General features: G+C 72.6%; 199 protein-coding genes and 3 pseudogenes (2 of these 202 running past the window's edge). 96 read left to right on the top strand and 106 right to left on the bottom strand.

Features of this window, described 5'->3' with window-relative positions:
• The 7 genes from AC6JBM_RS16575 to AC6JBM_RS16545 form a co-directional block, all read right to left on the bottom strand.
• A protein-coding gene (locus AC6JBM_RS16575; protein WP_497984484.1) for a DUF1810 domain-containing protein crosses the window boundary here: on the bottom strand, positions 1–263 show its 5' portion. Its footprint begins 157 nt before the window's first position; only the first 263 of its 420 coding nucleotides appear in the window; its start codon is at positions 261–263; the stop codon falls past the left edge of the window.
• A gap of 241 nt (positions 264–504) precedes the next feature.
• The gene (locus tag AC6JBM_RS16570) at positions 505–834 is read right to left on the bottom strand and encodes a nuclear transport factor 2 family protein (RefSeq protein ID WP_497984483.1); all 330 of its coding nucleotides are present in this window, start codon (positions 832–834) and stop codon (positions 505–507) included.
• Between the two features lie 76 nt (positions 835–910).
• Entirely contained in the window at positions 911–1,561 is a 651-nt protein-coding gene (locus AC6JBM_RS16565; protein ID WP_350617914.1) for a response regulator, read from the bottom strand.
• Positions 1,558–3,486 (bottom strand): histidine kinase, encoded by a 1,929-nt coding sequence (locus AC6JBM_RS16560; RefSeq protein WP_497984482.1) that lies wholly within the window; start codon positions 3,484–3,486, stop codon positions 1,558–1,560. The genes AC6JBM_RS16565 and AC6JBM_RS16560 overlap by 4 nt, the downstream gene beginning before the upstream one ends.
• Positions 3,487–3,496: 10 nt before the next feature.
• Positions 3,497–4,150 (bottom strand): hypothetical protein, encoded by a 654-nt coding sequence (locus AC6JBM_RS16555; protein WP_497984481.1) that lies wholly within the window; start codon positions 4,148–4,150, stop codon positions 3,497–3,499.
• Positions 4,151–4,313: 163 nt separating this feature from the next.
• Positions 4,314–5,102: a tetratricopeptide repeat protein gene (locus AC6JBM_RS16550; RefSeq protein ID WP_497984480.1), complete on the bottom strand. Its 789-nt coding sequence runs from the start codon at positions 5,100–5,102 to the stop codon at positions 4,314–4,316.
• A 68-nt stretch (positions 5,103–5,170) separates the two neighbouring features.
• On the bottom strand, positions 5,171–5,467 hold the full coding sequence (locus AC6JBM_RS16545; protein ID WP_497984479.1) for an MmyB family transcriptional regulator: 297 nt from the start codon (positions 5,465–5,467) through the stop codon (positions 5,171–5,173).
• A 101-nt stretch (positions 5,468–5,568) separates the two neighbouring features.
• On the opposite strand from AC6JBM_RS16545, the gene AC6JBM_RS16540 reads away from it, so the two are divergent.
• From AC6JBM_RS16540 to AC6JBM_RS16530, 3 genes are all read left to right on the top strand, one after another.
• Positions 5,569–5,973, top strand: coding sequence for a cyclophilin-like fold protein (locus tag AC6JBM_RS16540; RefSeq protein WP_497984478.1), 405 nt, complete (start codon positions 5,569–5,571; stop codon positions 5,971–5,973).
• Positions 5,974–6,090: 117 nt separating this feature from the next.
• On the top strand, positions 6,091–6,315 hold the full coding sequence (locus AC6JBM_RS16535) for an MFS transporter (protein ID WP_497984477.1): 225 nt from the start codon (positions 6,091–6,093) through the stop codon (positions 6,313–6,315).
• Positions 6,316–6,435: 120 nt separating this feature from the next.
• Entirely contained in the window at positions 6,436–6,858 is a 423-nt protein-coding gene (locus AC6JBM_RS16530) for a MarR family winged helix-turn-helix transcriptional regulator (protein ID WP_497984476.1), read from the top strand.
• A 223-nt stretch (positions 6,859–7,081) separates the two neighbouring features.
• Here AC6JBM_RS16530 and AC6JBM_RS16525 read toward each other — a convergent pair whose 3' ends face one another.
• From AC6JBM_RS16525 to AC6JBM_RS16515, 3 genes are all read right to left on the bottom strand, one after another.
• The gene (locus AC6JBM_RS16525; RefSeq protein WP_497984475.1) at positions 7,082–9,196 is read right to left on the bottom strand and encodes a carbohydrate-binding module family 20 domain-containing protein; all 2,115 of its coding nucleotides are present in this window, start codon (positions 9,194–9,196) and stop codon (positions 7,082–7,084) included.
• 153 nt (positions 9,197–9,349) lie between these two features.
• Positions 9,350–10,903 carry a glycoside hydrolase family 13 protein gene (locus AC6JBM_RS16520; protein ID WP_497984474.1) on the bottom strand — a complete coding sequence of 518 codons (1,554 nt, stop codon included), beginning with the start codon at positions 10,901–10,903 and terminating at the stop codon, positions 9,350–9,352.
• Between the two features lie 286 nt (positions 10,904–11,189).
• A complete protein-coding gene (locus tag AC6JBM_RS16515; RefSeq protein WP_497986475.1) occupies positions 11,190–12,197 on the bottom strand; it encodes a LacI family DNA-binding transcriptional regulator in 1,008 nt (335 codons plus the stop codon).
• A 204-nt stretch (positions 12,198–12,401) separates the two neighbouring features.
• Between AC6JBM_RS16515 and AC6JBM_RS16510 the strand changes: the two genes are divergently transcribed.
• The 4 genes from AC6JBM_RS16510 to AC6JBM_RS16495 are packed head-to-tail and all read left to right on the top strand — an operon-like array spanning position 12,402 to position 17,656.
• Positions 12,402–13,637: a sugar ABC transporter substrate-binding protein gene (locus tag AC6JBM_RS16510; RefSeq protein WP_497986474.1), complete on the top strand. Its 1,236-nt coding sequence runs from the start codon at positions 12,402–12,404 to the stop codon at positions 13,635–13,637.
• A 1-nt stretch (position 13,638) separates the two neighbouring features.
• On the top strand, positions 13,639–15,123 hold the full coding sequence (locus AC6JBM_RS16505; RefSeq protein ID WP_497984473.1) for an ABC transporter permease subunit: 1,485 nt from the start codon (positions 13,639–13,641) through the stop codon (positions 15,121–15,123).
• Positions 15,120–15,965 (top strand): sugar ABC transporter permease, encoded by an 846-nt coding sequence (locus AC6JBM_RS16500; protein WP_497984472.1) that lies wholly within the window; start codon positions 15,120–15,122, stop codon positions 15,963–15,965. Before AC6JBM_RS16505 ends, AC6JBM_RS16500 begins: the two co-directional genes overlap by 4 nt.
• The gene (locus AC6JBM_RS16495; protein ID WP_497984471.1) at positions 15,962–17,656 is read left to right on the top strand and encodes a glycoside hydrolase family 13 protein; all 1,695 of its coding nucleotides are present in this window, start codon (positions 15,962–15,964) and stop codon (positions 17,654–17,656) included. Before AC6JBM_RS16500 ends, AC6JBM_RS16495 begins: the two co-directional genes overlap by 4 nt.
• A gap of 95 nt (positions 17,657–17,751) precedes the next feature.
• Here AC6JBM_RS16495 and AC6JBM_RS16490 read toward each other — a convergent pair whose 3' ends face one another.
• Positions 17,752–19,200 carry an MFS transporter gene (locus tag AC6JBM_RS16490; RefSeq protein ID WP_497984470.1) on the bottom strand — a complete coding sequence of 483 codons (1,449 nt, stop codon included), beginning with the start codon at positions 19,198–19,200 and terminating at the stop codon, positions 17,752–17,754.
• Positions 19,201–19,334: 134 nt separating this feature from the next.
• Here AC6JBM_RS16490 and AC6JBM_RS16485 point away from each other — a divergent pair, with 134 nt between their 5' ends.
• The 4 genes from AC6JBM_RS16485 to AC6JBM_RS16470 all read left to right on the top strand — a co-directional run bounded on the left by AC6JBM_RS16485 (position 19,335) and on the right by AC6JBM_RS16470 (position 22,069).
• Positions 19,335–19,775: a MarR family winged helix-turn-helix transcriptional regulator gene (locus AC6JBM_RS16485; RefSeq protein ID WP_497984469.1), complete on the top strand. Its 441-nt coding sequence runs from the start codon at positions 19,335–19,337 to the stop codon at positions 19,773–19,775.
• Positions 19,776–19,814: 39 nt separating this feature from the next.
• Entirely contained in the window at positions 19,815–20,375 is a 561-nt protein-coding gene (locus AC6JBM_RS16480) for a cysteine hydrolase family protein (protein WP_497984468.1), read from the top strand.
• A gap of 435 nt (positions 20,376–20,810) precedes the next feature.
• Positions 20,811–21,383 carry a hypothetical protein gene (locus AC6JBM_RS16475; RefSeq protein ID WP_497984467.1) on the top strand — a complete coding sequence of 191 codons (573 nt, stop codon included), beginning with the start codon at positions 20,811–20,813 and terminating at the stop codon, positions 21,381–21,383.
• Between the two features lie 530 nt (positions 21,384–21,913).
• Complete coding sequence (locus tag AC6JBM_RS16470; RefSeq protein ID WP_497984466.1) at positions 21,914–22,069, top strand: hypothetical protein; 156 nt, start codon at positions 21,914–21,916, stop codon at positions 22,067–22,069.
• A gap of 111 nt (positions 22,070–22,180) precedes the next feature.
• Here the strand turns inward: AC6JBM_RS16470 and AC6JBM_RS16465 are convergent, their stop codons facing one another.
• Positions 22,181–25,510: a glycoside hydrolase family 3 C-terminal domain-containing protein gene (locus tag AC6JBM_RS16465; protein WP_497984465.1), complete on the bottom strand. Its 3,330-nt coding sequence runs from the start codon at positions 25,508–25,510 to the stop codon at positions 22,181–22,183.
• Positions 25,511–25,857: 347 nt separating this feature from the next.
• On the opposite strand from AC6JBM_RS16465, the gene AC6JBM_RS16460 reads away from it, so the two are divergent.
• The 4 genes from AC6JBM_RS16460 (at position 25,858) to AC6JBM_RS16445 (ending at position 29,193) form a co-directional block, all read left to right on the top strand.
• Positions 25,858–26,196: a hypothetical protein gene (locus AC6JBM_RS16460; RefSeq protein ID WP_497986473.1), complete on the top strand. Its 339-nt coding sequence runs from the start codon at positions 25,858–25,860 to the stop codon at positions 26,194–26,196.
• Between the two features lie 110 nt (positions 26,197–26,306).
• The gene (locus AC6JBM_RS16455; protein ID WP_497984464.1) at positions 26,307–26,681 is read left to right on the top strand and encodes a roadblock/LC7 domain-containing protein; all 375 of its coding nucleotides are present in this window, start codon (positions 26,307–26,309) and stop codon (positions 26,679–26,681) included.
• Positions 26,682–26,808: 127 nt separating this feature from the next.
• A complete protein-coding gene (locus tag AC6JBM_RS16450) occupies positions 26,809–27,492 on the top strand; it encodes an RraA family protein (RefSeq protein ID WP_497984463.1) in 684 nt (227 codons plus the stop codon).
• 129 nt (positions 27,493–27,621) lie between these two features.
• Entirely contained in the window at positions 27,622–29,193 is a 1,572-nt protein-coding gene (locus AC6JBM_RS16445) for an Ig domain-containing protein (protein ID WP_497984462.1), read from the top strand.
• Positions 29,194–29,238: 45 nt separating this feature from the next.
• Here AC6JBM_RS16445 and AC6JBM_RS16440 read toward each other — a convergent pair whose 3' ends face one another.
• From AC6JBM_RS16440 to AC6JBM_RS16420, 5 genes are all read right to left on the bottom strand, one after another.
• On the bottom strand, positions 29,239–30,207 hold the full coding sequence (locus AC6JBM_RS16440; protein ID WP_497984461.1) for an ABC transporter permease: 969 nt from the start codon (positions 30,205–30,207) through the stop codon (positions 29,239–29,241).
• On the bottom strand, positions 30,204–31,688 hold the full coding sequence (locus AC6JBM_RS16435; protein WP_497984460.1) for a sugar ABC transporter ATP-binding protein: 1,485 nt from the start codon (positions 31,686–31,688) through the stop codon (positions 30,204–30,206). Before AC6JBM_RS16435 ends, AC6JBM_RS16440 begins: the two co-directional genes overlap by 4 nt.
• The gene (locus AC6JBM_RS16430) at positions 31,685–32,716 is read right to left on the bottom strand and encodes a sugar ABC transporter substrate-binding protein (RefSeq protein ID WP_497984459.1); all 1,032 of its coding nucleotides are present in this window, start codon (positions 32,714–32,716) and stop codon (positions 31,685–31,687) included. Before AC6JBM_RS16430 ends, AC6JBM_RS16435 begins: the two co-directional genes overlap by 4 nt.
• Positions 32,713–34,023 carry an enolase C-terminal domain-like protein gene (locus AC6JBM_RS16425; RefSeq protein ID WP_497984458.1) on the bottom strand — a complete coding sequence of 437 codons (1,311 nt, stop codon included), beginning with the start codon at positions 34,021–34,023 and terminating at the stop codon, positions 32,713–32,715. Before AC6JBM_RS16425 ends, AC6JBM_RS16430 begins: the two co-directional genes overlap by 4 nt.
• Before the next feature lie 283 nt (positions 34,024–34,306).
• Positions 34,307–37,450 (bottom strand): glycosyl hydrolase family 95 catalytic domain-containing protein, encoded by a 3,144-nt coding sequence (locus AC6JBM_RS16420; RefSeq protein ID WP_497984457.1) that lies wholly within the window; start codon positions 37,448–37,450, stop codon positions 34,307–34,309.
• Positions 37,451–37,692: 242 nt separating this feature from the next.
• Between AC6JBM_RS16420 and AC6JBM_RS16415 the strand changes: the two genes are divergently transcribed.
• Positions 37,693–37,872, top strand: coding sequence for a hypothetical protein (locus tag AC6JBM_RS16415; RefSeq protein WP_497984456.1), 180 nt, complete (start codon positions 37,693–37,695; stop codon positions 37,870–37,872).
• 7 nt (positions 37,873–37,879) lie between these two features.
• Here the strand turns inward: AC6JBM_RS16415 and AC6JBM_RS16410 are convergent, their stop codons facing one another.
• From AC6JBM_RS16410 to AC6JBM_RS16390, 5 genes are read right to left on the bottom strand one after another with little or no spacing between them, the layout of a single operon-like run.
• Complete coding sequence (locus AC6JBM_RS16410) at positions 37,880–38,362, bottom strand: SRPBCC domain-containing protein (RefSeq protein ID WP_497984455.1); 483 nt, start codon at positions 38,360–38,362, stop codon at positions 37,880–37,882.
• On the bottom strand, positions 38,359–38,682 hold the full coding sequence (locus AC6JBM_RS16405) for an ArsR/SmtB family transcription factor (protein ID WP_497984454.1): 324 nt from the start codon (positions 38,680–38,682) through the stop codon (positions 38,359–38,361). Before AC6JBM_RS16405 ends, AC6JBM_RS16410 begins: the two co-directional genes overlap by 4 nt.
• A 25-nt stretch (positions 38,683–38,707) precedes the next feature.
• Positions 38,708–39,367 (bottom strand): response regulator, encoded by a 660-nt coding sequence (locus AC6JBM_RS16400; RefSeq protein ID WP_497984453.1) that lies wholly within the window; start codon positions 39,365–39,367, stop codon positions 38,708–38,710.
• Positions 39,364–40,476 carry a sensor histidine kinase gene (locus AC6JBM_RS16395; protein ID WP_497984452.1) on the bottom strand — a complete coding sequence of 371 codons (1,113 nt, stop codon included), beginning with the start codon at positions 40,474–40,476 and terminating at the stop codon, positions 39,364–39,366. Before AC6JBM_RS16395 ends, AC6JBM_RS16400 begins: the two co-directional genes overlap by 4 nt.
• A gap of 57 nt (positions 40,477–40,533) precedes the next feature.
• Positions 40,534–41,067 carry a hypothetical protein gene (locus AC6JBM_RS16390; protein ID WP_497984451.1) on the bottom strand — a complete coding sequence of 178 codons (534 nt, stop codon included), beginning with the start codon at positions 41,065–41,067 and terminating at the stop codon, positions 40,534–40,536.
• Between the two features lie 123 nt (positions 41,068–41,190).
• Between AC6JBM_RS16390 and AC6JBM_RS16385 the strand changes: the two genes are divergently transcribed.
• From AC6JBM_RS16385 to ptsP, 9 genes and pseudogenes are all read left to right on the top strand, one after another.
• Entirely contained in the window at positions 41,191–41,772 is a 582-nt protein-coding gene (locus AC6JBM_RS16385; RefSeq protein WP_350618198.1) for a hypothetical protein, read from the top strand.
• A gap of 9 nt (positions 41,773–41,781) precedes the next feature.
• A complete protein-coding gene (locus AC6JBM_RS16380) occupies positions 41,782–42,543 on the top strand; it encodes a DeoR/GlpR family DNA-binding transcription regulator (protein WP_497984450.1) in 762 nt (253 codons plus the stop codon).
• Positions 42,540–43,490, top strand: a complete 951-nt coding sequence (gene pfkB / locus AC6JBM_RS16375; protein WP_497984449.1) for a 1-phosphofructokinase — start codon at positions 42,540–42,542, stop codon at positions 43,488–43,490. Before AC6JBM_RS16380 ends, pfkB begins: the two co-directional genes overlap by 4 nt.
• Before the next feature lie 12 nt (positions 43,491–43,502).
• A complete protein-coding gene (gene mtlA / locus AC6JBM_RS16370; protein ID WP_497984448.1) occupies positions 43,503–44,645 on the top strand; it encodes a mannitol-specific PTS transporter subunit IIC in 1,143 nt (380 codons plus the stop codon).
• Between the two features lie 3 nt (positions 44,646–44,648).
• On the top strand, positions 44,649–44,957 hold the full coding sequence (locus tag AC6JBM_RS16365; protein WP_350617982.1) for a PTS sugar transporter subunit IIBC family protein: 309 nt from the start codon (positions 44,649–44,651) through the stop codon (positions 44,955–44,957).
• Positions 44,950–45,384, top strand: coding sequence for a PTS mannitol transporter subunit IIA (locus tag AC6JBM_RS16360; RefSeq protein WP_497984447.1), 435 nt, complete (start codon positions 44,950–44,952; stop codon positions 45,382–45,384). The genes AC6JBM_RS16365 and AC6JBM_RS16360 overlap by 8 nt, the downstream gene beginning before the upstream one ends.
• Positions 45,381–46,422, top strand: a pseudogene (locus AC6JBM_RS16355) (zinc-dependent dehydrogenase). Before AC6JBM_RS16360 ends, AC6JBM_RS16355 begins: the two are co-directional and overlap by 4 nt.
• Positions 46,423–46,432: 10 nt before the next feature.
• Positions 46,433–46,711: an HPr family phosphocarrier protein gene (locus AC6JBM_RS16350; RefSeq protein ID WP_497984446.1), complete on the top strand. Its 279-nt coding sequence runs from the start codon at positions 46,433–46,435 to the stop codon at positions 46,709–46,711.
• Positions 46,704–48,344, top strand: a complete 1,641-nt coding sequence (ptsP, locus tag AC6JBM_RS16345) for a phosphoenolpyruvate--protein phosphotransferase (RefSeq protein ID WP_497984445.1) — start codon at positions 46,704–46,706, stop codon at positions 48,342–48,344. The genes AC6JBM_RS16350 and ptsP overlap by 8 nt, the downstream gene beginning before the upstream one ends.
• A 40-nt stretch (positions 48,345–48,384) precedes the next feature.
• Here the strand turns inward: ptsP and AC6JBM_RS16340 are convergent, their stop codons facing one another.
• The 3 genes from AC6JBM_RS16340 to AC6JBM_RS16330 form a co-directional block, all read right to left on the bottom strand.
• Positions 48,385–49,194, bottom strand: a complete 810-nt coding sequence (locus tag AC6JBM_RS16340) for a polysaccharide deacetylase family protein (protein WP_497986472.1) — start codon at positions 49,192–49,194, stop codon at positions 48,385–48,387.
• Positions 49,195–49,257: 63 nt separating this feature from the next.
• The gene (locus tag AC6JBM_RS16335; protein WP_497984444.1) at positions 49,258–50,466 is read right to left on the bottom strand and encodes an RNA polymerase sigma factor; all 1,209 of its coding nucleotides are present in this window, start codon (positions 50,464–50,466) and stop codon (positions 49,258–49,260) included.
• Positions 50,463–50,819 carry a YciI family protein gene (locus AC6JBM_RS16330; RefSeq protein ID WP_497984443.1) on the bottom strand — a complete coding sequence of 119 codons (357 nt, stop codon included), beginning with the start codon at positions 50,817–50,819 and terminating at the stop codon, positions 50,463–50,465. The genes AC6JBM_RS16335 and AC6JBM_RS16330 overlap by 4 nt, the downstream gene beginning before the upstream one ends.
• A 91-nt stretch (positions 50,820–50,910) precedes the next feature.
• Between AC6JBM_RS16330 and AC6JBM_RS16325 the strand changes: the two genes are divergently transcribed.
• Complete coding sequence (locus tag AC6JBM_RS16325; protein WP_497984442.1) at positions 50,911–52,065, top strand: outer membrane protein assembly factor BamB family protein; 1,155 nt, start codon at positions 50,911–50,913, stop codon at positions 52,063–52,065.
• A gap of 20 nt (positions 52,066–52,085) precedes the next feature.
• Here AC6JBM_RS16325 and AC6JBM_RS16320 read toward each other — a convergent pair whose 3' ends face one another.
• The 5 genes from AC6JBM_RS16320 to AC6JBM_RS16300 form a co-directional block, all read right to left on the bottom strand.
• Positions 52,086–52,427, bottom strand: a complete 342-nt coding sequence (locus AC6JBM_RS16320) for an MmcQ/YjbR family DNA-binding protein (protein WP_497984441.1) — start codon at positions 52,425–52,427, stop codon at positions 52,086–52,088.
• Entirely contained in the window at positions 52,424–53,020 is a 597-nt protein-coding gene (locus AC6JBM_RS16315; RefSeq protein ID WP_497984440.1) for a TIGR03086 family metal-binding protein, read from the bottom strand. Before AC6JBM_RS16315 ends, AC6JBM_RS16320 begins: the two co-directional genes overlap by 4 nt.
• Positions 53,010–53,423, bottom strand: a complete 414-nt coding sequence (locus AC6JBM_RS16310; protein ID WP_497984439.1) for an SRPBCC family protein — start codon at positions 53,421–53,423, stop codon at positions 53,010–53,012. Before AC6JBM_RS16310 ends, AC6JBM_RS16315 begins: the two co-directional genes overlap by 11 nt.
• Positions 53,420–53,734 carry an ArsR/SmtB family transcription factor gene (locus AC6JBM_RS16305; RefSeq protein ID WP_497984438.1) on the bottom strand — a complete coding sequence of 105 codons (315 nt, stop codon included), beginning with the start codon at positions 53,732–53,734 and terminating at the stop codon, positions 53,420–53,422. The genes AC6JBM_RS16310 and AC6JBM_RS16305 overlap by 4 nt, the downstream gene beginning before the upstream one ends.
• A 142-nt stretch (positions 53,735–53,876) precedes the next feature.
• Positions 53,877–56,810 carry a glycoside hydrolase family 48 protein gene (locus AC6JBM_RS16300; protein ID WP_497984437.1) on the bottom strand — a complete coding sequence of 978 codons (2,934 nt, stop codon included), beginning with the start codon at positions 56,808–56,810 and terminating at the stop codon, positions 53,877–53,879.
• A 358-nt stretch (positions 56,811–57,168) separates the two neighbouring features.
• On the opposite strand from AC6JBM_RS16300, the gene AC6JBM_RS16295 reads away from it, so the two are divergent.
• Positions 57,169–57,603 (top strand): SPW repeat protein, encoded by a 435-nt coding sequence (locus AC6JBM_RS16295; protein WP_497984436.1) that lies wholly within the window; start codon positions 57,169–57,171, stop codon positions 57,601–57,603.
• A gap of 265 nt (positions 57,604–57,868) precedes the next feature.
• On the opposite strand, the gene AC6JBM_RS16290 is transcribed toward AC6JBM_RS16295, so the two are convergent.
• On the bottom strand, positions 57,869–58,384 hold the full coding sequence (locus AC6JBM_RS16290; protein ID WP_497984435.1) for a DinB family protein: 516 nt from the start codon (positions 58,382–58,384) through the stop codon (positions 57,869–57,871).
• 186 nt (positions 58,385–58,570) lie between these two features.
• On the opposite strand from AC6JBM_RS16290, the gene pgm reads away from it, so the two are divergent.
• Complete coding sequence (pgm, locus tag AC6JBM_RS16285; protein ID WP_497984434.1) at positions 58,571–60,202, top strand: phosphoglucomutase (alpha-D-glucose-1,6-bisphosphate-dependent); 1,632 nt, start codon at positions 58,571–58,573, stop codon at positions 60,200–60,202.
• A 92-nt stretch (positions 60,203–60,294) separates the two neighbouring features.
• Here pgm and AC6JBM_RS16280 read toward each other — a convergent pair whose 3' ends face one another.
• Together AC6JBM_RS16280 and AC6JBM_RS16275 are read right to left on the bottom strand one after the other, a co-directional pair.
• Complete coding sequence (locus tag AC6JBM_RS16280; RefSeq protein ID WP_497984433.1) at positions 60,295–60,954, bottom strand: adenylate kinase; 660 nt, start codon at positions 60,952–60,954, stop codon at positions 60,295–60,297.
• A 512-nt stretch (positions 60,955–61,466) separates the two neighbouring features.
• Positions 61,467–61,841, bottom strand: a complete 375-nt coding sequence (locus AC6JBM_RS16275) for an FKBP-type peptidyl-prolyl cis-trans isomerase (RefSeq protein WP_433604139.1) — start codon at positions 61,839–61,841, stop codon at positions 61,467–61,469.
• A gap of 65 nt (positions 61,842–61,906) precedes the next feature.
• Here AC6JBM_RS16275 and AC6JBM_RS16270 point away from each other — a divergent pair, with 65 nt between their 5' ends.
• The 5 genes from AC6JBM_RS16270 to AC6JBM_RS16250 all read left to right on the top strand — a co-directional run bounded on the left by AC6JBM_RS16270 (position 61,907) and on the right by AC6JBM_RS16250 (position 68,774).
• Positions 61,907–62,461, top strand: coding sequence for a hypothetical protein (locus AC6JBM_RS16270; protein ID WP_497984432.1), 555 nt, complete (start codon positions 61,907–61,909; stop codon positions 62,459–62,461).
• A gap of 693 nt (positions 62,462–63,154) precedes the next feature.
• On the top strand, positions 63,155–64,903 hold the full coding sequence (locus AC6JBM_RS16265; RefSeq protein WP_497984431.1) for an MFS transporter: 1,749 nt from the start codon (positions 63,155–63,157) through the stop codon (positions 64,901–64,903).
• Positions 64,904–65,173: 270 nt separating this feature from the next.
• Positions 65,174–66,583, top strand: a complete 1,410-nt coding sequence (locus AC6JBM_RS16260; protein ID WP_497984430.1) for a sigma 54-interacting transcriptional regulator — start codon at positions 65,174–65,176, stop codon at positions 66,581–66,583.
• A 2-nt stretch (positions 66,584–66,585) separates the two neighbouring features.
• A complete protein-coding gene (locus tag AC6JBM_RS16255) occupies positions 66,586–68,538 on the top strand; it encodes a vWA domain-containing protein (RefSeq protein ID WP_497984429.1) in 1,953 nt (650 codons plus the stop codon).
• 80 nt (positions 68,539–68,618) lie between these two features.
• Positions 68,619–68,774, top strand: coding sequence for a DUF6131 family protein (locus AC6JBM_RS16250; protein ID WP_223092164.1), 156 nt, complete (start codon positions 68,619–68,621; stop codon positions 68,772–68,774).
• Between the two features lie 53 nt (positions 68,775–68,827).
• Here the strand turns inward: AC6JBM_RS16250 and AC6JBM_RS16245 are convergent, their stop codons facing one another.
• Entirely contained in the window at positions 68,828–70,654 is a 1,827-nt protein-coding gene (locus AC6JBM_RS16245; RefSeq protein ID WP_497984428.1) for a tetratricopeptide repeat protein, read from the bottom strand.
• Positions 70,655–70,947: 293 nt separating this feature from the next.
• Between AC6JBM_RS16245 and AC6JBM_RS16240 the strand changes: the two genes are divergently transcribed.
• Positions 70,948–72,105, top strand: a complete 1,158-nt coding sequence (locus tag AC6JBM_RS16240) for a hypothetical protein (protein WP_497984427.1) — start codon at positions 70,948–70,950, stop codon at positions 72,103–72,105.
• A 6-nt stretch (positions 72,106–72,111) separates the two neighbouring features.
• On the opposite strand, the gene AC6JBM_RS16235 is transcribed toward AC6JBM_RS16240, so the two are convergent.
• The 3 genes from AC6JBM_RS16235 to AC6JBM_RS16225 are packed head-to-tail and all read right to left on the bottom strand — an operon-like array spanning position 72,112 to position 74,650.
• A complete protein-coding gene (locus tag AC6JBM_RS16235) occupies positions 72,112–72,621 on the bottom strand; it encodes an NUDIX hydrolase (RefSeq protein ID WP_497984426.1) in 510 nt (169 codons plus the stop codon).
• An 11-nt stretch (positions 72,622–72,632) separates the two neighbouring features.
• Positions 72,633–73,016, bottom strand: coding sequence for a pyridoxamine 5'-phosphate oxidase family protein (locus AC6JBM_RS16230; protein ID WP_497984425.1), 384 nt, complete (start codon positions 73,014–73,016; stop codon positions 72,633–72,635).
• Positions 73,013–74,650, bottom strand: a complete 1,638-nt coding sequence (locus tag AC6JBM_RS16225; protein ID WP_497984424.1) for an ABC-F family ATP-binding cassette domain-containing protein — start codon at positions 74,648–74,650, stop codon at positions 73,013–73,015. The genes AC6JBM_RS16230 and AC6JBM_RS16225 overlap by 4 nt, the downstream gene beginning before the upstream one ends.
• Before the next feature lie 167 nt (positions 74,651–74,817).
• On the opposite strand from AC6JBM_RS16225, the gene AC6JBM_RS16220 reads away from it, so the two are divergent.
• Positions 74,818–76,743, top strand: a complete 1,926-nt coding sequence (locus AC6JBM_RS16220) for an MDR family MFS transporter (RefSeq protein WP_497984423.1) — start codon at positions 74,818–74,820, stop codon at positions 76,741–76,743.
• Positions 76,744–76,895: 152 nt separating this feature from the next.
• Here AC6JBM_RS16220 and AC6JBM_RS16215 read toward each other — a convergent pair whose 3' ends face one another.
• Positions 76,896–78,218, bottom strand: coding sequence for an NAD-dependent epimerase/dehydratase family protein (locus AC6JBM_RS16215; protein WP_497984422.1), 1,323 nt, complete (start codon positions 78,216–78,218; stop codon positions 76,896–76,898).
• A gap of 77 nt (positions 78,219–78,295) precedes the next feature.
• On the opposite strand from AC6JBM_RS16215, the gene AC6JBM_RS16210 reads away from it, so the two are divergent.
• The gene (locus tag AC6JBM_RS16210; protein WP_497984421.1) at positions 78,296–78,742 is read left to right on the top strand and encodes a MarR family winged helix-turn-helix transcriptional regulator; all 447 of its coding nucleotides are present in this window, start codon (positions 78,296–78,298) and stop codon (positions 78,740–78,742) included.
• Between the two features lie 189 nt (positions 78,743–78,931).
• Here AC6JBM_RS16210 and AC6JBM_RS16205 read toward each other — a convergent pair whose 3' ends face one another.
• Positions 78,932–79,462 (bottom strand): YflT domain-containing protein, encoded by a 531-nt coding sequence (locus AC6JBM_RS16205; protein ID WP_497984420.1) that lies wholly within the window; start codon positions 79,460–79,462, stop codon positions 78,932–78,934.
• 252 nt (positions 79,463–79,714) lie between these two features.
• Between AC6JBM_RS16205 and AC6JBM_RS16200 the strand changes: the two genes are divergently transcribed.
• The 4 genes from AC6JBM_RS16200 (at position 79,715) to AC6JBM_RS16185 (ending at position 83,436) form a co-directional block, all read left to right on the top strand.
• On the top strand, positions 79,715–79,957 hold the full coding sequence (locus tag AC6JBM_RS16200; protein ID WP_497984419.1) for a PspC domain-containing protein: 243 nt from the start codon (positions 79,715–79,717) through the stop codon (positions 79,955–79,957).
• A gap of 329 nt (positions 79,958–80,286) precedes the next feature.
• Positions 80,287–80,973 carry an alpha/beta hydrolase gene (locus AC6JBM_RS16195; protein ID WP_497984418.1) on the top strand — a complete coding sequence of 229 codons (687 nt, stop codon included), beginning with the start codon at positions 80,287–80,289 and terminating at the stop codon, positions 80,971–80,973.
• 490 nt (positions 80,974–81,463) lie between these two features.
• Positions 81,464–82,936, top strand: coding sequence for an ATP-grasp domain-containing protein (locus tag AC6JBM_RS16190; protein WP_497984417.1), 1,473 nt, complete (start codon positions 81,464–81,466; stop codon positions 82,934–82,936).
• A gap of 239 nt (positions 82,937–83,175) precedes the next feature.
• Complete coding sequence (locus AC6JBM_RS16185; protein ID WP_433072914.1) at positions 83,176–83,436, top strand: hypothetical protein; 261 nt, start codon at positions 83,176–83,178, stop codon at positions 83,434–83,436.
• Between the two features lie 53 nt (positions 83,437–83,489).
• Here AC6JBM_RS16185 and AC6JBM_RS16180 read toward each other — a convergent pair whose 3' ends face one another.
• The 3 genes from AC6JBM_RS16180 to AC6JBM_RS16170 form a co-directional block, all read right to left on the bottom strand.
• Positions 83,490–84,125: a nucleotidyl transferase AbiEii/AbiGii toxin family protein gene (locus AC6JBM_RS16180; RefSeq protein ID WP_497984416.1), complete on the bottom strand. Its 636-nt coding sequence runs from the start codon at positions 84,123–84,125 to the stop codon at positions 83,490–83,492.
• Positions 84,126–84,588: 463 nt separating this feature from the next.
• Entirely contained in the window at positions 84,589–84,927 is a 339-nt protein-coding gene (locus AC6JBM_RS16175; RefSeq protein ID WP_350618051.1) for a hypothetical protein, read from the bottom strand.
• Between the two features lie 36 nt (positions 84,928–84,963).
• Positions 84,964–86,037, bottom strand: a complete 1,074-nt coding sequence (locus AC6JBM_RS16170; RefSeq protein ID WP_497986471.1) for an AI-2E family transporter — start codon at positions 86,035–86,037, stop codon at positions 84,964–84,966.
• A 159-nt stretch (positions 86,038–86,196) separates the two neighbouring features.
• Here AC6JBM_RS16170 and AC6JBM_RS16165 point away from each other — a divergent pair, with 159 nt between their 5' ends.
• The 3 genes from AC6JBM_RS16165 to AC6JBM_RS16155 all read left to right on the top strand — a co-directional run bounded on the left by AC6JBM_RS16165 (position 86,197) and on the right by AC6JBM_RS16155 (position 88,831).
• On the top strand, positions 86,197–86,922 hold the full coding sequence (locus tag AC6JBM_RS16165; RefSeq protein WP_497984415.1) for a lysophospholipid acyltransferase family protein: 726 nt from the start codon (positions 86,197–86,199) through the stop codon (positions 86,920–86,922).
• Positions 86,919–87,857 (top strand): acyl-ACP desaturase, encoded by a 939-nt coding sequence (locus AC6JBM_RS16160; RefSeq protein WP_497984414.1) that lies wholly within the window; start codon positions 86,919–86,921, stop codon positions 87,855–87,857. The genes AC6JBM_RS16165 and AC6JBM_RS16160 overlap by 4 nt, the downstream gene beginning before the upstream one ends.
• A gap of 614 nt (positions 87,858–88,471) precedes the next feature.
• Positions 88,472–88,831 carry a histone-like nucleoid-structuring protein Lsr2 gene (locus tag AC6JBM_RS16155; RefSeq protein ID WP_497984413.1) on the top strand — a complete coding sequence of 120 codons (360 nt, stop codon included), beginning with the start codon at positions 88,472–88,474 and terminating at the stop codon, positions 88,829–88,831.
• A gap of 586 nt (positions 88,832–89,417) precedes the next feature.
• Here AC6JBM_RS16155 and AC6JBM_RS16150 read toward each other — a convergent pair.
• On the bottom strand, positions 89,418–91,553 hold the full coding sequence (locus AC6JBM_RS16150; protein ID WP_497984412.1) for a fibronectin type III domain-containing protein: 2,136 nt from the start codon (positions 91,551–91,553) through the stop codon (positions 89,418–89,420).
• A gap of 547 nt (positions 91,554–92,100) precedes the next feature.
• Here AC6JBM_RS16150 and AC6JBM_RS16145 point away from each other — a divergent pair.
• The 5 genes from AC6JBM_RS16145 (at position 92,101) to AC6JBM_RS16125 (ending at position 99,651) form a co-directional block, all read left to right on the top strand.
• The gene (locus tag AC6JBM_RS16145) at positions 92,101–92,754 is read left to right on the top strand and encodes a hypothetical protein (RefSeq protein WP_497984411.1); all 654 of its coding nucleotides are present in this window, start codon (positions 92,101–92,103) and stop codon (positions 92,752–92,754) included.
• A 108-nt stretch (positions 92,755–92,862) separates the two neighbouring features.
• On the top strand, positions 92,863–93,306 hold the full coding sequence (locus AC6JBM_RS16140; RefSeq protein ID WP_497984410.1) for a hypothetical protein: 444 nt from the start codon (positions 92,863–92,865) through the stop codon (positions 93,304–93,306).
• Between the two features lie 469 nt (positions 93,307–93,775).
• Entirely contained in the window at positions 93,776–96,514 is a 2,739-nt protein-coding gene (locus AC6JBM_RS16135; RefSeq protein ID WP_497984409.1) for a putative bifunctional diguanylate cyclase/phosphodiesterase, read from the top strand.
• A 510-nt stretch (positions 96,515–97,024) separates the two neighbouring features.
• Entirely contained in the window at positions 97,025–98,401 is a 1,377-nt protein-coding gene (locus tag AC6JBM_RS16130; protein ID WP_497984408.1) for a type III PLP-dependent enzyme, read from the top strand.
• Positions 98,401–99,651, top strand: a complete 1,251-nt coding sequence (locus tag AC6JBM_RS16125; protein WP_497984407.1) for an MFS transporter — start codon at positions 98,401–98,403, stop codon at positions 99,649–99,651. Before AC6JBM_RS16130 ends, AC6JBM_RS16125 begins: the two co-directional genes overlap by 1 nt.
• 11 nt (positions 99,652–99,662) lie before the next feature.
• Here AC6JBM_RS16125 and AC6JBM_RS16120 read toward each other — a convergent pair whose 3' ends face one another.
• The 6 genes from AC6JBM_RS16120 to AC6JBM_RS16095 form a co-directional block, all read right to left on the bottom strand.
• On the bottom strand, positions 99,663–100,850 hold the full coding sequence (locus tag AC6JBM_RS16120) for an ROK family protein (RefSeq protein ID WP_497984406.1): 1,188 nt from the start codon (positions 100,848–100,850) through the stop codon (positions 99,663–99,665).
• Between the two features lie 61 nt (positions 100,851–100,911).
• The gene (locus AC6JBM_RS16115; protein WP_497984405.1) at positions 100,912–102,171 is read right to left on the bottom strand and encodes a sugar ABC transporter permease; all 1,260 of its coding nucleotides are present in this window, start codon (positions 102,169–102,171) and stop codon (positions 100,912–100,914) included.
• Positions 102,168–102,941, bottom strand: a complete 774-nt coding sequence (locus tag AC6JBM_RS16110) for an ATP-binding cassette domain-containing protein (RefSeq protein WP_350618074.1) — start codon at positions 102,939–102,941, stop codon at positions 102,168–102,170. The genes AC6JBM_RS16115 and AC6JBM_RS16110 overlap by 4 nt, the downstream gene beginning before the upstream one ends.
• Positions 102,942–102,982: 41 nt before the next feature.
• Complete coding sequence (locus AC6JBM_RS16105; protein WP_497984404.1) at positions 102,983–104,071, bottom strand: sugar ABC transporter substrate-binding protein; 1,089 nt, start codon at positions 104,069–104,071, stop codon at positions 102,983–102,985.
• A gap of 100 nt (positions 104,072–104,171) precedes the next feature.
• Positions 104,172–105,701 carry an outer membrane protein assembly factor BamB family protein gene (locus AC6JBM_RS16100; protein WP_497984403.1) on the bottom strand — a complete coding sequence of 510 codons (1,530 nt, stop codon included), beginning with the start codon at positions 105,699–105,701 and terminating at the stop codon, positions 104,172–104,174.
• A gap of 67 nt (positions 105,702–105,768) precedes the next feature.
• On the bottom strand, positions 105,769–106,521 hold the full coding sequence (locus tag AC6JBM_RS16095; protein ID WP_497984402.1) for a M15 family metallopeptidase: 753 nt from the start codon (positions 106,519–106,521) through the stop codon (positions 105,769–105,771).
• Positions 106,522–106,539: 18 nt separating this feature from the next.
• Between AC6JBM_RS16095 and AC6JBM_RS16090 the strand changes: the two genes are divergently transcribed.
• On the top strand, positions 106,540–107,457 hold the full coding sequence (locus AC6JBM_RS16090; protein ID WP_497984401.1) for a L,D-transpeptidase family protein: 918 nt from the start codon (positions 106,540–106,542) through the stop codon (positions 107,455–107,457).
• Between the two features lie 73 nt (positions 107,458–107,530).
• Here the strand turns inward: AC6JBM_RS16090 and AC6JBM_RS16085 are convergent, their stop codons facing one another.
• From AC6JBM_RS16085 to AC6JBM_RS16070, 4 genes are all read right to left on the bottom strand, one after another.
• The gene (locus AC6JBM_RS16085; RefSeq protein WP_497984400.1) at positions 107,531–108,574 is read right to left on the bottom strand and encodes a DUF4037 domain-containing protein; all 1,044 of its coding nucleotides are present in this window, start codon (positions 108,572–108,574) and stop codon (positions 107,531–107,533) included.
• A gap of 90 nt (positions 108,575–108,664) precedes the next feature.
• The gene (locus AC6JBM_RS16080) at positions 108,665–114,148 is read right to left on the bottom strand and encodes an ATP-binding protein (RefSeq protein ID WP_497984399.1); all 5,484 of its coding nucleotides are present in this window, start codon (positions 114,146–114,148) and stop codon (positions 108,665–108,667) included.
• A gap of 244 nt (positions 114,149–114,392) precedes the next feature.
• On the bottom strand, positions 114,393–115,826 hold the full coding sequence (locus tag AC6JBM_RS16075; RefSeq protein WP_497984398.1) for an ATP-binding protein: 1,434 nt from the start codon (positions 115,824–115,826) through the stop codon (positions 114,393–114,395).
• Positions 115,823–117,484 carry an NAD(P)/FAD-dependent oxidoreductase gene (locus AC6JBM_RS16070; RefSeq protein ID WP_497984397.1) on the bottom strand — a complete coding sequence of 554 codons (1,662 nt, stop codon included), beginning with the start codon at positions 117,482–117,484 and terminating at the stop codon, positions 115,823–115,825. The genes AC6JBM_RS16075 and AC6JBM_RS16070 overlap by 4 nt, the downstream gene beginning before the upstream one ends.
• Here AC6JBM_RS16070 and AC6JBM_RS16065 point away from each other — a divergent pair.
• Positions 117,483–117,842, top strand: a complete 360-nt coding sequence (locus AC6JBM_RS16065) for a ubiquitin carboxyl-terminal hydrolase 14 (RefSeq protein WP_497986470.1) — start codon at positions 117,483–117,485, stop codon at positions 117,840–117,842. The genes AC6JBM_RS16070 and AC6JBM_RS16065 overlap by 2 nt on opposite strands.
• On the opposite strand, the gene AC6JBM_RS16060 is transcribed toward AC6JBM_RS16065, so the two are convergent.
• Positions 117,839–118,708, bottom strand: a complete 870-nt coding sequence (locus AC6JBM_RS16060; protein WP_350618092.1) for an NAD(+)/NADH kinase — start codon at positions 118,706–118,708, stop codon at positions 117,839–117,841. The genes AC6JBM_RS16065 and AC6JBM_RS16060 overlap by 4 nt on opposite strands.
• A 30-nt stretch (positions 118,709–118,738) precedes the next feature.
• Positions 118,739–119,371: a DUF1275 family protein gene (locus AC6JBM_RS16055; protein ID WP_497984396.1), complete on the bottom strand. Its 633-nt coding sequence runs from the start codon at positions 119,369–119,371 to the stop codon at positions 118,739–118,741.
• Between the two features lie 170 nt (positions 119,372–119,541).
• Here AC6JBM_RS16055 and AC6JBM_RS16050 point away from each other — a divergent pair, with 170 nt between their 5' ends.
• A complete protein-coding gene (locus AC6JBM_RS16050) occupies positions 119,542–120,045 on the top strand; it encodes an ATP-binding protein (RefSeq protein WP_497984395.1) in 504 nt (167 codons plus the stop codon).
• Here the strand turns inward: AC6JBM_RS16050 and AC6JBM_RS16045 are convergent.
• The 6 genes from AC6JBM_RS16045 to AC6JBM_RS16020 form a co-directional block, all read right to left on the bottom strand.
• Positions 120,039–120,950, bottom strand: coding sequence for a hypothetical protein (locus tag AC6JBM_RS16045; protein ID WP_497984394.1), 912 nt, complete (start codon positions 120,948–120,950; stop codon positions 120,039–120,041). The genes AC6JBM_RS16050 and AC6JBM_RS16045 overlap by 7 nt on opposite strands.
• Before the next feature lie 482 nt (positions 120,951–121,432).
• Complete coding sequence (locus tag AC6JBM_RS16040) at positions 121,433–121,972, bottom strand: dihydrofolate reductase family protein (protein ID WP_497984393.1); 540 nt, start codon at positions 121,970–121,972, stop codon at positions 121,433–121,435.
• A 568-nt stretch (positions 121,973–122,540) separates the two neighbouring features.
• Positions 122,541–124,025: an adenosylhomocysteinase gene (gene ahcY / locus AC6JBM_RS16035; protein WP_497984392.1), complete on the bottom strand. Its 1,485-nt coding sequence runs from the start codon at positions 124,023–124,025 to the stop codon at positions 122,541–122,543.
• 141 nt (positions 124,026–124,166) lie between these two features.
• Positions 124,167–124,832, bottom strand: a complete 666-nt coding sequence (locus AC6JBM_RS16030) for an SWIM zinc finger family protein (protein WP_497984391.1) — start codon at positions 124,830–124,832, stop codon at positions 124,167–124,169.
• A 103-nt stretch (positions 124,833–124,935) separates the two neighbouring features.
• Complete coding sequence (locus tag AC6JBM_RS16025; protein ID WP_497984390.1) at positions 124,936–128,121, bottom strand: DEAD/DEAH box helicase; 3,186 nt, start codon at positions 128,119–128,121, stop codon at positions 124,936–124,938.
• 1,042 nt (positions 128,122–129,163) lie between these two features.
• A complete protein-coding gene (locus AC6JBM_RS16020) occupies positions 129,164–130,369 on the bottom strand; it encodes a hypothetical protein (RefSeq protein WP_497984389.1) in 1,206 nt (401 codons plus the stop codon).
• 65 nt (positions 130,370–130,434) lie between these two features.
• Here AC6JBM_RS16020 and AC6JBM_RS16015 point away from each other — a divergent pair, with 65 nt between their 5' ends.
• Positions 130,435–131,529: a type III PLP-dependent enzyme domain-containing protein gene (locus tag AC6JBM_RS16015; RefSeq protein ID WP_497984388.1), complete on the top strand. Its 1,095-nt coding sequence runs from the start codon at positions 130,435–130,437 to the stop codon at positions 131,527–131,529.
• Here AC6JBM_RS16015 and def read toward each other — a convergent pair.
• Complete coding sequence (gene def / locus AC6JBM_RS16010; RefSeq protein WP_497984387.1) at positions 131,501–131,998, bottom strand: peptide deformylase; 498 nt, start codon at positions 131,996–131,998, stop codon at positions 131,501–131,503. The genes AC6JBM_RS16015 and def overlap by 29 nt on opposite strands.
• Before the next feature lie 85 nt (positions 131,999–132,083).
• On the opposite strand from def, the pseudogene AC6JBM_RS16005 reads away from it, so the two are divergent.
• A pseudogene (locus AC6JBM_RS16005) lies at positions 132,084–133,112 on the top strand (substrate-binding domain-containing protein); the annotation flags it as partial.
• Positions 133,113–133,229: 117 nt separating this feature from the next.
• Complete coding sequence (locus tag AC6JBM_RS16000) at positions 133,230–133,868, top strand: VWA domain-containing protein (RefSeq protein ID WP_497986469.1); 639 nt, start codon at positions 133,230–133,232, stop codon at positions 133,866–133,868.
• On the opposite strand, the gene AC6JBM_RS15995 is transcribed toward AC6JBM_RS16000, so the two are convergent.
• Positions 133,865–135,274 (bottom strand): IucA/IucC family protein, encoded by a 1,410-nt coding sequence (locus AC6JBM_RS15995; RefSeq protein WP_497984386.1) that lies wholly within the window; start codon positions 135,272–135,274, stop codon positions 133,865–133,867. The two genes, AC6JBM_RS16000 and AC6JBM_RS15995, sit on opposite strands and share 4 nt — an antisense overlap.
• Positions 135,275–135,427: 153 nt before the next feature.
• Between AC6JBM_RS15995 and AC6JBM_RS15990 the strand changes: the two genes are divergently transcribed.
• The gene (locus AC6JBM_RS15990; RefSeq protein WP_497984385.1) at positions 135,428–135,793 is read left to right on the top strand and encodes a hypothetical protein; all 366 of its coding nucleotides are present in this window, start codon (positions 135,428–135,430) and stop codon (positions 135,791–135,793) included.
• Positions 135,794–135,941: 148 nt separating this feature from the next.
• Positions 135,942–136,295 carry a nuclear transport factor 2 family protein gene (locus tag AC6JBM_RS15985; RefSeq protein WP_350618120.1) on the top strand — a complete coding sequence of 118 codons (354 nt, stop codon included), beginning with the start codon at positions 135,942–135,944 and terminating at the stop codon, positions 136,293–136,295.
• Between the two features lie 304 nt (positions 136,296–136,599).
• Here the strand turns inward: AC6JBM_RS15985 and AC6JBM_RS15980 are convergent, their stop codons facing one another.
• Entirely contained in the window at positions 136,600–137,271 is a 672-nt protein-coding gene (locus AC6JBM_RS15980) for a hypothetical protein (protein WP_497984384.1), read from the bottom strand.
• 210 nt (positions 137,272–137,481) lie between these two features.
• Here AC6JBM_RS15980 and AC6JBM_RS15975 point away from each other — a divergent pair, with 210 nt between their 5' ends.
• The 6 genes from AC6JBM_RS15975 (at position 137,482) to AC6JBM_RS15950 (ending at position 142,042) form a co-directional block, all read left to right on the top strand.
• Complete coding sequence (locus AC6JBM_RS15975) at positions 137,482–137,745, top strand: ribbon-helix-helix domain-containing protein (RefSeq protein ID WP_350618134.1); 264 nt, start codon at positions 137,482–137,484, stop codon at positions 137,743–137,745.
• Positions 137,742–138,143, top strand: coding sequence for a hypothetical protein (locus tag AC6JBM_RS15970; protein WP_350618136.1), 402 nt, complete (start codon positions 137,742–137,744; stop codon positions 138,141–138,143). The genes AC6JBM_RS15975 and AC6JBM_RS15970 overlap by 4 nt, the downstream gene beginning before the upstream one ends.
• A gap of 108 nt (positions 138,144–138,251) precedes the next feature.
• A complete protein-coding gene (locus AC6JBM_RS15965; RefSeq protein ID WP_497984383.1) occupies positions 138,252–139,037 on the top strand; it encodes a hypothetical protein in 786 nt (261 codons plus the stop codon).
• A gap of 435 nt (positions 139,038–139,472) precedes the next feature.
• Positions 139,473–140,252, top strand: a complete 780-nt coding sequence (locus AC6JBM_RS15960) for a lysophospholipid acyltransferase family protein (RefSeq protein ID WP_497986468.1) — start codon at positions 139,473–139,475, stop codon at positions 140,250–140,252.
• A 98-nt stretch (positions 140,253–140,350) separates the two neighbouring features.
• Positions 140,351–140,758, top strand: coding sequence for a YciI family protein (locus AC6JBM_RS15955; RefSeq protein ID WP_497984382.1), 408 nt, complete (start codon positions 140,351–140,353; stop codon positions 140,756–140,758).
• Positions 140,759–140,902: 144 nt separating this feature from the next.
• Positions 140,903–142,042 carry an RNA polymerase sigma factor gene (locus AC6JBM_RS15950; RefSeq protein WP_497986467.1) on the top strand — a complete coding sequence of 380 codons (1,140 nt, stop codon included), beginning with the start codon at positions 140,903–140,905 and terminating at the stop codon, positions 142,040–142,042.
• Positions 142,043–142,171: 129 nt separating this feature from the next.
• Here the strand turns inward: AC6JBM_RS15950 and AC6JBM_RS15945 are convergent, their stop codons facing one another.
• Together AC6JBM_RS15945 and AC6JBM_RS15940 are read right to left on the bottom strand one after the other, a co-directional pair.
• Positions 142,172–142,723, bottom strand: a complete 552-nt coding sequence (locus AC6JBM_RS15945) for a LuxR family transcriptional regulator (RefSeq protein ID WP_497984381.1) — start codon at positions 142,721–142,723, stop codon at positions 142,172–142,174.
• A 170-nt stretch (positions 142,724–142,893) separates the two neighbouring features.
• Complete coding sequence (locus AC6JBM_RS15940) at positions 142,894–144,888, bottom strand: LuxR C-terminal-related transcriptional regulator (RefSeq protein ID WP_497984380.1); 1,995 nt, start codon at positions 144,886–144,888, stop codon at positions 142,894–142,896.
• A 770-nt stretch (positions 144,889–145,658) separates the two neighbouring features.
• Here AC6JBM_RS15940 and AC6JBM_RS15935 point away from each other — a divergent pair.
• The 4 genes from AC6JBM_RS15935 to AC6JBM_RS15920 all read left to right on the top strand — a co-directional run bounded on the left by AC6JBM_RS15935 (position 145,659) and on the right by AC6JBM_RS15920 (position 150,772).
• Positions 145,659–147,173, top strand: coding sequence for a dynamin family protein (locus AC6JBM_RS15935; protein ID WP_433072826.1), 1,515 nt, complete (start codon positions 145,659–145,661; stop codon positions 147,171–147,173).
• Positions 147,174–147,237: 64 nt separating this feature from the next.
• Positions 147,238–148,083 (top strand): nucleotide exchange factor GrpE, encoded by an 846-nt coding sequence (locus AC6JBM_RS15930; RefSeq protein WP_497984379.1) that lies wholly within the window; start codon positions 147,238–147,240, stop codon positions 148,081–148,083.
• Entirely contained in the window at positions 148,080–149,999 is a 1,920-nt protein-coding gene (locus AC6JBM_RS15925) for a dynamin family protein (RefSeq protein WP_350618150.1), read from the top strand. The genes AC6JBM_RS15930 and AC6JBM_RS15925 overlap by 4 nt, the downstream gene beginning before the upstream one ends.
• A gap of 11 nt (positions 150,000–150,010) precedes the next feature.
• Positions 150,011–150,772, top strand: a complete 762-nt coding sequence (locus AC6JBM_RS15920; protein ID WP_497984378.1) for a hypothetical protein — start codon at positions 150,011–150,013, stop codon at positions 150,770–150,772.
• Between the two features lie 71 nt (positions 150,773–150,843).
• Here the strand turns inward: AC6JBM_RS15920 and AC6JBM_RS15915 are convergent, their stop codons facing one another.
• Positions 150,844–152,331: an Hsp70 family protein gene (locus tag AC6JBM_RS15915; RefSeq protein ID WP_497984377.1), complete on the bottom strand. Its 1,488-nt coding sequence runs from the start codon at positions 152,329–152,331 to the stop codon at positions 150,844–150,846.
• A gap of 104 nt (positions 152,332–152,435) precedes the next feature.
• Between AC6JBM_RS15915 and AC6JBM_RS15910 the strand changes: the two genes are divergently transcribed.
• The 9 genes from AC6JBM_RS15910 (at position 152,436) to AC6JBM_RS15870 (ending at position 163,646) form a co-directional block, all read left to right on the top strand.
• Positions 152,436–153,197, top strand: a complete 762-nt coding sequence (locus AC6JBM_RS15910; protein ID WP_497984376.1) for a glycerophosphodiester phosphodiesterase family protein — start codon at positions 152,436–152,438, stop codon at positions 153,195–153,197.
• A complete protein-coding gene (locus tag AC6JBM_RS15905; RefSeq protein WP_497984375.1) occupies positions 153,194–154,585 on the top strand; it encodes an MFS transporter in 1,392 nt (463 codons plus the stop codon). Before AC6JBM_RS15910 ends, AC6JBM_RS15905 begins: the two co-directional genes overlap by 4 nt.
• Positions 154,586–154,640: 55 nt before the next feature.
• Entirely contained in the window at positions 154,641–157,643 is a 3,003-nt protein-coding gene (locus tag AC6JBM_RS15900; protein WP_497984374.1) for an AfsR/SARP family transcriptional regulator, read from the top strand.
• Between the two features lie 83 nt (positions 157,644–157,726).
• The gene (locus AC6JBM_RS15895; RefSeq protein ID WP_497986466.1) at positions 157,727–158,356 is read left to right on the top strand and encodes a thymidine kinase; all 630 of its coding nucleotides are present in this window, start codon (positions 157,727–157,729) and stop codon (positions 158,354–158,356) included.
• A gap of 120 nt (positions 158,357–158,476) precedes the next feature.
• Positions 158,477–159,199, top strand: coding sequence for an NUDIX hydrolase (locus AC6JBM_RS15890; RefSeq protein WP_497984373.1), 723 nt, complete (start codon positions 158,477–158,479; stop codon positions 159,197–159,199).
• On the top strand, positions 159,196–160,353 hold the full coding sequence (locus AC6JBM_RS15885) for a 5'-methylthioadenosine/S-adenosylhomocysteine nucleosidase family protein (RefSeq protein WP_497984372.1): 1,158 nt from the start codon (positions 159,196–159,198) through the stop codon (positions 160,351–160,353). Before AC6JBM_RS15890 ends, AC6JBM_RS15885 begins: the two co-directional genes overlap by 4 nt.
• Positions 160,350–162,344 carry a hypothetical protein gene (locus AC6JBM_RS15880; RefSeq protein WP_497984371.1) on the top strand — a complete coding sequence of 665 codons (1,995 nt, stop codon included), beginning with the start codon at positions 160,350–160,352 and terminating at the stop codon, positions 162,342–162,344. Before AC6JBM_RS15885 ends, AC6JBM_RS15880 begins: the two co-directional genes overlap by 4 nt.
• A 59-nt stretch (positions 162,345–162,403) precedes the next feature.
• Positions 162,404–162,730, top strand: coding sequence for a DoxX family protein (locus tag AC6JBM_RS15875; protein ID WP_497984370.1), 327 nt, complete (start codon positions 162,404–162,406; stop codon positions 162,728–162,730).
• A gap of 1 nt (position 162,731) precedes the next feature.
• Positions 162,732–163,646, top strand: a complete 915-nt coding sequence (locus AC6JBM_RS15870; RefSeq protein ID WP_497984369.1) for an RNA polymerase sigma-70 factor — start codon at positions 162,732–162,734, stop codon at positions 163,644–163,646.
• On the opposite strand, the gene AC6JBM_RS15865 is transcribed toward AC6JBM_RS15870, so the two are convergent.
• Positions 163,626–164,567, bottom strand: a complete 942-nt coding sequence (locus tag AC6JBM_RS15865) for an endonuclease/exonuclease/phosphatase family protein (protein WP_497984368.1) — start codon at positions 164,565–164,567, stop codon at positions 163,626–163,628. The two genes, AC6JBM_RS15870 and AC6JBM_RS15865, sit on opposite strands and share 21 nt — an antisense overlap.
• Positions 164,564–165,748 (bottom strand): winged helix DNA-binding domain-containing protein, encoded by a 1,185-nt coding sequence (locus AC6JBM_RS15860; RefSeq protein WP_497984367.1) that lies wholly within the window; start codon positions 165,746–165,748, stop codon positions 164,564–164,566. The genes AC6JBM_RS15865 and AC6JBM_RS15860 overlap by 4 nt, the downstream gene beginning before the upstream one ends.
• A 65-nt stretch (positions 165,749–165,813) precedes the next feature.
• Here AC6JBM_RS15860 and AC6JBM_RS15855 point away from each other — a divergent pair.
• The 4 genes and pseudogenes from AC6JBM_RS15855 to AC6JBM_RS15840 form a co-directional block, all read left to right on the top strand.
• Positions 165,814–166,116 (top strand): annotated as a pseudogene (locus tag AC6JBM_RS15855) (hypothetical protein); the annotation flags it as partial.
• 46 nt (positions 166,117–166,162) lie between these two features.
• Positions 166,163–167,500, top strand: a complete 1,338-nt coding sequence (locus AC6JBM_RS15850) for an acyl-CoA dehydrogenase family protein (protein ID WP_497984366.1) — start codon at positions 166,163–166,165, stop codon at positions 167,498–167,500.
• Positions 167,501–168,136: 636 nt separating this feature from the next.
• Complete coding sequence (locus AC6JBM_RS15845; protein ID WP_497984365.1) at positions 168,137–168,346, top strand: hypothetical protein; 210 nt, start codon at positions 168,137–168,139, stop codon at positions 168,344–168,346.
• Positions 168,347–168,583: 237 nt separating this feature from the next.
• Positions 168,584–169,090: an ArsR/SmtB family transcription factor gene (locus tag AC6JBM_RS15840; protein ID WP_497984364.1), complete on the top strand. Its 507-nt coding sequence runs from the start codon at positions 168,584–168,586 to the stop codon at positions 169,088–169,090.
• Between the two features lie 21 nt (positions 169,091–169,111).
• On the opposite strand, the gene AC6JBM_RS15835 is transcribed toward AC6JBM_RS15840, so the two are convergent.
• The 3 genes from AC6JBM_RS15835 to AC6JBM_RS15825 form a co-directional block, all read right to left on the bottom strand.
• Positions 169,112–170,077 (bottom strand): tyrosine-type recombinase/integrase, encoded by a 966-nt coding sequence (locus AC6JBM_RS15835; protein ID WP_350618184.1) that lies wholly within the window; start codon positions 170,075–170,077, stop codon positions 169,112–169,114.
• A gap of 2 nt (positions 170,078–170,079) precedes the next feature.
• On the bottom strand, positions 170,080–170,715 hold the full coding sequence (locus AC6JBM_RS15830; protein ID WP_497984363.1) for a class I SAM-dependent methyltransferase: 636 nt from the start codon (positions 170,713–170,715) through the stop codon (positions 170,080–170,082).
• Positions 170,716–171,037: 322 nt separating this feature from the next.
• A complete protein-coding gene (locus AC6JBM_RS15825; protein WP_497984362.1) occupies positions 171,038–173,377 on the bottom strand; it encodes a HelD family protein in 2,340 nt (779 codons plus the stop codon).
• Positions 173,378–173,642: 265 nt separating this feature from the next.
• On the opposite strand from AC6JBM_RS15825, the gene AC6JBM_RS15820 reads away from it, so the two are divergent.
• From AC6JBM_RS15820 to AC6JBM_RS15800, 5 genes are all read left to right on the top strand, one after another.
• The gene (locus tag AC6JBM_RS15820; RefSeq protein ID WP_433089727.1) at positions 173,643–174,107 is read left to right on the top strand and encodes a MarR family winged helix-turn-helix transcriptional regulator; all 465 of its coding nucleotides are present in this window, start codon (positions 173,643–173,645) and stop codon (positions 174,105–174,107) included.
• A 163-nt stretch (positions 174,108–174,270) separates the two neighbouring features.
• Positions 174,271–175,704 carry an MFS transporter gene (locus AC6JBM_RS15815; protein ID WP_497984361.1) on the top strand — a complete coding sequence of 478 codons (1,434 nt, stop codon included), beginning with the start codon at positions 174,271–174,273 and terminating at the stop codon, positions 175,702–175,704.
• A 717-nt stretch (positions 175,705–176,421) separates the two neighbouring features.
• Positions 176,422–177,984: a hypothetical protein gene (locus tag AC6JBM_RS15810; RefSeq protein ID WP_497984360.1), complete on the top strand. Its 1,563-nt coding sequence runs from the start codon at positions 176,422–176,424 to the stop codon at positions 177,982–177,984.
• A gap of 202 nt (positions 177,985–178,186) precedes the next feature.
• A complete protein-coding gene (locus tag AC6JBM_RS15805; protein WP_497984359.1) occupies positions 178,187–178,507 on the top strand; it encodes a DMT family transporter in 321 nt (106 codons plus the stop codon).
• Between the two features lie 176 nt (positions 178,508–178,683).
• Positions 178,684–179,226 (top strand): TetR/AcrR family transcriptional regulator, encoded by a 543-nt coding sequence (locus tag AC6JBM_RS15800; protein ID WP_497984358.1) that lies wholly within the window; start codon positions 178,684–178,686, stop codon positions 179,224–179,226.
• 85 nt (positions 179,227–179,311) lie between these two features.
• Here the strand turns inward: AC6JBM_RS15800 and AC6JBM_RS15795 are convergent, their stop codons facing one another.
• The 5 genes from AC6JBM_RS15795 to AC6JBM_RS15775 form a co-directional block, all read right to left on the bottom strand.
• A complete protein-coding gene (locus AC6JBM_RS15795) occupies positions 179,312–179,929 on the bottom strand; it encodes a hypothetical protein (RefSeq protein WP_497984357.1) in 618 nt (205 codons plus the stop codon).
• A 134-nt stretch (positions 179,930–180,063) separates the two neighbouring features.
• Positions 180,064–182,160, bottom strand: coding sequence for a 3-hydroxyacyl-CoA dehydrogenase NAD-binding domain-containing protein (locus AC6JBM_RS15790; RefSeq protein WP_497986465.1), 2,097 nt, complete (start codon positions 182,158–182,160; stop codon positions 180,064–180,066).
• 20 nt (positions 182,161–182,180) lie between these two features.
• Positions 182,181–183,392: an acetyl-CoA C-acetyltransferase gene (locus AC6JBM_RS15785; protein WP_497984356.1), complete on the bottom strand. Its 1,212-nt coding sequence runs from the start codon at positions 183,390–183,392 to the stop codon at positions 182,181–182,183.
• Between the two features lie 514 nt (positions 183,393–183,906).
• A complete protein-coding gene (locus AC6JBM_RS15780; RefSeq protein ID WP_497980272.1) occupies positions 183,907–185,112 on the bottom strand; it encodes an IS110 family RNA-guided transposase in 1,206 nt (401 codons plus the stop codon).
• A 325-nt stretch (positions 185,113–185,437) separates the two neighbouring features.
• A complete protein-coding gene (locus AC6JBM_RS15775) occupies positions 185,438–186,241 on the bottom strand; it encodes a class I SAM-dependent methyltransferase (RefSeq protein WP_497984355.1) in 804 nt (267 codons plus the stop codon).
• A gap of 121 nt (positions 186,242–186,362) precedes the next feature.
• Here AC6JBM_RS15775 and AC6JBM_RS15770 point away from each other — a divergent pair, with 121 nt between their 5' ends.
• The gene (locus tag AC6JBM_RS15770) at positions 186,363–187,028 is read left to right on the top strand and encodes a winged helix-turn-helix transcriptional regulator (protein WP_497984354.1); all 666 of its coding nucleotides are present in this window, start codon (positions 186,363–186,365) and stop codon (positions 187,026–187,028) included.
• A 10-nt stretch (positions 187,029–187,038) separates the two neighbouring features.
• On the opposite strand, the gene AC6JBM_RS15765 is transcribed toward AC6JBM_RS15770, so the two are convergent.
• Complete coding sequence (locus AC6JBM_RS15765) at positions 187,039–188,157, bottom strand: acyltransferase family protein (RefSeq protein ID WP_497984353.1); 1,119 nt, start codon at positions 188,155–188,157, stop codon at positions 187,039–187,041.
• An 85-nt stretch (positions 188,158–188,242) separates the two neighbouring features.
• Here AC6JBM_RS15765 and AC6JBM_RS15760 point away from each other — a divergent pair, with 85 nt between their 5' ends.
• Both AC6JBM_RS15760 and AC6JBM_RS15755 read left to right on the top strand, forming a co-directional pair.
• Positions 188,243–189,082 (top strand): SDR family oxidoreductase, encoded by an 840-nt coding sequence (locus tag AC6JBM_RS15760; protein ID WP_497984352.1) that lies wholly within the window; start codon positions 188,243–188,245, stop codon positions 189,080–189,082.
• A gap of 24 nt (positions 189,083–189,106) precedes the next feature.
• Positions 189,107–190,762 carry a cation:proton antiporter gene (locus AC6JBM_RS15755; RefSeq protein WP_497984351.1) on the top strand — a complete coding sequence of 552 codons (1,656 nt, stop codon included), beginning with the start codon at positions 189,107–189,109 and terminating at the stop codon, positions 190,760–190,762.
• A gap of 31 nt (positions 190,763–190,793) precedes the next feature.
• Here AC6JBM_RS15755 and AC6JBM_RS15750 read toward each other — a convergent pair whose 3' ends face one another.
• On the bottom strand, positions 190,794–190,988 hold the full coding sequence (locus tag AC6JBM_RS15750; protein ID WP_497984350.1) for a hypothetical protein: 195 nt from the start codon (positions 190,986–190,988) through the stop codon (positions 190,794–190,796).
• A 361-nt stretch (positions 190,989–191,349) separates the two neighbouring features.
• Between AC6JBM_RS15750 and AC6JBM_RS15745 the strand changes: the two genes are divergently transcribed.
• Together AC6JBM_RS15745 and AC6JBM_RS15740 are read left to right on the top strand one after the other, a co-directional pair.
• Complete coding sequence (locus AC6JBM_RS15745; RefSeq protein ID WP_497984349.1) at positions 191,350–192,483, top strand: CaiB/BaiF CoA transferase family protein; 1,134 nt, start codon at positions 191,350–191,352, stop codon at positions 192,481–192,483.
• Entirely contained in the window at positions 192,480–194,282 is a 1,803-nt protein-coding gene (locus AC6JBM_RS15740; RefSeq protein ID WP_497984348.1) for a hypothetical protein, read from the top strand. Before AC6JBM_RS15745 ends, AC6JBM_RS15740 begins: the two co-directional genes overlap by 4 nt.
• Positions 194,283–194,636: 354 nt before the next feature.
• Here the strand turns inward: AC6JBM_RS15740 and AC6JBM_RS15735 are convergent, their stop codons facing one another.
• Positions 194,637–195,074, bottom strand: a complete 438-nt coding sequence (locus AC6JBM_RS15735; protein WP_497984347.1) for an endonuclease domain-containing protein — start codon at positions 195,072–195,074, stop codon at positions 194,637–194,639.
• A gap of 589 nt (positions 195,075–195,663) precedes the next feature.
• On the opposite strand from AC6JBM_RS15735, the gene AC6JBM_RS15730 reads away from it, so the two are divergent.
• The 3 genes from AC6JBM_RS15730 (at position 195,664) to AC6JBM_RS15720 (ending at position 199,017) form a co-directional block, all read left to right on the top strand.
• Positions 195,664–197,079: a coiled-coil domain-containing protein gene (locus AC6JBM_RS15730; RefSeq protein ID WP_497984346.1), complete on the top strand. Its 1,416-nt coding sequence runs from the start codon at positions 195,664–195,666 to the stop codon at positions 197,077–197,079.
• A gap of 237 nt (positions 197,080–197,316) precedes the next feature.
• Positions 197,317–197,661 (top strand): RNA polymerase-binding protein RbpA, encoded by a 345-nt coding sequence (locus tag AC6JBM_RS15725; RefSeq protein ID WP_190257344.1) that lies wholly within the window; start codon positions 197,317–197,319, stop codon positions 197,659–197,661.
• A gap of 222 nt (positions 197,662–197,883) precedes the next feature.
• Positions 197,884–199,017 (top strand): pentapeptide repeat-containing protein, encoded by a 1,134-nt coding sequence (locus AC6JBM_RS15720; protein WP_497984345.1) that lies wholly within the window; start codon positions 197,884–197,886, stop codon positions 199,015–199,017.
• Positions 199,018–199,438: 421 nt separating this feature from the next.
• Here AC6JBM_RS15720 and AC6JBM_RS15715 read toward each other — a convergent pair whose 3' ends face one another.
• Positions 199,439–199,783 carry an STAS domain-containing protein gene (locus AC6JBM_RS15715; protein ID WP_497984344.1) on the bottom strand — a complete coding sequence of 115 codons (345 nt, stop codon included), beginning with the start codon at positions 199,781–199,783 and terminating at the stop codon, positions 199,439–199,441.
• 80 nt (positions 199,784–199,863) lie between these two features.
• Here AC6JBM_RS15715 and AC6JBM_RS15710 point away from each other — a divergent pair, with 80 nt between their 5' ends.
• Positions 199,864–201,618: an MFS transporter gene (locus tag AC6JBM_RS15710; RefSeq protein ID WP_497984343.1), complete on the top strand. Its 1,755-nt coding sequence runs from the start codon at positions 199,864–199,866 to the stop codon at positions 201,616–201,618.
• 208 nt (positions 201,619–201,826) lie between these two features.
• Here the strand turns inward: AC6JBM_RS15710 and AC6JBM_RS15705 are convergent, their stop codons facing one another.
• From AC6JBM_RS15705 to AC6JBM_RS15625, 17 genes are all read right to left on the bottom strand, one after another.
• Complete coding sequence (locus AC6JBM_RS15705) at positions 201,827–202,186, bottom strand: hypothetical protein (RefSeq protein WP_497984342.1); 360 nt, start codon at positions 202,184–202,186, stop codon at positions 201,827–201,829.
• Positions 202,187–202,292: 106 nt separating this feature from the next.
• The gene (locus tag AC6JBM_RS15700; RefSeq protein WP_497984341.1) at positions 202,293–202,940 is read right to left on the bottom strand and encodes a GNAT family N-acetyltransferase; all 648 of its coding nucleotides are present in this window, start codon (positions 202,938–202,940) and stop codon (positions 202,293–202,295) included.
• Positions 202,941–203,099: 159 nt separating this feature from the next.
• On the bottom strand, positions 203,100–203,657 hold the full coding sequence (locus tag AC6JBM_RS15695; RefSeq protein ID WP_497984340.1) for a hypothetical protein: 558 nt from the start codon (positions 203,655–203,657) through the stop codon (positions 203,100–203,102).
• Positions 203,658–203,792: 135 nt separating this feature from the next.
• Positions 203,793–204,422, bottom strand: coding sequence for a nucleoside/nucleotide kinase family protein (locus AC6JBM_RS15690; protein WP_497984339.1), 630 nt, complete (start codon positions 204,420–204,422; stop codon positions 203,793–203,795).
• On the bottom strand, positions 204,419–204,928 hold the full coding sequence (locus AC6JBM_RS15685) for an FxsA family protein (protein WP_497984338.1): 510 nt from the start codon (positions 204,926–204,928) through the stop codon (positions 204,419–204,421). The genes AC6JBM_RS15690 and AC6JBM_RS15685 overlap by 4 nt, the downstream gene beginning before the upstream one ends.
• Positions 204,929–204,944: 16 nt before the next feature.
• Entirely contained in the window at positions 204,945–205,751 is an 807-nt protein-coding gene (locus AC6JBM_RS15680) for a polyprenol monophosphomannose synthase (protein WP_497984337.1), read from the bottom strand.
• The gene (lnt, locus tag AC6JBM_RS15675; protein WP_497984336.1) at positions 205,748–207,406 is read right to left on the bottom strand and encodes an apolipoprotein N-acyltransferase; all 1,659 of its coding nucleotides are present in this window, start codon (positions 207,404–207,406) and stop codon (positions 205,748–205,750) included. The genes AC6JBM_RS15680 and lnt overlap by 4 nt, the downstream gene beginning before the upstream one ends.
• A 622-nt stretch (positions 207,407–208,028) precedes the next feature.
• Positions 208,029–209,225 carry a glutamate mutase L gene (locus AC6JBM_RS15670; protein WP_497984335.1) on the bottom strand — a complete coding sequence of 399 codons (1,197 nt, stop codon included), beginning with the start codon at positions 209,223–209,225 and terminating at the stop codon, positions 208,029–208,031.
• On the bottom strand, positions 209,222–209,602 hold the full coding sequence (kal, locus tag AC6JBM_RS15665; RefSeq protein ID WP_497984334.1) for a 3-aminobutyryl-CoA ammonia lyase: 381 nt from the start codon (positions 209,600–209,602) through the stop codon (positions 209,222–209,224). Before kal ends, AC6JBM_RS15670 begins: the two co-directional genes overlap by 4 nt.
• A complete protein-coding gene (gene kamE / locus AC6JBM_RS15660) occupies positions 209,602–210,333 on the bottom strand; it encodes a lysine 5,6-aminomutase subunit beta (RefSeq protein WP_497984333.1) in 732 nt (243 codons plus the stop codon). The genes kal and kamE overlap by 1 nt, the downstream gene beginning before the upstream one ends.
• Positions 210,333–211,877, bottom strand: a complete 1,545-nt coding sequence (kamD, locus tag AC6JBM_RS15655) for a lysine 5,6-aminomutase subunit alpha (protein ID WP_497984332.1) — start codon at positions 211,875–211,877, stop codon at positions 210,333–210,335. Before kamD ends, kamE begins: the two co-directional genes overlap by 1 nt.
• Before the next feature lie 16 nt (positions 211,878–211,893).
• Entirely contained in the window at positions 211,894–213,399 is a 1,506-nt protein-coding gene (locus tag AC6JBM_RS15650) for an amidohydrolase (RefSeq protein WP_497984331.1), read from the bottom strand.
• Complete coding sequence (kdd, locus tag AC6JBM_RS15645) at positions 213,396–214,406, bottom strand: L-erythro-3,5-diaminohexanoate dehydrogenase (protein WP_497984330.1); 1,011 nt, start codon at positions 214,404–214,406, stop codon at positions 213,396–213,398. The genes AC6JBM_RS15650 and kdd overlap by 4 nt, the downstream gene beginning before the upstream one ends.
• Before the next feature lie 67 nt (positions 214,407–214,473).
• Positions 214,474–215,046: a GTP-binding protein gene (locus tag AC6JBM_RS15640; protein WP_497984329.1), complete on the bottom strand. Its 573-nt coding sequence runs from the start codon at positions 215,044–215,046 to the stop codon at positions 214,474–214,476.
• Positions 215,027–215,413, bottom strand: a complete 387-nt coding sequence (locus tag AC6JBM_RS15635) for a DUF742 domain-containing protein (protein ID WP_497984328.1) — start codon at positions 215,411–215,413, stop codon at positions 215,027–215,029. The genes AC6JBM_RS15640 and AC6JBM_RS15635 overlap by 20 nt, the downstream gene beginning before the upstream one ends.
• Positions 215,406–215,813: a roadblock/LC7 domain-containing protein gene (locus AC6JBM_RS15630; RefSeq protein ID WP_350619201.1), complete on the bottom strand. Its 408-nt coding sequence runs from the start codon at positions 215,811–215,813 to the stop codon at positions 215,406–215,408. The genes AC6JBM_RS15635 and AC6JBM_RS15630 overlap by 8 nt, the downstream gene beginning before the upstream one ends.
• Positions 215,810–218,050 (bottom strand): sensor histidine kinase, encoded by a 2,241-nt coding sequence (locus tag AC6JBM_RS15625; protein WP_497984327.1) that lies wholly within the window; start codon positions 218,048–218,050, stop codon positions 215,810–215,812. Before AC6JBM_RS15625 ends, AC6JBM_RS15630 begins: the two co-directional genes overlap by 4 nt.
• A 210-nt stretch (positions 218,051–218,260) precedes the next feature.
• Here AC6JBM_RS15625 and AC6JBM_RS15620 point away from each other — a divergent pair, with 210 nt between their 5' ends.
• Together AC6JBM_RS15620 and AC6JBM_RS15615 are read left to right on the top strand one after the other, a co-directional pair.
• Positions 218,261–219,631: a KamA family radical SAM protein gene (locus AC6JBM_RS15620; protein WP_497986464.1), complete on the top strand. Its 1,371-nt coding sequence runs from the start codon at positions 218,261–218,263 to the stop codon at positions 219,629–219,631.
• 50 nt (positions 219,632–219,681) lie between these two features.
• Positions 219,682–220,086, top strand: coding sequence for a hypothetical protein (locus AC6JBM_RS15615; protein ID WP_497984326.1), 405 nt, complete (start codon positions 219,682–219,684; stop codon positions 220,084–220,086).
• A 129-nt stretch (positions 220,087–220,215) separates the two neighbouring features.
• Here AC6JBM_RS15615 and AC6JBM_RS15610 read toward each other — a convergent pair whose 3' ends face one another.
• Both AC6JBM_RS15610 and AC6JBM_RS15605 read right to left on the bottom strand, forming a co-directional pair.
• Positions 220,216–220,878: a hypothetical protein gene (locus AC6JBM_RS15610; RefSeq protein ID WP_497984325.1), complete on the bottom strand. Its 663-nt coding sequence runs from the start codon at positions 220,876–220,878 to the stop codon at positions 220,216–220,218.
• Positions 220,879–221,076: 198 nt separating this feature from the next.
• The gene (locus tag AC6JBM_RS15605) at positions 221,077–221,613 is read right to left on the bottom strand and encodes a hypothetical protein (protein WP_497984324.1); all 537 of its coding nucleotides are present in this window, start codon (positions 221,611–221,613) and stop codon (positions 221,077–221,079) included.
• Positions 221,614–221,937: 324 nt separating this feature from the next.
• Between AC6JBM_RS15605 and AC6JBM_RS15600 the strand changes: the two genes are divergently transcribed.
• Entirely contained in the window at positions 221,938–223,620 is a 1,683-nt protein-coding gene (locus AC6JBM_RS15600; RefSeq protein ID WP_497984323.1) for an ABC-F family ATP-binding cassette domain-containing protein, read from the top strand.
• Between the two features lie 248 nt (positions 223,621–223,868).
• Here the strand turns inward: AC6JBM_RS15600 and dinB are convergent, their stop codons facing one another.
• The 6 genes in view from dinB to AC6JBM_RS15570 are tightly spaced (at most 47 nt apart) and all read right to left on the bottom strand, a layout consistent with a single transcriptional unit that may run on beyond the window.
• The gene (gene dinB, locus AC6JBM_RS15595; protein ID WP_497984322.1) at positions 223,869–225,059 is read right to left on the bottom strand and encodes a DNA polymerase IV; all 1,191 of its coding nucleotides are present in this window, start codon (positions 225,057–225,059) and stop codon (positions 223,869–223,871) included.
• Between the two features lie 40 nt (positions 225,060–225,099).
• Positions 225,100–226,494, bottom strand: coding sequence for a GH1 family beta-glucosidase (locus AC6JBM_RS15590; protein ID WP_497984321.1), 1,395 nt, complete (start codon positions 226,492–226,494; stop codon positions 225,100–225,102).
• 47 nt (positions 226,495–226,541) lie between these two features.
• Positions 226,542–227,555, bottom strand: a complete 1,014-nt coding sequence (locus AC6JBM_RS15585; RefSeq protein WP_497984320.1) for an ABC transporter ATP-binding protein — start codon at positions 227,553–227,555, stop codon at positions 226,542–226,544.
• Complete coding sequence (locus AC6JBM_RS15580; RefSeq protein ID WP_350619219.1) at positions 227,552–228,595, bottom strand: ABC transporter permease; 1,044 nt, start codon at positions 228,593–228,595, stop codon at positions 227,552–227,554. The genes AC6JBM_RS15585 and AC6JBM_RS15580 overlap by 4 nt, the downstream gene beginning before the upstream one ends.
• A 1-nt stretch (position 228,596) precedes the next feature.
• Positions 228,597–229,577 carry an ABC transporter permease gene (locus AC6JBM_RS15575; protein ID WP_350619221.1) on the bottom strand — a complete coding sequence of 327 codons (981 nt, stop codon included), beginning with the start codon at positions 229,575–229,577 and terminating at the stop codon, positions 228,597–228,599.
• Positions 229,574–230,686, bottom strand: the 3' portion of a protein-coding gene (locus AC6JBM_RS15570; RefSeq protein WP_497984319.1) for an ABC transporter ATP-binding protein. Its footprint extends 12 nt past the window's final position; 1,113 of the gene's 1,125 nt are visible here — the last part of the coding sequence; its start codon lies off the right edge, out of view — the gene reads right to left on this strand; the stop codon is at positions 229,574–229,576. The genes AC6JBM_RS15575 and AC6JBM_RS15570 overlap by 4 nt, the downstream gene beginning before the upstream one ends.

The following is a 230,686-nucleotide window of genomic DNA, read 5'->3' as shown; positions in this document are numbered from 1 at the left end:
TGCTCGCCGTCCCCGAGCAGCGCGTCGGCACATTCGAGCAGGCGCGGGCCGAGAACCGGGTGCTGCAGATAGGCCCTGGCCTCGTCGAGGGAGGCGATCGCGTACCGCTGCGCCATCGAGCTGCGACCGAGGCCCTGGATCTGCGGGAAAATGAACCACATCCAGTGGCTGCGCTTGTTGCCGTCCTTGAGCTCGCCGATGGCGTGGTCGTACACGTGCTCCTGAGCATCGACGAACCGGGACAGCTGGTATGGATCCTCCATGAACCCAGCCTAGGCCGCATGGAGATGGTTAGCGGTCCAGCAACGCAGAAGACGCCACGGCGAAGCTAGCGTCACAGCGCGAGGACGCCGATGCGGGCCACGGTGAACGGGCCCCTACCGAGGCGGGTCAGGGTGCCCATGCCGGTCAGCGACGCGTAGGTGTCGGCGGCGCCAGCTGGCCGGTGCGGTGCGATACGAACACCAGCGCCGTCGTCAGCTGACCGTTTCGAGCACCGCTTGCTCAGGCGGGTGCGTCGAACGAGGCCGTCAGCTCGGCGATCCGGCCCGCCGACCAGCGCACCCGCAGCGTCCCGGCGCCGCCCGCGGACCAGGCGACCCGGGCCACGTCCTCGTCGCCGACGGAGTCGACCGAGGTCACGTTCAGGGTGTCGTCGGGCGGGGCGGCGGAGTAGGCGGCCGCGATCGCGTCCCGGCCCACGTACGGGCTTCCCGGGTCGCCCTCGATGCGCAGGGTCGCGGTGTCGCCGAAGCGGTCCAGGTAGCCGGCCCAGTCCCCGGTGCGGACGCCCTCGTTGAACAGCCGGCACTGGGTCAGCACGCGCTCTGTCATGCCGAAGATGTACCACTGTTGTCGATCTCTGTCACTAGCGCTCACGCGATCGCGGCACCTGGCGGGGAATCACCCGTCATTCGCCGGTCAGCCCCGCGTCGCGGGCGAGCACGATCGCTTGAGCCCGATCCGCGACCTGCAGCTTCGTGAAGATGTTCGACACGTGGTTGCGCACGGTCTTCTGGCTCACGCCCAGCCGCTCGGCGATCTGCGGGTTGGTCAGATGCCGGGCGATGTGGGCCAGGATCTGCCGCTCGCGCTGCGTCAGCTCCGGGAACGGGTCGGGCGCGGTACGGTCCAGGCCCGCGAAGAACCCCATGAGCCGGGTCGCGATCGCCGGCCCGAAGATCGCCTCGCCGTCGGCGACCACCCGGATCGAGCGGATGATCTCCGTGCGCCGGGCGCCCTTGAGCACGTAGCCGCGGGCGCCCGCGCGCACGGCGGCGAAGACCGAGTCGTCGTCGTCGGCCATGCTCAGCACCAGCACCCGAACGTGCGGCATGGCGGCCGTGATGCGCTCGGTCGCGGCGATCCCGCCCATGCCGGGCATCACCAGGTCGAGCAGCACCACGTCGGGCTGCAGCCGGGGCAACGCGGTCAGGGCCTCCTCGCCGCTGGCGGCCTCACCGCACACCTCGACCTCGGCGCTGGTGGCCAGCAGCGCCCGCAGCCCGGCCCGGAACTGCTCGTGATCGTCGACGACCAGGACGCGTACCGTGCCGGTCATCGGGGCAGCCTCGCCGTGACACTGGTGCCGCCCACGCGCGACTCGACGACCAGCTCGCCGCCGAGCTCCGCGGCCCGCTCCCGCATCGAGTGCATGCCCACCCCGCCCTCTCGCGCCACCGTGGCCCCGTGCCCGTCGTCGCTCACCACCACGCTGAGCCGATCCTCGTCCAGAACAAGCCGCAGCTGTACCGTCTTCGCCCCGGCGTGCCGCCGCGCGTTCGCGAGGGCCTCGACCGCGATCCGGTACGCCGCCACCTCGGTCGCCGCCGGCAGCCCGTCCAGCCCCGCCGGCGCGTCCAGGCGCACTCGCGGGCTGCCCGCCGGCTGCTGCCCGAGGTGCGCCCGCAGCGCCCCGACGAGCCCGAGCGTGTCCAGCGCGGGCGGTCGCAGCCCGTCCACGAGCCGCCGCACGTCGGCGACCGCGGTCTGCGCGTCGGTCACGATCTCCTCCAGCAGCCTGCGCGCCTGCTCGGGCCCGACCTCCTGGGCCGCCTCCGCGCGCATGGTCAGCCCGGCCAGCGTCGGCCCGAGCCCGTCGTGCAGGTCCCGGCGGAGCCGCCGGCGCTCCTCCTCGCGGGCGATGACGAGCTGCTCGCGGGAGCGCTGCAGCGCCGCGGAGTACCGCACCGCCTGCACCGCGACCCCGATGTGCCGGGCCAGGTCGGCCAGCAGCCGCAGGTCCCGCGGTCCGAGCGCCGCCTCACCCGGCCGCGGCCCGAGCCGCAGCGCCCCGACGGGCTCCCCGCCGGCGACGAGGGGCAGCGTCACCGGGTCGGCCGGGCGGGCCCCGAGCTCGTAGAGCGGGCCGTCGTCGACCTCGATCCCGACGTACGACAGCTGCAGCGCCTCCCGCACCGTCGACGTGCTGGTGGCCAGGATCGCGCCCGGGTCCGGCACCGCGGCCAGCCGCTCGCCGAGGCGCGCGAGGACGGTGTACGGGTCGTCGCGCTCGCCGTACACCAGCAGGTTGACCCGGCGCTGCACCCGCTGGCGCAGGGCGCCGAAGACCAGCGCCCCGGCCACGGCCGCGAGCACCGACGAGGCCCCGAGCGCCCCGACGACCAGCACATAGGCGCTGGCGACGGCCGCGGACAGCATGACGAACGCCGCGGTACGGCTGATGAGGAAGTCGATGTCGAAGAGCCGGTGGCGCAGGATCGCCACGCCGATGCCCGCCGGCAGGAGCGCGATCGAGAGCCCCCCGACGACGTCCCAGGCCGTGCCCTCGACCGGCCACACCCGATCCGGCCGCGCGTCGCTCAGCCCGGTCACGAGCCGCACCAGGACGACGACGGCCACGATCCCGCAGGTGTACCCCAGCCAGCGCGCCTGCTGCCGCCCCGGGCCTTCGCCGGACTCCCGCATGCGCAAGGCCACGGCCGCCGCCCCGGCAACGAACGCCAGCGCGATGGCCACCGTGAACGCCGTCTCGGCGACGGACGCCACGCCGCTCACCCCGCCGACCCCGAGCGGGTTGGCCGGCGCGCGCGGCCGCACCTGGTCGTTGACCCCCGGCCGCAGCGCGGCGGTCACCGCGGCCAGCCCCGCCAGGCCGGCCACGACGCCGACCGCCCAGCGCGGCGGCCGCCGGTCCGGGAAGTACGCCGGCACGAGCGCGAGCCCGAGATTGGCCGGCACCCACAGCCACGTCTGCGGCCAGGCCAGCGCCGCGCTGCCGGTCGCCACGGCCAGCTGCCCGCAGCACTCCAGCAGCGCGAACGACCCACCGCTGAGCAGCAGCAGCGGCCCGACCGGGTTCCCGGCCCGCCGCGCCACGATCAGCGCCCCGACGACCGCGCAGGCGGCGACCGCCGGCAGGTACGTGACCTCGCCGGCCGGCGCACCGTTGCGTACGGCGAGCCATCCGCCCGCCACGGCCAGGACGAGGCTCACCCCGCCCAGCGGCCAAGCCGCCGCCCTCACCGCCCGCACACTAGCCGACCGGCGCGTTTGCGCGGCCGGTTGTCATGAATCCGATCCCGGCCACGAGCACCCAGGCCGCGCCGGGGAACAGCGCGCCGTACTGCGCCGGGAACGCCTGGGTGGCGAGCACGAGCACGGCCGCGAGCGCGCTGATCGCCGCGAGCCACCGGGAGGCCGACCCGTGCCGGAACCCGCCGACCGCCACCGCCGCGGCCGCAATGCCCGCACCCGACCACAACCACGGCAGGGTGTTGTAGTCCTCGACGAGCGCCGCGATGGTGTCGGGGTCCCAGCGCCCGGGTTCGCCGAGGGCCCAGTACAGCTCGGTGCAGATGCCGCCGCCGACGAGCAGCAGCACCGCCACGATCCCGACCCCGGCCGCCGCGACGCCCGGCACGAGGCTCCCGGCCGGCTCCTGCGCCCCGAGATGCCGCCGCAGCCCGGCCGCGAACACGACGAGCAGCGCCGCGGCGACGAAGCAGACGACCTGCGTGGACCACACGTATGCGCGCTGCCCGGCGATGGCCTCGACGACGAGCGCGTTGTCCCTGATCCCGTCACCGACGTTCGCGGTGAGGTTGCTGCCGGCGAACAGCCCGGCGAACCCGACGAGCCCGCCCAGGGCCCCGGCCGCGGCCCAGCCGCGATGGTTCGAAGTAGTCATGCCGGGGATGCTTCCGCCGGCGCGACCCGCCCCGGATCCCCGCCGAGTCCCGGCCCACCGGGAACAATGTCCCGGCTGTCGCGGCGAGTCCCCGCCGAGCTGTGCGGGCTCCCGCTCGTCCCGAACGAACGGCCGGCCCCGGAAGGGGCAGGCCCGGGTGGTGTCACGCGGGCGGTGGCTGGGTCGGGTCGATGCCGTGCAGGAAGTCGCTGGTCGTCTGGGCGATTCGGGCGGCGCCGATGGCCTCGGCCCAGCGGTGGACCTCCGTGGCCAGTGCGACCGCGCCGGGCTCGTCGCCGGTGTCGCGGGCCAGTACCGCGAGCAGAACCTGCTGGGACAGGGTGCCCGCGACCAGCCCGGCGCGGGCGCCCAGGGCCGTCGCCTCCTGCCAGCGCTCCCGGGCCTCGGCGTGGTTGCCGGCCTCGTGCGCGTGGTCGCCGAGGTGCCGCTGTGCCTCCCGGCGCAACAGGTCGTCGTCCGCGGCGTTGGCCAGGGCGTGCTCGTAGTGCACGGGCGCGGCCGCGCGGTCCTCGAGGACGTTGTCGTAGATGAGCCCGAGGTAGTGATGGGCCCACCCGAGGCGGAGCCCGTCCGGCGCCGTGGCGACGAACCGCTCGGCCCGGTCGCGCAGGGCCGGATCGGGCTTGCGCATTTTGCCACGGTACTCGTACCGCAACCGCGCAAACCCCAAGTCCCACCGCCCGTTGTCGTCCAGCGCGTCTTCGTCCACCTCGGACAGTCGATCGCCGCCGTCTCCGTTGCCGTTGTACCAAGCCGAGTCCACGGCGATCTCCGCCGCCGCCAACGCCAGCACGGCGCGGGTGGGGGAGTGCGACAGCCCGGCGGCCGCGGCGTCGAGCAGCCCCGTGGCCTGCTCCCACCGTGCGGCGAGGGCCAGCCCCCGGGCGGCCGCGACCAGCTGGTCGAGGGAAATCGTTGCGGTTGCTGTCATGCCGCCGACGGTAGTAACCGGAAAAACTATCCACAAGAAAACTACTTCGCCGAGCGCGACGGCAGCGGTCAGGGGAAATGAGCGAACGCGCAATGATCGAACGCGCACCGCGTGAGTGTGCGGTTGGCCGCGAGGAGGTCCATCCGGCCGTTGCCGATGATGGCCGGCGCGGCGGTGATCGCGTCCAGCGACCACTGCAGGCTGGGCCGGATCGTCGTCGGCTTCGCACGGCGAGGGCTGCGACCTCGCTGCGGCGCAGCCCGGGCACGCGGCGTTGCCCAGCGGCGGGTAGGCCGGCCTGCCGCGGGCTGATCCGGGCACGGGCGCGAGGTGAGAAACTCGCGGACCTCGGCTCGGTTGTCCATGGCCCGACGGTACGACGGGCGTCGCCCGCCTGCGATGTACTGCCGGTACACCCATCGTCAGTGACTTTCACGCGGGCGCCCGCGGGCGTGTGCTGGACGGCATGACTCCCGCACGTCGCCCTTCCGGGCCGCCCGCGGCCTGCGCCCTTGCCGTCCTCGCGGCAGCGGCCGCCGTGCTTGCTGGGTGCACCGGCGCGACGGTGCCGGGCTCAGCGGCACCGTCGTCGGCGTCCTCCGCCCTCGGTGTGCGGGTCGTGCTGGCGTTCGGCGACCAGGTGGCGACCGCGACGCTGGCCGACACCCCGCAGGGACGGCAGCCGGCGGCGGTGCTGCCGACCAGCGTGGAGGTTCAGGACGTGTGGGGCCAGGCAAAGTCCGGCCGGCTGCCGCACACCCTCGGCGTCGAGGCCGTCGAACCGGTCCACGACCCGGTGCCCGGCGGGATCTACTTCTGGCCGACGACCGAGGTCATAGCCATCTACTACGACGATCTCGGCCAGCCGTGACCACCCAGCACACCATGACCACGCCCGGCCTCGACAGTGCCGCCGCGCTCGACCACCCGGCCGGTGCCGGCCGGCCGCGGGTCACCGCGGTGCTGGTCGCCACAGTTCTTCGTCGGTATGGCCCTCGGCCAGCTGACGGGCGGGCCGGTGTCTGACCAGCGCGGTCGTCGCCGCCCGCTGATCGTGGCGATCCTGGTGTTCATCGTCGCGTCGGTTGCCTGCGCGCTCGCGCCGAGCGTGGGTGTCATGATGGTCGCCCGGTTCGTGCAGGGTTTCGCCGGCGCCGTCGTGTCCATGATCGGACTCCTCATCGTCGCCCGCCCGCCCCGGCAACCGCAGTGACGGGCTGGGCTTGCTGTCACCGCGGGGGATGTAACCAACACCGGGTGCGCCGATCCGCGAATGTGCGGTGCGCGGGGCGGGTGTGCGGGGTTCGGCGCGGTGGCAGCTACGGTGGACGGCGTGGAGGACGCCGCCGATCGGCACGTGGATGTCTGGGCCCGGGAGCTCGAGAACTTCGACCTCGTCGCCGAGGCGATCTTCGCGCGGCTTGCCATCCTCGCGCGGTATCAGACGCAGCTGCGGCGCGATGTGCTTGCCGAGGGCGGGCTGCAGCACTGGCAGTTCAAGGTCCTGCTGATGCTGCGACGAAACGGGCCGCCCTACACCGCCAGCCCATCGCAGCTTGCCGACCTCCTCGGGCTGACTCGCGGGGCGTTGTCGGCCCGGCTCGCGGCCATCGAGGACGCGGGCTGGATCGTGCGGGAAGCCGACGCGCGGGACCGGCGGCGGGTGCACGTCAGGCTCACCGATGCCGGCGATGACACGCTCATGCGGCACATCGGCGGGGAAGGGCGCGGTGAGCGGATACTGCTGGCGGAATGACCGAACGAGAGCGCAAGACCCTCGCGAATCTGTTGCGCAAGATGGTGCTCGCGGCCGAGAAGGAGGCCTGAACGCCGGCGCGGTGAGCGAGTGGCCGGTTGTGCCTGCGCGGGCTTGCGCGGATCGCGGCGGTGGCCGGCGGCGGAGAAGAGGACTGGACGCCCACTGTGGACGGCGCGCCGGGGGAGAGAGCCCCGACCGCCGTCCACAGTGGACGAGATCACTACTTCCAGGTCGCGTTGACCGTCTGCGCCGCCGTCCCCGTGTTCAGGGTGCGGTTCGCGCCGCTCTCCCACGTGATCGAGCCGTCCGTGTTCTTCTTGATGAACTTGTACTCGACCGCGGTGTTCGCCGGCATGGTCACCGTCGCCGACCAGATCGGGTAGTTCGCCGACGACAGGGCGATCGCGCTCGCGGTGTTCCACGAGCCGAGCGCCGGGATCGAGCCGACGACGAACACGTTCTGGCCGAACGTCGTGGTCACGTTGGCGTTGAACGTCACCGCCGGGCTGGTCGTCGAGGAGCCGTTCCAGGTCGTGCTGATGGTTCCGGTGCCGTTGGCGGGCACCGTGTAGGTGTGGTTGTTGCCCGGCTCCCAGGTGACCGTGCCCGAGCTGGTCCTGGTGATGAATTTGTACTCGATCGCCGTCCCGGCCGGCAGCGTCACCGTCGTCGTCCAGTTGGCGCCGCTGGCCGTCATCGGGATCGCGTTCGCGGTGTTCCAGGAGCCGAGCTGGGCGATCGAGCCGATGAGGTACACCGGGGTGCCGGTCGGCGCGCCGGAGACCGTGAACGACACGCCGTTGGCCGCGGGGCTGGTCGAGACCGACGGGCTGGGCGAGGCCGTCGAGCCGCCGGTGACCCGCGCGCCGGCGTGGATCGCGACCGCGTCCTTGGCCGCGACCCCGACGGTGGCCTGGCCGCTGCCGTTCACCGTGACCGTCGGGCCCGAGCAGGTCGACGCCGAGGCGTTGTAGTCACCGTGGATCACGTCGCAGTAGACGCCCGCCGGCAGCCCGGTGCTGAAGGTGCGCGACCCCACCGCGCCGCTGCCGTTGTTGATGGCGACCCAGCCATTGGTACCGCGGGAGAACGCGATCGCGTTCGACCCGTCCGACCACCAGTTGCCCACCGTCGTGTCGGCCCGCGTCGCGTTGTGGAAGCCCACCATGTTCTTGATCGCGCGCTGCCGGTGCTGGCACTCCCAGCCGCTGCCGCACGTGACCGGCGTGACGTACCCGTTGCCGTCGGCCGGCGGCGAGGCGTCGTTGTTCGAGAACGTGAACGAGCTCATCACGTTCGGGGTGCCGAAGTTCCACGCGAGCATGAACACGTTCGCGAGGGTGTCGGTGGCGCCCGCCTTGTAGTTCAGCGTCGAGCCGTTGCGCTCGGTGTCGTGGTTGGACACGAAGACGGTGGACTTGGCGCTCGGCTCCAGGCCCCAGCTCGGGCCGAAGGTCTGCAGGTTGGCGATGCTGCCGTTGAACTGGTTCTTGAGGCTGGTGGCGTAGGTGAACTCGAGCACGCCGCCGATGCCCTCGTAGGCGGACGGCGCCAGGTTGCCGGGCCCGCCGGGCATGACCTCCTGCGCCCAGTACACATTCTGGTTCGTCAGCTTGCCCTTGATGGCCGACAGGTCGGCCTGCGCCATGTGCTTGGCCGCGTCCACGCGGAAGCCGTCGACGCCGACCGAGATGAGGTCGTTGAGGTAGCCCGCGATCTTCGTGCGCACGTAGTCGGTGCCGGTCTTGAGGTCCGACAGGCCGACGAGCTGGCAGTTCCAGACCTCGGTCTGGTTGTTGTAGTCGTGGATCTGGTTGTCCGACTGCGGGCAGTCGGCCGGGTAGAAGTGGAAGTCCGACGAGCTGTAGCCGGCGCTGGGGTAGCTGTAGCTGTTCGTGAAGTTCGCGCCGCCGTAGGCCGTCGTGCTGGACTGGTTCGCGCCGGTCATGTGGTTGATGACGGCGTCGACGTACACCTTGACGCCGGCGGCGTGGCAGGCGTTCACCATGCTCTGGAACTGGGCCCGGGTGCCCATGCGGCCGTTGAGGTCGTAGGCGGCGGGCTGGTAGATGTCCCACCACGGGTGGCCGGCGACGCTGATCGAGTCCTCGGGCGGGGCGACCTGCACCGCGCCGTACCCGGCCGGGCCGAGCACGTTCGTGCACTCGGTCGCGATCGAGGTCCACGGCCACAGCCACAGGTTCGCGATCACGTCGTTGTTGCCGACGGCGGCCTCGGCCTTGCGGTCGCCGGTGAGCAGCGGCACGGCCAGGGCCGCGCAGAGCATCAGGCCGCCGATCGCGGCCAGGGTTCGTGTGAGGCGGGGTGTGCGCACGGGGGTCCTCCGGATTGGCGGAAAGCGGAGTGCGACCCGGTGGCGGCCGGATCGATTGACGCTGAGCTTCGGTCCCGCTGAAACCTCCTGTCAAGGACCTTGCAGAAATTGCCCGCAAGCAGTTCTCGCAAGGTCCTTGAGCTGGAGAAACGTTCAGGAAGATCTGGCAGTTCTTGCAAAGATCCACACGGTCGAGTCGGCCGGAATCGCACGTCCGTCGATGGCTCGGCTGGCGAGCGTGACCTCGGAGCCGGCCGGCAGCGCGACCGGCTCCGGCGAGAGGTTCACGATGCACCGGAAGCCGTCGCGGGCGAAGTCCAGCACCCCGTCCGGGCTCTCGTGCCAGCGCAGCGGGCCGGTGAGCCCGCGGCGCAGCGCGAGCGCGGCCCGGTACAGCTCCACAGTGGACGCGCGGTCCCGGGCCAGCCCGGCCCAGTCCGGCGGCTGCGGCAGCCAGGACGCGCCGGTGGCCGAGAACCCGTACGCGGGCGCCTGCGACTCCCACGGCAGCGGCACGCGGCAGCCGTCGCGGCCGGGATCCGTGCCGCCGGAGCGGAGCCACACCGGGTCCTGGCGGGCGTCCGCGGGCAGGTCGAGCACCTCGGGCAGGCCGAGCTCGTCGCCCTGGTACAGGTACGCCGAACCCGGCAACGCCAGCATGAGCAGCGCGGCGGCGTTGGCCCGCTCGAGGGAGCCGAGCCGGGTCGCGTGCCGGCGCACGTCGTGGTTGGACAGCACCCACGTCGTCGGCGCGCCCACGGATCCGGCGGCGTGCAGGCACGAGTCGATGCTCGCCCGCACCGCCGCCGGATCGCCCCAGTCGGCCTGCAGGAACTCGAAGTTGAACGCCTGGTGCAGCTCGTCGGGGGCCGTGTAGCGGGCGAGGCGCCGCGGACTCGACGCCCACGCCTCGGCGACGGCCATGCGCTGCCCCGGGTACGAGTCCAGGATCTTGCGCCAGGCCTTGTGGATCTCGTGCACGCCGTCCTGGTCGAAGTACGGCAGCACCCGCCGCCCGAGCAGCCCGATCTGGCCGGTGAGCCCCGCCGCGGGGTACCCGGCGGCCTTCACCATCCCGTGCGCCACGTCGATGCGGAAGCCGTCGACGCCGCGGTCGAGCCAGAAGCGCAGCACGCCCTCGAACTCGACCCGCACGTCGGGGTTGTCCCAGTTCAGGTCCGGCTGGGCCGGGTCGAACAGGTGCAGATACCACTCGCCGTCGGCCGTCCGCGTCCACGCCGGGCCGCCGAACACGGACTCCCAGTCGTTCGGGGGCTCACCGTCCGTGGTCGCGGGGCGGAAGTGGTATCGCGCACGGGCCGGTCCGCCTGGAAGTTCTTGCAAGGCTTGCGTGAACCAAGCGTGTTCGCTGGAGGTGTGGTTGGGGACGACGTCGATGATCACCCGCAGGTCCAGGTCGTGCGCGGCGGCGAGCATGGCGTCGAAGTCGGCGAGGGTGCCGAAGCTCGGGTCGACGTCGCGGTGGTCGGACACGTCGTAGCCGCCGTCGACCATGGGGGAGCGGAAGAACGGGGTCAGCCAGATCGCGTCGACGCCGAGGTCACGCAGGTGGGGCAGGCGCTCGCGCAGGCCGATGAGGTCGCCGACGCCGTCGCCGTTGCCGTCGGCGAAGCTGCGGACGTAGACCTCGTAGATGACGGCGGTGCGCCACCACTCTTGCGGCGGCATATCCGAAAAATCGGACATCGGGTCCCTTCCTGGGGCGTGGTGCGGCCGCGCGCGGCCAACAGGGGAGGCCGGCGAGGGCGCGAAGACTCCGCGCGGGACATTCGGCAGGCCACGCGCGGCAAAGCGCACCGCAACGGCCGGAGGGACGCGCGGTGAAGCCCACCGCACGGTTGGAAAACCGGGCGGCGAGCTGCGCCGCGCGATCAGACGACCGCGCGGCGAATCAACGGTGCTCAGGAGCGCGGCGCGGCCCGCCAGCCTGCGCCGGGTACAACCGGATAGAACGGGAAAGGGGAACGAAAGCTCAGCGAGGGGCGATGCCCGTCGAGTTGCGCACGACCAGCTCCGGCGCGAACAGGAACTCCGAGTGCGGCGACGGCTGCCCGTTGATCGCGTCGATCAGCGACTGCGCCGCCGCGTTCGACATCGCGAGCACGGGCTGGCGCAGCGTGGTCAGCGGCGGGTCGGTGAACGCGATCAGCGGCGAGTCGTCGTAGCCGACCACCGACACGTCCCCGGGCACCGACAGCCCCCGTGAGCGCGCCGCCCGCACGGCGCCGAGCGCCATGAGGTCGGAGCCGCACACGAGCCCGGTCACGCCGCGGTCGAGCAGCCTTCCGGCCGCCGCCGCGCCGCCCTCGACGCCGAAGAGCGAGAGCTCGATCTCGTCGGGGAGGCCGTGGCGGCGCATCGCCTCGCGGTACCCGAGGATCTTGCGCTGCACCGGGGTGAAGCGCTCGGGGCCGGAGATGAAGCCGATGCGGGTGTGGCCGAGCGAGGCCAGGTGATCGACCGCCAGCTCGCTGGCGCGGGCGTCGTCGCAGGAGATGCACGGCGCCTCGAGCCCCGGGACGTGCCCGGTGATCATGACGATGGGCAGCGGGCGGTCGATGAGCTTGCGGTACCGGTCGTGGTCCGCCGTCGTGTCCGCGTGCAGCCCGGAGACGAAGATGATGCCGGCGACCGCGCGGTCGAGCAGCATCTCGATGTACTCGTCCTCGGTCACGCCGCCGGGCGTCTGCGTGCACAGCACGGGCGTGAACCCGTGCCGGGACAGCGCCGACTCGATGACCTGCGCGAACAGCGGGAAGATCGGGTTCTCGAGCTCCGGCGTCACGAGGCCGACGAGGCCGGCGCTGCGCTTGCGGAGTCGTTCGGGTCGCTCGTAACCGAGCACGTCGAGCGCGGTGAGCACGGCGTGCCGGGTGTCGGCGCTGACCCCGGGCCGGTCGTTGAGCACCCGCGAGACAGTGGCCTCGCTGACCTCCGCCTGCTTGGCGATGTCGGCGAGGCGAGCTCGTGGAGCGTCCATGGCCATGCGACGAGAGTAAGCGGCTCCACGCCGAAATTGAAAGTCGCTTGGAAGGCCTTTCATTCGATGCAAGTCCTTGCTACGGTCTGCGCCACCGGCAATCGATCGACACCCCTGTACCGATGCCGTTCACCATTCCCTGGCTACACGCATGCCCTCAGCCGGCCTGCGTGTGCTCCACCCTGAACAGGAGCATCCATGCGCATCCCCCTGCGCGCCGTCGGCGTGCTCGCCCTCGCGGCGTTGACCCTCACCGCCTGCTCGTCGTCGAAGACCCCCGAGAGCTCCTCCACCGCGCCCACCGCCACGCTCGCCATCTGGGCCGACGACCAGCGCGCCGCCGCCCTCAAGCCGTTCGCGGAGCAGTTCGGGCAGGCCAACCACGTGGACGTGCAGGTCCAGGCGGTCTCCAAGGACCTGCAGACCAACTTCGTCACCGCGGCGCAGTCGGGCAAGGGCCCGGACATCGTCGTGGGCGCCCACGACTGGATCGGCAACCTGGTGCAGAACGGCACCATCGACCCGATCCAGCTGTCGGACTCGCAGAGGTCCGGCTTCGCCGACGTGGCGATGAAGGCCGTGACCTTCAACGGGCAGGTCTACGGCGTGCCGTACGCCATCGAGAACCTCGCCCTCATCCGCAACACGGACCTGGCCCCCAACGCGCCGGCCAGCATCGAGGACCTCGTCGCGGCCGGGAAGGCGCTCAAGGACTCGGGCAAGGTCAGCAACATCCTGTCGCTGCAGGTGGGGCAGAACGGCGACGCGTACCACGTCTACCCGCTCTTCACCTCGGCCGGCGGCTACCTCTTCGGCACCAAGCCCAACGGCGACTACGACCCGGCGGACCTCGGCGTGGACAAGCCCGCGTCGGTGGAGGCGTTCAAGAAGATCGCCGCGCTCGGCGAGAAGGGCTCCGGCGCGCTGACCCGCTCGGTCAACAGCGACAACGCGATCCCCACGTTCACCGGCGGCAAGGCCCCGTTCCTGATCTCGGGCCCGTGGGCGGTCGCCGACATCAAGAAGGCCGGCATCAAGTACGACATCACCCCGGTGCCCGGGTTCGCCGGCGGCAAGGCCGCGCAGCCGTTCGTCGGCGTGCAGGCCTTCTACGTGGCCAGCAAGGGCAAGAGCAAGGCGCTGGCCAACGAGTTCATCACGAACTACCTGACCAAGCCGGAGCTGCAGGTCGCGCTGTACCAGGCCAACCCCCGCCCGCCGGCCCTGAACGCCGCGATGGACCAGGTCAAGGGCAGCGACCCCGACATCGAGAAGTGGCTCGCCGCGGGCAAGGGCGGCGCCGTGCTGCCCGCCATCCCGGCCATGGCCGCGGTGTGGGACCCGTTCGGCAAGGCGGAGTCGGCGATCGTCGGTGGCGCGGACGTACCGTCCACACTGGCCGGTGCCGCCAAGACCATCTCCGATGCGATCAGCAAGTAACGTGAAGATTCCAGTCCTCGGGCTCGCGCTGGCGCTGGCGGTGTATGCCGCCTTCCCGCTGGCCGAGGCCCGTGCGTGGGGATGGCTCGCGGTTCTCGTCGTCGTGACCGGCATGATCTTCGCGATCTACCTGTCGCCGCGGGCCATCCCGGCGAAGTACCTCGTTCCTGGCGTGCTGTTCCTGCTGGCGTTCCAGGTCGTCCCGGTGCTGTACACCGTCGCCACCGCGTTCACCAACTACGGCGACGGGCACCGGGGCAGCAAGCAGGAGGCGGTCACCGCGATCCAGAGCGCCTCCGTGCGGCAGGTGCCGGGGTCGGTCGAGTACACGCTGTCGGTCGCGCTCGACGACGGCGGCCTCAAGTTCCTGCTGCTGTCGGCCGACGGGAAGGCCTATGTGGGCGACGCCTCGGGCCTGCGGGCGTTGGCGAACGCGACGGTCTCGGCCGGGCGGATCACCGCGGCGGACGGCTACCAGCTGCTCGACCTCGGGCAGGCCACCCAGCGCAACGACGAGATCCTCGCGTTCGCCGTGCCCACGGACGGCGGGGCGATCCGGGCCTCCGGGCTCACCCGCGCCTACACGGGCCAGGCCACCCGCTACTACGAGGCCGGCTGCGACTGCATCACCGACCGCGGCACCGGCAAGCGGTGGAAGGCCGACGAGGACACCGGCTCGTTCGTCGCCGACGACGGCGAGCACCTCGCCCAGGGCTGGAAGGTCAACGTCGGCCTCGCCAACTTCGGCCGGGTCATCACCGACTCGCGGATCGCGGGCCCGTTCCTGAAGACCCTCGTGTGGAACCTGGGGTTCGCGCTCGGGTCCGTGCTGGCGACGTTCGCGCTCGGGCTCGCCTGCGCGCTCGCGCTCAATGCGAAAATGCGGGGGCGCAGCTGGTACCGCGTGCTGCTCGTGCTGCCCTACGCGATGCCCTCGTTCGCGATGCTGCTGGTCTGGCGGGACCTGTTCAACCAGGACTTCGGGCTCATCAACCGGCTCACCGGCCTGCACGTGGACTGGTTCGGCACCCCGTGGACCGCGCGGCTGGCCGTGATCCTGGTGCAGCTGTGGCTCGGCTACCCGTACATGTTCCTCGTCGCCACCGGCGCGCTGCAGGCCATCCCGCGGGAGATGTCGGAGGCGGCCTCGATCGACGGCGCCACCCCGATGCAGCGCTTCCGCCGGGTCACCCTGCCGCTGCTGCTCGTCGCGCTCACCCCGCTGCTCATCTCGTCGTTCGCGTTCAACTTCAACAACTTCAACGCGATCTACCTGACCACCGAGGGCGCGCCGTTCGAGGCCGGCAACTCCAGCATCGGCGCGACCGACCTGCTCATCACCTACACGTACCGGCTCGCGTTCGGCGGCTCCGGCGCGCAGCTCGGCTTCGCGGCGGCGATCTCGGTGTACATCTTCGCCATCGTGGCCGTCGTCTCGGTCGTCGGCTTCCGCCGCAGCCGCAAGCAGGAGGAGGTCTACTCGTGATCGCCTGGGCCCGCACGACCGGCTGGCGGCACGCGGCCGGGCTCCTCGCCGTCGCCTTCTCGCTGTTCCCGATCGTCTTCGTCGTCTCCGCCGCCCTCAACCCGCTGGGCTCGCTGAGCTCGACGCAGCTCATTCCGAGCGCCGCGGGGCTGGGCAACTTCGGGGACCTGTTCTCGAAGACCGCGTTCCCGCACTGGTACCTCAACTCGATCCTCATCGCCGGGATCGCCGCCGCGGTGAGCGTGTTCCTGTCCATCCTGGCCGCATACGCGTTCTCCCGGATGCGGTTCAAGGGGCGCCGGGTCGGGCTCGTCTCCCTGCTGCTGATCCAGATGTTCCCGCAGTTCCTCTCGGTCGTGACCATCTACCTCATCTTCGCCGCGCTCGGCGACTACTACCCGGCGATCGGGCTCGACCGGCCGTGGGGGCTGATGCTGCTGTACCTCGGCGGCGCCCTCGGCGTGAACACCTGGCTCATGAAGGGCTTCCTGGACACCGTGCCCAAGGAGCTCGACGAGTCCGCGGTCGTCGACGGCGCCAGCCACGCCCAGATCTTCTTCCGGGTCACGCTGCCGCTGGTCGCGCCGATCCTCGCGGTCACCGGGCTGCTCGGGTTCATCGGCACCATCAACGAGGTGCTGCTGGCCAACGTGTTCCTGCACTCCGACGACGCCAAGACGCTCGCCGTCGGGCTCTACGGCCTCGTGGCCGAGCAGCGCAACGCCAACTTCGGGATGTTCTGCGCCGGCTCGCTGCTCACCGCGGTGCCGACGGTCGTCGTCTTTCAGGTGCTGCAGCGGTACATCGTGTCGGGCCTCACCACCGGGGCGGTGAAGGGATGAGCGTCCACCACGACGGGTCCGCGTTGTACGTGCCGGACCAGAACCCGCGGCTCGGCTCCAATGTGGACGTGCTGCTGCGGACGTCCCCGGGCGTCCGCTCGGTACACGTGCGGTCCATTGAGGACGGTGAGCCGCGGTTCGCCAAGGCCTCCGCCGAACGGCGCGGCGACGAGCTGTGGTGGCGGGCGAACGTCCTGGTGCGCAACCCCGTCACGCGGTACCGGTTCCTCGTCGACGGGGACTGGTACACCGTCCTCGGCCGCTTCGGCCACGACGTGCCCGACGACACCGACTTCCGGCTCGTCGCGCACCCGGGCCCGGCGCCGTGGACGCGCGAGGCGATCGTGTACCAGATCTTCCCGGACCGCTTCGCCCGCTCGGCCACGGCCCCGGCCACCCCCGGCTGGGCGGAGCGCTGCGAGTGGGACGATCCGGTCCGCGGGCACTCGAGGGAGTGGTACGGCGGCGACCTCGACGGCATCGCCCGGCGCCTGGACCACATCCAGGACCTCGGCGCCGACACCGTCTATCTCACGCCGTTCTTCCCGGCCCGCTCGAACCACCGCTACGACGCCGTCGCCTTCGACCGCGTCGACCCGCTGCTGGGCGGGGACCGGGCCCTGCGCCGCCTCGCCGACGCCCTGCACACGCGGGGGATGCGGCTCGTCGGCGACCTCACGACGAACCACACCGGGGTCGAGCACCCGTGGTTCGACCAGCCCGATCTGTACTACATGAGCGCCGACGGCGGCTACGAGTCCTGGCTCGGGGTGGCGTCGCTGCCGAAGCTCAACTGGCACTCGGCCCGGCTGCGCGAGCGGTTCGTGACCGATCCGGACTCGATCGTGCGGCGGTGGCTGCGGTACCTCGACGGCTGGCGCGTCGACGTGGCCAACATGACCGGCCGGCGCGCCGCGGACGACCTGACGCTCGAGGTCTCCCGGCTCATCGCGGACGCGGTCCGGGGCGCCCGTCAGGACGCCCTGCTGGTCGCCGAGCACGCCCACGGCGCCGGCGGCGACCTCGACGCCGGCGGCTGGCAGGGCACCATGAACTACGCCGGGTTCACCCGTCCGCTGTGGACCTGGCTGCGTGCTCCGTCGCTGGACCTGCCCGACTTCCTCGGTGTTCCCGGTCCCGTGCCCGCCCGCGACGGCCGGGCGTTCGTCGCGACGATGCGGGCCATGATGGCGACGATGTCCTGGCGTTCGTGGACCCACTCGTGGAACCTGCTCGGCAGCCATGACACGGCCCGCATCCGCACGGTCGTGGGCTCGGCCGGCCTGCACGAGGTCGCGACCGGGCTGCTCGCCACCCTGCCCGGCGTACCGATGATCTTCGCGGGCGACGAGTTCGGCCTGACCGGCACCAACGGCGAGCGGTCGCGCACCCCGATGCCGTGGCGCTCCGGCGCTTCGGTGCTGCCCTGGTACGGCCGGCTGCTCGCCCTGCGCCGCAAGCACCCGGCCCTGCGCGGCGGCGGGCTGCGCTTCGCCCACGTGTCCGCCGACGCGATCGCCTTCTGGCGCGAGACCCACGACGAGCGCCTGCTGGTGCTCGCCCGGCGCGCCTCGGGGCCTCCTGTCGCCCTGGACGTCGCCGAGGCGGCGAACCTCTACGGCGGGGCGGCGTGGAACGGCACCCTGCCCGGCGACGGGCCGACCCTGCAGATCTGGTCGGTCCCCGCGTAGCCGGGTGTTGTGTCGTGCCCCCGGTGCCGTGGCTTCCGTCAGCGCGGCCGGCGGCCCCCTGCGAGTGGTGCAGGAGACCGCCGCGCTGGACTTTCCTATCCGGCCACCGGGGTGAGCTCGGGATCCTCCGCCTCGAAGCGGTCGCGCTGCTCGCTGGCCGGCGGCTCGTGGCGGTGGCGGGGGATGAGCAGGGCCACGGCGACCGAGAGGGCCGCGGCCACGGCGAGGGCGACGAACGCCGCGGTGTAGGCGGACTCGGTCGGCAGGCCGTCGGCGCGCAGGTCGGCGGTGACGATGGAGCTCACGACCGCGGTGCCGATCGAGGCGCCGATGGTGCGGATGTTGGCGTTCATGCCGCTGGCCGCGCCCGTCTGGGCGATCGGGACGCTGTGCACGATGAGGGAGGTCATGGAGGCGTACGCGAGACCGATGCCGATGCCGAAGACCGCGCCGGCGGTGGCCACCTCCCACGGGTGGGTGTGGGCGAAGGCGAACGCGGCGCTGGCCGCGGTGGCCAGCAGCGAGCCGGCGATGACCTGCGCGCGGCTGCCGAACCAGGCGGCCATAGGGCCGCTGAGCATGCCCGCGACCGCCATCGTGGCCAGCATCGGCACCATGAGCAGGCCCGCCTGGCCGACCGTGGAGCCGAAGCCGTAGCCCGTCGAGGACGGGATCTGCATGAACTGGGGCAGGAACGCGTAGACGCCGAACATGCCGGCGCCGAACAGCAGCGCCACGATGTTCGTGGTCCACACGGCGGGCAGGCGCATCATGCGCATGTCGATGAGCGGGTTGCCCGAGCGCATCTCGACCGCGACCCACCCGGCGGCCAGCAGCGCGGCCGCCGCGAGCAGGCCGATGGTCAGCGGCGACGCCCAGCCCCACGCGTTGCCCTTGCTCAGCGGCAGCAGCAGCGCCACCAGCCAGCCCGACAGCAGCACCGCGGCGAGCCAGTTCACGCGCCCGCTGGAGCGCGACGGTGACGGCGGCACGAACCGCCAGGCCAGCAGGCCGGTGACCACGACGACGCCGAGCGGGATCCAGAACAGCCAGCGCCAGTTCAGCGCGGCCACGACCGGCCCGGCGAGCACGATGCCGAGCCCGCCGCCGAGCGCGATGACCGCCGACATCGCGCCGACCGCGGACACGACCCGGGCCGGCGGGAACTCGTCGCGGATGATGCCGAACGACAGCGGGAAGAGCGCCCCGCCGAGCCCCTGGATCACCCGCGCCACGATGAGGACGCCGATGTTGGGCGCGAGGGCGGCGAGCAGGCACCCGAGCGCGATGGCGGCGAGCGCGACCAGGAGCGTGCGCTCCTTGCCGATCATGTCGCCGATGCGGCCCATGAGCGGCGTGGCCACGGACGCGGCGAGCAGCCAGGCGGTCAGCACCCACGTCACGGTGCCCGCCGACGTGTGCAGGTCGCGCTGCATGACCGGCAGCACGGGGCTGACCAGCGACTGCAACATCGAGAAGGCTGCCGTGGACGCGGCGAGGACGCCGAACGTCAGCCGGTACGAGGACCGGGAAACTTGAGGCATGCCTCCACAATACCGGAGGCCAGCCTCCGGACAACGGCTTTTCGCGTGACGGGGATCGCATGACCTACTCCGCAGGGAAACTGTGTAGGCTTCCTACGTAGGCTTCCGATGGAGTCTTCGTGAGGGGGAGTTCTGTGGCGGAGCGATCGACCGGGGCGGCCGTGGCCGCGCGCGATCTGGTCGAGCTGTTCCGGCGGCTGCGGGCCCGGCTGCGCCAGGTGCCGTCGGGCGGCCTGACCCCGTCGCAGGCGGCGGTGGTGCTGCGCCTGCACCGCGACGGCGCCTCCTCGACCACCGTCCTGGCCCTGGCCGAGGGCGTCCGCTCGCAGTCGATGACCGGGACGCTCAACGCCCTCGACGAGCTCGGCCTCATCGAGCGCTCGCCCGACCCCGAGGACGGCCGGCGGCACATCATCACGCTCAGCGAGGCCGGCCGGGCCCGGGCCCTCGCCGACAAGCAGGACCGCAACGCGTGGCTCGCGCGCGAGATGGACCGCCGCTTTACCGAGGCCGAACTGGCCACCATCAACGAGGCCCTGACCCTGCTGGCCCGCCTCGGCGAGCCCACCGGCTGACCGCTGTTTCGCAAGACCGTTCGCAGAGAGGCAACCCGCATGTCCGAGACCCGTCCCGTGCTGCTCGCCATGGACTTCCAGCAGGGCATCGTCGACCGCGCCGGCGGCGGCGCCGCCCTCGAGGCCGTGGGCCGCGCGATCGAGGCCGCCCGCGGCGCCGGCATCCCCGTCATGTACGTCCGCGTCGCCTTCCGCCCCGGCTACCCGGAGGCGTCGGCGACGAACCGGACCTTCGGCGCCATCAGCCAGGCCGGCGACACCATGACCCAGGACCACCCGGCGACCCAGCTGCACGCCGACCTGCCGGTACGGCCGGACGAGCCGGTGATCGTCAAGCGCCGGGTGAGCGCCTTCAGCGGCAGTGACCTGGACGTCCTGCTGCGCGGGGCCGGGGCGAACGCCCTGATCCTGGCCGGCATCTCGACCAGCGGCGTGGTCCTGTCAACCTTGCGCCAGGCCGCGGACCTGGACTACGCCCTGACCGTCCTGTCCGACGCCTGCGCCGACCCGGACGAAGAGATCCACCGCGTGCTGACCGAGAAGATCTTCCCCCGCCAGGCCACGGTCACCACGGCCGACGAGTGGATCAAGTCCCTCTGACCCGGGCGGGTGGCGGCCTGGCGTGCCGTTGTGGACGACCGCGGCCCGGTTGTGGCGGCTGCGGGAACCTTGGACGGTGGCGGCGGCGTCGGACTGCGCGTGACGAGACGTGTGCGCGCGGTGGTGGCCGTCGCGTGACCCGGGTGTGGTGGTGATGGTGGTGGGCCGCGTCGAGTGCGCGTGACGAGACGCGTGCGTACGGTGGTGGCGGTTGCGTGGCTCGGTTGTGGTGGCGGCGTCGGAGTGCGCGTGGCGAGACGCGTGCGTGCGGTGGTGGTGGCCGCGTGGCTCGGTTGTGGTGGCGGCGGGAACCGTGACGGTGGTGGCGGCGTCGGAGCGCGCGTGACGAGACGCGTGCGTGCGGTGGTGGTGGCCGCGTGGCTCGGTTGTGGTGGCGGCGGGAACCGTGACGGTGGTGGCGGCGTCGGAGTGCGCGTGACGAGACGCATGCGCGCGGTCGTGGTGGCCGCGCTGCTCCTGACCCTGACCGGATGCGCACGCTCCGCAGCCGACCCCGCGGCCCGGCCGCCCTCCGCGGCCGCCCCCGCGGTTCAGTCGCCGTCCGCGGCCGGCGACTGGCCCGCGGGCGTCAAGGAGGCCGAGGTCTACACGGCCGTTCTGCACCGATACCTCGCCACGCGCTCCGAGAACTCCATCTCGGAGAACGGCTTCGCGACGACCTACGTCCTCGACCACGACGCCGACGGCGCCGCGATCGCGGACAACACCCAGCACCAGGTCACGGTGGCCCTGTCCGACGTGACGACCGTGCACTTCATCGCCGACCGCGAGTCGGTGCTGACCCACAGCAACGGCTGCGCCATGGTCAAGGACGGCGGCATCCTCATCACGCTCGGTCGACCGGACGGCGACGACAACGAGGTCAGGGTCCGCGTCCACGGCTTCGTCGCCTGCCTGGGCGCGACGAGGCTGACGTACGTCGTGGAGAACTCCCCGGGCCCCGGCTGGACCGTGACCGGCACGACCGGCTCGTTCGAGGTGGCCTGAGCCGGCCGCTCGGTCGCGGTGTGCGAACCGCCCGAGTTTGGTTGCGGTGCGTGGGCTGTCCGAGCGTGGTCGCGCGTGTGGAGCGTTCGAGCGTGGTCGCGGTGTGTGAAGCGCCTCGAGTTTGGTTGCGGTGCGTGGACTGTCGGGGCAGGCCCAGTCCGAGCGTGGTCGCGCGTGCGGAGCGTTCGACTGTGGTCGCGGTGTGCGAACCGCCCGAGTTTGGTCGCGGTGTGCGAGCCGTCCGAGTTTGGTTGCGGTGCGTGGGCTGTCCGAGCGTGGTCGCGGTGTGCGAACCGCCCGGGCCGCGGTCGCGGAGTCGGCGGTGCCGGTGGCGTGGTACGTGTCGCCGAGGCGCCGCGCGACGTCGACCCGGCGGAGTGGCCCCGCGGCACCCTCGGGGACGACCGGCGTCCGCCGCGCCCGGACGGTTTGCTGCGGACTCGGGGACGACCGGCGCCCGCCGCGTCCGGACGGTCGGCTGCGGATGTAGCCGGCGGGGGCCGCCTTCGTGGTGGTGGGGACGTCCCGGCGTGGGTCTGTCGCACCCGGCGGCGCCGGCGACCACAACCGCCACGCGGGAGTTGCGCCTGGTGGTCACGGTCGAGGCCGACACGGCCGAGCGGGCGCACGGGTGGGCCGGCGCCTCGAAGGTCGCCGGCCCGCGCGTGCTCACGAGTACAGGTTGAGCTCCGCGATCGACCACCAGCTCGTCGACGTGCCCGTCTGCGTGATCCGGACGTAGCGCGCCGTCACCGACGGGTGGGCCGGCGCCTCGAAGGTCGCCGGCCCGCCCGTGCTTACGAGTACAGGTTGAGCTCCGCGATCGACCACCAGCTCGTCGACGTGCCCGTCTGCGTGATCCGGACGTAGCGCGCCGTCACCGAGTTGAAGCCGGTGGTCACCTGGGCTGCGGTGCCGGTGCCGGTCGCGATCGGTGCGCCCCAGGAGACCCCGTCCGCGGAGACCTGGATCTGGTAGCCGCGGGCATAGTCCGCCGCGCTCCCGCCCGAGTCCATGCGCAGCTCCTTGAACGTCCGCGCCGCGCCCAGGTCCAGCTGCAGCCACTGGCCGTTCGCCATCGGCGTGCCCGTCGACCAGCGCGTCCCGGTGTCGCCGTCCAGGACCCGGGCCGGCACGTCGGTGCCGCCCGTCGCCGAGGCCGTGGCCGTCCAGCCGGTCCGGGGCAGGACTCCGGTCGCCGGGGGAACGGTGCCGGACGTGTCCAGGTTCAGCTCCGCGATCGACCACCAGCTCGTCGACGTGCCCGTCTGCACGATCCGGACGTAGCGGGCCGTCACCGCGGCGAAGCCGACGGTCACCTGGGCCGCGGTGCCGGTGCCGGTGGCGATCGGGGCGCTCCACGTGACGCCGTCCGCGGAGGTCTGGATCTGGTAGCCGCGGGCGTAATCGTTCGGGCTGCCGGCCGAGTCCATGCGCAGGCGGTCGAAGGTCTGCGCGGAGCCGAGGTCGACCTGGAGCCACTGGCCGTTCGCCATCGGGGTGCCGGTCGACCAGCGCGTCCCGGTGTCGCCGTCCACAACCCGGGCCGGCACGTCGGCGCCCGCGGTGGAGGACGCGGTCACCGTCCACGCGGTCCTCGGAAGCGGGTTGTACACACCATTGGTGCCGCCGATGGACACCTGGCCGGTGAGGCGGATGTCCCGGGACGAGGCGCCGACGTAGACCTGGTGCGTGCCGGCGGTCGTGGTCCACGCGGTGCCCCAGGTCTGGAAGCTGCGCGCGTCCAGGGTCACCGTCACGCGCTGGGTCTGGCCCGCGGCCAGCGAGACCTTCGCGAAGCCGCGCAGGTTCTTCGGGGGCTCGCCGGTGCTCGCGGGCTGCCCGACGTACACCTGCGGCACCTCGGCCCCGGCGCGCGTGCCGGTGTTGGTGACGTCGAACGCGACCGCCACGCGGCCGGTCGCGTCCGGGGTGGCGACGGTCAGGTTGCTGTAGGTGAAGGTGGTGTACGACAGCCCGTGACCGAACGGGAAGAGCGGGGTCACGTTCTGGGCGTCGTACCAGCGGTAGCCGACCTTGAGCCCTTCGGAGTACTGCACCTGCCCGCCCTGCCCCGGCCACTGTGCCGTGGTGTTCGCGGGCACGTCGGCCAGCCGCGCCGGGAACGTGACCGGCAGGCGGCCGGTGAAGTTCGCGTCGCCGTAGAGCAGGGCCGCGAGCGCGTTGCCGTCCTCCTGGCCCGGGTACCACGCCTCGACGACGGCCTTCACGCTGTTCACCCAGGGCATGGCGACCGCCGAGCCGCTGTTGACCACGACCACGGTGTTCGGGTTGACCGCGGCCACGTCGGCGACGAGCTGGTTCTGGGCCGCGGAGAGGTCGATGCCGGCCAGGTCGGAGCCCTCGGACTCGAAGTTGTCGACGAAGACGAGGGCGGTGCCGGCGCCGCGGGCGGCCGCGATCGCCTGGTCGTGCACGGACTGGCCCGGTGCCGACCAGCCCAGGGTCAGGTTGCTCGCGCCGCCGCCCTGGAAGTAGTCGACCTCGACGCTCACGTTCTGCCCGGCGCTCAGCGTGACCGAGCCGGTGCGGGTGGTGCTGCCCTGATTGAACCAGTTGTTGATGACCTGCTGGCCGTTCACGATGAGCCGGCTGCCGTCGTCGCTGGTCAGGGAGAACTGGTACGTGCCGCTCACGGTCGGGTGGAGCGTGGCGGTGTACCGCGCCGACCAGTTCGTCGCGTTGACCCCCGGTGCCGGGGAGGCGCCGCCCCACACCTTGTCGATCGCGGTCTCGGCCCGGGTGAGCACCGCGGTGCCGGAGAGGTCGGTGCTGTTGTAGTACGCCGCCGTGAGCCCGGTGAACGCGCCGGCCGGCACGGGGGGCAGCGCGCCGTCGGCGGCCGGGATGCCGGGCGCGTAGACGGCGGAGGCGCTGCGGGCGTGGATGGCGTCGTAGGGCGTGACCACGTAGGGCGCGTTGACCGCGGCGCTGCCGCCGCCCTGGACCATCGCGCGGGTGCCGCCGCCCGGGCCGATCACCGCGACCGTCGCGCCGCCGGCCAGGGGCAGCGCGTTGCCGGCGTTCTTCAGCAGGACCGCACCGTCGCGCGCGACCTGACGCGCGACGTCGGCGTGGGCGGACGTCGTCACGACCGCGGCCGTGTCGACCGTCTGCGTCTTGTCGAACAGGCCGCGGCGGAACATCGACAGCAGGATGCGCCGCACGTGGTCGTCGATCGTCGCCTGGGACACCTGGCCGTTCTGCACCGCCGTGGTGAGCGCGGCGCCGAAGTACTGGCTGCCGGGCATCTCCATGTCGAGCCCGTTGTTCGCCGAGGCGACGGTCGAGTGGGTGGCGCCCCAGTCCGAGGTGATGAAGCCGGTGAAGCCGAGGTCCCGCTTGAGCACGTCGTTCTGCAGCGGCCCGTTCTCGCAGGCGAAGGCCCCGTTGACGGCGGAGTAGGAGCACATCGCCGAGTCGGCCTGGCCCTGCTGGACGGCGGCCTCGAAGGCGGGCAGGTAGATCTCGCGCTGGGTGCGCGCGGCCACGATCGCGTTGTCGGACAACGTGTTGCGGTTGGTCTCCTGGTTGTACGCCGCGTAGTGCTTGACCTGGGCCATCGGGCCCTGGCTCTGGATGCCCTGGATGTCGGCGGCGCCGATCTGCCCGGCCAGGTACGGGTCCTCGCCGAACGACTCGAACGCGCGGCCCCAGCGCGGGTCGCGCACGATGTTGACGGTCGGGGCGAGCACCACGTTCGTGCCCTTGCCCCACTGCTCGGCGCCGAGGACCTCGCCGTAGCGGCGGGCCAGGGCGGTGTCCCAGGTCGCGGCGGAGGCGACCGGGGCCGGCAGCTGGGTGACGCCGGTGAACCCGTCGCCGGCGCCGACCGGGCCGTCCTGCAGCCGGATCTGCGGGATGCCGAGCCGCGTGTTGGCATCGACGCACCCGGCGAAGCCGCAGCCGGCCCCGCCGTGCAGCATGGTGAGCTTCTCGGCCTGGGTCATGGCGGCGAGCAGCTCGTCGGCGCGCTGCGCGGGGGTCTGGGTGGCGTCGCGCCAGGGCTGGTCGGCGGCCTCGGCGGCGCGGATCCCGGCGACGAGCCCGCCGGTCAGCGCGGCGGCGAGGGCCGCGGCGAGCAGGGCACGGCGAAGTGACGGCATGATGCTCCGATCGTGGTCATGGCGGTGACCGCACGGCGCTTGGGAGAGCGCTCTCCGAGCCTCGCGTGCGGTGCCGGGACTGTCAAGAGTCTCGATTTCCGAACCGCCTGTGACCAGCGTCGATCCGTCGTACTTGCACGTGCGTCATCGCAGTATGATCACATCGGGCGACCCAGCGTCACCGGGGCATCGGCTGGCAGGTCAGTTGGCGATTGGCCGAGTGTCTGAAACCTGTGACGAAACGTGCGCGGAGTGATCGTCCTGTGTCAGGCTCGGGCGCGTTGCAGTTGCTTGAACAGTCGGAGGCAGGCTTGACCAGCAACCTTGACGTCGCGCTCAAGGGCGCGATGAACATCGACGGCGCCATCGCCGTCGCGCTCGTGGACTACACCAGTGGCATGACCCTCGGCACGCTCGGCGGGGGCCCCGACTTCGACATCACCGTGGCCGCGGCCGGCAACACGGACGTCGTGCGGGCCAAGCTGCGCACCATCGACATGCTCGGGCTGCCGGACAAGGTCGAGGACATCCTCATCACGCTCGACAGCCAGTACCACATCATCCGTCCCCTGGGCTCGCTCGGCGGCCGCGGGCTCTTCCTCTATCTGGCGCTGGTCAAGACCCGCGCCAACCTCGCGCTGGCCCGTCACCAGCTGCGCCAGATCGAAGAGGGCCTCGAGCTGTGACCTATTTCGGGACTGCGACGCCACCCGACGCGGACGGTTTGCCGCGCCGCGCCCCGGTGGAGCAGACCTGGGGTGGCACGGCGGGAACGTTCGGCACCAGGATCGACCCGATGGCCGCCGCGCTCGCGGCGGTCCGCTCGGAGCTGTCGGACCTGCGCCTGCGGGTGCCGGGCGTGCGGGGCTCGGCCGTCGGCGGGGTCGACGGCCTGCTCATCACGCACGACCTGCCGCCGGGTCTCGAGCCGGCCGACCTGGCGGCGCTGGCCGCGACCACCTTCGGGCTGGGGCGGCAGACCGCGCTGGTGCTCGGGCAGAACCCGTTCCGCGACGCCACGCTGCGCAGCGAGGGCGGGTACTTCACCGTCTACGCCATCAACCCGACCAGCCTGCTGGCGGTCCTCGGCGACGACGGCATCAACGTGGCGCGCCTGCACCTCGAGGCCCGCCCCGCGGTCGCCCGGGTCGCCGCACTGCTGCCGCAATAAGCAACCAGCACCAACAGCGGAACCAGCACCAAAAGCAGAACCAGCACCAACAGCAGAACCAGAACCAGAACCACCCGCGCCGAATTGGCTCCGGCGGATGACACCCGCGCCGGGCCATGATGACGCGGTGCCCGACTTCACGGATCTCACCACCCCGCTCGTCGCCGATGCCTGTGTACGCGCCGGCATCGCCCCGCGGATCGCGCCCGCCGGCATCAGACCCGTCATTCCCGGGACGCGCCTGGCCGGACGGGTGCTCCCCGCCCGCCACTACGGCAGCGTCGACGTCTTCCTCGAGGCGTTCGGCGCGGCCGAGCCGGGCGACGTGCTCGTCGTGGACAACGGCGGACGCACCGACGAGGCCTGCGTCGGCGACCTGACCGTGCTCGAGGCCGCCGCGGCCGGAGTCGCCGGCCTGGTCGTCTGGGGCCTGCACCGCGACACCGCCGAACTGCTCGAGATCGGCCGGCCGGTGTTCAGCTACGGCGCTCTCCCGCTGGGCCCGTTGGGCGTCCGCGAGTCCGAGAGCCTCTCGTCCGCCCGCTTCGGCCCCCATGTCGTCACCGCGGGCGACCTGGTGCTGGCCGACGACGACGGGGTCGTGTTCCTCGCGGCCGACCGGGCCGACGACATCCTGGGCAAGGCCCGGGACATCCGCGACACCGAGCGCGAGCAGGCCGCGCGGATCCGGGCGGGGGAGACGCTGCGGCGCCAGACCGCGTTCGACGACTACCTCGCGCGCCGGGCGGCCGATCCCGGGTACACCTTCCGCCGGCACCTGCGCCGGGTCGGTGGGGCCATCGAGGAGTAGACGCAGGGCCAGGCATAGGGTCCACCGTCGTTGACGGGGAAGTTCGTCAATGTGAGGGTGCGAATCACATTGACGGGCGGCTACGCGTAGCCCACGACCGCCGCGCGTACCCCGACGAAGGGATCCCCCATGCGCAAGAGACGGACACTCGCAGTCGGCGCGGCCATCCTCGCCGTCGCCGCGAGCGTCGTCGCCGGCCCGGCGCCTGCTCAGGCGCTCGCGGTCACCGGCCTGGGCTCGACGATCGCGCTGAACAACTGCTCGGGCTCGCTGGTGCGGTGGCCGCAGTCGGTCGACTCCGACCGGGCCATGCTGCTCACCAACGGGCACTGCTACGAGAACGGGTTCATCCCTGCGGGCCAGGTCTACACGAACCGCGCCAGCACGCGCTCCGGGACGCTGCTGAGCGACAGCGGCGCGGCGCTGGGCACGGTGAAGGCCGACAAGCTCATCTACGGCACCATGACCGGCACGGACGTCTCGCTGTACCAGCTCACCGACACGTTCGCGCAGATCAAGTCGAAGTACAGCAACACCACCGCGCTCACCGTGGCCGCCACCCGTCCGGCCGACGGCACCGCGATGACCATCCCGTCGAGCTACTGGAAGCAGGTCTGGACCTGCAACATCAACGGGTTCGTGCCCACCCTGCGTGAGGACACGTGGACGTGGCACGACTCGATCCGGTACAACACCGGCTGCCAGACCACCCACGGCACCTCGGGCTCGCCGATCGTGCGCACGTCGGACCGGGCCATCATCGGCATCAACAACACCGGCAACGACGACGGGCAGAGCTGCACGCTCAACAACCCGTGCGAGGTCGACGCGAACGGCAACGTGACCGTCCACCAGGGACAGTCCTACGGCGAGCAGACGTACTGGTTCACCACCTGCCTGAACGCCTCGCGCGCCATCGACCTCACGGTCTCGGGCTGCCTGCTCACCGGGGCGAGCGCGCCGGGCAACACGGTCACCGTGTCCAACCCGGGCGCGCAGACCGCGACGGTCGGCACCGCGAAGTCGCTGCAGATCACCGCGACGGACTCGGCGTCGGGCCAGACGCTGACCTACTCGGCGACCGGGCTGCCCGCGGGCCTGAGCATCAACGCGAGCACCGGGCTCATCTCCGGCACCCCGACGACCGCCCAGACCACCACGAGCACCGTGACCGCCCGCGACACCACCGGCGCCACGGGTAGCGCGAGCTTCACGTGGACGGTCAGCGGCGGGGGCGGCGGCTCCTGCAGCGGCCAGAAGCTCACGAACCCGGGCTTCGAGTCGGGCGCGACGGGCTGGACGGGCACCACGGGCGCGATCGGGCAGTGGTCCTCGCAGGGCCAGGCCGCGCACGGCGGGACCTACAGCGCATGGCTGCTCGGGTACGGCTCCACGCACACCGAGAGCATCTCGCAGTCGGTCACCATCCCGGCCGGCTGCTCGGCGACGCTGACGTTCTGGGTGCACGTCGACTCCGCGGAGACCACGACCACGACGGCCTACGACAAGCTGACCGTCACCGCGGGCTCCACGACCCTGGCCACGCTGTCGAACCTGAACAAGGCGACGGGGTACGTGCAGAAGTCGTACAGCCTCAGCGCGTTCGCGGGCCAGACCGTCACGCTCAAGTGGAACGGCACCGAGGACTCCTCGCTGCAGACGTCCTTCGTCATCGACGACGCGGCCGTCACCGTCAGCTGATGAGACGGGGTGGGACCGGCCCCGGACCGGTCCCACCCACCGCCGTCAGTCCTGCGCCTTGCCCGTGGTGAGCCGGGCGAGCACCAGCGCGACGAGGATGATCAGGCCGTACACCGCCTGAATCCACTGCGCCGAGACCCCGGCCAGGGTCAGGATGTTGCTGATGAGGCCGAGCACGAGCACGCCGCACAGCGCGCCGAGCAGGGTGCCCTTGCCGCCGTTCATGCTCACCCCGCCGATGACCGCCGCGGCGAACACCTGGAAGATCATGCCGGAGCCCTGGGCGGCCGCGACGGAGCCGAGGCGGCCGGTCATGAGCAGCCCGGCGAGCGCGGCGAGCACCCCGGCGACCATGAACACGATCCACATCACGCGGTCGGCGCGGATGCCGGCCGCCCGGGCCGCGTCGGCGTTGCCGCCGATCGCGTAGACCGCCCGGCCGTGGCGGAACCAGCCGAGCACGGCGATGCCCGCCGCGAAGATCACCGCGCACAGCCAGATCGACAGGGGCAGCCCGAGCCAGGTGGCGTTGCCGAGGTACAGCACCGACGGGGGCAGCTCGAACAGGTTCTGCCCGCCGGTGACGCCGATCTGCAGCCCGCGCAGCTGGATGAGCATGCCGAGCGTGACGATGAACGCCGACAGCCCGAAGCGCAGGATCAGCAGCCCGTTGAGCGCCCCGACGGCCAGCCCGACCAGCAGGCAGATCGGCACGGCGAGGGCGTCGGACCACTCGGTGCCGATGCCGTTGCTGGCCGCCGGGATGACCAGGGCCACGCCGAGCGCCGGGGCGAGGCCGACGGTCGACTCCAGCGACAGGTCGAACCGGCCGCCGATGAGGATGAGCGTCTCGGCCAGCACCAGCAGGGACAGCTCGGTCTGCTGCTGCAGGACGTTGACGAGGTTGGCCCGGGACAGGAAGACCGGGTCGATCAGCGCGCCGACGACCAGCAGCACGACGATGGCGGGCAGCAGCGCGAGGTCGCGCATCCGCGCGGCGGACAACGTGGTCACGTGGCGACTCCTTCGACGGCGGCGACCACGTCGGTGTCGCTCCACCCGGCCGGCAGCTCGGCGGTGACCCGCCCGTGGAACATGACGAGGACCCGGTCGCAGTGGCGCAGGTCGTCGAGCTCGTCGGAGACCATGAGCACGCCCGTGCCCGCGTCGGCGGCGGCGCGGACCGCCCCGAGCAGCGACTCCTTCGAGCGCACGTCGACGCCCGCGGTCGGGTTGATGAGCACGAGCACCCGCGGGCCGCTCGACAGCGCCCGGGCCAGGACGACCTTCTGCGCGTTGCCGCCGGACAGGCTCGCGACCGGGGCGGCGGCGCTCTCGGTGCGGATGTCGTACCGGGCGATGAGCTCCTCCGCCACGGCCCGCCGCCGCGCGGGCACGACGACTCCGGCCGGGCCGAGGCGCCCGGCGATCGGCAGGGTGGCGTTCTCGGCCACGGACAGCAGCGGCACGAGACCCTCGCGGTGCCGGTCCTGGGGCACCAGGCCGATCCCGGCGGCGAGGGCCGCGGGAACGCCGGGGCGCACCGCGGTACCGCCGACGAACACCGAACCCGAGGACGCCTTGCGCAGCCCGCCCACCGTCTCGGCCAGGGCGACCTTGCCGCTGCTCCCCGAACCCGTCAGGCCCACGATCTCGCCGGCCCGCACGTCCAGCGTTGCCGGTTCGAACGCGTCGTGCAGCGCAAGGCCCTCGAGGCGCAGCACCGTCGACGTCCCGGCGCAGGACCGGGCAGCGACCGCGGTCAGGCCGGTGGCCTCGCCCGTCATCGCCGCCACGAGCGCGTCGTGGGAGACGGCGGAGACGGGCTCGGTGAGCACCCAGCGCGCGTCGCGCAGGACGGTGACGGTGTGGCAGACGTCGTACACCTCCCGCAGATGATGCGAGATGAACAGCATCGTGACGCCGGACTCGCTCAGGGACCGCAGGCGCGCGAACAGGCGGTCGATGGCGGGCGCGTCGAGGCGGGCGGTCGGCTCGTCGAGGATGATGAACCGGGCGCCCTGGGACAGGGCCCGCGCGATCTCGACGAGCTGGCGCTGCTCGACGCCGAGGTCCCCGGCCGGGACGCCGGGGTCGACGTCGACGGCGTACTCGGCCAGCAGCTGCGCCGCCCGCCGGCGCAGCGCGGGCCAGCGGATGAGGGTGCCCTGGCGGTTGAGGAACAGGTTCTCGGCCACGGTCAGGGCCGGGATGATGGTGGAGCGCTGGTAGACGCAGGCGACCCGGGCCCGCCAGGCACGGCGGTCGGCGATCGGCGGGGCGGGCCCGTCGCCGAAGCGGATCTCGCCGCCGTCCGGGGCGCTGAGCCCGGTCAGCAGCGAGACCAGCGTCGACTTGCCGGCGCCGTTGCGCCCGACGAGCGCGTGGGTCTCGCCGGGCGCGATGCGCATCGAGACCTCGCACAGCGCCGTGGTGGCCCCGAAGCGCCGGGTGACGCTCACGGCCTCCACGGCGGGGGTGTCGGCGGACATCATGACCCGATCTGGTTGCCCCACAGGGCCTTGTCCTCGACGTTGTCCTTGGTGACCAGCGGGGCGGGCAGCTGGTCCTCGAGCACGCCGTCGCGGACCTGGACGATGGTGCTGCCGTGGTCGGTCGGGCCGGGCTGGAACGTCTTGCCCTCGACCGCGGCCTTGGCGTAGAAGAGCGCGTACTTCGCGTAGAGGTCGGCCGGCTGGGAGACGGTCGCGTCGATCTCGCCCTTGCGGATCGCGTCGAACTCCTGCGGGATGCCGTCGTTGGAGACGATGGCGATGTGCTTGGGGTCGGCCGGCGGCACCAGCAGGTTCTTGGAGCGCAGCAGCTGCAGCGTGGGAGCCAGGAACACGCCGCCGGCCTGCATGTAGATGCCGTTGATGTCGGGGTGCTGGGCGAGGCGGGTCTGCAGCGCGGCCGAGGCCTTGGCGCCCTCCCAGTCGGTGGGCTCGGCGAAGACGGTGATGCCGGGGAACTTGCCGCGCATGCACTCGGCGAACGCGTCGGACCGGTCGCGCCCGTTGACCGAGCTCAGCGCCCCCTGGAACTCCACGACCTTGCCCTTGCCCCCGAGCTTCTGGCCCAGGAACTCACAGGCTTTCTGGCCGTACGCCCGGTTGTCGGCCCGCACCACCATGAACACCTTGCCCTTGTCGGGCCGCGTGTCGACGGTGACCACGGGGATCTTCTTCTGCTCCAGGGTGGTGAGCGTGGTGGCGATGGCGCCGGTGTCCTGCGGTGCCATCACGATGGCCTTGGCGCCCTGGCTCGTCAGGGCCTGGGTGTTGGCGACGAGCTTGGCGATGTCGTTCTGCGAGTTGGTGGGCGTCATCAGGTTGATGCCGCTCTCCTTGGCGTACTGCGGGATGTACTTGGCGTAGGAGTTCCAGAAGTCGGAGTCGGCGCGGGGCAGGTCCACGGCGATTTGGGCACTGCCGGGGTTCGTTGGAGCCTCACCCCCGGCGTCACCGCAGGCGGCGAGGGAGACGAGCAGGGCGGCGGCGACGAGCGGCGGGAGCGTTCTCATGACGGGGCCTCGTTCCAGATCGGACCGTCGGGAAAGGCGTAGCGGGCGCGGCTCTCGGGCCGCATGGTGGAGCTGAACCCGGGCGCGGTCGGCGCCAGATAGCGGCCGGCGCGGAGGCGGACCGGGTCCGTGAAGTGTTCGTGGAGATGGTCGACGTACTCGATGACGCGGTTGTGCGTGCTGCGCGAGACGGCCACGAAGTCGAACATCGACAGGTGCTGCACCAGCTCGCACAGCCCCACCCCGCCCGCGTGCGGGCAGACCGGGACACCGAACTTGGCCGCCAGCAGCAGGATCGCCACGTTCTCGTTCACCCCGGCGACGCGGGCGGCGTCGAGCTGGACGAACGAGAGCGCCCGCAGCTGCAGCAGCTGCTTGAACACGACCCGGTTCGGCACGTGCTCGCCGGTCGCGACCGGGATCGGCGCGATGCGGCGGGCGATCTCGGCGTGCCCGACGACGTCGTCGGGCGAGGTGGGCTCCTCGACCCACCACGGGTGGAACGGCGCGAGGGCCCGGACCCACTCGACGGCGGTGTCCACGTCCCAGCGCTGGTTGGCGTCGACGGCGATGCGCACGCGCGGGCCGCAGACCTCCCGGGCGATGCGCAGCCGGCGGATGTCGTCGCCGAGATCGGCGCCGACCTTGAGCTTGATCTGGGTGAAGCCGGCCGCGACGGCCTCGCGGCACAGGCGGGTGAGCTTGGCGTCGTCGTAGCCGAGCCAGCCGGGCGAGGTCGCGTAGGCCGGGTAGCCGTCGGCGAGCAGCGCCGCGACGCGCTCCTCGCGCCCCTCCGCGCCGGGCTTGAGGATCTCGAGGGCCTCGGCGGGGGTGAGGGCGTCGGTGAGGTACCGGAAGTCGACGAGCTCCACGAGCTCCTCCGGCGGCATCGAGGAGAGCAGCCGCCACAGCGGCAGCCCGGCCCGCTTGGCCTTGAGGTCCCACAGGGCGTTGACCACGGCGGAGATCGCCATGTGCATGACGCCCTTCTCGGGGCCGAGCCAGCGCAGCTGGGAGTCGTGCACCAGCTCGCGCCACAGGCCGCCCAGGTCGCCGAGCACGTCGGCGGCCGGACGTCCGACGAGGTACGGCCGCAGCGCCCGGATCGCGGCGGTCTGCACCTCGTTGCCGCGGCCGATCGTGAAGGCGAACCCGTGCCCCTCGTGGCCGTCGGCGGCGTCGGTGCGCAGGACCACGTAGGCCGCCGAGTAGTCGGGGTCCGGGTTCATCGCGTCGGAGCCGTCGAGCCTGCGGGAGGTCGGGAACCGCACGTCGGAGGTGTCCAGCGAAACGAACCGGTCGCTCATACATCGGATGTTTAGCAGGCCCCAGGCGGCGGAGGCAAGGCTTTCGATGCGTAGAGCAGAAGTTTGTCGATGGGTTGACGGCGGGATACCTCGGATGTTCACTGTCGAGTCGAGGGTTGCCCATGGTTCGGTACGCGGAGCCACCGCTACGACACCGGGCGACGCCCGTGGTGCCGCGACGCCGACGCGACACCACGGGGCAGATGCCGGCCGCGGGGCGCCCCGCGGCCGGCATCCTCGTCACGCGGCGATCAGGTCGAAGTCGCGCGGCGATCAGGCGAAGTCACGCGGCGATCAGGTCGAACTTCTCCCACGGCCCGATCGCGTCGCGGTTGGCGATGAGCGGGGCCGCGCCCGCGCTCTCCGCCGTCACGTACCGCCCGTTGACCGTCGCCTGCAGGCTCACGGAGTTGTCGGCGTTGCGGATGAGCCGGAACGTCTCCCACGACCCGGCCTGCGCGCGGTTGGCGACGAGCGGGTTGGCCCCGGCGTTCTCGGCGCACACGAACTGGCCGTTGACCCGGGCCTTCAGCGCGATCAGGCTGCCGCCCAGGTCGACGACGTCGAACTGCTCGGCCGTCCCGACGGCGGTCTTGGTGGCGATGAGGGGGCTCGTGCCGCCCGCGTCCGCGGTGACGTAGCGCGTGTTCACCCGCGCCCGCAGTGCCGACCCGGCCGGCGGCGGGGCCGTGCCCGTGGTGATCCGCAGCGCGTCAACCATCCCGACCGACGTGGAGGTGTTGACGATCCGGATCGTGTGCGTGCCGTTGGCCAGGCCGGACTTGGTGTAGACGGTCTGCTGGACCTGCCGGGCGCCCGGCGCGTTGAGGTTCACGGTGGCCTGCAGGACGTTGTCGACGTACACGTCCACGGTGCCCATGTCGCCGAAGCGCTCGGACAGCAGCTGCACGCCGGTGCCCGTGAACGTGTAGCTCGCGGTCGCGCCCACGGTGGTGCTGTGGTGCGTGTCGTCGTTGTAGTCCCCGTAGCCGCGGTTCGTGGTCTGGTACCAGTTCGCGTCGTAGGTCAGCGCCGTGTCGTTGACGAGCCCGGGCTGCCCCGCGCCGGCCGTGCCGAGCGTGGAGGCGGTGCCGGCGAGCGTCTTGACGCCGGTGTTGGCGGTGCCGGTCAGCTGCGTGTGGGTGTAGGACGTCAGCGGCCGGGCGGTCCGCTCGACGATGTAGACGGCGTTCGCGGCGGTGGCGAAGGTGACCTCGCCGGCCGTGCTCGTGGTCAGCACCGCGTTGTCGGAGGCGCGGCGGACCCGGATCTCCTGGGTGCCCCACGGGTTCACCACCCGGGCCGGCTTGCCGTACAGGCTCTTCAGCCCGACGTACTTCGTCTCGTTGCCCTCGCGCTCCGAGCTCACGAGGAACCCGTCCTTGGCCAGCAGCGTGAACTTCCCGCTGAAGCCCGCGTCGCCGGGCGCGGCCGGGAACACGCGGATCCGGTCGTCGTAGGACTGCAGGAGCGACTCGTTCGTCGCGGCCAGGTGCACGCCGAGGTACTCGAAGACGCCGTTGGTGTTGTTCGTCATGCCGTTGGGGTAGTTCTGGTACCGCTGCAGCATCAGCTTCATCCCCGCCAGCGCCTGATCGCCCAGGCCCAGCCGCGCGGCCTGCACGGCGTCGTTCGCCCACACGTTGCTGTAGGGGTTCGGCCGGGTGTTCCAGCTGGCGAGCGCCGTGGCGTAGTCGCTCGCCCCGATGCCGGTGAGGTCGTAGGGCCAGATGAGCTCCGCGGTCACGTTCTCGCCGTTGCGCTGCTGCACCGACGGCGGGTCGTGCGGCAGCCAGGCGCCGTTGCTCACCTTGTACGGCTCGAGGTTGTTCAGCACGTCCTGCCAGCCGGCGCGCAGGCCGGCGTCGAACCCGAGCTGGGTGCTCACCGCGATGGCGATCGGGAAGACGCGCCGGACGGCGGCCAGGTCGGTGATCGCGTTCCTGACGTCCCAGTAGGTCTCGTGCGCGTTCGAGGACGCCATGACGTAGCGGCCGGTCGCGGGGTCCCGGGAGAGCTTCGCCTGGTAGAACTTCACGACCTCGCGCATGAACGGGTACGCGGTGTCGCGCAGGTAGCTCGTGTCGTCGGTGTAGCGGTACTGCAGGTACATGTTGTACGCGGCCTCGGCGCCCGTCGAGTAGATGTCGTTGACGTAGTCCGAGCCGACGGTGCCGCGCGCGTTGCCGTCCCAGCCCATCGTCTCCGGTGTCCACAGCCCGTCGATCGCGTAGCGGGTCTGCGTGTAGGCCTTCAGTGCCGAGGAGTTGCGGCTGTAGAGGCGGTTCTCGGTGGCGAAGAGGTCGACGTGGTTGGAGGCGAGCAGCGAGTTGTAGACGTCGCGCTGGTTCCAGTACCAGTAGCCGTTGCTCCACTTCGTGGTGTCCTGCGTCGCCCGGAAGACGCCGTTGATGAAGTGGAACGGGTAGGTGCCGTGGCCGCCCGCGGCGATCATGTAGGTCGCGAGGTAGTAGACGTTCTCGAGGTAGTCCCCGGTGCCGGCCGCGCCGCCGTACTGCACGAACGACTTCGCCCAGAACGCGTGCCAGAAGCTGCGGTAGTTGTTGAGCGTGGTCAGGTAGCCGGCGCTGCGGGCCGCGGTGAGCTGGCTGCGGGCCTGCGCGACGGAGTCCCGGTTCGGGGCGTTGACGCGGCTCGCGGCCGTGAACCAGATCGTGTAGCTCGCGGTCGGCGTGATGGTCAGGCGCACCTGGCGGCCGCTGGTCACCTGGGTGGTGTAGGCCGCGCCCTCGACCGTGGCCGCGAGGGTGTAGCCGAAGCCGCCGGGGTCGCTCTGGCCGCGGCTGAACCCGGCGGCGCTCGCGTCGGCGAAGGTGCTGATCTGCTTCCAGGTGTCCAGGTTGGGTACGTCCGCGCTGTTGGTCACCGTCGCCGGGTCCCACATGCTCAGGTCGAGCGTCGTGGTGCCCAGGCCGGTGCGCGAGTCCTCGACGTGGATGCCCATCGCCTCCGAGCCGGGCACGCCGAGCACGGTGACCGTGCGGTTGCTGTCGTACTTGGTGGTGAGCGTGCCGTCGTAGAGCGACAGCCGCTGCTGGAACGTCGTGTAGCCGGTGTCGAGGCCCGGGTTCGTGTTGAGGTTCACGAGGCCGGCCGCGTAGGCGGACTGCTCGGAGGCGTCCACGTTCGACACCTGCATGGTGAGGCCGTTGCCGTTCCACACCATCGCGCCCGTCCGGCCGTTGCCGACGGTCAGGCCGTAGAGGGGGTTGGTCTGCGGGCTGTTGTAGACGACGTCGTGCTTGGACAGGTAGCCGGCGTAGTCCACGTCGAGCATGCCGGTGCCGGGGTTGAACGCCTGGTCGGTGGTCGAGGCGGCGGCGGGGGCGCCGTGCGGGACGGCGGCGAGTGGGCCCATGAGCGCGGTGACGGCCGCGAACAGGGCGAGTCGGCGGGTCTTGCCCACGTTGCTGCTCCTTCGGCAGAGATCGTGCGAGGTCCGGCCGCGACTCGCGCCCGCCGATGGGGAGCCGCGTCCGTGCTAGCAGTCAACATGGGAGGTCTGACGGTCGTCAATGGCCGAGCTGCGGCCTTTTGCCGGTCTTCAGTGTCGCAGAGATTGGATGACTGCGGGCGCGCCTCAAGAAGTTCCGGCGCGCGCCGATAACCCCGGTGTCGCTTGCACCCCGACAACTGTGAGCCTCGGACATGAGCCGCACGATCACCGGCGTCGCGGTCAGCAGCGACGACGCCTCGCGCTCGGTGGCCGCGGTCGCCGACGCCACCCGGGCCACGACGGTCACCGTGGCGGGCGTCGGCTCTGCGGCGGGAAGCCTGGCTCTCGTCTCGTCCGACCTGAAGGGCCTCGTCGGACGGTTCCGGTTCTAGTCCGCTCCTAGTCCGCCAGGGCCTTGCCGGTCTCGAGCAGCGACTTGAGGTCGCTGAGCACCCAGGCCCAGCCGCCGCCGGCCCCCATCTCCTCGAACTCGCCGGCCATGAGGCGGCCCATGTTCGGCGCGTCGCCGAGCTCGTGGGTCACGGTCAGCGCGGTGACGCCGTCCTTGCCCTCCTTGAGCTCGTACGTCAGCCGCGTGAACCCCTCCGCCGCGATGCCCGGGTCCATGAGCATGCGGAAGGTCTGCACCAGCCGGTTCGGCGGGTCGGCCTCGACGACCTCGCCGTCGACGCCGATCTCGGGCGCGCCCATGGCGAGCATGCCCGGGTTGGACCGGCCGACGACCGCGCCGCCGGGGCGCAGGTCCATCTCGGTGGGGCCGCGGTAGCCGTAGCGCGCGTTCCACTCGGGGGAGGTGATCGCCTCCCACACCTTCTTCGCCTCGGCCTTGATGTAGACCTTGTAAACCTGGGTGCCGCTCATGGCTCGTCGTCCTCCAGATGCCGTTTCAGGTCGAGCAGGGCCCGGGCGTGATCGCTGGTGTACTTGTCGATCCAGCGGTCGTGGATCTGCCGGATGGGCACCGCGTTGAGGAAGTGCAGCTTCTCCCGGCCCTGTCGCCGGGTCACCACGAGGTTCGCCTCTTCCAGGACCTTCAGGTGTTTCATCACCCCGAAGCGGGTCATCTCCAGCTCGGACTCGAGCTCGGTGAGCGTGCGGCCGTCACGCGCGAAGAGCAGGTCGAGCAGGAAGCGCCGGGTAGAGTCGGCGAGGGCCTTGAAGACGCGATCGTCGTCGTCCACGCCTCGAAGTTATGTGACTGATTGGTCACGTGTCAAGCGATCTCACCCGGCGCGCCGCGATCGCGGCCTGCATCCGGCTCTGCAGCCCCAGCTTGGCCAGGATGCGCGAGACGTGCGTCTTCGTGGTGGCCTCGGCGATCCCGAGCCGCGCGGCGATGGTCGCGTTGGACAGGCCCGCGCCGAGGCACTCGAGCACCTCGCGCTCGCGGGCGGTGAGCAGGCCCAGCGGCACGGGGGCGGGGACCGTCTCGGCGCGGGCGCCCGGGCCCGCGAACGCGGCGAGGACGCGCCGGGTGACCGCCGGGGCCACGACGCCCTCGCCGCGAGCGACGGTCCGCACGGCCTCGACCAGCTCGTCGGCGGAGGCGTCCTTGAGCAGGAACCCGGCCGCGCCCGCGCGCAGGGCGCCGAAGAGGTACTCGTCCAGGTCGAACGTGGTGAGCGCGAGGATGCCCCGGACCCCGCCGGCGACCAGCTCCCGGGTGGCGGCGACCCCGTCGAGGCGGGGCATGCGCAGGTCCATGAGCACCACGTCGGGGCGCAGCCGCAGCCCGATCTCGACCGCCGCGGCGCCGTCGGGGGCCTCGGCGACGACCTCGATGCCGGGCCGCGACCGCAGGATCAGCACGAGCCCGGCGCGTACGGCCGGCTGGTCGTCGGCGACGAGCACCCGCACGGTGGTCACGCCGCCTCCCAGGGCAGGCGGGCGCTGACCACCCAGCGGTCGCCGTCCGGCCCCGCGGTGAGCGTGCCCCCGAGCAGCGCGGCGCGCTCGCGCATCCCGATGAGCCCGGCGCCCTCGCCGGTCGTCCGGTCCTCGGGCAGGCCGGAGGTGACCCGGATGCCGACCGCGTGCGGTTCCCGGGTCACGTGCGCCGTGACCGGGCTGTCGTCGCCGTGCTTGAGCGCGTTGGTCAGGGACTCCTGGACGATGCGGTACGCGGCCAGGTCGACGCTCACCGGCACGTCCCCGGTCGCCCCGCGCACCTCGAGGCGGACCGGCAGCCCGGCGCGCGCGACGAGATCGTCCAGGGCCGCGAGCCCGCCGGGCGCGTTGTCCGGCAGGGCCTGCGCGTCGCGCAGGAAGCCGACCATCCGGCGCATCTCGGCCAGGCCCCGCACGCTGTTCTCCCGGATGACGGTGAGCGCCTCGCGGGTGCCGGCCGGTCCGAGGTCCGTGGAGAGCGCCGCGGTGGCGTGGATGGCCACGGCGCTGAGGTGGTTGGCGATCACGTCGTGCAGCTCGCGGGCCATCCCGGCCCGCTCGGCCGCGACCGCGTTGGCCCGGTCGGCCTCGGCCAGCCGCGCGACCTGCTCGGCCGACCGGCGCGCGACGGCGGCCTGGTCGCGGTGGTGGCGCACGTGGGTGCCGGTGAGGACGGGCACGACGGTGACGAGCGCGAGGAGCACGGCCAGCCCGACCGAGCGGACGTCGCGGACGACGACGAGGCACGCGACCGCGGTCACCACCGAGCCGACGACGCTGGTGGCCAGCAGCAGCCGGGCCAGGCGGGCGCTGCCGTGCAGGCAGGCGTCGTACAGCACCTGCGTGTAGACCAGCGGCGTCGCGAGCGACGGGCCGATCGCGATGTCGGCGGCCACGGCCGCGGTGCCGACGGCCACGGACGCGACCGGCGCGGTGCGGCGCAGCAGCAGGGCGCCGCAGCACACGGCGAGCGGGGCGAAGAGCCAGCGGGCGTCGACGTGGGCCTGGTACTGGCCGGTGACGTACATGAGCGACCCGGCCGCGAATCCGCTGCCGGCCAGGATCCAGTCGACCGTGCGCCCCTTCATCCCCCCGATTGCACCATCACCGGGCCCTCGGCGGAAATGCGACAAAGGATGTACGGGCTACGCCGCCGCGAACTCGTAGAAGTCGCGGTGCTCAGGTTTGCGCAGCGCGAGTTTGCGCAGCACGAGCACGAGCCGCAGCGCGATGACCCCGAGGGCGACGACCGCGACGGCGTGCCCGCCGGTGAACCAGAGCGGGAACAGCCGGTCGAACGCGGCGGCGGCCTCGGCGTGCTCGGCCGCCGACTCGCCGTTGGTGTTCTGCCCGACGTTGCCGGGGCTGTAGACGACGGTGAACAGGTCGAGGACGAAGCAGGCGGGCAGGGAGTAGACGACCGCGAGCCGTGCCCCGGGCCGAGCCCGGTTCACCAGGAACACCGCGCCGACGCCGACGACGGCGGCCAGCACGGCGACCGCGACGCAGAACACGAACCGCTGCCTGATCCCGTCGAACGGCGGATCGTCGACGACGGCCCACCCGTACTGCGCCGCGTTGGCGAGGAACGTCTGCCGCCCGAGGATCGTGATGACGGCGTCGGCCACGGCCACGAGCGCCGCGAGCCCGGCGAGCCGATTGACTTGCTTGCCGGCCATGTCTGTTACCCCCCCGTGTGATCGCCGAAGCTGGACGGCGAGAAGCGGCGTGCGACCAAGGATGTAGGCGAACCCTCAGTGGTGCCGACGCGGCCGGCGCATTCGGGCGGAAGGCTCGACGGCATGCTGATCGCTTGGATCGTCGGGTGTGAGATCGCGTTCTGGGTGTTGCTCGCGGCCGGGCTCGCGTGCCGCTATCTGGTGCGGCTGCCGCGGACCGGGGCCGGGTTGCTCGCCGCGACCGCCGTGGCCGACCTCGTGCTCCTCGTCGTCGCGGCGGTCGATCTGCGCGGCGGGGGCACGGCCGGGCGGGCGCACGCGATCGCCGCGGTGTTCCTCGGGTTCTCCGTGGCGTTCGGGCCGTCGATGGTGCGCTGGGCCGACGTGCGGTTCGCGCACCGGTTCGCCGGTGGCCCCGCGCCGCACGTGGTGCCCAAGCGCGGGCCCGAACGGGTCAGGTACGAGTGGCGCGAGTTCGGCAAGGCGCTCGTCGCCGGGGTCGTCGCCGTGGTGCTGCTGCAGGTGGCGCGCTGGTGGATCGGGGACCCGCGGCGGACGGAGGCGCTGCAGGGCATGACGCAGTTCGTGGCGTTCGCGCTGGTGGTGTGGCTGCTGGGCTGGCCGGTGTGGGTTTCTGTGGTTCAACTCTTGACTGCCCACATAAACGGGCGTAAACAAAACACAAGCAAATCGAAACGGCGGTGAAACCACATCATGTACGCCGAGGAGCGGCAGCAGGCCATCGTGCGCATCGCCCGCGAGCAGGGGCGGGTCGAGGTGGCCGGGCTGGCCGACGAGCTCAACGTCACGTCGGAGACCATCCGCCGCGATCTCACCACGCTCGAACGGGCCGGGGTGCTGCGCCGGGTGCACGGCGGGGCCATCCCCGTCGAGCGCATCGGCTTCGAGCCGGCCCTCGCCACCCGGGACGCCGTGCTCGTGGAGGAGAAGGAGCGCATCGCCAAGCTCGCGCTCGGCGAGGTCCCCGAGGAGGGGGCCATCATCCTCGACGCCGGCACCACGACCGTCAAGCTCGCCAACCTGCTGCCCACCGACCGGGAGCTGACCGTCGTGGTCAACTCGCCGGTCATCGCCACCGTGCTGGGCACCCGCACCAACCTCAACGTGCTGCTGCTCGGCGGCCGGCTGCGCGGCAAGACCCTCGCCACCGTCGACGACTGGTCGCTGCGGCCCCTCGCGGACCTCTACGTCGACGTGGCGTTCCTCGGCACCAACGGCGTGTCGGTCGAGCGCGGGCTGACCACCCCCGACCCGGCCGAGGCCGCGGTCAAGCGGGCGATGATCCGGGCCGCCCGCCGCACCGTGCTGCTGGCCGACCACACCAAGCTCGGCAACGACTACCTCGCGCGGTTCGGCGAGCTCGCGGACGTCGACCTGTTCATCACCGACAGCCGCGCCGACGCCGACCTCGTGGGCGACATCGAGGCCACGGGCGTGCGGGTGGTACGGGCATGATCGTCACGGTCACGCTCAACCCCAGCCTCGACCGGGCCATGGACGTGGGCCGGCTCGCGCGGGGCGAGGTCATCCGGGCCACCGCGGCCCACCTCGACCCGGGCGGCAAGGGCGTCAACGTGTCGCGGGCGCTGCTGGCCAACGGAGTGCCGTCGGTCGCGGTGCTCCCGTGCGGCGGCGACGAGGGCGGCCAGCTCGTCCGGCTGCTCAAGGCCGAGGGCGTGGAGGTCCTCGCGGTGCCGATCGCGGGCCGCACCCGCTCCAACATCACGCTCGCCGAGCCCGACGGCACCGTCACGAAGGTCAACGAGCCCGGCCCGGAGCTCGTCCGGGCCGAGTTCGACGAGATCACCGACCGCGTGCTGGCCCGGGCCGGCACCGCGGACTGGGCCGTGCTGTGCGGCAGCGTCCCGCCCGGGCTGCCCGCCGACGCCTACGCCCAGCTGTGCCGGCGCCTGCACGGGGCCGGCATCCGGGTCGCCGTGGACACCAGCGGCCCGGCCCTGCGCGAGGCGGCCGCGGCCGGGGCCACGCTGCTCAAGCCGAACCGGGACGAGCTCGCCGAGGTCGTGGGCGCCCCCCTGACCGACCTCGGGGACGTCGTCGCCGCGGCCCAGCAGCTGCGCGACTGGGGCGCGCAGACCGTGCTGGCCAGCCTCGGCGCCGACGGGGCCGTCCTCGTCGACGCCGACGGGGTCGTATCCGGCACCTGCCCGGTCGCCCGGCCGCGCAGTACCGTCGGCGCCGGCGACGCCCTGCTGGCCGGGTTCCTCGCCGGCGGCGCCCGCGGGGCCGCCGCCCTCGCCGAGGGCCTCGCCTGGGGCGCGGCCGCGGTCAGCCTGCCCGGCAGCAGGATGCCCGGCCCCGCCGATCTGATCCGCCACAACGTCACCATCCACCCCCGGCCGGACGAGCTCCGCCCATTGCTCTCCGGTCCGTCCTCCTGAAGGAGTCACCCCGTGTCGAGCTACACACCTGAGGTCACCGGCTCGGGATTCCGAGCCTCCGTGCAACGCGTCGGCGGCTACCTCGCCGCGATGGTCATGCCGAACATCGGCGCCTTCATCGCCTGGGGTCTCATCACCGCGCTGTTCATCCCCACCGGCTGGATCCCCAACGCGCACATCGCGCAGCTGGTCGGCCCGATGATCACGATCCTGCTGCCGCTGCTCATCGGCTACACCGGCGGCCGCCTGGTGCACGGCCAGCGCGGTGCCGTCGTGGGTGCCGTCGCCACCATGGGCATCGTGATCGGCGCCGACGTGCCGATGTTCCTCGGCGCGATGATGATCGGCCCGCTCGCCGCCTACGTGCTGAAGCTCTGGGACTCCCTCGTCGAGAACCGCATCCGGCCCGGCTTCGAGATGCTGGTCGACAACTTCAGCGCCGGCATCATCGGCGGCGCGATGGCGATCGGCGGCCTCTACGGCATCGGCCCGGTCGTCGAGTGGCTGACCAAGCAGGCCGGCAAGGGCGCCGACTGGCTCGTCGGGCACGACCTGCTGCCGCTGACCTCGGTCGTGGTCGAGCCGGCCAAGGTGCTCTTCCTCAACAACGCCATCAACCACGGCGTGTTCGGTCCGCTGGGCGTCGCCGAGGCGGCCGACAAGGGCAAGTCGATCCTGTTCATGATCGAGTCGAACCCCGGCCCGGGCCTCGGCCTGCTGCTCGCGTTCTTCCTGTTCGGCCCGCGCAACCTGCGCCCCAGCGTGCCGGCCGCGATCATCGTGCAGTTCCTCGGCGGCATCCACGAGATCTACTTCCCGTACGTGCTCATGAAGCCGAAGCTGATCCTCGCCATGATCTGCGGTGGCGCCGCGGGCGTCGGCACCTTCATGCTCACGGGCGCCGGGCTGGTCGCGACCCCGTCGCCGGGCAGCATCTTCGCCTACATGGCGGTGACCCCCAAGGGCGGCTACTTCGTCGTGCTCCTCGGCATCCTCATCGCCGCCGCCGTCACCTTCGCGGTCGCGTCGCTGCTGCTGGGCTTCGGCCGCAACGAACCGGCGGAGGATGCGGCCATCGGCCCGGACGAGGAGACCGTCGTCAACCCGGACGAGGCCGAGCACGCCGCGGCCAAGCTGTCCCGCCAGGAGGCCTGAGGCATGCCGAGCATCAACGGAAGCGACATCAAGAAGGTCGTCGTCGCGTGCGACGCGGGCATGGGCAGCAGCGTGATGCTCGCCAGCACGCTCAAGCGCCAGCTCGCCAAGAACCAGGTGACCGTCGAGCACACCCCGGTCAACTCGATCCCGGCCGACGCCGACGTCGTGCTGTGCCACAAGGGCCTCGCGGCCCGGGCCCGGGTGAGCGCCCCCGACAAGGTCATCATCGCGTTCCAGGTGTTCATCGGCGACCCCGCCGTCACGAAGGTCGTGCAGGTGGTGCAGCGCGGCGGTGAACTCAGTGGGTGACCTGCTCGCCCGCGACGCGATCCGGCTCGGCGAGCGGGCCGGATCGCGGGACGAGGCCATCCGCCGCTGCGGCGCCGTGCTGGTCGAGATCGGGGCGGTCGGCCCGGCGTACGTCGAGGCGATGCTCGAGCGCGAGCAGAGCGTCTCCACGTACATCGGCGAGGGCGTCGCGATCCCGCACGGCACCCTCAACAGCAAGGAGACCGTCGTGCGCGACGCCCTCGCGGTGCTCGCGTTCCCCGACGGCGTCGACTGGGGCGGCGAGGACGTGCGCGTGTGCGTCGCGATCGCCGCCGCCGGCGACGGTCACGTGGACATCCTCGCCGCGCTCGCCGAGATCCTGATGGACCCCGACCAGGCGGCCCGGCTGCGCGCCGCGACCAGTGCCGACGAAGTGCTCGACCTGCTTGTTTTGGAGCGATCGTGAGAGTTGTACGGTTCCATGCCCCCGGCGACGTCCGCATCGAGGACGCACCCGAGCCGTCGCCCGGCCCCGGCGACGTGAAGATCCGGGTGCGGGCGTGCTCGACGTGCGGTACCGACGTCAAGATCTTGAACTTCGGCCATCACCACATCGTGCCGCCGCGGGTCATGGGCCACGAGATCGCCGGCGAGGTCGTCGAGGCCGGCGCGGACGTGCAGGGATGGTCGGCCGGGGACCGGGTGCAGGTCATCGCGGCGATCCCGTGCGGGCAGTGCGCCGAGTGCCGCCGGGGCCGGATGACGGTCTGTCCCAACCAGGTGTCGATGGGCTACCACTTCGACGGCGGGTTCGCGGAGTACATGATCGTGCCGCCGAACGTGCTCGCCGTCGACGGCCTCAACCGCATCCCCGGCGGGCTGAGCTTCGCCGAGGCCTCCGTCGCCGAGCCCCTCGCCTGCGTGCTCAACGGGCAGAACCTGGCCGGCGTCGGCGAGGGCGACGACGTGGTCGTCATGGGCTCCGGCCCGATCGGCTGCCTGCACGTGCGGCTGGCCCGGGCCCGCGGCGCCGCCCGCGTGTTCCTCGTCGACCTCAACCGCGAGCGGCTCGACCTCGCCGCGAACCTCGTGCACCCCGACGCCGCCATATGCGGCTCGGAGACCGATGTCGTGGACGCGGTGCTGAAGCTGACCGAGGGGCGGGGGGGCCGACGTCGTCATCACCGCCGCCGCGGCGGGCGCGGCCCAGGAGCAGGCGGTGCAGATGGCCGCGCGGCAGGGCCGGATCAGCTTCTTCGGCGGGCTGCCCAAGGACAAGCCGGTCATCGCGCTCGACTCGAACCTCGTGCACTACCGCGAGCTGACCATCGTCGGCGCGAACGGCTCCAGCCCCCAGCACAACAAGGAGGCGCTGCGGCTCATCGCCGAGGGCGCCGTCCCCGTCGCCGACCTCATCACCCACCGGCTGCCGCTGCAGGACGCGCTCGACGCCTTCGGGATCGTCGCCCGCGGCGAGGCGATCAAGGTGACCGTCGAACCTTAGGAGGCAAGTCGTGCCCACCAGGACCGTCGTCGTCGGCTCGGCCAGCGGCCTGCACGCCCGCCCCGCCGCCCTGTTCGTCGCCGCCGCGGCGAAGCAGGCCGTGCCGGTGACCATCAGCACCAACGGGGCCAGGAAGCCGGTCCCGGCCCGTAGCATGCTGGGGGTGCTGTCCCTCGGCGCCAAGCAGGGCACGGAAGTGACCCTCGAGGCCAACGGCGACGGGGCCGAGGCCGCCCTGGACGCGCTGGCCGAGCTGCTCGCCCGCGACCTGGACGCCCCCGATGCCTGACCTGTCCGGGATCGGGGTGAGCCCGGGCCGCGCGGCGGGCCCGGTGCTGCACCTGGCGCCCCCGCCCGCGCTGCCCGCGCCGTCGCCCGTCGCCGACGCCGGGGCGGAGAAGGCGCGGGTGCGCGCCGCGGTCGAGGCGGTCGCGGCGGAGCTGAACCGCCGCGCCGACGCCGCGGCCGAGGACACCGTCGCCGAGGTGCTGCGGGCCCAGGTGCTCATGGCCACCGACGAGATGCTGACCGACGCGGCCGACGCCGCGATCGACGCCGGCTCGGCCGCCCCGCACGCCCTCGCCGCGGCCCTCGCCGAGCATCGGGCGGCGTTCGAGGCGGCCGGCGGATACCTCGCCGAGCGGATCAGCGACCTCGACGACCTGCGCGACCGGCTCGTCGCCGCCTGCCTCGGGCTGCCGATGCCGGGCATCCCGTCGCCGGGGCACCCGTTCATCCTCGTCGCGCGGGACCTGGCCCCGGCCGACACCGCCGGCCTGGACCCGGCGGTGGTGCTCGGCCTGGTCACCGCCGAGGGCGGCCCGACCAGCCACACCGCGATCCTGGCCCGCACCCTGGGCATCCCGGCCGCGGTGCGCTGCACGGGCATCGCCGACGTGGCCGACCTGACGCTCGTCGCGCTCGACGGCGCGTCGGGCACCGTGTCGGTGGGCGTGACGGAGGCGGAGGCGGCGGCCGTCAACGCCGCGGCCGCCGAGCTGCGCACCCGCCGCGCCGCCTCGCAGGGCCCGGGCCGCACCGCCGACGGGCACCCGGTCGCGCTGCTGGGCAACGTCGGCTCGGCCCGCGACCTGACCAGCGACGCTGAGGGCGTCGGGCTGTTCCGCACGGAGCTGCTGTACCTCGACCGCACCGACGCCCCCTCGGAGCAGGAGCAGGTGGCGGCGTACTCCGCGGTGTTCGCGGCCCTGCCCGGCAAGAAGGTCGTGGTGCGCACCCTGGACGCCGGCGCCGACAAGCCCCTGCCGTTCCTGCGCATGGCCGGCGAGCCGAACCCGGCCCTGGGCGTGCGCGGCCTGCGGGTCGCCCGCCGCTCGCCGGAGGTGCTCGCCACCCAGCTCGGCGCGATCGCCACCGCCGCGGCCGCGAACAGCGCCGACGTGTGGGTGATGGCGCCGATGGTCGCGACCGCCGCCGAGGCCGCCGCGTTCGCCGAGGCGTGCCGTGCGCACGGCCTGCCCACGGCCGGCGTGATGATCGAGGTGCCGGCGGCCGCGCTGCGGGCCCCGGCGATCCTGCGCGACGTGGACTTCCTGAGCCTCGGGACGAACGATCTGAGTCAGTACACCTTCGCCGCCGACCGGATGGCCGGTGACCTGGCGGAGCTGCTCGACCCGTGGCAGCCGGCCCTGATCGCGCTCATCGCCGCCTGCGCCACGGCGGGCCTCGAGGCCGGCAAGCCGGTCGGCGTGTGCGGGGAGTCCGCGGCCGACCCGGACTTCGCGCTGGTCCTCACCGGGCTGGGCATCTCCAGCCTGTCGATGGCCCCGCGCAGCATCCCGGCCGTGCGCGAGTCCCTCGCCGCGCACACGCTCGAGGAGTGCCGGCAGATCGCCAAGGCCGCGCTGGCCGCCGACACGCCCGAGGCGGCCCGCGCCGCCGTCCGCCGCGCCTCCAGCTGAACCCGGGGTGACCGGGGCACCAGGGGCGCCCGGCCCACCTTTATAGCTGGGCGCCCAGCAGGACGAACTGCAGCCCGCGGGCCTGCAGCGCCGGGATCACGGTGCGCAGCGCGGCGCACGTCTGGGAGCGGTCGCCGCCGCCGTCGTGGCACAGCAGGATGTCGCCCGCGGTCGCCGCGAGCAGCTTGTTCGTGATCGCGGACGTGCCCGGCTTGGTCCAGTCGCGGGGGTCGCGGTCCCAGTTGACCGGGATCATCCCGGCCTTCGCGGCGGCGCCGAAGACGGCCGGGGAGCAGGTGCCGCCCGGCGCGCGGAAGATCGTGGGCGTGTGCCCCGTGGAGTCGTGGATCTTCTCCTGGGCGCGGTCGAGCTCCTGCTGGACGCGGTCGGGCGCCATGGTGGACAGCTGGGCCGGGTGGCTCCACGTGTGGTTGGCGACGTGGTGCCCGGCCGCGACGACGCTGCGGGCGACCGCCTCGTGGCCGAGGATCTGGTTGCCGATCAGGCAGAACGTGGCCTGCACGTGGTAGCGCTCGAGCAGCCGCAGCACCTCGGGGGTCCAGGCCGGGTGGGGGCCGTCGTCGATGGTGAGGGCCACGGCGTTGGGCGGGAAGTCGGGGCCGGGGACGATCTGGCGGAACTCCTTGAGCGTGTACACCGGACGGCTCAGCGGCGCCAGGGTCGGCGACGGGCTGGGGGAGGGCGACGGCTTCGCCGGTGGCGGGCGCAGGGCCGGCGGCGGCGACATCGACATGCTCGCGGGCGTCCGTTGCAGGGCGATGGCGTCGCTCGCGAGGAGGCCGGTCGCCACCGTGGCCAGGCCGGCGCCGATCAGGCGGCGGCGGGACATGCTCGTCAAGACTCCTCCGTCGGGGTTGGTGCACCGTGCACTGAACCAGACGTTTCGTGACGATTATCCGTTGCTCCGCAGCCCGGAGAGGCGCCGAGTCAGAAATGCGCGCTCGACATCATTCAGGGTGAGGGCGATCGCCTCCTCGTAGGCCAGGGCCGCGTCGGCGGTGCGGCCGAGGCGGCGCAGGAAGTCCGCGCGGGCGGCGGCGAGGTAGCCGTACCCGGCGAGGGCGGGCTCGGCGAGCAGCGGTTCCAGCGCGGCGAGCCCGGCCGCGGGCCCGTCGCGGAAGCCGAGCGCGACGGCCCGGTTGAGCCGCACGACGGGCGAGGGCCACAGCGAGAGCAGCACGTCGTACAGCCCGCAGATCTCGGACCAGTCGGTCGCCTCCCAGCTCGGGGACTCCGCGTGGACCGCGGCGATCGCGGCCTGCACGGCCCACCGGCTCGGCGGCCGGCGCAGGGCCTCGCCCAGCAGCGCGGTGCCCTCGGCGATGCGGCCGGCGTCCCACCGCGTGCGGTCCTGCTCGGCCAGCAGCAGCATCCGCCCGTCCGCGGCGGTGCGGGCGTCCCGCCGGGCGTCGAGCAGCAGCAGGAGCGCGAGCAGGCCGGCCACCTCGGCGTCGCGGGGCAGCAGCAGGCGCAGCATCCGCGCGATCGCCAGCGCCCCGTCGGCCAGGTCGGTGCGCTGCAGCCCGGAGCCGCCGGGGGCGGTGTGCCCGGTCGTGTAGACGAGGTGGACGACCTCGCACGCGGCCGCGACCCGCTCCGGCAGCTCCCCGGGCCCGGGGACGCGCAACGGGATCCGGGCCGCGGCGATCTTGCGCTTGGCGCGCGTGATCCGGGCGGCCATGGCCGGCTCCGGCACCAGGTACGCCCGCGCCACCTCGGCCGTGGACAACCCGCCGACCAGCCGCAGCGTGAGCGCGACCTGGGCGTCGCGGGACAGGGCCGGGTGGCAGCACATGAGCACGAGGCCGAGCCGGTCGTCGGCGGGCGGGGCGACCTCGTCGGTGACGAGCAGCGGCAGCATCCGGCGCAGGTGCGACTCGCGGCGCAGCCGGTCCAGGGCGCGGTTGCGGGCGACGGTGGTCAGCCAGGCGCCGGGCCGCTCGGGCACGCCGGCCTCGGGCCAGGTGTCCAGCGCCCGGGCGTACGCGTCCTGGACGCACTCCTCGGCGAGGTCGAGGTCGCGGGTGAACCGGGCGGTGGCGGCCAGGACGCGGGCCCACTCCTCACGGTGGGCCCGCTCCACGGCCTCGGCGACCGTCACCCGTGATCCACGATCGGGCGGATCTCCACCCCGCCGTGCCCGGACGCCAGCTCCGGCAGCCGCGACGCGAGGCTCAGCGCCGCGTCGAGGTCGGGGGCCTCGATGACGTAGAAGCCGCCGATGGCCTCCTTCGTCTCCAGGAACGGCCCGTCCGTCGGCGTGGGCCGCTCGCCGGTGCTCGAGCGCAGCGTCGTCGCGGTCGCGGTCGTCTCGAACTCGTGGCCGCTGACCAGGCCCGGGCCGGCCGCGGCGGCGAACGCCCGGTGCCCGGCGTCCTTCGCCGCGCGCTCCGCGGCGGTCTCGGCGTCCCAGCGCTGCTCGTCGCCGTAGATCAGCAGGAGGTACTTCGCCATGTTCTGCATCCCATCCTCGAACGGTTGCGGTCACGGAGACGACGAACGGGGCGGCGCGGATTCGACGCGGGGGCGGCCGTACGATCGCCCGATGAACCGCCGCACCTTCCTGCGGGCCGCGACCACCGGGGCCGGAGCGCTCGCGGTCGGGGGTGCCCTGGCGTGGTACGGCTTCCGCGACGACCACGGGCCGGCCGTGCCCGGGGCCGTGTCGACCGGGCGGCGCTGGCGGGTGCCGCTGCCCGACGAGCCCGACGCGCTGCTGCTCGCCGGCGACACACTGCTCGCCCTGGGCCGGACGCTGACCGCCTACGGGGCCGGCGACGGCAAGGTGCGGTGGCAGCAGGACCTCGGCCGCAACACGGTGCAGACCAGCCGGGCCGGGGACGCGCCGGTCCGGGTTGCCGGGGACGGGTTCGTGCTGCGCACCCAGGAGGGCGGCGCCGGCCAGGTCCGCGTGGCGGCCGTCGGCGACGGCACGGAACGCTGGCGGCGGGCGTTTTCCGGGTACGTCGGCGATGTGGTCCTGACCGAGCAGGGCGCCGTGGTGACGGTCGCCGACGGCACTGAAGGCACTGCTGGCACTGCTGGCGCTGACGGCACTGGCGGCCGCGGCCTGCTCGGCTTCTCCGGCCCGGCGGACGCGTGGCGGCAGCCGGTCCAGGCCGGCGACGGCCCGTTCGACCTGCTCGCCGCGGGCGGGACGATCTTCGCCGCCGCGCGCGAGCTGGCCGCCCACGACGCGGCGACCGGCGCCCGCAAGTGGGGCGTGGCGGCGCCCGAGGGGCACGTGTTCGGGCGCCCGGTGGTGCTCGGGCCGCTCGTGGTGGCGCTCGGGATGCGCTATGTCGACGACGACTACCTGTACCGCAACGAGTCGGTGCACGCCTTCGACGCGGCGTCGGGGCAGGTGCGCTGGCAGTACGACGCCCCGGGCGGCTTCCTGGCCGACGGCGCGCCGCTGCTGACCGGGCGCGGGATCGTCGTGGTGCACGAGGACGGCACGCTGACCGGCCTCGACCCGGCCGGCGGGGCCGAGCGGTGGAACTTCGACTGGGACTTCGCCGACATCATCGCCGCCGGCGACCGGGTGTTCGTGGCGACGACGGACGGGGTGGCGATCGTCGACCCGGTCACCGGGCAGCGCGACACGCAGCTCGACGAGCCGAACGCGTTCAGGCTCGCCGGGTCGGGCTCGCGGCTGTGCGTGGCCGCCGGGAACACGCTCACCGCCTACGACCTCTGAGCCCCCGGCGGTCACGGCGCTCACTGAGCGGGGCGGTCCTTCTTCGGCAGCTTCGACACGACCCAGCGGTAGGACTCGTCGACGACCTCGAAGATCTCCTCGTCGGGAATGGCACCGCCGAGGCGCAGCGTGTTCCAGCCGGAGCGGCCGATGTACGCCATGACGGAGGCGTCGCCGGGGTACCGGTGCAGCCACTCGTCGGCCGCCTCACGGCTCGGCGCGCACTTGACCCCGACGGACTCCGAGCCGACGAACGCGAAGATCTTGGGTCCGACCTTCGCCACCACGTCGCCCTCCCACGGCTGGTCCTCCCAGGCGCCGGGCTTGGCGAGGCAGTGCGCGAGCAGCTCGTCACGGGTCATGCGCGTCTGCCCACGAAGCTCAGGAACCTCGTCTGCGCGTCCGCGCCCGCGGGTGGCTCGATCGGCGGCCCGAAGGCGCCGGTGGCGAGCAGCCCGGCCGCGAACGGTTCGGCCGCGGCGTGCACGCGCGCGACCTGCGCCGGGTCGAGGGCCTCGTCGCCGCCGGTGGCGCGGGCCAGGTCCCAGGTGTGCACGAGCACCTCCACGCTGCCGACGACCGATACGGCCTGCGGGATGGGCACGGCGCCCATCGGCCCGCCGGGCAGCCGCAGCGCGGTCCGCGCCGGGTCGGCCAGCATGGTCAGCATATCGTCGCGGACCCGCGTGAACGCGGCGGCCAGGTCGGCCCCGGGCGCCACGGGCGGTGCGCCGGCCATCGGGCCCACCCCGATCCCGTCGGCCGGCGCCGGGGCCGGGCCGCCCGCCATGAACAGCAAGCCGCGGTGGCCGTCGACGAGGTGGGCGACCACGTCGCGGGCGGTCCAGCCGGGGCGCGGGCTCGGGCCGTCCCAGGCCCCGGCGGGCGCCGCGCGGATGCGGGCCAGGAACCCGTCGGCGAGGGCCGCGTAGTCGTCGCGGATGTCAGAGCGCATCGAGCACCTCCGTGAGTCGTGCGGCGATCCGGCTGCGCCAGCCGCCGGCCATGACGTGCGCGGCCCCCTCCAGGCCCGGGCCGCCCGCCTGGTGCAGCAGCAGGCGGGTGCCGCGGCCCTCGGGGTGCAGCGTCCAGGTGAGGGTCCACGTCGCGCCGCTCTCGGTGTCGGTCCACGCCACGCGGAGCATGCGCCCGGCGTCGAAGGCGAGCACCTCGGCCTCGATCCGGCCGGAGAACCCGGCGGCGGGCAGCGGCTGGACCCGCATCGGATAGCGGTGCCCGACCTCGAGGCGGAAGTCGCCGGGCATGAGCCAGCGGGCGATCAGCTCCGGCTCGGTGAGCGCGCGCCAGACCTTGGCGGGCGGGTGCGGGTAGAACGCGCCCGCCGACAGCTCGGTCACGGCAGCTCGTCGAGGACGCGGCCGAGGCCGGCGAGCTTGCGGGCCCAGAAGCGCTCGAACGGTTCGAGCCAGTCGCGGACCGTGGCGAGGGGGGCGGGTTCGAGGCGGTACACCCGCTGACGGCCGGATCGCGTCTCGCTGGCGAGGCCGGCCTCCCGCAGCACCCGCAGGTGCTCGGAGAAGCTCGGGCGGGCGAGGTCGAAGCGGGCGGCCAGGGTGGCGACGGGCTGCGGGCCCTCGTCGCGCAGCACCCTGAGGACTTCGCGGCGGACCGGGTTGGCCAGCGCCGCGAACACGGCGGTCTCCTGCACGCCGCCCACTATACGTCGGAAATTTCCGACGGATAAGCCGGTGGGCGCCCCGCCTCGCGACGGGGCGCCCCTTGCGTCAGCTGCCGATCAGCAGGCCGTAGTCGGCCATCGCGATGGCGATGTCGGACTGGGCCTGCTTGCGTCAGCTGCCGATCAGCAGGCCGTAGTCGGCCATCGCCATGGCGATGTCGGACTGGGCCCAGAACCGGTGGAACGTGAACGTCGGGGCCGAGCCGCCGTTGAGGTACGACTGCACGGCCGGCCAGTTCGGGTCGTTCTTGTAGAAGGAGCGGATGTCCAGGAAGGACTTGCCGGGGGCGATCACGTCACCGTTGGGCATGACGCCGCTGTAGCCCGACGGGATGTACAGGCCCTGCTGGTTGGACGAGGACCACACGTCGTCGAAGCGGTTGTAGTCGGTCCGGGTCTCCGGAATGCCGACACCCTGCGAGTCGGTGTGCAGCCAGATGCCGTCCAGCAGCTTCTTGGCCGTCGTCTTCGCCGAGGTGTCGTTCGCCTTGGCGCCGTAGTAGGTCAGCAGCCGCGCGTACGCGGCGGCCACGCCGACGTCGGTGCCCTTGCTCACGACCGAGACGTGCAGGTTGGTGTTCGCGGCCGGGCTGGACGGGTTCCAGGTGGCCGGGGCGCCGGTCCAGGACAGGGTGTCCGGGATCTGGAAGTCGCCGTTCGAGGAGAACGTGGTGTTCGCGATCGCCCAGCTGACCCACTTGTCGAGCATCGTCTTGGCCTTGGCGTCGCCGGTCGCGTAGTAGTACTCCGCCACGCGCTCGATCGACCAGGCCTGGAAGCCGAACCACTGGTTCGACGGCGGGTCGTGGTACACCGGCTGCACGTCGTAGGCCATGCCGTAGAACGTCGGCGTGCCGGCCGGCGGGGCCGAGTAGTTGCCGCCCCAGCTGTTCGTCGCGCCGCCGGCGAAGGCGCCCTCGGACGACTGCAGCCACTGGTAGAACTCGAGCTGGCGGCCGAGGCTGGTCTGCCAGTCGGCCTTCGCGGTCGGGGACTTCGGGGTCAGCGCCGAGACGTTGGACAGCGCCCACGCCGCGAGCGGGTTCTGGTAGCCCTGGTGGTTGTGGCTGGAACCGATGCGCCACGCCCACTGGCCGCCCGCGTCGCCGCCCCAGGCGTAGTACCACGACATCAGGTAGGCCGCGGAGTCCTTGCCGGTGCCGGCCGCGCAGTTGACCGAGGTGCAGCCCGGCTTCTTGAAGTACTTGTCGTACATCGCGTAGCGCAGGTAGTCACCCATCTTCGCCGCCTTGGCGACGGTCGCCGCCACGTCGGCCTGCTTGTTCTGGGCCGTGGCCCACTGCAGCGCCCAGTAGGCCGCCTCGACCGCGCGGGCGTCGGCGTCGGGGGCGTTGGTGTAGCGCCACTGCTTCGCCGGGGTGCCGTCGATGAACAGCGGCAGGTAGCCGCCGTTCTGCTTGGCGCCGTAGGCGAACGTCTCGCAGGACGGGTGGGCGACGGTCTCCCACACCGACTCCTGCGGGCCGCGCTGGTAGGTGTTGATGAACGACACCTTCGAGCCGGCCACCGGCGTGCAGGAGCTGTAGCCGTAGACGTTGTCGACGTCCTCGATCCAGTGCATGCCGTACACGTCGGAGTTGCCGTACGTCGAGACGAGCTCGTTGTACAGCGGGTCGACGCCGACCTTGATGGACGAGTCGAGGTGGCCGCCCTGCTGCGGGTACAGGCTGGGCTGGTCGGCCTCCGGCGCGTAGTCGGCCGGGTCGTTCGGGTTGTAGCCGCCGGTCGTCTGGTTGGCGTGGGTCGGGATGATGTACTTCTCCATCGTGTCCCAGGCCTTGTTGAACGGGGCCCAGTCACCCTTCACGCGGCCGTACTGCGCCTCCATCCAGATCCAGAAGCTGAACGCCTCCGAGGTCGTCTCGTGGCCCCAGTCGGGCGCCTCGACGACGAGCGTCTCGATCGCGTGGTAGGGCACGCCCTCCGAGGAGAAGTACCCGTTGCCGTGGATCTTGTTGTACTGCTCCAGGAAGCGCTGCACGTACACGCCGCCGGCCACGTCGTCGTCGCTCTCGATCGCGCTGACGGTGGCCGAGGTCCAGCCGCTGGCGCTGAGGGTGAGCGTCGCCGTGCCGTTGGTCGAGTCCGCGTCCTGCGCCGCCGAGACCGTCACCGTCTGCGCGGTGTTCCAGTTCGCGGTGGTGAAGGTCAGCGACGCGGGCGCGACGGTGATGTCGGTGTCCCCGGTGCGGGCGACCGCCACCGTCACGTTCGACGTGGGCGCCTGGTTGAGCTTGACCGACAGCGGGGTGGAGCCGCCCTCGGGCACCGTCAGCGTGGTGGGCGTCGCGACGATCGACGGCCCGGTGACCGGGTCGACGAAGACCGGCACCGCGGTGGAGGTGCCCACCGCGCCCTTGCTGTCGTAGGCCTTCGCCTGCAGGCTGTACGCCGCCGTCTGGGCCGGCACGCCGGTCCAGTTGTAGGTGAACGGGGCGGTGGTGTCGGTGCCCAGCAGCAGGCCGTCGTGGTAGAACTCGACCTTCGCGATCGAATCGCCCGTGTCCGGGTCGGTGGCCGACGCCGTCATCGCGATCGAGGCCGGCGCCGAGTAGCGCGTGTTGGCCGCCGGGGCGGTCAGCGACACCGACGGGGCCGTGTTCGGGCCGGTGCACGGGGTGCCGTTGAGCGAGAAGCTCGTCGGGTTCGTGTTCGTGCCGCTGTAGTTGGCGTTGAATCCGGGGTTGACCGTCCCGCCCGAGGGCAGGCTCCCGTTCCAGGCGGCGTTCTTGATGGTCACGTTCTTGCCGGACTGGGTGAAGTCGCCGTTCCAGCTCTGCGTGACGGTCTGGTTACCCGCGTAGGTCCAGGTGACGTTCCAGCTCGTCAGTGCGTCACCCAGGTTGGTGACGACCAGGTCGCCGGTGAAGCCGGTCGGCCACTGGCTGCGCACGGTGTACACCACCGAGCAGCCGGTCGCGGCATGGGCGGTGCCGGCCGGCAGGGCAATAAAGCTGCCGGCGATCAGCGCGCCGACGGCCAACGCGCGGAGCCGGCGTTTCGGCCCGCGTTGGGGTGTGGACATCTCGCTCCTCGTGAAAGTTACGAACCGGGGGGCGGGCACTACGAAGCGCAATGGCGTTGGGTGGCAACGGCATTGCTGGCAGTGCCCCGGCGGCTCCCATCCGCGAGGTGACGAGGATTCTGGCATGGGAGCGCTCCCGGGACAAGCGGCGCTAGGGTCACCGCACCCATCGACCCCCATGGAGGTGATGCCGAACCCCCACTCGCGGCTCCCACGCGAAACCAGCCGGACGCGGCGGAGCAGGGCGTCTGCAGCGCCGCCCCGCCGCGTCCGGTCCGCTGATAGTTCGGCCGCCCCGCGGTGTTAGTTCCACAGGTTTCGGGTTAGTCCTCCCTCATCCGACCGGAAGGGGGTCGTCATGGTCCGACCCATCGCAGACCTCGAGGGGCATCCGGACATCGCCGAGTTGCGCGCCCACTACGATCAGGTGTCGGAGACACCCGCCGCGCGCATGACCGACGGTGCCCTGGTGCTCGCGGGGCTCTACCTCACGGTGTCCCCGTGGGTGGTGGGGTTCTCGCCCTTCGAGGCGAACCTGTCCGTCAACAACTTCATCTGCGGCATCGCGATCGCTGTCCTCGCGTTCAGTTTCGCCGTCGCCTACGGCCGTACGCACGGCCTGGCGTGGGTGCCGGTGGTGCTCGGCGTGTGGACGATCATCGCGCCGTGGGTCATCCAGCGCGGTTACGCCACGGGCGGCACGATCGCGAGCAACGTCGTGATCGGCGTGATCACGGTGTGCCTCGGGCTGGCCGCGATGCGGCCGGGGATGGTGACCCGCCGGAAAGGATGACGGACGACGGTCAGGCTGGGCCCGCCCGCCGCGGGCCCAGCCGGCATCGGGCCGGGCCCTGCCCGAGCAGGGCCGTGCCCGGGTCTCGCACGGCTCTGCCCGGGCAGTGCCCGGTCCCGCGCAGCCCTGTTCACGCCCGGCTTTGCCGGGTCTCGCGCAGCCCTGCCCACGCCCGGACGCGCCCGGCTTTGCCCGGGCGGTGCCCGGTCTCGCGCAGCCCTGCCCACGCCCCGACGCGCCCGGCCCTCCGCGGGGCGCTGTTTGTTCAGCCGGTCTCGCCGTCGATGCGCTGGCGCAGCAGATCCGCGTGGCCGTTGTGGCGCGCGTACTCCTGGATGAGGTGGAGGTACACCGCCCGCAGCGACATCGGCCCGCGCAGGTCGTCCTCGAACGCGTCGTCCAGCCGGCTGCCGGCCACCGAGGCCCGCGAGGAGCGCCACTCGTCGATCAGCCTGGTGTAGTCCCGCTCGGCGTGGGCCGGATCGACCTCGTCGAACGCGGCGTCCTTCGAGTCGGGGCGGCGATAGGTGTACTGCACCGGGCGCCCGTGGAATCGGGCGTGGAACCATTCCCGCTCGACGTCGGTGAGGTGGCGCACGAGGCCGAGCAGGGACATCGTCGAGGGCGGCACGGACGGCTCGGCGAGCTCGGCGCCGGTCAGGCCCGTGCACTTGCCGACGAGCACGGCGCGCTGCCAGTCGAGCCAGCCCTCGAGGAGGGTGCGTTCGTCGGCGACGAGCGAGCCGCCGAACGGCGGTGGTGGCGGTGCGACCCAGGTCATGCCCCGATCCTATGGTCGCGGCCGGCTCGCTCTGGCGCTTGCCCCGCCTCGGCGCTTGCCCCGCCTCGGCGCTTGCCCCGCTCTGGCGCTTGCCCCGCTCTGGCGCTTGCCCCGCTCTGGCTCTTTGTGGGCGTGGGCGGGGCGTCCGTTGTGTGCGCCGGGGCGCCACGTGGCAACGTATTGCCCATGTCCGTCCATCCCCGCGCAGGGCAGCCGGCGCAGCGCTCCGACCTCGTCGACGTGCCGCGGCTCATCACCAGCTACTACGCCGTCCACCCCGACCCGGCCGACCCCGCCCAGCAGGTCGCGTTCGGCACCTCCGGTCACCGCGGATCGAGCCTGCGCGGCTCGTTCAACGAGGACCACATCGTCGCCACCAGCCAGGCGATCTGCGACTATCGGGCTTCCCAGGGGTACAGTGGCCCGCTCTTCCTGGGTCGCGACACTCACGCGCTGTCGGAACCCGCGACCGTGAGTGCGCTCGAGGTGTTCGCGGCCAACGGGGTGACGGTGCTGATCGACAGCCGGGACGGGTTCACGCCCACGCCGGCGGTGTCGCACGCGATCCTCACGAACCGGCACCGGGGCGCCGACGGTGTCGTGGTCACCCCGTCGCACAACCCGCCCGAGGACGGCGGCTTCAAGTACAACCCGCCCAACGGAGGGCCGGCCGACACCGACGTCACCAAGTGGATCCAGGACCGCGCGAACGAGCTGCTGCGCGGCGGCCTGGCCGGGGTCGAGCGGGTCACCTACGCGCGGGCGCTGGCGGCGGAGACGACGCAGCGGTACGACTTCCTGGCGTCCTACGCCGATGACCTCGGCTCCGTCATCGACCTCGACGCGATCGCCGCGTCGGGGGTGCGCATCGGCGCCGATCCGCTCGGCGGGGCGAGCGTCGCCTACTGGGCGTACATCGGGGAGCGCTACAAGCTCGACCTGACCGTCGTCAACCCCGTGGTCGACCCGGCGTTCGGGTTCATGACGCTCGACTGGGACGGCAAGATCCGGATGGACTGCTCGTCACCGAACGCGATGGCCTCGCTCATCGGGCGGCGCTCCGAGTATCAGGTCGCCACCGGCAACGACGCGGACGCGGACCGTCACGGGATCGTCACTCCCGACGCGGGGCTCATGAACCCCAACCACTTCCTCGCGGTCGCGATCGATTATCTGTACCGCAACCGCTCGGGCTGGCCGTCGAGCGCTGCGATCGGCAAGACCCTGGTGTCGTCCTCGATGATCGACCGGGTGGCCGCGGATCTCGGGCGGACCCTGATCGAGGTGCCCGTCGGCTTCAAGTGGTTCGTGCCCGGGCTGCTGGACGGGTCGGTCGCGTTCGGCGGCGAGGAGAGCGCGGGGGCGTCGTTCCTGCGGCGCGACGGGTCCGTGTGGACCACCGACAAGGACGGCATCCTGCTGTGCCTGCTCGCGTCGGAGATCCTGGCGCGTACGTCGCGGACGCCGTCGGAGCACTACCGGGACCTGGTGGGGCGGCACGGGGAGCCGGCCTATGCGCGGCTCGACGTCGCGTCCTCGCGGGAGGAGAAGGCGGTGCTCGGGAAGCTGTCGCCCTCGCAGGTCTCGGCCACGTCGCTCGCCGGCGAGCCGATCACCGCGAAACTGACGGCGGCCCCGGGGAACGGGGCCGCCATCGGTGGTCTGAAGGTCGTCACGGAGTCCGGATGGTTCGCTGCCCGCCCGTCCGGCACCGAGGACGTCTACAAGGTGTACGCGGAGTCCTTCAAGGGCCCCGAGCATCTCGCCGAGATCCAGTCCGAGGCGCAGGGCGTGGTGTCCGCGGCGCTGGCCTCGTAGTCCGCCTGGGGTCAGGCCACCGCTTCCTCGGTGGTGGCCTGGCTCTGGTGTGCGATGCCGCTTGTCTGCGTGTTTTCTCGCGGCCCCGGCGGTCAGGCTACGGCTTTGTCGGCGGTGGCCTGGCTCTTGTGCGCGATGCCGCTGGTGTGCGTGTTCGGGCGCTTCAGGGCGCGCTGGAGCTGCACGATGATCGACCAGGTCACCTCGGACACCGGACGCGCGCCGTTGACCTGGATGAGCAGCTCGCGGGAGGAGTAGTACTCCAGCAGCGGGCGGGTCTTCTCCTCGTAGACCTTGATCCGGTGCCGGATCACGTCCTCGGTGTCGTCGGCGCCGCGGGCCCGCTCCAGCAGGCGGCGGATGAGCTCCTCCTCGGGCACGTCGAGGTGCACGGCGATCTGGACGCCGACGCCGAGGGAGCCGGCGGTGCGGTACGCGGCCTCGGCCTGCTCGACCGTGCGCGGGAACCCGTCGAGCACGTAGCCGCCGGTCTCGCTCGCGGCCATCACCGGCTTGCGCAGCATGTCCATGATGACGGCGTCCGGGACCAGCTCGCCCTTGTTGACGATGTCCTCGACGGTCCTGCCGATGGTCGTGCCGTCCGCGATGTGTTTGCGCAGCAGATCACCGCTCGCGATGTGCGTGATCCCGAACTGCTTCGCGATCGCATTGGCCTGGGTGCCTTTTCCGGCGCCCGGTGCTCCCACCATGAGGATCCGCTTCGACCGCGGTGCCGCCGACTGCATCGTCATCTGCACACCCCTTCGTATGCCCCGCTCATCGGCCCGCCGCCGATGGTCCAGCATCGCATCTCGATCTGCGGTGTGTGCTGTGGGACGGCTGTGAATTTCCGCATGCCCGGCTGTGGGAATTTTGTCCCGCCAGCCGGGAATGCGCTCGCCGCTGTACGCGTTGACCGCCTGGTGTTCTCGCGGTTCGCGTGTTGCGGGCCGATCGACGGGATTTCGTCCGTGGTTGTCGTTCGGCCGGTGTTGTGCGGTTTCGGCGGGCTTTATCGCGCTGCCTCCGGCGGTTGTTGCCCTTCCGGTGGCCTTGCGTTCGCCTTGATTCGGCGCCTTCGCTGGCGACTTTGCTCGGGGCCTTCGCTCGGCTCGCTTGCCTGGCCGCTTCGCCTGGCTCACTCGCCTTTCCGGTTCGCTCGGTTCGGCCGCTCGGTGCGTTCGCCTGGTTTGTTGGGTTTGGCGCCTTTGCCTTTGTGCGGCGACGTCGCTCGCGCTCGTTGACCTGGCGGCTTCGGCCTAGCTCACTTGGTGCCGAGCAGGTCCACGACGAACACCAGCGTCTCGCCGGGCTTGATCACGCCGGCCGCGCCGCGGTCGCCGTAGCCCAGGTGCGGCGGGATGACGAGCTTGCGACGCCCGCCGACGCGCATACCGGCCACGCCACGGTCCCAGCCGGTGATGACCTGACCGCGACCGAGGCCGAACTCGAAGGCACCCCCGCGGTTCCAGGAGGCGTCGAACTCCTTGCCGGTCGACAGCGACACGCCGACGTAGTGGACACTCACCTGCTGACCGGCCACGGCCTCCGGCCCATCACCCACAGTGATGTCCTCGATGACCAGATCGGCGGGCGGCGGACCGTCGGGCAGCGTCACTTCAGGCTTGCTCAGGGTCATGCGCTTGACTCCTTCGTTACGAAACGTCGACTCCATCCTGCCCTATCCCGTCGTACCGTCGGCGTGTGCATCCCGTGCGGGTGGCTTTCCGGCTGGTGACGGCGTGCGCCGCGCTGGAACTCGGCCAGGCCGCCGCGGCCGGGTTCCTGCTGCTGAGATACGGCGGCCTGGTGGAGACGCTGGGCCCGTGGACGCGCATCGAGGCCATGGTCATCGAGGCCGTCTACGTGCACCTGACCGGCGCGACGATCCTGGCCACCGGGTTGGGCACGCTGCTGTCGGGCACGGCGATGGCGGTACCTCGGCGGACTCCGTATACACGCACGATCGTGCGCTGGACATTGCTGCTCGTGACCATCTCCTTGCTGCTCGGAGTCGTCTACAGCCCCGACGCGGTGCTGCTGCCGGACAATCAGCAACAGTTGGATCATCTCCAGCCGTTGCTCCCCTTGTGGTACTCGGCGCAGCAGGGCCTCACGGTGACGGCGGTCATCGCGTGTGCTGTTGGGGCGGTGATCCGCTTGGGGAGCGAGGCCGCGGGCGAGTACTACCGGCGCCACGACCCGACAGCCACCTGGCACGGCTTCACGTCGTGGCTGGACGTGCGCTTCCAGGATTGACGATGATGGTGGACGGCTTTTCTCGCCTGGGCGCGCACGTTGTTCCTGGCTTGTAGGCCGCTTCGGCTACGTAGAGTGACGATCCTCGAATTAGCGGATTACCAATAACCGGTAATTCAATAATCGATAATCCGGTCGGCGACGGCGACGGCGACGGCGACGGCGGCTGCGGTGGCGACTGCGACCACGATGGCGGTAGCGCTGCGACGGCGGCGGCGACGGTCGTGGTCTGCTGGCGCTTCGACGGCAGGGCGGCGGTGCTTCGGCATGGCGACGCTTTGCAGCCGGCGCGGGGGTGCTTCGGCGGAGCATGACCGTGGCGCGACCGCGGCATGGTGCGCCGCAGCGCCAGTTTGACGGCAGGGTGCGTTGCTTCCGCCGGGCGACGTCTTGGCGGTGGCGCGCAGGCGGCGTGGCGTGTCACGGTGGCGCAACGGCGACGTGGTGGATCACGGTGGCACTCCGACGGCAGGCTGGCGCCGCGGTGGTGACAACTGTTCGCGCCACGGGGGGCTGCGGTGGCACTCCGACGGCAGGTTGGCGCCAAGGGGCGCGTTGGCGACAACTGTTCGCGGCGCGGCGGCGGCGCCTCGGCCGCTCATACCCCGCCCAGACCGGTGATGCGGCAACAGATATCGGGAAATTTCGGCCGCCATGTCGAATCCCGAGGTGCGCCTCCGACCGGTTGGCATGATGAAGCGCTCGCCCTGGCTGGGCCTCGCCGTGCTGGCCCTGCCCGCCCTCCTGGTCTCGATCGACGTGTTCGTGCTGCTCCTCGCGATGCCCCGCATCGGCGCCGACCTGCATGCGAGCAGTACCGAGCAGCTATGGATCCTCGACGTCTACGGATTCCTCCTGTCCGGCTTCATGATCACGATGGGGACGCTCGGCGATCGGATCGGGAGGCGGCGGCTGTTGCTGCTCGGCGCGGCGGCGTTCGGGGCGGCGTCGATCGTGGCCGCGTACAGCACGGGGCCGCTCATGCTCATCGCCGCCCGAGCCGGCCTCGGCATCGCCGGTGCGACCCTTGCGCCTTCGGCGTTGGCGCTGATCAGCGGGCTCTTTCCGGACCCTCGGCGCCGCGGGCTGGCCATCGGGGTGTGGATGGTCTGCTTCATGAGCGGCGCGATCATCGGACCGGTCGTCGGTGGATTGCTGTTGCAGCACTTCTGGTGGGGGTCGGCGTTCCTGTTCGGGGTACCGCCGATGCTTCTGCTGCTGATCCTCGGGCCGCTGCTGCTGCCCGAGCAGCGTCACCCGGGCGCGGGCCGGTTCGATCTGGCGAGCGTCGGGCTGTCGCTGGCGGCGATTCTGCCGTTCGTCTACGGCGTCAAGGAGCTCGCGCGCGGCGGATGGCGGCCGCTGCCGGTCGTGGCCCTGCTCGCCGGGATCGCCCTGGCCGTGGTGTTCGTCCGCCGGCAGATCGCCCTCGGGGCCACCAGCGACCGGTCCCGCGCCGCCGCCTCGACCGCCGTCGCCGGCCGCGGTCCGGCTAGCGATGGCATCGCCGGCGGCGGCCCGGCTCGCGATGGCATCGCCGGGGTCCGAGGCCGACCGGTCCGTGGGGCGCGGCGGGAGCCGTTGCTCGACCTGCGGCTGTTCCGGGACCGGGCGTTCGCCACCGCGCTCGGCGGCATGTTCATCGGCACGATGCTCACCGGCGCCATGATGGTCTTCATCACCCAGCACCTGCAGATCGTCGACGGGCTGTCACCGCGCGACGCCGGCCTGTGGATCCTCCCCGCCGCGATCGCCACCGCGGCCAGCTTCCAGGTCTCGCCGCTGCTCGCGCGGCGGGTGCGGCAGGGGCGGCTCATCGCGGGCGGGCTGCTGCTGTCGGCGGTGGGCGTGGCGCTCGTCGTGTTCATTCCCGCCGATGCCGGGCCGTTGCCGATCATCTGCGCGTTCATTGTCACCAATCTCGGGATGGGGCCGATGGTCACGCTCGCCACCGGGATTGTGCTTGGGTCGGCTCCGCCGGAGCGGGCGGGCTCGGCGGGGGCGTTGAACGAGGTGAGCGGGGAGTTCGGGTACGCGCTCGGGATCGCGCTGCTCGGGAGCCTCGGCACCGCGGTCTACCGGGCGCTCGTCCAGGTGCCCGCGGGGGTCCCGGGGGGTGTTGCTGCCGGGGTTCGGGACAACGTGACGGCGGCGTCGGCCGCGGCCGGGAGTCTGCCCGGTGCGCTGGGGGAGCGGGTGCTGGTCGCGGCTCGGGACGCGTCCACATCGGGGCTGCACGTGGTGGCCGGGGTCTGCGCGGTGGTGCTGGTCTTGCTGGCCGTGGTGTCGTTGCGGATGCTGCGACACCTGCCGCCGTTGACGTCGGCACCGGCCGCAGAATCCGTCAGCGGGCCGGAGGTGTCGTCCCCGGATCCCGTCAGCGGGTCGGAGGCGACGGCCGCGGAACCGGATGCCGATCCGGCGAGCGGGAAGTCACGATAAGGACCTGATCGCCGGGGCGGGGAAGGCGCTCGCGTCAGTGGAACAAAACCAGGCTGTGGTTCGTGGCGGCGGCCGGGACAAACCGGCCGCGGGTAACCGGGGTAACCGGCCGGAGTGGGCACGGCCCGGGGAAACCGGCCGGAACGCCCGGCCGAGGGATAACCGGCCGGGCCGAGCCGGCGCGGCCCCGCGCCGCTGGAGCACGGGCGGGCACGCGCCAGATAGCCGGACGCCGCACAAACCCGGCACGGCGCGCTAGGGTTCGGTGATGTGACAGTGACGCCAGACCAGCCCCTGGACCTTCCCCGCACGGCAGGCGAGCTCCGGGCGAGCGGCCACCGCTTCCGCACCGTGAAGGAGGAGCTCCGCGAGAACCTCCTCGAGCGGCTGCGCTCCGGCGAGCCGCGCTTCCCCGGCATCGTCGGCTACGACGACACCGTCCTGCCCGAGCTCGAGCGCGCCATCCTGGCCGGCCACGACGTCGTGCTCCTCGGCGAGCGCGGCCAGGGCAAGACCCGGGTCATCCGCGGCCTGATCTCCCTGCTCGACGAGTGGACGCCGGTCATCGCCGGCTCGGAGCTCAACGAGCACCCCTTCGAGCCCATCACGCCCGCCTCGCGCCGGCTTGCCGCGGAGGCCGGTGACGAGCTGCCGGTCGACTGGATTCATCGTTCGGTGCGGTACGGCGAGAAGCTCGCCACCCCCGACACGAGCGTCGGCGACCTGATCGGCGACGTCGACCCGATCCGGGTCGCGCAGGGCCGCACCCTCGGCGACCCCGAGACCATCCACTTCGGACTCGTGCCGCGCACGAACCGGGGCATCTTCGCGGTCAACGAGCTGCCGGACCTGGCCGAGCGCATCCAGGTGTCGCTGCTCAACGTGCTGGAGGAGCGCGACATCCAGGTGCGCGGCTACCAGCTGCGGCTGCCGCTGGACATCATGCTCGTGGCGAGCGCGAACCCCGAGGACTACACCAACCGCGGGCGCATCATCACGCCGCTCAAGGACCGGTTCGGGGCCGAGATCCGCACGCACTACCCGCTGGACCTCGAGCTGGAGATGGATCTCGTACGCCAGGAGGCCCAGCTCGTCGCCCAGGTCCCCGACCACATCATCGAGGTCCTGGCCCGCTTCACCCGGGCCGTGCGCGAGTCCCCGTCGGTCGACGCCCGCTCCGGCGTCTCCGCCCGCTTCGCCATCGCCGCCGCCGAGACCGTCTCCGCGTCGGCGCTGCGCCGGGCCGGGCTGCTGCGCGAGGACGTTCCGGTCGCGCGCATCGGCGACACCGAGTCGGTGACGTCGACCCTGCGCGGCAAGGTCGAGTTCGACAGCGGCGAGGAGGGCCGGGAGATCGAGATCCTCGCGCACCTGCTGCGCACGGCGACCGCGGAGACCTTCCGCGGGCGGCTCGCGGGCCTCGACCTGTCCGGCTTCACCGACCTCGTCGCCGAGGGCGCGGTCATCGAGACCGGCGACCTCGCCGGCGCCGACGACATCCTGCGGCAGGTCGGCACCGTGCCGGGGCTGGCCAAGGTGCTTGACCGGCTCGGGCTCGGCGACGCGCCCAGCCGCGGCGAGGCCGCCGCCGGCGTCGAGTTCACGCTGGAGGGGCTGCACCTGACCCGGCGGCTGTCGAAGGACCTCACCGACGACGGCCGCACCGTCTACGGAGGCTGATCTTGCGCCACAACAGGTTCCGCTACGGGGCGTGGCGCGGCGGGCCGGACCCGCTCGCCCCGCCCTACGACGTGCGGGCCGCCGTCGACCAGGTCGGCCAGGAGGTGCTGGAGGGCGGCAGCCTGCGCGACGCCCTGCGCAACCTCCTGCGCCGCGGTCCCCAGGGCGGGCGGGGCCTCGACGACCTGCTCGCCCGGGCCCGGCGGATGCGCCGCGAGGCCATGCGCCGGGGCCAGCTCGACGGGGCCGTGACCCGGGCCCAGCAGCTGCTCGACCAGGCCCTCGCGGAGGAGCGCGACGCCCTCGCGCGGCTCGACACCGACGACGCCCGATTCGCGGAGGCGCAGCTCGACGCGCTGCCGCGCTCCACGGCCAGAGCGGTGTCCGAGCTGAGCGAGTACACCTGGACGTCCCCAGAGGCCCGGCAGCTCTACGACCAGATCCTCGACCAGCTCCGCCAGGAGGTCGTCGAGCAGCGCTTCCAGGGCATGCAGCAGGCGCTGCGCGACCCGGAGGCGCAGGCCGCGATGCGCGAGATGCTCCAGGACCTCAACGCGCTGCTGGCCAAGCACGCCCGCGGCGAGAACACCGACGACGCGTTCGCCGAGTTCATGAACCGCCACGGCGACTTCTTCCCGGAGAAGCCGGCCAACGTCGACGAGCTGATCGACGCCCTGGCCCGGCGGGCGGCGGCGGGGGAGCGGCTCATGCGTTCGCTGAGCCCGCAGCAGCGCGCCGAGCTGCAGGACCTCATGTCGCAGTCGCTCGGCGACATGGCCGGGGCGTTCGCCGAGCTGACCGACAACCTGCGGGCGCTGCGGCCCAACCTCAACTGGGGCCGCGGCGAGCGCGTCCGCGGCGAGAACGACCTCGGCTACGGCGACGCCGCCGGGGCCCTCGAGGAGATCGGCGACCTCGACGACCTGCTCGACCAGCTCGGTCAGGAGCACCCCGGCGCGACGCTGGACGACGTGGACGTGGAGGCGGTCGAGCGCCAGCTCGGCCGGGCCGCCGCCGACGACGTGCGGCGGCTGCGGGAGCTGGAGCAGCAGCTGCGCCGGCAGGGCTGGGTGACCCGGGGCGCCGACGGGCTGACCCTGAGCCCGAAGGCGCTGCGGCGGCTGGGCGGCACCGCGCTGCGGACCGTCTTCGGGCAGCTGCACGCCGGGCGCCAGGGCCAGCACGACCTGCGCGACGCCGGCGCCGCCGGAGAGCTCACCGGGGCTTCCCGGCGGTGGCAGTACGGCGACGAGCAGGCCCTGGACGTCGTGCGCACGATCGGCAACGCCGTGCGCCGGCAGGCCTCGGGCGGGGCCGCGACCCTGCCGATCGGCCTGGACGTCGAGGACTTCGAGATCGCCGAGACCGAGCGGCGGGTGTCGGCGGCCGTGGCACTCTGCGTCGACCTGTCGTTCTCGATGATGGCCGACGGCCGGTGGGGCCCGATGAAGCAGGCCGCCCTGGCCCTGTCGCACCTGGTGGCGACCCGGTTCCCGCAGGACGCGCTGCAGATCATCGGCTTCGGGCGGTACGCCTCGACGCTCTCCCAGGAGCAGCTGGCCGCCGTCGAGCCCGACATGGTGCAGGGCACCAACCTGCAGCACGCGCTCAAGCTGGCCGCCCGGCACCTGCGCCGCCATCCGGCCTCGGACCCGGTCGTCCTCGTCGTGACCGACGGCGAGCCGACCGCGCACCTGCTGGAGGACGGCAGCTCGCACTTCATGTGGCCCTCGACCCGCGACACGGTCCGCGCCACCGTGCACGAGGTCGACCTGCTCACGAGGTACGGGGCGGTGCTGAACTTCTTCATGCTCGGCGAGGATCCGGGCCTGCGCCGCTTCGTCGACGCCGTGGCCCGGCGCAACGGCGGGCGGGTCTTCACGCCCGACGCCGACGACCTCGGGCGGTATGTCGTTTCCGACTACATTCGCGCCCGCCGAGGGCGCCGCGGGTGATTCGTGTTTGGCGACCGGGGTGGTGGGGGTACTCAAATCAACGTAGATCGGTACCCCCACTCCTCCCGGGAGCTGACAAAATGATCGTCCTAGGTCTCATCCTGTTCCTCGTCGGCCTGTTCCTGCACGTCGGCATCATCGAGACGATCGGGATCGTGCTGCTCATCGTCGGCGCGGTGCTGTGGATTCTCGGCGCGGTGGGCCGTCCGATCGCCGGCCGCCGACACTATTGGTAATGCGTGTTCGTGACGAAAAAGAGGGCCGGCGCTGAGCCGGCCCTCTTCGTCGTTCACCGGCGGCCGAACCAGCGCCGCTTCTTCGCCGGCGGTGGCGGCGGCGCGACCGGTGTGTCGTCGCTGAGCAGGTCGCGGGCCAGGGCCGACAGCTCCGGCACCATGTCGGGCGTGGCCAGCACGAGCGCGGCGAGGGACTCGCGGATCGTCACGACCCGCGTCCGGGACTGCTGCATCGCGGCGAGAAAGCGGCGGCCGACCGTGTCGCGGACCTCCGGGCGGCAGGCCGGATCCAGCCACGCGGCCACGACGAGCGCGAAGAGCGCCGACTCGGTGGTCCAGTCCTCGAGGCCGTAGGCGATCGCGGTCAGCAGCTCCCGCGGCCGGGCGGTGTCGCCGGGCTGGGCGCCGGCCCGCAGCTCCTCGCAGTGCAGCAGTCCGAGGCAGCAGTACGCCTGCGCCGCCCGCTCCCACACCCCGTCCGGCAGCTGCTGGTCGGTCGCGGCGGGCGGGTGCACGAGCATGGCGACGAGCTCGTCGGCGGGCAGCTGGCCCAGCGGCAGCGCGTGGTCGTAGGCGGCCACCGGGTTGGGCCAGAACGGCCAGACGACACCCTGCAGCAGTTCGAGCGAGCGGGGTTGCGGCGGCGGTACGGCGGGCGAGGCGACCAGCCCCGCGTAGTCCCACAGCACCCGCCCTCCGGGCCGCTGCGGCGCCACCATGTCCGGCGGCGCCTGGCCCTCGATCGTGAGCCGCAGCCCGGGCAGCTCCCGGTGCACGACCCGCAGCGCGCTGGGCACCTCCAGGGCCGAGAGGGTCGCGGTGCCCGCCATCGCCCGGTCGTCCCGCGGGATCTGGTGCAGCAGGTTGATGACGGACTCGGCGGGACCGTCGACCATCCCCAGCCAGGACCGGCCGTGGCAGGCGCCGTCGAGGTCGCTGTGCTCGTGGCTGGTGACGGGGTGCTCGCGCATGAAGTCGACCAGGCCCACGAGGTGGCGCACGTCGGCGTCGCGCTGGAAGCGCAGCCGGGCCGCGGTGTGCACCGCGCAGTCGTAGTCCGGCGCGTGCCGGATCGCGGCGTCGAGCAGCGCGAGGGCCTCGTCGAGGCGCCCGGCCTCGGCGAGCCAGTTCGCCATGTCCGCGCACAGGTCGACCTCGTCCGGCTGGGCCTGCCACGCCTGCCGCATCACCTGCAGGGCCGCCTCGAGGCGCTTGTCGGCCTTGAGGGCGTAGGCGTACCACACCGCGGTGAGCTTGTCGGGCCGGAGCCGGTGCCCGTGGGCTCCCCACCGCACCGCCTCGGCCAGCGCGCCCGGCACCAGCGCGGTGAACCGGCGGGCCAGCCCGGCCGCGGCGCCGTGCAGCAGCGCGCTGCCGGGGTGCGCGGCGCAGGCGCGGCGGGCCAGGTCGAGGTACACCTCGTTGGCCCGGGCCACCTCCGCCGCGGCCGGGTCGCCGAGGCCGGGCATCACCGCGACGAAGAGCCGGGCAAGGTTCTCGGGGTCGAGCCGGCGCGGCTCCAGGGCCCGCACCCAGCTCACGTCGGCCCACGGCTGCGCGGGCTCGAACCGGGTGGCCTGGGCGAGCATCCGCAGCCCGCCCATCGGGTCGTGGCGGCCCTGCAGATGCGCGCGGGCGACGACCGCGCCGATGAACGCGGGCTGCTCGACCGGGAACAGCGCGATCGCGCCCTCGTCGCCGGCCCGGGCGGCGATGGCGGCGAGCAGCTCGTGGACCTCGGGCAGCCCGGGGGCCCAGGCGATCGCCCCGGCGACGTGACCGGCCGCGTGCTCGAGGTCGCCGTCGGCGAGCGCGATGCGGGCCAGGGACAGCTCGCCGTGGGCCTGCGCGGTGGGGTCGTCGCGCTGCTCGTCGGTCACGCCTGGAGCGTATTGGGTTCCGCCCGGTTTCGGTTACCCGCCCTGTCCGCCCGATTTCGCTCGTCCACGTCCGCCGTCATGGCCGCGAGCAGGGCCGGCAGCCCCGCGGCGGCATCGCGGGGCAGCCCGGCGACGGTCTCGTCGGCGAGGGTGCACCAAAGGGCCATCACGCGACCGGGCAGGGCCCGGCCGCTGCCGGTCTCGGGGCGGCCCACGCCGTGAGCAGCGCTGCTGCCCCGGCGCGCCGCGTGAGCAACCAGCGACCGGCCCCGATGCGCGGTACCTTGCCCGGCATGAGCGATGTCACCGCGCCGCCCCCGGCCCGGCCGTTACGGGAACTGCTGCCGCACCTCATCTGGGAGGCCGTCCTGCTGCTGGTCGCGATCGGCGTGGCCGTCACGCTGTACAGCGGCAAGGGCGAGCGCCTCTTCACCAGCGGCGGCATCTGGCTGCCGATCGCCTCCCTCGGCTTCGCCACCACCGGCCTGGCGCTGTCGCTGCGCACCGGCACCCCCAACCTCGCCGTGGGCCCGCTGGCGTCGCTGGCCGCGTTCCTCTACGCCGACCAGGGCATGGGCGTCGCGATCCTCGCCGTCGCCGGCCTCGGCCTCCTGCTCGCGCTGATCGTCGGGCTCACCGGCATGCCCGCCTGGGCCGTCACGCTGATCGGCGGCCTGGCCGCGTCCGCGACCGTGATCGGCGCCACCGGCGGCAAGGTCACACCGCTGCGCGACATCCCCGACGGCCCCCGCTGGATCTGGGGCATCGCCTTCATCGTCGTGTCTCTCGCCGGCGGCGTCGTCTTCGCGATTCCCGCCGTGCGCCGGTACCTCTCCGCGAACCGCCCCGCCGGCGGCGAGACCGGCGCGTTCAGCCTGGCCAAGCTCGTGGGCGCGCTGGCCGGCGTGTTCGGCTCGAGCGTCCTCGCGGCCGTCGCCGGCGTGGTGCTGACCATCCAGCAGGTCTCGGCCGGCGTGATCGACCCCGGCTTCACGCTCGCCGGCCTCGTCTGCGCCCTGCTCGCGGGCGTGAGCCCCTTCGGCCGCCGCGCCGGCATCCTGGGCGTGGTCCTCGCCGTCGTCATCTACGTGTGCACGCGCTACCTGCTGACCCTCGAGAACCTCGACATCTGGATCACGATGCTGATCGAGGCGCTCATCGGCCTGTTCGGCGTGCTCGTGGTGTGGCTGCTGGAGCTCATCGGCCGCCGCGTGTCCCCGTACGTCGCCGCCGCCGCATCCCGCCCGGCCCCGATGCTCGCGCCCGGCGCGCCGGGCTTCCCGCCGCCGCCCTACGCACCCGCGCCTGTCGCCGCCTACGGCGCCGCGCCCTTCGCGCCGTCCGGCCCGGTGAGCCCCGCGCCGCCGATGCCACCGGCGGTCGCCCCGCCGATGTCCGCGCCGCCGGCGTCCGGTCCGCCGGCCGGGCCGAGCTGGCCGCCGGCGCAGTAGCGGGTCTCAGACGGCGTTGCGGGGTGCGATGGCGGGATGCGACGAGCCCGGGGCGAGGAACCAGGCCCCGGGCTCGTCCCGCAGCGTCTGCTCGATCCGCAGCCGCGCGAACGCCTCCATCGGCGGCAGCGCATCCGGCCGGAACCACCGCATGTCCAGCGACTCGTCGTCGTTGACCCGGGCCTCCCCGGACACGTGCCGGCAGCGGAACCACACGTTGAGGTAGTCGCACTGGTCCCCGTTGGGATACGTCACCGGGTGCATCGCCACCCCGGCGATCCGCTCGACCGCGACCTCGATCCCGGCCTCCTCGCGCACCTCGCGCACGATCGCGTCGGCCGGCTGCTCGCCCGGGTCGACCATCCCGGCCAGCAGCGACCACGTCCCGGTGTCGCTGCGCCGCCCGAGCAGCAACTGCCCGGCATCGTTGAACACGACGGCCGACACGCCGGGCAGGAGCACGAGATCGTGCCCGACGTGCTTGCGCAGGCCGCGCAGATATTCAGACATCCCCATGAGCGGGGACCCTAGCGGAGCCGGTCCGGACGGTAGGTGCCCAGGACCCGCGTGACAGTGATGATGATGACGACGCGCTCGGGGTTCTCGCGCGGCTGCTTGTACCGGCGCGCGTACCGCTGCTCGGCGTCGAGAACGTCCGCCGGGCTCCGGCTGATCACCGCCTCGCCTTCGAGCGTGCTCCAGCGGCGGCCGTCGACCTGGCAGATCGAGATCTGGGCGTTATGTCCGACGTTTCGGATTTTTTGGGATGTGCCGGACGTGATGATGCGCGCGATGCCCGTCTCCGGGTCGTAGGTCGCCCCGACCGGCACGGTGTGCAGCGTGCCGTCGCGGCGGACCGTCGTGACGGTGCACAGATGGCGTTCGGTCCAGAACGTGGCCAGCTCGCTCACGAGGCCGTCACCTTGCCGTCCTCGACGCGGATGTGCCGGTTCGTGTGCACCGCCTCCAGCATCTGCCGGTCGTGCGTGACCAACAGCAGCGTGCCCGGGTAGTTGTCCAGCGCCGACTCCAGCTGCTCGATCGCGGGCAGGTCCAGGTGGTTGGACGGCTCGTCGAGTACCAGCAGGTTCACGCCCCGCCCCTGCAGCAGCGCGAGCGCGGCCCGGGTCCGCTCGCCGGGGGAGAGGCTGGCGGCCGGGCGCAGCACGTGGTCGGCCCGCAGGCCGAACTTGGCCAGCAGGGTCCGCACATCCGCGGGATTCTGCTCCGGTACGGCCTGACGAAACGCATCCAGCAGAGAGTCCTCGCCCTCGAACATCCGCCGCGCCTGATCCACCTCGCCGACGACGACCCCGGGGCCGAGGTGCGCCCGGCCCTCCTCCAGCGGGATCCGGCCCAGCAACGCGCCGAGCAGCGTGGTCTTCCCGGAGCCGTTGGCCCCGGTGATCGCGACCCGGTCCGCCCAGTCGATCTGCAGGTCGACGGGGCCGAGGGTGAAGGCTCCCCGCCGTACGACAGCATGGGAAAGCGTCGCGACCACCGCTCCGGCCCGCGGGGCCGCGGCGATCTCCATCCGCAGCTGCCACTCCTTGCGTGGCTCCTCGACGACTTCCAGGCGCTCGATGAGCTTCTCGGTCTGCCGGGCCTTGGCCGCCTGCTTCTCCGTCGACTCGATCCGCTTCGACTTGCCGATCTTGTCGTTGTCGGGCTGCTTGCGGCGGGCGTTCTTGACGCCCTTCTCCATCCAGGCGCGCTGCATGCGGGCGCGCGCCTCGAGGTCGGACTTCTGGTCGGCGTAGTCCTCGTACTTCTCCCGGGCGTGCCGCCGCGCGATCTCGCGCTCCTCGAGGTAGGCCGCGTACCCGCCGCCGTAGAAGCGCACCTGCTGCTGGTGCAGGTCGAGCTCGAGGATCGCGGTGGCGGTGCGGGTCAGGAACTCCCGGTCGTGGCTGACGACCATGACGCTCTTGTTCTTCTGCGACCCCATGAACGTCTCGAGGCGCTGGAGCCCGTCCAGGTCCAGGTCGTTGGTCGGCTCGTCGCACAGCAGGACGTCATAGCGGGACAGCAGCAGGCTGGCGAGGTTCGCCCGGGCCGCCTGGCCGCCGGACAGCGCCGTCATCTCCAGGTCGAGGTCCACGTCGAGCCCGAGGTCGGCGGCGATCGCCCCGGCCCGCTCGTCCAGGTCCGCGCCGCCCAGCGCCAGCCATCGTTCCAGGGCGATGCTGTACTCCTCGGCCGCCCGCTCGTCGCCGCCGAGCGCCTCGGCCGCGGCGTCCATGCGGGCCTGCGCCTCGGCGACGCCGGTGCGGCGGGCCAGGAACGCGCGCAGCGACTCACCCGGGTGGCGATCGGGCTCCTGCGGGAGGTATCCGATGGTGGCCGTCGGCGGGCTGAGCTGGACGCTGCCGTGTTCGAGCGGGAGCAGGCCGGCCACCGTGCGCAGCAGCGTCGACTTGCCGGCCCCGTTGACGCCGACCAGGCCGATCACGTCGCCGGGGGCGACGACCAGGTCCAGGCCGCTGAACAGCGCTTTGTCGCCGTGCCCGGCCGCGAGTTCCTTGACCACCAGCGTTGCTGCCACGCTCGCTCGTCCTCCTGTGTCGTACTTGCCGGCGTACCAGTCTTGCCGGCGTATCAGTGTCCCTTGCGCATTCGGGGAGGTCGCCGCGCCCCTGCGGCAATCGAGGAGTAGCGTGAATTCTGAAACGCGCACGGATCGAAACGGCTTGCTCTAACAGGAGAGACGCCTTGAGCACAACAGCACCAGCGGCCGCGGGGGAAGACACCGCCCTGACCCATCGCCAGATCGTCACGATTCTGGTCGGTCTCATGATGGCGATGTTCCTGGCCGCGCTGGACCAGACCATCGTGTCGACCGCCATGCGGACGATCGCCGACGACCTGGGCGGCTTCTCGCTGCAGGCCTGGGCCACGACGGCGTTCCTCATCACCTCGACGATCTCCACGCCGCTGTACGGGAAGCTGTCCGACATCTACGGCCGCAAGCCGTTCATTCTCTTCGCCATCGGCATCTTCATCGTCGGCTCGGTGCTGTGCGGCATCGCGACGTCGATTTACGAACTGGCCGCATTCCGGGCCGTGCAGGGTATCGGCGCCGGCGGTCTGTTCTCGCTCGCCTTCGCCATCATCGGCGACGTGGTGCCGCCCCGCGAGCGGGCGAAGTACCAGGGCTATTTTCTCGCCGTCTTCGGCACCTCCAGCGTCCTCGGCCCGGTGCTCGGCGGCTTCTTCGCCGGCGCCGACAGCATCATCGGCATCACGGGCTGGCGCTGGATCTTCTACATCAACGTGCCGATCGCCCTGGCCGCGTTCATCGTCGTCATGCGCGTGCTGCACATCCCGCACCGCCGCCAGGACCACCGCATCGACTGGCCCGGCGCCGTCGCTCTGATCATCGGCCTGGTGCCGCTGCTGACCGTCGCCGAGCAGGGCCGCGAGTGGGGCTGGGACTCCGGCCGCTCGCTGCTGTGCTACGGCGTCGGCTTCGTCGGCCTGGTGCTGTTCATCGTCGCCGAGACCTTCTACAAGGAGGAGGCGCTGCTGCCGCTGCGCCTGTTCCGGGGCCGCACGTTCTCGGTCGCCTCGACCGCGAGCTTCATCCTCGGCATGGCGATGTTCGGCGGTCTGCTCACGCTGCCGCTGTACCTGCAGATCGTGAAGGGCGCCACCCCGACCGAGGCCGGCCTGATGCTGCTGCCGCTCGTGCTCGGCATCATGACCGGCTCGATCGTCTCCGGCCAGACCATCGCCCGCACCGGCCGCTACCGCATCTTCCCGATCGTCGGCTCGGTCCTCATGCTCGCCGCGCTGGCGCTGTTCTCGCGCATCGGCGCGGACACGCCGCTGTGGCGCACGATGCTCATCATGGCCCTGATGGGCCTCGGCCTCGGCGGCAACATGCAGCCGGTCATCACCGCCGTGCAGAACGCGGCCAACCCGCGCGAGATCGGCGTCGCCACGTCGACGGTGACGTTCTTCCGCTCGATGGGCGGCACCCTGGGCGCCGCGGTCTTCCTGTCGGTGCTCTTCAGCCTCCTGCCGGACAAGATCAAGGGCGCCTTCACCGACGCCCAGTCGACCGAGGCCTTCCAGCAGGCGGTCCGCGCCCATCCGGACCAGCTGCAGGAGATCCAGAAGACCGCGACGTCGGGCTCGGCGAGCAGCTTCAACGACACGTCGTTCCTGGACAAGCTCGACGCCGCCCTCTCGCACCCGTTCAAGGTCGGCTTCTCGGACTCGATGAGCGTCGTGTTCATGGTCGCCGCGGGCATCATGGTCGCGGGCCTGATCGTCATCCTGTTCCTGCCGGAGATCCCGCTGCGCAACATGTCGGCCGCCCAGCAGCGCGCCGCCGAGGACGCCGCCGCCTCCGGCAATGATTCCCCCTCCTCCTCCGCCCCCACCGAGGCCTTCAGCACGTCAGGCGCCGCCCCGTCCGCGTCGCCCAACGGCGGCATGGCCTCGGCGGTACTGGGCGCGGAGTCCCCGAACGGCGGCCCCGCCCATGGGTCCCCGAACGGCGGGGGTGCGCACGAGTCCGGGGCCACCGCGGCTTCGGGGGAGCACACGCCGGCGCACGCCGCGGAGGGCGGCGCCCACGAGGCGGAGGGCGAGGCGTCCTCGTCGGACACCCCACCACGTCACGCACGCTGACCGACACCTGAGGTGCGCGGCGGCCTCCCACCGAGGAAGCCGCCGCGCACCTCTCTCCGCTCCGTGGCCCACAACCTAGTATCCTAGGACGCTTCAGCGGGCGTGGCCGAGGCCACCTTGCCGTTTCCGTGAACGGCGGCGGTGTTGACCGGTCAGCGTGCCCGTCCGGCCGCCAGCCAGTCGAGATAGTCGGACACCGCCCGATCGAGCGGCCAGGACGGCACCCAACCTTCGGCGCGGAGCCGAGCCGTGTCGAGCCAGGGGATCGGCCCGGAGGCGCCGTCGGCGAGCGGCAGCGCGACTTCCGGGTGTACGGCCGCGATCGCCGCCACCACCTCGGCGTTGGTCGTAACCCGCCCACTCCCGACGTTGTACAGGCGGTGCCGCAGCCCGGTCGCGGTCGCCAGCAATGCGAGCGCGGCGCCACAGTCCCGCGCGTACAGGATGTCGGCCCCATCGCCGGCGAACACCGCACCGCCGTTCGTCACCGCGCCCCCGGCGGCGCTGCCCGGCTCGCCCGCGGTCTCGTTGAAAGCGCCCGCGTGGATTTGGGCCGCTGGATCGCGGATCGGCACCGGCTTGGTCTCGCCCCCGCGGATCGGCACGGGCTTGGTCTCGCCCCCGCGGATCTGGGCTGCCGCATCGCGGATCGGCGCCGGCTTGGTCCCGCCCCCGCGGATCTCGGCTGCCGCACCGTGGATCGGCACGGGCTTGGTCTCGCCCCTGCGGATCTGGGCCGCCGCACCATGGATCAGCGCCGGCGCGGCGATGAACGGGCTGGCTGGACGCCCTTGCGGACCCCAGATTCCACCGATGCGGGCAACGACGACGTCGAGCCCGCTGGCCAGGGCAACGATCTCCGCGACTTTCTTCGACGCCGGAATCGGATGCGGCGAGGCGAGGGGGAGCGGCGCGTCCTCCCGCCACGGCACCTCGCCGACCCCCGCGTAGATCCCGATCGTGCTCGCCACCACCACGCGATGGACATTCCACTCGGTCGCGGCGCGCAGGATCGCGAACACGGAGGCGGTGTTCTGCTCCAGATCGTCGAGCGGCGTGCCCCTGCCGAGCGCCGTGCTCCCGCCAGGCGCTGTGTCCCCGCCAGGCGGCGTGCCCCCGTCAGGCGGCGTGTTCCCGCCAGGCGCCGTGCCCCTGCCGAGCGCCGCGCTCCCGTCAGGCGGCGTGTTCCCGCCAGGCGCCGTGCCCCTGCTGGGCCGCGTGCTCCCGCCGGGCACCGTGCCCCCGCCGAGTGGCGCCGCCGCGAGGTGCACGATCGCCGTAATGCGGTGTCGCCGCCCGAGCGCGGAGAGTGCCTGTGGATCGGTGCAGTCAACGGCCGCGACCTCGATCGCGGCCGGTATGACATCGGATGACCGTAGGTGACGAGATGCGGGCAGCACCGCCGCGCCAAGGTCGTGCAGAGCGCGGGTGGTGTGGCTGCCGATGAAACCAAGCCCGCCGGTGACCAGGATCAAGACACACGTCTCCCCAGGTAGCAGCGATCGATAGCGTGCTAGCGAAATGTAGCCCGCAAACTCGTTAGCATGCAACCGTGTCTGACGTGATCCGCTTGCTGACCCGCGCCCAGAAGCTGCTGCGCGCGGCGGCCGACGAGGCGATGAGCGAGCACGGCGTACGGATCGGCCAGAACCTCGTCCTCGAGGTGCTGTGGACCGCCGACGGACTGTCACCGGGCGAACTGGCCACCCGCCTGGGCGTGACCACCCCGACAATCGTGAACACCGCGACACGCATGGTGAACGACGGCCTGATCGAGCGCCGCCCCGACCCCACCGACCGTCGCCTGGTCCGCCTGTACCTGACGGACAAGGCCCGCGCCGCCCAGACTCCCATCGCCGAGGTGCGCCGGCGCCTGGCCGACCACGCGCTGGCCACGCTGACCGAGGAGGAGCGCAGGGTCATGGAGGTGGCCCTGCAGAAGATCATCGACCGGATGCAGTCCCCGCCGCTGCCCAGACCCGGCGGGCACAGTGGGTAGCCGAGGCGCCGCTTGTTGGAGCCCACGGCCCGTAAGTGCGGACCCCATCTCGGCTGATGACAGACAGTGTGCCGGTCTGCGAGTCCCGCCTTTCCGGCCTCCAGGGGCACTGGCGGGTAGGTGACCGCCGTCGAGGACTTCGCTCCACAGCTGCGCGCCGGTTCGACGCGCAGCCTCGTGGATACGGGGTCAGTTCGCGGCGCGCCAGTTCTGCCGGGTGATGAGCACGCGAGCTTCGTCGGCGAACTCGGCCTCGACCGTCACCGCGTACTGCCCGGCCTGCAGAGAACTACGCGACGTGAAGTCCCGCCTCCCGCCGGTGAGCGCATGGGCGATGGCACCGAACACGCCACCCCACAGCGCCCCGACCAGGATCGTCGTGAGCAGGACGCCAACCCAGCTCGAATTGCTGAACAGCGTGAACAGGATGCCGACGAAGAGCCCGAACCAGGCCCCACTGGCGACGCCGGCCAGCGCGGCACGACCGACGGTGAGCCTGCCGAGCACGTTCTCGACGAGGCGCAGATCGGTCCCGATGATCGCGGTCCGCTCGACCGGGAACCCGTTGTCAGACAGGTAGTCGACGGCCTGCTGCGCACCGGCATAGTCCGCGTACCGGGCGACGGTCACGGTGCTGCGCTCGAGTTCGACGAGCTCGCCGATGTTCGGATCGGGCTCGGGGGCGGGAGCGGGAGGCTCTTCCAACGGAGGGGTCGTCATGCGGGTCAGGGTAGAGATGTCCGGGACGTCCCGCCCGGTACGCAACAACGAATTGCGTACCCCGTCATCCGCCCGGCATCGATCCTTCCCCTCCGTCAACACGCGCTCACCGGGCGTGCCCGTCGGGGCACGTCCTGCCACTCGCTGATGTCGACCCGCATCCGACCGTGGCATCGTCGGGGTGAGGACTCAGGGGTACCTCCGGGCGTCACCCGAGGTCGTCGGGGCACTTCGCCGGGCAACCTTGCAGACATGACCGACATCAAGCGGCTTCGCCGATCGCGATCCGACCGGACCGTCGCCGGTGTGCTGGGCGGCATCGCCGAGTACCTGGGCACCGACCCGACGATGGTTCGCGCCGTGTTCCTCTTGTCCATCCTGCTGACCGGCGGCGTAGCCGTCCTGGCGTACCCGATCCTGTGGCTCGTCATGCCCGAGGCCCCGCCGTCCCCCGTGAGCCCAGCACCGAACGATCACCTGCCGTTCGGCGCGTGACTTGCCCGTGTTCTCGGCGTCGAACGATCACCGGCTCTGCGGCGCACCGCGCTGGTCATCTGCACCTCGACCGCATGACTTGCCCGTGTCCTCGGCGTCGAACGATCACCGGCTCTGCGGCGCACCGCGCTGGTCATCTGCACCTCAACCGCATGACTTGCCCGTGAGCTCGGCGCCGTGCGTCCGCCCGCCTTGCGGTGCGTAAGTTGCCCTCGAGCCGTGCGCAAAATGATCACTTGCCCTGCCGTTGCCGTGCCCTGCCGTGCCGTGCGGTGCGTGACTTGTCCGTGAGTCCTGCGCCGAACGATCACCTGTCCTATGGTGCGTGAGTGGCCCGTGACCCGCGCGTGACGATCCAGTCGCGGATCGTGGCGCCATCAGCGCGTCCGGTGAGTGGCATGGTGCTACTGGCACACGACGGCCCGGAGTTCGAGCGAGTCGCCGCCCTCACCACCCGGTTCCCCCACGAACACGTCGTGCTGCTGTCACCGGGCAGTCGCAACGAGTGGTACTCGGCGAATCCCGCCTACGCCGCCGCCCTCGCCCACGATGTGTTACCGAGTTTGCCGCCCGGCCCCGTCGTCGCTCTCGGCGCGAGCCTGGGCGCGCTGGCCCTGCTGCACACCGAGACGCGCTATCCGGGCAGCTTCGCCGGGCTGTTCCTGCAGTCCGGGAGCTACTTCACCGCCGAGCTCGACCCGCAGGAGTCGGGTTTTCCCTGGTACCGCCGCATCCTCGCCTTCGTCCAGCGCGCCCGCCCCGTCGGATGCCGCGTCGTCTTGACCTGCGGACGGGACGAGGAGAACCTGCTTAACAACCGGGCGATGGCGACCCGCCTCGGTGTGCCACTGCTCGAAGTGCCGGGCGGTCACTCGATGACCACCTGGCGTGACGCGCTCGATCCCCACCTGCACCGCCTCTTGCAGGAGGTCAACGATGACCACTCCGGAACCCACCGTGACCATCTCGGCATCGCCACGCCCGGCGGACGCGGCCCAGCCACCGGCAGCGGCTGACCGACCGGCGTCGCCAATGTCGGCAGCTACCCCGCTCGCGCCGTCGTTACGGGCGGCGCAGGCCGGCCCGGTAGTGGCTGACCCACCGGCGTCGCCAATGTCGGCGGCTGCCCCGCTCGCGCCATCGTTGCGAGCGGTGCCGACCGGCCCGGTAGGGGCTGACCTGTTGGTGGCCTTGTTGCCAGCGACACCAACCAGCCCGGCACCGGCTGAGCCACCAGCGGCATCGTTGCGATCGGAGGCGGCCGACCCGCTGCCGCCCGGGCAGTACGCGGTGACGGTCGAGACGGAGCTCGCCGACGAAGCTTGCGTGCTCATCGGCGGGCGGCGGGACCTCACGTCGCGTAGTTCCCTGCCGGCACTCTCGGCGGCAGTCAAAGCCGCATCGTCACCAACGACCGATGACCTGACCAACCCTCCGCTACGGCGCCAGCCGGCGGCGGTGGATGCATCCGTGTCGCCGCAGCTCGACGCCACGCTCTCTCCGTCGGTGACTTCCGCGCTCGATGGCATGCCGGCCGGGGCCGAGGCGGCGGCGAGTGCAGACGTAGCGACCCCGGCCGAGGGCGAGGCGCGGGGCGCCGTAGCGCCCAGGGCCGAGGGTGAGCCGCGGGCCGGCGTAGCGCCCACGGCCGACGGTAAGGCGCGGGCCGGCGTGTGGTCGGGTGGCGGCGTTCCGCGACAACGCGGGGTCGATGCGCTGGCGGTGGGGGAGAGCGGCGGGGCGGGAGTGCGGGAGCACCTCGTCGGGCTGCTGCTCGGGACCGAGCAGGACTGGCCGAGGGCGTACGAGACGCTTGCGGGGCGACTCGGGACGATCACGGCCGGTGACGGGAGCCGGCATCGGCTGCGGACCGAGCGGGTGACCATCGAACCGTTCAGTCTTCGTGACCGTCCGGCGCATCAGCTGGTCATCGACCGGCTCGCGTACTGGTACTACCACCCGCGCGAGTGGCTCAAGAAGATCGCGCTCATGGACGACGTGTACCTGCTCAACAGCCCGTTCACGTTTCAGTCCATGGAGAAGCACGCCGCCTACTGCGCCATGATGCGGCTTGGGCTGCATGTGCCCGAGACGGTGCTCGTGCCCTACAAGAACCCGGTCGACCATGCGAAGTGGGCGTACACCGCCGAGCGCTACAACCGCCCGTTCGACCTCGACGCGGTGGCGGAGCGGCTCGGGTACCCGCTGTTCATGAAGCCGTACGACGGCGGCGCCTGGGTCGGGGTGTCCCGCGTCGCCGACAGCGAACAGTTGCATGCCGCCTACGACCAGTCGGGCGAGCGGCTCATGCACCTGCAGCAGTCGGTCGAGAACTACGACGTGTTCACACGGTCGCTGTCCGTCGGCCCCGAGACGATGGTCATGAAGTTCCGGCCTTCGCTGCCGATGCACGAGCGGTACGAGGTCGCGCACGGGTTCCTCACCGACGAGGTGGGAGACGAGGTCGTGACGATCTCGCGGCTCGTGAACGCGTTCTTCCGCTGGGAGTTCAACTCCTGTGAGTGCCTGGTACGCGACGGTGTGGTGTATCCGATCGACTACGCCAACGCCTGCCCGGACGTAGCGCTGACAAGCCTGCACTACTACTTTCCGTGGGCGATGACGGCGCTGCTGCGCTGGTCCGCGTTCTGCGTGGTGACCGGCCGGCACGCGCGCCTGGACATGGACTCGGCGCGCTACTTCGAGATCGGCGACAACACGCCGGACTACCGAGAGAAGCTGCGCGGCTACCGGGCGCTGGCCGACGAGTACTTCGACGTCGACCGCTACCGCGAGTTCTGCGACACCGCCCTGCGGCACGTCCCCGAGCTCGTTGCGGAGTGGGTCGCCTCCGCGGAGTTCGACGACCTGCTGGTGAGCACCGTCCGCGCGACCTATCCGGGGCACGAGCACGAGCGCTTCATCGCTCACTTCCGCGGCCTCGTTGGACAGTGGCAGCGCGAGAACGGGCGGAATTGACGGTCCGCATGTGACTGGCTACCCAATGCGGGGTCAGGGCGTTTCGCTGCGTGCTTCCGTGGGCCCATCGGCCATCGGTCAGTGGCTCTGTCGTCAGAGTGCGTGACACGGTTCACGAGGTTCCTTCGCCCGAACCGGTGACGCTGCGGTCGTGCGCGTCACAATCCGTAGTTCGCGCTGGTGGGCGTGCGTAGCGTCGGTGGTGTCAATCGTTCCAATCGCTGTGAAGGAAGTCCTGCATGGGGCCGTACGAGCACCCCGCCTGGTGCGCCAGGGGACACCGCTGCAACCTCGGTGAGCACCGGGCCCATCCGGTCGTGATGCAGGTTGACGGGGTCGGCAAGGTGCTGATTACCCGGGTGCTGGGGAGCAACGGGCGGGAGCGGATGGAGGTGACGGGGTCTGCGTACCTCACCACCACTGGGCAGGCTGCAACCCGTCAGGTCGATCGGACGCTGCGCGGTTTCGCGCACGTGATGGCCACGGCCGCTGCGCGTTGAACGCTCGGTGAGGTGATCAACGCACTTCAAGGTCCGGCGTGGCTGTGTGCCGGTCAGCGGGGCCAGTCGCGCAGCCGATGGCGCAGTGCGGCGATGCGCTGCTCGTCCAGACCGTAGAAGGCGAACCGCCCGTCGTCGAGGCGGTCCAGGTAGTGGCCCGCGGCCACCACGTCGTCGAATTCCAGGGCCGGGTCCTGGCGGCGGGCCAATTCGAGCAGCGTGCCGACCGAGTATCGCTCCATCGCCGCGGCGACGTCGATGTAGTCGCGCACCTCGCGGCGGTTGATCAGCGCCGCGACCTTCGTGGCGATGAGGTCGTCCAGGTGCATCACGGGGCCGACGTCCATCATCACGGGGCTGTGCTGGCGGTCGAGGCGGGAGAGCGTCAGCCGTACCGTCTGCGTTCCGTCACCCACCGTGAACTCTCGCTGGTCGAAGCCGGCGAACAGTTCGAGCAGGTCGTCGGCTTCCTCTTCGTGGACGGTGTACCCGGCCTCGCGCAGGGCCGCGCAGACCGCGTCGGCGGCCGCCCCTGCCGCGCCGTCGGTGTCGGTGAAGAGGTCGACGTCCTCGGTCGGGCGTTCGACCAGGCCGTTCATCAGCCAGGCGAAGCCGCCGCCCAGGACGAAGCCGTGCCGCTCGGCTACGGCCAGGGCGACCCGGGCCACGTCGGTATAGAAGGGGATCACGTGGCGTCACCCGATGCGGACAGTGCCGGTCGAGCCGCCTGCGGATACCGATTGTGATGGCTAGGGCGCGGAGCGTACGCGACCGCGAGGCACCCGCTTCCCGCGTCGCGGACCTGCTGCCCGGTTGCCGCGCAGGGGGCGGTGCGGGAGGGCGACGACGGGGCGGCGGGTCGAGGGCGGAGCCGGGACGGCGAGGCCGTCGGTCGCGCCTCCGCGACGCGGTCAGGGGCGGGCGGGCGATCCTCCGCGCGTTGCGGGACGGTTGTCCGGCGCGCGCTCGCGGTGAGGTCACCAGTTGCGCGTAGCGGTGCGGTCACCGGGCGCGTAGGGGCGGTTGTCGTCGGGCGCGCGCTCACGGTGAGGTCACCAGCTGCGCGGTCACTGGGCGAGCACAATTGGGTGGCGAGGGCGGTCGTCGGGCGCGGGCTCGCGGGGAGGTCGCCGGCTGTGCGCCGCAGTGTGGTCACCGGGTGCGCAGGGCCGGGTGGCGGGCCTCCCACGCGCGGCGCACGCCCTGGGGCAGGTTCAGCTCCGGCCAGACCCGCACCAGGATCTTCTTGTTGAGGAAGCGGCGCAGCTCGTCGTGGCGGATCGCCTCGCGCAGGACGTTCTCGTACATCCACAGCAGCAGGTCGTGGTTGTCGAGGTCGAACGCGCGCTGCGGGTTCCACATCAGCCGCTGCGGCAGCTCGACGATGCCGCGCACGGGTCCGCGCAGCTCGTCGAGGGTGCGGGCGACGAGCGCAGGGCGGTGCGGGCGGGCCAGATAGGCCAGGGGTCCGCGGGCCGGCTCGTCGTGCATGGCCGAAGTGTACCTGTATTCCGCTTTCTCAGAACATCACCGCGCGTTCTGCCGCGGAATGACGACCTCGCGGAAGATGAGCTGAATCGCGGCGACCACGGGAATGGCGATGAGCGCGCCGACCACGCCCATGAGGGCCACGCCGACGAGGACCGAAATGATGGCGGCGAGGTCGGAGACCTTCACGGCGCGGCGCATCACCGTGGGATAGATGAGGTAATTCTCGACCTGCTGGTAGACGACGAAGAAGATGACGCACGCGATGCCGGCCTGCAGCGAGGTCGCGAACCCGACAATGGAGACCACGACCGCGCCGAGCGTCGCGCCGATCTGCGGGATGAGGTCGGTGATGGCGACGAGGACGGCGAGGGCGTACGGATAGGCGATCCCGAGAATGAGCAGGAACACGAACGACGAGATCCCCGCGACCACCGCGATCGCCAGCGCGCCGCCCAGGTAGGCGCCCACCTTGGCCAGGATCTCGTCGCCGAGCAGCCGCACGCGATCGCGGCGGGTCGCGGGGACGAGCTTGTAGCCGCCCTCCTTCAGGCGGTCGAAGGCGGCCATGAAGTACAGCGTGAGAATGATGACCGTCAAGATGTTGAAGACGGCCGAGAACGCGACCTGGACCCCGCCCCAGACCCCGCCCAGCGCCTTCGTGACGTTTCCGGCGGTGGCGACGCTCTTGAGCTGATCGAGCAGCTGGTAGTCGTCGTTGAGCTTGTTCAGCTGGTCGTTGCGCTGCAGATTGTCGATGTAGTGCGGCAGGTTCTCGACGAGGTCGTTGCTCTGCTGCACCAGCGGCGGAATGAGCGCCACGATGCCGCCGCACAGCACCAGCATCGCGCCGATGCCGACCGCGGCGACCGCGAGCCCGCGGGGGACGCCCCACTTCACCAGCCGTACGACTGCGGGGTTCAAACCGATGGCCAGGAACATCGCGATGAAGATGAGGATGAGGATCGAGCGGACGTTCTGAACCGCGAGATAGGCGCTGTACGCCAGCAGCAGGCCCAGCCCCGCGGTGAACCCGATGATCAGCGGCGAGCGGCGCATCGGCGGCCCTGGCTTGCCGAAGCGCGACGACTCTTCGACGATCACGACCTCCACCTCGACGTCGGGCGCGTCCTTCTTCGCGCTGTCGTCGGTTCGCTCTGCGGGCGCGGCGGGCTCCAGCACCTCGTCCTGCACTGTGAACTCCCTGGGAAGTCAGATGGTCTTGAGGCAGGGTACCGGGTGTGCGCACAGAATGACCGCTAGCGTTAGTGCATGGCTGATGTGGTGTACCCCCCGGTGATCGGGTTCGCCCGGACGATGTTCCGCGCGCTCAACATGAAGATCACGATCGAGGGCGAGGAGCACGTGCCCGCGACCGGGGGCGCCGTGATCGCCTGCAACCACATCTCGTACCTCGACTTCATCTTCTGCGGCCTGGGCGCCCGCAAGTCCAAGCGCCTGGTGCGGTTCATGGCCAAGGACTCGATCTTCCGGCACCCCATCGGTGGCCCGCTCATGCGCGGCATGCACCACATCCCGGTCGACCGCGACGCCGGCATGGCCTCCTACAAGGCGGCCCTCACCGCGCTCAAGTCCGGCGAGGTCGTCGGCGTGTTCCCCGAGGCGACGATCAGCCAGTCGTTCATGATCAAGGACCTGAAGAGCGGCGCCGCCCGGCTCGCCGCGTCCACCGGCACCCCGCTCGTGCCGATGGTGCTCTGGGGCACCCAGCGCTTCTGGACCAAGGGGCAGCCCCGTACCCTCACGAAGCGTGGCGTCGCGATCAGCATCATCATGGGTGAGCCCCTTCGCCCCGAACGGCGCGACAATCAAGACTCCGTGACCGCTGAACTACGGTCGCGGATGACGTCGATGCTGGATAAGGCGCAGCGGTCGTACCCGCAGCAGCCCGACGGCCCCGATGACACCTGGTGGCTCCCCGCGCATCTGGGCGGGACCGCACCCCTTCCTGCCGTCTACGAATCGGAGGCCCAGTGAGCCCGGCCGAACCCACCGACCTGCTCGTGCTGCTGCGCGAGCTCGAACCCGTCGTCGAGGCGAACCTCAACCGCCACCTGGCCACGGCCAAGGAGTGGTTCCCGCATGAGTACGTGCCGTGGAGCGAGGGCAGCAACTTCGACGGTGTGCTCGGCGGAGAGGCGTGGGAACCGGGCCAGTCGAAGCTGTCCGAGGTCGCCCGGATCTCCCTCGTCGTCAACCTGCTCACCGAGGACAACCTGCCCAGCTACCACCACGAGATCGCCACGGTGTTCGGCCGTGACGGAGCGTGGGGGACCTGGGTGCACCGCTGGACCGCCGAGGAGGGCCGGCACGGCATCGCGATCCGTGACTATCTGCTTGCTACGCGTGCGGTCGACCCGATCGCGCTGGAGCGGGCGCGGATGGCGCACATGGAGGGCGGCTTCCACAACTCGTACGAGGGGCTGATCGAGTCCGTCGCCTACGTGTCGTTCCAGGAGCTCGCGACCCGCGTGTCACACCGCAACACCGGCACCGTCTCCGGCGACCCGGTGTGCGAGCAGCTCCTCGCGCGCGTCGCCGCCGACGAGAACCTGCACATGATCTTCTACCGCAACCTGCTCCAGGCGGCGTTCGACCTCGCGCCCAACACCACGATGCGGGCGCTGACCAAGGTGGCGACCTCGTTCCAGATGCCCGGCCACACGATCGAGAACTTCGGGCGCAAGTCCGTGCAGATCGCCAAGGCCGGCATCTACGACCTCCGGCTGCACCACGACGACGTGCTCACGCCGGTCCTGCGGCAGGTGCGCGCGTTCGACCGGGACCTCTCCGGGGACGGTGCCGCGGCGCGGGACGAGCTCGCGACGTTCATGAATGACCTGGACACGCAGGCTGCGCGGTTCGTCGAGCGGCGCGAGGCCCAGCGGGCGCGGGCGGCCGCCGCCGTCTGATCGATTCGTCGCCGGGCTCGCCCGCCGCGCTTGGGTGCGGCGGGCGAGCCTTTTTGCGTACGGCCGTCCTTCGGCCCTGTTGATACTGCCCGCGATGGCCGCTTCTTGCCGCGGCGTGTGCTCTCCCGTGCGTGGCTTGGCCGCTGTCTCCTGATGCTGCTTTGCCGGCGAGATGGGATCGACGCACTTGTGTCGCGCCCGTCGCCGCACGGCGCCGGGGCGCCGGGGGAGTCCGGCCTGTCGAAGCGGTTGCGGCCAGCCGGCTGGTGTTCTTGTGTCAGGGCCGTTGCTCTGCCGGCTATCACGCTGCGTGGGCCGCCGCGCCCGCTCTCCCGTGGTGGTGTTGTCACTTTCGGTTGCCGTTCCCGGAGGGGTCCGTCGATGTGGGGACCGTCACGTTGCGTCGATCGAAATGATGCTCGCCGTGCTCGCGCGGCTCGTCAGGCGGGGTGCGGGCATCGAGGGCGCCGGTTGCCTTCCGTGAGCGTTGCAGTAGGCTGCGACGACCGTTCCGTGCCTCTCACTGCCCGTCTGACCGATTTCACCGGCTCTGGCGGTGCGGTGCGGGCTGCGGAATTTCACTCCCCGTATTCTTCTCGGAGGGCAGCAACGCCATGGCCAGACGCGTGATACATGAGCTGATCGACGACCTCGACGGCGGCCTCGCCGACGAGAGCCTCAGCTTCGGCCTCGACGGCGTGCAGTACACCATCGATCTGTCGGCGAAGAACGCCGCCGATCTGCGCGACGTCCTCGCGCCCTTTGTCACGGCCGCGACGAAGCTCGGCCGTGCGCCGGCGGCTCCCGTGCCGGTGCGCGGGCGCGGCGGCCGGCCGGTTCTGTCGGCCCGCGCGGAGCGGGAGCAGAACCGGGCGATCCGCGAGTGGGCGCAGAGCAAAGGGCTCGAGGTCTCCGATCGCGGCCGGATCCGCGCCGACATCGTCGAGCGGTTCCACGCCGAAGCGGGAAGCTGAACAGGGGGCGCCCAGCACGGGCGCCCCCTCTGTCCGTTCACCTCGTAGTCGGACCTCGCGTGCGCGCCCGCTCATGTCGCCGTCGTGTCCGCCCGTTCCCGCCGCCGTCGTACCTCGCATGCCCGCCCTTCGCGCCGCCGTCGCGGTCGTGCCCGCCCGTCTACGTCGCCGTCGCGGTCGTGCCCGCCCATCTACGTCGCCGTCACCGTCGTGTCGGCGCGTTCACGCCGCCGTCCTGCGGCACGTGCCCGCCCGTTCACGCCCAGTGCTCGTCGGCGCGTCCTCTCGCGACCCGGAGCATGGCCACCGAGCGCCACTGCCCCGCCACGCAGGGCACACCTCCCGCGCGGCCCCCGGTCGCCCAGTGCTGCGCAAGGGCGCTGCGGTCGCGTGGAGCTGTTTGCGGCCGCAGCGCCCGAAACGACGTGCGCGGTGTGGTCCCGTCCGGCTCGTCCCGCCCGCGTCTGGCTTACGGGCACCCGTTCCGCCCCAGTGCGGCTTGCGCGGTCCTGCTCGTCGCGCCACCGTGCGGCTTGCGCAGTTCTACCCGTCGTCCTGTTCGCACGGTTATCCCGTCTCGTTCGGCTTATGCGGTCCGATCCGTGCCGCCCGCCGGGGCGTCGACCACGAACCGCAGCCGCGACAGGGTCACGAACGCGAGGCCCGCCAGCAGCAGGCACAGGCCGAACATCGCGATGCTGGCAATCGGATCGCCCGTCACGGCGAGGCTTCCGGTGGTGTCGCTCGCGCTCGCGTAACCGTCCGTCGTCCCGCCGTGACCGGCCGGCTCGGCGGGGTGGGCCGGCACGCCGCCCGCGTGCTCGGTGATGTCCACACCCAGCGTGAGGTACCGCGGGGTGCCCGTGCTGTCCACGCCCGAGGCGACCAGCGTGTGCGAACCCGTGTACCCGGCCGGAACCGTCACCGAGACGCTGAACGCGCCGCTGCCGTCGGTCGTCGTCGTGGCCAGCGTCTGCGGCGCCGAGTAGATGACCACCGTGATCGTCGTGTGCGGCGCGTACCCGGTGCCGCTGAGCGTGATCGACTCGCCCGGGGCCACGTCGGTGCCGCTGGAGCTGTCCACGTGCCCGGCGCTCGGCGGCACGTCGGCCGGCAGCGTCAGGGCCGCCGGGGTCGCGGCCGTCGCCGGCGCCCACTGGGAGTCGCGGCCGTACTGGCCGAGGGCCTGGACGGTGACGCTGTACTCGGTGCCGGCCGTCAGCCCGGTGATGAGGCAGCCGGTCGCGGTCGCCGCGGCGTCGCAGGTCTTCGTGTCACCGTGCGCAGTGGCCGTCGCCCGGAACTTCGCGACACCCGAACCCGGGTCGCCCGCCGTCCAGCCCACCCAGATCGACTCCGCCTTCGCCGTCGCGGTCACATTGCCCGGGACGTCCGGGGCCTTGCTGGGGGTCCCCGCCGTGGCCGACGCCCAGTCCGAGGTGCCGGAGTTGCCGCTGCCGACCGCCGCGACCTGCGCCGTGTACGGCGTGCCGTTGGCCAGGCCCGTGATCGTGCACTGATGCTGGGTGGCGTCGACCGGCCCGCACGTGAGCGTGTGGTCCTCGGCCGTCCACACCGTGTAACCGTCGATGCCCGAGCCCTGGTTCACCGGCGCCGTCCACTGCACCAGCAGCGAGCCGTCACCCGGCGTCACCGTCACGCCCGTCGGCGCGTCCGGCGGCCCGGCCACCACGATCGCCGGGGAGGCCGCCGACCAGGCGGAGTCGCCGCTGGAGCTGATGCCCTTGGCCTGGACGCGGAAGGTGTACCCGGTGCCGCCCGGCGTCAGGTTGCCGATGTCGCAGTAGGTGCTGCCGCCGTCGTGGGTATCGCAGGTCACGCCCGCGTCCTCGACCGCCACCGCCACGTACTTCGAGATGCCGGCCCGCGTCTGCGCCGGGGCCGTCCAGCTGACCCGCAGCGTGTTCGCCCCGTTCTGGACGGCCATCACGTTCGTCGGCGCGTCGGGAGCGCCCGGCGTGACCGGGTCCGAGGACGCGCTCGGGTCCGAGTCGCCGCTCTGGTCCGATCCGACCGCCGTCACCTTGAAGCTGTAGGCCGTGTCGGCGCTGAGCGTGTCGACCAGGCAGTGCAGCGTGCTCGAGTTGGTGGTGCTGCAGCCCTTCGACGCGTCCTGGTCCGACACCACTACGTAGTGGTCGATCGCGCTGCTCGCCGAGGACGACGCCGTCCACGACACGACCAGTGACGTCGGCGATGCGCCCATGGCGTGGACCCCGGTCGGTGCCGCGGGCGGCCCGACGGTGACCGTGTTGCCCGAGGTGACCTCGCTGGACGGCTCGCTCGCGTCCGCCGAGCCGTACGCGAGGACACCCGCCGTGTACGAGCCGCCCGACAGGATGCCGTTGACGATGTCGCAGGTCGTCACGCCCGGATCGTTGCTGGTGCAGTTGCCGACGGCGTTGCCGTTCGAGTCGTACGCGGTCGCCAGGTAGTGATTGACGTTCTCGCCCGAGTGGGTCCACGTGACCCGGATGCCGGACCCGAGCGGCTCCACGTGCACGCCGGAGGGTGGCGCGGGGATGGCCTCGATCCGGCCTCCGAAGCCGGGCGCGGAGACGCCGGGCACGTACACGCCGGTGCCCGGCGCGGCCGGCGCGGCGCCGCCGTCGGCGGCCCCGGGCTGGTCACCGGTCGCGAGCCGGTCGCTGTCGCGGCCTGCACCGCCGCCGCGCCCGAGCGCGTCGAGGGTCTCGCTCACCGCGCCGTCACCGCCGGTTGCCGCGAGCAAGCCCGCGATGACGCTGGGTATCGCCCGGAGCGCGTCGCCATCCCGCCCGGCACCGCGCTTGTCGGTGCCGAGTGCGTCACTGTTCGTGTCGGCGTACGGTCGTCCGTTCGCGGCGGCCTGCGCCTGCGTCTGTGCCCACGCGCGCGCCTGAGCCTGAGCACGGGCCTGCGCCTGCGCCGCGGCGGCCGCCTGGTCGCCCCGGCTGCCGGCCCACCCGTTCGCGCCGCCGGCCCCGGAAGTCCCGGCAGCGCCGTTGACGCCTCCAGCGGCGCCGGTCCCGAGAGTTCCATTGACGCCGGCGGCCGCACTGGTCCCATTCGCACCGAGAGCACCATTCGCCGCGCCGGAGCCGTTGACGCCGACCGCCGTGCCAGTCCCATTGGTGCCGCGAGCGCCGCTCGTCCCGGTGGTGCCAGTGGCGCCGTTGGCCCCCGAAGCGCCGGTAGATCCGTTGGGTACGTAGTCCGCGTACGCACCGTTACCCGCACCAAAAGCGCCCGCGCTGCCGGTGGGGTGGTTGCTGTTCGGCGCTGACGTGCCGGAGGCGCCGTTCGCGTTCGATCCCACACCGGCCGGATTCGCGCCGTTACTCGTTGTGTGGGTGCCATTGCCGACCGTGGTGCCGCCGGCGGACGAACCACCGGCTGTCGCGCCGTTACCGGCCGTGGTCGCATCCGCACCACCGTTCCTTGCGGTGCTGCTGCCCGAGCTGGCGTTGCCGGACGCGGTGCCGGCGGCCCCGGCGTTGCCGGACGCAGTGCCGGCAGCCCCGGCGTTGCGTGAGGTGGTGCCGGCGGCCCCGCCATTGCCGGACCCGGTGCCAGTCACCCCCGCATTGCCCGTCCCCGCAGTGCCGGAAGCGGCGTTGCCCGAGGTGGCGTTGCCGGTGCGCGCGTTACCCGAGGTCAAGTCGCCCTGCCGGCCCCAGCCACCGTTCGTGTCCTTGTCGCCCTGCTGTCCCCAGCCGTCCGACTTGCTGTCCGTGGTGGCGTTTGCGCACTCGGTGCTCGTCCGGGCCGTTCGGCCTGCGGCGTTCTGGTCCTTGCGCTGCGTGTCGTCGATCTTGCAGCGGGTGGCGTCGCTCGAGGCGGTGCGTGCGGACGAGGTGCGCTTCCCGGCGGCGGAGCCGCCCTCGCTCGAGGCGGTGGAACGGGCGTCGTCGGCGACGTAGTCGGGCCGCTCGACTGGGGCGCCGCTGGAGCCGGATGCGCCGCTGGAGCCGGATGCGCCGCTGGAGCCGGATGCGCCGCTCGAGCCGGACGCGCCGGACGAACGGGCCGTGGCCGAGGAGTCGGCCGCGCCCGAAGAGGACGTGCCGGTTGCCCGGCGCGTTCCGGCGGGCTTGCCGGTCGAGGACTTGGCGGTGGTCGAGGGCTTACCCGCTGTCGATGTACCGCGGTGGGCGGCGGAGCCGGGGGAGTTGGCGCCGTGGGTCGCCGAGGCGTCACCCGCTGTGCCGGAGCCGGTCGCGTTGAGGCCGTTTCCGTTGGCCATTGCCGCGAACGCAGGACCCGCCGTGCTGCCGAACACGACGACGCCGGCCGTCAATGCGGCTAGGCCCGCCTTCATCGACCGGCGTGTGACCCGCGGCCGGCGTTTGGGCCTCGGCTTCAACCTGGACTGCGCAGCCATCCCGTACTCCGTTTCAGAGCGACCGCGCCCAAAACCGAACGCGACCAACGAACGCGAACACGTCTCGCAATCTAGCCATCACGTACAGTGAAGATCCTTGGAATGCTGATTCCGCGCCCGGAGAACCAGTTGTGCGGGGAGGTGCGTGACCGGCCGACGGTGGCCGAAAGCCCCGAACCGGGTCAGGAGGTCGGCAATGGGGCGGCAGGACGGGGGCCCTCGAGCGGACCGAGCGGACCGAGCGGACCGCGGAGAGCGAGCAGACCGCGGAGCGCGAGCGGACCGAGCGGGCTGCGAAGAGCGAGCGGGCCGCGAAGAGCGAGAAGAGTGCGAAGAGCGAGAAGAGCGCGAAGAGCGAGAAGAGCGCGAGCAGCGAGTACGGAGAAGAGCGAGAGGGAGACACAAAGGGCAGGCCGGCGACGGGCGGTGCGCGTCCGAAGCGGGGGAGGGGTCGGGTGCGGGACGGTTGCCTGCCGGGTACGCCGCTCAGTTCGCCCAGCTCGGACCCGATCAGTGCGGCACGCGACGCGACGCAGGTGCACAGGATCGGGGGGCGCACGATGGCGAGCTGGCCGAACAGCCTGCTCCGGGCCGCCGCGCCCACGCGCGGGTACGCCTTGCTGTGCGGTACCGCGGCCGCAGTCACCGCCGTGTTGTTCGTCGTCTTCGTCACGGGGGCCGGCGGGAACCTCGTGGGGCAGAACGTCTCCAACATCGCGCTGTTCCTCGCCGCCCTGGCCGCGGGGGGTGCCTGCCTCGTGCGCGCCTGGCGGGAGGCCCGCGGGCACGGGAGCCGTCGCGTGCGGTGGGCCTGGGCGCTCACCGGGGCCGGGTCGGTGTCGTGGGGGGTCGGGCAGGCGTTCTGCATCTGGTACGAGACCGTCCTCGGCACGGACGTCCCGTTCCCGTCGCTCGCCGATGCCGGGTACTTCTGGATGATGCCGTTCACCGCGGCCGGCCTCCTGCTGCTCCCGGTGAGCCGCCAGAGCCTCGCCCAGCAGGTGCGCAGCATCCTCGACGGGCTCATGATCGCCGTGTCGCTGCTGCTCATCACCTGGGTGCTGATTCTGGGACCGCTGGTGCGGCAGGGGGCGGACAGCCGGCTCGGGCTGCTGGTCACGCTGTGGTACCCGGGCGGCGACGTCGTCGTGCTCACCATCGTGCTGTTCATGGTCGCGCGGCTGCGGCGGGGCGGGCGGCGGCCGTTGTCGCTGCCGCTGGTCGGGGCCGGGCTGGCCGCGTTCACCGTCTCGGACTCGGGGTACGCGTACCTGACGCTGCTGGACTCGTACGGCAGCGGCAACGTCCTCGACCTGGGCTGGTTCAGCGGCTTCGCCCTGATCTTCCTCGCGGCTCGGCGGCCCGAACCCGCGTACACCGAGCAGGACGAGCACGCGCTGACCCAGCCGCTCGGCGTGATGCTGCCGTACCTGGCCGTGGTCGGCGCCCTGCTCACGAGCACGTTCGAGGTGCTGCGCCACGGCGCGCACGACATGTTCGTGTCGTGGAGCCGTTCGGCGATCATCCTGCTCATCGTGGGCCGGCAGCTGCTCACGCTGCTCGAGAACCGCTCCCTGACCCGCGGGCTCGAGGCGCGCGTCGAGGAGCGCACCGCCGAGCTGCGCGCGAGCGAGCAGCGGTTCGAGGCGCTGGTGCAGCACAGCTCCGACGTCGTGACCGTCATCGACGCCGAGGGCGTGGTGACGTACCAGAGCGAGTCCATCAGCCGCGTGTTCGGCTACGACCCGTCGTACTTCTCCGGGATCACGCTGACCGAGCGCATGCTCTCGGAGGCGGCGCCGGTGCTGGTGGCCGCGATCGAGGCCATCTCCGGCACCGCCTACGCCACGCGGGTCGTCGAGGTGCCGATGCTGCACGCCGACGGTCACCGCTGCCTCGCCGAGGTGACCCTGACCAACCTGCTCGAGGACCCCAGCGTGCGCGGCATCGTGCTGAACTCGCGCGACATCAGCGAGCGCAAGGAGCTCGAGGACCAGCTCGTGCACGAGGCCTTCCACGACGGCCTGACGAAGCTCGCGAACCGGGCCCTGTTCAAGGACCGCCTCGAGGTCGCCCTGCGCCGCCGCGAGGACGTCGCCATCCTCTTCCTGGACCTCGACGGCTTCAAGGAGGTCAACGACAGCCTCGGCCACGCCGCCGGGGACGTGCTGCTCATGCAGGTCGCGATGCGCCTCGGCGAGGCGGTGCGCGACGGCGACACCGTGGCGCGTTTCGGCGGCGACGAGTTCGCCGTGCTCATCGACGCCGTGGCCGCGCCCGAGGACGCCGACGAGCTCGCGAACCGGATCATCGCCGCGCTCGACGAGCCCTTCGTCATCGAGAACCAGGAGATCCACGTCCAGGGCAGCATCGGCATCGCGCTGACCGGCCCGGACGCCCGCGACGCCGACCAGCTCATGCGCAACGCCGACCTCGCGATGTACCGTGCGAAGTCCGCGGGCTCGGGCCAGTTCGCGCGCTACGACCCGCAGATGCACACCGGCCTGGTCGAGCGCCTGCAGCTCGCCGCCGACCTGCGGCGCGCCCTGGAGAACGGCGACGAGCTCGAGCTGCACTACCAGCCCACGATCGAGCTGCGCACCGGCACCATCGTCGGCTTCGAGGCCCTCGTGCGCTGGCGGCACCCGCTGCGCGGCATGATCAGCCCGGCCGACTTCATCCCGCTCGCCGAGTCCACCGGCCTCATCCGCCCGCTCGGGCAGTGGGTCCTGGCCGAGGCGAGCCGCCAGGCGGTCGCGTGGGGCGCGGCCGACCCCGCGCGCGAGCTGACGATGGCCGTGAACGTCTCCGGCGTCCAGTTCGACCAGCCCGACCTGCCCGAGATCGTCGCGCAGGTCCTGGCCACGACGGGCCTGCCGGCCGAACGCCTGTGCCTGGAGATGACCGAGAGCGTGCTGATGACCGACACCGAGGAGAACCTCGCGGTCCTGCTGAGCCTCAAGGACATCGGCGTACGCCTGGCCATCGACGACTTCGGCACCGGCTACTCCTCCCTGGCCTACCTGCGCCGCTTCCCGGTCGACACGCTCAAGATCGACCGCTCGTTCGTCGAACGCCTCAGCGGCACCACCCCCGACGCGGCCCTGGCCCGCACGATCGTCCAGCTCGGCCAGAGCCTGGGCATGTCGACCGTGGCCGAGGGGATCGAGGAGTACGCGCAGTTCCTCGCGCTGCGCCGGATGGGCTGCGACCTGGCCCAGGGCTACTACTTCTCGCGCCCCCTGCCCGCCGCCGAGGCCGGCCTGCTCCTGAAGGACAAAGCGGCACTGGCCGCCTGAAAAAGCCACAAGCCCATGGCTCGGGCCGCGTCACCGGCGGACCGTCGCTCCCGCCAGGCACCGTTCGGCCGTGGCCGGCCTCTCTGTCAGGTCCGCGGTGCCAAGAACAGGCGCTCGACTCCAACCAGCACCGAACAGCGCGACCGGATATGTCGGGCGCTCCGCGCCACGACATATCCGACATTTCGGATATGCACGGATCGGCGAGAGGTGGCCCGAAGCGGCGGCCCGGAACGGCGAGCCGAGGTGCCGGATCGATGGCGAGGCGAGGGGCCGGGTCGAGGGCGGAGCCGGGGCGGCACATCGGCGGCGAGGCGGCGGGTCCGTGGCGAGGCGCAGCGGTGGGCCGAGGTCGGACGCCGAAGCGGCGGCTCGAGGCCGCCGCCCCCGCCCGCGCCGTCGGCGAGCCGAAGCGACCGTCCGGCAACCGGCGGCGAACCCCGAGCGCTCCGCCCGGCCCCGACCCTGGTTGCTGCACCCGACGACCGACCGCGTAAGGAGCCCGCTTCGATGACGGCCGCCCTCGCCGACCAGGCCCGCCTCGACCTGCCCGCGCACTGGCCCGCCGCGCTCGGCCCGCGGGCGCTCGCCGCGATCGACGCGCCGACCCCGCTGCTGGCCGTGGACCTGTCGACGGTCGCCGCCCGCTACACCGCGTTCACCGCGGCCATCCCGGGCGTGAGCACCTTCTACGCGATGAAGTGCAACTCCGCCGAGGACGTGCTGGGCACCCTGGCCGCGCTCGGCTCCAGCTTCGAGGTCGCCTCCGTCGGCGAGCTGCGCATGCTCCAGGAGATCGGCATCGACCCCGCCGAGGTGCTCTACAGCAACCCGATCAAGCCCCCGCACGCGATCGCCGAGGCCCGCCGCGCCGGGCTGTGGCGGTTCAGCTTCGACTCCGAGGGCGAGCTGCACAAGCTCGCCCAGCACGCGCCCGGCGCCGCCGTGTACATCCGGCTGCGCGTGGACGACTCGACCAGCCTCTTCCCGCTGTCGCGCAAGTTCGGCGCCGAGGCCCACGAGGCCCGCGCGCTCATGCTGCTGGCCCGGGAGCTGGGTCTGCGGCCGTACGGCATCACCTTCCACGTCGGCTCCCAGTGCGCCACCACGAGCGCGTGGCGCCAGGCGATCGCCGCCGCCGGGCGCCTCATGGCCGCCCTGGAACAGGACGGCGTCCACCTGGAGATGCTCGACCTCGGCGGCGGCTTCCCGTCCCGCTACGTCGAGCGCGTCCCGCCCCTGGACCAGATCGCCGGCACGATCAACGCGGCGCTCGAGGAGCTGCTGCCCTACCGCCCGGCCCTGCTGGCCGCCGAGCCCGGCCGGCACCTGGTCGCCGAGAGCGCCGTCATGGTCACCACGGTCCTGGGCCGCGAGGTGCGGGCGGGGGAGAACTGGCTGTACGTCGACGTCGGCGCCTACAACGGCATGATGGAGACCCAGCAGACCGTGCAGCAGTGGCGCTTCCCGCTGTGGACGTCGCGCGCCGACCACGCGCTGGTGGCGCACCTGCCCTTCACGGTGACCGGCCCGTCGTGCGACAGCTCCGACACCATGTTCTACGGCGTGAACCTCCCCTCGACGATCGAGGTCGGCGACCGCCTGTACATCGGCTCCGCGGGCGCCTACACGCTGAGCTACGCGAGCCACTTCAACGGCTTCGCCCCGCCCGAGCCCGTCTTCGTCGGCGGCCCGGCCGCGACGAACGAGCCGGTCCAGCGTGCCCCCGAGGCCCCGCCGGAGCCGGTCTTCGTCGGCGGCCCGGCCGCGACGAACGAGCCGGTCAAGCGCACCCCGCACCCGGCCCAGCACGCGCACCCGGGCCTCGCGCAGATCGGCCGCGCCCACACCGCCGCCGCGACCGAGGCCCCGGCGGGCCCGAACTGATGGCCGCGACCGATGCGGCCGCCCCGCACCGGTCGCGCCACCGCGCCGAGCTGACGGGCGGCCGGCGCCGCGCCGGGCGGCTGCGCGAGCTGCTCGTCTCCGGCGTGGTCGACTCGTTCGGCCTGTCGCTGGGCTGGACCCTGTTCAACCTCATCGCGACCGAGCGCGGCGGCCTCGCCATGGCCGCCGTGTTCAACTCGGCGATGCTGCTCGGCGTCGTGCTGTCGGCCCCGATCACCGGCTGGCTGGCCCGGCACCTGCACGGCCGCACGCTGCTGCTGCTCGCCGGCTGCACCGAGGCCGTCCTGCGCATCGGCCTGCTCGCCGCCCTGCTCAAGGGCGCGAACCCGGCGCTCGTCGCGGTGGGCGTGACGGTGATGCACGTGGCCGCGTTCGCGGGCTTCGCCGCGATGCGCGCCGAGGTCGCGGCCGTCGACGCGCGGCCCCGGGCGATGACCCGCTACGCCCTGTCGATCGCCGCGGTCGAGGCGGCCGGGGCGGGTGTCGCCGCGCTGCTGCCGATGCACCGGTGGTCGCTGGCCGCGGTCTTCGCGGTGTACGGCCTCAGTCTCCTGCCGACGATGCTCACCGCCCGCCGTGCGCGCACCGCCCGGCTGGTCCGCCCGCCGGCCCCGGCCGCCTACGCCACCCGGGTCGAGCGGCGCCGCGCCGAGACCGAGGCCCGCGGCGTGCGCATCCCGCTGCCGGTCCTCGCGGCCGGCGGCGGCGTCATGCTGCTGTCCGCAGGCCCGACCCTGCTCTCGGTGGCCCTGGCGACCGAGCTGCACGGCCAGCACGCGGTCGCGGGCGCCGCGGCCGCGTTCAGCGCGGGCTGCCTGCTGTCGTCGTGGGCCGTGGACCGCGTCGGCCGGCTGCGCCTGCCCGCGGCCGTGGTCTGGCCCCTGTGGGGCGTCGGGATGCTGATCGGCTGGCTGCTCGCCCCGGCCCACCTGACCGGCCTGTTCCTGGCCCAGTTCCTGTCCGGCCTGAGCATGACCGCGTTCGAGGGCGGGATGGACGCGCGCCTGGCCCAGGCCGCCCGCCCCGGCACGGTGACGACGGTCCTGGCCTGGAGCGCCTCGACACGGGCCCTGGGCAGCGCGATCGCGGTGCGGACCCTGCCGGCCCTGGTCGCGGCCCCGGCCGTGGGGACCGTCGCCGGCGCGGCGGCAGCGGTGCTGTCCCTGGTCTCCCTCGGCGCGCTGGCCCGCTCACGCGCCCGGGAGCGGGTCGCGGCGGCAAGGGGCTAGGCGGCGAGGGGCTAGGCGGAGTCGAGGGGGTCGGCGAAGAGGGGCTCGAAGGCCAGCTCGGCCGCGCCGATGAGGGCCGCGTCCTGGCCCAGCTGCGGCGTGCGCAGGCGGACGTGCTCCCGGCACGCCGGCAGGCCGTTGCGGTTCAGGCGCGAGCGCACCTGCGCGGCCGAGGCCAGGTACACCTCGCGCAGGGTGCCGCCGAAGATGACCATCTCCGGGTTGAAGATGTTCACCAGGTTCGCCACGCCGAAGCCCAGCCAGTCGCCGACCTGGCGCATGGCCGCCTGCGCGGTGTTGTCGCCGCGCGAGGCCGCGTCGACCACCGCCAGGATGCCCTCGCGCCCCGCCGTCGCGCTGCGCCCGGCCGCCGAGAGCAGGGCGTGCTCGCCGATCTCGGTCTCCCAGCAGCCGCGGGAGCCGCAGCTGCACGCCTTGCCGTTGGGGTTCACGACCATGTGGCCGACCTCGCCGCCGTAGCCGCCGTGGCCGGTCACCGGGCGCCCGGCCGCGATGATGCCGCCGCCGATGCCCGCGTCGCCGTAGAGGTACACGAGGTTGTCGCAGCCCGCCGCCGCGCCTCGGGTGTGCTCGGCCAGGGCGGCCAGGTCGGCGTTGTTGCGCACGGCGACCGCCCGGCCGTCGCCGACCAGGTCGCGCAGCGCCTCGCCGAGGGGCTGGTCGGCCCAGCCGAGCTGCGGGCCGAGCCGGACGAAACCGTCGTCGCGGCGCACCATGGCCGAGACCGCCGCGCCGCTGCCGATGAGCCGGGCGCCGGCCGGGGCGGTGTGCCGCATCTTGCGCACGAAGTCGGCGATGGGGGCGACGGCCGTGGCGGCGTCGTGCTCGCCGCGCGGGCGGGCGGCCTCGAAGCGGTCCAGGACGGAGCCGCCGAGGCCGACGCGGGCGGCGACGATGCGGTCGACCTCGACGGCGAAGGCGAAGACGTACACCTTCTCGGACTCCGGCCGCACCACGAGCGACGGGCGGCCGGCCCGGCCGCGCTGCTCCCGCGGTACCCCTTCACTGACGAGACCCGCGGCCGCGAGGTCCGCGGTCAGCGCGCCGATCGTGCTGCGGTTGAGGCCCAGGCTCGCCGTGAGGTCGGCGCGGGACATCGCGCCGTGGAGGTGCACGGAGCGCAGGAGCGCTCCGAGGTTGCTCCGCCGGATCTCCTCCTGGCTGGGGCCAACGCGCATGCTCGGCTTTCTTCGGTCGGGGTCGCGGTATGCAGACTAGTGGCCGATTGACGGCGCCCGGTCAGCGCAGTCCCGCCGCGGCCGCCCGCCGGCGGGTGACCGCGTCGATGCCGGCGGCGAGCAGCAGCACGACACCGGTGACGACGTACTTCGTGCCGGGGCTGAACTCCATGAGGCCCATCCCGTTCTCGATGACCGCCACGACCGCCCCGCCGAGCACCGCGTTGAGCACCCGGCCCTTGCCGCCGAAGAGGCTCGTGCCGCCGATGACCGCGGCGCCGACGGCGTAGAGCAGCACGTTGCTGCCGCCGGTGTTCGGGTTGACCGAGGCGTCCCGGGACGCGGCCACGATCCCGCCGACGGCGGCCATCGTCGAGCAGATCACGAACACGGCGATGCGGATCGCGTCGACGTGGATGCCGGCCCGCCGCGACGCCTCCCGGTTGCCGCCGACGGCGTACACGTGCCGGCCGAACGCGGTGCGGTTCAGCACGAACGTGCACAGCCACAGCAGCAGCCCCAGGAGCGCCACCACCATCGGCACGCCCCGCTGGGAGATGGCGTCGTTCTTCGAGCGCTCCAGGTTCAGCGTCCACACCGCGGCGCCGAGCAGGACGGCCACGGTCACCACCCGCAGCGCGATCACCGAGCGGGGGTCGGCGGCGAGCCCGTGACGGACGCGGCTGTACCGCCGCCAGAGGTGCAGCGCGAGCGTCCCGGCGATGGTGACGCCGTAGAGCACCCAGCCCTGCAGCGGCGTGAACCGCCCGTCGAAGTTGATCTTCTTGATCGTCGGGTCGTCGACGGCGACGATCGTGCCGCCCTTCATGAGCAGCAGCACGGCGCCCTGGAAGGCCAGGAACGCGGCCAGGGTCACCACGAACGACGGGATGCCCAGCTTGGCCACGAGCAGCCCGATCACCAGCCCGATCGCCGCGCCGGTCGCGATCGCGCCGAGCACCGCGACGTACCACGGCAGCCCGAAGTTCGTGAGCAGCACCGCGAGCACCGAGGCGCACACCCCGGAGGCGAACCCGGCGGACAGGTCGATCTCGCCCAGCAGGAGCACGAAGACGAGCCCCATCGCGATGACGGTGACCGCGGCGCCCTGGTGCAGCAGGTTCGCGAGGTTCCCGGCGGTCACGAACTCGGGCCGGGCCACCGAGAACGCCACGACGAGCGTCAGCAGCCCGAGGACCGCCGGCAGCGCCCCCATGTTCCCGCCCCGCACCCGCGCGAGGTAGTCGCGGGTGTAGGCGCCGAGCCCGGACGACGGGTGCTCGCCGGAGCGCTCCTGGGCGTCGAGCATCGACACGCTCATACCGTCGCTCCTTGCCCGCGCAGGCCCAGCTCGCCGCTGCGGCCGGTGGTGATGAGCTCGACGACCTGGGAGTGGGTGACGTCGGTGGCCCGGACCTGGGCCGCCATCTGCCCCAGGTAGAGCGCCGCGATCCGGTCGGCGACCGCGAACACGTCGTTCATGTTGTGCGAGATGAGCACGACCGCGAGGCCGTTGTCGGCCAGCCGGCGCACGAGCTCGAGGACCTGGGCGGTCTGCGCCACGCCGAGGGCCGCGTTGGGCTCGTCGAGGATGACGATCCGGTTGTTCCACAGCACGGCCTTGGCGATGGCGACCGTCTGCCGCTGCCCGCCGGAGAGGCTCGACACCGGCTGGCGGACCGACGCCACCGTGCGCACCGACAGGCTCGCGAGCGTCTCGGCGGCCCGCTGCTCCATGGTGATGTCGTCCAGCACGAGGCCGCGGCGGATCTCCCGGCCGAGGAACATGTTCTGCACGATGTCGAGGTTGTCGCACAGGGCCAGGTCCTGGTACACGATCTCGACCCCGAGCGCGGCGGCGTCACGGGGGCCGTGCACCGAGACCGGGCGGCCCTCGTACAGGTACTCCCCGGCGTCGATCGAGTAGATCCCGCCGACGCACTTGACCAGCGTCGACTTGCCGGCGCCGTTGTCGCCGACGAGGGCGGTGACCTGCCCGGCGTACACCTGGAAATCCACGTCACGCAGCACCTGGACGGGTCCGAAGCTCTTGCTGAGCCCCCGGATCTCCAGCAGGGGTGTTTCGGCCACAGTGCTCCCTAAAACGGTGCTCCCCAGGTGAGATCGGTACCTTACTTGATACCCGCTGCCGCGCATTTCGCGGCGAAGTCCGGCGTACACACGTCCGCCGCCGGCACATAGCCGTCGTCGATCACGTCCCGGACGTTGTCCCTGGTGATCGCCTTGGGATCGAGCAGGATCGCGTCGACGTCACGCTTGCCGACCCGGTCGTACACCTTCGTCGTGGTGACACCCGTCTCACCCTTGGCCAGCGCGATCGCCAGTTTCGCGGCCGCGGCCGCCTCCCGGCGCACGTCCTTGTAGACCGTCATGCACTGGTCGCCGTTGAGGATGTTCTGCAGCCCCTGCGCGGTGGCGTCCTGCCCGGTGACCGGGATGTGGCCGTTGAGGCCCTGCTTCTTGAGCACGTTGATGGCGGCGTTGGCCACGCCGTCGTTGGCCGCGATGACCCCGCCGATGTTCGGCTGGGCGGTCATCATCTGCTCGAACGTGGTCCCGGCGCGGGTGTTGTCCCACTCCTCGATCCACTGGTCGGGGCCCTTCACGTATTCGCCCGAGGCGAACTTCGGCGCGAGGACGGCGTCGTAGCCGTCCTTGAACAGCGTCGAGTTGTTGTCGGTCTGGGAGCCGTTGAGCTCAGCGATGACCGGCCGGGTGGCCTTGGCCTCCTCGAGGCAGCGGACGAGCCCCTGACCCTGCAGGGTGCCGACGGCGGTGTTGTCGAACGACACGTAGTACCGCGCCGACCCGCCCAGCGTCATCCGGTCGTAGTCGATCGTGGCCACGCCGGCGTTGCGGGCCTTGTCCAGCACGGCCTTGCCGGTGCCGGAGTCCAGGTTCACGATCATGAGCACGTCGACGCCCTGGGTCATCATCTGCTCGGCCAGGGTGGTGAAGGCGCTCTTGTCGTTCTGCGCGTTCTGGATCTCGTAGTCGACGCCGGCGGCCTTGAACGCGGCGGCCAGGTACTTGCGGTCGGCGGTCTCCCACCGAGCCGAGGACTTGCTGTCGGGCAGGATGACCCCGATGCGCGGCCTGTCGGCCTTCCCGCCGCTGCCGGACACGTTGGCGGTGCAGGCGGCCGTCCCGCTCACGGCCAGGGCGCCGGCGGCCAGCAGGGACAGGATCCCTCTGCGCATTGCTCGGGTCCTTTCGGCTGATTGGTGTGTCGGGCAACGTATGGCGTGCCGTTCACCGTGACCAGTCGCGGCCCGTAACAATTGCGCAATACATTGTGCGCTACCCCGCCGCGAGGGCGTGCACCGCTCCCGCCCGGGTGCCGAAATACAGTGAACCCTTCCAGACCGCCGGCGTCGACTCGATACACCCGCCGATCTTGGACTCCCACAGCGGCTTGGGCGCCGCGTGCGTGCCGGACACGTCGTAGGCGTGCATGACGCCGGTGCAGTCGCCGATGAACAGCGTATCGTCCACGACCACGGGCGACTGCCAGGTCTCCCCGCCGGGCAGGTGGATCCGCCACCGCACCGCGCCGGTGGCCCGGTCCAGGCCGAGCACGTCGCCGCCGGCCGTGTCGTAGATCGCGATGTCGCGGTAGAGCGCGGGCGTGCCCCAGATGCCGCCGGGGCGCTTATCGGTGTCCTTGACCGCCCAGACGACCGGGTCGGCGGGCTTGGCCGGGTCGAGCTTGAGCATCTGCCCGATCTCCTTGCTGCGGGCATTGCCCTTCTCGTACTCCGAGCCGACGTAGAGGAACCCGTCGGCGTCCACGACGATCGACGCGTCGGTGTCGTCGCCGGTCCAGAAGCGGAAGGTGCGGGTCGGCTCCCGGCCCGCCTTCAGCCCGGACAGGTCCCAGCCCTGCACGAGGCCGCCGGAGTTGGCGAAGTACACCGTGTCGCGGTACACGGCCACGGAGTTCTCGATGGACACGTTGTTGTCGCCGGCGTCCTTGAGCTCCTGCTCGTCCCAGCCGGGCGTGTGCCACACGAGCTGCGGCGCGACGGTCACCTTGCCGTCGGGGCCGTACCCGCGGTTGAGCTTCACGACGTGGAACTGGCTGTTCTCCCCGCCCTCGAGCAGGTAGTCGTCGATGATGAGCCCGGCGCCGTCCCAGTCGTCGTTCCACAGCGTCGGCTTCACCGCGTCGGCGGCGAGCTTCCACAGCTCGGTCGGCGTGCCGCGGTCGGTGGCGATGACCCGGTAGAAGCCGTCGCGGGAGCCGGAGTAGACCAGCGGGTAGCCGTCGGGGTCGACGGTGACGCTGCCCTTGATGATGTCGCCGGTCTTGAAGTCGGGCAGGATGCGCTCACCGGTGGCCGCGTCGAGGAAGTGGATGCTGCGGTCGTAGGCGCCGAACACCACCCAGGTCCGGCCGTCGCGCTCGAACACGGCGGGCTGGCCGGTCCAGCCAGTGCCGCACCACTCGCGGGTCTCGCCCTTGTCCGACGACATCGCGCACAGGCCGCCGCTCTTGGGGAACTGCCAGCGCTGGGCCGGGGTCGTGCGGGGCACCGGCCCCTGGCCGTAGTAGGTGCGGGTCGGGTTGCCGCGGAAGGTCAGCAGGCCCGGGACCTTGGTGCCCTGCGGCAGGCCGACCAGGGCCGGGTCGGACCAGCCGGTGAACGGCGGCGGGGCGGGCGAGGCGGACGGCGACGGCGGGGCGGACGCGCCCGCGGTGGTCTCGGTGCCGGGCTCGGGGCGCGTCTCGGCCCGGCGCAGCGCCCACGCGGTGGTCGCCACGCCGCCGACGATCAGCACCAGCATGCCGGCGATCAACAGCCGGAACACGCCCATCCGCTGTTCCATGCCGACAGTATGGTGCGGGTGATCAGCGCGCGCCGCAATGTGACGTGAAACGGATTTGCGGCGCGGCTCAGGCCTTCTCGAAGTGCTGGTAGTCGGTGCCGGAGCGCCAGGCGCCGCCCCAGGCGAACCCCTCGGCCCGGAACGCCCGCACGGTCGCGTCCCCGGCCACGATCATGCCCGGCCGCACGTTGCCCCGGTCCAGGAACGCCTTCCCCGCGGGCGGCATGATCTTGCCGTTCGGCAGGTACGGGTTCTCGACGGTGTTGACGTCGATCGCGCGGCCGTAGGCGTGGTTGGACCAGTGGCTGGTGCCGGGCACGTTGCGGCAGTTGAAGCCCGAGGTGTTGTCGGCCGCCATGGACTCGTCGTCGGACCCGCCGTACCGGTCGATGAGGTTCATGCTGCGGATCGGGAACCCGTTGGCCCGCAGTCGCTGGAACACGCGCAGGGCCGCGTCGGCGACGGCCTTGTGCACGACGATCTGCCCCGCCTGCGGGTGCCCGTCGAAGTCCACATAGGACACGTGCACGAGCCGCAGGTCGTCGAGGCCGACGGGGCACCCGGGCCGCCAGGAGACCCCGGTCATCGCCTGGCGCAGCGCGGCCGGAATCGGTTCGACGAAGTCCTCCGGTGCCGCGGATTTCGCGGGTGTACCGCCCGTGCTGGGCGACACCGCGACCGTCGCGCTCGGCGCCGCGGCGGAGGCCGGGGCGGCGTCGGGCGGGGCGGAGCATCCGGCGGCGACGGCCACGAGGCAGGCCGCGGCCAGCCATCGCCCGCCGCGGCGTGTCGCCGGATTTGTCCGGAACCTTGCGCCCATGCGGTAGATACTATGGTCGTGCCGGTTCGCCAGCCCCGACGCCGCGCGCGGGTCATCCTCGCGATGTGCCTGCCGCTGCTGCTGACGGCGGGCTGTGGCACCGCCGCGGGCGAGGTCGCCGCGCCCGCGTCCGGCCTGGCCACCCCGCAGCCCGGCCGCCCCGCGTCCGCCGGTGCGGCCCCCGCCGTCGCGGATTCGGCGGCCCCGCCGCCCGCCGTGTCGCCGCCCGCCGGTGGCCCGGGCACGACGGGCGCCCCGGCACCCACCACGGCCGCGGCGCACCCGACCACCGCCGGTCCCGCCCGCACCCGTGGCCGCGAGGACGACCCGGCCAACGACGCCGCGCGGCTGCGCACCCTGCCCGCGAACACCACCCAGGTCGTCATCGTGCAGTCGCAGAGCCCGTCGGCCACGACGGCGACCCTGCAGGCGTACACGAAGTCCGGCGGCGCCTGGCGCTCCACGTTCGGCCCGGTCCCGGCCCGCCTCGGCGGCAAGGGGTTCAGCGACAGCAAGCGCGAGGGCGACCGCACGACCCCGGCGGGCGTCTTCGCCGTCGACGCCACCATGTACGGCATCGCCGCGAACCCCGGCGTGCGGTACGCCTACCACCAGCTCGTCGCCGACGACTGGTGGAACGAGAACAGCGACTCGCCCGGCTACAACACGTTCAGCCACGGCCCGAACCCGGGCGGGCCGAGCGAGGCGCTGTGGCAGACGAGCCCGCAGTACACGTACTTCGCGGTGATCCGGTACAACATGCCGGCGACCCCGGGGCGCGGCAGCGGCATCTTCCTGCACCAGTCCAACGGCAACAGCACGCTGGGCTGCGTGAGCCTGCCCCAGGGCGACCTGCTGGCGGTGCTGCGCTGGCTCGACCCCGCGGCGAACCCGCGCATCGTGATGGCCCCGACCGCCTGGCTCGGCCGCTACTGACCCGGCACCGGCTCATCCTAGCGTCCTAGGATGCCATAGCGAGCGTGGCTGAAGCCACGCCTGTTCTTGGCCGCTACGCGGCAGGGTCCACCGCTGCCGCCAGGTCTCTGGTCAGCTGCGGCCGCCCGAGGACGTCGGTGCAGTCGACGTACTGGTCGATCGCGCCGATCCGCGGGCCGGCGAGGGCCTCGGCGAACCGGTCGGCGGCGATGACGGGGTACGGGCGGTCGTAGTAGGGGCGGCGGGTCGCCTCGACCTCAGGCGCCAGGGCGAGGCGGTTCTGCCAGGCGCCGGCGAGCTCGTAGGCGTCGCAGAGGGCGTCCTGCCGCGGCCCGGCCTCCCGCGCGTCGACGGCCCGGCTCAGGGCGGCGGCGATGGGGGCGATGCCGTCGAGGGCGTTGAAGGCGGTGCCGAGCCATTTGCTGTACGGCGGGTAGCGGCGGGCCAGCAGCAGGCACAGGCGCATGACGTCACGGGCGAGCCGGCCGGCGACGATCCGGCTGCCGAGGTCGTCGCCCTGCTCGGCGGTGCGCCCGACGAAGGCCTCCTCCTGGGCGATGCGGGTCCACTGGGCGGCGAGAACGCGCTTCCACAGGTGCTCGGGGTACCAGGCGAGGTTGGCGCGCAGGGCGGTGAGCTCGCCGGTGTCGTCGTGGTAGACGGCGCCGGCGGTGGCCTCGGCGAGCAGCTGGGTGGGGGTGGCGAGCCAGCCGGCGTCGGTGAGCGGGTGGCGGGCGTCGGCGCCGAGGTGCCGGCGGGACCAGGTGGCGACGTCGGTGATGTCGACGCGGTGGTGGACGGGGCCGGTGGTGGGGGTCATGACGCGGACGCGTTCGCCGGGCGGTTCGAAGCTGGTGGGCCAGCCGTGGATGTCCTTGGGGAGCCGGGCGCTGAGGGTGGCGGCGAGCTCGGCGGCGTCGACGCGTCCGAGGTCGACGAAGAGCTGCAGTCGCGGGCCCCAGTCGTGGTCGGTGGAGCGCTCGGTGTCGAGGCCGAGGACCTCGGAGCCGGGGCCGATGCGGGCGGCGGCGTGCGGGATGGCGCCGAGGAGTGGGCGGACGCCGTGCTCGTAGAAGGCTCGGCACAGCTGGAGGCCGGGGATGAAGGCGGGCGGCACGAGGGGCCACGGTATGGGGTTCGGCCTGCCCGTTCAACGCAAAAAACGCAGGGCCGCCCCGGTGCCGGGGCGGCCCTGCGTTCGCGTCGGTCAGCGTTTGAGGCCGTGCTCGATGGCCTCGATGATGCGGGGGCGCAGCTCCGCGGCGCTGATGATGGCGTCGACGGAGCCGACCTCGACGGCCCGCTGGATGCTGTGGACGCGGTCGAACTCGGCGGCGACGGCGCCGAGGTGTTCGGCGCGGACGGTGGCCTGGACCTCGGCGAGGCGGGCGTTGAGCGCGGCGCGTTCGGCGCCGGTGGCCGCGGCGACCTGGGCCTGCAGGCCGGTGACGCGGGGGTCGTTGCTGGTGCGGTTGGAGACGTCGCCGGCGAAGACGACGGCGGCGGCGGGGGCGCCGCCGAGGACGGAGGCGAAGGAGCCCTCGAGGGCGAGGACGGTCATGTTGGGGTTGAGGGCCTTGGAGAAGACGACGAAGGCGCCGCCGTGGTAGCGGGAGATGACGCAGAAGACGATCGGGCCGTCGAAGTTGACGATGGCGCGGCCGATTTCGGCGCCGTACTCGAGCTGGAGCTTCCGCATCGACTCGGGTGACCCGTCGAAGCCGGACAGGTTCGCGAGGACGACCAGGGGCCGGTTGCCGGAGGCGGCGTTGATCGCGCGGGCGACCTTCTTCGACGAGCGCGGGAACAGGGTGCCGGCGGTGTAGGTGTCGGGGCCGTCGGTGGGCGGGAAGCCGGTGCGGGGCACGGAGCGGGACTCGATGCCGACGAGGCAGACGGGCCAGCCGCCGAGGCGGGCGTCCTGGACGACGGCGGTGTCGGCGTCGGCCATGCCGGCCCAGCGCTCCAGGGCCGGGTGGTCCTGGTCGGTGACGGCCCGCATGACGGTGCGGATGTCGAAGGCCTTCTTGCGGTCGGGGTTGTGGGCGGCGGAGAAGATCTGCCCGACGGTGGTGAAGTCGCTGCCGGCGACGGCGTGCGGGAACGGGGAGACGTCCCGGTCGGCGGGGTCGGAGGTGGGGGCGCGGCGCGGGCCGGACTCGCCGGGGACGATGTAGGTGTGGTCGTAGTGGGCCATGAGGACGTCGCGGGCGCCGGCGAGGGTCGGGGCCCAGTACTGGGCCTGGCCGTTGGGGCCCATGATGCGGTCGTAGCCGCCGATGCCGTAGTTGTCCTCGGCGGAGACGCCGCCGGAGAAGTCCAGGGCCTGCTTGCCGGTGAGGACCATGGCCGAGTCGGGGGTCATGACGAGGATGCCCTTGGTGTGCATGAGCATGGTCGCCTCGGCGTTCCAGTAGGGCTGGGCGCCGACGTTGATGCCGGTGACGACGATGTTGATCTCGCCGCCGGCCTGGGTGAAGGTGACGATCCGCTTGAGTGCGGCGGCGACCCAGTCCATGTTCTCGGTGCCGGAGGACATGGAGATGCGGGCGCCGGCGGACAGGGCGAACCATTCGAGCGGGACCTGGAGGCGTTCGGCGAGGTCGAGGGCGGCGATGACGCGGCTGCACTCGGGTTCGGAGAGGGCGCCGAGGGCCTTGGTGGGGTCGCCGAGCAGGACGACGCGGGTGACGCCTTCGGGGTGGCGGGGGGTCGGGGTGGTGACGACGCCGGCGATGATGGCGGCGCTGTTGCGGCCCTTGGGGCGCTGGACGGGGACGAGGACGCCGGCGGTGTCGAGGTCGTGCTCGGTGAACGTGCCGCCGGGGCCGGCGAGGAGGCCGGTGAGCTCGTAGGGGTACACGTTGCCGCGGCGGGCGGCGCGGAGGACCTTCTGCCGGTAGTCGTCGAGGGGCTGGAGCGGTTCCGTGGACGGTTTGTCGACGGAGAGGCTGGCGCCGTGGCCGGGGTCGAGGGTGATGCGGACGGCGACCTCGGACAGTTCGCCGGCGGCGTTGCGCTGGCGGGCGAGGAACTGGACCTCTTCGAGTCCGGCTCCGGCAGTGGTGGGCAGGAGCCGCTGGACGAGGGTTTCGATCTCGTCCTGGGTGAGCTCGGTGGCGGGCCAGACGTACATCATGATCCGGTTGGTGTCGAACCGCTTGTTCTGGGGCCGCTGGGCCTGGATGTTGCGGATCGCGTCGAGGCAGCCGGTGGTGATGTCCTCCAGCGCGGGGAGGGCGACGAGGCGGCCGTCGGCTTCGCGCAGGGGGGTGAGGTCGCGGACCTGGCCCATGGCGATGAGGCGCTCGTCGGCGGGGTTGGTCTTGGCGACGGCTTTGAACAGGTAGATCTCCTCGTCGGCGGAGGGCAGCCGGGTGAGGTCGAACTCGCGGAGCCGGTAGAGCTGGAGGCGGTTGGCGATCTGGGGGTGCAGGCCGCGGATGAGGCGGTCTTCGGCGAAGGTGCCGCCGTCGGGGCGGAACGTGAAGTGGTGGTGCATGACGGCGCCGGTGGTGCCGGCGACGGTGATGGTGATGCGCCGTACGCCGTGTGGCTGGGGATGCTGGGTGAGCAGTCCGGCGAGGTTGTCGCCGATGGTGGTGGCGTCGGGCTGGTCCTCCCAGGCGACGTAGAGGTCGGCGACGAGGCCGGGGCCGTCGCCGGCGAGGGCGGCGACGGTGTCGAGGGCGGCGGGGAGGGTGCCGATGTCGACGGCGGTGGTGACGACGCGGGTGTGGTTGTCGGTGCGGCCGGTGTGCTCGGCGGTGACGAACCGGCCGCCGGTGGTGTCGAGGCTGGTGACGTTGGACAGGCCGCGGTTGCCGTAGTAGCGGCGGGTGAGGACCTCGAGGAGGGGGGCGTGGTCGCGGCCGGGGCGGCCGATGCGCTGGCCGATGAGCCGGACGAGGGGTTCGGCGGAGGCGACCATGCTCTGGATGCGTTCGGCGCGGTCGGGCGCGTCGGGGTTGCGGTCGAGGTAGCGCAGGTCGGAGCGGACGTTGACGTAGACCTCGGCGCGGTTGCGGCGCAGGAGGGGCTGGGCGAACCAGCGGAAGACGATGCCGCGGGCGAGGTCGGAGACGGCCGGGAAGCGGACCTGGGTGGCCTCGATGAGGTGTTCGAGGGTGAGGCCGGCGCGCTCGGCGAGGGCTTCGGCGGGCTGGGGGCCGGCGAGCCACTGGCGGAGCAGTTCGGAGACGACGGCGACGTCGGTGGCGGTGCGCTGCTGGGCGAGGAAGATGCGGAAGACGGCGGCCTCGAGCTCGGCGGTGCGGTCGAGGGTGTCGACGCCGTAGTGGGCGAGGACCTTGGTGAGGCGGGCCTGGAACGCGGCGGGGACGCCGGCGCGGTCGACGTCGAGGCTGCCGAGGTAGCGGTGGAAGTACTCGCGGGGGGAGTGCACGGCGCTGTTGGGTTCGCCGCCGAGTTCGCCGCCGGGGGTGTTGCGGGTGAGTTCGGCGAGGTCGGCGAAGACGGCGATGAGCTCGACCTCGCCGGGCAGGGGCCGGTCGCCGGCTTCGGCGCGGGCGGTGAGGTAGTGGGTGAGGGTGCGGCCGCGGTCGTGGGGGTCGGTGTCGAAGCCGAGCAGGAGGGCGCGGAGGTCCTGCAGGCCGCGTTCGACGCGCTCGGCGGCGGTGGTGGCGGTGTCCTCGGGGGGCAGGTCGATGTCGACGGCTTCGGCGGGGCTGTCGGTGGCCGTGTCGTCGGCGTCGTCGGCGAGGGGTTCGAGGCGCATGAGGGGGGCGCCGGTCTCGACCTGGCTGCCGACGGTGACGGGCAGTTCGCGGACGCGGGCGCGGAAGGGGGCGCGCAGGGCGGTCTCCATCTTCATGCTCTCGAGCACGAGGATGGGGGCGCCGGCCTCGACCTCGTCGCCGACGGCGAGGGGGGTGGCGACGACGAGGGCGGGTGCGGGTGAGCGCACGACGCCGCCTTCGTCGCGGCTGATGCGGTGGGTGACGCCGTCGACCTCGACGAGGTGGATGGGGCCGTGGGTGGCGGAGACGAGGCGGAAGCGGCGGCCGTTGACGGTGATCTGGCCGCGGTGGGCGTCGAAGCGTTCGATTTCGACGTCGGCGGGGTGGGGGTCGCCGCCGGCGGCGATGCCGACGCGGTAGCGGGTGGGGCCGACGCGGGCGACGGCGACGCGGTAGCCGACGCCGCGGAGTTTGAGGTCGAGGGGGCGGCCGGATTCGTGCTGGACCTGGGGGCGGCCGCCGTGGGCGGTGGTGAGGAGCCGGCCGCGGGAGATCTTCTCCTCGTCCTGGTAGGCCTCGATGGCGGCGGCGGCGAGGGCGATGGCGGAGTGGCGGTGGTTGACGAGGCGGCCTTCGGCGCGGACGCGGTCGATCCAGCCGGTGTCGGCGGTGGCGTCGATGACTTCGGGCTGGTTGAGCAGGTCGATGACGAAGCTCTTGTTGGTGGCGCCGCCGTCGATGATGACGGTGGTTTCGGCCATGGCGCGGCGGAGTCGGCCGAGGGCTTCGTCGCGGTCCCGGCCGTAGGCGATGATCTTGGCGATCATGGAGTCGAAGTCCGACGGGATGCTGTCGCCCTCGCCGACGCCGCTGTCGACGCGGATGCCGGGGCCGGCGGGCAGGACGAGGCGGGAGATGCGGCCGGGGGCGGGGGCGAAGTCGCGGTCGGGGTCCTCGGCGTTGAGGCGGGCCTCGACGGCGTGGCCGAGCTCGGCGGGGCGCTCGCCGTCGAGTTTGCCGCCGGAGGCGACGTGGATCTGCAGTTTGACGAGGTCGGTGCCGGTGGTGATCTCGGTGATCGGGTGTTCGACCTGCAGGCGGGTGTTGACCTCGAGGAACGCGAAGATCTTGTCGACGGGGTGGTAGAGGAACTCGACGGTGCCGGCACCGCGGTAGCCGACGGCGAGGGCGAGGCGTTCGGCGGCGCCCTTGAGCTCGGCGGTCTGCTCGGGGCCGAGGACCGGCGACGCGGACTCCTCGATGATCTTCTGGTTGCGGCGCTGGACGGAGCAGTCCCGCACGCCGAGGGCCCAGGCGGTGCCCTGGCCGTCGGCGATGACCTGGACTTCGACGTGGCGGGCGCCGGTGACGAGGCGTTCGAGGAAGACGACGCCGGAGCCGAACGCGCGCAGGGCCTCGGCGCTGGTGCGCTCGTAGGCGTCGGCGAGCTCGTCGCCGCTTTCGACCTTGCGGATGCCGCGGCCGCCACCGCCGGCGGTGGCCTTGAGCATGAGGGGGTAGCCGATCTGCTCGCCGGCGCGCAGGGCGTCGTCGAGGGTGGCGACCTCGCCGCGGCTCCAGGGGGCGACGGGGACGCCGACCTCTTCGGCGATGAGCTTGGCGCCGATCTTGTCGCCGAGTTTGCGCATGGCGTCGGCGCTGGGGCCGATGAAGGTGACGCCGATGCGGTCGCAGAGCTCGGCGAAGGCGGGGTCTTCGGCGACGAAGCCCCAGCCGACCCAGGCGGCGTCGGCTTCGGTGTCGCGCAGGGCGCGTTCGAGCAGGGCGTGGTTGAGGTAGGGGCGGGCGGCGGCGGGGCCGAGGGGGTAGGCGAGGTCGGCCTCGCGGACGAAGGTCGCGGTGCGGTCGACGTCGGTGTAGAGGGCGACCGTCTCGATCCGTGTGCCCGTTTCCGCGGACAGGTCACGCACGGCGTGGATGAGCCGCATGGCGGCCTCTCCGCGGTTGACGATGGCGATACGACTGAACACCGGTTGAGCCTCCTGATTTCCCCGCTATGTCCCGCGACGATCTACACCCTGCTTGATTACTGCCGAGTACACCAATGCGGCTGTCTCGCATCCTAGGCCTCTGTCGTTGTGGGGTTCCTACAACGTTTATTGCCGGGTAGGCCTGGATTGGTTCCTAGCATCCTAGGACGCCTTAGGCAGCGTGCCTGACGGCACGCAAGAACCTAGAAGGATCGGCGCTTCGCGCCGACCTGCATGCAGAAGATCAGGCGGTCTCGCGCAGGGGGAGCACGACGGTGAAGTGGGTGTCGCCCGCCTCGGAGGTGACCCGGATGTCGCCGTGGTGCTTCTTGACGACGATGCGGTAGGAGATGTCGAGGCCGAGGCCGGTGCCCTCGCCGACGGGCTTGGTGGTGAAGAACGGCTCGAAGATGCGGGGGCGGACCTCGGGCGGGATGCCGGTGCCGGTGTCGGCGATGTCGACGTTGAGGCAGTCCCCGGTCGGGTCGAGGCTCGTGGTGATGGTCAGCGTCCCGGAGCCGTCCATCGCGGAGACGCCGTTGTCGATCAGGTTCGTCCAGACCTGGTTGAGCTCGGCGGCGTACGCGGGGATGTGCGGCAGGGTCCGGTCGTAGTTCGTCACGACGCGGATGCCGCTCGGGATCTTGGCGTTGAGCATGATGAGGGTGGCGTCGAGCAGGTCGTGGACGTCGACGACCTGGAAGGGGCCGCGGTCGAGCTGGGAGTACTGCTTGGCGGCGGAGACGAGGCCGGAGATGCGGCCGACGGCGTCGTCGATCTCGCCCATGAGCAGTTCGGTCTCGATGGTGTAGGCGAGCCAGCGCACGGCGGGTTCGAGGTCGATGTCGCCGATGCAGGAGGCGACGTCGTCGAGCCAGGGCAGGTCGACGCCGCCGGCGACGAGGGTGGGGGCGAGGTCCCAGGCGCCGGGGACGTGGTGGTCGTCGAGCCAGTCGCCGATGGCGTCCTCGGCGTCGGAGATTTCCAGGGCGGAGCGTTTGGGGGTGTTCTGGGCCTTCTTGACGGCGGTTTCCTGGAGTTCGACGAGGCCGTGGAGGCGTTCGCCGTCGAGGCGGCCGTCGGCGATCATGGCGAGTTTGTGGCGCATGCCGGCGACTTTGTCGCGCAGGACGGCGGTGGCGCGTACGGCGGCGGCGGCGGGGTTGTTGAGCTCGTGGGTGAGGCCGGCGGACAGGGAGCCGAGGGCGAGGAGGCGTTCGCGTTCGGCGACGGCGTTGTTGCTGTTGCGCATGCCGAAGAAGAGGCCTTCGAGCAGGTGCATGGCCATGGGGAACCAGTGGCGGATGACGGGGCCGAACTCGGCGGCGGGCAGTTCGTAGACCTCGGCGTCGGTGATGGCGTGCATGGTGTTGTTGTAGAGCTGGGGGACCTGGTCGCCGAGGTAGGCCTGGGTGGCGCCGCCGTAGACGCCGATGTGGTCGGTGCGGGAGAGCTCGACGTCGTCGCCGCGGATGTTGCGGCTGAGGGAGACGGTGCCGGAGAGCAGGACGACGAAGCAGGTGGCGGGTTCGCCTTCGCGGTAGATGGCGGCGCCGGTGGGGTGGGTGACGGCCCAGCCGCGGGTGGCGAGCCAGTCGAGCTGGTCGTCGTCGAGGGCTTCGAAGAGGAAGAGGGTGCGCAGTTCGTCGGCGGTGAGGCGGCGGCCGTTGGCGGTCATTGGGACTCCAGGAGGTACCGGTGGACGAGCGAGACGGCCATGGCGCCTTCGCCGACGGCGGAGGCGACGCGTTTGACGGAGTCGGCGCGGACGTCCCCGGCGGCGAAGACGCCGGGGATGCTGGATTCGAGGTGGTAGGGGTCGCGGGGCAGGAGCCAGCCGGGTGGGGGTTCGTCGCCGGTGAGGAGGTCGGGTCCGGTGAGGACGAAGCCGCGGTGGTCGCGCTGGATGGTGCCGTCGAGCCAGTCGGTGCGGGGTTCGGCGCCGATGAAGATGAAGAGCCAGGAGGCGTCGACGGTGCGGCCGGGGCCGCCGTCGACGGGGCGGAGTTCGAGGCGTTCGAGGTGTTCGTCGCCGTGGGCGGCGGCGATTTCGGTGCAGGGGTGGACCTGGATGTGGTCGACGGCGTTGATCTGGTCGATGAGGTATTGGGACATGGAGGCGTTGAGGTTGGCGGCGCGGATGACGAGGTGGACGCGGCTGGCGTAGCGGGAGAAGAACATGGCGGCCTGGCCGGCGCTGTTGGCGCCGCCGACGATGTAGACGTCTTGGTCGGTGCAGGAGGGGGCTTCGGTGGCGGCGCTGCCGTAGTAGACGCCGCGGCCGTGGAGGTCGGCGAGGCCGGGGGCGGTGAGGCGGCGGTAGGAGACGCCGGTGGCGAGGATGACGGCGTGGGAGGCGATGGTGGTGCCGTCTTCGAAGTGCAGGATGCGGGTGTTGCCGTGGGTTTCGAGGCGGGTGACGCGGCAGGCGGTGAGGAGTTCGGCGCCGAATTTGACGGCTTGGCGGCGGGCGCGGTCGGTGAGTTGGGCGCCGGAGACGCCGTCGGGGAAGCCGAGGTAGTTTTCGATGCGGCTGGATTGGCCGGCTTGGCCGCCGGTGGCGCGTTCTTCGAGCAGGACGGTGCGGAGGCCTTCGCTGGCGCCGTAGACGGCGGCGCCGAGGCCGGCGGGGCCGCCGCCGACGACGATGAGGTCGTAGAAGTCGCCGGCGGGGGTGGTGGTGAGGCCGACGTGGGTGGCGAGTTCGGCTTCGGTGGGGTTGACGAGGGTTTTGCCTTCGGTGGTGATGACGAGGGGGACGTCGTCGGGGGTGAGGCCGGCGGCGGTGAGGAGGCGTTGGCCTTCGGTGTCGTCGGTGGTGTACCACCGGTAGCTGATCATGTTGCGGGCGAGGAAGTCGCGGACTTTGAAGCTGGGGGCGCTCCACCGGTGGCCGATGATCTTGACGTCGGCGCTGGGGCGGTCGGGGGCGGCTTTCCAGGCGTCGAGCATGGCGTCGATGACGGGGTAGAGCTTCTCCTCTGGCGGGTGCCAGGGTTTGAGGAGGTAGTGGTCGAGGTCGACGATGTTGATGGCCTGGATGGCGGCGTCGGTGTCGGCGTAGGCGGTGAGCAGGACGCGGCGGGCGCGGGGGAAGAGGTCCATGGCGGCCTCGAGGAACTGCAGGCCGTTCATTTCGGGCATGCGGTAGTCGGCCAGCAGGACGGCGACCTGTTCGCCGCGGAGCTTGAGTTCTTTGAGGGTGTCGAGCGCTTCGCGGCCGCTGTCGGCGCGCACGATGCGGTAGTCCTCGCCGTATTGGCGGCGCAGGTCGCGGGCGACGGCGCGGGAGACGGCGGGGTCGTCGTCGACGGTCAAGATCGCTGGCTTGGCCATGCGGTCAATCCAACCACGCGTTGGGCGTCGCGACGAATGTGGTGCGGGCTACGGTGGTGCGATGCAGAGTGGTTGCGCGCATGTGGAGATGGTGGCGTCGCCGCCGGTGGAGCCGTCGGCGGACGGGTGTGAGGACTGCCTGGCGGTGGGCGGGCGTTGGGTGCATCTGCGGTTGTGCCTGACGTGCGGGCATGTGGGGTGTTGTGATTCGTCGCCGGCGAAGCATGCGACGGCGCATTTCCGGTCGTCGGGGCATCCGCTGGTGCAGTCGTTCGAGCCTGGCGAGGAGTGGGTGTGGTGTTATGCCGATGAGGCGATCGTCGGGGTGGCGGGGTTGCCGTCCCGGTCGCATTCCTAGGGGAGTTCGACCTCGAGGCTGCCGTTGACCTGGAGTTTGCGGCGGGCGCGTTCGTAGAAGGTGGTGTAGCCGAGGCGCACCACCTTCGCGGCGGCGGGGGCGGCGGAGACGGTGAGGGTGTCGCCGGGGTTGAGTTCGCCGAGGAGTTCGCCGTCGACTTCGACGGCGAGGCGGCCGCTGGAGGGCAGCAGTTCGAGGTCGAGGTCTTCGTTGGGGGACAGGACGAGGGCGCGGTTGAACGCGGAGTGGGCGGCGGCGGGGACGACGAGGATGCCTTCGACGGTCGGGGAGACGATGGGGCCGCCGGCGGAGAAGCTGTAGGCGGTGGAGCCGGTGGATGTGGCGACGATGAGGGCGTCGGCGGCGTAGCGGACGAACGGGTAGCCCTGCATGGAGATGGCGACGGCGGCGAGGCCGTGTCCGGGGGTGCGGACGAGGGCGATGTCGTTGAAGGCGGTGACGTCGGTGCCGTCGGGCAGGGTGGTCCGCACGGCCATGCGGGGTTCGACGGTGAACTTGTGGGCGTCGATGGCGGAGAGGGCTTCGGGGAGTTCTTCGACGGAGACTTCGGCGAGGAAGCCGAGGCGGCCGAGGTTGACGCCGAGGACGGGGGTGGGTTTGCCGGACAGCAGGCGCATGCTGCGCAGCATGGTGCCGTCGCCGCCGAGGCTGACGACGAGGGAGGCGCGGCCGACGAGTTCGTCGGGGGTGACGGACACGGCGGAGCAGTCGATGCGGCCGACTTCGTCGGGCAGGCCGAGGACGGTGGTGTCGCGGCTGCGGGCCCAGTCGATGACGGCGTCGATGGCCGGTTTGGAGTCGCGGCGTGGATGCAGGACGAGTCCGACGGTGTGCACCATCCCCATTGCTGCCACTGTACGGGGTGTGGTGGCCGTTTACGGGGTGTGGGCGGGCTGTGGCTGCTGGGTGGTGCGGGTGCGGCTGGTGGGGCGCCGGGGTGGGATGGCTTGGATGACGACGGCGGTGGCGACGAGGGCGACGGCGGGGAGCGGTCCGAGCCAGGGGGTGTGGTCGAGCAGGACGGCGGCGGCTGCTGCGCCGGCGGGCATGGCGGCGAGGGGGGCGGCGTCGCGGAGGCGGCCTTTGGCGGCTCGGACGAGGGGGCCGGTGAGGTAGCCGGTGGGGGTGTCGCCTTCGCGGTGGGCGGCGGCGTGCAGGGCCATGGCGATGGCGGCGAGGGTGAGCAGGGGGAGTTGGGCGGGGCCGTGGGGGTCGTGGTGGGTGGCGACCCAGCCGCCGGTGAGGGTGCACAGGGCGGCGAGTTCGGCGACGAGGCAGCGGCCGGGGGGCTGGTTTCGGGCGGCGGCGACGGTGGTGGCGTAGACGGCGACGGCGAGGGCGGCGCGGGTGGCGGTGCCGGTGAGGTGGTGGGGGTCGGTGGCGGCGGTGATGCCGGTGAGCAGGAGGTTGCCGGTGGCGACGCTGGCGAAGACGCCGCCGAGGTACAGCAGTGTCAGGCCGTCTACGTAGCCGGCGGCCAGGGCGAGGATCCACACGGTTCGGCGCACGTGGTTTCGCTTCCCCGGCTGGTGGGTCCGTCCCTCACCTACCCGGGGTGGCTCGTGATGTTTGCTGGCCGGTGGTTCGTGATGTTTGCTGGTCGGCAAACATAATCGGGTGGGGGTTGCGGGTACCGTGACGGGTACTGATGGGCTGGTTGTCGTCGCGAGGGGGTCGTGTGTCGATCGCGTTACGGCTGGCGCTGCACCTGCCCCGGGACGCCGCGACGGTGCCGGTGGTGCGGCGGCTGCTGGACCAGGCCCTGCACACGCTGGGTGTGGAGCCGTCGTGCCGTGACGACATCAGCCTGATCCTGACCGAGGCGTGCGCGAACGTGATCGAGCATGCGCTGCAGATCGACGATTACGAGATCACGATCGAGGTGGCCACCGAGCGGTGCGTCATCCATGTGATCAATGCGGGGGCGGTGGTGGACCCGTCGCGGCTGTCGCTGCCGGCGGTGCCTCCCGCGGGTCCGGCGGCCGGCTCGGCCGCTGCGCCGCCCGCGGCCCGGTCCGGTGACGTCGATCCGGTGCTCGATGAGCATGGGCGGGGGCTGCACATTATTCGGTCGCTGGCTGATGAGCTGTATTTGACGCCGTCGCTGGCGGGTGGGCTTGTGCTGCAGGCGGTGACGACGTTGCGGTGGACCGCTGATGCCGAGGTGTGGCAGCGTCACTGATCGGCGGTGCGGGCGCTGTTCGCGGCCGCATCGGCGGCCACGCCGTCTGCGGGTGTGCGGCCGGTTGCGGGTGTGTCGCTGGTCCGGCGTCGGGCGGTGCCGCGCCGGCCGGTGCTGGATCGGCTGACGCTGACCTCGGCTTCTGCCGTGCCTGCTGGTGCCGGGTCGACTGATGCTGGGTCGGCCGGGTCGGCTGGCGCCGCGTCGGCTGGCGCCTGATTGGCCGGTGCCGGATCGGCTGATGCGCTGGTCCGGGTGGTCGCGTCGGCGGTGAGGGCCAGGATCGCGCCGGTCAGGGCGGTGAGCAGCGCGGCGCGGGGTGACCACTGCTCGACGGCCGCGCCGGCGATGGCGGTGCCGAGGGCGGTGCCGGCCATCGTCGCGGTGCTCGTCCACATGCGGGCCTCGGTGGCGGTGCCGGGCGGGGCGGCGCGTTCGGTGATCTCGTACGCGGCGGCGTTGAGCGGCGCCACCGGTGCCCCGGCGATCGCGAAGAGGATCGCGAGCCACCACAGGCCGGCGGGGGCGAACAGCGGGACGAGGACGGCGCACATGACGGCGGCGAGGACGGTGGGGCGCAGCCGGAGGGTGACGCTGCCGGCCAGGCTGCCGACGGCCAGGGCGCCGAGGAGGATGCCGGCGAATCCGGGGCGGCCGTGGGCGGCGGCGTAGCCGGCTGCGGTGGCGAGCAGGACGCGGGTGGCGCCGAGGCGGTCGGTGACGGGGGCACCGGCGGCGGTACCGACGGCGAACGATCCGGCGAGGAGCCCGGCCGCGGTGAACGATCCGCGGGTCGCCTCGGCGAACAGGACCAGCGCGAGGGCGACGGCGCCGCCGGCGAGGCGGACGAGGAGGTTCGTGGCGGCGAGGGCCACCGCGTACGGCCGGCGCAGGATCTTGAACACTCCGGAGTTCTACGCTGCCGGGGCGGAGCGGGCCACCAGTTTTGGGCGCCTTTGCCCCCTGCCGCGGGTCCCACGGCAGGGCGTTCGTGGTTCGACGGACGGTGATGGTGCCGCTTCCATGCGCCTGTCGGCGGGCCGCCCGGCGGGGTGACCGCCGCCGCCCCGAACCGTCGTTGCCCGGGCGGCTGCCGGGTACGCGGTCCGGGGCGGCGGGAATGGCGGCGGGGGGCGGTTCGACCGGGTTCCTGGGCCTGTCCAGGAGGAGGCGATACTGGGTCGCCGGGGTTCGGCGAGCCCAGTCGCGCCGACTCCCAGCTCGACCGTGGCCCCTTCCGGGTCGGACCGGGCGCACGCCTGGGCGGATGACCTCCGCGACCAGGTTCTCCACCCAGGACGAGCCCGCCGGGCCGGTCTCTCGCCGTCGCCTCGGCCACGGACGGTGACCGAGCCGGAATTACCGAATTACGATTACCGGATTGCCGTTATTTGATAATCCGCATCCAGGTGTTGATCGCCTGCTCGGTGTGGGTGACGCGGACCTGCTGGAGCTGGATCGGGGGCGTGCCGACGGCGGCGAAGAGCCGGGTGCCGTCGCCGAGCAGGACCGGGACGGTGATCGCCAGGATCTCGTCGAGCTCGCCGAGGGCCAGGCACTGGCGGGCGATGTCGGCACCGAGGATGTTGACGTACCCGTCGCCGGCGGCGGCCTTCGCCTCACGCACGGCGGTCTCGACGTCGGGGACCAACGTGATGCCGTCGCCGGCCGGGCGGGGGTGGTGCGTGACGACGTATTGCGGGCCGTCCCAGCCGCCGCCGAACGGCTTCCCGGCGCCTTCGGTGCCGCGGTGGGGATCGTCGCCGCCGAAGGTGCGGTTGCCGACGATCAGGGCGCCGATGCGGGGGATGAGGTCGTCGACCAGAGGGTTCGGGGCGATATGCGGGGTGAGCCAGCTCATGTCGCCGCCTGGGCCGGCGATGAAGCCGTCGAGGGACATCGACGCGGAGTACAGCATGATGGCCATGGGTGATTGCCGCCTTTCGTCATCCGGGATCGTCGCTGATGAGACGACGCTCGCGGGGCCGATTCATCGGTCCCCGATGAATCGGCTGACCCGATGGGGCCGGCTCACCGGATTCGACCCGCGGACACGCGGCCGTGGCACGGGCCGCAGCGGCGAGTCATGGCCGCGTAGCTGTGGGCCGGCGCGCATGCCGCGGCCGCGCGGGCAGCCCAGTGGTGGACGCTCCCTCACCGCGCTGCTCGGCCCGAGCCGCGGCTGCAGTGGGCCGGTCATGCCGTCGGCCACGCCGACCAGATCGGAGAGGTCGGAGCCTCGCCCCGCTGCCCGGCATCACCAAGCGCGGAATCATGCCGAAGGTCCACGCGGGGAGACGCGATCCGGGGCGCGATGGTCCGCCCCGGCGGCGCCTCCCCGAGCAGGAGCGCGGTGTCCGGCGGCTTCCCTCGGGTAGCCGGTCCGGCAGGAGCGGACCGTCGCCGCCCTCGAGCAGGCCGGGTAGCCGGCGGCTCGGGGGCGGCGGGGTGCCGGGGCTGCGGTACCGCAGCAACCACAACCCCGGCGTGCACTGTCAGTAGCGGTAATGCTCCGGCTTGTAGGGGCCGGTGACGTCGACGCCGATGTACTCGGCCTGCTCCTTCGTCAGCTCCGTCAGGCGCACCCCCAGCGCGTCCAGGTGCAGGGCGGCGACCTTCTCGTCGAGGTGCTTCGGCAGGCGGTATACCTGCCGCTCGTACGCGCCGGGCTTCGTGAACAGCTCGATCTGCGCGATCGTCTGGTTCGTGAACGAGTTCGACATGACGAAGCTCGGGTGGCCGGTGGCGTTGCCGAGGTTGAGCAGGCGCCCCTCGGACAGCACGATGATCGAACGGCCGTCAGTGCGGACCCACTCGTGGACCTGGGGCTTGATCTCGCGCTTGACGATGCCGGGCAGCTGGGCGAGGCCGGCCATGTCGATCTCGTTGTCGAAGTGCCCGACGTTGCCGACGATCGCGTTGTGCTTGAGGCGGGCGAGCTGGGCGGCGGTGATGATGCCCTTGTTCCCGGTCGCGGTGATGATCACGTCGGCGGTGTCGATGACGTCGTCGAGGCGGACGACGGGCAGGCCGTGCATCGCCGCCTGCAGGGCGCAGATCGGGTCGATCTCGGTGACGACGACCCGGGCGCCCTGGCCGCGCAGAGCCTCGGCGGCGCCCTTGCCGACGTCGCCGTAGCCGCAGACGACGGCGAGCTTCCCGGCCAGCATCACGTCCGTGGCCCGGTTGAGCCCGTCGAGGAGCGAGTGGCGGATGCCGTACGTGTTGTCGAACTTCGACTTCGTCACCGAGTCGTTGACGTTGATCGCCGGGAAGAGCAGCTCACCGGCGTCGGCGAGCTTGTAGAGGCGCTTGACACCGTTGGTGGTCTCCTCGGTGACGCCCCGGACGGCGGCCGCGATGCGGGTGAACCGCTGCGGGTCGCGTGCGAGGCTCGCCCGGAGGGTGTCGAGGACGATGGTGTACTCGTGGTCGTCGCCTTCGGTCGCCGCCGGCACCGCGCCGCGGGTCTCGAACTCGGCGCCCTTGTGCACCAGCAGGGTCGCGTCGCCGCCGTCGTCGACGATCATGTTCGGGCCGAGGGGCTCGCCGCCGTCGCCGGTGAACTGGAAGAGCTGGTCGGTGCACCACCAGTACTCCTGCAGCGTCTCGCCCTTCCACGCGAACACGGGTGTGCCGGCGGGGGCGTCGGGGGTGCCGGTGGGGCCGACGACGACCGCTGCGGCGGCCTCGTCCTGGGTGGAGAAGATGTTGCACGACACCCACCGGACCTCGGCGCCGAGCGCGACGAGGGTCTCGATGAGCACCGCGGTCTGCACGGTCATGTGCAGGCTGCCGGCGATGCGGGCGCCGCGCAGCGGCTGGGCGGCGGCGTACTCGGCGCGGGTGGCCATCAGGCCCGGCATCTCGTGCTCGGCGAGCCGGATCTGGGTGCGGCCGGCGTCGGCGAGGGACAGGTCGGCGACGGCGAAGTCGAGGCCGCCGCGCTGCTGCAGGTAGGGGTGCTGGGTTTCGGACATACCTGAGGTCACCTCCCGGTGACAGGAGGCGCCCTTGTGGTCAAGGGAAGTCAGGTGTGGCCGAGCGTGGCGGACGCTCATGGGTCCGTCGCAGCGCCTCTCGACCCTGACCGCGGCGATTACTCGCAGCTGGGTACGACGCTACCGGCCGCGGCGGCGGTCCGGCAACCCCGGCTCGGCGCGGGTGGCGGTGTGATAGGCGGCACGCAGCACGTCGGTGACGTCGAACCGGCCGACGGTCAGCGGCAGCGCGTCGAGCTGCTCGAGGATCGCGTCGCCGCGGCGCAGCGCGCCCGGGACGGCCGGCTCGGGCGGGGTGAGGCGCGGGCCGGCTTCCCAGAAGGTACCGCTGCGGGGTTGGTCATCCGGCGGGGCCTGCCGGCGGCCGGCGATGTGGGCCAGGGCGGAGACCCGGTGCCCGCGCAGCGCCTCGAGGAGCTCGTCGCGGCCGCGGCCCCGCCAGGCGAGGATCGCGAACGGGTCGGCGTCGAACTCCCCGGCCAGGACGTAACAGGCGGCGGTCAGGTGCCGGCACGGCTTCTGCCAGCCGGGGCACGAGCAGTCCAGGACGATCTCGGACAGTGACTGCGGGAACAGCGACAGCCCGAACCCGGCCAGGAGCCGCTCGAGATTGTCCGGCAGGTGCCCGGCGAGGAGTTTCGCGGCGTGGATCGCCTCCCCGGCCAGGGCGCGTTCGATGCGGGCCCAGTCGGCGGCGGAGTACGCCTGCACGCCGATACGGGCCCGGTACGTCTCACCGTCCTCGTCGACGACCAGCGCCGTCACGATACTCGTCGAAATCGTCACGGAGCGTACCTGCCCGGCGCGGGCGTAGCGCCGCCCAGCCGAAAACGTCGTACCCATCCGCAAGGATTCGAGCATGGTCAGGAACTGGTGGGACCAGCTCGTGTCAGACATCCGCAACCGCCTCCGGCGCCAGGGACATGAGGTCGAGCAGGTCGTTCGTCGACAGGCCGGTGAGCCAGCCCTCGCCGGAGCCGACCGCGACCCCGGCCAGGTCCCGCTTGCTCGCCATGATCTCCTCGACCCGCTCCTCGATCGTGCCGATGCACACGAACGTGTGGACCTGCACGTCGCGGCGCTGCCCGATGCGGAACGCCCGGTCCGTCGCCTGCTCCTCCGCGGCCGGGTTCCACCACCGGTCCACGTGCACGACATGGTTCGCCGCGGTCAGGTTCAGGCCGGTCCCGCCCGCCTTCAGCGACACCAGCAGCACCCCCGGGCCCGGCCCGGACTGGAACCGTTCCACCATCCGGTCGCGGGATCCTTGTGGTGTACCGCCATGCAGGAACTCCACCCCGGTGCCCAGCCGCTGCGCCAGATGCGGGGCGAGGAGCTGCCCGAACTTCGCGAACTGCGTGAACACCAGTGCCCGGTCCCCGGCCTGGGTCGCCGCGGCCAGGATCTCCTCCAGCCGGGTGAGCTTCCCCGAGCGGCCCGGCAGCGGCGTGCCGTCGCCCATGAGATGCGCCGGGTGGTTGCACACCTGCTTGAGTTTCGTCATCGCCGACAGCACCAGGCCCTTGCGCTGCGACCCGGCCCGGCCCTCCCGCAGCTTCACGAACAGCTCGTCGACGACCGCCTTGTAGAGCGTCGCCTGCTCCAGGGTCAGGTTGCACCACTGGCGGCGCTCGAACTTCTCCGGCAGGTCCGCGATCACCGCCCGGTCCGTCTTGACCCGCCGCAGCAGGAACGGCCGCGTCACCCGCCGCAGCCGGCGGGCCGCGTCCTCGTCGCCCCACCGCTCGACCGGGACGGAGTAGCGGGCGCGGAACAGCGACGCCTCGCCGAGCAGGCCCGGGTTGAGGAAGTCCGCGATCGACCACAGCTCCGTGAGCCGGTTCTCCACCGGCGTCCCGGTCAGTGCCACCCGGTGCCGGGCCGGGAACCGGCGCACCGCCCGGGCCGTCACCCCGGCCGCGTTCTTCACGTGCTGGGCCTCGTCGAGCACGACCCGGTCCCACGCGACCGCGGCGAGGGTGTCGGCGTCGCGGGTCGCGACCTGATACGTGGTCAGGACCAGGTCGGCGCCGTCCGGGCCGCTGCCGGCGCGCCGGGCGGCGCCGTGGTGGACCCGGACCGTCAGGTGCGGCGTGAACCGCTCGATCTCCCGCCGCCAGTTGCCCAGCACCGACAGCGGGCACACGATCAGCGTCGGCGGCCGCGGCCCCCGCGCCCGCAGATGCGCCTCCAGGGCCAGGACCTGCACCGTCTTGCCCAGGCCCATGTCGTCGGCGAGGAGCGCCCCGACACCGACCGCGTCGAGGAACGCCAGCCACGACACGCCCCGCCGCTGATACGGGCGCAGCTGCGCGGTCAGGCCCGGCGGCGGGTCGAGGAGCTCGAGACGTTCCGGGGCCCGGCCGGTGAGCAGGTCCGCGAGCCAGCCCTCCCCGTCGACGCCGGTCACCGGCAGCGGCAGGTCCGGGTCCGGGACCAGGCGGGTCAGGCGCATCGCCTCACCCGCGGTCATCTCCCCGCGGCCGCCGCGGCGCAGGAACGCCAGCCCCGCCCGCAGCCGCTCCCGGTCCAGGTGCACCCAGCGGCCGCGCAGCCGCACCAGGGGCACCTTCGCCCGGGCCAGCTCCGCCAGGTCGGCCTCGGACAGGAACTCGTCGCCGATCGCGAGCCCCCACCGGAACCGTACGATCGCGGCCCGGTTCGTCGTCGTGTCCCGCAGCACCGGCGCCGCCGGCTGCCGCGTCCGCACCGACAGCGTCAGGCCCAGCTCCTGCCGCCGCTGCCACTGCGCCGGCAGCAGCACCCCGAACCCGGCGTCGTGCAGCAGCGACGCGAACGTCAGGAACCGGTGCGCGCCGATCGTGTCCAGCCGCAGCGACACCGGCCGCGGCCCCCACAGCGCCTCGTCGAGGTCCGGCCACAGCCGGCTCGCCCGGCCCAGATCCTCCAGCAGCACGTCCTGCGGATAGTCGACCCACTTGAACAGCGGCGACGCCCCGTCGTGCCACACGTCCCGCGCCGGCACGAGCAGCCCCGGCTCGGCCGCCGGCTGCAGCAGGAACTCGACCAGCCACGACCCGCCGTCGTCGTCGAACCGGCCCGGCGGCCCCGGCCGCCCAGCGGCACCGTCGTCGCCGGCCGGGTCCGGGGCGAGGCCGTCGTCATCGTCGCCGGCCTCGACGTAGGACAGCCGGAAACAGGTCCGCACCGGTGCGGGGCGGCCGCTGTCCGACCACCGCTCGAGCAGCTCCCGCAGCCGGGCGACCTCGGGCCCGTCCGCCAGGACCGCCCCCGCCACCGGCTCAGGTGCCGGTTCTGGTTCCGCGGCGGGTTTCGGGACCGGCACGCCACGGGCGGCGGCCGCCGCGATCGCCCGGGCCTCCGCGCGGGCCTGCGCCGCGAAACCGCCCCGGACCGGACCGCCCGGACCCACCGGCTCCGCGCCGGCGGTGGCGGTGGCGGTGCGCAGGCGGGCGTCGGGGGTCGTGAGGGCGGCGAGCCAGGCGCGGACGGCGGTGTCGTGGCGGGCCTCCCCGTCGCCGAGCAGCGGCCCGCCGCGCAGCCGGGCCCGGACCAGCTGGTCGACGGCCGTGTCCAGGGCGGCGCGGGTCGCGTCGCCCGGCGACCACACGGGACGGTCCGCCGCCAGGCGGAACCGGTGCCGGGCCGGGTCCGTGACCGCGGCGGCCACGCCGGGCATCGCGCGGCACAGGGCGTCGAACGTGGCCGCGTCGGCGCCCCACAGGGCCGGGCGCCACCTCGCCGCCGGGCCCCGGCCGCCGCCCGGGGCCGGCTCGGTGGTCAGGGCGGGCAGGAACCGGCCACGGTCGGCCAGGTCCGTGGCGAAGACGACCAGGTCGGTGAGGGCGCCGATCGACGCGCCCGGGGCGACGTCGGAGACGGTCGACAGCAGCAGATCCGGGTCGCTGCCCGGGGGAAGGACGACGATCGGGACGGTCCACACGGTGTGGCGGCGCGCGGCCGGGCGGCGCCGCGACGGCAGGTGCGCCGCCAGCTCCGGCGACGGGGCCGGATGGTGCGGGGTCGACGGGAGGAGGAGATCGGCGGTCGCGACGGTGCCGGGCAGCGGCGGGAGGACCGCGAACGGGTGCACGGCCGGACCCGCGGACGGCGCCGGCGACGAGTCCGGCGCCGAATCCGACGACGCGGACGGTGCCGCGGACGGTGCGCTGCCCTCCGCCAGGCCCAGAACGGACCCGTCCGGTGGCGGCGCGGGCGGGGTGCTCTCCGCCGGGCCGGTGACGGACGCGTCCAGTGGCGGCGCGGACGGGGTGGCGTTCGCTCGGTCCGTGCCGCGGTGGGCGCGGTCGGTGCCGGGCGCGGCGGCCGGAGGCGACAGCGACGGCTTCCCGGCGGCTGCGAGGGGTGCTCCGGCGGCCAGGGGCACCGGGGATGGGAGCGCGGCAGTTGGAGGCCCGGCCGTCGGCGCGTCGGCCGGTGGGGGGTTGGCGGTTGACGGCGCCGCGGCGGTTGCGGCGGCCGGGGTGAACGCGGCGGCGGACGACCCGTGCGGCCCGGTGCCGGCGCGTGGCGGGGCCGCGGCCTGCGCAGGTGGCGGTGATGTGGCGGGCCCGGTGGCAGACGGCGCCGGTGCCGGCGAGGCCTGCGGCCGCGCCGGTGCCGGCGAGGCCTGCGGCCGCGCCGGTGCCGGCGAGGCCTGCGGCGTGGTGGCTGGGGCCGTCGCGGGTGGCGCTGGGTCTGCGCTCGGGGTTGCGGCTGGCAGCGGCTCTGGAGCCGGCGACCCGTGTGAGGGCGTCGTGGTGTTGGGTGGGTGCAGGGCGGCGTCCGGGGACTCGGCCCAGCAGGCGAGGGTTCCGTCCGGCAGCACCAGGCCGTGCACGACGATCACCGGTACGACCCTAACGCGCCCCGCCGCCTCCGCCGTGGACCCCGGTGCCGAGCCGGACGCGTCGCGCCAGGCGGACCTGGCCGGGGCTGCCGCACCGCATCGGCCGTAGCCGCCCGGGCATCTGTGGCCCGCTGCGGCCTGCCGCTCGGCGCCGGGCCGGCGATCACGGGTCAAGCAGGTCCCGGCCGGGCAGAACGCGGGCAGGGCGGAGGCGATCGTGGGGCTGGCGGCGGCGGGGGCGTCGACCCGGAGCGACCAGGCGTTCCCGGGACAGGAGCGGCCGGCGTCAGCGCCAGTCCGGGCGTTCGCCGGTGTCGACCAGCTTCCAGTCGCCGTTGTCGTACAGGACGTTGTCGTAGTAGAAGACCGTCTCCGGTAGCAGGTCCGGCGCCGTGAACGCCGCCCTCGCGGCGGTGTGCAGCGCCGACGGGGGCACCGACCAGCGGGACTGCGCCAGCGCCGCCACGTAGGACAGGGCGTGGTGGCCCATGAAACTGTCGTACGTCAGCGAGAACACCTCGTCCGCGGCCAGGGGGACGTCGCGGGGGATGACGTTCGCCGGGGGGAGGCCGGGTGGCAGGCCCGCCTCGGCGCGCAGAGCGCTGTCGACGTAGATGGCGCAGTCGCGGTACAGGATCGCGGTCCGGCGTTGCCGCAGGTCGAACGCGAAGAGGGTGTTCTGGCCGTGGGTCTCCAGGGGGCAGCCGGTGCGCCGGGCCGTCTGCGACCACATGCGGACCATCGGGGCGACGATCCGCTGCGCCACGAACTGCTCGGGCGGCTCCGCGAACGCCTCGACCAGCTGCTCCAGCAGCGTCGGGTCGGCGGGGGCGTGCAGGTCGGCGCCGTACAGGGCGAACAGCGGCACCGTGAACGTCGGGGCGCCCTCGAGCAGGGCGGTGCGGACGAGGAAGCCCCACGCCTCGTCGCCCAGGCCCGGGTCGAACCAGCCGCCGCCGATCTCCGGCAGGACGGGAGTCCCGGCCCGGCGCAGCTCGTCGGACACCCACAGCTGCAGCTCGATCACCGGGCGGCGCAGGCGGCGGGTGAACCGCGACAGGCGCCGCGGGTAGTGCAGCTTCACGAAGTGCGGGGTCACCGGGCGGCCATCGTGGGCGGTGACGAAGACGGTGCGGGCGTTCGCCGACGGCACCGCGGTCAGCGGCGGGCCCGGCTCGAGCGCCGCCAGCGCGGCGCGGCCCGCGAGGTCGGGGCTGTCGAGGGTGTTCGGGTGCACCGGCAGCAGCAGCGTGTCACCGTCGAAGTACAGGGCCGGCAGGGGCGAGTCGGTGGCGGCCGGGCGGTAGGCGCCCAGCGGCGGCGGAACCCGGAACGTCGGGAGGTCGAACGTCGCCGTGCCGTGCTGCGGATGGTACGCGTCGGCGATGTCCAGGTCCGCGGCGTAGGGGCTGTACGTGCGGGTCCCGACGCCGAGATACCGTTCCGCGTACTGCCACAACGCGATCGGGTCGCGGACGTCGATGAGGCGCATCGGCGTGAGCCTACTGCGCCCGGCCGAGCGGAGCCGAACGGAGTGCGGTGTCACCCAACCCACGTGTGATCGAGGCCGCTCTCGCCGGGCCGCTCCCCGCGTACGTCTACGACCCCGGCGTCATCCGCGACCGCATCCACGCACTGCGTGAGGCCCTGCCGGCGGGGACCCTCGTCGCGTACGCCATGAAAGCCAACGGCCACCCGGACATCCTCGCCGCCGCGGCCGCCGCGGCCGACGCGATCGAGGTCGCCTCCGCCGGTGAGCTCGAAGCCGCCGCGGCCACCGGCGCGGACCTGATCCTCAGCGGGCCCGCGAAACCCGACGCGCTGCTGCACCGGGCCGTCGAGGCCGGGGCCGTCATCAACGTCGAGAGCCTCCACGAGCTGCGCCGCATCCCCGGCCGCGCCGCCATCTGCCTGCGGGTCAACCGCGCCCATGCGGCCCTGCCCGGCTCGCACCGCATGTCCGGGGAGGCGACCCAGTTCGGGCTCGCCGAGGCCGACCTCGGCGAAGCGGTCCGGCTCGCCCGCCACCACGACGTGCGCGGCGTGCACCTGCACGCGGTGTCGAATAACCTCGACGCGAAGGCCCACGCCGCGTTCCTGCGCGACTGCCTCGCCTGGGCGCGGGACCGCGGCATCGGGCCCGTCGTCAACGCCGGCGGCGGATTCGGCGTCGACGTCACCGGCCGGCGCGCCTTCGACCTGTCCGAGCTGCGTGACGTCGAGGTCCCGGCGGGGGTCACGCTCGTCGTGGAACCGGGCCGGTTCGTGGCCGCGCCCGCCGGCTGGTACGCGGCCGAGGTCATCGACGTCAAGGCCAGCCACGGCACCTGGTTCGCGGTCGTGAAAGGCGGCACCCACCACTTCCGGCTGCCGGCGTCGTGGGGGTACAGCCACCCCTTCACGATCCTGCCCGTCGACGCCTGGCCCTACCCGTGGCCGCGGCCCGAGGTGACCGGCACGCACGTCACCGTCGCGGGGGAGCAGTGCAACCCCCGCGACGTCCTCGCCCGCGACGAACCCGTGCGGCGGCTGCGGGCCGGGGACGTGCTGCTGTTCGCCAACACCGGCGCCTACGGCTGGGAGGTCGCCCACCACGGCTTCCTGCGCCTCGACCCGCCCCGGTTCACAACCCTCGGCGAAACCCGGCCCTGACCGCCCGCAGCGCCTGCCGGCGGGCGTCGCCGGTGAGCGTGTCGATGTACAGCACCCCGTCCAGGTGGTCGCACTCGTGGCGCAGCGCCCGGGCGAGGAACCCGGTCCCGGCCACGGTGACCGGGTCGCCGTGCTCGTCGAAGCCCTCGACGGTGACCGCTGCCGGCCGTACCGCGGGAAACGCCAGACCGGGGATGGACAGGCAGCCCTCGTCACCGACCTGGGTTCCGGAACTGGCCGTGACCTGCGGATTCACGATGTGCCCGCGGCCGGCGTTGGTGCCGTAGACGAAGACCCGCGCGGACACCCCGATCTGCGGCGCCGCGACTCCGGCCCGGCCCGGCTGCGCGTCGAGGGTGTCGAACAGGTCCCGGACCAGCGCCCGCAGCTCGGCATCGAAGGCGGTCACCGGCGCGGCGGGGGAGCGGAGCACCGGGTCGCCCAGCAGCCGGATCGGTCGCGTCGTCACCTGCGAAAGCGTAGTCCGGGGCCGGGCCGACCCCCGACGACCAGGGCCTACACTATGCCGACTTCCCACCCCCGGAGGCACACCCATGGCCCACCCGGCCGACCGGGCAGATGTGCGGTCACACCGCCGCAGCCCAGCTCAGGACCGCTTTCGATGGACCCCGTGGATCGTCGCCGGGGTCTGCGCCGCGCTCGTCGCCGGCGGCGGCTGGTTCGCCTACGACCGGCTCGCGACGACCACGTGCACCGGCTCCGTCACCGCGGCCGTCGCCGCCTCCCCGGCCACCGCGACCCTCCTGGAAGACCTCGCCACCAAGTGGTCCGCGACCCGCCCGGCCGTCGCCGGGCAGTGCGCGCACGTCGCCGTCACCGCCCGCGACACCGCCGTCATGGCCCAGGCCCTCGGCACCGAATGGGACGCGAAGACCGGCACCCCGCCCGACGTGTGGGTCCCCGACTCCTCCGCCTGGGTCCGGCGCGCCTCCACCGCCCCGATCGCCGAGCGGATGATGCCCGACCTGCAGCCCAGCCTCGCCCGGACCCCGTCGATCCTCGCCATGCCCTAGCCGATGGCCGAGGCCCTCGGCTGGCCCGACGGCGACATCTCCTGGCAAGACATGATCAACAAGGTGGCGGCGGACCCGCAGGGCTGGGCCAGGTACCACAAACCCGAGTGGGGCGCGTTCAAGTTCGGCATGACCGACCCGCTGCAGTCCACCGCCGGGCTGCTCGCCCTCATGGCGATCCTCGACGGCAACGACGACGGCGAGGTCACCGCCGAGGAGCAGGCCACCCTCGCCAAGCTCAAGTCCGAACGCGCCGTCTACACCGACACCACCGCCCAGCTGCTCGACGAGCTGTCCAAGGCCGACCACGACGGCGCCGCCCTGCGGTACGTCTCCGCGTTCCCCGCCCTCGAGCAGGACGTCCTCACCTACAACAAGGCCAACCCGCACACCCCGCTCGTCGCCGTCTACCCCTCCAACGGCAGCGCCGACGCCGACAACCCCTACCTCATCCTCGAGGCGCCCTGGTCGTCGAAGGACAAACAGGACACCGCGAAAGCCTTCCTCGCGTACGCCCGCGGCCCCGACGGCCGCAAGGTCTTCCAGGACGCCGGGTTCCGCGACCCGAACCGCGCCGCCGGCCCCGCCCTGACCGGCTCGACGTTCGCCGCCCGGATCAAGACCGTCCCACGGGCCGTCCTGCTGCCCGAGTCGGTGAAACAGTCGATGGACACCTGGACCGCCCTGACCCGCCCCACCAACGTCCTGCTCGTCCTCGACGTCTCCGGATCCATGAACGAACAGGTCCCCGGCACCGGCAAGACCCGCATGCAGCTGGCCAAGGACGCCGCCCGCAGCGCCGTGCAGCTCTTCGCCGGCGACGTCGACGCCGGCCTGTGGGTGTTCTCCACCAGGCAGAACGGCACCACCGACTACAAGCAGCTCGTCCCGATCGGCCGCGTCGGCGACCCGGTCGCCGGCAAACCCCGCCGCGACCAGATGACCACCGCCATCGACAAGCTCACCGCGGCCGGCGACACCGGCCTCTACGACACCGCGGCCGCCGCCCAGCAGGCCGTCGCCGACACCTACCAGCCCGGCGCCACGAACCTCGTCGTGCTCATGACCGACGGCCGCAACGACGACTCCACCGGCGGGCTGAACCTCGACCAGCTCCGCGAGAAGCTCCAGGCCAACGCCGGCAGCGACAAGAAGGTCCCGATCGTCACCGTCGGCTACGGCAACGACGCCGACCTCGCGTCGCTGCAGGAGATCTCCCGCGTCTCCGGCGGCACCCTGTACACGTCGAAGACCGCGTTCGACATCAACGAGGTCCTCCTCACCGCCATCTTCGGCAGGGTCTAACACACGGTCTCACGCAGCGGGTTCGGGACCGGGCACCACCGGTCCTCCAGCGGATCCGCGGCCAGACGCATCGCCGTCGTCGCCTTCAACGGCCAGTCCTCCTCGAGCACCGCCCGGCGGTCCTCCGCCGACACGCACCGCCCGGCGACCTCGGCGACGTACCCCCACAGCCCCTCGTCGCCGAGCGCCGCCACCAGGCTCGACAGCACCGTCGCGAACGCCGACGCGAGCACCTTCGTGCGCAACGCCCGCGGATCGCCGGTCGGCAGCGCCCCGACCAGCGGCGGCATCGCATGCCCGGCCCGGGCCAGCCGCCCCGGGTGCACGTGGATGCCGCCCAGGTCGCGGTAGTACACCCGCACCGGCCGGCCCGCGGCGACCTCGACGAGGGTGTTCTGGCCGTGCGCCTCGAGACCCACCCCCCGCTCCAGGAGCTCGAGCAGCGGCGGGAGCAGCAACCCGACCAGATCCCGGAAGAACCCGGGCGTCAGCAGGTCCGGGCGGTGGGGGAGCAGCGCCAGGGGCAGCACGTCCGCGTCCGGCGGCGGGGCGTCGCGCCACACCGCGCCCAGCGCCCGCTGCGGCCGCCCCGCGTCGTCGAGGACGGTCCCCGCGGACACCTCCCGCAGGATCGCGATGCCGGGGTCGAGGGCGGCGAGCAGGTCCGAGACCAGCGGCCCGTTGTGGACCGCCGCCGCCGACAGGGTCCGCACCGCGCTCGTCATCTGCACCTCGACCGCCGTCTTCACATGACCCAAGCCCACATCCAGGGTCCGCAGCGACATCAGCGGCCGCGCCGGCACGTCGACACCGGTGTCGCGCACCAGGCCCGACGCGAGGGCGCGGGGCAGCTGCCACGGATGGACCGGGAACCGCGGCGGCACCGGCACCCCCGCCGTCCGCCACCGCGCCGGGTCCGTCTCCACGATCCGCAGCCGCACGTCCGGATGGTGCTCCGGGGCGTAGGCGAGCACGTCGAGCGTGGACAGGCCGATCCGGGTGCGGCAGCAGGGATGCAGCGGGTGACCGTCCACGATGGACTGCTCGGCGCCGGTCAGCCCGCCGAAGGGGCTCGGCGGGGCGGTCATCGCCAGGGCCAGGTTCGCGACGCTGTTGTCCAGCTCCCGCCGGAACCCGGGGCTCAGCGCCAGCGCCGCGGCCAGCACGCCCGGGTCGTCGAACGCCCGGCCGTCGACGAGCACCGAACGGACCGGCGGGCCGAACACCGGCGGGGGAGGACCGCCGAGACGCCGCGGGTCGAGCACCTGCTCGCGCCACAACGCGCCCCAGAGGCGGGTGAGGATCGCGGCTCTGGCCGACGGTACCGATGCCAGGAAAGCGGCGACGAGCGACGGCCGGTGCTCGCGCAGCGCCGCGGCCGTCCCGGCGACGTCAGGTGCATCCACCCACCGAGTCTAGAGAGATCGCCGCGACGCCTGGGACTCGCGTCGTCCGTTCGGCCCAAAGTGTCCGCGCCGACCACCTGGCTGCCGGTTCACCTGCGGAAATGCTGTGATGTACGCGAGGATCAGCTTGGAGCACGGACGCTTCGGGAGGCCATGATGGAGATCAGACAGCTGACGGCCGGTACGCCGGCCGCCGCCCAACCGCCGGCACCACCGAAACCGGTGCCGGGCGCGGCGACGAACGCCGCCGTGGAGGCGCCCGCACCTCCGCCGAAGGGTGGCCTGCCCGCCTCGCAGCAGGTGCTGAGCAAGCTCACCCCGGGCGACCGCGCCGCCATCGCCGGCGCCACCGGCTACCACCTGTCGCCGACGGGTGCCGTCACGAACGCGTCCGCCGCCGTGCCCCCGTGGTCGTTCATCATGGCGTTCGCCGCCTCCCGCACCGCCGCTCAGCCGGACCAGGAGGTCGGCCAGGCCAAGCCCGCCGACGACGGCAACCACGTCGACGTCACCGTCTGAACGCAGACGGATGCGCCGGCACGCCGACGGCCGGCGCATCCCGCACACCAGTCTGCGCCCCGCGGGCCCGGTTACGGTCCCGTTTCCGGGTCGAAACATCGTCCGGCAGGGCGTTGACCCGCCCGGTGCGGCGCCGTGTGATGGATGCATGGGCGACGCGCCGGCGCTGATTGCCAACCTGCTCACCGTCATCGACCGACGCGACTGGGCGGGGCTGTCCGAGATGGTCACCGACGACGTCGTCTACCACCGGCCCGGCTGCCCGCCGATCGAGGGCGCCGAGGCGTTCGTCGGCTTCTACCGCCGGCGGTGCATCGTCTCCGCCGGCCGTCACCAGGTGGACCGGTGCGTGTCCGTGGACGGGCAGGGGTTCTGCTGGGGCCGCTTCGACGGCATGTCGCACGCGGGCGTGCCGCTGAACGAGATCTTCGCGGACTGGTACGAGTTCCGCGCCGGGCGCATCGCCCGCCGCCGGACGTTCTTCTACCGCCCGGCGATCTGAACCCCGTTAGGTTGACATAATGTGCATTATCGAACATTCGTCGATCAGAGCTACCGCGGCGTCCGCAGTGGTCCGGACCGTTACTCCCGTGGCCTCACCGTCCGCCGTTGCCCGGGGTCCGACCGAGTCGTCGGCGTCCTGAGCGTCCTCGCTTCGCCGTTCTGGCGGCGCCCGGCGATCCCGGCTGGCTGGCGGCTCTTGCCGCAACAGGTGGGTCGCAACGGCATCACCAACGGCGACCCGGCCACCAGCGCGCCCTTGCGGAACTGGATGGTCGAGCGGCGGCGGGCGGAGAAGAACGTGGCTATCTCGATCCGCCCGCCGCCGTCGTCGACTGATGCTCGACCCCTGCGGCGGACTCCGGGATCGCCGCGCTGGTGACGAGCGCGGCGACGCGTAGCAGATCCCTCGCGCGGAAGTACGCCACGGCGTCTTCGTCGTAGAGACCTCCGCTGATGCGACGCCGTAGCTGTTGGGCCGTGTCGTGGAGCCGGCAGTGCTGCTCATCCGACAGCGGACCGCGACTTGCCAGGCAGGCGGACACGGCGACGTCGATCTCGCGCGCGCCGGGATCGTCCCACGCGAGCAGTCGGGAAAGCCTGCTCCGGCGCCAATAGGTCAACGCGTGCAGCGCCGCGTGCTGCGGAGCGCCGTACCAGATCGATGGACCGAGGTTAGGGTTCGCGTCACCGGGCCGGGGTGTCCGGTGGCCGAGCCGTTTCGCCGTGCGGCGCTCGGCGGCATACCTCCGCAGATGGTCATGCCAGAGGCTGCGGCTGGCCTCGAGATGATCGAGCGCGCGCAGGAGCGCTCCGTCGTCACGTCGGAACGGTCCGGCCAACTCGCCGAGGAAACTGAGCGTCGCCTCGAATCCGATTGGACGGTACAACTGCACGCACGAGCGCAGCGCGGAAACCCGTCCCCGGTGCGGCAGCGCCGGGTTGCGGACGTGGTTGGCGAACGCACTGAAGCTCACCGGCCGAGGGTAGAACCGGGTACAAGGCTCAACTTCACTGTGAACGGACAGTGGCCTCACCGTCCGCCGTGGTCGGGCGACCGGATTCGTCACGGACGGTCGCGGAACCTCGGGCGTTCGGGCCCGAAGCTCGCAGGTGAGCACGAGAACCCACCCTTTCGGGTGATGACACGCTAGGTGATCGACGTATGCGGGCGATACCCTGTGCGTATGCGTGAGATGCGCAAAGAGCGGGTAACGGTGACCATGCCCGCCGATGACGCCGCGGCCGTTCGGCGGTTCGTGGACTCCGGCGGCGCCGAGTCGGTGTCGGCGTATGTCGCCGAGGCGGTGCGGGACCGGCTGGCCCGGGACCGGGCGCTGCTGACCCTCAACGAGCTGTACGCGCAGCGGGGCGTGCGGATGGACCCGGAGCACCACGCGTGGGCGCGTGAGGTGCTGGGGGTGGCGCCCACGGGCGGGACGGTGTCGTGACCGCGGTCGGTGGGCGGATCCTCGACAGCTCCGCGATCCTCGGGTTCGTGGCCGGCAAGCCGTACAGCTCGGCGATCGTGTGGCACGCCGTCGACCAGGGTGTCGTGCTGGCGGTGCCGGCGGCGGCGCTGGCCGAGGCGTGGGCGCAGACGTCGCCGAAGGACTACGACGTGCTGAAGGTACTGCTGTCGCTGCCGGTGGTGGTCGTCGACGCCCTCACCGCGGCGGACGCGGTCGACTCCGGCGCGCTGTTCGCCGGCGAGGGCGGACCGGCGACGGTCGCGGCCGCGCACGTGGTCCGCCGGGCCCAGGCACGGCCGGGCTGGGCGATCGTGACGGACCGCGCCGACGTCCTGCGCACCCTCGACCCGCAGGCGGAGATCGACGAACTCCCCTGACGGGTGCCGCCGAACCCTGTCGTACGGTGTGTCGCGCTCGGAAAATGTCATAGGTGGCTGGTATGACTGTTCCGACACATGTTCGATAGACGGGTTGGGGAGGGTGCGATGGTTGCCGCGCGGACCGCGGTCACGGGCTTGTCGACGGTGGATCTGGAGCAGATCCGGGACACCCTCGCGGCCGGCCGGAAACCGAAGGTCGTGTTCACCGAGCAGGCCGGGCAGATCGCCGGGCAGCTGGGCCAGGTCGTCGCGCTGACGGACCCGGAGCTGTCCGACGAGTGGGTCGTGGTCCGGTTCGGCCGCGACGAGCTGCCCTTCTCCCCCGCCGACCTGGCGATCGCGCCGAAGGCCCCACCGGCCAAGCGCGCCCCCGCCGTTCCCGCACCTCGTGAGGAGAGCCCCGTGCCAGCCCCTTCCGTAGCCGACTCCCCCGCCACGACCGAGGCGCCGGACTCCCCCGGTTCCCCGGCTCCCGCCCCGGCCGCCGACCCGAGTCCCGCCCCGCCGGCGGCCGCGACGCCCCAGGCCCCGAGCGCCGATTCGTCCGATTCGTCGGGTTCCGGGGCGAAGAACACGCCCGGGAAGCCGGCCGCGAAGAAGGCCGCCCCGAAGCCGAAGCCCGCACCCGGGCTGACCGTGACCCTCTCCTACGCCGACGGCGAGTGGACGGTCGCGGCGAACCAGGGCGCGAAGGCCCTCGCCAAGCCCTACGTCATCAAGGCCGGCGAGGCGCTGAAGATGGTCGCGATGCTGGACGTGCCGGGCGTGCACGAGGCGGTCGAGGAGATCGTGTCGGCGGCCCGGGCGGAGGCCGAGACCCAGGCGGAGCGGCTGCGGGCCGAGCTGGCGGAGATCGAGGCGCGGCTCGCCGAGCTGCGCGAGGCCGAGTAGCCGCCGCCTGGTTCGGCTCCCTGCTTTCGACGTCCGCGATCGGTCCCGGCTGCGCCTCGGCGACCGGGGCCGATCTGCACATCTGCCGACGGGATGGTTGCGCCGCCCGGGCACAGCGCTACCGTGTCCGGGATCGACACAACCACCTGCGGCAGGAACGGATATGAGCACGTGAGCGACGGGGAGCCAGCTGCACCGGCCGATACCGCGACCTCCCTGGTGGAGACGGCGCCGGGTGACGCGGCCCCGGACACCGGACCCGCCACTGCTGCGGTGGGCGCGGACGCCGTCCGGGGCGACGGCGCGACCGCCGTGGTGGCGGCGGACCGCCCCGGCTCGTCCGCGGCGTCGGGTGACACGGCCTCTGACACCACGGGAGACGTGGGCACTGTCCGAGGCGACGCCGCCGCCGGGCCTGCCGACTTCGCGACCGCCGTGGCGGTCCGGCCGTGGCAGGCGCCGTGGCTGTGGCGCGTGCTGCTCGTCCTCGCCCGGATCGTCGTCGCCCCCGTGGCCCGGCTGCGGGTCACCGGCGGGCTCCCGCCCGAACTGCGCGGCGGCCCGGTCATCCTCGCCGTGAACCACATCGGCCCGTTCGACCCCGTCGCGATCACCGCCGCGTGCCGCGCCGCTCGGATCGCACCGCGGCTCATGGCGACCGGCGGGCTGTTCCGGGCGCCGGTCGTCGGGTCGGTGATGCGCGCGTCCGGGCACATCCGCATCAACCGGCGGCAGGCGAACGTCGCCGCCGCCGTCGACGACGTGACGCGGGCCCTCGCCGCCGGGTCGCACGTCCTCGGATACCCGGAGGGCCGCATCACCCTCGACCCCGGGATGTGGCCGGAGCGCGGGAAGACGGGGCTGGCCCGGGTGGCGCTCGCGACCGGGGCGCCGGTCGTCGCCGTGGCGCAGTGGGGGGCGCACGAGGTCGCGGCGTGGGGCGGGTTCGGGCCGACGGTCCGGGCCCTGTCCCGGGCGCTGGTGCGCCGGCCGGTCGTGCGGGTGCACTTCGGCGCGGTCGTGGACCTGTCCGGGATCGACCCGGCCGCGCCCGGAGCGGCCCAGCGCGCCACCGACCGGATCATCGACGCGATCACCGACGAGCTGCGGCCGCTGCGGGCCGACGAGCCGCGTCTGCCCCGCTACGTCGACCCGGTGCGGCCCCTGACCCTCCAGCGGCGGCACCGGCCCGCCGGCACTCGCCCGATCGGCTGAGGCACCAGCATCCGGGGAGAAAGTCCGCGCGGATGTCGAGAACCTGGTGCCGGCTCCGTCCCCGGGGTGTCCGACGAGCGAGAAGGAATGGGACAGACATGAAGTATCTGCTGCTCAAGCACTACCGCGGCGGCCCCGAGCGGGTCGTGGACTACGCGCCGATGGACCGGTGGACGCCCGAGGAGGTCGACGCGCACGTGCAGTACATGGTCGGCCTCGCGAACCGGCTGCAGGAGTCGGGCGAGTTCGTCAACGGGCAGGCACTGCAGCCCGGGGGCGCGTTCGTGCGGTACGACGGGGAGGGCAAACCACCGGTCACCGACGGGCCGTTCGCGGAGACGAAGGATCTCATCGCCGGCTGGATGATGATCGACGTGGACTCGTGGGAGCGGGCGGTGGAGGTGGCCGGGGAGCTCTCGGCGTCGCCCGGGCCGGGCGGCAAGCCGCTGCACGAGTGGCTCGAGGTGCGGCCGGTGCTGTCCGACTTCGGCCCGTCCACCGGCTGAAGACACACCGGCTGAAGGACACCGGCCGGATCGGGCCGGGAGCCGACCTCGAGCACGCATGCGCTCGCCTCCGGCGCGCTGTTCGGCGGCGAGGAAGACGGCAGGGAGACAGGGCGCGGGAGCATGACGGAAAGGACGGGCATCGTGGACGAGGCGCTGCTGCGTGAGCTGGTGCCGACGGTCATCGCGGTGCTCGTACGGCGCGGTGCCGACTTCGCCTCCGCCGAGGACGCGGTGCAGGAGGCGCTCATCCGGGCGATCAGCACCTGGCCGGACGATCCGCCGCGGGACCCGAAGGCGTGGCTCGTCACCGCGGCGTGGCACCGGTTCCTCGACGCGGCCCGGTCCGAGGCGTCGCGGCGGGGGCGGGAGGCGGCCGTCGACGCGGAGCCGCCCGCCGGGCCGGTCGCGGGCACCGACGACACGCTGCGGCTGTACTTCCTGTGCGCGAACCCGGTGCTGCCCGCCGCCGCGGCGGTGGCGTTGACGCTGCGGGCCGTCGGCGGGCTGACGACCCGGCAGATCGCGGCCGCGTACCTGGTGCCGGAGGCGACGATGGCCCAGCGGATCAGCCGGGCGAAGCGGCGGCTCGCCGGGCTGCCGCTGGACCGCCCCGGCGACCTGGGCACGGTGCTGCGCGTGTTGTACCTGGTGTTCAACGAGGGGTACAGCGGCGACGTCGACCTGGCGGCGGAGGCGATCAGGCTGACCCGTCAGCTCGCGGCGCTGGCCGCGGAGCCGGAGGTCGCCGGGCTGCTGGCGCTGATGCTGCTGCACCACGCCCGGCGGGCCTCGCGGACGGGGCCTGGCGGGAGGCTGGTGCCGCTGGCCGAGCAGGACCGGTCGCGGTGGGACACGGGGCTGATCGCCGAGGGGGTGGCGGTGCTGCAGACGGCCCTGGCCACGGACCGGCTGGGCGAGTACCAGGCGCAGGCCGCGATCGCCGCCCTGCACGCCGACGCCCCGAGCGCGGCCGAGACGGACTGGGTGCAGATCGTCGAGTGGTACGACGAGCTGCTGCGGCTCACGGGCGACAGCCCGGTCGTGCGGCTCAACCGGGCGGTGGCGGTCGGCGAGGCCGATGGTGCCCGGGCGGGGCTGGCGGCGCTCGGCGGGCTCGACGCGGGCCTGCCGAGGTTCAAGGCCGTGCAGGCGTACCTGCACGAGCGCGCCGGCGACCGTGGGCTCGCCGCGGAGCTGTACGCCGCGGCGGCCCAGGAGGCGACGAGCGTGCCCGAGCGGGACCATCTGACCCGGGAGGCGGCCCGGGTCCGGCAGGGGTAGGCCCTTCCGGCCCGCGCGGGCTCGGACGCGGCGGGCTCCGGGACCGACGCGGCCAAGCGATGCTGTACCGCGGCTGCGGGGGCACACGCCGCCGGCCGCGGGCTCCCGGGTCAGCGGCGCCGGAGCGGGTCAGGCGCCTTCGCGGCGCATACGCAGGTAGGCGAGGACGGCCTCGCGGGTGGTGCGCACGCCCAGGACCTCGCGGGCCTCGGCGATGCGCCGGTTCGCGGTGCGCAGCGACAGGAACTCGGCCGCCGCCGCGGCCGCGATCGTCTCGCCGCCGGCGAGCCGTTCCAGCAGGGCGCGCTGCTCCGGGGCGAGCACCGGTCCCCCGGCCTCGTCGGCCGGCTCGGTGCCGAGTTCGGCGTCGGGGTCGGTGGTGACCGGGCCGATGCGGGCCAGGTCGGCGAGCAGCGCCCGGCCGATCTCGGCGGCGGTGTCGCTGATCGCGACGATCCCCGCGCCGCGGGCCGCGGCGAGGAGGGCGAGCTCGGCGGTGTCGGCGTCGGCGACCCGGCCGAAGAGCGCCAGGCGTGCGTCGGACACGTCCCAGGCCTGGTCGGTCAGGGCGAAGCCCTCGCGGGTGGTCCAGCCCGCCCGGGCGAGTCTGCGCAGCACGGCGGTGGCGTCGGCGCCGTTCGCCACGACGTACCGCGGTGCGAGTGCCGGATCTCCCGCCATCAGCGGCCCACAGGAGAAGACATGCGCCCACCATGCGATGAAGGGGCCGCCTCGCACAAGACCATCGCGTTACTCATCCACGCCTCTCAATGCCGAGGCCGGGGAGGTGAAGGATGCCCGCCCGCGGGGCCCGTCAAACACCGGCGCGCGGGAAGGGTCGGAACCGGGGCTCACTGAGCGAGCTCCTCGATGGCCAGCGCCGCGGCCTCGGTGCGGGTCTTGGCGCCGAGCTTGCGCATCCCCGAGCGGATGTGCGTCTCCACGGTCTCCCGGGAGATGCCCAGCTGCCCCGCGATCCGGCGTGTCGGCTCCCCGTTGGCCACGAGGCGCAGCACGTCCCGCTCGCGGTCGGTGAGGTCGTCGCCGGCCCGGCGGCCGCGGGTGTCGCGGCGGATCGAGTGCCGCCGCAGCGCCCGGCGGGCCCGTCCGAGCAGCACGACGAGCCCGGCCTCCTCGGCCAGGCGCTCGGCCTCGAGCAACGGCGGCACGGCCAGATCGGCGCCCTCCTCGAGCAGCCCCTGGGCCAGCAGGCACCGGACCTCCTCGCGGCGGGCGAGCTCGTGCCAGGCGGCCGCGGCCTCGGCGAAGCGCACCGGGGCCTTCCACGCCTCCAGCGTCACCTGCACCGGCGTGAGGGGCATGGTGTCGTCGGCGCCGCTGAACGAGGTCCCGGCGTCGTAGGCGGCCCAGCGGGCGGTGATGCGCCGCAGCCCGTCGACGAGCGGCGTGGACACGGTCGCGTCGGCGGGCTCGAACGCCTGGTCGGGGCGGCCGTCGAGCCAGGCCGCCTCGCGGGTGACCCAGTCCAGGACGGGGCCGGCGGACGCGGGCCGGTTCTGCAGCGACTCGAGCCGGGCCCGGGCCGGGGCGAGCAGGCCGCCGTCGGCCTCGGCGAGGCTCGCGGCGGCGACGGCGTAGCCGCGGGCCAGGGCGGGCAGGGTCCGGTCGGCGAGGTCCCCGGCCCGGCGCACGACCTCGTCGATGCCGTCGCCGCGCAGGGCGTCGCACCACAGCTGGGCGGCCAGGAACCGGGTCTGCCAGCTGTAGGCGAGGTCCCCGGCGCAGGCGGCGGCCGCGGCCGCGGCGGCCTGGGAGGCCTCGGCGAGGCGGGCGTCGGCGGTGAGGGTCTCCACGAGCAGCCACGCGGACCAGCGGGCGGCGAGGGCGTCGCCGGCCTGCCCGGCGGCGGACGCGGCGGACGCCAGCCCGTACTCCCAGCCGGGCTGGCGGGTCCCGGCGCGCACGGCCGCGATCGCCGCGCGCAGGCCCGGGTGCGCGGGCGCCTCGCCGTGGACCCGCAGCAGCTCCTCGGCCCGGGCCAGGGCGCCGCCGGGGTCGGTGGTGAGCATGGACAGCAGCCGGATGCGGTCCCGGCCGCCGACGACCTCGGCCGGCGCGTCGTCGGGGACGGCGGCGACGGCCGCGGCGGCGGGCACGGCGCTGCCCTGCTGCAGCAGCGCCTCGCCGCGCAGCACGGCCGCGACCGGGTCGGTGGTGGCCGGGTCGATGACCCGCAGGCAGGAGCCGGGCCGGCCGGCGGCGAGCGCGGCGCGGGCGGCGGCGATGCGGACCTCGGGCTCGGCCTCGACGCCGGGCAGGTCGCAGGCGAGCAGGAGCAGCTCGGCCCGGTCGCCGGAGGACTCCGCGGCCGCGGCCGCGGTGACGGCGACCTGGTAGGCCTCGGGGCCGGCGCCGGCCGCGGCGAGGTGCCGGGCGGCCTCGCGGGGCGGGACGAGCGTGGCGAGGCGGCGGTGGACGGCGGCGCGCTCCTCGGCGGAGAGCAGGCCGGCGGCGACCTCGGCGGTGTAGGGCGAGACGGGCGCGGCGACACCGTCGGTCAGCTCGACGAGGCCGGCCTCGACCAGCTCGGTGAGGCCCTCGCCGAGGACGGTCGCGGTGACGGGGCGGCCGAGCAGGCCCAGGGCGGCCATCGCGGTGCGGGCTGGGCGGGTGAGGTCGGCGAGGGCTCCGGCGACGGTGTAGGCGAGGCCCTTGTCGAGCCCGTCGCCGCCGTCGCGCGGGGTGCCGCCCTGCGCGACGTGCTTGGCCAGGGCCACCACGGCGAGCGGGACGCCGCCGGCGCGGCGGACGAGGTCGGTGACGACCGCGGCCGAGGCGGACGGGGCGAGCTGGCGCACGAGCGCGGCCGCGGCGTCGGCGGGCATCGGCGGCATCTGCAGCCAGGCGCCGGACCGGGCGGCCGCGGCGCGCAGGGCCCGCTCGGCGTCGCCCGGCAGCCGGTGCGGCGTACGGAGTGTGACAACTATCCGACAGTGCTCCGCGATGGCCGGGAGGGCGGCCATCGTGAGCGGATCCGCCCACTGAAGGTCGTCGAGCAGTAGCAGACCGTGACGGACGCGGGAGCGGACGGCCTCGGCGAGCAGCGGCGCCTCGTGTGACGGGAGTCGCACCCGCACGGCCCGGGACAGGGGCAGGGCCGGCACGCCGCGCAGCATCGCCAGGGCGCCGCCGCTGAACACCGGGCCGCGGAAGGACTCCCCGAGGCGCTTGAGGACCCCGGTGCGCCCCGTGCCGGCCGTGCCCGCGATGACCACGAGACCCGGGTTACGCAGGGCGTCCACGGCCGCGGCGATCAGCTCGGCGGGCGGCCACACGGCAGGAACGCTCGCCCGGCCCACGACCGCCGACGCCACCGCCGGCGCGGCCGCCGGGCCGGCGACGGGCTCATCAGTCGGTGCCTCAGGCACGGGAAGCCTCCATTCCTGGCACGAACATGGGATCCTGCGCGCGCAGGATATTCGTAATGTGTGTGCCGTACGTGCGTGACATGACGGTACTGATTGCACCCAGGAGCGAATAATGAGCGAGGTCCACCCCTTGGACACCCGAGGGTACGTCGGCATTGTGGCTGAACCCACCGGCCTCGCGCAGTCGGTGATCAGTCTGTGCCCGACGTCGAAGCGGAGCTGACCCCGTGGCTCCAGGACCCCTGAGCTCCCGCGTGGGCGATCTGTGCGCCGAGGTCGGCAACCGCCTCGGCGGCGCCGCCCAGGCCCAGGTGGTCGACGTGCGCCGGCGGCTCGGCGAGCCGCTGCGGGTCGCGATCGCCGGCCGTCTCAAGTCCGGCAAGTCCACGCTCGTCAACGCCCTCATCGGCCGGCGGGTCGCGCCGACCGAGGTCGGCGAGTGCACCCGCATCGTCACGCAGTTCCGCTACGGCACCTCCGACCGCGTCGACGTGGTCAAGCGCAACGGCGCCCGGGTCAGCCTCCCGCTCGACGAGGCCGGCATGATCCCCCAGCGGCTCGGCGTCGCCCGCCACGAGGTCGCCTACGTCGACGTCACGCTCACCAGCGACCACCTGCGCGACCTGACCGTCGTCGACACGCCCGGCCTGTCCAGCGCCAACACGTCCGTGTCCGACCAGGCGCGCCGGTTCCTGTTCTCCGAGGCGCCGATCGACGACGACCTGGACTCCGACTCCGCGGGGGCGCTGTCCGGCGCCGAGGCCATCATCTACGTGTTCACGCAGTCGGTCCGCGAGGACGACGTGCAGGCCCTGGAGGCGTTCCGGTCCATCTCCGCGCGGCTGTCGAGCAACCCGATCAACTCCCTCGGGCTGTTCAACAAGGTCGACAAGCTCGCCGGCGGCGGGCAGGACCCCTGGCCGATCGTCGCGCCGCTGGCCAACGACCAGTCCAAGGTCCTGCGCCGGGTCGTCTCCGATGTCGTACCGGTCGTAGGCCTCCTCGCCGAGACCACCGAGGCCGGCCGGCTCACCGCCGCCGACTGCGAGGCCCTGCGCCAGCTCGCCGCGCTCCCCCAGGGCGAGCGGACCGTGCTGCTGGCCTCCGTCGACCTGTTCACGACCCGCGAGTGCCCGGTCACCCGCGAGTCCCGTGAGCGGCTGCTGCGCCTGCTGGACCTCTACGGCATCAGCTTCGCCATCGCCCAGCTGGTCGCCAAGCCGACCCTGGCCACCGGCGAGCTCGTCCGGATGCTGTTCCAGGCCTCCGGGTTCCCGCGCCTGCGCCAGACCCTCGACCACGCGTTCCGGTGGCGCACCGACGCCATCAAGGCCGGGTGGGCGCTGTCCAGCCTCGAGAAGATCGCCAGCCACGCCGAGCGCCCGCACGACCGGGAGCTGCTGCGCGACGCGATCGAGCGGGTGCTGCAGCAGCCCGAGTCGCACCGGCTGCGGCTGCTGGAGGTCGCTCAGCTCGTCACCACCGGCGCGGTCGACCTGCCCGACCAGATGGAGGGCGAGCTGACGCGCCTCGCGCTGTCGAACGACCCGAGCTGGATCCTGAACCTGCCCCAGGCCGACCGCGACTCGATGGTCCGCGCCGCGCTGGACGCCGCCACCCGCTGGCGCGCCTACGCCGTGGCCGGCGCGAGCCCGTCGCAGTCCCGGGTCGCGCTCGTCGCGCACCGCGGCTTCTACCTGCTCTCCCAGCGCATCCGCGGCGGAGGGGCAAATGTCCGATAATCACGGGAACAGCAATATGGTCAGCACAGCCAATAGCCGAGGCCCCCACCCCCAGGAGCCGAAGATGTCCTCCAACAGCCTGCGCCTGCTCGCGGTCGCCGTGGCGCTCGTCATCGCGGTGCTCACCGGCGCGGCGACCGGCCTGGTCGGCGGCGCGCCGAACTGCCCCGCCCAGACCTTCGGCGCCGCCGCCCCGCAGAAAGCCGGGGGCGGCGGCGGGGTCAGCGACGCGGTCGGCGACGCGATCAAGGGCGGCGGCACCACCCCGCAGCAGCCCGACGGCAACACGACGCAGGCCCAGTCCATCACCACGCAGGCGTGCACCGCGCAGGAGACGTTCGGCCTGAAGCCGGCCCTCGTCGCCTTCGCCGGCACCCTGTTCGTCGGCGCGGCCCTGCTCCTGCTGCTCCTGCTGTCCTCCCGCGGGTCCGGCGGGGCCACCGCCCCGGTGTCGGCGCCGCCCGGGCGCGGCGGCGGGCAGTCCGACGCCGACCGGCGGGCGCTGGTGCAGGCCACCATCTACGTGCGGGACCGGGTCACCAGCAAGGCCCTCGGCGACCGGCTCGGCGCCGCGCTGCACGAGGCCGGCGTCACCGTCCTGGAGCCGACCGGGGTGCGGTTCGACCCGGCCCACCACGAGGCCGGCGGCACCACCCCGACGAACGACCCGAACCTCAGCGGGCAGATCTCCGGCGTCGAGGTCCCCGGCTACGTCGACCGCGACGGGCGGGTCCTGCGGGCCCCGATCGTCACCGTGTACCAGTCGGGCCGCAGCGCCGGCGGCGCCACCGGGGCCCACCCGACGGTCGGCCGCGCCACCACGGCCGGCGGTCCGACCGGGGCGCACCCGACCGTTCCGCAGCCCAGTCAGCACACCACGCAGCAGCCGCGCAGAGAGCAGCCACGATGACCCAGACCCCCAACGCACCCGCCGGCGCGGCGCCGAAGAAGCCCGCCGACCAGACCGCGGCGCTGGGCAAGCTGCTCAAGGCCGGCGTCGAGGGCAGCCTCGCCTACCTGCGCAAGATCGACCCGGACGCGGCCGCCGACATCGACACCGAGCGCCGCCGCGACGTGCAGCGGCCGAAGATCGTCGTGGTCGGCGAGACCAAGCGCGGCAAGAGCTCGCTGACGAACATGCTCATCGGCGTGCCGAACCTGTCCCCGGTCGACGCCGCCGTGGCCACCGCGTCCTACCTCGAGTTCATGCACAACGCGCAGCACGGCGCCCGCGCCTACATTCCCGGCCGCGAGGACCCGGTGCCGATCGGCCTGGGCGACCTGCGCGACTGGGGCACCGTGATGGGCCGGCTGCCGGACGGGATGCGCCCGCCGCGGCGCATCGAGATCCAGCACTCCGCGCCGCTGCTGCAGTACCTGACGCTCATCGACACGCCCGGCACCGGCGGCCTCGACTCGATGCACGCCGAGGTCGCCATGGACGCGGTCGAGAAGGCCACGGCGCTGCTGTTCGTCGTGGACTCCTCCAGCCCGTTCTCCAAGCCGGAGATGAACTTCCTCATCGAGGCCAGTAAGAAGGTCAACTTCGTGCTGTTCGCGCTGACGAAGGTCGACGCCTACCCCGGCTGGCGCAAGATCCTCGACGACAACAAGGGACAGCTGCAGACCCACGCGCCCCGGTTCGCCTCCGCGCCGTGGTATCCGGTGTCGGCGCGGCTGGCCGAGCTGGCGATGCAGATGCCCAAGGACGCCGCGGGCGAGCTGATCCGCGAGTCGCGCATCGCCGAGCTCCAGCACGCCCTGATCGACCTGGCCTCCAAGGGCCACCTGCTGCAGCAGGCCAACGTGCTGCGCAGCATCCGCTCGGAGTACATCCGCTTCGACCAGGAGCTGGGCGACCGGATGAAGGCCACCGACCCGGACCCGGCCGACTTCGAGCGGGCCAAGGAGGAGCGCGCGCAGGTCGCCACCCGCAAGCGCACCGAGTCGCGGCAGTGGTCCCTGGCGCTGTCCACGGAGACCCAGCGGGCCCGCGTCGAGGCCACCTCGCGGCTGCGGAACTACATCACGCAGCTGCAGGAACAGTTCATGGAGAAGATCGACAAGGGCGGCCGCGGCGACATGCAGGAGCTGCCCGCCGAGGTGGACAAGGCGCTGTACGCGCTGAGCGTCCGGCTGTCGCACGACCTCGAGTTCCGCTTCCGCAAGGTCGGCGAGCGCGTCCTGGCGCAGGTGTTCCACCCCAACGAGCTGCAGCACGTGCTGCGCGGGCTCAACGCGCGGCTGCGGCACGCCCTGGGCACCAAGCCGCGCCGCGAGCAGTCCGGCGAAGGCGCGATGGTCGTCATGTCCTCGGCCGGTATGGCGATGATGGCCGCCCGCGTCCCCGGCATGATCGGCGGCGCGAGCGCGCTCGGCGCGATCGGCCTGGCCGGGGCCGGGCTCGTCCTGCCCGTCGTCGGTGTCGGCCTCGGCCTCGCCGCCGGCGCCTACATGATCTTCAAGCGCAAGAGCATGGCCGACAAGGTCCAGGCCCGCACCTGGCTGCGGGAGGTCCTCGGCGAGGCCCGCGCCGCCCTGTCGGACGAGATCATGAACCGGTTCACCGACCTGCAGTACGCGCTGACCCTCGCCCTCGACGAGGCGATCGAGCGGCGGCTCAAGCAGCTCGACGCCCACATCGCGAACATCGACAAGTCGCTGGCCGAGGACAAGGCCGAGCGCGCCAAGCGCAAGGGTGCGCTGAACACCGAACGGGAAGGGCTCCGCGCCCGCATCAAGCAGGTCGACGAGGTGCTGGTGCGCATCCGCGCGCTCACGCCCGCCGGGCCGGCCGATGCGGCTGCCGAGGCCGCCGAGGCGTAGGGGGCTGACCGATGGACGGGCACTGGGAATGGTCGGACGGCGACGACTCCGCCGACACCGCTGACCTGGGCGGGGACGCCGGGCACGACCTGCACGGCGACTTCTCCGAGGACTACGGCGCCGGGTTCGACGCCGACCACGCCGATCACGCCGGCTACGGCGGGGACGAGCACGACCTGAGCGGGCCCGGCCATCACCTCGGCGACGGCTCCGACATCGAGGAGCCGCTCGGCACCGAGCACGCGACGGCCGAGTACGACGAGTCGCTGCACGACGGCCACGACGGTCACAGCGGCCAGGACGGTCACGACGACCTCGGCGGCCACGACGAGGGCCAGGCCGAGGACGCCGCGCCGGCGCACCTCAGCGACGGGCAGCCCGACTACGGCGATGTCCACGGTGATGTCCACGACGCCGGCGACACCGGACACGACCAGCACGAGGCCGCGTTCGGCGTCGACCCCGACGTCGACGCGTCCGCCGACGACCCGGCCTGGCACGAGGTGCAGTTCCCCGAGGAGCTGCACCTGCAGGACCCGCCCGAGCCCGTCGACGGCTTCCCGTGGACCGACGCCGACGTGCTCGGCGGCCCCGACCACAGCCAGTCCGCGGCGTTCGACCCGGCCGTGGAGCACCACGGCCCGGCCGAGCCCGCGGGGCTGGCCGACTACGCCCACCTCGATGTCCCGGCCGGCACCGACCCGTGGAGCATGCTGCTGGGCTCCGAGGACCCGGCCGCGAGCAGCCTCGCGACCTTCTGGGCCCCGCAGTAGACCCTGGAAACACAAAACGCGGCATCGGTACCTGCTGAAGGTACCGATGCCGCGTTTTTGGTTTTGGAACGCTAGCTGAGCGCGGTCCAGAGCAGGATCACGAACAGGATCGCGACCAGGACCAGGACCACCACGATCACGGCGATCCAGTTGCGCTCGGTCTCCTCGCCCTGCTGCGCCGGGGCCTGCCGGGCGGCCTGCGGCGGGAACGGTCCCGGGCGCGCCGGGACGACGGGCTGCTGCACGACCGGCTGCGGCTGGGGACGGAACACCGGCTGCGGCACGACGGGCGGCTGGACCACCGGCGGGCGCTGCACCACGGGCGGCGCGGTGACCGGCGGGCGCTGCTGCACCTGCGGCATCACCGGCTGCCGGACCGCCGGCGAGACCGGCACGCTCGACACCGGCGTGTGCTGCGGCATCGGCCGCTGCTGCGGCGGCGGGGTGACGGTGCGCGGGGTGCCCGAGGTGCCGACCGGGGCCACCGCGGCGCCGATGCACAGCGCCCCCTCGACCACGACCGTCTCCGGCTGCTCGAGGGTCGTCGGGGCCACGCCGAGCTCCGTGTGGATGAGGTGCGCCGCAAGCGGGATGCGCGACGAGCCGCCGACGAGGAAGATGCCGACGAGGTCCTTCGGCTGCAGCCGCGCCGAGTCGATCGCCCGGCGCAGGCACGCCACCGTGCGCTCCAGGTAGGGCTTGACGAGGGTCTCGAGCTCTTCGCGGGTCAGGTGCGCGTCGATCTCCATCGACGGCAGGTGGATGTCGGTGGAGGCGGTCCGCGACAGCATCTCCTTCGCGCCGCGCACGTCCTCGTAGAGCATCCGCCGCAGCCGCCGGTCGGAGGCGTCGGTCGGGTTGGCCAGCGACGCCCACTTCGCGGAGTGGCTCTCGGAATACGTCTTGCCGAGGTGCTCGACGATCGCGTGGTCGAAGTCGAGGCCGCCGACGTCGGCGAGACCGTCCTCGGCGAGGACCTCGAACCCGGACTGGGTGCGGCGGACCACGGTCGCGTCGAACGTGCCGCCGCCGAGGTCGTAGATGGCCAGGCTGCGCCCGACGGGCACGGCCGAGCCGAGGACGGCGGTGAAGTACGACGCGGCGCCGACCGGCTCGGCGATCAGCCGCGCGGGCCGGGCCGGGGTGCCCAGGCCGGCGATCCGGGTCGCCTCCAGCAGCAGCGACCGGCGCCGCTCGCCCCACCGGGCCGGGTGCGTGAGGCGCACCTCGTCCGGGGCCGCGCCCAGTTGCCGGCGGGCCTCCTCGTTCACCTGCGACAACACGTGCGCGAACAGACGCGGCACGGGCATCGGGTGGTCGCCGATGAACACCTCGCCGTCGTCGATGCGCCGCTTCGGGTTCGGCTCGAACCGGGCCGGGTCCAGCCGGGCATTACGCTCGGCATCCCGCCCGACCAGGACTTTCCCGTCGGTGTTGAAGTACAGGGAAGAGGGCAGCAGGGGGGAACCGTCGAACAGCAGCGGTCGCATCCGCGCGTCGGGCGTGCGGACCATCGCGACCGTGTTCGACGTGCCGAAGTCGATGCCGAGCACGCGCATGTGCGTCACCCTACCTTTGCCGTTCCGCGCTCTGCGTCGGCCGTCAAGCCTGCCGTAACTCGCTGTTGCGCAAAGTTGACCGAAGATCGCTGCATACTGGCCGCGTGAAGCAGGTGCCCTACCTCGACGCCCCAGGACCGCTGGGCTTCGCCCACCGTGGCGGGGCGGCAGCCGGTGACGAGAACACGACAGCGGCGTTCGCCCGTGCCGTCGACCTCGGATACCGCTATATCGAGACCGACACGCACGCCACCGCCGACGGAGTCGCGGTCGTGTTCCACGATGACACGCTCAAGCGGCTCCTGGGACGTCCGGGTCGGATGATCGACTTACGGTGGACGGACCTGCGGACCGAACGCGTGGGCGGCGCCGCCGCGGTGCCCCGGCTCGACGAGGTCCTCGACGCCTACCCGGACATCCGGTTCAACATCGACACGAAGACCGAGCAGGCGGTACACCCGACGGTGGAGGTCGTGGAGCGCCTCAAGGCCCACGAGCGGGTGCTGCTGGCGTCGTTCTCGTCCGCCCGGCTGCGGCGCATCCGCCGGCTCGCCGGGCCGGGCGTGGCGACCTCCATGGGCATGCGCGAGGTCGCCGGGCTGTTCGCGGCCTACCAGGTCGGGCGCCGCTACACCCCGGCCGAGAGCGTCGTCGCGGCGCAGATCCCGCCGCGGTACGGCCGGATCGTCCTGGCCACCGAGAAGTTCGTGGACTACTGCCACCGCATCGGGCTTCGGGTGCACCTGTGGACCATCGACGACCCGGCGGAGATCGCCCACTTCCTCGACCTCGGCGTAGATGGCATCATGACCGATCACATCGAGGTGTTGCGTGACGTCTACGTGAAGCGAGGCATCTGGCCGTGACGCGGGTCCAGGACGAGTCAGCCGGCGGGTCCACTGTGGAGCTCAGCTCCCGCCGCGAACGGGTCGGCTGGTACTTCTACGACTGGGCCAACTCGGCGTTCCAGACCACGGTCGTGACCGTCTTCCTCGGCCCCTACCTGACCTCCATCGCCGAGACCGCGGCGAAGTGCCCCGACTCCGGCTGCCCGGACGACGCCGCGATCCACTCGCTGGGCATCGCGATCGCCCCCGGCTCCCTGTTCCCGTACACGGTGTCGCTGTCGGTGCTGCTGACCGTGTTCGTCCTGCCGGTCGTGGGCGCGATCGCCGACCGGTCGCCGCGCAAGAAGCAGCTCCTGGCGCTGTTCGCGTACATCGGCGCCGCGGCCACGGCCGCGATGCTGTTCCTCACCGGCGACCGGTACCTGCTCGGCGCCGGGCTGTTCCTGCTGGCGAACATCACCTTCGGCGCCTCCGTCGTCGTCTACAACTCGTTCCTGCCGCAGATCGCCGACGAGCAGGAGCGGGACAAGGTCTCCAGCTTCGGCTGGGCGTGGGGCTACCTCGGCGGCGGCACCCTGCTGTTGCTCAACGTCATCGCGGTCCTGTTCAAGGACGACCTCGGCATGACGACCGGGGAGGTGGCGCGGTACAGCATCGTCTCCGCCGGCGTCTGGTGGGCCGGGTTCACCACGATCCCGCTGCTGGCCCTGCGCAACCGGCCCGTCGCCGACGAGCACCTCGGTGCCGTGCGCGGCAACCCGCTCACCGACGGCTTCAAGCAGCTGTGGGGCACGCTCAAGGGGCTGCGGGCGTACCCGCTCACGCTGTTCTTCCTCGTCGCGTACCTCATCTACAACGACGGCATCCAGACCGTCATCTCCCTGGCCAGCCAGTACGGCACCGAGGAGCTCAAGCTCTCCGACGGCGTCCTGGTGCCCACGATCCTCATGGTGCAGTTCCTGGCCTTCGCCGGGGCGCTGCTGCTGGGCCGGCTCGCCAAGGCCATCGGCGCGTGGAAGACGATCCTGGTCAGCCTGGTGCTGTGGACCGTCGTCATCGTCGTGGCGTTCTTCCTGCCGGCCGGGCAGGCGGTGCCCTTCGTCATCCTCGGCGGCGGGATCGGCCTCGTCCTCGGCGGCAGCCAGGCCCTGTCGCGGTCGCTGTTCTCGCAGCTCATCCCGAAGGGCAAGGAGGGCGAGTACTTCGGCATCTACGAGATCTCCGACAAGGGCACCAGCTGGCTCGGCCCGCTCGCGTTCGGCCTCGCCTACGACCTGACCCGCAGCTACCGCGTCGCGATCATCGCGCTCGTGGTGTTCTTCGTCGCCGGGTTCGTGGTGCTGCTGTTCGTGCCGATCCGCCGCGCGATCGTCGCCTCCGGCAACACGCCGCCGGCCAAGCTCTGACGGGCTCCTGACTGGCGGGTGTCGTGTACGTGACACCCTGCGTTACTGTTCGGTCGTGCGTTACCGGCTGCTCGGTCCGCTGGAGGTCGAGGTCGCCGGCCGGCGGCTGGAGATCTCCGCGACCCGCGACCGGGTCCTGCTGGTCATGCTGCTGCTGCAGCCGAACCGGGTCGTCACGCTGCCCCGGCTCGTCGACGCCGTCTGGGGCGACGCCGCCCCCGCCACCGCCCGCGCCCAGCTGCACACCTGCGTGTCCCGGCTGCGCCGCCAGCTGCCCGGCGCGATCCAGACCGACACCGCCGGCTACCGGGCCGTCATCGAGCCCGACGAGCTCGACACGCTCGTCTTCGCCCAGCTCGTCGCCGACGGCCGGGCCGCGATGGCCGCCGGGGAGCTGCAGGCCGCCCGCAAGCACCTGCGCGGCGCCCTCGAGCTGTGGCGCGGCCCGGCCCTCGCCGGCGTCGACAGCCCCGGCGTCCAGGCCGCCGCCGTCGCCCTCGAGGAGCGGCACAACAGCGCCCTGGAGGACTGCCTCGACGTCGAGCTGCAGCTGGGGTTGCAGGCCGAGCTGATCAGCCAGCTGACCGGCCTCGTCGAGCAGCACCCGCTGCGGGAGCGCCTGCACGGGCAGCTCATGACCGCCCTGGCCCGCGTCGGGCGCACCGCCGACGCGATCGCGGTCTACCTGCGCCTCGCCGAGGCCCTCGACGAGCAGCTGGGGCTCGCCCCGAGCGCGGCGTTGCAGGAGTTGTACCGGGGGCTGCTGCAACCCCCGCCCGCCGCCAAGGAACGCCCGCCGGCCCTGCTCGGCATGGCACCCGTCGAGCGCTCGGCCGCCCAGGCGCCGCGGGCCCTGCCCGTGCCGACCCCGTGGACGCTCCCCCGCGACATCGCCGACTTCTCCGGCCGCGACGACCTCGTCGACCGGCTCGTGCGCGCCGCCCGGCCCGGCCGCGACGACGTGCCCGCCGTGCTCACCGTCGACGGCATGGCCGGCGTCGGCAAGACCAGCCTCGCCGTGCACGTCGCGCACCTCGTCGCCGACCGCTACCCCGACGGGCGGCTCTTCGTCGACCTGCGCGCGCACGGCGAGCGCCCGCCGCTGGCCCCGCACGACGCGGTCGGGCTGCTGCTGCGCCACCTCGGCCTCGACCCCGAGCGCATCCCCGCCGACCCCGACGAGCGCGTCGCCCGGTGGCGCAGCGAGCTCGCCCAGCGCCGCATCCTCGTCGTGCTCGACAACGCCGCCGACCCGGCCCAGGTCACCCCACTGCTGCCCGGCGCCTCGGCGAGCCTCGTGCTCATCACCAGCCGGCGGCGCCTCGGCGGGCTCGACGGCGCGCACAGCGTCTCCCTCGACGTGCTCGACGACGGCGACGCGGTCCGGTTCGTGACCACCGTCATCGGCGAGCGGGCCGAGCGCGCCCCGCGGGCCGTCGCCGACGTCGTGCGCCTGTGCGGCGGGCTGCCGCTGGCGCTGCGGCTGGCCGCGGCCCGGCTCGCGCACCGGCCGTCGTGGAGCGTCGCCGACCTCGCCGACCGGCTCCGGCAGGCCAACCCGGCCCCGATCGACCTCACCGTCGACGGCCGGTCCCCGCACGCCGCGTTCGAGCTGTCGTACCGCGCCCTCGACGACGCCGCCGCCCGGCTGTTCCGGCTCACGGGCCTGCACCCGTCGGGCGAGTTCGCGGTGCGGGCCGCCGCGGCCCTGGCCGACCTGCCGATCCGCGACGCCGACGAGCTGCTGGGCCGGCTCGTCGACGCCCACCTGCTCATCGAGCCCGTCGCCGGCCGGTTCCGGCTGCACGACCTGCTGCGGGAGTACGCGGCGCAGCTGGCCGCCGAGGATCCCGAGCGGGACGCGGCCATCGACCGGATGCTCGACTTCTACCTGCAGGCGGCGGCCGCGGCGACCCGGTCCTGGGAGGGCGGCCGGGCCCGCGGCGCGATCGACGTCGGCGAGGTGCAGCCGTGGGTGCCCCGCTTCGCCGACCTCGCCAGCACCCGCCGCTGGCTCGACGTGGAGATCGGGAACCTGATCGCGGTCACCCAGCTCGCCGACCGCCTCGGCCGGCACCGGCACACGTGCCTGCTGCCGAGGGCGGTGTGGGGGTACCTCTTCCGCAACTCGATGAACGACGTCTCCATCGACCTACACCGCCGGGCCCTGGCCGCGGCCGAGGCGCTCGCCGACGACGGCCTGATCGCGATGACCCACAACTACCTCGCGTCGGCCTACGCCCGCGAGGGCGACCAGAACAACGCGGCCCGGCACCTGCTGCTCATCGCCGAGCACCCGATCTGGGGCGCCCGGGCCCGTTCCAACCTCGCCGCCGTCTACCAGTTCGCCGGCCGCCTCACCGAGTCCCTCGAGCTGCTCGAGCACTCGCTGCAGGCGATCTACCCGGCCGAGGTGATCGTCTACGGCGGGCAGTGGACGACGCTCACCACGATCCTGCGGCTGCGCGGGCGCACCGGCGAGGCGCTCATCGCCGCCCGCCGTACCCTGGCCGCCGGGCGGGCCTCCAACGCGCAGCTGGCGTTCAACGGGGCCATCGAACTCGCCGTGATCCGCCAGGCGCTCGGCCAGCACCACCTCGCCGAGCTGCTGCTGCGCTGGACCGTCGAGCGGATCCTGCCCGAGCTCGGGATGGCGGTGATCTGCGAGGCGCGCAGCTACCTCGGGGTGAGCCTCGTCGCGCTGGGCCGCACCGAGGAGGCGCTCGAGCTGCTGGCGCTGGCCGCCCGCGACTCGGCGCACCTCGACCCGCACATCGCCTGCCTGGCCGCGAGCAACCACGGCGCCGGGCTGCAGGCGGTGGGCCGGCTCGACGAGGCCAAGGCCGAGTACGCGCGGGCCCTGGAGCGGGCGATGCGGGCCGGGTACCGCTACGAGCAGGCCCGCGCCTACCACGGCCTCGGGCTGTGCACGAGCGACCCGCGGCTGTCGCGGCAGCGGCTGCAGACGGCGGCGGACCTGTACGAGGCGATGGGTGTCACCGAACACGCCGAGGTGGCCGCCCTCCTACGGGACATCGACGAGAAGGCGAACAAGTAGGCTTCTGCGCCGTGACGCCAACCGACGCCGACCCGAACGCCTGTTTCGCCGCTGGTGACTCCCGCACACGACGCGGGGGCCGGCTGAAGTTCTTCTACGGCCCGATGGACTGCGGCAAATCCACCCTCGCGCTGCAGATGGACTACAACCACGCCCGGCAGGGCCGGCACGGCCTGGTCCTCACGACCATCGACCGGGCCGGCCCGGGCCGGCTGTCGACGCGCATCGGCCTGGGCAAGGACGCCGTCGACGTCGCCGGGCTGGACCTGCGCACCCTGGTCCGCGACCGCTGGGCCCGCGGCATCCGCGTCGACTACCTCATCTGCGACGAGGCCAGCTTCTACACCGTCGAGCAGATCGAGCAGCTGGCGGACCTGGTCGACAACTCGGACGTCGACGTGTACGCGTTCGGCCTCGCCACCGACTTCCGCACCTGCCTGTTCCCGGCCGCCCAGCGCCTGTTCGAACTCGCCGACGAGGTGACGAAGGTCCAGGTCGAGGTGCTGTGCTGGTGCGGGCGCAGCGGCACGCTCAACGCCCGGGTCGTCGACGGGGTCATCGCCCGCGAGGGCGACCAGGTGGTGATCGGCGACACCGCGGCGGACGACGCCGTGGCCGCGGACGTGCACTACCAGGTGCTGTGCCGGCGCCACCACCGCTCGGGCGACCTGGGCCCGGCCGCCCGAGCCGGCGGCCAGCTGCGCCTGGTGTGACGCCGCACCGGCCGTTGCCGTCACCTTCGAGTAGCCGACCATAGCGGCGCTTTCGCGCATCGTGCGAAAGCGCCGTCGGTGGACTTCCTGTCAGAGTGACATGAAGACTACGGTCCATCCATGCCTCACGATGACTGGCGGCCGCCGGCCGTCCTGCTCGCGGTGGACCTGGTCATCCTGACCCTGCACGGAGCCCAGCTCAGCGTGCTGCTCGTCGAGCGCGGTATCGAACCTCACCGCGGTGCCCTGGCCCTGCCGGGCGGCTTCCTCGCCCACGATGAGGAGGACCTGCTACCCGCGGCGCGGCGCGAACTGCGCGAGGAGGCCGGCCTCGACGCGCAGCGGCTGCACCTCGAGCAGCTGGGGGTGTACGCGACGCCCGGCCGGGACCCCCGAGGCCGCGTCGTGTCCGTCGCCTACCTGGCGATCGCCCCGCGCCTGCCCGAACCGACCGCCGGTACCGACGCCTCGGGCGCGTCCTGGACGCCGGTCGGCCGCATCCTCGGCGACGGGGCGCCGGTGGCCTTCGACCATCGCCAGATCATCGGCGACGGTGTCGAACGCGCCCGCGAAAAGCTGGAGCACACCGCGCTGGCCACCGCGTTCTGCGGCCCGACGTTCACGATCGCCGAACTGCAGGAGGTCTACGAGGCGGTGTGGGACGTCCGGCTCGACGCCCGCAACTTCTACCGCAAGGTCCAGGGCGCCGCCGGGTTCATCGTCCCGGCCGGCCCGATGCGCAGCGCCGGCATCGGACGCCCGGCCCGGCTGTTCCGAGCCGGGACCCGTTCCCGGCTCCATCCGCCGATCATCCGGCCGGCCGCGACGGCGGGCCGGGCATGAGCGCCGACCTGGTCGTCGTGCTCACCGCGATGAACCTCGAATACGACGCGGTCCGGGCACGGCTCGACGACCCGCGGGTCCACCGGCACTCGGCCGGGACACGCTTCGAGATCGGCCGGCTGCGCGGCGGCGGTCGCGTCGCGCTCGGCCTGGTCGGCAAGGGCAACCATCCGGCCGCGGTCCTCGCCGAACGGGCCGTGACCGCGTTCGACCCGATCGCGGTGCTCTTCGCGGGCGTCGCCGGCGGGCTGTGGCCGAGCATCCGCCTCGGCGACGTGGTCGTCGGATCGCAGATCTACGCCTACCACGGCGGGACCAGCGAGGACGGCGGGCTCAGGGCCCGCCCGCGCGCCTGGGAGGTGCCGCACGGCGCCGGCCAGATCGCGCAACACCTGATCCGCACCGGCGCATGGGCGACCGGTCTGCCGGCCGGCACCGTCCCGACCGTGCACTTCGGCCCCATCGCCGCGGGCGAGATCGTGCACGACTCGGCGGTGTCCGAGCAGGCCCGCTGGGTCCGGCAGCACTACAACGACGCACTCGCGATCGAGATGGAGGCGGCCGGGGTGGCGCAGGCCGGCCACCTCAACGGCTCCCTGCCGGTCGTCGTGGTGCGCGGCATCAGCGATCGCGCCGACGGCACGAAAACCACCTCGGACGGGCAGTCGTGGCAGCCCCGCGCCGCCACCCACGCCGCCGCGTTCGCCACGGCGCTCGCCGCGGAGCTCATCGCCGACCGGGCCGCCGGACCGGCCCCGACCGACAACCGAACGGAGCACCCGGGCATGGAAGCGACCAACACCAACACCAACATCGCCACCGGGAACGCACGCGTCGGCGTGCAGGCCGGCCAGGTGTACGGCGGCATCACCATCGGCTCCGCCCCAGCTCCCGCCGCCGACCTCGCGGCGGAGCTCGCCGCACTACGCCGGCGCGTCCTCAACGCCTTCCGCGACGGCCGGCTCGACGGCCCCACCCACGCCGCGGCCGAAGCCGAACTCAAGATCGCCGGTGAGTGCGTCCACGATCAGGGCCCCGACAGCCGCAGCACCCTGCTCATCACGCTGCGGCGCCTCGGCGGGCTGGTGGCCGAGGTCGCGGAGCTCGCCGCCGGGGTGGCCGCGCTCATCGCCGCGGTCCGGAGCCTCACATGACCGCGACCACGCACACGAACATCGCCCAGGATGACGCAACCGTTGGCGTCCAGGCGGAAGTGGTGCACGGCGACATCACCGTCTATCAACTGGCACCGGACGCACCGGCCGAGGCCTGGTTCCGCAAGGGCGTCTGGTACCTCGACGCCCGCATCCCCGCCCAGGCCCTCGAACACATCGAGGCGGCGATCACCCGCGGCTACGAGACCGACGAGGTGCGCTTCCACCGGCTGCTTGCCCTGCTCAGCGGGCGCACCCTTCGCCAGCTCGGCCACGACGAGTTCACCCGCCTCGCCGCGATCTGCGAAGGAATCTCCCACCTGGGCGGCTCCGGCGAGTGGACGGCGGGGCTCCGGGCCCTTCTGCGCCTGCTTGACTCGATCGGCGCGGCGGCGACCGAGCTCGTGGTCAAGGAGCTGGACGGCCTCGGACCGGTGCAGCGCAACAAGATTCTTGACCACCTGAGCCTGCTGCTCGAGGGCACCCTGCAGGACCAGCTGTGGCACCGCTCGGTCCAGCGCGCCGCGGACGAGCGGATGGCCCGTGACCGCGAGGGCCGTGCCTGGACCTTCTTCCAGCCGAAACCGGCGCCACCACGAGTGCGCCCGCCCCGACCGGCGGCACCCGCGATCGGCGACTGGATTCGCGCCGGCGCATGCGCCGCGGGCTTGTTGCTCGCCGTCGGCGCGATCGGCTGGCAGCTGGCGCGGACCGGCGAGGTGGTGCCGTTGCTCGCTCTCGTGGTGTTCGTCGTGGCGGCCGCGGCGGCGCTGTACGCCGGCGCCGATTGGCACTCCCGAGCGGCCCGGCGGCGCGCCAAGGACGCCGCGCTGCGCCAGCCGCCGCGCGCCCGCGAGCCCCGTGACGCCGGCAACGGCTTCACCCGCAGCGTCGATCGTGCCTTCGACCGGTACTTCGGCCGGTACGTGCCCCGCGGCACCGCTCGATCCGACTGGGAGGAGGCGACCGCCGGAATCCGCCGCCGGCTACGAGACGAGCTGGTCGAGATCTACCGCGAGCAGCCGGTGAAGGCCGACCGGATCGAGTGGCTGATCCGGTACCTCGTCGGCGACGTCCGGAGCCGATGGGAGGACGGCACCCTGACGGCCTACCGCAGCACGCTGCGCCCGGCCCCGCTGACCAGGGCGGTGTGCGTCGCGGGGCTGCTGTGTGCCGTCGTGGCGGGCCTCGCGGTCGTGCCGGCCGCCGTGGTCGCGGCCCCGCTGAGCGGGTCGCTGTCGGTGCTGCTCGCGGTCGTGTGCGCGGCGGCCGGACCGGGCACCGCGTTCCGGATCACCGGCGAGTACCGGCGGGCGCGGGCCGAGGCGCAGGAGCAGCAGGCGGAGCTCACGGCCCGGTGGGCGGCGTACGAACGCTGGCGACTGAAGCTTTCCCGGCGGCCGTCGGACGCTCAGGTCGCTGCATGGCTGGAGTGCGACCGGAAGGTCCTCGTGGACGAGACGATGCGGCAGTACCGTCTGCGGCCCAGCCAGGTGATCGCGCACGCCTTCATCGAGGCGCCGGGCCGCTCCTACCGGCGAGCCCGGGTAACCGGTGGCCCGTGGCGGTACACCCGCTACCGGCTGCTGTTGTTCCTGCTGACCGACGACGGCGTGCGGCAGGTCGACATCGACCTCGACTTCGTCCACGGCACATCCGCGCGGACCCAGCGGCTGAACTACCGGTTCGACGCTGTTGCCGCGGTTCGCATCGACGGTCTGGCCCGGGCGCAGCAGACCTTCGAGCTCACCCTCGTCAACGGCGAGCCCATCCGGGTCGCGGTGACCGAGGCGAGCGACGAGTCGCTGCAGCCGGGCGAGGATCCCTGGACGTTGTCGGCGGTCGCCATGGACGCTTCGGGCCTCCCGCACACGCTCAACGTGCTGGAGGGCGTCGCCGCCGAGGGCAAGCAGTGGATTCGGCATCAGCGCCGCCGGGCCGACAGCCGGCTCACCGAGGTCACCGCCATGGTGCGCGACCTGCTCGGCTGAGTTCCGCAATCGCCGCGACGGCGATGTCACCGGCGGGGCGGCTGCCTCGTCACGAGGGCATGAACATCGTGCAGTGGATTCTCGCGGTCGTGGCGCTCACCGGTGGCGTCACCAAGACGTTCGTGCCCCGGGCGAAGCTCGCCTCGATGCACGGGGCGGGGTGGACCGGTGGCGTGCCGGGGTGGTTCGTGCGCACGCTCGGGGTGCTCGAGCTGTGTGCCGTGGCCGGGTACTTCGTGCTCCCGGCGGTCACCGCGGGGTGTTGGATGGTGCTCATGATCGGCGCGGCGGTCGTGCACGGGCGGCGGGGCGAGGGCGGGCTCGTCGGGCTCAACCTCGTGTATTTCGGGCTGGCCGCGTTCGTCGTGTGGGCGCAGGTCGGTTGACGTGGGGCGGGCCGAGGAGTTCGAGGGGCTGCGCGGGCTGCTGTTCTCGATCGCGTACCGGGTGCTCGGCAGCGTGGGCGAGGCCGAGGACGCGGTGCAGGAGGCCTGGCTGCGGTACGCCGCGACGCCCGACGAACCGCGTGACGTCAAGGCGTTCCTGGCCACGACGGTGACCCGGATCGCGATCGACGTGCTGCGCTCGGCGCGGGTGCGGCGGGAGGCGTACGTCGGGACGTGGTTTCCCGAGCCGCTGCTGACCGACCCGTACGAGGACCCGCAGCGCGCCGCCGAGCTCGCGGACTCGGTGTCCACGGCGGCGCTGCTGCTGCTCGAACGGCTCAGCCCGCTCGAACGGGCCGTGTTCGTGCTGCGCGAGGTGTTCGACTTCGGCTTCCCCGAGGTGGCCGCGGCCGTCGGCCGGTCGGAGGCGGCGTGCCGGCAGCTCGTGGTGCGTGCGCGGCGGCACATGGCCGAGGGGCGGCCCCGGTTCGCCGCCGATCGCGGCGAGCGGGACGCCCTCGCGGCCCGGTTCTTCGCCGCGCTGCGGGTCGGGGACGTGGCCGGGCTGCAGGCGCTGCTCGCCGCCGACGTCACCGTGGTCGGCGACGGCGGCGGGAAGGCCCCGCAGCTGGCCCGGCCGGTCGCCGGCGCCCGGAACGTGGCCCGGCTGCTGGCCGACATCTTCCCGCGGATGGCGCGGGCGGCGGTCACCCTGGAGCCGTGCGAGGTCAACGGCGATCCGGGCGCCGTCGCGCGGGACCGGGACGGGCGGGTCCTGCACACGATGGCGCTCGACGTCCTCGACGGCCGCGTGCGGGCCATCCGCGTGGTGATCAACCCCGACAAGCTCGCGCACCTCGGGCCGGTCGCGGACGCGTGGGCGCTGACCCGGCAGCTACGCGGGCGGGAGGACTAGCTCGGCCACGACCGGGCGGTGGTCGCTCTCGCCCGCCGGCCGGGAGCCGCACTCGCGCACGCCGATGCGCTCGTCGACGAGCACGTGGTCCAGGGTGATCGGCGGGGTCCAGAACGGCAGGGTCTCGGTGCGGAAGGGCCACGTCGGCGTGAGGCCCCGCCCGCGCTCGGCGGCCGCGTCGCGGTAGCCGGCGCGCAGGAGGCGGCGCAGCACCGCGTGGTCGAGGGTGGCGTTGAAGTCGCCGAGGAGGATGCGCGGCGGGCCCTGCGCGGACGGGGTCGCCTGGGCCTCGATCTGCTGCCGCCAGATGCCGACCCGGCCGTGCCGCGGCGGGTAGGGGTGCGCGGACTCGATCAGGACCGGGCCGGCGCCGGGCACGTGGACGGTCGCGGCGGTCTGCCACATCGGGATCGCCTCGAGGGTTCTCGTCGCCGGGCCGGTGATCGGGTGGCGGCTGAACAGGCCCGAGCCGTTGCCGCCCGGGGCCGTGGCCACGACGCGGTGCGGGAGCAGGGCGTCGATGCCGGCGTCGTCGAGCGCGGCCAGGCCGTCCGCGGTCAGCTCCTGCACCGCCAGGACGTCGATGTCGTCGATCTTCAGTTGGTCGACGAAGGTCGGGGTGGCGTTGCGGCCGTACAGCAGGTTCGCGCACATCACCCGCAGCCGCACGCCCTCGCCCGGCCCGCGGCCCGGCACCAGGCGCGGCGCGACCAGGCCGGCGAGCACGAGCCCGCAGGCCGCCAGGATCAGCCCGGGCACCGGGGCGATGAGCGCCAACGAGCCCAGGAGCAGGGCGCCCACGGCGGCGTACGGGGTGTACGTGATCAACTGCACCAGCGGGGTCCCGCGTTCGGCTCCCAGGGCGCGCACCACCGTGTAGGCGGTCGCCAGTCCGGCGAGCGCCCAGCAGATCACCGTCATGCGACGACCGTACCGGCGGGGTCTGCGAGTTTCCGCTCCAGTGGGGCCCGGAACCTGGGAGTCACCCGGGCGTCGCCCAGCCAGCCTTCGAGTTCGCTCGCGGCCCGGGTGACGGCCTTGCGCACGGACGCGGGGACCTCCTCGATCAGCTCCCACGCGATGCGGCCCGTCGGCTGCTGCGCCCAGCCGCCGACGATGCGGCCGTCCGACCAGATCGTCGGGCCGGCGTTTCCGGTGCGGTCGAACACGGCCGGGGCGTGCGGGCCGAGGTACCACTGCCGCCCCTGGAACCCCATGACCGTCGGGTCCAGTCCGGGCAGCAGGGCCACCCAGGGGCCGGGGTCGTCGACCGGGGCGGTGTCGGTGGGCAGGACATAGCCGGTCTCGCCGCCGTCGAGCTCGACCGCGACGGCCTCGAGCGCGCGCAGGGCCGCGCGGGTGTGCGTCATCGTCCAGCCCGTCCACCATTTCAGGTCGGCGGCGGTACCGGGGCCGAAGCGTGTCAGCCACGCCCGGGCGAGCTCGGTGCGGGCGTGGGCCGGGTCCAGGTCCGCCATCGGCTCGGGGAGCCAGTCGGGCAGGCACGACCACGCGTACTGGCTGCTGATCCACGTGCCGACGGGCCGGCCGCGCACGATCCGGCCGTCGGCGGCGAGCAGGAACAGGACCCGGCTGGTCACGTACTGGTTGCCCTGCGGGAACACCATGAGGCTGCGCAGTCTCGGCTCGTCGGCGGCGAGCTGGGCCGCGGTCGCGCTGCCGCGGCGGCGCAGGGCCTCGTACGTGGACTCGGCCACGTCCTCGAGCCAGGCCGCGTCGCCGACCCCGGTCTCGGTCAGGTGCTTCACGAGCAGGCGCCGCTGCTCGGCCGCGACCGCCCTGGTCGCGCCGGCCTGGACGACCGCGGCGAAGCCGGAGGGCACCACGAACATCGTGCGGCGCATGCCGAGCATCCGCAGCAGCGTGCGCCGCTCGTACAGGGCGTCCTCCAGGGCCGCGACGAGGGGCCGGTGCAGGCGCGCCGCGACGGACAGGTGGACGGTCGCCGGGTCGGTGGCGTGCAGCGCGACGAGATCGGCGGCGACGTCCTCGGGGGTTTTTCCCGGCGGTACCGGTCCGGCGAGCCCGTGCCGCACGGCGAGGCGGGCGCGGCGCTGGGCCGTGTCGATGCGGAGGGTCACGCGTACCAGTATCGCGACTCCCACGGAACGAGAGCGCGACCGTACCGGACGGTAACGTGTCAGCCATGACGCGATTCGTGCAGACCGGCCCGACGCTGCGTGACCCTTACACTACGGATCCGCAGCTGCGCAGCTGGCTGGACCGGCTTCTGGGCGAGGACGGGCACGCGGCCGCGAAGCAGCGCCTGGCGGACCTGTCCGCGGAGGTGCTCGGGCCGCTGCGCGCCGCGCATCACGACGCCGAGACGCACCCGCCGACGCTGACCCGCTTCGACGGGTGGGGCGAGCGGATCGAGCGGGTCGACACCTCGGCCGGCTGGCAGGCGCAGCGGGCGGCGGCGGCGCGTCACGGCGTGGTCGCGCTGCCGTACCTTCCCGAGGCCCGCGACACGTGGGGGGCCGGGGGCACGGGTCGTGCAGCAGGCACTCCTGCACGTGTGGGGCCCGGAGTCGGCGACGTTCTCGTGCCCGGTCGCGATGGCCGACGGGGCGGCGGCGCTGCTCACGCAGACCGGCACGCAGGGTCACTGGCTGGCGCGGCTCGTCTCGACCGATCCGGCGGTCGCGGTCACGTCGGGGCAGTGGATGACCGAGTCGCAGGGCGGCTCCGACATCGCGCGCTCGACCACCGCCGCACATCCGGACGGCGCCGGCGGCTGGGCGCTGACCGGCGACAAGTGGTTCTGCTCGGCGATCGACTCGGCGATGGCGGTCGCGCTCGCCCGGCCCGAGGGGGCCGGGCCCGGCAGCCGGAACCTGGTGCCGTTCCTGGTGCCGCGCTACGGCGCCGACGGCCGCTCCCCCGCGCCCGGGCTGCAGGTGCTGCGGCTCAAGGACAAGCTCGGCACGCGGGCGGTGCCGACCGGCGAGGTCCGCCTCGACGGGGTCGCCGCCCATCCGCTCACCGATCCGGGGCAGCCGGGCCTGGCCGCGATGATGACACTGGTCGTAGTGACGCGGCTGCACAACGCGGCCGCGGCGGCGGGCGGGATGCGCCGTGGCCTCGAGTACGCACTCGCCTACGCTTCGGAGCGGACCATCGCCGGTGGGGTGCTGACCGGCAACCCGCTGCACCGGGCGACGCTCGGCGGGCTGGCGGTCGACGCGGCCGGAGCGTTCGCGCTGGCCGCGCACTCGTTCGCACTGCTGGGCCGGGCCGAGCACGGCGACGCCGCGGCGGCTGCGGAGCTGCGGCTGGCGGCTCCCCTGGCGAAGCTCACGACCGGTCGGCTCGCGGTCGCCTCGGCCAGCGAGTATCTGGAATGCTTCGGCGGGGCCGGGTACGTCGAGGACACCGGCATTCCGCGGCTGCTGCGGGACGCCCAGGTGCTGCCGATCTGGGAGGGGACCACGAATGTGCTCTCCGTCGACGTGCTGCGGGCGCTCACGTCGGGTGACGGCGCCAAGCCGCTGCTGTATCGGCTGACGGCGGCCGCGGACGCCGCCACCCACCGGCTACCGGGTGTGGCCGAGGCGCTCGCCGCCGCGACGGCCCGGCTCGCCGGGGACATCGCGACCGCGGCGGCCGACCCCCGCGACCCGCGGGTGGTGGCCGGGGCGCGGGAGCTGGCGCTGCGGCTCGGGCACGCGCTGACCGCCGCGCTGCTGCTCGAGCACGCGGCGTGGGCGGCCGAGCACGGGGACGAGCGGCCGGCGCTGCTGGCGTCGCTGTGGATTCTGCGGCGATTGGGCAACGCGGACATCTCGGCGGACCTGCACGCCGGATTCGAACAGTTGCTCAACGTGGCGTAAGAGCCGGTTCTTTGCTCGGGTCCGCGTCAGTCACAGACCGTTGCTCCCGCCAGACAAATGGGCGGTCCCGAGGGCCTTCGGCCGGAGGGGACCGCCCAGCCAGGTCCGCAGTGGCAAGAGCAAGGGCGCCTCGCGTCTCGCTGGTGCTGCCGCAGCGGCGTCGGCGGGCGGCGAGAGCGGGCTCTGGACGGCGACGGCTGGCGGCGCACGACGTGGCAAGAGGAAGGGTGCCTCGCCTTTCGTCTCGCTGGTGCCGCCGCGTCAGCGCACCGGTCCACGTGGTGACGGCCGGCGGAGACGATGCACCGGCGCCGGGCGGCGACGGGCTGCGTCGACGGGCGAGTCCATTGGTGACGGCGACGACGGGCTGCGATGGCGGCGACGGGCTGCGATGGGCGGCGGAGGCGAGCGGCGGGCGACTTTGGGCGCCGACGCCGCCAGCGCCCGCAGTGCGGTGGTGCCGCCCGCCAGGCCTGCGGCGGCGAGGAGCGCTCCGACGCCCAGGGCGGCGTTGCGCAGGGCGCGGGCCCCGGCGAGGGCGGTGTCGCGTTCCCGGCCGTGGGCGACGTGGCCACGAGCGCGGCGTGGGCGGGGGGCCAGGCCTGGTTGCCGATGCCGAGGAAGAGGGCCGCCGCCGTGAACAGCCAGACGTGGCCCGCCGGGGCGGCCAGCAGCAGCGCCACGCCGAGGACCCGCACCAGCATCGACGCCGCCACGACCGTGCTGCGGGCGCCGCGGTCCAGCCATCGGCCCACCGCGGGCATGCACACCAGACCCGTGACGATGCCGACCGTCATGGCGGTGCCGGTGACCGGCGCGGACGGCCTCAGCACCGTCATGCCGTAGAGGAGCAGGAAGGGGCGCAGCAGGCCGGTGCCGAGCGCGTCCACGGCCAGGGCGACGGCATAGCGGGGGCCTCCTGATGCGCGCACGAGGGCGCGGGGCCGGATTGCGGTGATGGTTGCCACGGCTCAGACGGTGCGTTCGGCCGTCGGGGCGGGGCACGCCGGTTGACGCAGTTCGTCAATCGACGTGGTCGCCGGGTTGCCCGGGCGGTGATGATGTGGGGGTGATGATGTGGGGGTGACGCTGAGGATCGACCTCAGCGGCCTGCCGTCCGAGCGTGTGCGGTTCGCCGCCTCCCCGCTGGCCGAACTGACCGCGATGCTGCATGTGCTGGCCGCGCCCGGTCACCATCCGCAGCTCGCCGGCTGGGCCGCGGACGTCTGGGCCGGGCTGCGGGGCGATCTGACCGAACGGCTCACGGAAGCCGAGTTCCTCTGGCGTTCCTCACAGGCCGACTTCCTGATCCCCGCGCGCACCCTGGCCCGTGGCCCGCACACCACCAGCGAGCTGGCCCACTTCTGGGAGCTGTCGCCCCCGGAGGTGTCGCGCCATCTTGCCGTCCTGCGCCGCGCGGGCCTGCTCACGGCTCGGCGACACGGCCGTTACGTGCGGTACACCCTCAACCTGCCCGATCTGAGCACGCTGGGCGTGGTCCGTTCTTGGCACCGCGGACGTCGCCCCGCTCGGGCCAGCGGATGCTGGGCCCCAGCGGGGTCCCTGGCGGGAGCGACGGTCCGCAGGTGACGCGGGCCCGAGCAATCTGCTTCAGGTTCTTCGCCTCGCGCGGGCGGCGGCCAGCGTGTGGGCGGGGTCGCGGTCGAGGTTGTAGCGGTCCCGGTCGTAGCGGCGAGTCGTGCGCGGGTCGGCGTGGCCCATCGCGTCCTGCACGTCTTCGAGCGGCACGCCCTCGTCGCGGGCGGTCGTCGCGAACGCGTGGCGCAGCGAGTGCGGGCTCAGGCGCTCCCAGGCGGGCACCGCCGCGTCGCGGGCGAGGCGGCGCACGAGGCGGAACACTGCGTGACGGTCGACGCGGCCGCCGGTCGCGGTGGCGAACAGTGGCCCTGGGGAGTCGCCGCGTTGCGGTAGGTAGTCGTCGATGGCGCGGACGACCCCCGGCGTCAGCGCCCGGCGCCGCGCCTTGCCGCCCTTGCCGGTGAAGCGCACGGTGCGGTGGCCGCGCTCCGCGCCGAGATCCTCGACGTCCAGCGCCACGACCTCACCGACGCGCAGGCCGAGGTCGGCGAGCAGCGCGAGGATGGCCCGGTCACGGGCGGCGGTCGGGCCGTCGAGGCGATCGGCGGCGGCGAGCATCGCGTCGACCTCGGCCGCGGCCAGCCCGACGGTCGCGGACACGTCGCGGTTCACCCGGGGCCGGTCCGCGCCGCCGACCGGGTTGGCCGCGACCGCCTCGAGCCGCAGCAGGAACGCGTACCAGCTCGACAGCGCCGACAGCTTCCGCGCCACGCTCGCCGGGGCCATCACGCGGCCGGTGCGGCCGTCGACGGTGGTCTCCAGGTCGCGGGCGTATGCGTTGACGTGCAGGAACGAGGCGCGCAACGGGTCCAGGCCGCGCCCGGCGCACCAGGCGAGGAACTGGTGCACGTCGCGGCGGTAGGCGGCCCGGGTGTGCGCGGACAGGCGCCGGTTGGCCAGCCAGGCCTCGGTGAAGTCCGCGGACCCGTCGGCGGGGGCGGGCAGGCCGGGCGGGGTGCGGCGCTCGGGGATCGTCATGGCTACGGGTTGACCGACCACACGGTGGTGCGCTTGACCGGGCTGTCTTCGAGGGTCTGCGGCACCGGCACCTCGTACTCGGCCACCAGCGTCAGGTGCTCGCGCGGCAGGTAGGCGCGGCCGGGGTCGCCGACGAGGACCGTCGCCCCGCCGCGGGCGGCCCGGCGCAGGTAGTCCAGCATCCGGCGGGTCATCTCGCGGCTGTAGAACACGTCCCCGGCGAGCACCACCTCGGCGTCGGGGTCGCGCTCGAGCACATCGGCGAGCAGCGGGGTGACGGCGACCCCGTTGGCCTCGGCGTTGATCCCGATCGCGGCCACCGCGAGCTCGTCGATCTCGACCGCGGTGACGTGCGCCGCGCCGGCCTTCATCGCCGCGATGGCGACCAGCCCCGAGCCGGCCGCGAGGTCGAGCACACTACGGCCGGCGAGCAGGTCCGGGTGGTCCAGGACGTACCGCGCGAGCGCCTGCCCGCCGGCCCAAGCGAACGCCCAGAAGGGCGGAGGCATCTGCGCGCCCTGATCGCTTTCGGTCCGTTCCCACAGCTCAATGGCCTCGTCGGCGAGCCGGAGCCGGATTTCGGGGGTGAGCGGCACCGGGCCGAGGGTGGTGTTGTCGAGCACGAATTGCGCGGTCATCGCAGCGGACCGTATCAAGCCCGCTGTCACTCGTGCGTGCGACGCCCCGCGGGGGCTTGCACCGGTACCGTCGCCGCATGGGGGGAGATGCCGTATTCGTCTGGATCATACTCGGCCTCGCGGTGGTCGTGCTGATCCTGATCGCGCTGTACGTCGACTCCTGGCGCCGCAAGGACGACGCCTGAGTCTTCCACGTGCTGGTCTGCGGGAACGTCACCGGACACCTCCGGTGAGAGGGCCGCGGAGGGGTTGCTAGGCTCCACTCGGTTCGGTGAGCGTGCTGGAGTCCGACCCATCACGCTCCCGACTTCCCCCTCCTCGATCACATGCCGATCACCGCGTGCAGCGAGTCCGGCAGCGAACCCGGGTGCAGGATGCCGAGCCGCTGCGTCGCGCGGGTCAGGGCCACGTAGAGGTCGTTGGCGCCGCGCGGCGACTCCTCCACGATCCGCTCCGGGTCCACCACGATGACGCCGTCGAACTCGAGGCCCTTGGCCTGCTTGACGGTCAGCACGACGACCCGGGTGGTGAGGTCCGGCTCCTCGCCGAGGGCGGCATCGGGGGCGGCCTTGCGCACGTGGGGTACCAGATCCTCGAAGATCCCTCCGGGGAGGATGACCCCCAGGCGGCCCTCTCCGGCGGCCTCGGCCTCCTGCTCGACCGCCTCCGCGAGCGCGTCGCCGAGGCGGGACTCACCCACGCCGCGCACCCACGGCTCGACGCCGGCCTGGCGGACCGACCGCGGCGGCTCGAGATCCGGGTCGATTCCGGCGAGGACCAGGGCCGCGACCGACATGATCTCGGCGGGGGTGCGGTAGTTGACGGTGAGCTCGCGCAGCCGCCAGCGGTCCCCGACGTACGGGGCGAGCGCGTCGCCCCACGCCGACGCGCCGCCGAGGTCGCCGGTCTGGGCGACGTCGCCGACGACGGTCATCGAGCGGCTCGGGCAGCGGCGCATGAGCAGCCGCCACGCCATCGCCGAGAGCTCCTGGGCCTCGTCGACGATCACGTGCCCGAACGCCCACTTGCGGTCGGCGGCGGCCCGCTCGGCCGGGGTGAGCGCCTCGCCCTCGTCCTGCCGCTCGGCGAGCCGGTCGGCCTCGAGCAGGTCGGTGACGGAGAGCAGCTCGGGGTCGTCCTCGTCCTCGACGTCGATCGACCGCGACCCGAACGCGATCTCCAGGGCCCCCTCGGCGTAAGCGATCTGTTGCCGGCGCCGCCGTTCGGCCAGGATCTCCAGGACGGTCTCGTCCTCGCCGAGCAGCTCGGCGGCCTCGTCCAGCAGTGGTACGTCGGCCGGCGTCCACCCCTCCCGCGGGGCGCGCTTCAGCAGCGGGTCGGCCCCGGCCGCGGCCAGGCGCTTGTCCGACGCGAACAGCCCGGCGAGCAGCTGCTGCGGGGTGAGGATCGGCCACAGCCAGTCCAGGGCCCCGAGTACCTCGGCCTCCCCGCGCAGCTCGCGGCGGATCTCGGCGAGGTCGGCCTCGTCGAGCAGCTGGGAGTCGCCGGGAGCGTCGTCCCCGCCGAGTGGATCATCGGCGTACGGGTCGATGCCGATCGTGTCCGCCACCAGCAGCGACAACGCGTGGATGATCTCGGTGTCGAAGGTCGGGCGGGCGAGGTTGTGCAGCTTGCCGGAGCGGCGGGCGCGCTCGCGGGCGTCCTCGATCACGGCCGGCTCGAGCACGACCTCACCGCCGTCGAGCAGGTCCAGGTGCAGCGTGATCGGCTCGGACGGCACCCGCTGCCGGTCCCGCACCGCCTCGGCCAGCACGTCGGCCATCTCCGCGCGGCCCTTGACCGCCGCGACGCCGGCCGGCTCCTCCCGGTCGGCGACGACACCCGGGAACAGGTCACCCATGGTGCCCAGCAGCACGCCGGTCTCCGCCAGCGACGGCAGAACCTGGGAGATGTACCGCAGGAAGGTCGCGTTGGGCCCGACGATGAGCACGACCCGCGAGGAGAGCATCTGGCGGTGGGTGTAGAGCAGGTATGCGGCGCGGTGCAGCGCGACGGCGGTCTTGCCGGTGCCGGGGCCGCCCTGCACGACCAGGACGCCGCCCAGGTCGGCCCGGATGACGTGGTCCTGCTCGGCCTGGATGGTCTCGACGATGTCGCGCATGCGCCCGGTGCGGGATGCGGTGAGCGCGGACAGCAGCGCCGCCTCGCCGGTCACCCCGTCGTGCGCGCCGCGCCCGGTGGCGTGGGCCTCGTTCAGGTCCAGGACCTCGTCGTCGAGCCCGGTCACGGTCCGCCGCACGGTGCGGATGTGCCGGCGGCGGCGCACCCCGTCCGGCGCGGCCGCGGTGGCCAGGTAGAACGGCCGCGACGCCGGTGCCCGCCAGTCGATCAGCAGCGGCTCGTAGTCGTTGTCCTCGTCGAAGATGCCGATCCGGCCGATGTACCGGACCTCGTCCCCGGCGAAGTCGAGCCGCCCGAAGCACAGCCCGTTCTCGACCGCGCTGTACTGCGCGATCCGGTCCGTGTAGAGCGCCGTCTGCGAGTCGCGGTGCGAGCGGTCCGCGGGCGTTCCCCCGGTCTGCAGCAGCGTCCTCGTCAGCTGCCCCGACGCCTCCTCACGCAGGCGGTCGAGGTGCCCGTACAGCGTGTCGAGACGCCCCTGCTCCTCGACGATGTCGGCTGTGTCGGATGGGTTTGACAATCCGCTCTCCAGTCGGCTAACATGTAGCAATCGACGCCCCTGTGGCGTCTTTTTTCTTGCCCGAACGCTCTACTTTAGCGTCTCGGCGGCCTCCCGTGCGAACCGACGGGGCCGCCTAGGCCAAGGTAGCGCCCCCGCCCGGTTACGCCAGTTCGGCGGCGATGCGCACGGCGGCGGTGTTCGACGTTCCGTGGTCGATGACGTCAGCGCTGGTCGGGGCATCGACCGGAAGAGGTACCGTCGCCGGGTATCTATGCTGGGTGACATGGCCGCCACGCTCACGCCCGACCTGTCGTTCCTGCTGGATCACACCAGTCATGTGCTGCGCACCCAGATGACGGCGGCGCTCGCGGAGATCGGGCTGACGCCGCGGATGCACTGCGTGCTCACGCATGCACTGGGTGAGGAGCGCACCCAGATCCAGCTGGCGGAGATCGGCGGGATGGACAAGACCACGATGGTGGTGACCGTCGACGCGCTCGAGAAGGCCGGGTACGCCCAGCGCCGGCCGTCGAGCACCGACCGGCGCGCGCGGATCATCGCGGTCACGCCGGAGGGTGCGGAGATGGCGGCCCGGAGCCAGGAGATCGCGGACTCGGTGCACGCCGCGGTGCTGGACGCGCTGCCGGAGGACGAGCGGGCGGTGCTGGTTCGGGCGCTGACCCGGTTGACGCAGGGTCACCTCGCGACTCCGGTCGAGGCCCAGGGCGTGCGCCGCGCCCGTCAGTGACGGTTTGCGAACGGCGCGGGGCAGCGTCCATGTCGTCGCCGACTGGACCGTCCGAGGTGATCCCGCGCTAGTCAGCTGGACCGATCCGGTCTGGGAACCTCGTCACACGGCTTCGTCCCGTCAAAGATAGTTCTGTTGCAGACTATCTGCTACGGTCTGGCTTATGAGACAGAATCGATGGCTCGCGCTCGCCGTGCTCGCGACCGGCATGCTCATGGTCATCCTCGACGGCAGCATCGTCACGGTCGCCATGCCCGTCATGCAGCGCGACCTCGGCCTCACGCCCGAGGGCCTGACGTGGGTGATCAACGCGTACCTGATCGCGTTCGGCAGCCTGCTGCTGCTCGCCGGACGGCTCGGTGACCTGCTCGGACGCAAGCGGGTCCTGCTCGCCGGAACCGTGGTCTTCGTCGCCGCCTCCGTGCTCGCCGGCCTGGCCACCGGCCCCGAGATGCTGATCACGGCCCGATTCCTGCAGGGCGTCGGCAGCGCGATGGCCAGCGCCGTCAGCCTCGGCATCCTCGTGACCCTGTTCCCCGAGCAGCGCGAGCGGGCGCGCGCGATCGGCGTGTTCTCGTTCACCGGCGCGGCCGGAGCGTCGCTGGGCCAGGTCCTCGGCGGCGTGCTCACCGACGCCCTGAGCTGGCACTGGATCTTCCTCGTCAACGTGCCGATCGGCGTGGCGACCCTCGCGCTCGCCGTGCCGTACCTGCCGAACGACCGCGGCCTCGGCCTGCGCGCCGGAGCGGATGTGCTCGGTGCACTCCTGGTGACGGCGGGCCTGATGACCGGCATCTACGCCGTGGTGCAGACGAGCGGTAACCGCCTGCTCACCGCCGGTGCCGCCGCCGTCCTGCTGGCCGCGTTCGTGCTGCGCCAGGCCCGGGCGCGAACTGCGCTGATGCCGCTGCGCGTGCTGCGCTCACGCCAGGTCGCCGGCGCGAACGCGCTGCAGATCCTGATGATCGGCGCGATGTTCTCGTTCCAGATTTTGATCGCCTTGTACATGCAGCGGGTGCTGCAGTACTCGGCGCTGCAGACGGGCCTGGCGATGCTGCCGGCCGCGCTCGCCATCGCCGCCGTGTCACTCGGCGTGTCGGCCCGGCTCATCCACCGTTACGGCGAGCGCACGATCCTCATCGCCGGCCTGGTACTGCTCACCGCGGCGCTCGGGTGGCTGACGCGGCTGCCGGTCGACGCGCGGTACGCGACGGATCTCCTGCCGGTCATGCTGCTCATCGCGGGCGGAGGCCTGGTGCTGCCCGCGATCACGGGCCTGGGCATGTCGGGCGCCCGCCCGGACGACGCGGGCCTGGCGTCGGGGCTGTTCAACACGACCCAGCAGCTCGGCATGGCGATCGGGGTGGCGGCACTGTCCACTGTGGCCGCGTCACGCACCGACGCTCACCTGCACGCGGGCGCGGCGGAGGCGGCCGCGCTCACCGACGGGTACCGGCTCGCCTTCACCATCGGCGCTCTCCTGCTGGCGGCGTCGATCGCGGGTGCGGCGCTGCTCCTGCGTCCGGCTTCGGCGCCGTCTGCGCCGTCGCCCGACGCGGCGGCTACCCCGGCCGAGCCAGCAGGTCGACGGTCGTGACGGTCGCCCCGTCCCCGTCGCCGTCCGCGCGCACGCCCGGCGGCGCCGGGTCGCGCTGGAGGCCGACCAAATCGGCCACCTGACCCCGTTCGTTCGCTGCTTGCGAGAACCGGCGGACGTGAACCACGCCGGCAGCGCCTGACCCGGTTTCGCCGCCTCGTCGCCCTCGCGGGCGACGAGCCCGTCGATGACCCGGGTGGCGAGCGTGCCGCTGCGCCCATCCGACCCGGTTCGGCACCTTGGCCGTCGGTAGCCATGCATCAAGCGTCGGCGACCGGAGCGCCGCGCTCCGCTGATGCGGCTCCGGTGCGCGGCGCACGGACGAGGTCGTCAACTTCGGGTGATGCCGCGATTACGGTGAATGCCTCGGGTTCGGGCTGCAACGTCCGGGTGCCGCGGCCCGTCTCTCTCAGGACTGACGTTGGCGGGTTCGTCGCCGGGGAGTGGCGGACCGGGTGGGCATGATCGGATTCGGGGCGGGCTGTGGCCGGTTTCTCAGGCGTGTCTGCGACACTGTCGCGCATGCTGCAGCGGGTCGGGGGCGCGATCAGGGCGTCCGTGTTGGTGGCGGTCGCGCCGGTGGTGGTGGCGCTCGGGAGTCCGGCGACGGCGTTCGGGTCGCCGGCGCCGCAGAAGGCGCCCAGCCCGGCGCCGAGCGCGTCGGGCTCCGCGAACCGGAATCTCGGCCCGTCCATTCCGGGTAGCACCGTGTGCACGATGAGTGACCCGCAGCTGACCGAGATCTCGGGGATCGTGGCGACCGCGAACGGTTACGCGGTCATCAACGACAGCAACGTGGAGCGGTCGCGGGAGAAGATCTTCTTCCTGAACGAGCAGTGTGCGGTGACGCGCAGCGTGGGGTACCCGAGCAGCGCCTTCGACCCGGAGGACCTCGCGATCGCGAAGGACGGGACGCTGTGGGTCGCGGATGTCGGCGACAACACCACGCTCACCGGCGGCTCCGGGAACCGGCGCTCGTCGATCGCGCTGTGGAGCCTCGCACCGGGCCAGAACACGCCGGTGATTCACCGCCTGGCGTACCCCGATGGGAAGGCCCGCGACGCCGAGGCGCTGATCATCGACGGTGAGGGTCGTCCGGTGATCATCACCAAGGACCCGGTCGGCGAGGTGTACACGCTCACGCAGCCGCTGCCGGCCAACAACGCCAATCCGGCGGCGCTGACGCGGGCCGGCTCGTTCCGGCCGCAGGCGACGGGGACGACGAACCCGTACGGCATCCTGGGCACCTCGGTCGTGACCGGTGCGGCGCTGAGCCCGGACGGCAAGCGCGCGGTGGTGCGCACGATGGCCGACGCGTACGAGTTCGACGTCACGGACGGTAACGTGGTCGATGCGATCACGGGCGGGTCGGCGCCGCGGATCACGCCGCTGCCGAGCGAGCCGCAGGGTGAGGGCATCGCCTACACGCGTGACGGTGCCGAGTTCGTGACGACGTCGGATCAGCCGAAGGCGAGCCCGATTCTGCGGTACACGCCGTATGCGCCGCCGGCGCCGCCGTCTGCGGCACCGACCGTGCAGGCACAGGCACCGAAGACCGTGGATCGGTCGTTTGTGCAGAGCCTGTCGCTGCGGGACATCACCCGGATCGTGATCGGTATCGGGGTGCTGGGTGTGCTGATGATCGCCGTCGGGGTGTTCGCGGTGATCCGCTCGCGGCGGCGCCGGCGTGCACTGCTGGTGAGCGGTGGTGTCGTTCCCGCTGAGGACGGGGTGACCGCGGGCGATTCCGGGAGTCCGGACGGCCCTGGGGTGGCGACCGATTCCGAGGCCGGGGCCGCTCCGCCGGTCACGGCGACGCCGGCCGCCTCGGCCCCCACGAACTCGGCGGTCCCAACCAGCCCGGCCATCCCGGCCACCCCGGACAGCTCGGCGGCCGAGACCGCCCCGACGGCCGACGTGGCCGCCGGGGCAACTGCGGCCGCGCCGGGAAGCGCGGTCGTCCAAGCGAACTCGGCCGCGCCGACCACCTCAGCCAGCGAGACCGAGCCGGTCACCAGCGGCGGCACTCCGGAGGGTGACGACGTCGCGCCGGCCTGCGCGACATCACCGGGTGTTTCGGCCAACGGTCAGGCTTCGGACTCGGCGGCGTCGCCGGAGGCGAAGCAGCCGAATGCAGGCCAGTCTGCGGCTCACCCGACTGCGCCCCCTGCGACCGGGCCGGCTCCTGCACAATCCAGAGGGTCGGGCGCCTCGGGCCGACCGGCGAAGGCGGCGAAGCGCCCGCCGGCGGACGGCTCGAGCGGCTCCAGCTCGGCCTGACGAGCGCCTAGTTCTACGCTCCGTGACGAGGGCTGAATTACCGGCATTGCGATTACCGGTAATTCAGTTATTCGGTAATCGCCGGAGCGGATGCGGTCGCAGCGACGCCCATCCGCGTGGTCGGCGTCGCAGCTCGCGAGCCTGGCAGGAGCCCCCGGCGAACTTGTACGATCGTACAAGTTCGGTGACTGGGGAGGTTTCCGTGGCGTACGTAATGCTGGGGCTGGCCATCGCGGTCGAGGTGGTCGGGACCAGCCTGCTCAAGGCCACCGACGGGTTCACGAAGCTGTGGCCGACGCTGGGGGTACTCCTCGCCTACACGCTCGCGTTCCTGTTCATGGCGCAGTCGGTGAAGGTGGTGCCGGTCGGGGTGGCGTACGCGATGTGGTCGGGGCTCGGGACGGCCGCCATCGTGGCGATCGGGGCGGTGTTCCTCGGTGAGCCGCTCAGCATGCTCAAGGTGATCGGTGTCGCACTGGTGATCGCGGGAGTTGTGGTGCTGAACCTCGGCGGGGCGCACTGACCGCGCCGAGCCTCGTGCTCACATCGAGTCGGTGCATGATCCAGATGGCGGGGCCGGTCTCGTACACCTGAGCGCCGGATCACCGAAGACGGCGGCATCGGCGAATGCCGGCGCTCGGCCGGAGCTGCGGTGTGGCACGGCATGGCGGTAACACCGAAGGCGGCGAGGGAGCAGATGTGGTCAACGCGCGGCGGGACCCGGAGGGACGGAAGCGGGCGCTCGCCGAGGCCGTCGTCGAAGTGGTGGCCGAGGTCGGGGTCGGCAAGACCACGCATCGGATGGTGGCGAGCCGCGCCGGGGTGCCGCTGGGGGCCACGACGTACTACTTCCCCACCCTCCCGGACCTGATCGCGGCCGGGCTCGCGCTGGTCAGCGACTCGGTCGCCGCAGACCTCGCGGACTGGCGAGCGGCGATCGAGCGGGAGCCGGACGATCTGGCCGGGGCGCTGAGCCGGAAGGTCGCGGCGTACGTGGCGGATCAGCCGAAGGCGCTGCTCGAGTACGAGCTGTATCTCGCGGCGGCCCGGGTGCCGGCGTTGCGGCCGCTGGCGCGGGCGTGGCTCGACGGGGTGCACGCGATACTGGCGCCGCGGACCGGGGATGCCGCCGCCCGGGCGATCAGTGCACTGGTCGACGGGGCGATGCTGCAGGCCGTGGTCACCGGCGAGACGGTCGAGCCCGAGGGCCTGGCGGCGGCGATCCGCGACCTGATCCGCTGAGCCCCGGAGGTATCCGACAGCGGCCGCCCGGAACGCGGTGACCGCCGTCGAAGTGCGGCCGGCAGGTCGAACCCGAAGCCGGTCCCTACCAGCACACGCTCAGGTCGACGCTGCCCCGGGCGACACAGCCGTGGTAATACCTGATCTCGGCCTCGAACTGCTCGATGATGCGGCCGGCGAGCTCAGGGTAGTTGGCGAGGACGCGCTCGATCTTGGCCCAGACGGCGGCCAGGTCCTCGGCCGTGCGGTACCCGCTGATGCCGTAGCAGGGCACGTCCGTGCCGAAGCCGTACTCCTGGTCGCCCTCGCGGTATGCGCTGCGGTGCGCGACCTCGACCGGCACCGTCACGAGCTTCTTCCACGCGGCGTTCCGCTCGTCGAAGTCGTCGCTGAGCACGCCCGTCAGATCGATGCGCTGCTCGGTGTCGGCCGCGAAGAGGAAATGGCCGAACCAGTCCGGGTCCGGGTACTTGCCGCAGTCGTAGGAGCCGAGCCGGCGCCGCTGCTCGGTCGAGAAGGCCAGGTGGGGCCAGGTGAAGCGGGCGCGAAGGTCCTCGTCGGCGAGGGTCGACCAGCTTGCGGCCGCGCTCCAGCGGTTCGCCTCGAACAGCAGGCCGTCGACCCACGCGCTGTCCCGGGGGTGCTCGAGCAGCCGGGCGAGCAGGGCCGCGGGAATCTCCTTGTACTCCTCGTACATTCCCATCGCGCCAAAATACGGGGCCGCAATCGGTAACGCGTGTCGTGCCCGGAAACCTGGGAGCGCCGGCGGCTCACGCGCCTTCGTCAAGGTCGGCCAGCCGGGGCCGGGGCATCGGTGCGGACGCCCCGACCCGCGGATCACACGAAGGTGGAGCCGTCCGCGGCCTTGGTGCGCAGCAGTGGCGGCGGGGTGAAGCGCTCGCCGTACCGCTCGGCCAGCTCCTCGGCGCGGGCGATGAAGCCGGGCAGGCCGCCGTCGTACTGGTTGATGTACTGCAGCACCCCGCCCGTCCACGCCGGGAAGCCGATGCCGAGGATCGAGCCCACGTTCGCGTCGGCCACCGAGGTCAGCACGCCCTCGTCCAGGCACTTGACGGTCTCGAGCGCCTCGGCGAACAGCATCCGCTCCTGCATGTCGGCGAAGGGAACGGGCGCCGAGCCGGCCGCGAAGTGCTCGCGCAGGCCGGGCCACAGACCGGTGCGTTTCCCGTCCGTGTACTCGTAGAAGCCCGCCCCGCCCGAGCGGCCCGGCCGGCCGAACTCGTCCACCATCCGGTCGATGAGCTCGTCGGCGGGGCTCGGGGTCCAGGTGCCGCCGGCGGCCCGGGTCGCGGCGGCGGTCGCGTTGCGGATCTTCTGCGGCAGGGTGAGGGTGAGCTCGTCCATCAGCTGTAGTACCGGTGCCGGATATCCGGCTTGCAGACTGGCCTGTTCGATCGACGGAGCCGGCACGCCCTCGGCGAGCATGCGCAGGCCCTCCATCGTGAACGTGCCGATGACCCGGCTGGTGAAGAAGCCGCGGCTGTCGTTGACCACGATGGGTGTCTTCTTCAGGAGCCGTACGACTGCCAGGGCCTTGTCCAGAGCCTCGTCGGACGTTTCGGCGCCGCGGATGACCTCGACAAGCGGCATCTTGTCGACCGGCGAGAAGAAGTGCAGGCCGATGAAGTCGGCGCGGCGGCGGACGCCCTCGGCGAGCAGGGAGATCGGCAGCGTCGAGGTGTTGGAGCACAGCAGCGCGTCGGGCGCGACGACGTCCTCGATCTCCGCGAACACCTTGTGCTTCAGGCCCGGATCCTCGAACACAGCCTCGATGACCAGGTCGGCGCCGGCGAGGTCGGCGGCGTCCGCGGTCGGGGTGATCCGGTCCAGGAGCGCCTGGTCGTGGCGGCGGCTCTCGGCGTACGACTTCCCCTTCTGCGCCGCCTCCAGCGTGACGTCCTTGAGCACCACGTCGAGGCCCGACTTCGCGCACACGTAGGCGATCGCGGCGCCCATCATGCCGGCCCCGAGCACGGCGACCTTGCGGAACGTGATGTTCCCGGCACCGCGCGAGTTCGCGGCCTGCAGGTCGAAGAAGAGCGCCTTGATCATGTTCTTGGCGATCCGGCTGGTGGCGAGCTCGACGAAGTACCGGCCTTCGATGACGAACGCGGTGTCGAGGTCGACCTGGGCGCCCTCGACGGCGGCGCAGAGGATGTTGCGCGGGGCCGGATACGGAGCGCCCTTGAGTTCCTTACGCAGCGTGGCCGGGAAGGCCGGGAGGTTCGCGGCGAACTTGGGGTTACTGGGTGTACCGCCGGGAATCCTGTATCCAGCGACGTCCCACGGCTGCACGGCGCCCGGGTTCGCGGCGATCCACTCCCGCGCCCGGTCGACGAGGGAGCCGGCCGGCACCACCTCGTGCACGAGCCCGACCTCGAGCGCCTTGGCCGGACGGTGCCGCTGTCCCTTCAGCAGTACCTGCATGAGCGCCTCGGTCACCCCGAGCATCCGCACCGTGCGGACCACGCCACCGGCGCCGGGCAGCAGGCCGAGCGTCACCTCCGGGAACCCGATCTCGACCCGGGGATCGTCGGCGACGATGCGGTGGTGGCAGGCGAGGGCCAGCTCCAGGCCGCCGCCGAGCGCGGAGCCGTTGATGGCCGCGACGACGGGCCGGCCGAGCGTCTCGAGCCGGCGCAGCAGCTGCTTCAGGTGCGTGGTCGACGCCATGATCTCGGCCGCCTGGTCGGGGCCGAAGCTCGCGAGCAGTTCGAGGTCGCCGCCCGCGAACCAGGTCTTCTTCGCCGAGGTCAGGATGACGCCGGTGATGTCGGCCTGCTCGGAGGCCAGCCGGTCGACCACGGTGGTGAACGCCTCGGTGAACGCGGCGTTCATGGTGTTCGCGGATCGGGCCGGGTCGTCCATGGTGAGCAGGACGATGCCGTCCTCGCCGCGCTCGTAACGGATGATCTCCACGTCGCTCCCCCGGTTCACAGTCGCTCGACGATCGTCGCGATACCCATGCCGCCACCGACACACATCGTGGCCAGCCCGTAACGCTCGCCGCGGCGCTCGAGCTCGTCGACGAGCGTGCCGAGCAGCATGCCGCCCGTCGCACCCAGTGGGTGGCCCATCGCGATCGCGCCGCCGTTGACGTTGACCTGGTCCAGCGCGAAGCCCATGTCCTTGGCGAAGTGCAGCACGACGGCGGCGAACGCCTCGTTCATCTCGACCAGGGCGATGTCGTCGACGGTCAGCCCGGCCTTCGCGAGGGCCTTGCGGCTGGCCGGGGCGGGGCCGGTGAGCATGATGAGCGGATCGGCTCCGCTGACGGCCGCGGAGACGATCCGCGCCCGCGGGGTGAGCCCGTGCTCGCGGCCGGCTGCCTCGCTGCCGACCAGCACCAATGACGCTCCGTCAACGATCCCGGACGAGTTGCCGGCGGTGTGCACGTGGTCGATGCGCTCGACCCAGTGGTACTTCTGCAGTGCCACGGCGTCGAACCCGCCCAGCTCGCCGATGGCGGCGAACGACGCGGGCAGCGCGCCGAGCCCGTCCATCGACGACTCGCGGATGTGCTCGTCGCGGTCGAGCACGACGAGTCCGTTGCGGTCACGCACCGGCACCACTGAGCGCGTGAAGTACCCGCCCGCCCAGGCCTTCGCAGCGCGAGTCTGCGACTCCAGAGCGTAGGCGTCGACGTCCTCGCGGCTGTAGCCGTCCATGGTCGCGATGAGGTCGGCGCCGATGCCCTGCGGCACGAACCCGGTGGCCAGATTGGTCTCCGGGTCCATCGCCCAGGCGCCGCCGTCGGAGCCCATCGCCACGCGGGACATGGACTCGACGCCGCCGGCGAGGACGACGTCCTCCCAGCCCGCGCGCACCTTCTGGGCCGCGATGTTCACCGCCTCGAGCCCGGAGGCGCAGAACCGGTTCAGCTGCACGCCCGCCGCGGTCTCCCCGAGCCCGGCGGCGATCGCGGCGATGCGGGCGATGTCGGAACCCTGGTCGCCGATGGGTGACACGACCCCCAGCACGACGTCGTCGATCCGCTCGGGATCGAGCCCGGGATTGCGCCGGCGCAGCTCGTCGATCAGCCCGACGACCAGCGAGATGGGTTTGACGCCATGCAGCGAGCCGTTCTTCTTCCCCCGACCGCGAGGCGTGCGGATGGCATCGAAAACGAAAGCCTCAGTGCTCACCTACCGAAGAGTAACTAACGGTGCCCAGCAGGCACCAGGGCATCCCGGCACTGGCGCCACCAACCATACGCGACTTGATCATCACGATTCGCACATGAGGTCGCGGTGCTCATGCGGGCGGCGTGCGGCCGGCGTCCAGTCGCCGGCGAGGGCCGGAGGACGTCCGCGCCGCACGACCGCGCCGCGCCACCACGCCGCACGACCACGCCGCGTCACGCGTCCGCGCCGCGCCACCAGGCCGCGTCACGCGAGCACGTCACGCGTCCGCGCCGCGCCACCACGCCGCGTCACGCGAGCACGTCACGCGTCCGCGCCACGCCACCACGCCGCGGCCCACGTCACGCGTCCGGCGCCCGCAAGCCACCACAGCCTGCGCCAATGTGATCGCTCACGGTCTTCGGCCCCCGGGTACGCGGTGACGCTTGCCCTTGACACCACGGACCTGGCTGGGCGGTCCCCTCCGGCCGAAGGCCCCCGGGACCGCCCATTTGTCTGGCGGGAGTGCCCTGTGGGGTCAAGGGGTTTGGGTGAGGACTTTTTGCAGGGCGTTGTGCTGGTCGGGGTTGTAGGGGGTGTTGGTGGTCCAGCATTTCCAGATGATGCCGAGCCAGGCGCGGGCGAGGATTCTGACGGCGTGTGGGTGGCGGTGGCCGCGGGCTCGTGCCTGCTGGTAGAGGTGGGCGGCCCAGGGGTTGGTGTGGCGGGAGTCGGCGGCGAAGTCGCAGACCGCGCCGCGGAGTTGTTTGTTCACAGCCCACCGGAACGCGATGATGGTGACCTTGCCGGATTGGCGGGTTGATGGGGTGACGCCGGCCAGGCCGGCCAGTGCTGCCGGGTTTGGGTAACGCCCGCGGGCGTCGCCGATCTCGGCGAGCAGCCGTGCCGCGCGGACCGTCCCCGCCCGGGGCAGTGAGGTGAAGATCGGCCCGTCCGGGTGCGCGGCCAGGGCGTCGGCGATCTGGTCCTCGAGTGCGGTGATCTGGTCGATCAGGGCGGTCACGGCGGTGAGGTAGGCGGTGGTGACCCCGGCCAGGGCCTGCCCGGCGGGGCCGGTCACCCCGGCCGGGGCGTCGTGCAGCCGGGCGAGGAGAACGCCGGGTTTGATGCGGCGGTAGCGTTGCCCGGCCAGCCAGGCGGTCAGCGTGTCCAGGGTGAGCGCGTCGACCGCGTCCTGGGTGCCGAACGCGGTCAGGAACGCCCGGCTGATCGGCGAGGTCAGCTCACAGAACAACCCGACCGCCCCGGGCAGCACGCTCAGCAGATGCGCCCGCAGCTGGTTGACCATGCCGACCCGATGCCCGACCAGGTCCGCCCGGGCCCGCACCAGCGTGCGGAGGCTGGTCGTCGCGGCCGTGTCGGGCCGCAACGGCGTCAGCCGGCGCCGGTCCGTGCGCACCGTGTCAGCCAGCACATAGGCATCGAACCGGTCATCCTTGTGTCCCGCCGACCCATACCGGCCCCGCAAGCTCTTGACCTGCGACGGCGGCACCACGAACACCTCCAGGCCCGCCGCGAGCAACCCCGCAACCAGCGGCCCGTCCGGCCGTTCGATCCCGACCCCGGCCACCCCGTGACGGACCAGGACCGCCACCGCTTTCCCGATCCCGGCCTTCGAATGGCCCACGACCAGCCGCTCGACCGGCTCCCCAGCCCCGTCGATCACGCATATCGCGTGGGAGTCCTCAGCCCAGTCGATACCCGCGAACCGCTCACCTGTCACACTCAACACCGCTCCAACCGCTGCACAGATCAGTGGAAGGCGCACCTGGTGGTTCGGGACATCACTGCCGGACGCTCATTGACGGGCGCTCTCCACGGCGCAGTAGCCCTGTTGCCAGTCGGGATGCCCCGGACCGCCAAACCCCGCAGAAACTCCCGCAAGCCCTCACACCGGGGGCGGCAACGGTTGGCAGTGACCTAGCGGCCCAGGTGCCACCCAACCCCACCAAGAGCCGGGCAGCACCAGTTCTACCAATGAGCAACGGTCTGTAACTGACGCGGACCCGAGCCATCTGCCTGATGCCCCTTTCGCCGACCCGGCCGCGTCAAATCCGGCGGGCCGTCAGCAACAGGTACTCCCACTCCATCGACCCGTCGGGCGCCCGGAACCGGGCCGCGAGCTCGTCGAGCGCCGCGTCGATCTCGGCGGTGCGGGCCGGGTCCTCGGCGTGGAGCCGATAGACGGCGAGCGTCGGCCCGTAGTTGCGCTTGAAGTACTCGCGGAATCCGGCCGCCTCCGCGAAGCGCTCGACGCGCACCGTGCGTGTCTGCGCCAGCACGGATTCGACCCGATCGCCGAGCAGCGCCCGGACATGGGCCTCATCACCCCACAGTGGCGCCGGCTGCGCACCGGGTGGCGGTGCGGCCGCGAACGGCTTCATCGCCCCGAACAGCTGCCCGACGAAACCTGCCGGCGTCCAGCTGATCAGCCCGATCGTCCCGCCCGGCCGGCAGACCCGGATGAGTTCGTCGGCGGCCGCCTGGTGGAACGGCGCGAACATGACCCCGACGCACGAGATTACGCAGTCGTACTCGGCGTCACCGAACGGCAACGCCTCGGCGTCGGCCTCGGTCCAGGTCAGTTTGGCGCCCTGCTCGCCGGCGAGCCGTTGCCCGATCTCGAGCAGTCGTGGCGTGAGGTCACTGGCGGTGACGTCGGCGCCGGCGAGCGCGGCGGGGATGGCGGCGTTCCCGGTGCCGGCGGCGACGTCGAGAACCCGCTGCCCCGGCCCGATGCCGCAGGCCTCGACCAGGATCGGCCCGAGGCTCGGAATGATGTCGGCGGCCACGGCCGCGTAGTCGCCGGAGGCCCAGATCGCACGGTGTTTGTCCTTCAATGGCGTGGTCATGAGCGCACGCTAGGTCGACGCCGAGTGAGCGAACTAGTACTAGATCTGTATCACCACCCGCTGCGACACCTTCGAGACAGATCCCGGACCGGACGGTGACCGCGGTTTTACGCTGCGGGTCATGGGTGCGGGCTACTACCAGTTCTGCCCCGTCGCGAAGGCGATGGAGCTGCTCGACGAGCGCTGGACGATGCTGGTCCTGCGGGAGCTGATGGCGGGCAGTGAGCGCTTCAACGACCTGCGCCGCGGCCTGCCGCGGATGTCCCCGGCGCTGCTGTCGAAGCGCCTGCACACCCTGACCGGGGCGGGGCTGATCCGCAACGACGACGGGCGGTACGTGCTGACCGCCGCCGGCCTCGAGCTGGCCCCGATCGTGCAGGCGATCGCGGTGTGGGGTGTGCGCTGGATCGGCGAGCTCGGCGACGCGGACCTGGACCCGAAGCTGCTGCTGTGGGACATGCACCGTCAGGTCGACCACGACGCCGTCCCGGATGGCCGGTCGGTGGTGCGCTTCGAGTTCACGGACGTGCCGGGCGCGATGCGGTCCTGGTGGTTGGTGATCGCCGCCCGCGAGGCCGACGTGTGCGACGCCGACCCCGGTTACGAGGTCTCGGTGACGGTGCACGGCTCCCTGCGCCGCCTGACCGAGGTCTGGCGCGGCGACGTGTCCTGGCAGCATGCCCAGCGCGACGGTGGCCTGCGCGTGCTCGGCCCGGAGCACCTGCGCCGCGCGCTGCCGGCCTGGTTCGCCCTGCACGCCTGGACGAACACGGTCCGCGCCCGCTGAGCCCGGGTCGTCACCGGGTCAGCGCCGGCGCCGAGGGTTGTGATGACGTCACCTTCGGTGCTGGGGGCTGCTGCTCGTACCGGTGGAAGAGTGCCCGGCAGGCCAGCAGCACGAGCGCGAACACCGGCAGCCACACCAAGCGGTCCGCCAGCCACGACGGCCCCGTCGGCGCGGTGTGCAGCCCGGCGAGCGGCCCCGGCACGAGCAGCGACACGGCCAGCAGCGACGTCTGGTGCCACAGGAAGATCGTCATCGCGGAGCGGTTCACCGCGGTCACCGCCCGCCACGGCCGCTCGCGCAGCATGACGCGGCGCAGCACCGGTATCAGCAGGAGCGCCAGGCCGCACTGGGCGATACCGAACGTGACGGCCGCGAGCGTCGGCGGGTTCAGGTTGGAGATCCCCTGCCCCGGTACGCCGACCATCGACACCGGGTAGCCGAACCAGCGCACCAGCACGACCGTCGCCACAAGACCGCCGGCCAGCATCGCCCACGCGCTCGATCGGGACCGGAACGCGCCGCGGGACCAGGCCGCGCCGAGGCAGAACGGCACCAGCCACCCGGCGGCGAGGTTGATCCAGCCGGTCCAGGCCGGCGCGCCGAGCCCGAACCGCCCGAGATCCACGAGGACCACCACGGCGAGCGGCCACGCCGGGTGCAGCCGCCCGATGATCGGCTTGGCCATGGTGAGCGCCGCGAACACGAGCAGGAACCACAGCGGCGACGCGACCAGCTTCAGCACCGTGTGTGAGCGCAGCGCGGCGGCGAGTCCACCCGGCTCGACGTACACCCACAGTGTCGCCGCGATCACGATGACGCTCCACGCGGCGATGAGCACGAGGACGGGCCGGAACAGCCGCCGCAGGCGCGTGGACAGCCAGGCCCGGTGCGCGGGGCGCGCTCCGCCGGGGCGCCGGGTGGCGACGAGCCCGCCGACGAAGAAGAACAGCGCCAGGGTCTGGAACAGCCACGACGCCGGGGCGAGGGCGGGGACGGCGCGCAGCGGGCTGGCGACCCGGACCGTGCCGTCGTCGACCACGAGGGCGGTGACCAGCCAGTGTCCGAGCACCACGCCGAGGATGGCGACGGCGCGCAGAGCGTCGACGGCGCGGTCACGTGCGGTTGTCATGGCGGGGACGGTAGGAGCGCGACACGTCCGGTCACGTCACGCCACGGAGCGATCCCCGCGTACCTCTCCGGTACTACTTATGCCCATGGCGCGAATCCTGATCACCGGAGCGACGGGCTCCCTGGGGCGGCGGGTGGCGGCCCTCGCCGTCGCCGCCGGCCACACCGTGCTCGGCACCCACGTGCGGCCCTGGATCGACGCGATGCGCGGCGGCGCCGGCCCCGCGGTCAGCCCGATCCGGCTCGACATCCGCGACCGGGATGCGGTCCGCGACGTCGTCGACGCCGTCGAGCCGGACCTGGTGGTCCACGCGGCGGCCGGCCGCGACCGCAACGACTGGGTGACGAACGCCGACGGCGCCGCGAACGTGGCCCTGGCCTGCGGCGATCGTGTCCGGCTGGTGCACGTGTCCAGCGACGCGATCTTCTCCGGCCGCGCCGGGCGCGAGTACACGGAGGCGGACCTGCCGGACCCGATCTACCCGTACGGCGCGGCGAAGGCGGCGGCCGAGACGGCGGTGCGGGCGATCGCGCCCGGCGCCGCCGTCGTGCGCACGTCGCTGATCCTCGGCGACGGCAACGGCGGCCACGAGCACCTCACGTACGACCTGCTCGCGGGGCGGGTCGACGGCGCGCTGTTCACCGACGAGATCCGCAAGCCGGTGCACGTCGACGACCTCGCCGACGCGCTGCTGGAGATCGGCGCCGGCGACTTCCACGGCGTCATCAACGTCGCCGGGGCCGATGCGGTCAGCCGGTACGACCTGGGCGTCCTCGTCGCCGAGCGCGACGGGCTCGACCCGGACAAACTGCGTTCCGCGAGCAATTCGGGACGGCCCGGTGACATCCGGCTCGACACCGGGATGGCCGCCAAGGTGCTGCACACCCGGTTACGTGGCGCGCACGAGTTCATGCGCGCGGGCTGACCCACCCTATTAGGGTGATCACTCGTGAACGGTGTCCAGTTGCTGCTCATCATCCTCGGCGGCATCGCGGTATCCGCGTTCGCGCACCGCAAGGGCGTCCAGCCGGGGCTGGTCGTGGTCATTCTGGCCGCGGCGGCGTCGTTTCTGCCCGGGGTACCGCGGCTGGAACTGGACAGCGAGCTCATCCTCGCGGTCGTCGTGCCGCCGCTGCTCTACTCCGCGACCCGGAACGCGTCGTTCTCCGGGTTCACGCAGAACCTGCGGCCGATCCTGACCCTGGGCGTGACGCTGGTCGTGCTGACCGCCGGGGTCGTCGGACTGGTCGGGAACTGGCTGATGCCGGTCCTCGGGCTGCCGGCGGCGCTCCTGCTCGGGGCGGTGCTCGCCCCGCCGGACACGATCACGACCGTCTCACACGGTGACGAGCTGGGACTGCCGCGGCGGGTGTCGGCGATTCTCACCGGCGAGTCACTGGTCAACGACGCTACGGCGTTGACGCTGTTCGGGCTGGCGGCGGCCGCGGCCGGTGCCGAGGAGACGCTGTTCGACAACGCGTTCGGGCTGTTCGCGTACACGGCGGTGACCGGCCTGATCATCGGCGGGGTGTTCGCGGCGATCGCCCTGTGGCTGCGGCCGCGGCTGCACAACACGGTGCTGGAGACGTCGCTGGCGCTGCTGCTGCCGTTCGCCGCGTTCCTGACCGCCGAGCAGATCCACGCCTCGGGCATCCTCGCCGTCGTGTGCTGCGCGTTTCTCTTCAGCGCGAACACGACCCTGGATCCGCAGCACCAGTACCCCGGCGCGCACCGCACCCGCCTGCAGGAGGATGCGGTCTGGCCGGTGCTGGACTTCCTGCTCGAGACGTTCGTGTTCGCCTACATCGGCCTGCAGCTGCGGTTCGTCATCTCCGATCTTGCGCACGCCTCGGCCAAGCCGGGCCTGACGATCACCCTGGTCGCCAGCGCGGTGCTGCTGGTGACGGTGATCGTGTTCCGGCTCGCCGCGGTGTGGGTGCTGTTCTGGTGGTGGGACCTGCGCCGCCGTGCGTTCGTGCGCCGGATGGACACCGATCCGCGGTTCCGCGACAGGGTCACGCGCCGTGCCCAGGCACGGACGCAGGGTCGCCGCCGCCGGCAGCAGTCAGCGGGCGAATGGCAGGGGCCGCTCGGCGCGCCGACGCCCCGCGAGTCGTGGATCGTCGGCTGGACAGGCATGCGGGGCATCCTGACCCTCGCGGCGGCCGCGGCGGTCCCGCCCATGCTGCACAACGGCGAGGAGTTCCCGGGCCGCGACGCGATCCAGGCGATCGCCCTGTTCGTCACCCTCGGCACGCTGCTCATCCAGGGCACCACGATCCGGGCACTGGTCCGCCGCCTGAAGATCGACACCCACGGTGAACGCGACCGCGCCAAGGCGTTGCTGGAGCGGGGTGAGGCGCTCATCTGGACGACGGTCACGCCGGGTCAGGCGCCCAGCACCGAGGACTTCGACGCGCAGCGGACCGTGGTGGTGAACGCCGTGATGCGCGGGGAGCTCGACGACGACACCGCGAAGGCGCTGGTCCACGACATCGACCTGCACCAGGCGGCCGAGACGCATCTTGCGCGGCGGGAGGCCGAGCACGTTCCAGCTCCCGCCGAGACCACACGGGCTGCGGGGATCCGGCGAGGCCGGCCTTGATCTCAGCGGCGAACCCGCGCGAGAGGGCGTTTCAGGGCACGACCCGCCGGCCAGGTTCGGCGGTGGCGGTCCAGACTCGTCCGGCGCGCACCGTCGCCGCCGGGCCGTCCTCGTCTCCCTCACCGACGAGGGCCGACGCGTCGCCGCCGAGGGCGAGGCTGAGATCGGCCGTCAGGTCCTCGCGCTGACGGGGCACCTGACCCCGGCCGCCCCGCGCGACACTCACCGAACTCGCCTGGTCCGTGGTCAGGGGCCAAACTCCATAGACATCGGCCGTACCGTGCGGAACCGCTGAGATGGTGCTTGCCGACGGTGACAGCTGGGACCGCGCACTGATGGACGGTCTCGGACTGGCTGCGTGGCAACGCGTCGCATCCCGGCTCGCCCGCGATGCGCGGGTACCTCCGCGCCGTCCGGGACACGTACCTGCGGTATCAGCGCCGGCACCTCGGCGGGGGCGTCTTCGTGTGCCGGGTGCCCTGCTGACGCATTCGCCGGGCAGGGCGCCCGCCGTCCGCCGACGGGCCGGTGGGCGACCCATCCGTGCCGTTCGCACTCGCCGGGTGATCGACCGGTACCTTCCTCGCATGAGCGAAGGACCGCTGCGCGGTGTGCGCGTCGTGGAACTGGCTGGAATCGGCCCTGGCCCGTTCGCCGCGATGCTGCTGGCCGACCTCGGCGCCGACGTCGTACGCGTCGACCGCCCCGGCCCCGCCTCGCCGATCGCCCCGCCGCCCGCCGGTGATCTCGTCAACCGCGGGAAACGGTCGGTAGCCGCGGACCTGAAAACCCCCGAGGGCGTCGAACTCGTCCTGTCCCTCACCGAACGTGCCCACGTGCTCATCGAGGGTTTCCGGCCCGGGGTCGCCGAACGGCTCGGAGTCGGCCCCGAACAAGCGCTCGCCCGCAGGCCTTCGCTCGTGTACGGCCGGATGACCGGCTGGGGCCAGGACGGCCCGCTCGCCACGTCGGCCGGCCACGACATCACGTACCTGGCGCGGACCGGCGCCCTGCACGCCATCGGCCGCGCCGACGGCCCGCCGCAGGTGCCCGTCAACCTGCTGGGCGACTACGGCGGCGGCGCCCTGTACTTCGTCGTCGGCATCCTCGCCGCCCTGCGATCGGCCGAGGCGACGGGCCGTGGCCAGGTCGTCGACGCGGCGATCGTCGACGGCGCCGCGCACCTGAGCCTGATCCTGCACAGCCTGTTGTCGGCCGGCCTGTGGCGCGATCACCGCGGCGTGAACCTGCTCGACACCGGCGCCCCGTTCTACGATGTGTACAGGACCGCTGACGATCGGTACGTCGCCGTGGGTGCCCTGGAACCCCAGTTCTTCGCCGACCTGGTCACGCGCCTGAACCTGACCGACGCCCCGGACCAGTTCGACGTGGCCCGCTGGCCGGAGCTGCGCACCCGCCTGACGAACGCGTTCGCCGAGAAGACCCGAGATGAGTGGGCGGCCATCTTCGACGGCACCGACGCGTGCGTGGCCCCGGTCCTGTCACTGACCGAAGCCCCGCAGGACCCGCACCTGGCCGCACGCGGCACGTTCGTCACGGTGGCCGGCACCACCCAGCCGGCGCCGGCCCCCCGTTTCACACCCTGGCCCGGCACGCCCGCGACGACCACGCCGCCGCCCGCGACCAGCGCGCCACCGTCCGCTCCTCCGCTGCCGGGCCAGCACACCGCCGAGGTGCTCGCCGACTGGGGCGTCGCGTGACGCTGCGCCGCTGGTGGCCCCTGCTCCTGACCGTCCCCGCATTCGCGCTGTTTCTCGCGTACCTGCGGATGTCGCGCGCCGTCACGGTCAACAGCGACGGTGCGAGCAACGCCCTCCAGGCCTGGGACCTGTTCCACGGCAACCTGCTGCTGCGCGGCTGGACCCTGTCCGATGTGTCCTTCTATCCCACGGAGCTCATCCAGTACGGCCTGATCCAGCTCGCCACCGGCGTGACCACGGACCAGATCCACATCGCCGCCGCCCTGTCCTGGACCCTGGTCGTCTGCTTCGCCGCCTGGCTCGCACACTCCGTAGTCGCCGCCAAGCCCAGCGCATCCGTCTCCGCCCAGCCTCCAGCCGCACGACCACACGCACGCCCGGTGACTCCCGCGTCGCCGGGGGCCGCCCACCAGGATGGGGCGGCCACGCCATCGAGTGCCCAGGACTCCCCCGGTCCGGCGCCCACGCCGACCATCGCCACCGCGTCCTCATCGGACACTCCCGGCCGGGCCGCCGCAGCCGGCGGTCCCGTGCCACCGCTCGGCCGGCTCAAGGGCGCCCTGGCCGGCGGTGGTTGGCTGGCCGCCGCGATCGCCGTCGTGATCGTCCTGCTCCCGTCCCCCGGCTACAGCTACCAGACCCTGCTGTCGTCGCCGAACCACACCGGCTCCGCCGTCCCGCTCCTCATCACGTGGCTCCTGATCGACCGGGCCCGTGACCGTCCGTGGCTGCCGTTCGCCGTCGCGATCGTCCTCGCCTGGGGTGCGATGGGTGATCCCCTGATCACGTTCGTCGGAGCGGCTCCGCTGATCGTCGTCTGCGCCTACCGTGCCGTGTTCGCCCGCTCGGTGCGCGGGCTCGACGCCCGCCTGGCCGCGGCCGGCGTCGCGTCGGTCATCCTGTCCCACGGCATCCTGTGGCTGATCGAGCGCCTCGGCGGCTTCCGCGCCCCGAAGCCGCCGATCGAGTTCTCCCCGCTGGAGGCGTGGCCGGACCGCGCCCACACCGTCACCCGGATGATCGGCATCCTGTTCGGCACCGTCCGCCCCGGCATCCAGTCGCCCTGGGTGGAGACGACGCTGCAGCTGGTACGGCTCCCGGGCCTGCTCCTGGCGATCATCGCCGTGCTGGTCACCGCGGTCGCGGCGCTGCGCGGCACCGCCGACCGTGTCGACGCGATCCTCGCCGCCGCGATCGTCTGCGATGTCGCCGCCGAGATCGTCTCGACCCTCCCGAGTGACCTGATGGCCACCCGCGAGGTCGTGCCGGTCCTGTCGATGGCGGCGGTGCTCGCCGCGCGCGTGACGACCCGCTGGCTGCGTGCCCCGTCCCCGGCGCCCCTGCGCGCCCGGCTCCGCGTCGCGGCCCAGTCACTGTCCGCCGCGATCCTGGCGGTGCTGCTCGTCGCGCTCGCCGCATACGCTCCGCCACGCGCGGAGCCGGTCGAGGGTCAGGAGGCGGCGGACTGGCTGCGGAGCCGCGGCCTGCGATACGGCCTCGGCTCCTACTGGGTGTCGAACAACATCACCGTCGGCACCGGCCGTCAGGTGACGGTGGTGCCGACGCTGAGTGGCGACGGTGAGCTGCTCGGCATGTGCTGGCAGACGCACACGGACATGTTCGACCCGGCCAAACACGACGCCCGGTTCGTGTTGCTGGAGAAGCAGCGCCCGTTCTACGGCACGCCCGACGACGTCGAGACCCAGTACGGGCCGCCGGTCGAGCGGAAGGACTTCGACCTGTACGTGATCTTTGTGTACGACAAGAACCTGCTCGAGCACTTCACCCCGACCTGCTGACGCGCGGCGACGGTCGACTGCGCGGCGTGGATGGCTTGCATCCGGCCCGCTGCCCGAACTCGATGGCGAGGCGTTGTCGTGGCCGGGCCTTCTCGAGCGGCTTCGGCGCAGCCACGTGGTTTCGGCGCACATGTGTCGCGCAGTTGAGGAGCGCGGGGGTTGCGCTCGGACTCGCGCGGGCGGACGGGCGGTGCCGGGTGCTGTGGGGGCGTGGTGCCGTGCGCAGTCGACACAGCAACGGCATCATCGCGACCGGGTTGAAGCAGTGCAGCCCGACGGCGAGCAGATGTCGGCGACGCCCGCGGCCAGGGCCGCGACCGTGAGCGGCACTGGGATCAGGAACGTGGGCGGACGTCACGACCGGTTGCTGCGTAGATACACCAATGCGCGGTCGACGAGGGCGGGGTTCTGTTCGATCGCGCCGACGAGAAGGTTGCACCGCTGGCAGAGGAGTCCCCGCACGACGCCGGTCGCGTGATCCCGGTCGACGGCCAGGCGTCGCGGCCGGCCCTTGTACGTCGCGACCTCGACCGTCTCGCAGAGGGCGCACAGACCGTCCTGCTCGGCGAGCTTGGCGGCGTAGTCCTCGGGCCGGATGCCGTGTTCGGTGCGCAGGACCTGGCGGTGGGCTTCGGCGCCGCCGGTCTCCGCGTATCTGCGCCGTCGCGCGCTCAGCGTGCACGTCCTGCAGTCGGGCCGGTAGCCGCCGGCGCGGACCGTGGACGGGTTCTTGTAGAACCCGGTCACGGGTTTGGTCTCGCCGCAGGTCCGGCACTCTTTCGTCACAGCCACCCGCCAGAAGGTCGATTGGACCAGACCATATTCGTACGCGGACCCGATGATCCGCACCTGGTCACTCCGGACGCGTCTGCGCAGGACGGCGCTGGGATCGGTCAGGCGGTGGGCTCGACGGCGGACACGGCGCCGCCGGTCTGTTGACGCCGCAGCCGCCCCTCGGTGTTGTCGTTCTCGTCGCTGGGCCTCCGAGCGGAACTCGCGGCGCAGCTACCCGGATTGCTCGCGAGTGTGCGCCGTGCTCACCGGGGCCGCTGGCTCCAGTCCACCGTCGTCGAAGTCCCGGCCAGTCCGTCGAGACGGCGGCGGCGCAGGACCTGGCTAGGGTGCCTGTCCCGACCGGCTGTGTTCGAGGATCGCGGTCGTGGCCTGCAGGTCTTCGCCTGGGACGAGGTCCCTCAGTGGTCGTACACCACACTGGCAATCTCACGTCGCACATAACCGTCATTATGGTGTATGCCTCGCCGGGGGTTCTCGGGCCGTCACCGGGCCGCCGGGCGGGAATTATTGAATTACCGGTAATAGCAATTCGATAATTCAGCGTGTCTGGCTGAGGTGCGGCGAAACCGTCGCCTACGCTGTGCCCGTGACTGAGTCTCGGATCGACGTGCGCGTCGACGCCAATGGTGACGCCGGCCGCGAGTGGGTTGTCGAGGACCACGGCGGCGACGATCGGCCGTGCGCGTATTGCGGGCGGCCGGTCCCCCAGCGTTCCGCGGCCGGGCGGCCGTTCCGGTACTGCCGCGACAACGACGGCGAATGCCAGCGCAACGCACGCAATGCGCGGATGCGGCAGCGGACGTCGCCGGGGCTGACGGGGCAGGTCGCGCGGGCGTTCGAGATCGCGGAGCGGCTCGATCAGGCGCTCAACGATCTCGTCGAGGCGCTGCACGCGGAGGTGTCGACGTCCGGGATTGAGCGGCAGGTTGCCGAGGCTCGGGCGGAGGCGGCGGCCGGCCTGGTCGCGGCGCACGCCGAGCGCGACGACGCCCGGGAGGAGACGCGGCGGGCGCGGGCGGCGCTGCAGGAGGCGCGGCATGAGGCGGCACGGCACCGGGCCGAGGCCGACTCGTCGCATGAGCTCGCGATGGCCAAGCACGGCGAGCTGCTCGAGGCCCAGGCGCAGCGGCAGGCCGCGGAGGACGAGACCGAGTTCGCGCGCGGTGAGGGGATGGCACGCGTCGCGGAGGTACAACAGCGGCTTGATGCCTCGGAAGCTCGGGCCCGGCGGGTCGCCGAGGAGGCCGAGGAGCACGGACGCCGGGTTTCGGCCGCGGCGGACGCGAAGGTCGCCGCGGCGCAGGAGGAGGCGGGGCGGCGGGTCGCCGAGGCGCACGCGGCCGCGGAGGCCCGGGCCGCGGAGATGAAGGCGGCGGCCGAGCAGGCGATGGCTGAGGCGCACGCGGCCGCGGAGGCCACGGTGACCGAGGCGCGGGCGGTGATGGAGCGGACCGTCGCCGACGTGCGCGCGGCCGCGGAGCGGTCGATCACTGAGGCGCGTACGGATGGTGATCGAAGGGTCACGGAGGCGCAGGAGTCGGCGGCGGAGCTGGTCGCCGCTGCGCGGGAGGCGGCGGAGCGGTCGATCGCGCAGTACCGGGAGGCGGCCGACACGCTCGGTGCGGAGCGGGATGCGGCCCGTCGGGAAGCGGCGACGGAAGCGGCCCTGCGGGCGGAGGCTTACCGGGAGCGGGACGCGGCCCGCGACCTGGCCGGCAACGCGTTGCGTGAGCGTGACGTGGCACACACGGCAGTCGAGCGTGCGCTGCGTGAGGGCGCGGACACGGAGGGCCGTCTGCAGCGGCGCCTGGACGCGGAGGGCGCCCGGGCGGCCGGCGCGGAGGCGGCGTTGATCTCCGCACGTGAGGAACTGGTCCGCTTGCGGGCGGAAGCGGACCGGGCACACGCCTGGGCGGATGACCTCCGCGACCAGGTGACACAGCTCACGGCGGCCCTCACCCGGCTGACGGTGTCCGGGAGCACGCCACCCGCCGGCGGGTGAGAAGCGTCAACCACCCGGGTGACCTGCCGAAACTACTAACGGTGAGCCGCGCCAACAAAACGGCCGATGTGGTCGATCATTGAAACCCAACGTAAAATCAGGGTACCGACCCGGCGACGAACCTACCGCAGCGCCAGGTCGGTCGTGTAATCTGCCCGCCCGCGGTGGGAATCGTCAGACCACGTGGCGTCGTTGGTTACAGCGAAGCGCAACACGATTCGAAGGGGAAGACCAACCATGGGCGAGCGCATGCTGCGCGGCAGCCGTCTCGGAGCCGTCAGCTACGAGTCCGACCGCAACACCGAGCTGGCTCCGCGTCAGACCCGTGAATACCTTTGCGCGAAGGGGCACCAGTTCGAGGTTCCGTTCGCCGTCGACGCCGAGGTCCCGATGACCTGGGAGTGCAAGTTCGACGGGAGCGTGGCGCGGCTGGTCGACGGCAGCGAGCCCGAGCAGAAGAAGGCCAAGCCGCCGCGTACGCACTGGGACATGCTGCTCGAGCGGCGCTCGATCGCCGAGCTCGAGGACATCCTCAACGAGCGTCTCGAAGAGGTTCGCCTGCGCCGCGGTCGTTCCGCGTAAACAGCTTCGATCGTTGTCGAAAGCCCCGGCCGGGTCGGCCGGGGCTTTTCGCCGTTCGGCCGCGGCGCCTGGATCGGCTGGCGGCTGAGCTGCCCCGCGGGCCGTGGTTCTGTCAGCGGGCTCAGTTCCCGTGAACCCGGGCGGCTATGAGGTCCGGGCGGCCGTAATGATGTTGCGGCGGTCCGTGTGCGCGGTAGCGTCGGGCCCGGACAGGAAGGGACCATGAACCCAGAGCTACGAGCCGACTGCTCCAAGTGCTTCGGCCTGTGCTGCGTCGCCCCGGCGTTCTCCCGATCGTCCGACTTCGCGATCGACAAGCCGGCCGGGCACGCGTGCCCGAACCTGGGCGAGGACTTCCGGTGCGGGATTCACACGCGGCTGCGGGATCGCGGATTCACCGGCTGCACGGTCTATGACTGTTTCGGTGCCGGGCAGCACGTCGCGCAGGTCGTCGCGGCGGGCCGTGACTGGCGGGCCGATCCGGCGTCGGCGCCGCGGATGTTCGAGGTGTTCGCCGCGGTTCGGATTCTGCATGAGCTGCTGTGGTACCTCACGGAGGCACGCTCGCTCCCCCGGGCCGCGCCGCTGGCCGCGGAGTTGGATGACGCGCTGTCGTCTACCCGGTCACTGCGTGATGCCGCCGAGGCGCTGACGCCTGAGATCGCGGAACGTCACCGGGAGCGGATCGCGCCGCTACTGCGTGAGGCGAGCCGGCTTGCACGGGAAAGCCGGGGTGCCGCTCGGAATGCCGGTAGCCGCCGCGACCAGGGAGCGGGTATCGCCGGGGAGCCCGGCGACCGTCCGGTGCAGGGCGGTGGCAGCCGTGAGCGTGATCCGGACGGGTCGGCGGTCGGTGAGGCTGGCGCGCTCGGTGGCATTGGCGCGGCCGGACCTGCTGCTGGTGCGACCGGGCCTGCTGCTGGCGCGACCGGGCCGGCGGTCCGTGTGGACGGGTCTGTGGTCGGCGCGGCCGGGGCGGCGATGGGTGGTCGCGATGGCCGGGGGCGTGATGGCCGGGAGCGTGATCGGGGCCGGGGGCGACGGTCCGGTTCGGCGGGGCGTCGGGCGGCGGCGCCGGTGCTCGGGCGGCAGTTGATCGGGGCGAAGCTGCGCGGTACTGATCTGCGCGACGCCGATCTGCGCGGGGCGCTGCTCATCGGCGCCGATCTGCGGGGCGCGGACCTGGGCAACGCCGATGTGATCGGGGCGGACCTCCGGGGGGCGAACCTGGCCGGGGCCGATCTGAGTGGCACCTTGTTCCTGATTCAGTCGCAGCTGGACGCGGCTGTCGGGGACGCCTCGACGAAGGTGCCTGCGCGGCTTCGCCGGCCGGCGCACTGGCCAAGCGGCGAATGACCGCGGTGGCCGAGTCCTGCGGGAGTCAGGGTCGCAGGAGTCAGGGTCGACGGTCCGCGCCGATGGCGCCCCGGCGATCGGTGCAGCCGGTGATCGCCGGTGGCGGGCCGATACTGCTTGCCCGTATCCCCAGCGCCGGTCACGTCGGCGTCGATCAGGCCGACCGGCACTTCGTCCGCCGATTGTGGACGGCTAGGGCAGGAACGGGGCACGCGGCGCCGGGTACCGGCGACCTGGCGCAGCCCGTTCGCCGGAACACGGCGCGGCCGATGCGTGTTGTCGGCCGAGCGGCGCGGCCCGGGAGAGGAAGTTCGACGTGAAGGGCGCTGCGCGGTGAGGCCTGCCGGGCGTCTGAGCCTGACCTTGGCATGGCCGGCAGTGCTGTGCGGTTGCGTGGCGCGTCCGTCGGTCCCGCCGTTGGTTACGCGGCGGGGGCGGGCTGGAGTGCCTCGGTGACTGTGGCGTGCACGGGGATCGGGCCGGTCAGACCGACCGTGCGTAATAAACGGGCCAGGAACGGCGAGGGGGCGGCGAGGCGCAGGAAGCCTCCGGAGGCGGCGCAGTGATTGCGGGTGTACGCGAAGGTGCCGAGGCCGATGGAGTCGCAGAAGTCGACGCCGGCGAGGTCGACCACGATGCGTGTGTGGCCGGCTTCGAGGAGCTGGTGCATCGCGTCGCGCAGGGCGGGGGCGGTGTTGATGTCGATGGCACCGTGGATGCTCACCAGGGCGATGTCGCCGTCACGGTTGGTCACTGCAATATGCATGACCAAATCCTGCCTGTGATGCTTACATTCCGCAGCATTGCAGGCACCCGATTGGGTGATGGCTGGTGAGTGCGGCTCGGTTGCTGATCGCCGCGGCCCTGGCGCGTACAGCTGATGCCGGTGCCGGGGTGGTGATCGTGCTGGCGTCGGTCAGCCGGTTCGGTGGTCCGGCGCAGGGGTCGCTGATTCTCGCGGTGTTGCTGGTGCCGCATCTGCTCGCCGGGCCGCTTGTCGGTCTGGTCACCGACCGTGCGCGGCATCCGGGTCTGGTGCATGCGGGGTTCGTTGCCGGGTTCGGCGCGGCCGTCGGCGGCATTCTGTCGCTGATTGGTCACGTACCGCAGCTGGTCGTGCTGGTGCTGGCGTTTGTTGCCGGGTGTTGCGGCTCGATGGTGTTCGGTGGGCTCTCGAGTCGGCTCGATGATGTGGTCGCGCCGGAGAACCGGGCGCGGGTTCGCGGTCTGGACGCGGCCACGTACAACGTGGCGGACATCTTCGGGCCGGCGGCGGGGGCGGCGCTCGCGGTGTCGGTGGGGGTGCCGGTCGCGGCGGTGGTGATCACGGCGGGGTGCCTGTGTGCGGCGGTGTTGTTGCTGACGGTGCGGGCGCTGCCGGTGGCGGCCGGGGGTGCGGAACCGGGACGCAGCGTTGAGCCGGCGGTGACCGCGGTGGCGTTGGTGGACCCTTCTGGGGCTGGGGCCGCATCCATGGCGTCCATGGCAGTTGCACCCGCCGGGGTCGTGGGAGACATGGCGGTGGGAGGCGCGGGGGCAGGAGACGGCGAGGATCGAGCGCGGCAGGGCGCACACGGCGGGGTTGACGTGCCGGCTGCTGGAGCGGGCGGCTGGGTCGAGGTGCCGGCCGCCGGACGAGGTGGCGGGGGCGAGGCGCCGGCTGCTGGAGCGGGCGGCTGGGTCGAGGTGCCGGCCGCCAAACGAGGTGGCGGGGGCGAGCAGCCGGCTGCCGGAGGAGGTGGCGGGGGCAAGGTGCCGGCCGCCGACGGAGGCGGCGGGATCGGGCTGGCGGCTGCCGCAGGTGGCAGCAGGGTTGACGCGTCAGTTGCCCCGGTCAGGGGCGTTGACGCGCGGACCGCCGGAGTGGGCGGCGGGGTCGAGGTGGCAGCTGCCGAGGGCGTGCCGGCGGCTGGAGCAGCCGGCGGGGGCGAGGTGCGGGCTGCCGGCGGTGACGTGGAGGCGCGGGGGTCGTTTGTCGAGGATCTTCGGGCCGGGTTCCGGGCCATTGTCGTCTCGCCGCCGTTGCTCGCTGTTACCGCCGCGACGTGTGTCGCGACGTTCGGGCACGGGATGATGGCCTCGATTGCGGTGTTGCTCGGGGTCGAGCATGGGCATCCGGCCGGTGGTGGGCTGCTGGTGACGGCGATCGGGGTCGGGGCGCTGGCGGGGTCGTTGCTGATGGCTCGGTGGCCGCTCGGGGTGGCGCCGCATCGGGTGGTGTTCGTGTGCCTGGTGGTGACCGGGGTTGGGCTCGCGGCGGTGCCGCTGGTGCCGGGCTGGGCCGGGGTTGTGGCGCTGTTCGCGGTGGTGGGGCTGTTCGATGGGCCGCTGTTCACGTCGGTGTTGCAGGTGCGGTCGAATGAGGCGCCGGCTCGGGTTCGGACGCAGGTGTTCACGCTCGGGTCCGGGGTGAAGCTGACGGCGGCCGCGATCGGGGCGGCGGTGTTCGCGGGGCTCAGTGGGTGGCCGCTGTGGGTGTTGGTGGTGGGACTCGGTGGGACGCAGCTGGTGGCGGCTGCGCTGGGTGTGGTGTTGCTGGCCTGGCGGCGCCGCTCGCAGGCCGGTGCGGTGGGTGGCGCCCCGCAGACCCTCGAGCCGTGAGAAAAGGCTGCGGTGGGTGACGCCCAGCTCGCCTTCGAGCCGTGAGCAGAGCCGGACGAGCTAGCTCACCGTCCACGAGCGGGTGCCGGTCAGGTGCCTCGAGCCGGACGCGTTGCCACAGATCCAACGTCGATGGCCGGAGACCGAGCGCAGCGGTACGGGCGGCCTCCCACGCTGGGGGACCGCCCGTACGGCTGCCGAACTCGTCCTACCGGTGGCCGCGGTGGCCGTAGTCCTTGGCGATGAGCAGCCACGAGCCGCGGCGGCCGTTGAATGCGGGTACGCAGGTGCCGTCGTCGAACCGGCCGCGCTGCTCGCCGACCCACGCGAAGAACTGGCAGGTCTTCTTGGTGTTGTAGCGGCCGGCGATCCAGGTCCGGACCTGGTCGCGGCGGCCGTTCCAGTTGCCGTTGCGGTCGCCGTCGTGGTCGTGCGGGCCCGGCTTCGCGGCGGTCGTCTGGCTGCCCGCCTCGGTGGACGCGCTGGCGGCCGTGGCGGTCATGCCGAGGACCGCGCCGGCGGTCAGGGTCATGGCGCCCAGGGCCAGGATTCGCTGTGCGTTTCGCATCGTGACTCCCCCTCGTGTCGTGATGACGCGATCACACTATGTAGCGGAAAGCCACAAATCTCGCGAAACGCATCACCCGTTCGGCCAGAGAGTGCACGCCGTGTAGTCAATCGATTACGGCGTGGGCCGGGCGGGTCAGGACGGTCCCGCCGGCGGTGAAGGGCTCGCGGTCCGCCGGGGTGAAACCGCAGCGCAGGTAGGCGTTCATGGCGGCGGTGTTGCCGCAGGCGAGCTCGAGTTCGACGGTGTCGTGGCCGTGGTCGTGGGCCCATCTGGTCACGGCGTCGGCGAGGTGGGCGGCGATGCCGCGGCCGCGGGCGGCGGGCACGACCCACATGCTGATCAGATGCGTCGTGGCCGGGTCGGCGGCGGCCACCCACGCACCCGCGATCCCGAGCGGCACCACACACGCGGACGGGTCATGCCGGTCGGCGGCGATCCCGGGCGGCATCCCCTCGGCGGCGATCCCGGCCGGCATTCCCGAGGCCGGCAGCACACCGCCGGCCCGCCGCCGTGCTCCGCGCGCGTCCGGTGCGGCGGCAGGCGGCGGCGAGACGCGGGGCCGCGAAGGTGGGAGGGGGCCGAAGGCGGTGAAGAAGGCGCCGCCCGCGGGCCACGTGCGCCAGTCGGCCTCGCCGCGTTTGGCCTCGCGGGCCCAGGTGCTGGCGAAGGCGTGCGGGCTGTCCTTGAGGGCGCTGAGCCGCAGATCCCGTTTGAGTTGCCATTCGCCGGGTGTCAGTGGGCGTACTTCCACGGGAATGAACCTTCCCAATTCACCCGCGAAAGGGCAAGAGGGGTTCCGCCCTACGAAAAGCCCCGCGCCGGCACGCCAGTCAGGTGACGGACGAGCACGGTCACCGCCCGGCAAGGTGGCGGTCCGAACCGGAGAAAGTAGCCGGCGGGGGCACGCCGCTCAGGTGACGGCGCGGTCCGTGTCGAGCTGCTGCAGGACCGGCCCGACGAGGTCGGACAGGTCCCGGACGAGCACGGTCACGGCCCGTGCCGCCGCGGCGACCACATCCTGCGGCGCGGCGTCCGCGTCCGGGGTCTCCGGCAGCCCCTCGAGCGGCAGCGGCGCCTCGATGAGCAGCGTGGTACGCAGGTGCGGGTAGCGGCTCAGGTCCCGGTCGGTGGGCTGGACGAACTGCCCGAACAGCTCGGGCCAGCCGCGCCAGCCCCGGTCGCGCCACCAGGCGCGGGTGGTGGTGAGCTCGGCGGGCAGGGGCGAGACGAGCTCGACCCGGGCGGTGAGCCCGCCGTCGAACGGGTTGCGGGCGCAGGTGGCGGACAGCACGCGCCGGTGCCAGCGCACGTAGCCGGGGTCGAGGATCGGCGGGGTGGCGAACGTCCAGGCGGTGCACGCGAACGTGACCGGGGCGATGTCGCCGAGGCTGTAGGCGAAGGCGTTCGGGGCGGAGGCGACGAGTTCCTCGTACCGATCATGGTCGCGGTCCAGCCAGAACGTCTTCACGCATCCGACGGTAGCCGCTGATCACGCCGCTGCCAGCCCCGTCCGCGCAGAGCCGAACCCGCAGGTCAGATGGCGGTCACGAGAGCCGCCGATCGCGCCGCTGCCAGCTCTGCCCGCAGCGCTGGACCCGCAAGGTCAGATGGCGGTCACGAGCGCGGGGTGGGCGGGGTCGTCGGCGCGTACGACGACGTCGGCCTGGTATTCGGGCATGACCTCGTCCCGGTAGCGCCCGTAGGCTGGCACGGTCCACGCCAGGCCGGCCGGCAGCCGGCGGGTGAGGGCGGCGTCGCTCTGCATGAGGTGGACGGCGACGTCGAAGTCGAGGCCGGCGCCGAGCAGGAACACCCCGGACACGATCACGACCCCGTGCGGCGGGACGTCGGCGTAGGCGGCGCGGGTGGCCCGGTCCAGCACCGGGTCCCACAGCGACGGCAGGACCCTGCCGGTGCCGCCCGGCCCCGCGGGGGTCAGCACCTCGCGGGTGAGGGCGCGCAGGTCGAGCCAGTCCTCGTAGTAGGCGTCGGGGTTCGTCCGGCCCCGTTCGAGGCGCAGCGACGCCGCGCGCAGGAACCCTCCGGCGGGCACGTGCAGGGCGAAGACGCCGGCATCGTGCAGTACACCCGCAACGGCCTCGGCGAGATCGGCGGTGCCGGCGGTGGGTGCCCCGTCGACGGCGACCCGGGCCGGGTGCGTCCCGGCGGTGGTGCGGGCCCGTTCGGCGAGGTCGGCGGCGAGGGCGGCGACGGTGACCGGGGAGGCCTTCACCGGGCCGGCGGGTCGACGATCTCGCCCTCGACGACGTCGCCGGAGATGCTGGGCGTGTCGCCGGGGGCGGGGGTGGTGACGGGGCCGCGTTCGGCGCGCACGACCCGCGGGCCGAACAGGTCCCCGGCCGCGGCGGGTGAGATGCGGCGTTCGGCGACGCGGCGGACCTGCCGGCCGGTGAACGCGCGGACCGGCGGGACGAGCAGCAGCAGCCCGGCGGCGTCGGTGATGAACCCGGGGACGATGAGCAGCAGCGCGCCGATGAGGCCGGTGAGGCCGTCGGTGACCTCACCGCCGGCGGGGCGGCCGTCGGCGAGGGTGGCCCGGAACCGCCGCCAGGCGCGGACCCCCTCCCGCTTGACCAGCATGCACCCGAGGATCATGGTGGCCACGCCGATGACGATGGCCAGGCCCCAGCCGATCGCCTGGGCGACCAGCACGAACACGGTGATCTCGGCGATCACCAGCAGGAACGCGCCGATTGCCGCCCAGCCGAGCCCTCGCATCAGTTCCGTCCCCTCCTCAGCGCCCCTGGTCGCTGCCCTTGGCCGGGCCGTTGCCGGCGACGGCGCGCTTGAGCGCGTTCCAACGGGCGGCGGTGCCCCACACGGTCACCTTCCACAGTGCCTCACGAACGATGGAGGAGCTCATCTTCGACTGGCCCCGTTCGCGTTCGGTGAACGTGATCGGCACCTCGGCGACCCGGAACCCGTCCTTGACGGAGCGCCACGCCAGGTCGACCTGGAAGCAGTACCCGTGCGACGCGATCGTGTCCAGCTCGATCTTGCCCAGGACCGGGGTCCGGTACGCCCGGTAGCCGCCGGTCGCGTCGCGCAGGTGCATCCCGAGCGCCATCCGCACGTACACGTTGCCGGTGCGGGAGATCGCCTGCCGGTGGAACGGCCAGTTGACGGTCTTGCCGCCCTTGACGTACCGCGAGCCGAGGACGACGTCGTTGTCGGCGAGCGCGTCGAGGAGCTTCGGCAGCTCCTCCGGGGCGTGGGAGCCGTCGGCGTCCATCTCTACGACGGCGTCGTAGCCGCGTTCGGTGCCCCAGTTGAACCCGGCGATGTACGCGGCGCCGAGGCCCTGCTTCCCGGCACGGTGCATGACGTGCACGGCCGGGTCGCTGCCGGCGAGCTCGTCGGCGATGTCGCCGGTGCCGTCCGGGCTGTTGTCGTCGGCGATGAGGATGTCGACGGCCGGGGTGGCCTTACGGACCCGGTCGACGATGATCCGGATGTTGTCGGCCTCGTTGTAGGTGGGGATGATGACGAGGACCCTGCCGACTCCGGGGTATTGGTTCACGCCTCGGTCGGGTGTGCTCACAGGTCCTCCTTGATGCCTGGCTCGGCAGTGTGGGTGGTGTCGGTAACCGTGGTGCGGCGCCTCCGCCCGATCCGGGCGGCGGCGATCAGTGCCATGGCGAGGGCGGCGATCACATATTCGGGGATCGCTCCCAGCCTTGTTGCAAGCGTACGTTCTGCGCCCAGGTGCAGCTCGGCGAGGATGACCCCGGGCTTGTCGAACTCGGTCTCGCCGCTGGTGGTGCCGGTGTGGCTGGCGAACGCGGAGATCCCGACGGTGGAGGCCATGAGCGCGTCGCGGCCGTGCTCGACGGCCCGCAGCCGCACCATGGCCAGCTGCTGGCGGGCCTCGGACTCGTTGAACGTGGCGTTGTTCGTCTGCACGGCCAGGATCTGCCCGCCGCCGGTGACGGTGTCGCGGACGATCCCGTCGTAGGCGACCTCGAAGCAGATGACGTCCCCGACGGTGGCCGGCCCGACCCGCAGGACGCCGGGTGCCGTCCCCGCGGTCATGTCGGTGACCCGGTCGACCTCCTTCGACACCATCCGGGCGATGCCGCGCAGCGGGATGGTCTCGGCGAACGGCACCGGGTGGCGTTTGACGTACTTCTGGACGGGGTCGCCGAGGCTGCGGCCGGGGTTGAACACGAGCCCGGCGTTCTCGACCCCGGTCTCGGGGCTGTACAGCACGGCCCCGACGAGGATCGGCGCGCCGACGGCGTCCGCGGCCTGGTCGATGAGCAGCCCGGCGTCGGTCTGCCGCAGCGGGTCGATGTCGCTGGCGTTCTCGGGCCACACGACGAGGTCGGGCCGCCGCGCGCCGGCCTTCACCGCGTCGCCGAGGGCGATCGTGGCCCGCACGTGGTTGTCGAGGACCGCCCGCCGCTGGGCGTTGAAGTCGAGCCCGAGCCGGGGCACGTTGCCCTGCACCACGGCCACATAGACGGATTCGCCGCCGGGATCGCCCAGGGGTACCGCCGCGGCCGCCCCGGCCACGGCGCACCCGGCCACGACCGCGGCCAGGGGTGCCACGGCCCGGCGGGCGTCGGTCCCGGCGCTGATGCCGCGCAGGACCGCGTAGGCGGCGAGCCCGCCGATGAGCGCGACGGCGAACGACACCAGCGGCGCCCCGCCGACCGCGGCGAGGCGCAGCAGCGGCGACGTGTCCTGGCTGAACGCGAGCCGCCCCCACGGGAACCCGCCGAACGGGGTCCGGTCCCGCAGCGCCTCCTGCGCGACCCAGAGCGCGCCGACGGCGACCGGCCACGCCCACCCGCCGTTGCGGCGCAGCAGCGGGCTGATCCAGGCCCCGGCGGCGCCGACGAGCCCGAAGTACAGCGTCTCCAGCACCGACAGCAGCAGCCACGGGACCATGCCGGTGTGCAGGTTCGTCCACGACAGCAGCGGGGTGAAGAACAGCGCCCCGGTGACGGCGCCGAGCCAGAACCCGCCGCGCAGCCGCCGCCCGTGCACGGCGATCGCGAGCAGCGCGACCGCGGCCGGCGCGGCCCACCACAGCCCGTACGGCGGGAACGCGACCAGCATCGCCCCACCGGCGACGGCGGCGGCGAGCAGCGCCGCCCATGTCGGCAGCGCGGGACCCGGGCCGGGCCGCGGCACGCCGGCCGCCGCGGGCGCGGCGGCCGCGTCTGGTTCGACCAACGTCACCTGCGCCATCCCCGAGTCGTCCGACCGTGCTTGCGGCTTGCGGCGCCCATTATGCGGGGTAAGTCGCCCGAACGTGGAATCGCGGGGTCATCGCCGCAATTTTCGGGGCGCGGGCCCCGGGCCCGGACCGGCCCGGCCGGCCGGCGCCGGGCCCGGGGATGGTGACGTCGGGCCGCGGACCCTGCGGTTGCCCGGGCGCGAACTGAAATGGGGGCGCGACCGTAGTCGCGCCCCGCGCTCCCAGGCCCTGTGTCCGGCCGGTGCGGCAGTGACGTTCGTGCGCGGCCTTCGTTCCGGCGCGGCACGAAGCTGGCTGCCCGTGCGCGTGCCGTTGTCTACTGGTCGCGTGATCCCCCCTGCCCATACACCGGTGGATGCCCGTTCGCAGCCCCCGCCGACCCCCGCCCGCTGTGGCCGGGGGCGTCTCGTCGGTTGACGAGGACGTCCGGCCTGTTGGGCGTTGCAGAGTAGCGAACCGCGGTCATCCTTCCCGAAGTAGGACGCAAGGACGTTACGCGCACGCTCGGGGGCGATGTCAACCGCCCCGGGGGATGGATTTCACCCGGGCGGCGTGTCGTGTTGGCGTGTCGGTGCCGGTTCACCCGGTAGCTGACCGGCTGTCACCGGCCGGTCACCGTGCGAGGCCGGCGCAGAGCGTGAGGGCCGCGTCGGGATGGTCGGCGGCGATGAGCCCGGCGGCGGCGAGCATGTACGTGGTGTCGACGGTCGTGCGGGGTGCGCGCGGCAACGCCCAGCCGCCGGCGTGGTCGTGCAGCACCGGGGCGAGGGCCGCCACAGCGGCACCGGGTTCAGCATGCCGGAACACACCCCCGGACGCCACGACCGTCGACACGTGTCGCAGGTCGCGTCCCGCCCGCGAGTGACGCCGCACCGCGATCGTGACCGCGGCCGCCGCCAGCCCGAGCGGGCCGTCACCGGCCGCGACCCGCTCCCGCGCCGCCGCCGCCCGGATGCCCTCCACGTTCCACCGCACGCCCAGATCACCCTCGACGGTCCGCAGATGCCACGACACCCCCGCAACAGCGTCCTGGGGCGCCTCACCGGGCTCCAGCGCCGAATACACGTCCGTGGTCGCCCCGCCCACGTCCACGACGAGCAGATCCCCGCCGACGGCCCGGGCCAGGACCCCGACACCGGTCAAAACCGCGTCCGGGGTCGCCGCCGACACCAGCCGCGCGAACCGCGGCCCGCGCGACAGCCGCTTCCCGCCGATGACGTGCCGGATGAACAGGTCCCGGATCGCCGCCCGGGCCGAGTCCGGGGCGGTGACCCCGATCCGCGGCAGCACATTGCCGGCCGCGACCACCGGCCGCCCCGCCAGCACCGCCAGCACCTCCGCCTGCGCGTCGGCGTTCCCGGCCACGACGACCGGCACCCGCCAGCGGGCCGCCGCGAGCCGCCGCGCGTTCGCCACGACCGTGTCCGCGTCACCGCCGTCGGTCCCGCCGCACAGCAGCAGCACATCGGGCCGCGCGGCCCGCAACGCCCGCACCGCCGCCGCCGTCAGCAGCCCCGTCGTGGTGTGCACGACCCGCGCCCCCGCCGACAACGCCACCCGGTACGCCGCGTCCGCCGACACCAGCGCCTCGAACCCGACAACCCCCAGCCGCAGCCCGCCACCCGCCGACGAGCAGCAGTACACGTGACCGACCGGCCCCGCCGCCGCCAGCAACGCGTCGACCCCGTCGAGGACGTCACCGCCGAGCGTCGTCGGATGCGTCGCGCTCGACACCAGCACCCCGGCCCGGGTGTCGACGACGGCGAGTTTCGTGTCCGTGGACCCGACGTCGACGCACGCGACCCTCACGGAACCACGACGGTCCCGGTCGCCGACACCGCCAACATCGGCGGGTCCAGCACCGCCGCCGCCGACGGGCCCCGCGCCGGGTCGGCCCGGCACGTGACATGACACGCGAACGCCACCGTCCGGGACCGGTTGCCCTGCCGGGTCACGGTCGCGGTCACCTCCACCACGTCACCGGCGTGGACCGGCGCGTGGAACGTCACCGCCTCGTACCCGGCGAACAGGCCCTCGTCACCGTCGGTACGGATGCACAGCTCCGTCGCCGCGTCACCGAACAGCCCGAGACTGTAGGCGCCGTCGACAAGGTTCCCGCCGTAGTGCGCGTGCGCATACGGCACATACCGGCGGTGCACCACGGTCGTCCCGGCAAGGGTGTCCATCAGCGGCTCCGGATCGTGTGGGCGAGGTACGACGCGACCTCGCGGGGGGTGGTCCCGCGGCCGAAGATCCGGTCGACGCCGAGCTCGGCGGTGGCCAGCTCGTCGAACCTCGGACCGCCGGCGACGAGCAGCGGCCGCCGCGCGGCCGGGAACGCCTCCCGGAACGCGGCCGACATCGCCCGGACATTGTGCAGGTGGGCGTCGCGCTGGGTGACGACCTGCGACACCAGGACCGCGTCGGCCTTCTCCGCCACCGCCGCAGCGACGAGATCCGGCACCGACACCTGCGCGCCGAGGTTCACGACCCGCAGCTCCCGGTAGTACTCCAGGCCCTTCTCCCCGGCGATGCCCTTCACGTTCAGGATCGCGTCGATGCCGACGGTGTGCGCGTCGGTGCCGATACACGCCCCGACGACGACGAGCTTGCGGCGCAGCCGGGCCCGGACGGCGGCGTTGACGTCCTTCGGCGACAGCAGCGGAAAGTCGCGTTCGGCGACGACGACCTTCCCCGGCTCCACGAGATGGTTGACCCGGCCGTAGACCACGAAGAACGTGTGCTGCTCACCGATCGGCCGGGCGTGCACGACCATCGCCGGGTCGACACCCATCTTCCCGGCCAGCTGCAGGGCGGCCCCCTCGCCGCGTTTCCCGGCCGGCAGCGGCAGCGTGAACGACACCTGGATCATCCCGTCGCCGGTGGTGTCGCCGTAGGGGCGGACGACCTCGTGCATCACGGCCTCCCGGTGAGCAGCGCTTCGGCGGGGTTCCAGTAGTCCCCGGCCCGGCGGGCGACCCCGTCGAGGCCCTTGCCCCGGTCCGCGGGCCGGCGCATGATCCCGAACGTGCCCTCGCCGATCGCGTCGAGCAGCCCCTGCCCGCCGATCCGCTCCAGCAGCTCGACCGCCTCGGCCAGTACCGTCGCCGCCCGGTCTTGAATGAACGGGCCGGGCACGAAATCCTCATGCAGGTTCCCGGCGGCGCGCAGCACGTAATGGACGTTCTGCAACGCGATGTCCCGGTCCGACAGCCACGGCGTGACGACCGCCTCCGTCATCATCCCCACCAGCAGGATCCCCTGCCCGGTCAGCGCCCCGGCGAGGTTGAAGAACCCGTCGAGGAGATTGCCCCGGAACACGTCCCCGGTCATGTGCCGCGTCGGCGGCATCCACTTCAGCGGCGCCCCCGCGAACAGCTCCCGGGCCAGCAGCGCGTGCGCGAGCTCCAGCCGGAACGACTCGGGCAGATCCGGGTTGATCTCGAACGCGTGCCCGAGCCCCAGCTGCCACGTCTGCAGCCCGGCCTCCCGCGCGAAATACTCGTTGAGCAGCTGCGACACCGTCACCGTGTGCGCGGCGTCGACGGCGTCGGCGGTCGTCAGGTAGTTGTCCTCACCGGTGTTGATGATGATCCCGGCCCGGGCGTGGATCTGCCGCGAGAACCGCTGATCCACGAACGTGCGGATCGGGTTGATGTCACGGAACAGAATCCCGTACATCGAATCGTTGAGCATCATGTCGAGCCGCTCGAGCCCGGCCAGCGCCGCGATCTCCGGCATGCACAGCCCCGACGCGTAGTTCGTGAGCCGCACGTACCGGCCCACCTCCCGCGACGTCTCGTCCAGGGCGGCACGCATCAGCCGGAAGTTCTCCTGCGTCGCGTACGTCCCCGCGAACCCCTCCCGGGTCGCACCCTCCGGCACATAGTCCAGCAGCGACTGCCCCGTCGACCGGATCACCGCGATCACGTCCGCGCCGGCCCGGGCCGCCGCCTGCGCCTGCGGGATGTCCTCGTAGATGTCGCCGGTCGCGACGATCAGGTAGATCCACGGCCGGCGGGGCGGTTCACCGAGCCGGGCGATGAGCCGCTCCCGTTCCCGGCGGCGCCGGTCGATCCGGGCGATCCCCCGCCGGACCGCGGCCGCCGCCGGACGCCGGGCCCGCCGCGTCGACGGCACCGCGAACCGGACACTGCCGGCCGCCGCCTTCTGCGCCAGCAGCGTCACGTCCGCGTGCCCGTCGCCGATCAGCGCGTCGAACACCGGCCCCAGCACCCCGTGCTCGAGGCCGATGTCGGCGACGACCGCGTCCACGAGCCGGTTCACCCACGGGATACCGTCCGGGTCGGCGCCCTCGACCCCGGCCAGCCGCAGGGTCGCACGTTCCACAGCGACGGTGGTGTGGGTCCGGGCGAGGTCCACGACGGGCCGGCCCGCCGCAGCCGCCAGCGCCCGCGCCCGGGCGACCACCGCCGGGTCGAGGCCGAGTTTCCCTGCCACCACCGTCTCCTTCTGCTCAGGTCGTCCAGATCCCGGTCCCGGCCAGCACGGTCGTGCGGGCCGCCGGCGTGTCGTCGCCGGTCAGGACCCCGGTCAGGGTCTTCGTCGTGTCCCACACGGTGAACGTCGCCGTCCCGCCCGGATTCAGGACACCCTCGTCGTCGACGCCGACGGCCCGCCAGCCGCCGCGGGTGTGCGCCGCGAACGCCGCCTTCGCCCCGATCCGCTGCACCGGGTTGTGGTGGCGCATCGCCGCCCGGCACGACCCCCACGGGTCCAGCGGCGTCACCGGGCTGTCGGACCCGAACGCCAGCAGCACACCGACCCCGGCCATCGACCCGATCGGGTTCGCCGCCAGGGACCGCACCGCCCCGAGCCGCTGCGCGTACATGCCGGTCTCGCCGCCCCACAACCGGTCGAACGCCGGCTGCACCGACGCGACGATGCCGTACTCGACGAACTTCGCGATCGCCGCCTTGTCCAGCAGCTCCGCATGCTCGATACGGTGCCGCCCGGCCCGCAGCCGCTCCACACCCACCTTCGCCGCCGCATACCCGAACCCGGCCAGCACCGTGCCGATCGCCGCGTCGCCGATCGCGTGGAAGCCGCCCTGCACCCCGTGCGCGGCACACCCGACGAGATGCTCCCCGACCTGCTCGGCGCTGAGATACCCGTGCCCGCACCCGCCGTCACCGTCGTCGAGGTACGCGTCGTGCAGGTGCGCGGTGCGGGCGCCGAGCGCACCGTCGGCGTACAGGTCCCCGGCCGCGCCCCGCGCGCCGAGCTCCCGCGCCTTGCCCGCCGCGCCGGCCTCACCCCACAGCCCGAACACCCGCGGGAACGCCGGGCCGTGCCCGAGCGCCGCGGTGAAGTCGGCCTCGCCGGAGGTGCCGGGCCCGCCGCACTCGTGCACGGCGGCGATCCCCAGCGACGCCGCGTGCCGCAGCGCCGCCTCCTGCGCGGCGCGGGTCTGCGCCGCCGTGATCGACGCGTACGCGGCCTCCCGCACCACATGGTGGGCGTCGCGGCGCAGCCAGCCGCCGTCGTCGTACCCGGACGCGGCCTTCGCCTCCGCGGTCAGCAACGCGGTCGAGACGAGCGCGGCGTGCACACACGTCCGGGACAGGTACACGGCCCGCCCGCCCCCGGCCCGGTCCAGCTCACCCGCGGACGGGGTCCGCTGGTCGGCCCACCCGGACTCGTCCCACCCGTGCCCGATCACGACCGCGCCGGCGGGCAGCGCCGCGGCGTGCGCGGCGACGGCGTCCAGCACGTCGCCCGCCGAACGCGCCCCGGTCAGGTCCAGGCCCTGCAGGGTGAGACCGGTCGCGGTGGTGTGCACGTGCGCGTCCACGAACGCCGGCGTCACCAGGGCACCGGCGAGGTCCACGACCCGGTCCGCGCCGGCCGGGGCGTCGGCGTCAGGGCCGAGCCAGGCGATGCGGCCGCCGTCGGTGAGCAGCGCGGTCGCGGACGGATCGGCCGGGGTGTGGACGCGTCCACCGCGGTAGAGGGTTCTCATGCCGCCCAGTCTGCCAACCGCGGCGCGAGCCGCGCCTCGAAGAGGGCCCGCACACCCGGGTCGGAGCGCAGCAGGGCGATGGCGTACTCGGCGTGGCCGGGCACGAACCCGTTGCCGATGAGCATCGTCACATCCGCGGCGAGCCCCTCCGCGCCCAGCGCCGCCGCCGGGAACGACGTCGCCATCGAGAAGAAGATGACCGTCCCGCCCGGCCTGGTCGCCAGGATCGCGGCATGCTCGCAGCCGGGCACGTCGACGCACACGACCGTCAGGTCCGCCTGGACGAGACCGCTGAGCGTGACGGCGTCGCGGGCGTCGGCGACGACGACCTCCGTCGCCAGCCCCGCCCCCTCGAGCAGGGCACGTTCCCGCTCGTCGCGCACGACCCCGACGGTGTGGTGCCCGCGGGCCGCGGCCAGGGCGAGACTGCCGGACTTCCCGGCCGCGCCGAGGACCAGCACCGTGCCCCGCAGGTGCCGCTTGACGAGGGCCGGCGCCCCGCACACGTCCAGCACCGCCAGGGCCAGCTCCGGCTCCAGGTCGCCGGGGAGCACCGCGGCGACCGACCGGGCGAACAGGATCGCGTGGCCGTCGCACGGCACCTGCTCGCTGAGCCCGTCCCACCGGCGCAGCCCGTCGGTGACGGCGAGCGGGGTGAGGGTCAGCGACACCAGCGTCGCGACCCGGTCACCCACGGCCAGGCCGAGCGGCGAGCCGGGCCCGACCGCCTCGACGGTGCCGATGAGCATGCCACCGGAGCCGGTGACCGGATTGTGCATCTTGCCCCGCGCCGCGATGATCCCCGCCACCGCCGCCCGGATCGCCTCGCCGTCACCGTCGTGGGCGCCGGCGAGCTGCCGGTACGAGGCCGCGTCGAGGTTGAGCCGCTCGACCCGCACCCGCACCTCGTCGGGCCCGATCGGCGCCGACGCGTCGAGGCGCTCCGCCGCCTGCGGCAGCACCCCGCGGGGCGCGACCACGCGATGCAACCCGATCGGCGAACTCATTCTTCCCGCACCACCCCACCGTTGACCGAAGATTTTCCGGCACAGTAACGCGACTACAGGATATCTTTCAAGCGCGGGTCAGCGACAGGACATGCTCCACCAACCCGATCAACACCGCCTTCGACGACGCCCGGTCCCGCGCATCACACAACAGCAACGGCACCCCCACATCCAGATCCAGCGCCTCCCGCACCTCCCCCTCCGAATACGACACCGCATCCTCGAAACAGTTCACCGCCACCACGAACGGCATCCCCCGCCGCTCGAAATAGTCGATCGACGGGAAACAGTCAGCCAGCCGCCGCGTATCCGCCAGCACCACCGCACCGATCGCACCCAGCGCCAGCTCATCCCACAAGAACCAGAACCGGTCCTGCCCCGGCGTCCCGAACAGGTACAACACGATGTCCGGCCCGATCGTGATCCGCCCGAAATCCATCGCCACCGTCGTGGTCGACTTCCGCTCCACCCCCGTCACATCATCGGTCCCCACCCCGGCCGAGGTCAGCGACTCCTCCGTCTGCAACGGCCGGATCTCACTCACCGCCCCCACCAGCGTCGTCTTCCCGGCCCCGAACCCACCCGCGACCAAAATCTTGATCGCCGTCGGCACCGCCCGCTCAGAGCGCCCGGAGTCCATGGATCACCGCCTTCAACACACCCGCACTCGGCAACCCGCCCACCTGCTGCGGCTCATACAGTTCGATCAGTCCCTGCGACAGCAGATCCCCCAGCAGCACCCGCACCACCCCGAGCGCCAAATCCAGATGCGAGGCCACCTCCGCCACCGCGACCGGCTCCCGGCACCAGGCCAGGATCGCCCGATGCTCCGGCTGCAGCCCATACCCGCCATCCCCGGCCACCGCCACGACCATGGCGACGACATCGAACCTGTCCGACGCCGGCACCACCCGCCCGCCCGTCATCGCATACGGACGCACCACCGGCCCCGCGTCACGATCCGCCCACTCGTAACCCCACGCGTGCCGGCCCGGCGGCTCACTCATGCCCACCCTCCACCGCCCGCGCCGACGCCGTCAGGTTCTGCCCCACCCGCTGCACCAGCATCGCCATCTCATACGCGATCAACCCGATGTCCGCGTCCGCCGCCGCCAGCACCGCCAGACACGCACCCCGGCCCGCCGCCGTCACGAACAGAAACGCCGACTCCATCTCGATGATCGTCTGCCGCACCGCACCCCCGCCGAAATGCCGCCCCGCACCCCGCGCCAGACTCTGAAACCCGGCCGCCACCGCCGACAGATGCTCCGCATCCTCCTGCGACAACCCCTTCGACGCCCCGATCATCAGCCCGTCCACCGACAGCACCACCGACCGCTGCACCGACGGCACCCGATCCACCAGATCATCCAGCAGCCAGTTCAGGCTCGCCCCGGCCCCGCTCACGCCTGCTCCCCCTCACCACGGGCCTCGTGCCGCCCCCGGGTCGTCCCCGCCTGGAACGACGACATCATCTGCCGCAACTGCTCCGGCGAACGCCCCCGCTCCACCTGCCCCGCCGGGACGACCACCGTCTCGTCCCCCTGCAACTGCGGCGCCAGCGACCGCTGCCGGACCCGCTTCGGCAACCCACCGGCCGTCCTCGCCGCCGCACCGTCCCCCGGCATCTCCGCTTCCGGCATCGGTACCACCCGACGCTCCGCCGGCCGCAACGGCGGCACCGGCCCAGCCACCGGCCCGATCACCGGCCCGGGTTCCGGCACCACCGTCAACGCCGGCCGCGGCGGCCCCTGCACGAACGGCTCCGCCGCCACCGCCGGCAACACCTCCACCGGCTCCGCCGCCACCACCAGATCCGCCGGCAACAACGCCACCGCCGTCACCCCGCCATACGGCGACGACCGCAACACCACCCGCACCCGATGCCGCGCCGCCAGCTGCGCCACCACGAACAACCCCAGCCGCGCACTGTTCCCCGGATCGAACTCCGGCGGCTGCGCCAACCGCCGATTCGCCTCCTCCAACGCCTCCGCGGTCATCCCGAGCCCCCGGTCCTCGATCTCCACCACGAACCCGTTCGGCACCTGCTGCCCCGTCACCTGCACCCGCGTATGCGGCGGCGAATACGACGCCGCGTTCTCCAGCAACTCCGCCAGCAGATGAATCACGTCACCGACCGCCCGGCCGACCACCGCACCCTCACCGACCGCCACCACCTGCACCCGCGCGTAGTCCTCCACCTCCGACACCGCACCCCGCACCACATCGATCACCGGCACCGGATGCCGCCACCCCCGCCCCGGCGTCGACCCGGCCAGAATCACCAGATCCTCCGCATGCCGCCGCATCCGCGTCGCCAGATGGTCCACCCGGAACAGATCCGCCAGGTCATCCGGCTCATGCGTACGCCGCTCCATCCCGTCCAGCAGCGACAACTGCCGGTGCAACAGCGTCTGCGACCGCCGCGCGATGTTCAGGAACACCTCGTTCATGCCCTGCCGCACCGACGCCTCCTCCACCGCCGACGCCACCGCCGTACGCTGCACCGAGTTGAACGCCTCCGCCACCTGCCCGATCTCGTCCACACCGAGCCGCAACGGCGGCGCCTCCACCGCCACATCCACCTCGTCACCCCGCCGCAGCCGCGACACCACCGCCGGCAGCCGCGTCTCCGCCAGCTCCCGCGCCGCCACCGCCAGCCCGTTCAGCCGCCGCGCGATCGACCGGCCGATCCGCACCGACAACACCACCGACGCCGCCACCGCCAGCAGACCCACCACACCCGCACCGATCAGCTGCAGCACGATCCGGTCCGACGCGTCCGACGCATGCCGCACATTGACCTTCTGCACCTCCGACCGGAACGCCGCCAGCGCCGTGTTCACCGGATCGAACGCCGCCCGCCACTGCCCCAGATCGATCCCCGACGCCCGGCCCGGCGCCGTCCCCAGCAGCTGGTTCTCCAGGCCCTGCAGATTCCTCAACGCCGCGCTGCCACCCAGCACCTGCTGATACTGCGCCTGCTGCGGCGCCCGCAACTGCGACGCCGCATACGGCAGCAACAGCCGCGACTGCCCCACCAGGCTCGCCATCTGCGCATGGTCCGCCAGCGTGAAATCACCCTCGGTCGTGAAGTCACCGACCAGCGCGTCCTCCTCCGACAGCAGCTCCCGCGCCATCGACAACACGAACACCCCACGCGCCTCGGCCGCCACCCCCGAGTCCTGATGGTTCGACGCCGCCTGGAACAACCCGTACGTCGTGTTCACGATCAGCGAGAACCCGTTGCGGGCATCGTCCGGCTCACCACCGTTGTCCGCCCCCGCCCGGATCCCCGCCAGCGACGCGAGGACCTGGTTCACCGCCCCCAGCGCCGCCTTCAGCTCCGCCGACGCCGCGTCCTGCGCCGCCCCCGACGACGACGACCGCCGCAACGCCGCCACCGCCTCGTCGGTCCTCTGCCGCGCCTGCACCATCGCCGCCTGCCCGGACCGGCGCCCCGACGCCAGGAACGCCCCGGTCAGCTGCCGCTCCGCCTGCAACGCCGCCACCATCGCCTCGGCCGGCTCGCCGACCCGGTCGGCGATCGTCGACGCGCCGCGCAGATCCAGCGCGGACGGCAGCGTGATACTCACCGCGAACAGCCACAGCCCCGCGAGCATGACCAGCGGCACGGTCATCATCGCAGTGATCTTGGCTCGGACGGACCAGCGACGTTTCATCGGACCTCGGGTGCGCAACAGGTGCGGGCAGGGTGCCACGCCTCGAGCCGCCAACCTATGCACCACAACCCGCGCCGACGTCGGGCCACGGGACCGCAATCTCGCCCAACCAGCGGACAGACAAGAGATCTTCCGCCCCAGGGATCGCCTACCGAAGAATTTCCCGCTAATCTGCCCTCAGGACACAAAACCTTGAGGAGTCGGACCGTGCAGCCATACGCCTACCAGCGCCACGCACTCACCGAACCCGACTGGCGCCGCTACCCCGGCTGGCACGACGTCACCCGCGACCAATGGGAAGACGCCCAATGGCAACGCGCCCACTGCGTCAAAACCATCCCCCAGCTCAAGGCCGTCCTCGGCGACACCGTCACCGACACCTTCTACGACGACCTCGCCACCGATCAGACCAACCACGCCACCATGTCCATGCTCATCCCACCCCAAATGATCAACACGATGAGCCCCGGCACACCCCCCACCGACGACACCCTCCGCAACGACCCCATCCGCCGCTACATGCTCCCCATCGCCACCGACCGCCACCCCGACTTCCCCTCACACCCATACGCCACCCGCGACTCCCTCCACGAACACGACATGTGGGTCGCCGAAGGCCTCACCCACCGCTACCCCACCAAAGTCCTCGCCGAACTCCTCCCCACCTGCCCCCAATACTGCGGCCACTGCACCCGCATGGACCTCGTCGGCAACAACACCCCCACCGTCACCAAACTCAAACTCGCCAACAAACCCGCCGACCGCCACACCGCCATGCTCGACTACCTGCGCACCCACCCCGGCGTCCGCGACGTCGTCGTCTCCGGCGGAGACGTCGCCAACCTCCCCTGGCACCAACTCGAAACCTTCCTCATGCACCTACTCGCCATCGACACCATCCGCGACATCCGCCTCGCCACCAAAGCCCTCGCCGGCCTCCCCCAGCACTGGCTCCAGCCCACCGTCGTCGAAGGTCTCGAACGCGTCGCCCGCACCGCCGCCCGCCGCGGCGTCAACCTCGCCATCCACACCCACGTCAACCACGCCCAGTCCCTCACCCCCCTCGTCGCCCGCGCCGCCCACACCGCCCTCGAGGTCGGCATCCGCGACGTACGCAACCAGGGCGTCCTCCTCCGCGGCGTCAACGCCACCGCCGAAGACCTCCTCGACCTCTGCTTCGCCCTGCAAGGAGAGGCCGGCATCCTGCCCTACTACTTCTACATGTGCGACATGATCCCCAACGCCGAACACTGGCGCGTCGCCGTCTGGCAGGCCCAGCAACTCCAGCACGACATCATGGGCTACCTGCCCGGCTACGCCACCCCCCGCATCGTCTGCGACGTCCCCTACGTCGGCAAACGCTGGGTCCACATGGTCACCGAATACGACCGCGAACGCGGCATCAGCTACTGGACCAAGAACTACCGCACCAGCATCGAAGACGACGCCACCCAGCTCGACCGCACCTACCCGTACTACGACCCCATCGACACCCTCCCCGCCACCGGCGCCGACTGGTGGCGCAAGGAACACACCACCTGACCTCCCCGAAACCGGCACCGGAGGAAGGCCGCAGAGCGCACGCTGGAACCGTGCGCCGCACCATCCTCCGCCTCCTCGGCATCGCCCTCGCCGCCGCGGCGCTCGTCACCTACGTCAACTGGGCCGGCAGCCGCGACGCCGCCCGCTTCGACCCCGCCGCCCAGCTGCACTGCGCCCACGGCACCCAGATCGCCGGCGCCCAGGCCACCGCCGAGCCCACCGCCCGGGAGACCCGCACCCCCGACCAGCTCGCCGAGGCCTGGGCCAACGCGCGCAACCCCGGCCTCGTCGCCGGCAAGCGCCGCCTCTTCGACAGCGACGACCGCGTCGACATCGGCTTCGACGCCAAGGCCCAGACGGTCGCCGTGCTGACCTTCCGCGCCGACAAGACCCTCGGCTGGCACCTCGACGCCGTGGTCGCGTGCCAGGCCCGCCCGGTACCCGCGACCAGCTGAGGCAGCCGGCGGCGCGACACGCAAAAACCTAAGTCAGCCGCGCAGCGGCTAGGTATTGCTTTTCCAGACGTGGCGTAGCCACGTCGTGTAAGGCGTCCTAGGATGCTAGGATTAGGACATCTTCGCAGATCATGCCCGTTGCGGGTAGCCGATCTCGGCGACGTCGTCCTCGAGGTCGGCGAGCTCCAGGTCGGGGTTGAGGCGGCGCACGAGCTCGTCGGTCAACGGGCGCAGGGCAAAGACCTCGCCGACCACCCCGGGATCCACGGCCGTCCCGTAGTAGTCCTCGGCGAACCGCCGGTACGCCGCCGCGGTGCCGTCCACCAGCACCTCGAACAGGCCGCCGGCGCCGTCGGGGTCATCGCCGCCGGGGAAGTCGAGCTCGCCGGCGTGCCACCGGTCATCGCCGGCCTGCCGCCACAGGCACACCGTGGCCTCGAGAACGCCCTCGAAGCTGAACGCCGGCTCGGCGACACAGTCGGCGAAGACCGCCGGCACGGTGTCGACCAGGCCCGGCCACAGCGCACCGCCATTGGCGACCGGGGTCATCTTGGATTCGTGGTCGAAGCCCCGCAGGAACGCGCCTGCCGGGGAGAACACGATCGACCACGCGGCACCGGACCCGTCACGCATGGACGCCATCTGCTCACCCGGCCCCCAGTGCGCGTTGAACGAGTAGTACCGGGACTCCCAGTCGGGGCTGAGGATCGCCTCCAGCATCGCCAGGGCGCGGCAGCGGTCGCGGAGCGCGGGGATGTCGGGCAGGGCCTGGGCTACGTCGTAAGCCGTCACCCAGCCATCCAAACCCGGGGTGCTGCCCGCTCGCGGGACATTGCCGTCACCGCTCCCGGCATGCGCGTAGGGCATCCTAGGACACTAGGATCAGTGGCCGGCGACGCTGATCTGGCCTCCGTCACGGATCACGATCATCGGGTCCTGGTGGCTCGCCGGGCCGGGCGGCCAGAAACACCGGCCCGACGGTACGACCGGTCAACAGCCGGGGCAGCAGGTCGGGGTCTCCCAGTGCACGTAGGCGCGGTCGCCGCCCTTCTCGGTAACCAGGGCGCGGCGGAACGCCATGTCGAGGTCGGGCACGTCCAGGCCGAGGATCTCCACGGCACCGGCGCAGGTCTCGTAGAGCATCCGCCACAGCACCCGCTCGCGCAGCGGGTTGCGGTCGTCGGTGAACAGTCGCTCCAGCCGGGCACGCGGGATGGCCTTATCCCGGGATCGGTGGTCAGCCAGTCCTGGCGGCGGCAGTCGGCGGTGGACGAGGTGAGCGCCGACAGGTGCTTGTTCCAGGTGTTCGCGGCGCCCTGGGCCCAGCGGGTCATCGTCCGCTCGTAGAGCTCCGGGGTGAGCGCGGCGACCGGGGAGTTGGTCGTCGGCGTTCTCGCGTAGCCGGCGCAGGGTCTCGGTGTAGGTGGCGCGGGTGCCGGGGTCGTCGCGGAACCGGTCGAGGAACGCGTCGATGGCGGCCACGAGCGCCACCGGGCGCCGGGCGGTCGGCAGCGAGATCGCCGACACCTCGGCGGCCTCTTCCGGTGATGTGACACAGAATGTGACCGAGTCGCCCTCGCCGCGGTAACGGCGTCCCGCAGGTCGCGATGGGTGGGTCATCGGTACTGTGACACAGCATTACGAGGTTCTCTGTCACATGAAGAAGCCTCGCGAGATACCCGCCAGGGCTGCTAACGTCGCCGTCGTGGCACGAGGTATCTGGTCGCAGAAGGTGCGCCCCGCCCGCTGACGGCGGCGCGTCCCTGTTTGCTGAATCCGCGCTTGCCGTCCCGGTTCCCGCCGGGCGGCCGCTTGTTGCTGCCCGGCTCCACTGCGAGCTGCGGAGCACCGTTGAACCTCACCCCGAACTTCAAACCCATGTCCTTGCCCGTCGAGGCGGGCCAGAGCGCACACGTCCGCGCCGAAAACGTCATCGTCGTCCGCGGGTCGCGGCACGTCCTGAACGATGTTTCGGTCACTGTCTCGGCCCGGTCCCGCGTCGCCATCGTCGGCGAGAACGGCCGCGGCAAGACGACGCTGCTGCACGTTCTCGCGGGCCTGATCTCGCCCGACGACGGCACCGTGCATCGGGCCGGCACGATCGGCCTGGGCCGCCAAGAGCTGGCCGCGCGCGACGGAGAGAGCGTCGGCACCATCACGTCCGAAGCACTCGCGCCGTCATGGGCGGCCCTCAGTGCGCTGGAGCAGGCGACCGGCGCCCTGGCCGCCGGCGATGACCCGGCGGCCGGGGATCGCTATGCCAGGGCGCTCGACGCCGCCGTCAGGCTCGACGCCTGGGACGCCGAGCGCCGCGTCGACATCGCTCTCGAATCCCTCAGCGCTTGTACGGACCGTGACCGCCCCCTGTCGACGCTGTCGGTCGGACAGCGATACCGGGTGCGGCTGGCATGCCTGCTCGGCGCGCGCCACGACGTACTGCTGCTCGACGAGCCGACCAACCACCTCGACGCAGGCGGCTTGGACTTCCTGACCCGCCGGCTGCGTGAACACCAGGGCGGCCTGGCTGTCGTCAGCCACGACCGGGCGCTGCTACGCGACGTTGCCGACCGGTTCCTCGACCTCGACCCCAGCCGGGACAGCAGACCGCGCCTGTACGCCGGGGGTTATGACGCCTGGCAGGACGCACGGCGTCGCGACCGTGAGCGCTGGCAGCAGGACTACGAAGATCGGCAGGCTGAGCACCGCCGGCTGAAGGACGCGGTATCGAAGGCTCGTGACCGGCTCTCCACTGGCTGGCGTCCGGACAAAGGGACCGGCAAGCACCAGCGCCAATCCCGCGCGCCGGGCGTCGTTCAGGCACTGAACCGTCAGGAGGAAGCCCTGCAGGCGCACCGGATCGACGTGCCGGAGCCACCGGCGATGTTGCGCTGGCCCGAACTGGACATCCGGCCGGGTACGCCACAGGTGCGGGCACACGGCGTCGCCGTAGACGGGCGCCTGCTCGATCCCATCGACCTGGCCCTCGACGGCGGTGACCGGCTGCTCATCACCGGAGCCAACGGCGCCGGCAAGTCCACGTTGCTCGCGGTGCTGGCCGGTGCGCTGCAGCCCACACAGGGACACCTCTGGACGGCGAAAGCGGCACGGGTCGTCCTGATCACCCAAGAAACCGCTGAGCACAACCCCGGCCTTACCGCCCGTGAGGTATACGCCCGCCATGTCGGTCGGCTGGTGGCCCGCCGGGCGCTGCCTGACGCCGACGCCGTCCCGCTCAAGGCGCTCGGGCTGCTGGACTCCGATGCCATGGCCACCCCGGTCGGGCGAATGTCGCAAGGGCAGCAACGGCGCCTCGACCTGGCGCTCGCGCTGGCCGGGCGCCCCAGCATGATCCTGCTCGACGAGCCGACCAACCACCTGTCGTCCGCGTTGGTCGACGAGTTGACCGAGGCGATCCGCCACACAAGCGCCGCCGTCGCGGTCGCCACACACGACCGGCAACTGCTCCGAGATCTGGCCGACTGGCCGCGCCTGGAGATCGAGGGCCGGCGCGGAGTGACAATGCCGGGAAGCTGAGTACCCGGTGCGGTGCCGGGGCAGCCTCGGCACCGCCCCGGGTACACGGCGACCGCGTGCGGCCTGACGGCAGCCGGAGCAGCCCGGGCGAACAGGAACTCGTCGAGGTCCTTCCACTCGGCGGTGATGGACGGGGCGCCCGCGGACCTGGCAGCGACGGCGCGCCAGCGCCGAGCGGTGTCTGGCGGGAGCGACGGTCCGCACCACCGCGGACCCGAGTCATGCTCTGTTGGCCACGGGCACGATCCTCAGTCTGGCAGCAGCGGGACCGTCGGGCCCTGGCGGCGGCCGAGCAGCGACGCGCGGGTCACCGAGGCCGAGCCGAAGCGGTCGCGGACCTGGTCCAGGGCCGAGTCCAGGGAGTCGCCCGATGCCACGTCGAAGGGCAGCTCGAGCTGTGACGCGCCGTCGCCGTCGAGGTTCGACACGGCGATGCCGACCAGGGTCAGGCCCCGGTTGGCGATGTCGGAGGCCGCGGCGGCGTGCAGGCGCAGGACCGCGTCCAGGATCGTCTGCGTGTGCGACGTCGCCCGGGGCAGGGTGCGTGAGCGCGTCACGCGCGTGAAGTCGGCGAAGCGCAGGCGCAGCACCACGGTGCGGCCCGAGCGGCCGGCCGCGCGCATCCGTCGCGTCACCCGGTCCGTGAGCTCGGCCAGGACCGCCTGCTGGAACGCGTGCGGGTGGGGGCCGCGGCCGAGGGCCCGCTGCGCGCCGATCGAGCGACGGCGGCGGCCCGTCACGACCGGGCGCGGGTCGCGGTTGTGCGCCAGGGCGTGCAGGTGCCGGCCCTGGCCCTCGCCGAGCATCGACACGAGGGTGGCCTCGCCGAGGCGGGCGACCTGGCCGACGGTCGTCACGCGGTGGGCGTGCAGCTTGGCGGCGGTGACCCGGCCGACCCCCCACAGCCGTTCCACGGGGAGTCGGTGCAGGAAGGTGAGCTCGTCCGCGGGCGGCACCAGCAGCAGCCCGTCGGGTTTGGCGACGCCGCTGGCGACCTTGGCCAGGAACTTCGTGCGCGCGATGCCGACGGTGATGGCGAGCCCGACCTCGGCCCGCACCCGCTCCCGCAGCCGCGCGGCGATCCCGAGCGGGGCGCCGGCGATGCGGTACAGGCCCGAGACGTCCAGGAAGGCCTCGTCGATCGACAGGCCCTCGACGACCGGCGTGGTGTCGCGGAAGATCGCGAAGACGTCCTTGGACGCGGCCGAATACGCGTGCATCCGCGGCGGCACCACGATCGCCTCGGGGCACAGGGCGCGGGCCTGCCGGCCGCCCATCGCGGTGCGCACGCCGCGGCGCTTCGCCTCGTAGCTGCACGCGAGGACGACCCCGCCGCCGACGATCACCGGGCGGCCGCGCAGGCGGGGGTCGTCACGCTGCTCGACGGACGCGTAGAAGGCGTCGAGATCGGCGTGCAGGATCGTAGCCCCGTCCGACACGAACACATGTTCGCATAGGACGGGGCTACCAGGGAATACGTCAGGCGCGCAGGGCCTTAATCGTGTCGCGGTACCAGTGCGCCGACCGCTTCGGCGTGCGCTCCTGGGTGTCGTAGTCGACGCGGACGATCCCGAACCGCTTGTCGTAGCCGTAGGCCCACTCGAAGTTGTCCATGAGCGACCACGCGAAGTACCCGCGGACGTCCGCGCCCTGCTGCCGGGCGAGCGCGACGGCGCCGATGTGCGAGTCGAAGTAGGCGACGCGGTCGGCGTCGTCGACGAACCCGGTCTCGTCCGGCTCGTCGTCGAACGCGGAGCCGTTCTCGGTCACGTAGATCGGCAGCCGGTAGTCGGTGTAGAGCCGCACGAGCAGCTGGGTGAAGCCCTCGGGGACGATCTCCCAGCCCATGGCGGTGATCGGCCGGCCGGTCGGGATGATCCGCCGCACCGGCATCCCGTCGACGTCGGTGGCGTTGCCGTCCTCGTCGACGCCGGAGACGGTCTCGGAGAAGTAGTAGTTCACGCCGAGCACGTCCAGCGGGGCCTTGATGGCCTCGAGGTCGCCGTCCTGGACCGGCAGGGTGATGCCGCGCTGGGCCAGGTCCTCGACGAGGTCGGCCGGGTAGCGGCCGTGCACGAGCGGGTCGAGGTAGATGCGGGTGCCGAGGGCGTCGGCGCGGCGGGCCGCGTCCCGGTCCGCCTCGGAGTCCGTCTGCGGCGTCGAGACGCCCATGTTCAGGGTGATCCCGAACTGGTGGCGGCCGTCGGAGGCCTCCCGCATGCGCTGGGTCGCGAGGCCGTGGCCGAGCAGCAGGTGGTGGACCGCCGACATGGCCGCCGCGAAGTCCCGCCGGCCCGGGGCGTGGTCGCCGTAGGCGTAGCCGAGCATCGCCGAGCACCACGGCTCGTTGAGCGTCGTCCAGGTGGTGATCCGGTCCTGGAGCGCGTCGAAGACCATCATGCTGTAGTCGGCGAAGCGGTACGCGGTGTCGCGGTTGGGCCAGCCGCCCGCGTCCTCGAGCTCCTGGGGCAGGTCCCAGTGGTACAGGGTGATCCACGGCTCGACACCGTTGGCGAGCAGCTCGTCGGTGAGCCGGTCGTAGAAGCCGATGCCCTCGGGGTTCACCGGGCCCCGGCCGCGCGGCTGCACGCGCGGCCAGGCCACGGAGAAGCGGTACAGGTCGACCCCGAGGTCGCGGATGAGCGCCACGTCCTGCGGCATCCGGTGGTAGTGGTCGCAGGCGACCTCGCCGGTGTCGCCCTTGGCCACCGCGTCGGGCACCTCGCAGAACGTGTCCCAGATGGACCGGGTGCGCCCGCCCTCGTCGACCGCGCCCTCGATCTGGTAGGCCGAGGTCGCCACGCCCCAGCGGAACGAGGGCGGGATCGTGGCGATCGGGTTGGCTCGATCGAGGGGCGCTGCGGTCGTGTCCATGGTTCTCCTGGGGTTGTTCAGCTTGGTTGGTGTCGGTCGGCCTGCTGCTAACCGGCGGTGACCGGGTGCAGGTGGCAGGCCACCGTGCGGGCCGGTCCGACGTGGTCGTCGGGCTTGCCCAGGACGGGAATCACCGTGTCGCACGGCTCGAAGCGCTTCGGGCAGCGCGGGTGGAACGCGCAGCCGCTGGGCATGCCGCGCAGGTCCGGCGGGGAGCCGGGGATGCCGGCCAGCTCGCGCCGCTCGCCGCGCAGGGCGGGGAACGAGCGCAGCAGGCCGCTGCTGTACGGGTGCAGCGGCTCCCGGTAGATGTCCGCGGACGGCGCCTCCTCGACGATCCGCCCGCCGTACATGATGGCGATCCGGTCGCTGAACTCCACCAGCAGCGACAGGTCGTGGGTGATGAACAGCACCGAGAAGCCCAGCCGCTCGCGCAGCTCGACGAGCTGGCCGAGGATCTGCCGCTGCATGACCACGTCGAGGGCGGTCGTCGGCTCGTCCATGATGACCAGCTGCGGCTGCAGCGCGAGGGCCATGCCGATCATGACGCGCTGGCGCATGCCGCCGGAGAGCTGGTGCGGGTAGGCGTCGAGGCGGTCCTCGGCGATGCCGACGAGCCGCAGCATCTCCTTGGCCCGGTCCAGTCTCGCGGCCTTGGACAGCCCCGGCTCGTGCGCCTTGATCGCGTCCATCATCTGCACGTCGATCTTGTGGACCGGGTTGAGCGAGTTCATCGCGCCCTGGAACACGATCGACGTCTCGGCCCAGCGGTACTTGCGCAGCTCCTTGTGGCTGAGGCTGAGCACGTCGAACGGGTCGCCCTGGGCCGGGTGGTAGATCACGGAGCCGCCGGAGACCACGCCGGGCGGGGGCAGCAGCCGGGTCACGCCGTAGGCCAGGGTCGACTTGCCGCTGCCGCTCTCCCCCGCGAGGCCGACGACCTCGCCGCGGTGGATGGTCAGGTCGACGTCGCGGACCGCGCGGACCGCGTCGGCGCCGAGGCCGTAGTCGACGTTGAGGTTCTTGATCTCCAGCAGCGGCTTGGTGAGCACCTGGGTCATCGCTTGGCACCGTCCATCTCGATCTTCGCCGGCGGTTCGACCGAGCGCAGCACGGGGGTGAAGCCGACCTGCATCCGGACCTTCTCGCCGTTCGGGCCCTTGTTGTTGCCCGCGCCCGAGGTGCGCAGCCGCGGGCTGACGAACTCGTCGATGCCGAAGTTCACCAGGCTCAGCGCGGTGCCCAGGATGGCGATGGCGAGGCCCGCGGGGACGAACCACCACCAGGCGCCCTGGGCGAGGGCCTGCTGGCCCTGGGCCCAGAACAGGATGGTGCCCCAGTTCCACGACGACACCGAGGAGATGCCGATGAACGCGAGCGTGATCTCCGAGAGCACCGCGAAGATGACGGTGCCGACGAAGCCGGAGGCGATGATCGCGGTCAGGTTGGGCAGGATCTCGAAGAAGATGATCCGCCAGGTCTTCTCGCCGGTGGCCCGGGCCGCGTCGACGTAGTCGCGCCGGCGCAGCGACAGGGTCTGGGCCCGCAGCACCCGGGAACCCCACGACCAGCTGGTCAGGCCGATCACCAGGGCCACGGTCAGGTCGTTCACCCGCGGCAGCGACGTGCAGATGATGATGATCAGCAGCAGGCCGGGGATGACCAGGAACACGTTGGACAGCACCGAGAGGATCTCGTCGGCGATGCCGCCGAGGTAGCCGGCGGTGACCCCGACCAGGACCGACAGGATCGTGGCGACGATCCCGGCGACCGCGCCGACGAACACGACGCTGCGGGTGCCGGCCAGGATCTGGCTGAAGATGTCCTGGCCGAGGTGGGTGGTGCCGAACCAGTGGCTGGCCGACGGCGGCTGGATCGCGTCCTTGGTGATCGCGTCCGGGTCGTACGGGGCGACCCAGGGCCCGATGATCGCGAAGATCACGTAGACGGCCAGGATGACCAGGCCGGTCAGGGCCTTGCCGTTGGCGATGAACCGGAACCGCTTGCGCTTGGCCTTCTTGCCCTTCGGCGCGGCGTCGGGCTGGGCCATCGCGCCCTGCCCGGGGATGACCTGCTCGATGCTCGAGGGGGTGACGGTCATCTCAGCCTGCCTTTCGGGTGCGCGGGTCGAGCAGCGTGTAGGCCACGTCCGCGAGCAGGTTGGCGACCAGCACCGAGATGGTGATGACCAGGAAGATGCCCTGCATCAGCGGGTAGTCGTGCGCGCCGACGGCCTGGAAGAGCTGGAAGCCCACGCCCGGGTACGAGAAGACGATCTCCACCAGCAGGGTGCCGCCGACGATGAAGCCCAGCGACAGCGCGAACGCCGAGATGTTGGGCAGCAGCGCGTTGCGGGCGGCGTAGCTGAAGGCGACCCGCCGCTCGGACAGGCCCTTGGCGTGGGCGACGGTGATGTAGTCCTCCGCGGACACGGTCACCATCATGTTGCGCATGCCGAGGATCCAGCCGCTCATCGAGGACAGCAGGATCGTGCAGGCCGGCAGGACGCTGTGGTTGATCGCCGAGCCGATGAAGGTCCCGTCCCAGTACGGCACCAGACCCGGCGTGTACCCGCCGGAGGACGGGAAGTAGCTGCCGTTGCCGGTGAACAGGGCGATGAAGACCAGGCCGAGCCAGAAGTACGGGATCGAGGACAGGAACGTCGTGGCCGGCAGCAGCCCGTCGATCCAGGTGCCGCGCCGCCAGCCGGCGCCGATGCCCAGCGTCGTGCCGATCATGAAGCTCAGCACCGTGGTGATGCCGACGAGGCCGACCGTCCACGGCAGGCTCGAGCTGATCACCTCGCTGACCGTCGACGGGAAGAACGTGAACGACAGGCCGAGGTCGCCGTGGAACAGCTGCTTCCAGTAGTCGAGGTACTGCTGCCAGAGGCTCTGCTCCTGGTCGAGCCCGAACAGCACCCGCAGCGACTGGATCGCGTCGGAGGACACCGCGCCCTGGTTGCGGGCCAGGAACGAGCTGATCGGGTCGCCCGGGATCATCCGCGGGATGAAGAAGTTGATGGTGATCGCGGCCCAGGCCGTGAACAGGTAGAAGGCGAGGCGTTGCAGCAGGAATTTCATCGTGCCTCCTCCGGCTGGCGATGCGCCGGCGGCGTGGGGATCGACGGATCGGCGGCCGAGCCGACGCCCTCCTTGGCGACGGTGTCCGCGTCGTAGAGCCAGCAGGCGGCCCAGTGCCCGGGCTCACCGACCTCGAGGCGGGGCGGGAGCTCCACGGTGCAGCGCTGCATCGCGTGCGGGCAGCGCGGGTGGAACCGGCAGCCGGCCGGGGGCCGGATCAGGCTGGGCGGCTCGCCGTTGCCGCGGTCCTCGGCGGACGTGTCGGCCACGCCGGCGATGCGGTCCGGGTCCGGGGCGGAGTCGATGAGCAGGCGCGTGTACGGGTGCGCGGGGTTCTGCGTGACGGACTCGCTGTCGCCGCCCTCGACCATGCGCCCGGCGTACATCACCATCGTCTCGTCGGCGAAGTACCGCGCCGAGGCGATGTCGTGCGTGATGTACAGGATGGCGAGGTTCAGCCGCTCCTTGAGGTCGCGCAGCAGGTTGAGGATGCCGAGGCGGATCGACACGTCGAGCATCGACACCGGCTCGTCGGCGAGCAGGGCCTCCGGGTCGGCGCCCAGGGCGCGGGCGATCGCGACGCGCTGGCGCTGGCCGCCGGAGAGCTCGTGGGGGAACTTGTCGACGTAGCGCTCGGGCGGGGTCAGCGACACCCGGGTCAGCAGCCCGGCGAGGGCCGCCTCGAGCTCTTCGGGGGTCTTGCCCGCGTTGCCGTGGATCTTCAGCGCCCGGGTGAGGTGGTAGCGCACCGTGTGCACCGGGTTGAGCGAGCCGAACGGGTCCTGGAAGATGAGCTGCACCCGGCTGACGTACTCGCGGAACCGGCGCCCGCCGTGCACCCGGGTCGTCTCCCCGTGCAGGCGGAGGTCACCGCCGGTGCGCGGGTAGAGCTGCGCGAACAGCCGGGCGACCGTGGACTTGCCGGAGCCGGACTCGCCGACCAGTGCGGTGACCCTGCCTCGGCGCAGGGTGAGGGACACGTCGTCCACGGCGTGGACGACCGCCCGCTTGCCGGTGAAGATGTCGCTCAGCTTCCGCCGGACGGGGAAATGCTTGGTCAGGCCCTCGGCCTCCAGCACCACCTCGCCGACCGGCGCCGCCGCGCTCTC

The organism is Dactylosporangium thailandense (genome assembly GCF_059739745.1).
This window is presented reverse-complemented; position numbering and strand designations above follow the sequence as displayed.

Bases quoted from the DNA above. Each gene is read 5' to 3' on its own strand.
- AC6JBM_RS16570 (WP_497984483.1), bottom strand. From the start codon at position 834: ATGACAGAGCGCGTGCTGACCCAGTGCCGGCTGTTCAACGAGGGCGTC.
- AC6JBM_RS16565 (WP_350617914.1), bottom strand. From the start codon at position 1,561: ATGACCGGCACGGTACGCGTCCTGGTCGTCGACGATCACGAGCAGTTC.
- AC6JBM_RS16555 (WP_497984481.1), bottom strand. From the start codon at position 4,150: ATGACTACTTCGAACCATCGCGGCTGGGCCGCGGCCGGGGCCCTGGGC.
- AC6JBM_RS16550 (WP_497984480.1), bottom strand. From the start codon at position 5,102: ATGACAGCAACCGCAACGATTTCCCTCGACCAGCTGGTCGCGGCCGCC.
- AC6JBM_RS16545 (WP_497984479.1), bottom strand. From the start codon at position 5,467: ATGGACAACCGAGCCGAGGTCCGCGAGTTTCTCACCTCGCGCCCGTGC.
- AC6JBM_RS16540 (WP_497984478.1), top strand. From the start codon at position 5,569: ATGACTCCCGCACGTCGCCCTTCCGGGCCGCCCGCGGCCTGCGCCCTT.
- AC6JBM_RS16535 (WP_497984477.1), top strand. From the start codon at position 6,091: ATGGCCCTCGGCCAGCTGACGGGCGGGCCGGTGTCTGACCAGCGCGGT.
- AC6JBM_RS16520 (WP_497984474.1), bottom strand. From the start codon at position 10,903: ATGTCCGATTTTTCGGATATGCCGCCGCAAGAGTGGTGGCGCACCGCC.
- AC6JBM_RS16515 (WP_497986475.1), bottom strand. From the start codon at position 12,197: ATGGACGCTCCACGAGCTCGCCTCGCCGACATCGCCAAGCAGGCGGAG.
- AC6JBM_RS16495 (WP_497984471.1), top strand. From the start codon at position 15,962: ATGAGCGTCCACCACGACGGGTCCGCGTTGTACGTGCCGGACCAGAAC.
- AC6JBM_RS16490 (WP_497984470.1), bottom strand. From the start codon at position 19,200: ATGCCTCAAGTTTCCCGGTCCTCGTACCGGCTGACGTTCGGCGTCCTC.
- AC6JBM_RS16480 (WP_497984468.1), top strand. From the start codon at position 19,815: ATGTCCGAGACCCGTCCCGTGCTGCTCGCCATGGACTTCCAGCAGGGC.
- AC6JBM_RS16465 (WP_497984465.1), bottom strand. From the start codon at position 25,510: ATGCCGTCACTTCGCCGTGCCCTGCTCGCCGCGGCCCTCGCCGCCGCG.
- AC6JBM_RS16460 (WP_497986473.1), top strand. From the start codon at position 25,858: ATGAACATCGACGGCGCCATCGCCGTCGCGCTCGTGGACTACACCAGT.
- AC6JBM_RS16455 (WP_497984464.1), top strand. From the start codon at position 26,307: ATGGCCGCCGCGCTCGCGGCGGTCCGCTCGGAGCTGTCGGACCTGCGC.
- AC6JBM_RS16445 (WP_497984462.1), top strand. From the start codon at position 27,622: ATGCGCAAGAGACGGACACTCGCAGTCGGCGCGGCCATCCTCGCCGTC.
- AC6JBM_RS16435 (WP_497984460.1), bottom strand. From the start codon at position 31,688: ATGATGTCCGCCGACACCCCCGCCGTGGAGGCCGTGAGCGTCACCCGG.
- AC6JBM_RS16430 (WP_497984459.1), bottom strand. From the start codon at position 32,716: ATGAGAACGCTCCCGCCGCTCGTCGCCGCCGCCCTGCTCGTCTCCCTC.
- AC6JBM_RS16425 (WP_497984458.1), bottom strand. From the start codon at position 34,023: ATGAGCGACCGGTTCGTTTCGCTGGACACCTCCGACGTGCGGTTCCCG.
- AC6JBM_RS16415 (WP_497984456.1), top strand. From the start codon at position 37,693: ATGAGCCGCACGATCACCGGCGTCGCGGTCAGCAGCGACGACGCCTCG.
- AC6JBM_RS16410 (WP_497984455.1), bottom strand. From the start codon at position 38,362: ATGAGCGGCACCCAGGTTTACAAGGTCTACATCAAGGCCGAGGCGAAG.
- AC6JBM_RS16395 (WP_497984452.1), bottom strand. From the start codon at position 40,476: ATGAAGGGGCGCACGGTCGACTGGATCCTGGCCGGCAGCGGATTCGCG.
- AC6JBM_RS16390 (WP_497984451.1), bottom strand. From the start codon at position 41,067: ATGGCCGGCAAGCAAGTCAATCGGCTCGCCGGGCTCGCGGCGCTCGTG.
- AC6JBM_RS16385 (WP_350618198.1), top strand. From the start codon at position 41,191: ATGCTGATCGCTTGGATCGTCGGGTGTGAGATCGCGTTCTGGGTGTTG.
- AC6JBM_RS16380 (WP_497984450.1), top strand. From the start codon at position 41,782: ATGTACGCCGAGGAGCGGCAGCAGGCCATCGTGCGCATCGCCCGCGAG.
- pfkB (WP_497984449.1), top strand. From the start codon at position 42,540: ATGATCGTCACGGTCACGCTCAACCCCAGCCTCGACCGGGCCATGGAC.
- AC6JBM_RS16365 (WP_350617982.1), top strand. From the start codon at position 44,649: ATGCCGAGCATCAACGGAAGCGACATCAAGAAGGTCGTCGTCGCGTGC.
- ptsP (WP_497984445.1), top strand. From the start codon at position 46,704: ATGCCTGACCTGTCCGGGATCGGGGTGAGCCCGGGCCGCGCGGCGGGC.
- AC6JBM_RS16340 (WP_497986472.1), bottom strand. From the start codon at position 49,194: ATGTCCCGCCGCCGCCTGATCGGCGCCGGCCTGGCCACGGTGGCGACC.
- AC6JBM_RS16330 (WP_497984443.1), bottom strand. From the start codon at position 50,819: ATGGCGAAGTACCTCCTGCTGATCTACGGCGACGAGCAGCGCTGGGAC.
- AC6JBM_RS16325 (WP_497984442.1), top strand. From the start codon at position 50,911: ATGAACCGCCGCACCTTCCTGCGGGCCGCGACCACCGGGGCCGGAGCG.
- AC6JBM_RS16320 (WP_497984441.1), bottom strand. From the start codon at position 52,427: ATGACCCGTGACGAGCTGCTCGCGCACTGCCTCGCCAAGCCCGGCGCC.
- AC6JBM_RS16315 (WP_497984440.1), bottom strand. From the start codon at position 53,020: ATGCGCTCTGACATCCGCGACGACTACGCGGCCCTCGCCGACGGGTTC.
- AC6JBM_RS16300 (WP_497984437.1), bottom strand. From the start codon at position 56,810: ATGTCCACACCCCAACGCGGGCCGAAACGCCGGCTCCGCGCGTTGGCC.
- AC6JBM_RS16295 (WP_497984436.1), top strand. From the start codon at position 57,169: ATGGTCCGACCCATCGCAGACCTCGAGGGGCATCCGGACATCGCCGAG.
- AC6JBM_RS16290 (WP_497984435.1), bottom strand. From the start codon at position 58,384: ATGACCTGGGTCGCACCGCCACCACCGCCGTTCGGCGGCTCGCTCGTC.
- pgm (WP_497984434.1), top strand. From the start codon at position 58,571: ATGTCCGTCCATCCCCGCGCAGGGCAGCCGGCGCAGCGCTCCGACCTC.
- AC6JBM_RS16280 (WP_497984433.1), bottom strand. From the start codon at position 60,954: ATGACGATGCAGTCGGCGGCACCGCGGTCGAAGCGGATCCTCATGGTG.
- AC6JBM_RS16275 (WP_433604139.1), bottom strand. From the start codon at position 61,841: ATGACCCTGAGCAAGCCTGAAGTGACGCTGCCCGACGGTCCGCCGCCC.
- AC6JBM_RS16265 (WP_497984431.1), top strand. From the start codon at position 63,155: ATGAAGCGCTCGCCCTGGCTGGGCCTCGCCGTGCTGGCCCTGCCCGCC.
- AC6JBM_RS16250 (WP_223092164.1), top strand. From the start codon at position 68,619: ATGATCGTCCTAGGTCTCATCCTGTTCCTCGTCGGCCTGTTCCTGCAC.
- AC6JBM_RS16240 (WP_497984427.1), top strand. From the start codon at position 70,948: ATGAGCGATGTCACCGCGCCGCCCCCGGCCCGGCCGTTACGGGAACTG.
- AC6JBM_RS16235 (WP_497984426.1), bottom strand. From the start codon at position 72,621: ATGGGGATGTCTGAATATCTGCGCGGCCTGCGCAAGCACGTCGGGCAC.
- AC6JBM_RS16205 (WP_497984420.1), bottom strand. From the start codon at position 79,462: ATGACGACCCCTCCGTTGGAAGAGCCTCCCGCTCCCGCCCCCGAGCCC.
- AC6JBM_RS16200 (WP_497984419.1), top strand. From the start codon at position 79,715: ATGACCGACATCAAGCGGCTTCGCCGATCGCGATCCGACCGGACCGTC.
- AC6JBM_RS16185 (WP_433072914.1), top strand. From the start codon at position 83,176: ATGGGGCCGTACGAGCACCCCGCCTGGTGCGCCAGGGGACACCGCTGC.
- AC6JBM_RS16175 (WP_350618051.1), bottom strand. From the start codon at position 84,927: ATGCACGACGAGCCGGCCCGCGGACCCCTGGCCTATCTGGCCCGCCCG.
- AC6JBM_RS16165 (WP_497984415.1), top strand. From the start codon at position 86,197: ATGGCTGATGTGGTGTACCCCCCGGTGATCGGGTTCGCCCGGACGATG.
- AC6JBM_RS16155 (WP_497984413.1), top strand. From the start codon at position 88,472: ATGGCCAGACGCGTGATACATGAGCTGATCGACGACCTCGACGGCGGC.
- AC6JBM_RS16135 (WP_497984409.1), top strand. From the start codon at position 93,776: ATGGCGAGCTGGCCGAACAGCCTGCTCCGGGCCGCCGCGCCCACGCGC.
- AC6JBM_RS16130 (WP_497984408.1), top strand. From the start codon at position 97,025: ATGACGGCCGCCCTCGCCGACCAGGCCCGCCTCGACCTGCCCGCGCAC.
- AC6JBM_RS16125 (WP_497984407.1), top strand. From the start codon at position 98,401: ATGGCCGCGACCGATGCGGCCGCCCCGCACCGGTCGCGCCACCGCGCC.
- AC6JBM_RS16120 (WP_497984406.1), bottom strand. From the start codon at position 100,850: ATGCGCGTTGGCCCCAGCCAGGAGGAGATCCGGCGGAGCAACCTCGGA.
- AC6JBM_RS16115 (WP_497984405.1), bottom strand. From the start codon at position 102,171: ATGAGCGTGTCGATGCTCGACGCCCAGGAGCGCTCCGGCGAGCACCCG.
- AC6JBM_RS16105 (WP_497984404.1), bottom strand. From the start codon at position 104,071: ATGCGCAGAGGGATCCTGTCCCTGCTGGCCGCCGGCGCCCTGGCCGTG.
- AC6JBM_RS16100 (WP_497984403.1), bottom strand. From the start codon at position 105,701: ATGGAACAGCGGATGGGCGTGTTCCGGCTGTTGATCGCCGGCATGCTG.
- AC6JBM_RS16095 (WP_497984402.1), bottom strand. From the start codon at position 106,521: ATGGGCGCAAGGTTCCGGACAAATCCGGCGACACGCCGCGGCGGGCGA.
- AC6JBM_RS16075 (WP_497984398.1), bottom strand. From the start codon at position 115,826: ATGACCGCCAACGGCCGCCGCCTCACCGCCGACGAACTGCGCACCCTC.
- AC6JBM_RS16065 (WP_497986470.1), top strand. From the start codon at position 117,483: ATGCGGTCAATCCAACCACGCGTTGGGCGTCGCGACGAATGTGGTGCG.
- AC6JBM_RS16070 (WP_497984397.1), bottom strand. From the start codon at position 117,484: ATGGCCAAGCCAGCGATCTTGACCGTCGACGACGACCCCGCCGTCTCC.
- AC6JBM_RS16060 (WP_350618092.1), bottom strand. From the start codon at position 118,708: ATGGGGATGGTGCACACCGTCGGACTCGTCCTGCATCCACGCCGCGAC.
- AC6JBM_RS16040 (WP_497984393.1), bottom strand. From the start codon at position 121,972: ATGGCCATCATGCTGTACTCCGCGTCGATGTCCCTCGACGGCTTCATC.
- ahcY (WP_497984392.1), bottom strand. From the start codon at position 124,025: ATGTCCGAAACCCAGCACCCCTACCTGCAGCAGCGCGGCGGCCTCGAC.
- AC6JBM_RS16020 (WP_497984389.1), bottom strand. From the start codon at position 130,369: ATGCGCCTCATCGACGTCCGCGACCCGATCGCGTTGTGGCAGTACGCG.
- AC6JBM_RS16000 (WP_497986469.1), top strand. From the start codon at position 133,230: ATGGACACCTGGACCGCCCTGACCCGCCCCACCAACGTCCTGCTCGTC.
- AC6JBM_RS15990 (WP_497984385.1), top strand. From the start codon at position 135,428: ATGATGGAGATCAGACAGCTGACGGCCGGTACGCCGGCCGCCGCCCAA.
- AC6JBM_RS15985 (WP_350618120.1), top strand. From the start codon at position 135,942: ATGGGCGACGCGCCGGCGCTGATTGCCAACCTGCTCACCGTCATCGAC.
- AC6JBM_RS15975 (WP_350618134.1), top strand. From the start codon at position 137,482: ATGCGTGAGATGCGCAAAGAGCGGGTAACGGTGACCATGCCCGCCGAT.
- AC6JBM_RS15965 (WP_497984383.1), top strand. From the start codon at position 138,252: ATGGTTGCCGCGCGGACCGCGGTCACGGGCTTGTCGACGGTGGATCTG.
- AC6JBM_RS15955 (WP_497984382.1), top strand. From the start codon at position 140,351: ATGAAGTATCTGCTGCTCAAGCACTACCGCGGCGGCCCCGAGCGGGTC.
- AC6JBM_RS15945 (WP_497984381.1), bottom strand. From the start codon at position 142,723: ATGGCGGGAGATCCGGCACTCGCACCGCGGTACGTCGTGGCGAACGGC.
- AC6JBM_RS15940 (WP_497984380.1), bottom strand. From the start codon at position 144,888: ATGCCCGCCGACGCCGCGGCCGCGCTCGTGCGCCAGCTCGCCCCGTCC.
- AC6JBM_RS15930 (WP_497984379.1), top strand. From the start codon at position 147,238: ATGTCCTCCAACAGCCTGCGCCTGCTCGCGGTCGCCGTGGCGCTCGTC.
- AC6JBM_RS15925 (WP_350618150.1), top strand. From the start codon at position 148,080: ATGACCCAGACCCCCAACGCACCCGCCGGCGCGGCGCCGAAGAAGCCC.
- AC6JBM_RS15920 (WP_497984378.1), top strand. From the start codon at position 150,011: ATGGACGGGCACTGGGAATGGTCGGACGGCGACGACTCCGCCGACACC.
- AC6JBM_RS15915 (WP_497984377.1), bottom strand. From the start codon at position 152,331: ATGCGCGTGCTCGGCATCGACTTCGGCACGTCGAACACGGTCGCGATG.
- AC6JBM_RS15890 (WP_497984373.1), top strand. From the start codon at position 158,477: ATGCCTCACGATGACTGGCGGCCGCCGGCCGTCCTGCTCGCGGTGGAC.
- AC6JBM_RS15885 (WP_497984372.1), top strand. From the start codon at position 159,196: ATGAGCGCCGACCTGGTCGTCGTGCTCACCGCGATGAACCTCGAATAC.
- AC6JBM_RS15880 (WP_497984371.1), top strand. From the start codon at position 160,350: ATGACCGCGACCACGCACACGAACATCGCCCAGGATGACGCAACCGTT.
- AC6JBM_RS15875 (WP_497984370.1), top strand. From the start codon at position 162,404: ATGAACATCGTGCAGTGGATTCTCGCGGTCGTGGCGCTCACCGGTGGC.
- AC6JBM_RS15865 (WP_497984368.1), bottom strand. From the start codon at position 164,567: ATGACGGTGATCTGCTGGGCGCTCGCCGGACTGGCGACCGCCTACACG.
- AC6JBM_RS15835 (WP_350618184.1), bottom strand. From the start codon at position 170,077: ATGACGATCCCCGAGCGCCGCACCCCGCCCGGCCTGCCCGCCCCCGCC.
- AC6JBM_RS15830 (WP_497984363.1), bottom strand. From the start codon at position 170,715: ATGACCGCGCAATTCGTGCTCGACAACACCACCCTCGGCCCGGTGCCG.
- AC6JBM_RS15820 (WP_433089727.1), top strand. From the start codon at position 173,643: ATGGCCGCCACGCTCACGCCCGACCTGTCGTTCCTGCTGGATCACACC.
- AC6JBM_RS15815 (WP_497984361.1), top strand. From the start codon at position 174,271: ATGAGACAGAATCGATGGCTCGCGCTCGCCGTGCTCGCGACCGGCATG.
- AC6JBM_RS15810 (WP_497984360.1), top strand. From the start codon at position 176,422: ATGAGTGACCCGCAGCTGACCGAGATCTCGGGGATCGTGGCGACCGCG.
- AC6JBM_RS15795 (WP_497984357.1), bottom strand. From the start codon at position 179,929: ATGGGAATGTACGAGGAGTACAAGGAGATTCCCGCGGCCCTGCTCGCC.
- AC6JBM_RS15775 (WP_497984355.1), bottom strand. From the start codon at position 186,241: ATGACCACGCCATTGAAGGACAAACACCGTGCGATCTGGGCCTCCGGC.
- AC6JBM_RS15770 (WP_497984354.1), top strand. From the start codon at position 186,363: ATGGGTGCGGGCTACTACCAGTTCTGCCCCGTCGCGAAGGCGATGGAG.
- AC6JBM_RS15765 (WP_497984353.1), bottom strand. From the start codon at position 188,157: ATGACAACCGCACGTGACCGCGCCGTCGACGCTCTGCGCGCCGTCGCC.
- AC6JBM_RS15760 (WP_497984352.1), top strand. From the start codon at position 188,243: ATGGCGCGAATCCTGATCACCGGAGCGACGGGCTCCCTGGGGCGGCGG.
- AC6JBM_RS15745 (WP_497984349.1), top strand. From the start codon at position 191,350: ATGAGCGAAGGACCGCTGCGCGGTGTGCGCGTCGTGGAACTGGCTGGA.
- AC6JBM_RS15725 (WP_190257344.1), top strand. From the start codon at position 197,317: ATGGGCGAGCGCATGCTGCGCGGCAGCCGTCTCGGAGCCGTCAGCTAC.
- AC6JBM_RS15720 (WP_497984345.1), top strand. From the start codon at position 197,884: ATGAACCCAGAGCTACGAGCCGACTGCTCCAAGTGCTTCGGCCTGTGC.
- AC6JBM_RS15715 (WP_497984344.1), bottom strand. From the start codon at position 199,783: ATGCATATTGCAGTGACCAACCGTGACGGCGACATCGCCCTGGTGAGC.
- AC6JBM_RS15705 (WP_497984342.1), bottom strand. From the start codon at position 202,186: ATGCGAAACGCACAGCGAATCCTGGCCCTGGGCGCCATGACCCTGACC.
- AC6JBM_RS15685 (WP_497984338.1), bottom strand. From the start codon at position 204,928: ATGCGAGGGCTCGGCTGGGCGGCAATCGGCGCGTTCCTGCTGGTGATC.
- lnt (WP_497984336.1), bottom strand. From the start codon at position 207,406: ATGGCGCAGGTGACGTTGGTCGAACCAGACGCGGCCGCCGCGCCCGCG.
- kal (WP_497984334.1), bottom strand. From the start codon at position 209,602: ATGGACACCCTTGCCGGGACGACCGTGGTGCACCGCCGGTATGTGCCG.
- kamE (WP_497984333.1), bottom strand. From the start codon at position 210,333: ATGCACGAGGTCGTCCGCCCCTACGGCGACACCACCGGCGACGGGATG.
- AC6JBM_RS15650 (WP_497984331.1), bottom strand. From the start codon at position 213,399: ATGAGAACCCTCTACCGCGGTGGACGCGTCCACACCCCGGCCGATCCG.
- kdd (WP_497984330.1), bottom strand. From the start codon at position 214,406: ATGAGTTCGCCGATCGGGTTGCATCGCGTGGTCGCGCCCCGCGGGGTG.
- AC6JBM_RS15640 (WP_497984329.1), bottom strand. From the start codon at position 215,046: ATGGACTCCGGGCGCTCTGAGCGGGCGGTGCCGACGGCGATCAAGATT.
- AC6JBM_RS15635 (WP_497984328.1), bottom strand. From the start codon at position 215,413: ATGAGTGAGCCGCCGGGCCGGCACGCGTGGGGTTACGAGTGGGCGGAT.
- AC6JBM_RS15625 (WP_497984327.1), bottom strand. From the start codon at position 218,050: ATGATGACCGTGCCGCTGGTCATGCTCGCGGGGCTGTGGCTGTTCGCG.
- AC6JBM_RS15590 (WP_497984321.1), bottom strand. From the start codon at position 226,494: ATGGACACGACCGCAGCGCCCCTCGATCGAGCCAACCCGATCGCCACG.
- AC6JBM_RS15585 (WP_497984320.1), bottom strand. From the start codon at position 227,555: ATGACCCAGGTGCTCACCAAGCCGCTGCTGGAGATCAAGAACCTCAAC.
- AC6JBM_RS15580 (WP_350619219.1), bottom strand. From the start codon at position 228,595: ATGACCGTCACCCCCTCGAGCATCGAGCAGGTCATCCCCGGGCAGGGC.
- AC6JBM_RS15575 (WP_350619221.1), bottom strand. From the start codon at position 229,577: ATGAAATTCCTGCTGCAACGCCTCGCCTTCTACCTGTTCACGGCCTGG.